The sequence below is a fragment of the Geothrix oryzisoli genome, assembly GCF_022808865.1.
GTDB lineage: Bacteria > Acidobacteriota > Holophagae > Holophagales > Holophagaceae > Geothrix > Geothrix oryzisoli.
Genome location: NZ_JAKZLB010000001.1, coordinates 506,980 through 732,949, shown reverse-complemented (window position 1 = coordinate 732,949; position 225,970 = coordinate 506,980). Strand labels below are relative to the sequence as shown.

The 225,970-nt window shown below is 68.3% G+C and carries 201 protein-coding genes, 1 other RNA gene and 2 pseudogenes (2 of these 204 running past the window's edge); 106 read left to right on the top strand and 98 right to left on the bottom strand.

Annotated features, from left to right (window positions below; genetic code table 11):
• Positions 1-1,178, bottom strand: partial view of a glutamate formimidoyltransferase gene (gene ftcD, locus MLE43_RS03310; RefSeq protein WP_243301809.1) — the 5' portion only. 670 nt of this gene lie to the left of the window's left edge; the window shows 1,178 of its 1,848 coding nt (coding positions 1-1,178); it begins with the start codon at positions 1,176-1,178; its stop codon lies off the left edge, out of view.
• 145 nt (positions 1,179-1,323) lie between these two features.
• Positions 1,324-2,250: a 5'-nucleotidase gene (locus tag MLE43_RS03305; protein WP_243301799.1), complete on the bottom strand. Its 927-nt coding sequence runs from the start codon at positions 2,248-2,250 to the stop codon at positions 1,324-1,326.
• Here MLE43_RS03305 and MLE43_RS03300 point away from each other — a divergent pair.
• Together MLE43_RS03300 and MLE43_RS03295 are read left to right on the top strand one after the other, a co-directional pair.
• Positions 2,249-3,307 carry a cysteine desulfurase family protein gene (locus tag MLE43_RS03300; RefSeq protein ID WP_243301796.1) on the top strand — a complete coding sequence of 353 codons (1,059 nt, stop codon included), beginning with the start codon at positions 2,249-2,251 and terminating at the stop codon, positions 3,305-3,307. The two genes, MLE43_RS03305 and MLE43_RS03300, sit on opposite strands and share 2 nt — an antisense overlap.
• Positions 3,308-3,340: 33 nt before the next feature.
• Positions 3,341-5,023 carry an aspartate:alanine exchanger family transporter gene (locus MLE43_RS03295; protein ID WP_243301794.1) on the top strand — a complete coding sequence of 561 codons (1,683 nt, stop codon included), beginning with the start codon at positions 3,341-3,343 and terminating at the stop codon, positions 5,021-5,023.
• 1 nt (position 5,024) lies between these two features.
• Here the strand turns inward: MLE43_RS03295 and MLE43_RS03290 are convergent, their stop codons facing one another.
• Positions 5,025-6,200, bottom strand: coding sequence for an alkaline phosphatase family protein (locus tag MLE43_RS03290; RefSeq protein WP_243301792.1), 1,176 nt, complete (start codon positions 6,198-6,200; stop codon positions 5,025-5,027).
• A 30-nt stretch (positions 6,201-6,230) separates the two neighbouring features.
• Here MLE43_RS03290 and MLE43_RS03285 point away from each other — a divergent pair, with 30 nt between their 5' ends.
• Entirely contained in the window at positions 6,231-7,421 is a 1,191-nt protein-coding gene (locus tag MLE43_RS03285; RefSeq protein WP_243301784.1) for a class I SAM-dependent rRNA methyltransferase, read from the top strand.
• Positions 7,422-7,440: 19 nt separating this feature from the next.
• Positions 7,441-8,229 (top strand): hypothetical protein, encoded by a 789-nt coding sequence (locus tag MLE43_RS03280; RefSeq protein ID WP_243301782.1) that lies wholly within the window; start codon positions 7,441-7,443, stop codon positions 8,227-8,229.
• Positions 8,230-8,247: 18 nt separating this feature from the next.
• On the opposite strand, the gene ttcA is transcribed toward MLE43_RS03280, so the two are convergent.
• Positions 8,248-9,099: a tRNA 2-thiocytidine(32) synthetase TtcA gene (gene ttcA, locus MLE43_RS03275; RefSeq protein WP_243301778.1), complete on the bottom strand. Its 852-nt coding sequence runs from the start codon at positions 9,097-9,099 to the stop codon at positions 8,248-8,250.
• 11 nt (positions 9,100-9,110) lie between these two features.
• Positions 9,111-9,704, bottom strand: a complete 594-nt coding sequence (locus tag MLE43_RS03270; RefSeq protein ID WP_275975998.1) for an RrF2 family transcriptional regulator — start codon at positions 9,702-9,704, stop codon at positions 9,111-9,113.
• On the opposite strand from MLE43_RS03270, the gene MLE43_RS03265 reads away from it, so the two are divergent.
• Complete coding sequence (locus tag MLE43_RS03265) at positions 9,703-10,278, top strand: thioredoxin family protein (RefSeq protein ID WP_243301776.1); 576 nt, start codon at positions 9,703-9,705, stop codon at positions 10,276-10,278. The two genes, MLE43_RS03270 and MLE43_RS03265, sit on opposite strands and share 2 nt — an antisense overlap.
• Positions 10,279-10,327: 49 nt before the next feature.
• A complete protein-coding gene (locus tag MLE43_RS03260; RefSeq protein WP_243301775.1) occupies positions 10,328-11,893 on the top strand; it encodes an ABC transporter substrate-binding protein in 1,566 nt (521 codons plus the stop codon).
• Between the two features lie 6 nt (positions 11,894-11,899).
• Here MLE43_RS03260 and MLE43_RS03255 read toward each other — a convergent pair whose 3' ends face one another.
• A complete protein-coding gene (locus tag MLE43_RS03255; RefSeq protein ID WP_243301774.1) occupies positions 11,900-12,934 on the bottom strand; it encodes a helix-turn-helix transcriptional regulator in 1,035 nt (344 codons plus the stop codon).
• A 100-nt stretch (positions 12,935-13,034) separates the two neighbouring features.
• Between MLE43_RS03255 and MLE43_RS03250 the strand changes: the two genes are divergently transcribed.
• On the top strand, positions 13,035-13,913 hold the full coding sequence (locus MLE43_RS03250) for a DMT family transporter (RefSeq protein WP_243301773.1): 879 nt from the start codon (positions 13,035-13,037) through the stop codon (positions 13,911-13,913).
• Positions 13,914-13,919: 6 nt separating this feature from the next.
• Here the strand turns inward: MLE43_RS03250 and MLE43_RS03245 are convergent, their stop codons facing one another.
• A complete protein-coding gene (locus MLE43_RS03245) occupies positions 13,920-14,855 on the bottom strand; it encodes a site-specific tyrosine recombinase XerD (protein ID WP_243301772.1) in 936 nt (311 codons plus the stop codon).
• 136 nt (positions 14,856-14,991) lie between these two features.
• On the opposite strand from MLE43_RS03245, the gene acpP reads away from it, so the two are divergent.
• The 4 genes from acpP (at position 14,992) to MLE43_RS03225 (ending at position 19,185) form a co-directional block, all read left to right on the top strand.
• Positions 14,992-15,231 carry an acyl carrier protein gene (gene acpP, locus MLE43_RS03240; RefSeq protein WP_243288255.1) on the top strand — a complete coding sequence of 80 codons (240 nt, stop codon included), beginning with the start codon at positions 14,992-14,994 and terminating at the stop codon, positions 15,229-15,231.
• A 77-nt stretch (positions 15,232-15,308) separates the two neighbouring features.
• On the top strand, positions 15,309-16,562 hold the full coding sequence (gene fabF, locus MLE43_RS03235) for a beta-ketoacyl-ACP synthase II (RefSeq protein WP_243301750.1): 1,254 nt from the start codon (positions 15,309-15,311) through the stop codon (positions 16,560-16,562).
• A gap of 195 nt (positions 16,563-16,757) precedes the next feature.
• The gene (gene uvrB, locus MLE43_RS03230; protein WP_243301748.1) at positions 16,758-18,809 is read left to right on the top strand and encodes an excinuclease ABC subunit UvrB; all 2,052 of its coding nucleotides are present in this window, start codon (positions 16,758-16,760) and stop codon (positions 18,807-18,809) included.
• A 1-nt stretch (position 18,810) separates the two neighbouring features.
• Positions 18,811-19,185, top strand: a complete 375-nt coding sequence (locus tag MLE43_RS03225; protein ID WP_243301746.1) for a hypothetical protein — start codon at positions 18,811-18,813, stop codon at positions 19,183-19,185.
• Between the two features lie 1,755 nt (positions 19,186-20,940).
• Here MLE43_RS03225 and MLE43_RS15040 read toward each other — a convergent pair.
• Together MLE43_RS15040 and MLE43_RS03215 are read right to left on the bottom strand one after the other, a co-directional pair.
• Positions 20,941-21,753, bottom strand: a pseudogene (locus MLE43_RS15040) (serine/threonine-protein kinase); the annotation flags it as partial.
• Positions 21,754-21,820: 67 nt separating this feature from the next.
• Positions 21,821-23,212 carry an IgA Peptidase M64 gene (locus MLE43_RS03215; protein WP_243301739.1) on the bottom strand — a complete coding sequence of 464 codons (1,392 nt, stop codon included), beginning with the start codon at positions 23,210-23,212 and terminating at the stop codon, positions 21,821-21,823.
• A 44-nt stretch (positions 23,213-23,256) separates the two neighbouring features.
• On the opposite strand from MLE43_RS03215, the gene MLE43_RS03210 reads away from it, so the two are divergent.
• Both MLE43_RS03210 and MLE43_RS03205 read left to right on the top strand, forming a co-directional pair.
• Complete coding sequence (locus MLE43_RS03210; protein WP_243301736.1) at positions 23,257-23,556, top strand: YhbY family RNA-binding protein; 300 nt, start codon at positions 23,257-23,259, stop codon at positions 23,554-23,556.
• A gap of 48 nt (positions 23,557-23,604) precedes the next feature.
• Positions 23,605-24,762, top strand: coding sequence for an FHA domain-containing protein (locus MLE43_RS03205; RefSeq protein WP_243301734.1), 1,158 nt, complete (start codon positions 23,605-23,607; stop codon positions 24,760-24,762).
• On the opposite strand, the gene MLE43_RS03200 is transcribed toward MLE43_RS03205, so the two are convergent.
• Positions 24,759-25,310: a 5-formyltetrahydrofolate cyclo-ligase gene (locus tag MLE43_RS03200; RefSeq protein ID WP_243301726.1), complete on the bottom strand. Its 552-nt coding sequence runs from the start codon at positions 25,308-25,310 to the stop codon at positions 24,759-24,761. The genes MLE43_RS03205 and MLE43_RS03200 overlap by 4 nt on opposite strands.
• Before the next feature lie 65 nt (positions 25,311-25,375).
• Here MLE43_RS03200 and MLE43_RS03195 point away from each other — a divergent pair, with 65 nt between their 5' ends.
• Positions 25,376-26,557, top strand: coding sequence for a phospholipase D-like domain-containing protein (locus tag MLE43_RS03195; RefSeq protein WP_243301724.1), 1,182 nt, complete (start codon positions 25,376-25,378; stop codon positions 26,555-26,557).
• On the opposite strand, the gene mqnE is transcribed toward MLE43_RS03195, so the two are convergent.
• The 9 genes from mqnE to MLE43_RS03150 all read right to left on the bottom strand — a co-directional run bounded on the left by mqnE (position 26,554) and on the right by MLE43_RS03150 (position 35,890).
• The gene (gene mqnE, locus MLE43_RS03190; protein ID WP_243301720.1) at positions 26,554-27,681 is read right to left on the bottom strand and encodes an aminofutalosine synthase MqnE; all 1,128 of its coding nucleotides are present in this window, start codon (positions 27,679-27,681) and stop codon (positions 26,554-26,556) included. The two genes, MLE43_RS03195 and mqnE, sit on opposite strands and share 4 nt — an antisense overlap.
• A gap of 55 nt (positions 27,682-27,736) precedes the next feature.
• Complete coding sequence (locus tag MLE43_RS03185; protein WP_243301718.1) at positions 27,737-28,765, bottom strand: quinone-dependent dihydroorotate dehydrogenase; 1,029 nt, start codon at positions 28,763-28,765, stop codon at positions 27,737-27,739.
• Positions 28,765-29,121, bottom strand: coding sequence for an Ig-like domain-containing protein (locus tag MLE43_RS03180; RefSeq protein ID WP_243301716.1), 357 nt, complete (start codon positions 29,119-29,121; stop codon positions 28,765-28,767). The genes MLE43_RS03185 and MLE43_RS03180 overlap by 1 nt, the downstream gene beginning before the upstream one ends.
• Before the next feature lie 7 nt (positions 29,122-29,128).
• Positions 29,129-29,791: a 3-oxoacid CoA-transferase subunit B gene (locus MLE43_RS03175; RefSeq protein WP_243301715.1), complete on the bottom strand. Its 663-nt coding sequence runs from the start codon at positions 29,789-29,791 to the stop codon at positions 29,129-29,131.
• 46 nt (positions 29,792-29,837) lie between these two features.
• Positions 29,838-31,142 carry a capsule assembly Wzi family protein gene (locus MLE43_RS03170; RefSeq protein WP_243301713.1) on the bottom strand — a complete coding sequence of 435 codons (1,305 nt, stop codon included), beginning with the start codon at positions 31,140-31,142 and terminating at the stop codon, positions 29,838-29,840.
• A complete protein-coding gene (locus tag MLE43_RS03165) occupies positions 31,139-32,929 on the bottom strand; it encodes a peptidylprolyl isomerase (protein ID WP_243301709.1) in 1,791 nt (596 codons plus the stop codon). The genes MLE43_RS03170 and MLE43_RS03165 overlap by 4 nt, the downstream gene beginning before the upstream one ends.
• Positions 32,929-33,885 carry a hypothetical protein gene (locus MLE43_RS03160; RefSeq protein WP_243301699.1) on the bottom strand — a complete coding sequence of 319 codons (957 nt, stop codon included), beginning with the start codon at positions 33,883-33,885 and terminating at the stop codon, positions 32,929-32,931. The genes MLE43_RS03165 and MLE43_RS03160 overlap by 1 nt, the downstream gene beginning before the upstream one ends.
• 13 nt (positions 33,886-33,898) lie before the next feature.
• On the bottom strand, positions 33,899-34,942 hold the full coding sequence (gene gmd / locus MLE43_RS03155; RefSeq protein ID WP_243301697.1) for a GDP-mannose 4,6-dehydratase: 1,044 nt from the start codon (positions 34,940-34,942) through the stop codon (positions 33,899-33,901).
• A gap of 78 nt (positions 34,943-35,020) precedes the next feature.
• Complete coding sequence (locus tag MLE43_RS03150) at positions 35,021-35,890, bottom strand: NAD-dependent epimerase/dehydratase family protein (protein ID WP_243301691.1); 870 nt, start codon at positions 35,888-35,890, stop codon at positions 35,021-35,023.
• Between the two features lie 140 nt (positions 35,891-36,030).
• Here MLE43_RS03150 and MLE43_RS03145 point away from each other — a divergent pair, with 140 nt between their 5' ends.
• From MLE43_RS03145 to MLE43_RS03100, 10 genes are all read left to right on the top strand, one after another.
• The gene (locus MLE43_RS03145) at positions 36,031-37,257 is read left to right on the top strand and encodes a glycosyltransferase family 4 protein (protein WP_243301688.1); all 1,227 of its coding nucleotides are present in this window, start codon (positions 36,031-36,033) and stop codon (positions 37,255-37,257) included.
• Positions 37,258-37,284: 27 nt separating this feature from the next.
• Complete coding sequence (gene aroC, locus MLE43_RS03140; protein WP_243301686.1) at positions 37,285-38,409, top strand: chorismate synthase; 1,125 nt, start codon at positions 37,285-37,287, stop codon at positions 38,407-38,409.
• Positions 38,410-38,494: 85 nt separating this feature from the next.
• Entirely contained in the window at positions 38,495-39,658 is a 1,164-nt protein-coding gene (locus MLE43_RS03135; protein WP_243301684.1) for an NAD(P)-binding domain-containing protein, read from the top strand.
• Complete coding sequence (gene hemC / locus MLE43_RS03130; protein ID WP_243301680.1) at positions 39,655-40,533, top strand: hydroxymethylbilane synthase; 879 nt, start codon at positions 39,655-39,657, stop codon at positions 40,531-40,533. The genes MLE43_RS03135 and hemC overlap by 4 nt, the downstream gene beginning before the upstream one ends.
• Positions 40,530-41,222 (top strand): uroporphyrinogen-III synthase, encoded by a 693-nt coding sequence (locus MLE43_RS03125; protein ID WP_243301678.1) that lies wholly within the window; start codon positions 40,530-40,532, stop codon positions 41,220-41,222. Before hemC ends, MLE43_RS03125 begins: the two co-directional genes overlap by 4 nt.
• On the top strand, positions 41,216-42,193 hold the full coding sequence (hemB, locus tag MLE43_RS03120) for a porphobilinogen synthase (RefSeq protein WP_243301668.1): 978 nt from the start codon (positions 41,216-41,218) through the stop codon (positions 42,191-42,193). Before MLE43_RS03125 ends, hemB begins: the two co-directional genes overlap by 7 nt.
• The gene (hemL, locus tag MLE43_RS03115; protein ID WP_243301667.1) at positions 42,190-43,446 is read left to right on the top strand and encodes a glutamate-1-semialdehyde 2,1-aminomutase; all 1,257 of its coding nucleotides are present in this window, start codon (positions 42,190-42,192) and stop codon (positions 43,444-43,446) included. The genes hemB and hemL overlap by 4 nt, the downstream gene beginning before the upstream one ends.
• Before the next feature lie 72 nt (positions 43,447-43,518).
• Positions 43,519-44,508: a uroporphyrinogen decarboxylase gene (gene hemE / locus MLE43_RS03110; RefSeq protein WP_243301665.1), complete on the top strand. Its 990-nt coding sequence runs from the start codon at positions 43,519-43,521 to the stop codon at positions 44,506-44,508.
• Positions 44,505-45,875, top strand: coding sequence for an oxygen-independent coproporphyrinogen III oxidase (gene hemN / locus MLE43_RS03105; RefSeq protein WP_243301662.1), 1,371 nt, complete (start codon positions 44,505-44,507; stop codon positions 45,873-45,875). The genes hemE and hemN overlap by 4 nt, the downstream gene beginning before the upstream one ends.
• Positions 45,876-46,020: 145 nt before the next feature.
• Positions 46,021-46,527 carry a dual specificity protein phosphatase family protein gene (locus MLE43_RS03100; protein WP_243301660.1) on the top strand — a complete coding sequence of 169 codons (507 nt, stop codon included), beginning with the start codon at positions 46,021-46,023 and terminating at the stop codon, positions 46,525-46,527.
• A 7-nt stretch (positions 46,528-46,534) separates the two neighbouring features.
• Here MLE43_RS03100 and MLE43_RS03095 read toward each other — a convergent pair whose 3' ends face one another.
• Positions 46,535-48,361 (bottom strand): AMP-dependent synthetase/ligase, encoded by a 1,827-nt coding sequence (locus MLE43_RS03095; protein WP_243301658.1) that lies wholly within the window; start codon positions 48,359-48,361, stop codon positions 46,535-46,537.
• Between the two features lie 31 nt (positions 48,362-48,392).
• On the opposite strand from MLE43_RS03095, the gene MLE43_RS03090 reads away from it, so the two are divergent.
• Positions 48,393-49,313: a tyrosine-type recombinase/integrase gene (locus MLE43_RS03090; protein ID WP_243301657.1), complete on the top strand. Its 921-nt coding sequence runs from the start codon at positions 48,393-48,395 to the stop codon at positions 49,311-49,313.
• A 10-nt stretch (positions 49,314-49,323) separates the two neighbouring features.
• Positions 49,324-50,010, top strand: coding sequence for a fumarylacetoacetate hydrolase family protein (locus tag MLE43_RS03085; protein WP_243301654.1), 687 nt, complete (start codon positions 49,324-49,326; stop codon positions 50,008-50,010).
• 12 nt (positions 50,011-50,022) lie between these two features.
• On the opposite strand, the gene MLE43_RS03080 is transcribed toward MLE43_RS03085, so the two are convergent.
• Together MLE43_RS03080 and MLE43_RS03075 are read right to left on the bottom strand one after the other, a co-directional pair.
• Positions 50,023-50,841, bottom strand: coding sequence for a DUF4388 domain-containing protein (locus tag MLE43_RS03080; RefSeq protein WP_243301651.1), 819 nt, complete (start codon positions 50,839-50,841; stop codon positions 50,023-50,025).
• Positions 50,838-51,566, bottom strand: coding sequence for a pyridoxine 5'-phosphate synthase (locus MLE43_RS03075; protein WP_243301650.1), 729 nt, complete (start codon positions 51,564-51,566; stop codon positions 50,838-50,840). The genes MLE43_RS03080 and MLE43_RS03075 overlap by 4 nt, the downstream gene beginning before the upstream one ends.
• A 116-nt stretch (positions 51,567-51,682) precedes the next feature.
• Here MLE43_RS03075 and MLE43_RS03070 point away from each other — a divergent pair, with 116 nt between their 5' ends.
• Positions 51,683-52,465: a DODA-type extradiol aromatic ring-opening family dioxygenase gene (locus MLE43_RS03070; protein WP_243301648.1), complete on the top strand. Its 783-nt coding sequence runs from the start codon at positions 51,683-51,685 to the stop codon at positions 52,463-52,465.
• Positions 52,466-52,480: 15 nt separating this feature from the next.
• On the opposite strand, the gene MLE43_RS03065 is transcribed toward MLE43_RS03070, so the two are convergent.
• The 7 genes from MLE43_RS03065 to MLE43_RS03035 form a co-directional block, all read right to left on the bottom strand.
• The gene (locus tag MLE43_RS03065) at positions 52,481-53,611 is read right to left on the bottom strand and encodes an ABC transporter permease (protein WP_243301646.1); all 1,131 of its coding nucleotides are present in this window, start codon (positions 53,609-53,611) and stop codon (positions 52,481-52,483) included.
• A gap of 10 nt (positions 53,612-53,621) precedes the next feature.
• Positions 53,622-54,767, bottom strand: coding sequence for an ABC transporter permease (locus tag MLE43_RS03060; protein ID WP_243301644.1), 1,146 nt, complete (start codon positions 54,765-54,767; stop codon positions 53,622-53,624).
• Positions 54,764-55,726, bottom strand: coding sequence for an ABC transporter ATP-binding protein (locus MLE43_RS03055; protein WP_243301643.1), 963 nt, complete (start codon positions 55,724-55,726; stop codon positions 54,764-54,766). Before MLE43_RS03055 ends, MLE43_RS03060 begins: the two co-directional genes overlap by 4 nt.
• Entirely contained in the window at positions 55,719-56,642 is a 924-nt protein-coding gene (locus MLE43_RS03050) for an ABC transporter ATP-binding protein (protein ID WP_420843161.1), read from the bottom strand. Before MLE43_RS03050 ends, MLE43_RS03055 begins: the two co-directional genes overlap by 8 nt.
• Positions 56,642-57,634: a beta-barrel domain-containing protein gene (locus tag MLE43_RS03045; protein WP_243301638.1), complete on the bottom strand. Its 993-nt coding sequence runs from the start codon at positions 57,632-57,634 to the stop codon at positions 56,642-56,644. The genes MLE43_RS03050 and MLE43_RS03045 overlap by 1 nt, the downstream gene beginning before the upstream one ends.
• A gap of 36 nt (positions 57,635-57,670) precedes the next feature.
• Positions 57,671-58,348 carry a TetR/AcrR family transcriptional regulator gene (locus tag MLE43_RS03040; RefSeq protein ID WP_243301636.1) on the bottom strand — a complete coding sequence of 226 codons (678 nt, stop codon included), beginning with the start codon at positions 58,346-58,348 and terminating at the stop codon, positions 57,671-57,673.
• 135 nt (positions 58,349-58,483) lie between these two features.
• On the bottom strand, positions 58,484-58,768 hold the full coding sequence (locus tag MLE43_RS03035) for a DNA-directed RNA polymerase subunit omega (RefSeq protein WP_243301634.1): 285 nt from the start codon (positions 58,766-58,768) through the stop codon (positions 58,484-58,486).
• 87 nt (positions 58,769-58,855) lie between these two features.
• Here MLE43_RS03035 and coaBC point away from each other — a divergent pair, with 87 nt between their 5' ends.
• Entirely contained in the window at positions 58,856-60,064 is a 1,209-nt protein-coding gene (coaBC, locus tag MLE43_RS03030; RefSeq protein WP_243301632.1) for a bifunctional phosphopantothenoylcysteine decarboxylase/phosphopantothenate--cysteine ligase CoaBC, read from the top strand.
• Between the two features lie 6 nt (positions 60,065-60,070).
• Here coaBC and MLE43_RS03025 read toward each other — a convergent pair whose 3' ends face one another.
• Positions 60,071-60,514 (bottom strand): hypothetical protein, encoded by a 444-nt coding sequence (locus MLE43_RS03025; protein WP_243301622.1) that lies wholly within the window; start codon positions 60,512-60,514, stop codon positions 60,071-60,073.
• 33 nt (positions 60,515-60,547) lie between these two features.
• On the opposite strand from MLE43_RS03025, the gene MLE43_RS03020 reads away from it, so the two are divergent.
• The 7 genes from MLE43_RS03020 (at position 60,548) to lspA (ending at position 67,928) form a co-directional block, all read left to right on the top strand.
• Positions 60,548-62,041 (top strand): acetyl-CoA carboxylase biotin carboxylase subunit, encoded by a 1,494-nt coding sequence (locus MLE43_RS03020; RefSeq protein ID WP_243301620.1) that lies wholly within the window; start codon positions 60,548-60,550, stop codon positions 62,039-62,041.
• Between the two features lie 10 nt (positions 62,042-62,051).
• Complete coding sequence (locus MLE43_RS03015) at positions 62,052-62,573, top strand: biotin/lipoyl-containing protein (protein WP_243301618.1); 522 nt, start codon at positions 62,052-62,054, stop codon at positions 62,571-62,573.
• Between the two features lie 10 nt (positions 62,574-62,583).
• Entirely contained in the window at positions 62,584-62,727 is a 144-nt protein-coding gene (locus tag MLE43_RS03010) for a biotin/lipoyl-containing protein (protein ID WP_243301616.1), read from the top strand.
• 252 nt (positions 62,728-62,979) lie between these two features.
• The gene (locus tag MLE43_RS03005) at positions 62,980-64,068 is read left to right on the top strand and encodes an OmpA family protein (RefSeq protein WP_243301614.1); all 1,089 of its coding nucleotides are present in this window, start codon (positions 62,980-62,982) and stop codon (positions 64,066-64,068) included.
• A gap of 64 nt (positions 64,069-64,132) precedes the next feature.
• Positions 64,133-64,516, top strand: a complete 384-nt coding sequence (gene mscL / locus MLE43_RS03000) for a large conductance mechanosensitive channel protein MscL (protein ID WP_243301612.1) — start codon at positions 64,133-64,135, stop codon at positions 64,514-64,516.
• Positions 64,517-64,647: 131 nt separating this feature from the next.
• Positions 64,648-67,440, top strand: a complete 2,793-nt coding sequence (ileS, locus tag MLE43_RS02995) for an isoleucine--tRNA ligase (protein ID WP_243301609.1) — start codon at positions 64,648-64,650, stop codon at positions 67,438-67,440.
• The gene (lspA, locus tag MLE43_RS02990; RefSeq protein ID WP_243301606.1) at positions 67,437-67,928 is read left to right on the top strand and encodes a signal peptidase II; all 492 of its coding nucleotides are present in this window, start codon (positions 67,437-67,439) and stop codon (positions 67,926-67,928) included. Before ileS ends, lspA begins: the two co-directional genes overlap by 4 nt.
• Positions 67,929-67,946: 18 nt before the next feature.
• Here lspA and MLE43_RS02985 read toward each other — a convergent pair whose 3' ends face one another.
• The gene (locus tag MLE43_RS02985; RefSeq protein WP_243301604.1) at positions 67,947-68,918 is read right to left on the bottom strand and encodes a DUF1028 domain-containing protein; all 972 of its coding nucleotides are present in this window, start codon (positions 68,916-68,918) and stop codon (positions 67,947-67,949) included.
• A gap of 62 nt (positions 68,919-68,980) precedes the next feature.
• Here MLE43_RS02985 and MLE43_RS02980 point away from each other — a divergent pair, with 62 nt between their 5' ends.
• Together MLE43_RS02980 and MLE43_RS02975 are read left to right on the top strand one after the other, a co-directional pair.
• A complete protein-coding gene (locus MLE43_RS02980) occupies positions 68,981-69,868 on the top strand; it encodes a DUF1684 domain-containing protein (protein WP_243301601.1) in 888 nt (295 codons plus the stop codon).
• 121 nt (positions 69,869-69,989) lie between these two features.
• Complete coding sequence (locus MLE43_RS02975; protein WP_243301599.1) at positions 69,990-70,169, top strand: hypothetical protein; 180 nt, start codon at positions 69,990-69,992, stop codon at positions 70,167-70,169.
• Between the two features lie 16 nt (positions 70,170-70,185).
• Here MLE43_RS02975 and MLE43_RS02970 read toward each other — a convergent pair whose 3' ends face one another.
• From MLE43_RS02970 to MLE43_RS02945, 6 genes are read right to left on the bottom strand one after another with little or no spacing between them, the layout of a single operon-like run.
• On the bottom strand, positions 70,186-70,617 hold the full coding sequence (locus MLE43_RS02970; RefSeq protein ID WP_243301597.1) for a DUF6526 family protein: 432 nt from the start codon (positions 70,615-70,617) through the stop codon (positions 70,186-70,188).
• Between the two features lie 25 nt (positions 70,618-70,642).
• Entirely contained in the window at positions 70,643-71,068 is a 426-nt protein-coding gene (gene arfB / locus MLE43_RS02965; RefSeq protein WP_243301595.1) for an alternative ribosome rescue aminoacyl-tRNA hydrolase ArfB, read from the bottom strand.
• A gap of 9 nt (positions 71,069-71,077) precedes the next feature.
• Positions 71,078-72,391, bottom strand: a complete 1,314-nt coding sequence (locus MLE43_RS02960; protein WP_243301585.1) for an ABC transporter permease — start codon at positions 72,389-72,391, stop codon at positions 71,078-71,080.
• Positions 72,384-73,634: an ABC transporter permease gene (locus tag MLE43_RS02955; RefSeq protein ID WP_243301583.1), complete on the bottom strand. Its 1,251-nt coding sequence runs from the start codon at positions 73,632-73,634 to the stop codon at positions 72,384-72,386. Before MLE43_RS02955 ends, MLE43_RS02960 begins: the two co-directional genes overlap by 8 nt.
• Positions 73,635-74,333 (bottom strand): ABC transporter ATP-binding protein, encoded by a 699-nt coding sequence (locus MLE43_RS02950; protein WP_243301582.1) that lies wholly within the window; start codon positions 74,331-74,333, stop codon positions 73,635-73,637.
• On the bottom strand, positions 74,317-75,537 hold the full coding sequence (locus MLE43_RS02945; protein ID WP_243301580.1) for an efflux RND transporter periplasmic adaptor subunit: 1,221 nt from the start codon (positions 75,535-75,537) through the stop codon (positions 74,317-74,319). Before MLE43_RS02945 ends, MLE43_RS02950 begins: the two co-directional genes overlap by 17 nt.
• A gap of 326 nt (positions 75,538-75,863) precedes the next feature.
• Between MLE43_RS02945 and MLE43_RS02940 the strand changes: the two genes are divergently transcribed.
• Complete coding sequence (locus MLE43_RS02940; protein WP_243301579.1) at positions 75,864-76,316, top strand: hypothetical protein; 453 nt, start codon at positions 75,864-75,866, stop codon at positions 76,314-76,316.
• A gap of 64 nt (positions 76,317-76,380) precedes the next feature.
• Here MLE43_RS02940 and MLE43_RS02935 read toward each other — a convergent pair whose 3' ends face one another.
• Both MLE43_RS02935 and MLE43_RS02930 read right to left on the bottom strand, forming a co-directional pair.
• On the bottom strand, positions 76,381-77,550 hold the full coding sequence (locus MLE43_RS02935) for an acetate/propionate family kinase (protein WP_243301576.1): 1,170 nt from the start codon (positions 77,548-77,550) through the stop codon (positions 76,381-76,383).
• 92 nt (positions 77,551-77,642) lie between these two features.
• Entirely contained in the window at positions 77,643-78,581 is a 939-nt protein-coding gene (locus MLE43_RS02930; RefSeq protein ID WP_243301575.1) for a thiamine pyrophosphate-dependent dehydrogenase E1 component subunit alpha, read from the bottom strand.
• 17 nt (positions 78,582-78,598) lie between these two features.
• Between MLE43_RS02930 and MLE43_RS02925 the strand changes: the two genes are divergently transcribed.
• Positions 78,599-79,081 (top strand): GNAT family N-acetyltransferase, encoded by a 483-nt coding sequence (locus MLE43_RS02925; RefSeq protein ID WP_243301573.1) that lies wholly within the window; start codon positions 78,599-78,601, stop codon positions 79,079-79,081.
• Positions 79,081-80,421, top strand: a complete 1,341-nt coding sequence (locus tag MLE43_RS02920; RefSeq protein ID WP_243301570.1) for a CCA tRNA nucleotidyltransferase — start codon at positions 79,081-79,083, stop codon at positions 80,419-80,421. The genes MLE43_RS02925 and MLE43_RS02920 overlap by 1 nt, the downstream gene beginning before the upstream one ends.
• Here the strand turns inward: MLE43_RS02920 and ispF are convergent.
• Both ispF and MLE43_RS02910 read right to left on the bottom strand, forming a co-directional pair.
• Positions 80,418-80,909, bottom strand: a complete 492-nt coding sequence (ispF, locus tag MLE43_RS02915; RefSeq protein ID WP_243301568.1) for a 2-C-methyl-D-erythritol 2,4-cyclodiphosphate synthase — start codon at positions 80,907-80,909, stop codon at positions 80,418-80,420. The genes MLE43_RS02920 and ispF overlap by 4 nt on opposite strands.
• Entirely contained in the window at positions 80,906-82,432 is a 1,527-nt protein-coding gene (locus tag MLE43_RS02910) for a sensor histidine kinase (protein ID WP_243301566.1), read from the bottom strand. The genes ispF and MLE43_RS02910 overlap by 4 nt, the downstream gene beginning before the upstream one ends.
• Positions 82,433-82,549: 117 nt before the next feature.
• Here MLE43_RS02910 and ruvB point away from each other — a divergent pair, with 117 nt between their 5' ends.
• Positions 82,550-83,563, top strand: a complete 1,014-nt coding sequence (ruvB, locus tag MLE43_RS02905) for a Holliday junction branch migration DNA helicase RuvB (RefSeq protein ID WP_243301560.1) — start codon at positions 82,550-82,552, stop codon at positions 83,561-83,563.
• Between the two features lie 15 nt (positions 83,564-83,578).
• On the opposite strand, the gene MLE43_RS02900 is transcribed toward ruvB, so the two are convergent.
• From MLE43_RS02900 to MLE43_RS02855, 10 genes are all read right to left on the bottom strand, one after another.
• Positions 83,579-84,037: a bactofilin family protein gene (locus MLE43_RS02900; protein ID WP_243301550.1), complete on the bottom strand. Its 459-nt coding sequence runs from the start codon at positions 84,035-84,037 to the stop codon at positions 83,579-83,581.
• 18 nt (positions 84,038-84,055) lie between these two features.
• The gene (locus MLE43_RS02895) at positions 84,056-85,048 is read right to left on the bottom strand and encodes a M23 family metallopeptidase (RefSeq protein WP_243301548.1); all 993 of its coding nucleotides are present in this window, start codon (positions 85,046-85,048) and stop codon (positions 84,056-84,058) included.
• A 60-nt stretch (positions 85,049-85,108) separates the two neighbouring features.
• Complete coding sequence (locus MLE43_RS02890; RefSeq protein ID WP_338029062.1) at positions 85,109-86,038, bottom strand: UbiA-like polyprenyltransferase; 930 nt, start codon at positions 86,036-86,038, stop codon at positions 85,109-85,111.
• A gap of 159 nt (positions 86,039-86,197) precedes the next feature.
• Entirely contained in the window at positions 86,198-86,893 is a 696-nt protein-coding gene (locus tag MLE43_RS02885; RefSeq protein WP_243301545.1) for a response regulator, read from the bottom strand.
• Positions 86,890-89,574, bottom strand: a complete 2,685-nt coding sequence (locus MLE43_RS02880) for a sensor histidine kinase (RefSeq protein ID WP_243301543.1) — start codon at positions 89,572-89,574, stop codon at positions 86,890-86,892. Before MLE43_RS02880 ends, MLE43_RS02885 begins: the two co-directional genes overlap by 4 nt.
• A 9-nt stretch (positions 89,575-89,583) precedes the next feature.
• On the bottom strand, positions 89,584-90,195 hold the full coding sequence (gene kdpC, locus MLE43_RS02875; protein WP_243301542.1) for a potassium-transporting ATPase subunit KdpC: 612 nt from the start codon (positions 90,193-90,195) through the stop codon (positions 89,584-89,586).
• Between the two features lie 10 nt (positions 90,196-90,205).
• Positions 90,206-92,284, bottom strand: a complete 2,079-nt coding sequence (gene kdpB / locus MLE43_RS02870) for a potassium-transporting ATPase subunit KdpB (RefSeq protein WP_243301539.1) — start codon at positions 92,282-92,284, stop codon at positions 90,206-90,208.
• Positions 92,281-93,987: a potassium-transporting ATPase subunit KdpA gene (kdpA, locus tag MLE43_RS02865; protein ID WP_243301537.1), complete on the bottom strand. Its 1,707-nt coding sequence runs from the start codon at positions 93,985-93,987 to the stop codon at positions 92,281-92,283. Before kdpA ends, kdpB begins: the two co-directional genes overlap by 4 nt.
• Entirely contained in the window at positions 93,984-94,076 is a 93-nt protein-coding gene (locus MLE43_RS02860; RefSeq protein ID WP_243301535.1) for a potassium-transporting ATPase subunit F, read from the bottom strand. Before MLE43_RS02860 ends, kdpA begins: the two co-directional genes overlap by 4 nt.
• Complete coding sequence (locus MLE43_RS02855) at positions 94,073-94,267, bottom strand: hypothetical protein (RefSeq protein WP_243301532.1); 195 nt, start codon at positions 94,265-94,267, stop codon at positions 94,073-94,075. Before MLE43_RS02855 ends, MLE43_RS02860 begins: the two co-directional genes overlap by 4 nt.
• A gap of 255 nt (positions 94,268-94,522) precedes the next feature.
• On the opposite strand from MLE43_RS02855, the gene MLE43_RS02850 reads away from it, so the two are divergent.
• Entirely contained in the window at positions 94,523-96,415 is a 1,893-nt protein-coding gene (locus MLE43_RS02850) for an APC family permease (RefSeq protein WP_243301530.1), read from the top strand.
• Between the two features lie 115 nt (positions 96,416-96,530).
• Complete coding sequence (gene tatA / locus MLE43_RS02845) at positions 96,531-96,716, top strand: twin-arginine translocase TatA/TatE family subunit (RefSeq protein WP_243301528.1); 186 nt, start codon at positions 96,531-96,533, stop codon at positions 96,714-96,716.
• A 108-nt stretch (positions 96,717-96,824) separates the two neighbouring features.
• Here tatA and MLE43_RS02840 read toward each other — a convergent pair whose 3' ends face one another.
• Genes MLE43_RS02840 through MLE43_RS02830 form a run of 3 tightly spaced genes read right to left on the bottom strand, consistent with a single transcriptional unit; the run spans position 96,825 to position 100,256 of the window.
• Positions 96,825-97,613 carry a succinate dehydrogenase/fumarate reductase iron-sulfur subunit gene (locus MLE43_RS02840; RefSeq protein ID WP_243301526.1) on the bottom strand — a complete coding sequence of 263 codons (789 nt, stop codon included), beginning with the start codon at positions 97,611-97,613 and terminating at the stop codon, positions 96,825-96,827.
• 11 nt (positions 97,614-97,624) lie between these two features.
• Positions 97,625-99,544 (bottom strand): fumarate reductase/succinate dehydrogenase flavoprotein subunit, encoded by a 1,920-nt coding sequence (locus tag MLE43_RS02835; RefSeq protein WP_243301525.1) that lies wholly within the window; start codon positions 99,542-99,544, stop codon positions 97,625-97,627.
• 16 nt (positions 99,545-99,560) lie between these two features.
• Positions 99,561-100,256, bottom strand: a complete 696-nt coding sequence (locus MLE43_RS02830) for a succinate dehydrogenase cytochrome b subunit (RefSeq protein ID WP_243301523.1) — start codon at positions 100,254-100,256, stop codon at positions 99,561-99,563.
• Between the two features lie 393 nt (positions 100,257-100,649).
• On the opposite strand from MLE43_RS02830, the gene MLE43_RS02825 reads away from it, so the two are divergent.
• The 3 genes from MLE43_RS02825 to MLE43_RS02815 all read left to right on the top strand — a co-directional run bounded on the left by MLE43_RS02825 (position 100,650) and on the right by MLE43_RS02815 (position 106,962).
• Positions 100,650-103,079, top strand: a complete 2,430-nt coding sequence (locus MLE43_RS02825) for a sodium-translocating pyrophosphatase (RefSeq protein WP_243301520.1) — start codon at positions 100,650-100,652, stop codon at positions 103,077-103,079.
• 136 nt (positions 103,080-103,215) lie between these two features.
• Positions 103,216-105,288 carry a S9 family peptidase gene (locus MLE43_RS02820; protein ID WP_243301518.1) on the top strand — a complete coding sequence of 691 codons (2,073 nt, stop codon included), beginning with the start codon at positions 103,216-103,218 and terminating at the stop codon, positions 105,286-105,288.
• A 105-nt stretch (positions 105,289-105,393) separates the two neighbouring features.
• Positions 105,394-106,962 carry a peptide chain release factor 3 gene (locus MLE43_RS02815; RefSeq protein WP_243301517.1) on the top strand — a complete coding sequence of 523 codons (1,569 nt, stop codon included), beginning with the start codon at positions 105,394-105,396 and terminating at the stop codon, positions 106,960-106,962.
• A gap of 61 nt (positions 106,963-107,023) precedes the next feature.
• On the opposite strand, the gene MLE43_RS02810 is transcribed toward MLE43_RS02815, so the two are convergent.
• From MLE43_RS02810 to MLE43_RS02800, 3 genes are all read right to left on the bottom strand, one after another.
• Positions 107,024-107,944, bottom strand: coding sequence for a class I fructose-bisphosphate aldolase (locus MLE43_RS02810; protein WP_243301515.1), 921 nt, complete (start codon positions 107,942-107,944; stop codon positions 107,024-107,026).
• A gap of 73 nt (positions 107,945-108,017) precedes the next feature.
• Positions 108,018-108,875 (bottom strand): 3-hydroxybutyryl-CoA dehydrogenase, encoded by an 858-nt coding sequence (locus tag MLE43_RS02805; RefSeq protein ID WP_243301513.1) that lies wholly within the window; start codon positions 108,873-108,875, stop codon positions 108,018-108,020.
• A gap of 42 nt (positions 108,876-108,917) precedes the next feature.
• On the bottom strand, positions 108,918-109,604 hold the full coding sequence (locus MLE43_RS02800) for an HAD family hydrolase (protein WP_243301511.1): 687 nt from the start codon (positions 109,602-109,604) through the stop codon (positions 108,918-108,920).
• Between the two features lie 53 nt (positions 109,605-109,657).
• Between MLE43_RS02800 and MLE43_RS02795 the strand changes: the two genes are divergently transcribed.
• The 3 genes from MLE43_RS02795 (at position 109,658) to aqpZ (ending at position 111,585) form a co-directional block, all read left to right on the top strand.
• Complete coding sequence (locus MLE43_RS02795; RefSeq protein ID WP_243301508.1) at positions 109,658-110,014, top strand: hypothetical protein; 357 nt, start codon at positions 109,658-109,660, stop codon at positions 110,012-110,014.
• Between the two features lie 2 nt (positions 110,015-110,016).
• The gene (locus MLE43_RS02790; RefSeq protein ID WP_243301505.1) at positions 110,017-110,832 is read left to right on the top strand and encodes a 3'-5' exonuclease; all 816 of its coding nucleotides are present in this window, start codon (positions 110,017-110,019) and stop codon (positions 110,830-110,832) included.
• 75 nt (positions 110,833-110,907) lie between these two features.
• Positions 110,908-111,585, top strand: coding sequence for an aquaporin Z (gene aqpZ, locus MLE43_RS02785; RefSeq protein WP_243301503.1), 678 nt, complete (start codon positions 110,908-110,910; stop codon positions 111,583-111,585).
• An 11-nt stretch (positions 111,586-111,596) separates the two neighbouring features.
• On the opposite strand, the gene MLE43_RS02780 is transcribed toward aqpZ, so the two are convergent.
• Positions 111,597-112,367, bottom strand: a complete 771-nt coding sequence (locus MLE43_RS02780; RefSeq protein ID WP_243301501.1) for a TIGR00282 family metallophosphoesterase — start codon at positions 112,365-112,367, stop codon at positions 111,597-111,599.
• A 62-nt stretch (positions 112,368-112,429) separates the two neighbouring features.
• The gene (locus MLE43_RS02775; RefSeq protein WP_243301499.1) at positions 112,430-115,357 is read right to left on the bottom strand and encodes a TonB-dependent receptor; all 2,928 of its coding nucleotides are present in this window, start codon (positions 115,355-115,357) and stop codon (positions 112,430-112,432) included.
• Between the two features lie 179 nt (positions 115,358-115,536).
• Here MLE43_RS02775 and MLE43_RS02770 point away from each other — a divergent pair, with 179 nt between their 5' ends.
• Both MLE43_RS02770 and MLE43_RS02765 read left to right on the top strand, forming a co-directional pair.
• The gene (locus MLE43_RS02770) at positions 115,537-117,276 is read left to right on the top strand and encodes a SpoIVB peptidase S55 domain-containing protein (RefSeq protein ID WP_243301497.1); all 1,740 of its coding nucleotides are present in this window, start codon (positions 115,537-115,539) and stop codon (positions 117,274-117,276) included.
• Between the two features lie 32 nt (positions 117,277-117,308).
• Positions 117,309-119,405: a ligand-binding sensor domain-containing protein gene (locus MLE43_RS02765; RefSeq protein WP_243301494.1), complete on the top strand. Its 2,097-nt coding sequence runs from the start codon at positions 117,309-117,311 to the stop codon at positions 119,403-119,405.
• Between the two features lie 60 nt (positions 119,406-119,465).
• Here the strand turns inward: MLE43_RS02765 and MLE43_RS02760 are convergent, their stop codons facing one another.
• A complete protein-coding gene (locus tag MLE43_RS02760) occupies positions 119,466-120,242 on the bottom strand; it encodes an enoyl-CoA hydratase/isomerase family protein (protein ID WP_243301493.1) in 777 nt (258 codons plus the stop codon).
• A gap of 58 nt (positions 120,243-120,300) precedes the next feature.
• On the opposite strand from MLE43_RS02760, the gene nadC reads away from it, so the two are divergent.
• Together nadC and MLE43_RS02750 are read left to right on the top strand one after the other, a co-directional pair.
• Complete coding sequence (gene nadC / locus MLE43_RS02755) at positions 120,301-121,149, top strand: carboxylating nicotinate-nucleotide diphosphorylase (protein WP_243301491.1); 849 nt, start codon at positions 120,301-120,303, stop codon at positions 121,147-121,149.
• 52 nt (positions 121,150-121,201) lie between these two features.
• A complete protein-coding gene (locus MLE43_RS02750; protein ID WP_243301489.1) occupies positions 121,202-123,409 on the top strand; it encodes a S9 family peptidase in 2,208 nt (735 codons plus the stop codon).
• 91 nt (positions 123,410-123,500) lie between these two features.
• Here MLE43_RS02750 and MLE43_RS02745 read toward each other — a convergent pair whose 3' ends face one another.
• The 3 genes from MLE43_RS02745 to lipB all read right to left on the bottom strand — a co-directional run bounded on the left by MLE43_RS02745 (position 123,501) and on the right by lipB (position 127,602).
• Positions 123,501-125,033 (bottom strand): TolC family protein, encoded by a 1,533-nt coding sequence (locus MLE43_RS02745; protein WP_243301487.1) that lies wholly within the window; start codon positions 125,031-125,033, stop codon positions 123,501-123,503.
• A gap of 151 nt (positions 125,034-125,184) precedes the next feature.
• Positions 125,185-126,324 carry an acyl-CoA dehydrogenase family protein gene (locus MLE43_RS02740; RefSeq protein WP_243301485.1) on the bottom strand — a complete coding sequence of 380 codons (1,140 nt, stop codon included), beginning with the start codon at positions 126,322-126,324 and terminating at the stop codon, positions 125,185-125,187.
• A 153-nt stretch (positions 126,325-126,477) separates the two neighbouring features.
• Positions 126,478-127,602, bottom strand: coding sequence for a lipoyl(octanoyl) transferase LipB (gene lipB, locus MLE43_RS02735; RefSeq protein WP_243301474.1), 1,125 nt, complete (start codon positions 127,600-127,602; stop codon positions 126,478-126,480).
• A 57-nt stretch (positions 127,603-127,659) separates the two neighbouring features.
• Between lipB and MLE43_RS02730 the strand changes: the two genes are divergently transcribed.
• Positions 127,660-129,111 carry a serine/threonine-protein kinase gene (locus tag MLE43_RS02730; protein WP_243301471.1) on the top strand — a complete coding sequence of 484 codons (1,452 nt, stop codon included), beginning with the start codon at positions 127,660-127,662 and terminating at the stop codon, positions 129,109-129,111.
• Between the two features lie 119 nt (positions 129,112-129,230).
• Positions 129,231-130,460 (top strand): BaiN/RdsA family NAD(P)/FAD-dependent oxidoreductase, encoded by a 1,230-nt coding sequence (locus tag MLE43_RS02725; protein ID WP_243301469.1) that lies wholly within the window; start codon positions 129,231-129,233, stop codon positions 130,458-130,460.
• On the opposite strand, the gene MLE43_RS02720 is transcribed toward MLE43_RS02725, so the two are convergent.
• From MLE43_RS02720 to MLE43_RS02710, 3 genes are all read right to left on the bottom strand, one after another.
• Complete coding sequence (locus MLE43_RS02720; protein WP_243301467.1) at positions 130,457-131,467, bottom strand: type I glyceraldehyde-3-phosphate dehydrogenase; 1,011 nt, start codon at positions 131,465-131,467, stop codon at positions 130,457-130,459. The two genes, MLE43_RS02725 and MLE43_RS02720, sit on opposite strands and share 4 nt — an antisense overlap.
• Before the next feature lie 3 nt (positions 131,468-131,470).
• A complete protein-coding gene (gene gap, locus MLE43_RS02715; protein WP_243301465.1) occupies positions 131,471-132,475 on the bottom strand; it encodes a type I glyceraldehyde-3-phosphate dehydrogenase in 1,005 nt (334 codons plus the stop codon).
• A gap of 122 nt (positions 132,476-132,597) precedes the next feature.
• Complete coding sequence (locus MLE43_RS02710) at positions 132,598-132,822, bottom strand: helix-turn-helix domain-containing protein (protein ID WP_243301463.1); 225 nt, start codon at positions 132,820-132,822, stop codon at positions 132,598-132,600.
• 140 nt (positions 132,823-132,962) lie between these two features.
• Between MLE43_RS02710 and pyk the strand changes: the two genes are divergently transcribed.
• Both pyk and MLE43_RS02700 read left to right on the top strand, forming a co-directional pair.
• A complete protein-coding gene (gene pyk, locus MLE43_RS02705) occupies positions 132,963-134,384 on the top strand; it encodes a pyruvate kinase (protein ID WP_243301462.1) in 1,422 nt (473 codons plus the stop codon).
• A 10-nt stretch (positions 134,385-134,394) separates the two neighbouring features.
• Complete coding sequence (locus tag MLE43_RS02700) at positions 134,395-134,922, top strand: DinB family protein (protein WP_243301461.1); 528 nt, start codon at positions 134,395-134,397, stop codon at positions 134,920-134,922.
• Here MLE43_RS02700 and MLE43_RS02695 read toward each other — a convergent pair.
• Entirely contained in the window at positions 134,901-135,197 is a 297-nt protein-coding gene (locus MLE43_RS02695) for a hypothetical protein (protein ID WP_243301460.1), read from the bottom strand. The genes MLE43_RS02700 and MLE43_RS02695 overlap by 22 nt on opposite strands.
• A 29-nt stretch (positions 135,198-135,226) precedes the next feature.
• Here MLE43_RS02695 and MLE43_RS02690 point away from each other — a divergent pair, with 29 nt between their 5' ends.
• Genes MLE43_RS02690 through MLE43_RS02660 form a run of 7 tightly spaced genes read left to right on the top strand, consistent with a single transcriptional unit; the run spans position 135,227 to position 142,887 of the window.
• The gene (locus tag MLE43_RS02690) at positions 135,227-136,453 is read left to right on the top strand and encodes a CinA family nicotinamide mononucleotide deamidase-related protein (RefSeq protein WP_243301456.1); all 1,227 of its coding nucleotides are present in this window, start codon (positions 135,227-135,229) and stop codon (positions 136,451-136,453) included.
• A 12-nt stretch (positions 136,454-136,465) separates the two neighbouring features.
• A complete protein-coding gene (gene plsY, locus MLE43_RS02685) occupies positions 136,466-137,131 on the top strand; it encodes a glycerol-3-phosphate 1-O-acyltransferase PlsY (protein ID WP_243301454.1) in 666 nt (221 codons plus the stop codon).
• Positions 137,118-138,116 (top strand): NAD(P)H-dependent glycerol-3-phosphate dehydrogenase, encoded by a 999-nt coding sequence (locus MLE43_RS02680; protein ID WP_243301451.1) that lies wholly within the window; start codon positions 137,118-137,120, stop codon positions 138,114-138,116. Before plsY ends, MLE43_RS02680 begins: the two co-directional genes overlap by 14 nt.
• A 9-nt stretch (positions 138,117-138,125) precedes the next feature.
• Positions 138,126-139,190, top strand: coding sequence for a zinc-binding dehydrogenase (locus MLE43_RS02675; protein WP_243301449.1), 1,065 nt, complete (start codon positions 138,126-138,128; stop codon positions 139,188-139,190).
• Positions 139,190-140,092 carry a CorA family divalent cation transporter gene (locus tag MLE43_RS02670; RefSeq protein ID WP_243301447.1) on the top strand — a complete coding sequence of 301 codons (903 nt, stop codon included), beginning with the start codon at positions 139,190-139,192 and terminating at the stop codon, positions 140,090-140,092. The genes MLE43_RS02675 and MLE43_RS02670 overlap by 1 nt, the downstream gene beginning before the upstream one ends.
• Before the next feature lie 60 nt (positions 140,093-140,152).
• Entirely contained in the window at positions 140,153-141,205 is a 1,053-nt protein-coding gene (locus MLE43_RS02665; protein ID WP_243301445.1) for a bifunctional UDP-4-keto-pentose/UDP-xylose synthase, read from the top strand.
• 17 nt (positions 141,206-141,222) lie between these two features.
• On the top strand, positions 141,223-142,887 hold the full coding sequence (locus tag MLE43_RS02660) for a glycosyltransferase family 39 protein (protein WP_243301443.1): 1,665 nt from the start codon (positions 141,223-141,225) through the stop codon (positions 142,885-142,887).
• Between the two features lie 29 nt (positions 142,888-142,916).
• On the opposite strand, the gene MLE43_RS02655 is transcribed toward MLE43_RS02660, so the two are convergent.
• On the bottom strand, positions 142,917-143,225 hold the full coding sequence (locus MLE43_RS02655; protein ID WP_243301442.1) for a hypothetical protein: 309 nt from the start codon (positions 143,223-143,225) through the stop codon (positions 142,917-142,919).
• A 54-nt stretch (positions 143,226-143,279) separates the two neighbouring features.
• Between MLE43_RS02655 and MLE43_RS02650 the strand changes: the two genes are divergently transcribed.
• The 4 genes from MLE43_RS02650 to purF all read left to right on the top strand — a co-directional run bounded on the left by MLE43_RS02650 (position 143,280) and on the right by purF (position 147,912).
• Entirely contained in the window at positions 143,280-144,968 is a 1,689-nt protein-coding gene (locus MLE43_RS02650) for an ArnT family glycosyltransferase (RefSeq protein ID WP_243301436.1), read from the top strand.
• Positions 144,965-145,984: a glycosyltransferase family 9 protein gene (locus MLE43_RS02645; RefSeq protein WP_243301434.1), complete on the top strand. Its 1,020-nt coding sequence runs from the start codon at positions 144,965-144,967 to the stop codon at positions 145,982-145,984. Before MLE43_RS02650 ends, MLE43_RS02645 begins: the two co-directional genes overlap by 4 nt.
• Positions 145,981-146,358 (top strand): DMT family transporter, encoded by a 378-nt coding sequence (locus tag MLE43_RS02640; protein ID WP_243301433.1) that lies wholly within the window; start codon positions 145,981-145,983, stop codon positions 146,356-146,358. The genes MLE43_RS02645 and MLE43_RS02640 overlap by 4 nt, the downstream gene beginning before the upstream one ends.
• 120 nt (positions 146,359-146,478) lie before the next feature.
• Complete coding sequence (gene purF, locus MLE43_RS02635; RefSeq protein WP_243301432.1) at positions 146,479-147,912, top strand: amidophosphoribosyltransferase; 1,434 nt, start codon at positions 146,479-146,481, stop codon at positions 147,910-147,912.
• On the opposite strand, the gene MLE43_RS02630 is transcribed toward purF, so the two are convergent.
• The 5 genes from MLE43_RS02630 to MLE43_RS02610 form a co-directional block, all read right to left on the bottom strand.
• The gene (locus tag MLE43_RS02630; RefSeq protein ID WP_243301430.1) at positions 147,909-149,912 is read right to left on the bottom strand and encodes a TonB-dependent receptor plug domain-containing protein; all 2,004 of its coding nucleotides are present in this window, start codon (positions 149,910-149,912) and stop codon (positions 147,909-147,911) included. The two genes, purF and MLE43_RS02630, sit on opposite strands and share 4 nt — an antisense overlap.
• A gap of 119 nt (positions 149,913-150,031) precedes the next feature.
• A complete protein-coding gene (gene mtnA / locus MLE43_RS02625; protein WP_243301427.1) occupies positions 150,032-151,021 on the bottom strand; it encodes an S-methyl-5-thioribose-1-phosphate isomerase in 990 nt (329 codons plus the stop codon).
• On the bottom strand, positions 151,021-151,668 hold the full coding sequence (locus MLE43_RS02620) for a class II aldolase/adducin family protein (protein WP_243301425.1): 648 nt from the start codon (positions 151,666-151,668) through the stop codon (positions 151,021-151,023). The genes mtnA and MLE43_RS02620 overlap by 1 nt, the downstream gene beginning before the upstream one ends.
• A 21-nt stretch (positions 151,669-151,689) precedes the next feature.
• Positions 151,690-152,568 carry a tetratricopeptide repeat protein gene (locus MLE43_RS02615; RefSeq protein WP_243301424.1) on the bottom strand — a complete coding sequence of 293 codons (879 nt, stop codon included), beginning with the start codon at positions 152,566-152,568 and terminating at the stop codon, positions 151,690-151,692.
• Between the two features lie 144 nt (positions 152,569-152,712).
• On the bottom strand, positions 152,713-154,746 hold the full coding sequence (locus tag MLE43_RS02610; RefSeq protein WP_243301423.1) for an SPFH domain-containing protein: 2,034 nt from the start codon (positions 154,744-154,746) through the stop codon (positions 152,713-152,715).
• Positions 154,747-154,956: 210 nt separating this feature from the next.
• Here MLE43_RS02610 and MLE43_RS02605 point away from each other — a divergent pair, with 210 nt between their 5' ends.
• The 4 genes from MLE43_RS02605 to MLE43_RS02590 all read left to right on the top strand — a co-directional run bounded on the left by MLE43_RS02605 (position 154,957) and on the right by MLE43_RS02590 (position 160,502).
• The gene (locus MLE43_RS02605) at positions 154,957-156,597 is read left to right on the top strand and encodes a BamA/TamA family outer membrane protein (RefSeq protein WP_243301422.1); all 1,641 of its coding nucleotides are present in this window, start codon (positions 154,957-154,959) and stop codon (positions 156,595-156,597) included.
• Between the two features lie 38 nt (positions 156,598-156,635).
• On the top strand, positions 156,636-157,271 hold the full coding sequence (locus MLE43_RS02600) for a hypothetical protein (RefSeq protein WP_243301421.1): 636 nt from the start codon (positions 156,636-156,638) through the stop codon (positions 157,269-157,271).
• A gap of 76 nt (positions 157,272-157,347) precedes the next feature.
• Entirely contained in the window at positions 157,348-159,558 is a 2,211-nt protein-coding gene (gene buk, locus MLE43_RS02595) for a butyrate kinase (RefSeq protein WP_243301420.1), read from the top strand.
• 113 nt (positions 159,559-159,671) lie between these two features.
• Positions 159,672-160,502, top strand: a complete 831-nt coding sequence (locus MLE43_RS02590) for a hypothetical protein (RefSeq protein ID WP_243301416.1) — start codon at positions 159,672-159,674, stop codon at positions 160,500-160,502.
• A 6-nt stretch (positions 160,503-160,508) separates the two neighbouring features.
• On the opposite strand, the gene MLE43_RS02585 is transcribed toward MLE43_RS02590, so the two are convergent.
• Complete coding sequence (locus MLE43_RS02585; protein WP_243301415.1) at positions 160,509-161,411, bottom strand: phosphate acyltransferase; 903 nt, start codon at positions 161,409-161,411, stop codon at positions 160,509-160,511.
• A gap of 61 nt (positions 161,412-161,472) precedes the next feature.
• Between MLE43_RS02585 and MLE43_RS02580 the strand changes: the two genes are divergently transcribed.
• Genes MLE43_RS02580 through MLE43_RS02570 form a run of 3 tightly spaced genes read left to right on the top strand, consistent with a single transcriptional unit; the run spans position 161,473 to position 163,060 of the window.
• Positions 161,473-161,829: a TfoX/Sxy family protein gene (locus MLE43_RS02580; protein WP_243301414.1), complete on the top strand. Its 357-nt coding sequence runs from the start codon at positions 161,473-161,475 to the stop codon at positions 161,827-161,829.
• Between the two features lie 5 nt (positions 161,830-161,834).
• Entirely contained in the window at positions 161,835-162,356 is a 522-nt protein-coding gene (locus MLE43_RS02575) for a GNAT family N-acetyltransferase (protein WP_243301413.1), read from the top strand.
• A complete protein-coding gene (locus MLE43_RS02570; RefSeq protein WP_275975994.1) occupies positions 162,353-163,060 on the top strand; it encodes a 16S rRNA (uracil(1498)-N(3))-methyltransferase in 708 nt (235 codons plus the stop codon). The genes MLE43_RS02575 and MLE43_RS02570 overlap by 4 nt, the downstream gene beginning before the upstream one ends.
• Here the strand turns inward: MLE43_RS02570 and ilvA are convergent.
• Positions 163,057-164,595 (bottom strand): threonine ammonia-lyase, biosynthetic, encoded by a 1,539-nt coding sequence (gene ilvA / locus MLE43_RS02565; protein WP_243301412.1) that lies wholly within the window; start codon positions 164,593-164,595, stop codon positions 163,057-163,059. The genes MLE43_RS02570 and ilvA overlap by 4 nt on opposite strands.
• A gap of 286 nt (positions 164,596-164,881) precedes the next feature.
• Between ilvA and MLE43_RS02560 the strand changes: the two genes are divergently transcribed.
• From MLE43_RS02560 to MLE43_RS02530, 8 genes and pseudogenes are all read left to right on the top strand, one after another.
• The gene (locus MLE43_RS02560; RefSeq protein WP_243301411.1) at positions 164,882-168,106 is read left to right on the top strand and encodes a S41 family peptidase; all 3,225 of its coding nucleotides are present in this window, start codon (positions 164,882-164,884) and stop codon (positions 168,104-168,106) included.
• A gap of 206 nt (positions 168,107-168,312) precedes the next feature.
• Entirely contained in the window at positions 168,313-168,921 is a 609-nt protein-coding gene (locus MLE43_RS02555) for a hypothetical protein (RefSeq protein WP_243301410.1), read from the top strand.
• A gap of 139 nt (positions 168,922-169,060) precedes the next feature.
• Positions 169,061-169,432: a cupin domain-containing protein gene (locus MLE43_RS02550; protein WP_243301409.1), complete on the top strand. Its 372-nt coding sequence runs from the start codon at positions 169,061-169,063 to the stop codon at positions 169,430-169,432.
• Between the two features lie 444 nt (positions 169,433-169,876).
• Positions 169,877-170,374 carry a TspO/MBR family protein gene (locus MLE43_RS02545; RefSeq protein WP_243301408.1) on the top strand — a complete coding sequence of 166 codons (498 nt, stop codon included), beginning with the start codon at positions 169,877-169,879 and terminating at the stop codon, positions 170,372-170,374.
• Positions 170,375-170,470: 96 nt separating this feature from the next.
• Complete coding sequence (locus MLE43_RS02540) at positions 170,471-171,046, top strand: PAS domain-containing protein (RefSeq protein WP_243301404.1); 576 nt, start codon at positions 170,471-170,473, stop codon at positions 171,044-171,046.
• Between the two features lie 100 nt (positions 171,047-171,146).
• Positions 171,147-171,568: pseudogene (locus tag MLE43_RS15035) on the top strand (PaaI family thioesterase).
• 31 nt (positions 171,569-171,599) lie between these two features.
• Complete coding sequence (locus MLE43_RS15030; RefSeq protein ID WP_420843152.1) at positions 171,600-171,830, top strand: cysteine-rich CWC family protein; 231 nt, start codon at positions 171,600-171,602, stop codon at positions 171,828-171,830.
• A 169-nt stretch (positions 171,831-171,999) separates the two neighbouring features.
• Entirely contained in the window at positions 172,000-172,485 is a 486-nt protein-coding gene (locus MLE43_RS02530) for a phospholipase D-like domain-containing protein (RefSeq protein ID WP_243301399.1), read from the top strand.
• A 31-nt stretch (positions 172,486-172,516) separates the two neighbouring features.
• On the opposite strand, the gene MLE43_RS02525 is transcribed toward MLE43_RS02530, so the two are convergent.
• Complete coding sequence (locus MLE43_RS02525; RefSeq protein ID WP_243301398.1) at positions 172,517-173,665, bottom strand: M29 family metallopeptidase; 1,149 nt, start codon at positions 173,663-173,665, stop codon at positions 172,517-172,519.
• Between the two features lie 55 nt (positions 173,666-173,720).
• On the opposite strand from MLE43_RS02525, the gene mtgA reads away from it, so the two are divergent.
• Positions 173,721-174,449 carry a monofunctional biosynthetic peptidoglycan transglycosylase gene (gene mtgA / locus MLE43_RS02520; RefSeq protein WP_243301397.1) on the top strand — a complete coding sequence of 243 codons (729 nt, stop codon included), beginning with the start codon at positions 173,721-173,723 and terminating at the stop codon, positions 174,447-174,449.
• Between the two features lie 32 nt (positions 174,450-174,481).
• Here mtgA and MLE43_RS02515 read toward each other — a convergent pair whose 3' ends face one another.
• Complete coding sequence (locus tag MLE43_RS02515; RefSeq protein WP_243301396.1) at positions 174,482-177,532, bottom strand: ligand-binding sensor domain-containing diguanylate cyclase; 3,051 nt, start codon at positions 177,530-177,532, stop codon at positions 174,482-174,484.
• 178 nt (positions 177,533-177,710) lie between these two features.
• Between MLE43_RS02515 and MLE43_RS02510 the strand changes: the two genes are divergently transcribed.
• From MLE43_RS02510 to MLE43_RS02490, 5 genes are all read left to right on the top strand, one after another.
• The gene (locus MLE43_RS02510; RefSeq protein WP_243301394.1) at positions 177,711-178,697 is read left to right on the top strand and encodes a malate dehydrogenase; all 987 of its coding nucleotides are present in this window, start codon (positions 177,711-177,713) and stop codon (positions 178,695-178,697) included.
• 107 nt (positions 178,698-178,804) lie between these two features.
• Complete coding sequence (locus tag MLE43_RS02505; RefSeq protein WP_243301393.1) at positions 178,805-179,023, top strand: ubiquitin family protein; 219 nt, start codon at positions 178,805-178,807, stop codon at positions 179,021-179,023.
• 62 nt (positions 179,024-179,085) lie between these two features.
• On the top strand, positions 179,086-179,355 hold the full coding sequence (locus tag MLE43_RS02500) for a MoaD/ThiS family protein (protein WP_243301392.1): 270 nt from the start codon (positions 179,086-179,088) through the stop codon (positions 179,353-179,355).
• A 1-nt stretch (position 179,356) separates the two neighbouring features.
• On the top strand, positions 179,357-180,463 hold the full coding sequence (locus MLE43_RS02495) for a WD40/YVTN/BNR-like repeat-containing protein (RefSeq protein ID WP_243301391.1): 1,107 nt from the start codon (positions 179,357-179,359) through the stop codon (positions 180,461-180,463).
• 65 nt (positions 180,464-180,528) lie between these two features.
• Complete coding sequence (locus MLE43_RS02490; protein WP_243301390.1) at positions 180,529-180,768, top strand: hypothetical protein; 240 nt, start codon at positions 180,529-180,531, stop codon at positions 180,766-180,768.
• On the opposite strand, the gene MLE43_RS02485 is transcribed toward MLE43_RS02490, so the two are convergent.
• The gene (locus tag MLE43_RS02485) at positions 180,765-182,384 is read right to left on the bottom strand and encodes a hypothetical protein (RefSeq protein WP_243301389.1); all 1,620 of its coding nucleotides are present in this window, start codon (positions 182,382-182,384) and stop codon (positions 180,765-180,767) included. The two genes, MLE43_RS02490 and MLE43_RS02485, sit on opposite strands and share 4 nt — an antisense overlap.
• A gap of 214 nt (positions 182,385-182,598) precedes the next feature.
• Here MLE43_RS02485 and nudC point away from each other — a divergent pair, with 214 nt between their 5' ends.
• On the top strand, positions 182,599-183,381 hold the full coding sequence (nudC, locus tag MLE43_RS02480; RefSeq protein WP_243301387.1) for an NAD(+) diphosphatase: 783 nt from the start codon (positions 182,599-182,601) through the stop codon (positions 183,379-183,381).
• Positions 183,382-183,441: 60 nt separating this feature from the next.
• Here the strand turns inward: nudC and MLE43_RS02475 are convergent, their stop codons facing one another.
• Positions 183,442-186,834 carry an adenosylcobalamin-dependent ribonucleoside-diphosphate reductase gene (locus MLE43_RS02475; RefSeq protein WP_243301385.1) on the bottom strand — a complete coding sequence of 1,131 codons (3,393 nt, stop codon included), beginning with the start codon at positions 186,832-186,834 and terminating at the stop codon, positions 183,442-183,444.
• 288 nt (positions 186,835-187,122) lie between these two features.
• Between MLE43_RS02475 and ffs the strand changes: the two genes are divergently transcribed.
• Positions 187,123-187,218, top strand: an RNA gene (gene ffs / locus MLE43_RS02470) — signal recognition particle sRNA small type.
• Positions 187,219-187,378: 160 nt separating this feature from the next.
• On the opposite strand, the gene MLE43_RS02465 is transcribed toward ffs, so the two are convergent.
• The gene (locus tag MLE43_RS02465) at positions 187,379-188,251 is read right to left on the bottom strand and encodes a TIGR02757 family protein (RefSeq protein ID WP_243301382.1); all 873 of its coding nucleotides are present in this window, start codon (positions 188,249-188,251) and stop codon (positions 187,379-187,381) included.
• Positions 188,252-188,388: 137 nt separating this feature from the next.
• Between MLE43_RS02465 and MLE43_RS02460 the strand changes: the two genes are divergently transcribed.
• Positions 188,389-188,790 carry a hypothetical protein gene (locus tag MLE43_RS02460; protein ID WP_243301381.1) on the top strand — a complete coding sequence of 134 codons (402 nt, stop codon included), beginning with the start codon at positions 188,389-188,391 and terminating at the stop codon, positions 188,788-188,790.
• A gap of 20 nt (positions 188,791-188,810) precedes the next feature.
• Here the strand turns inward: MLE43_RS02460 and MLE43_RS02455 are convergent, their stop codons facing one another.
• Positions 188,811-189,332 carry a hypothetical protein gene (locus MLE43_RS02455; RefSeq protein ID WP_243301380.1) on the bottom strand — a complete coding sequence of 174 codons (522 nt, stop codon included), beginning with the start codon at positions 189,330-189,332 and terminating at the stop codon, positions 188,811-188,813.
• A 111-nt stretch (positions 189,333-189,443) separates the two neighbouring features.
• Between MLE43_RS02455 and hemH the strand changes: the two genes are divergently transcribed.
• The 5 genes from hemH (at position 189,444) to MLE43_RS02430 (ending at position 193,753) form a co-directional block, all read left to right on the top strand.
• Complete coding sequence (gene hemH, locus MLE43_RS02450) at positions 189,444-190,391, top strand: ferrochelatase (protein ID WP_243301378.1); 948 nt, start codon at positions 189,444-189,446, stop codon at positions 190,389-190,391.
• On the top strand, positions 190,388-191,647 hold the full coding sequence (gene hemG, locus MLE43_RS02445) for a protoporphyrinogen oxidase (RefSeq protein WP_243301376.1): 1,260 nt from the start codon (positions 190,388-190,390) through the stop codon (positions 191,645-191,647). Before hemH ends, hemG begins: the two co-directional genes overlap by 4 nt.
• Positions 191,648-191,724: 77 nt before the next feature.
• A complete protein-coding gene (locus MLE43_RS02440; protein ID WP_243301373.1) occupies positions 191,725-192,159 on the top strand; it encodes a DUF2914 domain-containing protein in 435 nt (144 codons plus the stop codon).
• A gap of 194 nt (positions 192,160-192,353) precedes the next feature.
• Positions 192,354-192,794 carry a hypothetical protein gene (locus MLE43_RS02435; protein WP_243301372.1) on the top strand — a complete coding sequence of 147 codons (441 nt, stop codon included), beginning with the start codon at positions 192,354-192,356 and terminating at the stop codon, positions 192,792-192,794.
• A gap of 71 nt (positions 192,795-192,865) precedes the next feature.
• The gene (locus MLE43_RS02430) at positions 192,866-193,753 is read left to right on the top strand and encodes an SPL family radical SAM protein (RefSeq protein ID WP_243301371.1); all 888 of its coding nucleotides are present in this window, start codon (positions 192,866-192,868) and stop codon (positions 193,751-193,753) included.
• A gap of 14 nt (positions 193,754-193,767) precedes the next feature.
• Here MLE43_RS02430 and gltB read toward each other — a convergent pair whose 3' ends face one another.
• Positions 193,768-198,156 (bottom strand): glutamate synthase large subunit, encoded by a 4,389-nt coding sequence (gene gltB / locus MLE43_RS02425; RefSeq protein WP_243301369.1) that lies wholly within the window; start codon positions 198,154-198,156, stop codon positions 193,768-193,770.
• 133 nt (positions 198,157-198,289) lie between these two features.
• On the opposite strand from gltB, the gene dnaX reads away from it, so the two are divergent.
• Positions 198,290-199,894, top strand: a complete 1,605-nt coding sequence (gene dnaX / locus MLE43_RS02420) for a DNA polymerase III subunit gamma/tau (protein ID WP_243301367.1) — start codon at positions 198,290-198,292, stop codon at positions 199,892-199,894.
• Here dnaX and MLE43_RS02415 read toward each other — a convergent pair whose 3' ends face one another.
• The 7 genes from MLE43_RS02415 to MLE43_RS02380 form a co-directional block, all read right to left on the bottom strand.
• Positions 199,895-200,116, bottom strand: a complete 222-nt coding sequence (locus tag MLE43_RS02415) for a MoaD/ThiS family protein (RefSeq protein WP_243301363.1) — start codon at positions 200,114-200,116, stop codon at positions 199,895-199,897.
• 34 nt (positions 200,117-200,150) lie between these two features.
• Complete coding sequence (locus tag MLE43_RS02410) at positions 200,151-204,233, bottom strand: translocation/assembly module TamB domain-containing protein (protein ID WP_243301362.1); 4,083 nt, start codon at positions 204,231-204,233, stop codon at positions 200,151-200,153.
• Complete coding sequence (locus tag MLE43_RS02405) at positions 204,233-205,213, bottom strand: serine/threonine protein kinase (protein ID WP_243301361.1); 981 nt, start codon at positions 205,211-205,213, stop codon at positions 204,233-204,235. The genes MLE43_RS02410 and MLE43_RS02405 overlap by 1 nt, the downstream gene beginning before the upstream one ends.
• 63 nt (positions 205,214-205,276) lie before the next feature.
• A complete protein-coding gene (locus tag MLE43_RS02400) occupies positions 205,277-206,899 on the bottom strand; it encodes an MFS transporter (RefSeq protein ID WP_243301360.1) in 1,623 nt (540 codons plus the stop codon).
• Positions 206,900-206,967: 68 nt separating this feature from the next.
• Positions 206,968-208,692 (bottom strand): RNA polymerase sigma factor RpoD, encoded by a 1,725-nt coding sequence (rpoD, locus tag MLE43_RS14970; RefSeq protein ID WP_338029047.1) that lies wholly within the window; start codon positions 208,690-208,692, stop codon positions 206,968-206,970.
• Between the two features lie 160 nt (positions 208,693-208,852).
• Positions 208,853-210,574, bottom strand: a complete 1,722-nt coding sequence (gene dnaG, locus MLE43_RS02385) for a DNA primase (RefSeq protein WP_243301358.1) — start codon at positions 210,572-210,574, stop codon at positions 208,853-208,855.
• 115 nt (positions 210,575-210,689) lie between these two features.
• The gene (locus tag MLE43_RS02380) at positions 210,690-211,208 is read right to left on the bottom strand and encodes a GNAT family N-acetyltransferase (protein WP_243301352.1); all 519 of its coding nucleotides are present in this window, start codon (positions 211,206-211,208) and stop codon (positions 210,690-210,692) included.
• Positions 211,209-211,371: 163 nt separating this feature from the next.
• Here MLE43_RS02380 and MLE43_RS02375 point away from each other — a divergent pair, with 163 nt between their 5' ends.
• Positions 211,372-212,367 (top strand): hypothetical protein, encoded by a 996-nt coding sequence (locus MLE43_RS02375; RefSeq protein ID WP_243301350.1) that lies wholly within the window; start codon positions 211,372-211,374, stop codon positions 212,365-212,367.
• A gap of 17 nt (positions 212,368-212,384) precedes the next feature.
• Here MLE43_RS02375 and MLE43_RS02370 read toward each other — a convergent pair whose 3' ends face one another.
• The gene (locus MLE43_RS02370; protein WP_243301348.1) at positions 212,385-213,728 is read right to left on the bottom strand and encodes an MFS transporter; all 1,344 of its coding nucleotides are present in this window, start codon (positions 213,726-213,728) and stop codon (positions 212,385-212,387) included.
• A gap of 69 nt (positions 213,729-213,797) precedes the next feature.
• Positions 213,798-214,343, bottom strand: coding sequence for a DEAD/DEAH box helicase family protein (locus tag MLE43_RS02365; protein ID WP_243301347.1), 546 nt, complete (start codon positions 214,341-214,343; stop codon positions 213,798-213,800).
• A 99-nt stretch (positions 214,344-214,442) separates the two neighbouring features.
• On the opposite strand from MLE43_RS02365, the gene MLE43_RS02360 reads away from it, so the two are divergent.
• Complete coding sequence (locus MLE43_RS02360) at positions 214,443-215,636, top strand: glycine C-acetyltransferase (protein WP_243301345.1); 1,194 nt, start codon at positions 214,443-214,445, stop codon at positions 215,634-215,636.
• Positions 215,637-215,691: 55 nt separating this feature from the next.
• On the opposite strand, the gene MLE43_RS02355 is transcribed toward MLE43_RS02360, so the two are convergent.
• Genes MLE43_RS02355 through asnB form a run of 4 tightly spaced genes read right to left on the bottom strand, consistent with a single transcriptional unit; the run spans position 215,692 to position 218,818 of the window.
• Positions 215,692-216,156, bottom strand: a complete 465-nt coding sequence (locus MLE43_RS02355) for a MauE/DoxX family redox-associated membrane protein (RefSeq protein ID WP_243301344.1) — start codon at positions 216,154-216,156, stop codon at positions 215,692-215,694.
• A complete protein-coding gene (locus MLE43_RS02350) occupies positions 216,153-216,803 on the bottom strand; it encodes a rhodanese-like domain-containing protein (protein ID WP_243301342.1) in 651 nt (216 codons plus the stop codon). Before MLE43_RS02350 ends, MLE43_RS02355 begins: the two co-directional genes overlap by 4 nt.
• Positions 216,804-216,839: 36 nt before the next feature.
• The gene (locus MLE43_RS02345) at positions 216,840-217,085 is read right to left on the bottom strand and encodes a hypothetical protein (RefSeq protein ID WP_243301340.1); all 246 of its coding nucleotides are present in this window, start codon (positions 217,083-217,085) and stop codon (positions 216,840-216,842) included.
• 23 nt (positions 217,086-217,108) lie between these two features.
• A complete protein-coding gene (gene asnB / locus MLE43_RS02340; protein ID WP_243301338.1) occupies positions 217,109-218,818 on the bottom strand; it encodes an asparagine synthase B in 1,710 nt (569 codons plus the stop codon).
• Positions 218,819-219,090: 272 nt separating this feature from the next.
• On the opposite strand from asnB, the gene tdh reads away from it, so the two are divergent.
• Positions 219,091-220,122, top strand: a complete 1,032-nt coding sequence (gene tdh / locus MLE43_RS02335) for an L-threonine 3-dehydrogenase (RefSeq protein WP_243301336.1) — start codon at positions 219,091-219,093, stop codon at positions 220,120-220,122.
• 96 nt (positions 220,123-220,218) lie between these two features.
• Here tdh and MLE43_RS02330 read toward each other — a convergent pair whose 3' ends face one another.
• A complete protein-coding gene (locus tag MLE43_RS02330) occupies positions 220,219-220,842 on the bottom strand; it encodes a type II secretion system protein GspG (protein ID WP_243301334.1) in 624 nt (207 codons plus the stop codon).
• A 53-nt stretch (positions 220,843-220,895) separates the two neighbouring features.
• Here MLE43_RS02330 and udk point away from each other — a divergent pair, with 53 nt between their 5' ends.
• From udk to MLE43_RS02305, 5 genes are all read left to right on the top strand, one after another.
• Positions 220,896-221,549, top strand: a complete 654-nt coding sequence (gene udk / locus MLE43_RS02325; RefSeq protein ID WP_243301331.1) for a uridine kinase — start codon at positions 220,896-220,898, stop codon at positions 221,547-221,549.
• Positions 221,542-221,859: a rhodanese-like domain-containing protein gene (locus tag MLE43_RS02320; RefSeq protein ID WP_243301327.1), complete on the top strand. Its 318-nt coding sequence runs from the start codon at positions 221,542-221,544 to the stop codon at positions 221,857-221,859. Before udk ends, MLE43_RS02320 begins: the two co-directional genes overlap by 8 nt.
• Positions 221,859-222,491, top strand: a complete 633-nt coding sequence (locus MLE43_RS02315; protein ID WP_243301325.1) for an NUDIX hydrolase — start codon at positions 221,859-221,861, stop codon at positions 222,489-222,491. Before MLE43_RS02320 ends, MLE43_RS02315 begins: the two co-directional genes overlap by 1 nt.
• 71 nt (positions 222,492-222,562) lie before the next feature.
• The gene (locus MLE43_RS02310) at positions 222,563-223,060 is read left to right on the top strand and encodes a YajQ family cyclic di-GMP-binding protein (protein ID WP_243301324.1); all 498 of its coding nucleotides are present in this window, start codon (positions 222,563-222,565) and stop codon (positions 223,058-223,060) included.
• A 2-nt stretch (positions 223,061-223,062) separates the two neighbouring features.
• Positions 223,063-224,058, top strand: coding sequence for a polyprenyl synthetase family protein (locus MLE43_RS02305; protein WP_243301323.1), 996 nt, complete (start codon positions 223,063-223,065; stop codon positions 224,056-224,058).
• 9 nt (positions 224,059-224,067) lie between these two features.
• Here MLE43_RS02305 and MLE43_RS02300 read toward each other — a convergent pair whose 3' ends face one another.
• Together MLE43_RS02300 and MLE43_RS02295 are read right to left on the bottom strand one after the other, a co-directional pair.
• The gene (locus MLE43_RS02300) at positions 224,068-225,423 is read right to left on the bottom strand and encodes a TPR end-of-group domain-containing protein (protein ID WP_243301316.1); all 1,356 of its coding nucleotides are present in this window, start codon (positions 225,421-225,423) and stop codon (positions 224,068-224,070) included.
• A 118-nt stretch (positions 225,424-225,541) separates the two neighbouring features.
• Positions 225,542-225,970, bottom strand: partial view of a type IV pilus twitching motility protein PilT gene (locus tag MLE43_RS02295; RefSeq protein ID WP_243301315.1) — the 3' end only. Its footprint extends 1,065 nt past the window's final position; the window shows 429 of its 1,494 coding nt (coding positions 1,066-1,494); the start codon falls outside the window, past its right edge — the gene reads right to left on this strand; the stop codon is at positions 225,542-225,544.

The window sequence follows — 225,970 nt, the reverse complement described above, 5'->3', positions numbered from 1 at the left end:
CCCAGGACCTTCTTCTCGACCTCGAAGGGCGCCACGTCCCCGAGGCCCATGGAGAACACGGCGGTCTGGAGGATGTCGGAGGTGGGCACGCCCGTCGACTTGCCCATGGCCTTCAGGTAGTGGCGGCCTGAGGCCAGCAGGCACTGGAAGGGCACCAGGCCCACGATCTCGCTGCCGGTGACCACCAGGCCGCGTTCGGCGGCCAACCTGCGGGCCTCTTCGAGGACCGTGTGGGGCGCGGTCTGCTTGTAGTCCGTGAGGTTCACGCTGATCTGAGCGCGGCGGTAGGTGTCCACATACCAGCCGATGGCCTTGCAGTGGTCGTAGAGGCCCCGGCGGCGGACCTTCTGGCCCACGGGGTTCGCGGGATCCACATCGTTCAGCCGCATGAGAGCGGGCAGGTCGTAGCCGTGGGCGGAGGCGCAGTGATCCACGGTCTCCTGGAAGGTGGCGCCGGTGAAGTCGCAGTTTCCGCAGGGGAACGACCCTTCGGCGTAGTAGATCAGCTCGCCCGCCTGGTAGTAGGGCTTCACGCGGCCGCGGCGGGCCACGCGGCCCTTCTCGCGCAGTTCGAAGGCGATGTCCGTCGCGTGGGCCTTGTCGTTGGAGTTCAGCGTGACGTTGTAGGCCACCAGGAACTCTCGGGCGCCGATGATGGCCGCCCCAGCCTGGGCGTTGAAGGGCGCGGCGAAGTCGGGCGTCCACTCGGGGGATGTCAGCTTCTTCTCCAGGCCCTCGTACTCGCCCCGGCGCACTTCGGCCAGGTTGCGGCGCTCGGGCCGCGAGGCGGCGGACTCGTAGAGGTAGACGGGGATGGCCAGTTCGGCGGCCACGCGGGCGCCCAGGCGGCGGGCCAGCTCGGCGCAGTCCGCCATGGTCACGCCCTCCACCGGGACGAAGGGGGTCACATCCGTGGCGCCCATGCGGGGGTGGGCCCCGTGGTGTTGGCGCATGTCGATGACTTTGGCGGCCTCGGCGATGCACGCGAAGGCGCCCGCCAGCACGGCCTCGGGCTCGCCGACGAAGGTGATGACCGTGCGGTTCGTGTCCGCCCCCGGATCCACGTCCAGCACCTGCACGCCGGGCACGGCGCTGATGGCGTCCACCACCTGCCTGATCTTCGCGGCATCCCGGCCTTCCGAGATGTTCGGCACGCACTCCACCAGCCTGCGGGACATGATTCCTCCGTGACGATCCAACTCTAGCAGTGGCGCCGCATCGCATCTCCAAAGGCGGGCCGCGAGGCGGCCCGCCTTTGGAGATAGTTAACAACTTGTTAAGGAGAAGTCTTTTCCCATCTCGGAACGCGCAGCGTTCCGGGGTCTACCGAGGCGTCCGTTCAGGCCCCCCCGCCTCGTTCTTCACGCCGCTCACCACGTGGCCGGTGGGCCCCACCTTGGCGGCGGTGTCGCAGTAGCCGGTCTGGTCGTCGAAGAAGAAGTCCGGCTCGAACTCCCGGAGGAAGTCGGCCTTTTCGAGGCCACCGAGGAACATGGCCTCGTCCACCTGGATGTTCCAGGCCATGAGGGTGCGGATGGCGCGCTCGTGGGCGGGGGCACTGCGGGCGGTGACGAGGGCGGTGCGGATGCGCATGGGGGCCCCGGTGCCCATGTCCTGCAGGGGCTGGAGGGCCTGCAGCAGGGGCTTGAAGGGCCCCGGGGGCAGGGGGGTGGCCGCGTGCTTGATCTCATGGGCCTGGAAGGCTGCCAGGCCACTCTCGGCGTAGACACGCTCCGCCTCATCGCTGAACAGCACGGCGTCACCGTCGAAGGCGATGCGGATCTCGTCCGGGTGGCGGTCCGCGGCCATGGCGCTGTCGGGGTAGACCCGCGCGGCGGCGAAGCCGGCATTGAGGGCGGCGCGGACGTCGTCCTCCTTGGCGGAGAGGAACAGGTTCGCCCCCAGGGAGGTGAGGTAGGGGTAGGGGTTCCGGCCCCGGGTGAAGACGCCGCGCTCCAGCTGGAGGTTCGCCTCCTGGGCGCTGCGGAAGACCCGCAGGCCGCTCACGGGGTCGTTGCGGGAGAGGATCACCACGGCCACGCGGCCCTCGTTCCCGGCGTTGAAGGCCAGCAGCTTCTTCACCAGCGGGTAGGCCACGCCCGGCTTGGCGGGCACGTCCAGGCGCGAGAGCTGGAGTTCCATGTAGGCCCGATCGTCGGTTTCCTCGAAGACCCGGTTCTCCTCCTCGAAATCGAAGAGGGCCCGGGAGGAGATGGCGACGACGAGCTTGCCTTCCAGGGATTTGGGCATGGGCCCAGGGTACATTGATGTCATGTCCAGGCTCTACTTCGATGCCAACGCCACGACGCCGCCCCATCCGGAGGCGGTGGAGGCGGTGCGGCGGGCGATGGTGGAGGACTGGGCCAATCCCACCAGCACCCACCGGGAGGGCCAGCGGGCGCGGTTCCGCCTCGAGGAGGCCCGTCGGGAGCTCGCGGCAGCCCTGACGGTGGCGCCGGGGGAGCTGGTGTTCTGCGCCAGCGCCACCGAGGCCCTGCACCTGCTCATCCGCGGCCTTCATCCAACCCTGGGGGACCGTCCCGCGGCTGTGTTCCCGGGGGAGCACAGCGCCTGCCTGAACCCCCTGCGGGACTGGTCGCGGGTGGCCATGCTGCCCGAGGTGCCGGCGGACTGCGCCACGGTGGTGCAGATGGCCGCCAGCAACGAGACGGGCATCCGCTACGCCATGCCCTCCGCCCTGGATGCCGTTCGCCTCAAGGACTGCTGCCAGGCCTGGGGCAAGGTGCCCGTGGACCTGTCGGACTGCGATGCGGCCGTGTTCAGCGGCCACAAGATGGGGGGACCCCGGGGCGCGGCCCTGCTGTGGATGCGGCCGGGGCTGCCCTGGGAGCCCGTCATGGAAGGTCCCCAGGAGCGGCGCCGCCGGGGCGGCACGGAGGATCTCCCTGCCATCCTGGGGCTGGCGGCGGCGGCGCGCCATTTGACGGAGCGTCAAGCCCTGAATGCGGCGTTGGCCCCGATCCGGGATGCCTTCGAAGCGGAAATCGCCGCCTGGGGCCGGGATATCGAGGTCATCGGCCAGGGCTCGCCCCGGCTGCCGAATACAAGTTGCGTGCTGTTCCGGGGCCGCAACGGCGAGGCCCTGCAGGTGGCCCTGGACCTGGCGGGGTTCGCGGTCAGCACGGGCAGCGCCTGCCACAGCGGGGCGGTGAAGCCCAGCCATGCAATCTTGACCTTGGGGTATAGTTCGGACGACGCGCGATCGGTGCTTCGCTTCTCGATGCTCCCGGACGCGCGACCCGACGAGGTGGAGGCCCTGGCGGCGGCCATCCGGCGGTTGACATGAGCCCCTAGGAAGGCCCTCTGGCGCGGAGCGAGCATGATCGAGCAGACCCTCTTCTTCTTCGCACAGAACCCGCTCCTGATGCTCTTCGCGGTGGTGGCGCTGGGGTATCCCATCAGCAAGATCCGCATCGCCGGCGCCTCCTTCGGCATCGCCAGCATCCTCTTCGCGGGCATCGCCCTGGGCGCGCTGGTCATGGCGCCGGGCCTGGACGCCGGGTTGAAGAAGGACATCTCCAAGGAGATGAAGCTGGTCTACGAGCTGGGCCTCGCGGTGTTCGTCTATGCCATGGGCCTCTCCATCTCCCACAGCTTCTGGGCCGCCTTCAGCCGCGAAGGCATCAAGAAGAATGCGGTGGTCTTCCTGGTGATGGTCGCCTCCACGTTCTTCGTGGTGCTGCTGGCGCGGGCCATGGGCTTCAACGCCCGCTACGCGGCGGGCCTGCTCACGGGCAGCTTCACCAACATGCCGGCCCTGGCGGGCGTCATCGAGCGCGTGAAGTCCATGGGCGCCGGGCCCGTGGAACTGGCGCAGCCCACGGTGGCTTCCGCCATCGCCTATCCCATCGGCGTCCTGGTGCCCATGCTGGTCATCCTGCTCAGTTCGAAGGTGTTCCGCGTGAACCTGCGGGAGGAGGCGGACGGCCTCAAGGACTACCAGACGGGCCACCACAAGCTGGAGGTCTGGACGGTGCGGGTGACGAAGGCCGAGGCCGAGGCCATGAGCAAGCGGGACCTCTGCCGTGCAGGCAGGCTCCATGTGGTCTTCGGCCGGGTGCTGCGCAAGGCGGAGCTGCTGCTGCCGGGCCCGGACTTCCGCCTGAGGCTGGATGACCTGGTCACGGTGGTCGGCTCACCGGACGATCTGGCCCAGGTGGAGGCCCTGATCGGGGAGCGCAGCCATGTGGAGCTGGACCGGGACCAGAGCGCCCTGGATGCCACGCGGATCTTCGTTTCGCGCTGGGACGTGGTGGGCGTGCCCCTCGGCAAGCTCGACTTGGCGAACCAGCACCAGGCCATCATCACCCGCGTGCGCCGCGGCGATCTCTGGTTCGTGCCGGACGGCGACACGGTGCTGGAGCTGGGCGACCGGGTGCGCGTCACCACCCGCCGGGACAACATCGAAGCCATCGAGGCCTTCTTCGGGGACAGCTACCGCGCCATCAGCGAGGTCAGCTTCCTCACCTTCGCCATGGGCCTGGCCGCGGGCCTCGCCCTGGGCCAGCTGCCCATCCCGCTGGGCCACGGCATCGTCTTCAAGCTGGGGTTTGCCGGCGGGCCGCTGGCCGTGGCGCTGGTCCTGGGGCGGTTCCACCGCATCGGACCGCTGGTCTGGAATTTCCCCTACAGCGCCAACCACACGGTCCGCCAGTTCGGCCTGGTGCTGTTCGCCGCGGGCATCGGCGTGATCTCCGGGGAGGGCTTCCGGGCCATCGTGTCCCAGAACGCCGGAGTGCTGCCCCTCTTCCTCGGGGCGGCGCTCCTGGTCTGCTTCGTGGCGGATTCGCTGACGATGCTGCTGGGCCACAAGCTGTTCGGCATCCCGCTCAACATCATGTTCGGCATCCTGGCGGGCACCCACACCCAGCCCGTGGTGCTGGGTTACGCCAGCCACCACACGGGCAACGAGCTGCCCAACATGGGCTTCGCCACGGTCTATCCCCTGGCGACCATCCTGAAGATCGTCCTGGCCCAGGTGCTGCTGGCGCTGATCCGATAGCTCAGCGGGCGGATACCAGCGCCGGCGCGGGCTTGCCGTCCGGGGCCTGGGCCCACCGGAGGTCGAGCCAGGAGGCGATCGTGGGGGCGACGTCCCAGGCGGGCAGGTCGGCCAGGGGCCCACGACCCGCGCCGAGGACCACCAGCCAGGAGCGCATGGGGGCGGACTCCGGGGCATAGGCGTGGGCCCCGGCGCGGCCGTGGCGCTCGGACTCATCCTCGCGGCTGCTGCGGGCCTGGGAGAGCCAGGTGCCGAGGGGTGCCAGGACGACGACATCGCCCACGCGGGGGCTGCCGCCCAGGTGGTAGCGCGTGGGCACCTGTTCCCGGGGCCAGGCCTTGAGCCCGGCCCTGCGCAGACGGGCCAGGACGCGGGCCCGGTCGCCGGGCTGCCGCAGGTAGACATAGGCGCTGCCGCCGTGGGTGATGAGGTCCACGGGGATGCCGTCGAGGACGGTGGGCAGGTGGATCCGGCGCTTCATGGCGGTCATGCCGTGATCGGCCGTGAGGATCACCCGCAGGTCGGGATGGAGGGTCATCATGCGCGCCAGCCAGGGGGCCAGTTCCTTGTCGAGGATCCGCAGTTTCGCCACCGCTTCCGGGCTGTGGGGGCCGTGCAGGTGGCCTTCCTCGTCAGTGCCCGACAGATAGGCCATGACCAGGCGGGCCCCCTCCGCCAGGGCGGATTCGCAGAAGGCCAGACCCTGCGCATCGGGCACGCCCGGCTGGAAGGCCTCCATGCGCCAGGGGGTCACGCCCTCCCAGGGACCGTTGGAGCCCACCCAGTGGAAGACGGCGGTACGGACGCCGCTGCGGGTGGCAGCGACCCACAGTGGCTCGCGCTGGATGTCCTCCACCCGGTTGGCGGCGGGGACGCGCTGGCGGTCCTCCGGGCGCAGGTAGCCGTTGGCCACGACGCCGTGGTGTTCGGGCCAGCAGCCGGTGGCCAGCGTCACGTGCCCGTTGAAGGTGGTGGCGGGGAAGGGGGGGCGGACCGCGGCGCGGCGGCCCTGTTCCGCCAGGGCCCAGAGCCCGGGCATGGTGTCCGGGCGGAACTGGTCGGCGCCCAGGCCGTCCTCGCTGATGAGCAGCACCGGGCCCGCGGCGGCCTCCGGGGGATCCCCGGCCCGGGCGGGGAAGAAGGCGAGCAGGAGGGCGAGCAGGGCGGAGCGGCGCATCCTTCCAGCCTATCAAGCTAATCTGAAGCCATGAACACGCCCCGCTGGCCCTATCCCCTGCTCCGCCTGAAGCCCGGCAAGGAGGTGATGCTCTCCAAGCGCCATCCCTGGGTGTTCTCCGGGGCCCTGGCCCGGCCTTCGGAAGTCCATCTGGTACGGCTGGCCGATGATTCGGGCCAGGTGCTGGGCGTCGGCACGGCGAGCCCGGCGAACCCACTGGCGGCGCGCATCTTCCGCTTCGAGGATGCCCCCCTGGACGAGGCCTTCTTCCGGGCGCGGTTCGAGTCCGCCCTGGCCCTGCGCAAGAGCCTGGGCCTGTGGGACCCCGAAGGCGGCTGCCGCTGGATCTTCGGCGAGGGCGACGGCCTGCCGGGCCTGGTGGTGGACCGCTACGCCCGGGCCCTGGTGCTCCAGGTGGGCACGGCGGGACTGGAGATCCTGCGCGACCGCTGGTGGCCCATCCTCTTCGAGATCGGCAAGCGGGAGGGCATCACCGCCTTCGTGGAGCGCAGCCAGTCGGGCCGCCGGGAGGAGGGGCTCGAACCGGTGAATCGCCTGCTCAAGGGCAGCCTCGCCGGCCCGGTGACGGTGCAGGAGGGTGCGGCACGGCTCAGCGTGGATCTGCTGCGGGGCCAGAAGACGGGCTTCTTCCTGGACCAGCGGGCGCATCGGCTGCAGGTGGGCGCCCACGCCGAGGGCTGCCGCGTGCTCAACACCTTCGGCTACACCGGTGGCTTCAGCATCCATGCGGGCCTGGGCGGGGCCTCGCAGGTGGCCACCCTGGACATCAGCGCCCCGGCCCTGGACCAGGCAGAGCGCGACTGGGCCGCAAACGGCCTGGACCCCGCGGCGCACACCCGCCTGGAGGGCGATGCCTTCGAGCTGATGCGCCAGCTGGAGCCCGGCGGCTGGGACCGCGTCATCGTCGATCCGCCTGCCTTCGCCAAGCAGCGCAAGGACGTGGACAAGGCTTTCAAGGCCTACAAGGATGTCTTCCGCCTCGGCGCCCGTGCCACGGCTCCCGGGGGGATGCTGTGGGTCTTCTCCTGCAGCCAGCACCTGGACCGCATGCGCTTCCAGGAGGCCGTGTGGACGGCCCTGCTCGAGGCGGGTCGCGAAGCACGCGTCCTGGCGCATCTCGGGCAGCCCGCCGACCATCCGTACTCGCTGAACCATCCTGAGGGGTTCTACCTGAAGGGGTTGTGGCTTAGCGTGGAGTGACACCCCTCCAGAGGCCGCCATGGACCACGACCACTACGCCTCTCCCCAGGCATTCCTGGAGGATGTCCCTCCCGCTTCCGCCGGGCCGCTCGTGCCCTTCGAAGACAGGGGCACCTACCCGGACCTGGGAACCCGGATCCTGGAGACCTTCCGCTGGGTTCTCCGCGACCGGGAGCGGGCCGGTGAGGCGTTCCGGGGGACGGATGGCCTCGGATCACCCCTCTGGTTCATGTGCCTCCTGGGGTACCTGCCGGCCGTGATCCCCGGTCTCCTGGCCGTGTTCCTGCCCCGCACGCCGTTCTGGATGACCTGGCTGCAGCTGCCATCCGCGGCCCCCACCCAGGGGTTCCTGCGGGTGATGACCCTCGTGTCCGTCCTGGTGTTCGCACCGGTGGGCCTGCTGATCGGCGGCCTGGTCGGAGGTCTGCTCAACCACGTGGGGCTGTGGATGGCGCGGGGTACGACGCATGGCCACGGGCTGAGTTCCTCCCTCCGGTCCACCCTCTACACGGCCGGCGTGTTCGCCTGGATCCTCCTCCCCTTCAACCTCGGGAAGTCGCTTCCGGGCCTCCCCGGCCAGGTGTTCCAGGTCCTGGCGGCGCTGCTGCTCCTCGTGCTGCCCACGACCTACCAGGGGATCATGCTGGCGAGGACCCACCAGGTCGAGACCTGGCGCGGGGTGGCCGGCGCCTGGATCCCAAGCCTTCTCTTCCTGGTCTGCCTCGGCGGCTGCCTTGGTCTGGCCTTCTGGTTCGCCGGCGACACCATCCTTCAGGCCATCCGGCAGGCCCGGCCCGGCCTGTTCTGATCCGCCTCCGCCGAACGCCTACCCCAGCCGCTCCACGGCCTCGTCCACGCCTTTCGCGCTCAGCGCCCCCTGGCTCAGATCCAGGAGGTGGCTCAGCTTGACGTTGCCCATGGCGCCGAGCATGGACGCCTTGAGGCGCGGGATGCTGCCTTCCATGGAAGCGACGAGTTCCTTCACCTGCTTGCGGCGGCTCTCCAGGCTGGAGCAGCCGCAGAGGGGGCAGCCGCAGGGCACGATGGGGAAACCGCGCAGCCAGGCGTAGCGCTGCAGGTCCTTCTCCTCGCAGGTGCCCAGGGGGCGGATGACCGTGTTGGCACCATCGTCGCTCTCCAGGCGCAGGGGCATGGTGCTGAGGCGGCCCTCGAAGAAGAGGTTGATGAGCAGCGTCTCCAGCAGGTCGTCCAGGTGGTGGCCCAGGGCGATCTTGGAGAAGCCGCGCTGCTTGGCGAAGGAATAGAGCACGCCGCGCCGCAGCCGCGAGCAGATGATGCAGGGCAGCTCCTCGGGCTTGCTGCGCACCATCTTGTCGATGGGGGCCGGAATGATGTGGTGGGGCACCCCGAGGCGTTCGCAGGTCTCGGCGATGGGATCGGGGTTGAACTGGGGGAAGCCGGGATCCACCGTGACGGCCTCCACGGCGAAGGCCACGGGGGCCCGCTTGCGCAGGCGCTCCAGCACATCGAGCAGGGCCCAGGAGTCCTTGCCGCCGCTGACGGCCACCAGGATGCGGTCGCCATCCTCGATGAGCCGGTAGGCTGCGTTCGTCTCGCCCACGCGCCGGGCGAGCTTCTTCTCGAGCCGGGGCAGGGTCTTGAGCTCAGCCTCGGTGGGCGGCAGGGCCAGGCTGGGAAGGGCGCAGGGATTGCTCAACGGGCCGGACCTTACATCACGCCGCAGGCTTTGCGCTCGCCGCGGACGATCTGGCCCTGCACGTCCTTCACGTATTCCGGACAGGTGCAGTCGGGGCAGGTGTTGCTGGAGGTCTCGGAGCACAGGTCCGCGAAGGTCACCTTCTCCATGAAGGCGGAGATGTGGTCGGAGAGGCGGTTCCAGAGCATGAGGCTCATGCGCTCGTCGGCCATGAGCGCCTGGTTGGCGGCCCTGGGATCCTCCTTCGCCACGGCGTAGAAGCTGCTGTCCGTCAGGCGCAGCACTTCGCCCACGCTCACCTGGTTGCAGGGCCGCGTGAGGATGTAGCCGCCCTTGGGGCCACGCACGCTGGCGACGACGCCGGCCTTCTTGAGCTTGTTGAAGATCTGCTCCAGGAAGGGGAGGGAGAGCTTCTGGCGTTCGGCGATGACATGCAACGGCACCGGCTGGCCATGGCTGTGGTGGGCCAGGTCGAACAGGGCCTGCATGCTGTACCTGCCTCGAGCCGAAATCTTCACGAGAGGTGCTCCAGAATCCAGACTAGTATTCCTGAGTGATTGAGTCAAGTTTATCGGAAGGCTAGACTGAACCCTGGAGATCCCCATGAAAGCTGCCTTCCTGGCCCTTGGAACCCTGGGATTGCAGGCTGGGCCGCCCGTGGTTCCCCCGCCGCCCATCTCCGCCGCTCCGACGGCCACCCTGCCCACCGATCCGAGGGATCAGCAGCCGTTGCTGCTGGGGCCGACGACGGCGAAGGAGATCCTCGCCCACCGGGCCGTCTTCCGGGAGAACCTGGCCCGGACGCAGCTGCCGGGGGACCTCAAGGCCCGCTGGCAGGCCGTGAAGCGCCCGCTCATCCTGGTGGCCGTATTCGGATCCTGGTGCGGCGACAGCCAGTACCAGCTGCCGGATCTCCTGGCCCTGGAGGCGGAGCCCCATCCATTCATCGAGGTGCATTACCTGGGGGTCAACCGGGACAAGCAGCTGGCCGATGCCCAGTGGCCCCGCGGCTGCGAGCCCCAGACCGTGCTCCGGGTGCCGACTTTCTACCTGTTCGCCACCCAGCCGGGGGGCGGTGAACAGCTGGTGGGCACCGTGGTGGAGAATCCGCCCCGAGCGGGGCAGCGCATGGCCGAGGCCCTGGTGGAACTGGTGGAGGCTTCCGCCCAGCAGCCTTGATCCGCTCCGGATTTCAAGCCTCCGGCCGGGGCGCCGATGAGGTGGAACCATGCACTGGCGCGCCATCATCCTGATCACCGGCCTCTTCTGGGGCCTGGGCGCCGTTGAACCCATCCGGGTGGGGCTGGACGGCTGGACCACGCTGAATCCGCTGCTCATGTCCCGCGACACGGACGGCGAGGCGGTGGACCTGGTCTTCGACCGCCTGGTGACCATGGATGCCGAAGGGACCTTCATTCCCGGTCTGCTGCAGGGCTGGACGGTCTTCAAGGGGGGGCGGGAAGTCGTCCTGGAGCTCCGCCCCGGCATGACCTGGCACGATGGCACCCCCATCGAGGCCGAGGACCTGGTCTTCACCTGGAAGGCCCTTCGGCTGCCTCAGGTCCGGGCCATCGCGGACACGGCCGGGGGGGTGGCCTCCCTGGACAGCCTGGTGGCCGAGGGCCCGCTCCGGGTGCGGGTCCGGTTGGCCCGGCCCAGGGGAACGCTGCTGTCCGATCTCTACAACTTCATCCCTGTCCCCCGCCGCCACTACCAGGTCGGCGCGAACCCCCTGTCGAGCCCCGTGAACTTCCAACCCGTGGGCTCGGGTCCGTACCGGGTCGTCGGCCGCTCCACGCCCACCCGCGTGAGGCTGGAGCTATGGGCCGGTTACCGGGGCGCGCATCCGGGCACCTGGCCCGCCTTCGAATTCGTGGACTCCTCGAACGACAAGAACCTGGTCCAGGCCCTCCTGGACCACCGGTACCACTACGCCCTGGTGGGGGCCTTGCCCCACTACCTGGTCCGGAAGGGCGCCGAGGGCGGAGGGCGGCTCCAGGCCTACTCCGTACCCCAGGCCGCCTTCGGGGCCTTCTTCCTGAACTGCGATCCCAAATTGAGCCTGCTGGGTGACCTCGCCCTGCGCCAGGCCCTGGCTGAGCTGGTGCCCTGGCAGGAGATGGCCCGGGCCCGGCGCTTCTTCCCGGCCCGGTTGGCCTCGGCCTTCTGGCCGCCCGAGAACTGGGCCCACGACGACACGCCGCGGCCCCTGCCTCAGGTCGGGCGGGCGGAGGCGATCCTGGACGCGGCCGGATGGCGGATGGGCCGGGACGGGATCCGCCACGATGGCCAGGGGCGGCCCCTGGTTCTGGTGGCCTACGAGCAGGCCTCGTCCGTCAGCCGCAGCTCGTCCCGCCTGCTGGCCGAGCAGGCGGCCAAGGTGGGCATGCGCATCGAGGTCCGGCGGCTGTCCTTCGAAGCGCTCACGGAGAAGTCCGCGAACCATGACGGGGACATCTGGTCCTACGGATGGACGACCTCCCTGGACCCCGACGTGGATGCCCCCCTGTTTACCAAGGAGGGTTATCGCACCAAGGCGAACGTGAGCGGCTACCTGAATCCAGAGGTGGACCGGCTCTTCGAGGAGGGACGCTACACCCTGGACCGGGTGGCCCGGCGGAAGATCTACCTGAAGCTCTCCGAGATCATCTGGCGGGACAAACCGGTCATACCCCTCAACTACATCCTCGTGAGGGTGCTGGCGGATTCGAAACTCCGGGGCGTGGGCTTCAACGTGCTCGGCCAGGGGTACGGCTTCTGGCCCGGCAAGCGGGGTTGGCGGCTGGAGGAGTAGACCGCCTTAGAGCCGGTCGAAGTGGATGACCTCGACTTTGCCCGGCTTGCCCTTGGGGGCTTCCTCCCGCTCCCGTTCGGGACGGGGCTCGCGGTGGGGCTTCGGTTCGGGGCGGGCTTCGGGCTTGGCCTCTGCGTGATGCCTGGGCTCGTGCCGGCGGGGTTCCTGCTCGGGCCTGGGCTCGGGCCGGGGTGCGGGCCTGGGGGCGGGAGCGGCGGCCTGGCGGTCCCGCCCGGCCCACACGGCGCCCACCTGCTTGATCCGGTCCACCAGCCGGGCGGGCTCCAGCACCTGGATGCCATCGCCGAACTGCATGGCCCAGCGGGCGATGGCGCGAAGGTCCGTGGCGGTGAAGGTCACGAGCGCCTGGCCATCACCCTGCTCCTCGAGCTTGAAGTGCGGAAAGGCCGGAGGCGCCTGCTTCACGGCGAAGACCCACTGCTTGAGCAGGGTGGCCTTCACGGCGATGGGTTCGCCACCCAGCCAGCCGCCGATCTGATTGGCGGCCGTGCCCTCGGTGTAGGGACCCTGGGCCGCGCGGCCCACGCCTTCCACGTCGTTCACTTCGGCCAGCAGATCCACCCGGTGGTGGCGCTCGGCGTTGTAGCGGCGGTCCCAGCCCCAGACGAACCACGCCTGGCTGAGGGCGTCGAAGGTGAGCTGCCGGGGCTCGAAGGTGCGCGGGGCATTGGCTTCCGTGTCGGCGAAGATGAATTCCACGGCGCGGCCGTCGCGGATGGCCGCGAGGACCGCCTCCACCAGGGGCGGCAGGGCGGACGCTGGGGTGGCCTTTTTCGCAACCGGCTTCGGGGCCGGGGGGGCCGGGACAGCGGGTTCCACGGCCGCGGCGGCGGGCTCGACAACCTCCGGGACCTTGGTCTTCACAGGGGTCTTGGCGGTCTTCCTGGCCTTGGGCTCCGGGGCATCGGCCTTCTTGGGGGCCGCCTTCTTCGTGGGGGTGGCCTTCGTCTTGGCGGCGGGTTTCTCCACCTCAGCGACGGTGGCGATGGGCTTCTTGCGGGGGGTCTTGGTCACGGCCATGGGGTCATTGGCTCCTGGCCCATCATCGCCCATTCCGCCACGGATGGTCCATGCCCATTTCGGTGGCGGCCCCGTCCGCTCCTGCGGCCATGCTGGAGAGATGGGCCATCGCAACCTCCGCTTCGCCGTCGTCATGGGACTCCACACGGTCATCTCCGCGGGAACCTACCTGCTGGGGAAGACCGCGGCCGACGCGATTCCGACCCTGGCTCTGGGCCTGCTGCGCTTCCTCATCGCCGGAGCCGGATTCCTGGTCCTGGCGCGGCTGCGGCGCCTGGACCTGTGGACCGTGGCCCGCACGGAATGGCGGGCGTATCTCCTGGCCGGATTCCTGGGCGTGACCCTCAACCAGCTGGCCTTCCTCGGTGGCCTCTCGCTCACGCTGCCCTCGCATGCGGCACTGTTGTATGCGCTGACGCCCACGGTGGTGCTGCTGCTGGCCTGGGCCCGCGGTCAGGAGCGGCCCGGGCCGAGGAAGCTGGGCGGCCTGGCGCTGGCCTTCTCGGGGGTGCTGGTGCTCTTCTCGGGCCGGGCGGGCGGTACCCTGCCGCCCCGGTGGATCCTGGGGGACCTGCTGGTGCTGGTGGCGGTCATCGCCTGGGGTGGCTATACGGTCATGAGCCGCCCCCTGGTGCAGAAACACGGCGCCCAGCGGGCCACCACGCTGTCCATCCTCTTCGGCCTCGCGATGTTCGCGCCCCTCGGCGCCCTGGGCCTCCCGAAGCTGGCGGTGGCCACGGTGCCGCCCATGGCCTGGGTGGGCCTGGTCTACCTCGGCCTGATGACGAGCGTGGTGTCCTACCTGCTCTGGTTCCACGCCCTCTCCACCAAGGAGCCGAGCCGCGTGGCCATCGCCACCAACGGCCAGCCCGTGGCCACGGCCCTGCTGGCCTGGGTCTTCTACGGGCAGGCCATCACCCCGGCCTTCGCTGCGGGCGCGGCGCTGGTGCTGGGGGGTGTGCTGCTCACCCAGCTGTGAGGCCCCTCATCCGCCCGACCGGGGATGCATCTGGTCGTAGAGGGCGCGGAGGCGGGCCTGATGGACGTGCGTGTAGATCTGGGTCGTGCTGATATCGGCGTGGCCGAGCATGGCCTGGACGGCGCGGAGGTCGGCGCCGTGATCCAGGAGATGGGTGGCGAAGGCGTGCCGCAGCACATGGGGGCTCACGGCTCCGGGCCGCAGGCCCGCGGCGCGGGCGTAGCCTTTCAGCAGGCGCCAGAGGTGCTGCCGCGTGAGGCCATCTCCGCGCTGGCCCACGAAGAGCTCGCCGCCCCTGGGCTTGAAGCCGGGGCGCAGGACCAGCCAGGCGCGGATCCACCGCTCGGCACCCTGGCCGAACGGAATCAGGCGCTCCTTGCGGCCCTTGCCCATGACCTTGAGGAAGCCTTCATCCAGGAACACCGACAAGGCCGGAAGGCCCGCCAGTTCGGACACACGCAGGCCCGAGGCGTAGAGCAGCTCCAGCCAGGCGCGGTCCCGGACACCCAGCGGGGTGGCGGTGTCCGGGGCGTTGAGCAGGGCCTCCACCTGGCTTTCCCCCAGAGTGCGGGGGAGGATGCGGGGCGGGCGGGGCGGCTTCACGACTGCCTCGGGGCCGGCGCCGTCCCCACCCTCCATTCGCAGGAAGGAGAGGAAGGCCCGCAGGCTCGAGCTCAGGCGGGCGAGGCTGCGGGGGGCCTTGCCTTCGGACTGCTGGGCGACCAGGAAGGCGGTGAGGTGATCCCGGGTGAGCTCCGTGGCGGGGAGCTCCCGGCCGCAGGCCCAGACCGCGAGATGGTTCAGATCGGAGAGGTAGCTCGCGGCCGTGTGAGGCGACAGCCCACGCTCGACCGCGAGGTGGGTCCTGAATTCCCGGAGGCTCGCGCCCCAGCCGAGCGGCCAGCCGTGTTCGGGTTCCTCGTGGGTTCGGGGACGGGGCATGGGATCATCCTCCACGGCCGGAGCGGAGGCGCAATCCCCACTGTCGCAAAGGAAACCGGGGACCACCTTTACCCAGGGTTTGGACATCGGGGCGGGGGTATGTTAGGGTTTCCAGGTTCGTTTGGAGGAGCCCACGATGGCTGATGTGCGTAAGAAGGTCATTGCGATCATTGCTGAGCAGCTGGCCAAGCCCGAAGATTCCATCTCCGAGTCCAGCCATTTCGTGGACGACCTCGGCGCCGACAGCCTCGACACCGTCGAGATCATCATGGCCATCGAAGAGGCCTTCAGCCTTGAGATCCCCGAGAGCGAGCAGGAGAAGATCCGCACGGTGGGCGATGCCATCGCCTACATCGAGAAGCACGCGAAGGCCTGATCCATCGCGATCATGACGTGCCGCAGCGCCCCCGACGGCCTGCGGCACGTTTGTTTTCCGTTCTACGAGGTGAACCCATGACCAGGACCGTTCAGCGCCGTCGCGTCGTCATCACCGGCATGGGGACCATCAACCCCTGCGGTCTCACCGTGCCCGAGACCTGGAACAACCTGCTGGCCGGGAAGAGCGGCATCAGCACCATCGACCGCTTCGACGTCACCGACTTCGCCTGCAAGATCGCGGGCCAGGTGAAGGGCTTCGACCCCGATCCCTTCATCGACAAGAAGGAACAGAAGAAGATGGACATCTTCATCCACTACGCTCTGGGCGCGGCCCACGAGGCGTGGGCGGATGCGGGCTTCGACCAGGTGCAGCTCACCAAGGCCGAGCGCGAGCTGTTCGGGGTGTACATCGGCAGCGGCATCGGCGGGCTCAGCACGATCTGGGATGAGGCCAACGGCTACCGCGGGCCCCGCCGCACCAGCCCCTTCTTCATCCCCAGCCTCATCGTGAACATGGCCAGCGGCCAGGCCAGCATCAAGTATGGCCTCCAGGGCCCCAACAGCGCGGTCGCCACGGCCTGCGCCACGGGCGCCCACGCCATTGGCGACGCGGCCCGCCTCATCGCCTTCGGCTATGCCGACCGCATGATGGCCGGTGGCAGCGATTCGGTGATCAACCAGCTGGGCGTGGGTGGGTTTGCCTCCATGCGCGCCCTCAGCACCCGCAACGATGAGCCCGAGCGCGCGTCCCGTCCTTTCGATGTGGACCGCGACGGCTTCGTCATGGGCGAGGGCGCCGGGATCGTCATCCTCGAGGAATACGAGCTGGCCAAGGCCCGCGGCGCCAAGATCTACGCTGAGGTTGCCGGCTACGGCATGAGCGGGGACGCCAACCACATCACCACCCCCGCCCCCGAGGGCGAAGGCGGCCAGCGCGTCATGCGCGCGGCCATCAAGGACGCGGATATCGCGGCCGAGGAGGTGGGCTACGTGAACATGCACGGCACCAGCACGCCCGTGGGCGACAAGCTGGAGTGCATGGCCATCCAGAAGGTGTTCGGGGATCACGCGAAGAAGATCAAGGTGAGCAGCACCAAGTCCATGCACGGGCACCTGCTGGGCGCCGCGGGTGGCCTGGAGACCATCGTGGCGGTCAAGGCGGTCCAGACCGGACTGATCCCCCCGACCATCAACGTGGACCACCAGGATCCCGAGTGTGATCTGGACGTCACCGCGAATGTGGCGGGCAAGCTGGATTCCGAATACGTGATGAACAACGGCTTCGGCTTCGGCGGCACCAACGGGTGCTTGATCCTTCGGAAGGTCTGAACGGCAGGCCAATCGGCCGCGAAGACCGGAAGCAGAACGGACCAACACACTCGCAGAGAAACGAAGAGATAAACAGAGATCGCGGACGAGGAAGGCCTGCCTCTTCTCCGCGGTTTCCGCTTTCTCCGCGGTCCTCGGCGTGAGTGGTTATTCTTTCTTTTTTTATTCGCGTCTTCGTGGTTTCCTTTTCTTCCCATGGCCAAGGCAATCCCCTTCAAGCTCGTATCGCCCTACCAGCCCGCCGGGGACCAGCCGGAGGCCATCACGCAGCTGGTGGCGGGGCTGGAGCGCGGCGAGCGGGCCCAGACGCTGCTGGGGGTGACGGGCTCCGGCAAGACCTACACGATGGCCAGCACCATCGCCCGGGCGGGCCGCCCCGCCTTGATCTTCGCTCCGAACAAGACGCTGGCCGCCCAGCTGTTCAGCGAGTTCAAGCAGTTCTTCCCCGAGAACGCCGTCGAGTATTTCGTCAGCTACTACGACTACTACCAGCCCGAGGCCTATGTGCCCGAGCGGGACCTGTTCATCGACAAGGACGCGAAGGTCAACGAGGAGCTGGAGAAGCTGCGCCTCAGCGCCACCCGCTGCCTGCTGGAGCGCCGCGACACCATCGTGGTGGCCTCCGTGAGCTGCATCTACGGCCTGGGCGACCCCTCGTCGTACCTGAACCTCTCGGTGAGCCTGAAGACCGGGCAGAGCATCGACCGGGCCATGCTCCTGCGCGATCTGGTGGCCATCCAGTACCAGCGCAACCACCTCAGCTTCGAGCCGGGCATCTTCCGGGTGCGGGGCGATGTGGTGGAGGTGTACCCCGCCTACGAGGACGTGGCCTACCGCATCGAGCTCTGGGGCGACGAGGTGGAGCGCCTCTCGAAGGTCGATCCCCTGCGCGGCGTGGTCCTCGAGAAGCTGGACGAGCTCACCATCTGGCCCAAGACCCACTACGTGACGCCCGAGGACAAGCTCAAGGCCGCCATCAGGGACATCAAGGTCGAGCTGGAGGAACGGGAGAACGCGTTCCGCGCCGCCGGCAAGATCGTGGAACTCCAGCGGCTCCATCAGCGCGTCATCTACGACGTGGAGATGATGAAGGAGATGGGCCACTGCAGCGGCATCGAGAACTACAGCCGCTTCCTGGACGGCCGCCAGCCCGGCCAGCCGCCCCACACCCTGCTGGACTACTTCCCCGAAGATTTCATCGTCTTCATGGACGAGAGCCACGTCGCCACAGGCCAGCTCCACGGCATGTACAACGGCGACCGCTCCCGCAAGACGACCCTGGTGGACTACGGCTTCCGCCTTCCCTCCGCCCTCGACAACCGCCCCCTCAAGTTCGAAGAATTCGAGACCCGGGTGAAGCAGGTGGTGTACGTCTCCGCCACCCCCGGCGACTACGAGCTGCAGCAGAGCGGCGGGGCCTTCGTGGAGCAGGTGGTGCGGCCCACGGGCCTTGTCGATCCCATGGTCGAGGTGCGGCCCGTGGGCAGCCAGGTGGACGACCTGCTGGAGGAGATCCGCAAGACCGTGGCGCGGGACGAGCGGGTGCTGGTGACGGTGCTCACGAAGAAGCTGGCCGAACAGCTCACCGCCTACTACCAGGAGCTGGGCATCAAGGCCGAATACCTGCACAGCGAGATCGACACGCTGGAGCGGGTGGAGCTGCTGAAGAACCTGCGGCGGGGCGTGTTCGATGTGCTGGTCGGCATCAACCTGCTGCGGGAGGGCCTCGACCTGCCGGAGGTGAGCCTGGTGGCCATCCTGGACGCGGACAAGGAGGGCTTCCTCCGCAACACCCGCAGCCTCATCCAGACCATCGGCCGCGCCGCCCGCCACGTGAACGGCAGGGCCATCCTCTACGCCGATGTGATGACCGGCTCCATGAAGCAGGCCATCGGCGAGACCGAGCGGCGCCGGAACAAGCAGCTGGCCCACAACCTCGAGCACGGCATCACGCCCGAGACGGTGAAGCGCAACCTGGATGACGTCATGGGCGAGGCCCTGGCCCGCGAGTTCATCAATGTCCCCAAGGTCGAGACGGCAGCAGAGGAACCACTGCTCTACCTGGAGGACAAGGCCTTCGAGCGCGAGGTGGCCAAGCTCGAGAAGCGCATGAAGGAGCTGGCCTCCCAGATGAAGTTCGAGGATGCGGCGGCGGTTCGCGACCGCATCCTGCATGCCCGGCGGGAGCGGCTGCTGGGTGCGGGGGACTCCCCGCTGCTCATGGCTTCCGGACCGGTGGAGGACTGACTTGCGCAGTCTGAAACCCTGGCAGGTCTGCTTCACGACGGCCTTCCTGGCCACCGGCATCCCCTGGTGGCTGGCCCCCTACAACGGGTTCAGCCTATCCCGGCCCGTCGCCATCCTGGGGTGCCTGGTGTTCGCGGGCATCTCCGCCTGGGCGGCCGGGTGGACAGAACTCGGACTGGGCCGGGGAACCCTCGTCGCGGGGGCCGCCGTGCCTTGCGCGGTGATGGTCCGCGTGCTGGTGGACGGGGCGAAGGACCCGACCTCCCACAATCTGTGGCCCATCGAACTCATCATGATGGGCGTGCTTGGCGCTGGCCTGGCCTTCGCCGGGGCACTGGCGGGGCGGCTCTTCCGGCGTATGCTCGGGCCCGGCTAGACGAATTCAGCGCAGCCCTTCGTAGAGGTAGAGTTCCGACAGCACCCGCCGGTAGGCGTAGGCGTAACCCCTGGCATCGGGGGTGAGGAGGAAGTTGCTCACCGCCAGTCCCGCCAGATCCTCCGGGGCGACCTGCAGGAGCCGCTTCCGGGCGCCTGTGGCGAGGTCGATGTGATGGACGGGGCAGGGCATCTCGTGCAGATCCACGACCCAGAGCCCCTTGCCGTCCGGCGTCCAGCGGACCACCCGCTCCGAGGGTTGCAGGCCTGGAATGGGCTGGGACTTGCCGTCGTCCAGGGAGAAGATCTGGTCCTCCTGTTCACTGACGCGGGTGACGATGCGGCGGCCGTCCGGGCTGATGGGCTGGCCGAAGATCTGGTGCCCCGGCGGAGTCAGCGGTTCGGCCGGCTTGCCATCGAGGGGTACGGCGAACAGGCGGGTGCCCTCGCCGTGGCGGTTGGCCTGGACCAGCAGGCGCTGCCCGTCGGGGAACCAGCGCAGCCGATGGAAGGTCTCCAGGCCCGAATCGGGGAGGGTGAGGACCTCACCCGCTCCGGTGGGGAGGATCTGGATCCGGTGGGGCATCCCCTCGGCGAGGGCGGCGACGCGGTGCCCATCCGGGCTGAGGATCGGGTAGGCCCCCTTGGCCAGGCGCACGGCCGGGCTTCCATCTGTCTTGCGCAGGTAGATGTCGTAGTGGGCCCCGGACCCTTCCCCCTGCTCGTTGAAGATCAGCGTGGAGCCGTCGGCGGAGAGGTCCTGCACCAGCGACCAGTCCAGCCACGAGAGTTCGCGTTCCCGGTCCGCTCCGGGCCGGAGGCTCTGGATCCCGGTGCGCATGACCTCCTTGGCGAGGAGCACGCGCCTCCCATCCCGGGAGATGTCGTGCAGGGTGAGGGGCGCAGGCACCTTCAGGACCAGCCTCGGGGTGCCCCCGCTCCCGCTCACGGCATAGAGGCCGCGGGCCACGCCGTGTTCGGCGGCCGTGAACCAGACCTCATCCCCCTTCCAGGCCAGTCCCTGGATGCTCGGCCACAGGGCCGTCAGGGGGAGCCGGGCACCTTGCCGATCCACCACCACGGGATAGCCCGCGTCGTCTCCGGAGACCGGGTGCTCCAGGTAGGCGATGCGGTCGCCTCTGGGGGAGACCCTGGGATGGCTGATCCAGCCCGAAGATTCGGCGATGGGGTTGCCCGCAGGGAACTCAAGCCGGGCCTTGCCCTCCTGGTTGCGGACCACCAGGAGCTCAGACCCGTTCGGGCCCCAGTCCGCGGCCAGGACGCCCTCCATCAGGGCCCGCGGGGCGCCTCCGGCCAGGGGGACCACGGCCAGGGTGCCCCGCCACAGCCAGCTCTGGATGGGCCGGCTGCCCAGGGCGATCGCCAGATCTCCCGAGCGGGACAGGCCGAGCAGGTCGGCTTCGGGCAGCTGCAGGGTGTGGCTTTCGGGGCTGTCGGGCCGGGTGGAGAAGATCTGGAGCGGGGCCCCGGACCAGGCCGCACTGTAGAGCACCTCCTGTCCATCGGGACTCAACCGGGCATTCCGGATCAGGCCCTGCCGGAAGGTGAGGCGCTTGAGGGTCGGGGGATCCTGGTGCCCCCAGTGGTGGCCGATGCCGAGGCTGAGGGCGGACAGCAGCAGGACCAGGGCGGCCCAGCCCACCCGCCCCATCCGGCCCTGGAACAGCCGGGCGAAGCCATGGGGGGCGATCCCCTTGCGCTGGAGCGCCGCCAGCCGCGAGGCCAGCTGCTGGGCCGAGGCGATGCGGTCCTCCGGGTTCTTCTCGAGGCAGTGCTTCAGCAGCCCGATCAGCTCCGGCGAATAGGGACTCGGGGAGGCGGCCCGCAGGGGCGGTTCCTCCTTGAGGATGGCGTTGAGCACTTCCACGGGGGAATCCCCCGAGAAGGCCCGCCGCCCGAAGAGCATTTCGTAGAGCAGGATGCCGCAGACGAAGAGGTCGGCGCGGGGATCCACCTCCCGACCCCGCACCTGCTCGGGAGCCATGTACCCGATGGTGCCCATCATGGTCCCCACCTGGGTCTGGTGGCTCGTCTCGGGGCGTTGGATCAGGGTCTGCTCATCCAACAGGCCCGGGAGTGCCTTGGACAGCCCGAAATCCAGGATCTTCAGTCGGCCCTCGGTGGTGATGAAGAGGTTTCCGGGCTTCAGGTCCCGGTGGATGATGCCCCGCTCATGGGTGGCCGCCAGTCCCAGCGCGAGCTGGTGGGCGAGGTCCAGGGTCTCCCCGGGGGGGATGGGGCCGCGCATCAGCCGCTGCTGCAGGGTCTCCCCTTCGAGGAGTTCCATGGCGATGTAGGGGGTCTCCCCATCCGTGTTCCATTCGTAGATCGCCGGGAGGGCCGGATGCTCGATGGCTGCCAGGGTCCGCGCCTCCTGCTGGAACCGGGCCAGCCGCTCCTCGACCTGGACCAGCGGCCCCCCCAGGACTTTGAGGGCCACAGGCTGCTGGTTCCGGGTGTCGATGGCGCGGTAGACGTGGCCCATGCCCCCTGAACCCAGGGGCGATTGAATCTCGTAGGGGCCAAGACGGGTTCCAGTTGGGTGCATGAGAGTGGGAAGATTGTGGGCGCACTTGGACAAAAATCCAAGGAGGATCCTGGACCCCCGACGAAATTCAAGGTTTAGAGGCGGCGTACTGCCGGATCACCCGTTCGATGGCGGCCTTGCACGCGGCACAGAAGCCCACATCGTCGCGGGTGAACATGATGCAGTCCTCCTGGCTGCGGAAGTAGCCCTTGGCCTCGTAGTTGGCGCCCTCGAAGGCGCCCACCTTCCCGCTGTGGGCATCGGTGCCCAGCAGCTTCGTCTCGAAGACCTTCTCCCGCGCGAAGAGGGCATCCATCTCGGCTTCGGGCCTGTTCGCGGCACGGATGGCCCGGCGCTCGGTCTGGAAGGCGTGGCTGTGGGTCTCGAACTCGTCTTTCTTCCATGGGGTGGGCAGGGGTGCGCCGGGGGTCAGGAGGTTCCCCCACTTGGGCTGCTTCGGGGTGGCCGTGACGTTGGGTTCCCAGGGCTCCGGACGGGCGGGGCTGTTGGTGACGGCCACGTCGGAGGTGTAGTACTCGTCCGCCAGGCCCGCGAAGTGGTGGCCGAACTCATGGACGAAGAGGTAGCCGATGGTGCTGTTGCCCGCGGAGGCCGTGCTGTAGAGGTTGTGGATGCCCCCGCCGCCGTAGGTCTCGGAGTTGGTGAGGATCTCCACGAACTCGTAGGGGGCCTGCGCCGCGACGTCACGCCAGGCGCGGTTGTCAAAGGTGAGCACATACCGCTCACTGCCGAAGGCGTCATAGGTGGCTCCCAGGGGCGTGCGCTTGTGGACGCCGGTGGAAGGCCGGGAGATGCTGCTTTCGGTGGAAGCGGGGCAGAGGGCCCACACGTTGAAGTCCTGCCGGTGCTCCTTGAAGGGGGACTGCTGGAAGAGCAGCTCCATGACCTTGCGGGCCTGGGCTTCGAACTTGCCGCGCTCGGCGGCGGTGTAGCCGTCGCCCAGGATGAGGAAGTCCACTTTGCCGGCCGGATCGCCGGTCTTCTGGAGGGTGATGAGGGCGCCAGCCTCCGGTGCGGGAGCCCGCTCGATGAGCGGGTCCCTGGGATCGAGGTCGAAGGTCCAGAGGGTCTTGAAGGCGTTCTGCTCGTCGCGTTTCTTCACCTGGACGCGCACGGGGGCCTCTGGCTGGGGGAAACGCAGGGATTCGGAGAAGCTGCGGCTCAGGGCCTTGGCCTCGTCCGTCGTCTCCCACTCGCCGAAGATGCTGGCGAAGCCCCGGGAATAGAGGAGCTTCCCAGTGGCTCTGTCCGCCACCTCGAAGCAGTACTTCCCGAGGTTGCTGCCGTCGACGGCCTTGGCGGGGTCCCCGGGCCAGGGCAGGGGCTCCAGCACCACGCGGTCCACGCCGAACCGCTCGGAGACGGCATCTCCCGTGTGGCCATAGTCCACCCGCAGCGTGCGGGGTGGGGCGGCCAGGCAGGCCAGGGCGGCAAGGGAGAGCAGCAGGGGGCGGAGCATGGGACACCTCGCCATCCAAGATAGACTGGTCCCACGGAGTTACGATGCTCACCTCGAAACAGCGCCAGTTCCTCAAGGCCCAGGCCCACAAACTCAAACCGGTCATGCACGTGGGGAAGGGTGGGGTGACCCCCGCCCAGGCCGCCGAACTGGACGTGATGATGGACAGCCTCGAGTTGGTGAAGATCAAGATCAACCAGAACAGCTTCGAGGACGAGGCCACGGCTGCGGCGGCTCTCTGTGCCGCCGTACCGGGCCTGGAGCATGTCTGGACCATCGGTCATACCCTGCTCTTCTTCCGCCCCAGCCGCACCCGCGACACGCGCTATCCTCTGCCCGCCTGATTAAAGCCCGGGGTGCCGCGTCCCGAGATACCGGGGAAAGGAGTCCCGATGCCCTATCTGTCATGGATGGAGGGGAACCAGCCCTTCCGGCATGCCGTGGTGGAGGATCCGTGCCTGCTGGGCCGCGATTCCTCGGTGTGCCCCGTGGCGCGACCCGACCTGGATACGGTGGCCCCTGTCCACGCTGAGCTCTTCCGGAAGGAGGGCCAGTGGCAGGTGAAGGCGCTCGGAGCGGCCGGCGGCACCACCCTGAACGGCCTTCCGGTGGATCCTTCCCAGGGCCGGCCTCTGCAGGAGGGGGATGTCCTGCTGCTGGGCACCTGGCGGCTGTCCTTCACCGAAGGCTTCCCTGGCCTGGACGGGACCACCTTCGTGGAACGGGTGGGCGATTTCTTCGATGAAATGCAGGCCCATCCGGATCGGACCTTCTTCGCTGAGCTGAAACAGCTGTACGGGGCGACCGAAAAGCTTCTGGAGGAGGTGGATTCGGACGCTCTGGAGAAGATCATCCTCGAGGAGTCCCTCCGCCTGGCGGCGGGCGACCGCGGCTTGTTCGTCCGGCGGCAGGAACCGGAGGGCTGGTGCACGGTCCATCAGATCGGAAGCGTGGAGGCAGGGCCGGAACAGGTGCAGTCCGTGCTGGATTACGTGGCGCGGGAGCGTACGGCGGTCCTTTCGAACCGCCCGGAGGCGGATCCCAGGTTCCAGGGAACGGGCGCCCAGGCCCCGAGGTCTGGTCCGCTCCTGTGTGCCGATCTGGCCGATGAGGAAGGCACCGTCGGTGCCCTCTGGCTTGAGCGCACCTCCAGCGACCGGCCCTTCGATCGCCTGGATCTGGCCATTCTCCAGGCCTTCGCGCGCCGCGGCTCCCTGGTCGTCCGCCATGCCCGGCTGGGTCGGGCCCTCGACCAGTCCGACCGGCAGACGCGCCAGGCCCTGGCCACCGAGCGGCTGGAGACCCTCCGCCAGATGGCGGGAACCCTCAAGCACGAGATCAACAACCCGCTGGCGGTCATCTCCATGCAGGTGGAGATGCTCCAGCGGAAGTACCCGGAGGAGGTCAAGCTGGCCAAGATCGGGGAGATGGCGGACCGCATCAAGACCCTGCTTCAGGGCCTGCAGAAGATCCGGGAGGCCGCCACGGAAGGCTACGCCGATGGCTCGAGCATCCTGAAGCTCGGGGCGGGGGACGACCCTCAGCCCTAGGTTCGCAGGAGGCGGAACCCGCGGTCGCTCAGGAGGGCCTGGACGGGCCAGTCGTGGGGGTCGATGGGCACGGGCAGGTGCATCTGGGTCTCGAAGCCGACGCCCACGGTGAGGACCTCTTCCGGCAGCTTTGCCAACAGGGCGTCGTAGAAGCCGCGTCCGTAGCCGATGCGGTAGCCCTCGTCATCGAAGGCCAGACCCGGCACCAGCAGCAGCTGGACCGGGGGGAGGAAATGCTGGGCCAGGGCCGGCTCCATGAGGCCCCAGTGCCCCTTCTCCAGGGGCTCGGTGCCCCAGGCAAGCCGAGGCGGCTGGGTGGAAGCCACGCGGGGGAAGAACCAGAGCCAGTCCGGGTGGGCCGTGACGGCGGGCCGCAGATCGATCTCCGCGCCGAACGGCCAGAAGGCGCCGATCCGCGTGACATGGCGCTCGCGGCAGAGCCGATCCAGATGGTCGACGATGGCCTTCGACCAGCCTGCGCGAGCCTCCTCGGGGAGAGCCTCCCGGCGGGCCTTCAGGTGGGCGCGAAACTCGGCCTTGGTGTCCATCCATTCACCTCAGCAGGGGCGCGGGGCCTGCGTCAACGGAGTATCCTCGCACCTGGAGTGACGCCATGAACCGCCGGTCCCTGCTGTTGATCCTCGCCGCCTGCCTCGCCCTCGGCACCCCTTGGTCGGCGCGGGCGCAGCCCGTCACCCAGCTGGTGCAGTCCATCCCCGCGGGGACGGACCTGGCCGACCCCGCGCTGCCCTTTGCCAAGGATGTGTGGGTGGCCATGCTCCGCGGCGCGAAGGTGAGCGTGGACGCCGCGGAGTTCTATGTCACCAACCGACCCGGCAGTGCCCTTGAAGCGGTGCTGGTCGAGCTGGAGAAGGCCGGGGCCCGGGGCGTGAAGGTGCGCTTCCTGCTCTCCGCGAAGATGCTCGACCAGGATCCCGCCTCTGTGGCCCGGATCCGCCGCATCCCCGGAGCCGAGGTGCGCAGCTTCGACCTGGCGAGCGTCTCCAAGGGCATCCTGCACGCCAAATACTTCGTGGTGGACGGGCGCGAGGCGGCCCTGGGCAGCCAGAACTTCGACTGGCGGGCCCTGGAGCACATTCATGAACTGGGGGTTCGGACCACCGATCCGCGGATCGTCGTCCGTCTGGCCGAGCTGTTCAGCCTCGACTGGGCCTTCGCCGGAAGCGGCAAGCTGCCGGAACTCCCGGGCCGTCCCGCCCTCACCCTCCGCCCCGAGGTGGAGCTGGTGGCCAGCCCGCCCTTCCTGACGCCGAAGGACATCCGTCCGGCCATCGACGCGCTGGTGGAACTGATCGGCCAGGCCCGGGAAAGCGTCCGGGTGCAGCTCCTCACCTATTCGCCCGTGGCGGGCCAGGACCGTTTCTGGCCCGTGCTGGACGATGCCCTCCGGGCCGCGGCCGTGCGGGGCGTGCATGTGCGCCTGATGGTGTCGGACTGGGTGCTGGGTGGCCGCGCCCTGCCTCACCTCAAGGCCCTCACCCTGATCCCCAACCTCGAGGTGAAGGTGGTCTCCATTCCCGAAGCGACGGAGGGTCACATCCCCTACGCCCGCACCGTCCACAGCAAGTACCTGGTCGTGGACCGGATGCACCTGGTGCTGGGCACCAGCAACTGGGAGGAGAGCTATTTCATGGGCTCGCGCAATGTGGAGCTGATCTTCCGCGATTCGCCGCTGGCCGCCCAGGCGGTCCGCATCCACGACCGCCTGTGGAACAGCCGCTACGCCGCCAGCCTGGATCCCGCGAAAACCTACGAGAAGCGCAAGGTCGATTAGGCGTTCGCGTAGACGTGGTAGAGATTGTCGCGCTCAAGGGCCTCGAACCCGGCCTCCTCGATGAGCCGCACCAGCTCGTCGCGACGGAGACCCTGGGGGGTCTTGGCCCCGGCGTCGTGGGCGATCTCCTCGGCGATGACGGTGCCGTCCACATCGTCCGCCCCGTAGCTCAGGCCCGCCTGGGCCAGACCCGGCGAGATCATCACCCAGTAGGCCTTGATGTGCGGGATGTTGTCGAGGAGCAGGCGGGCCACGGCGATCTCGCGCAGGTCCTGGGTGCCCGTGGTCTCGTGGATCACGTGGGTGGCGCTCAGCTCGTTGTCCTCGTTCTGGTAGGCCAGGGGGATGAAGGCCAGGAAGCCCTGGTAGCCGGCGGCCAGGGAGCGGTCCTGCAGGTCCCGGAGGCGCAGCAGATGGTCCACGCGATGCCGGGCCTCCTCGATGTGGCCGTAGAGCATGGTGCAGTTCGTGGGCAGGCCCTTGCGGTGGCAGAGGGCGGCGGTGTCCAGGTAGACCTGGGCGTCCTTCTTGCCGATGCAGATCTGCTCGCGCAGCGCCTCGTCGAAGATCTCCGCCCCGCCGCCGGGGCAGCTCTCCAGGCCCGCGGCCATGCAGCGGTCCAGGAAGGCCTCGGTGGTGAGGCCCGAGATGCGGGCGTAGTAGTCCATCTCGATCATGGTGAAGACCTTGAGGTGGATGGACGGGAAGTGGGCCTTGATCTTCGTGAACAGGTCCTCGAAGTAGTCGATCTTCAGCTTCGGGTTGTGGCCCGAGGTCATGTGCAGCTCACGGACGCCGGCGTTCTCGGGCTTCTCCAGTTCCGCGATGATCTGCTCCGCCGAGAGGGCGTAGGCCCGGGGATCGCCGGGCTTGGCCTGGAAGGCGCAGAACTGGCAGTGGGTGAAGCAGACGTTGGTGTACGACAGCCGGCGGCTCATCACGTAGTAGGCGGCCCGGCCGTTCTTCTGGAGGCGCACATGGTGCGCCATGGCGCCGATGCCCGTCAGGTCGGGGCTCTCGTAGAGCAGCAGGCCGTCATCAAAGGTCAGGCGTTCCCCGCGCAGCACCTTGTCCGCCAGGGGCAGCAGCCGGGCGTCGCGGATCTTCGAATGGAGTGACAACATCGATACCTCGAGCTCCCAGTGTAGCGCCGCCCTGCCGGGACTCCGAGGTCCCGTTTCACAACTCCTTCGCCGCCAATCCCTGGTGGATCCGGGAGATGAGCGTCGGCCCCTCGAAGATCAGGGCGCTGTAGATCTGGGCCAGGGCCGCGCCATCGTCCAGGGCGCCCTGGACATCCCCAGCGGACCCCAGCCCCCCGCAGGCCACCAGGGGCAGCCGGCCCCGCAGGGCGGCCAGGATGCGGCACCGGACTTCGCGGGCCTTGGATTTCAACGGCGCGCCGCTGAGGCCGCCCGCCCCCTTGGCCTCCACCCGGGCGCGCAGAGGCCCGGCCACCACGCTGCGGTCCAGGGTGGTGTTGGTGGCGATGAGGCCCGAGATGCCCGAGGCCACGGCCACCTCCACGATGGCGTCCAGATCTTCCGGGGCGAGGTCCGGCGCGAGCTTGAGCAGCAGGGGCTGCCGCTCCAGCCCCAGCTCCCTGCGCAGGTCCAGCATGCCCGCCAGCAGGGGCTTCAGGGCCTCGGGCGCCTGGAGGTTCCGCAGGCCGGGCGTGTTGGGACTGCTCACGTTGAGGGCGGTGTAGTCCACCATCGGCGCGATGAGGCGGTAGGCCGCGCGATAGTCGTCCAGAGCCTGGGCCTCGGGCGTCTCCTTGTTCTTGCCCAGGTTGCCGCCCACGATGAGGCCCGAGGGGCGGTTCCGCAGGCGGGCGGCCACGACTTCCGCGCCCTCGCTGTTGAAGCCCATGCGGTTGAGGATCAGGGCCGCCTCGGGAAAGCGGAACAGGCGCGGCTTGGGGTTGCCGGGCTGGGGGCGCGGCGTGACCGTGCCGATCTCCACATGGCCGAAGCCGAGGCTCTTCCACAGGGGCAGCAGCGTGGCCCCCTTGTCCAGGCCCGCCGCCAGGCCCAGGGGCGTGGGGAAATCGAGCCCGAACGCGCTGCGGCGCAAGCTGGCTGGAGGCTCCGGCTTGGGCAGGTGGGGCCAGGAGCAGGCGCGCGCCCCCAGCCAGAAAGCCAGGTTGTGGGCGGTTTCGGGATCGAGGCGGAAGAGCAGGGGCCGCAGGGCGGCGTAGAGATCCATCACTTCACCGTGACGGTGGCCGTGGCCGAAACCTCCGGGAAGTCCTCGCGCTTCACCTGCACGTGATAGGTGCCCGCGGCGGCCGGGGCTGTGTAGAGGCCGGTGCCGTCGATGGTGCCACCCTCGGGTTCCACCACTCGCCAGGCCACGGGCTGGCGCATGTAGCGCATGCCTTCGGGGTAGTTGATCTCCGCCTGGAAGGCCTGCGTGGCGCCCTTGGCCAGGCTGACGGCCACGGGACGGAGGCTCAGGGAGGGCTTGAAGGGTTCGGCGGGTTTGGCGGGCACGGCATCCCCCGGAGCGTTGCAGGCGAGGGCCAGCAGGAGGGTGGCGAAGGGCAGGGATCGTTTCAGCATGGGGGCCTCACACACCGGTCATTTCAGTCACGCGGTCCATCACGAGCGGGGGCTCGGTGCGGGCCTGGACCTCCTCGCGGGTGACGCCCGGCGCCACTTCCACCAGCCGCAGGCCTTCCCGCCCCGGGACCACGTCGATGACGGCCAGATCGGTGATGATGCGATGCACGCAGCGCTGGCCCGTGAGGGGTAGGTTGCACTTGCGGAGGATCTTGAACTCGCCGTCCTTGCTGGTGTGGTCCATGACCACCACCACGCGCTTGGCGGCGGCCACCAGGTCCATGGCGCCGCCCATGCCCTTGACCATCTTGCCGGGGATCATCCAGTTGGCGAGGTTGCCCTCCATGTCCACCTGCATGGCGCCGAGGATGCTGAGGTCGATCTTGCCGCCCCGGATCATGGCGAAGCTGTCGGCGCTGTTGAAGAAGCTGGCGCCCGGGGCTGTGGTCACCGTCTGCTTGCCTGCGTTGATGAGATCCGCGTCCACCTCCTCCGGCGTGGGGAAGGGGCCGATGCCCAGGAGGCCGTTCTCGCTCTGGAGGATGACCTCCATGCCCTCGGGGATGGCGTTGGCGATGAGGGTGGGGATGCCGATGCCCAGGTTGACGTAGTAGCCGTCGCGCAGTTCCTGCGCCGCGCGGCGGACGAGCTGATCACGGGACAGCGCCATTCGCACCTCGAGAAGGGCCATCAGGATAGCCTACGCGGCCCGGGCCTCAGAAGACGCGGAAGCTCTGGAAGACGCTGAAGGTCCAGCCCCAGCGGGCCGGCGAACCCGGAAACTCGTCCCGCCGCGAGGCGATGGAACCGCCGATCCGGCCGGTGGGGGTGCGCCACTGGACATCCCCCTGGGCGAACCAGGAGCCGGTCCCGGCGGGATGATCCAGGGCCGCGGTCGCCCGCACCACCCTGAGGCGCCCCTGGCCCTCCAGGGGGAGCGGCAGGCCCAGTTCCACCGTGCGCGTGACGGCGTCCCGTCCGAAGGCCGGCCCCAGGGGATCGCCGTAGGTCGAGAAGCCCGCGAGGTGGGCGGGTTGCGTGAAGGTGGGGGCGGCCGGAGGCGAGGCGGCTCCGGCGTACTCCACTCCGACCTCCCAGCCTTCCCAGACCAGGCGGAGGCCGCCGAGGTCGCGGGGGGGATCCAAGGTGATGGACCGGTCCTCCGGAGCAGCGCTTCGGCTGACGTGGAAGGAGGCGCCCTGGGCGTGGACGAGCCTGGCCAGGGCCGGGACCCGCACGCTCAGGTCGGCCAGCGTGGTGGTCCGCGCCGCCGCCGCTGGTGCGGGCTGGCCAAGCGCACCCCGGCCCCCCGTCATGGTCACGGCCCCCAGGCTCGCCTCCACCTGTGTGCCGAAGGTGGCCCGCAGGAGGCCGCCAACCAGATCCGGCCGGTGGAGATCCCATCCGCTGGTCTGGGCGGCGACCCGTGCCGCCCGATCGGGGATCCAGGCCGGAATGGGGCGATCGCGCTCCAGCTGGCCCAGGAAGACCTCCGCCCGCCACCGGCCGAAGGGCAGCGGGGCTTCCGGCGAGGCCAGGGACAGGCGCGGAAAGGGTCGCGCGGAATCCCCCAGGAGGTCGCCGCCGGACAGGCCCGATCCCCAGGCGAAGGGACCCTGCTCCAGGGCGAGGCGCCAGCCGGACTCCCACTGGTAGGCGAGCGCGGCGCGGTGGAGGACCCCGAGGGTGCGGCCCTCGCTCCGAAGCGCCAGGAGCGTGGCCGAGAACGACCAGCCTCCGGCCGCGTAGCGACCCTGGAGGCCGAGGCCCCAGCCCTGGATGCCATGGCCCATGCCTTCACCGTCCAGCAGGGGGGCGTAGGCACCAGCCGATCCGGCCCCGCCGAACCCGACCTCGAACGAGGGCAGGGCGAGGGGCGGCAGTGGGGCCTCGCCCAGTGTCCAGGCCGTCCGGGCCTGCCGGAGCGCCACTGCTCCGTCCTGGAGCATGGGGGCCTGGGCCCAGCCCGCCATGCCCGCTACGAGGCCGAGCAGTGCGGTCCGGGGGCCCCTTCCCGTCACGGTTCCAGCACGGTGATGGACACGATCTTCGCGCCCAGTTCCAGGTCGTCGAGAATCGCCATGGCGCGATCCAGATCCTCCACCTCGCCCAGGCGCGTGTACTTGCCCGTGAGGTGGGGCGTGGCATTGGTGGTGATGAAGAACTGGCTGCCGCCCGTGTCCTTCCCGGAGAGGGCCATGCCCACGCTGCCGGGGCCGTACCAGGCCAGGCTGTCCTCGCAGCGCACCGTGTACCCGGGCCCGCCATCCATGGTGTCGAAGGGCGAGCCCATCTGCACCACGAAGTCGGGTACCACCCGGGGCACGAGGCGGCCGTTGAAGTAGCCCCTGCGGGTGAGCAGCACCAGGTTGGCCACGTTCATGGGAGCCACGCCGGGATCGAGGCGGAGCGTGAAGCTGCGCTTCCCGCTCAGGGACACGCGCAGGCGCACCGGCTGGCCGTGCCCGGCCAGCCGGATGGCCTCCTTGAGGATCCTGGCGTCGGTCGCAGTGGGGTTCGGGGCTGCGGGCCAGGGCGTGGCGGGGTCCAGCTTCACCAGGGCCTGGTAGGCCTCCCAGCGGCAGGTCCAGTTGGGGTGTTGGAGCCAGGGCCGCAGGTGCGCCTTCTGGTCCTCCGGCGTCAGCTTCCAGCGGGCGTAGCTCTGGATGAGGGTCTGCTGCGCCTCGAACTGGGCATCGCTCCAGCAGCGCCGGGTCAGCTCGTCCAGGTCCGCGGGTGCCGCCGGAAGGTCCTCGATGGCGGCGGCGCGGGCGATGGGGTCAAGTCCCGCCAGGAGGCGCGATTGGAGCAGGTTGGCCTGGGCGGGATCCTGGACCCGCATGGCGGGGAGCAGCGCACCCAGCAGCAGTGGGGATGAAACGCCCAGCTGGCGCTCCTCTTCCATCAGCGCCCGGAGACGGGGCTGTGGCGATTCGAGTTTGGCCAACGCCTGGAACCCGTACCACCGCGCCAAAGGACTGCCTGAGCAGGGCCACGGCCCCCCCACCACCTCGAAGGCTTCCGCAGGTGCGGGCTTCGGAACCCCCTCCGCCAGTCGAGAGAGGACACCCACGCAGGCCTGGTCCAAGGTCCCCCTGGATGGAGAGCGCAGACCCATCCGTGCCCAGGCCGGTGATTCCGGGGAAAGCATGGTGAAGGCCTTCAGGGCCAGCTCTCGGCGGAGGGGCCAGGGGCTGCGGTTCCACGCATCCATCATGGCCAAGATGCTCCCCGGCGTGGCCGGGACGGCTTGCAGCAGATCCTTTTCCTTCCCGGCCATGACCAGCCGCAGGCGGGCCGCCTGGGCGCGGACGGGATCGACCTTGCCGGCTGTCTGGAGGGCGTCGAGGAAGGCCTGAAGAGCTGGAGAGACCTCGGCACCGTTCAGTCGCGCTGTGGCGATCTGGGCTTCCAGGTGCAGATGCTTCGGCCAGGCGGTGGCATCGGCCGGAGTGAGGCCCTCCAGGGCCGCAAGCGCCTTCGGGTTCTTGAACCGGTTCAGGAAGAACAGAGCCGTGAACCGCGCCTGGGGGGTGCGGGCGGCCTTCGCCTGGGCTTCCCAGACCTCCGCCGTGGGCTTGTCCAGTTCCGGCGGCAGCAGGGCGGGGGCGCCCGGGGCGCCGATGCGCTGGATCGTCCGGTCGAGCCGTGCCCGGTCCTCGGCCGGCAGGGCGGCTTTCCGGGTCTCGCTCCAGGCCAGGGGCTGTCGCGCCCACTCGGCCTGGATGGCGTCGCGCGTCGTGAACCGCGAGGCCTGGCCCAGGATGGGGAGGCAGGCCAGGAACAGGGTGGACGCCCGGCGGCTCATCACGAAGCCAGGTCCCGCAGGGGGCGGATGGTGTCCGTGTCGAGGTCCAACACCGGCAGATGGGCGATGGCGGCCAGGCGGGCCGGGCCGCTCAAGCGGTTCATCCGGCCCTGCTCGTCGCGCGATTCGCGGAAGCGGCTGTCGGCGAAGCCGTCTTCCGGTGTGAGGATCGTGAAGGGGGAGGCCAGGTCCTTGCGGACGAAGTAGGCGTTGTTGCCGGCGCTGTTGCAGCCCACGAAGGCGTAGCCCTTCGTTTCCGCCAGGCGGCAGAGGGCACGGAGGGACGCGCCGAAGTAGAGCCAGGAATGGTGCGCAGCCTGCCGGGTGAAGTCCGGGGCGTAGGGGATGGTGATGGCCCGGTCGGATCCGAAGACCGCGTTGTACTCGATGACCACGACCTGGGGATCCACGCAGGTGATCGCCTTCCACACCCAGTAGTCGTTGCCGTCGATATCGACGCTCAGGAGTCCGATCTCCCCGGAAAAGCCCGCGCCGTGGAGCAGTTCGTTGATGTTCTCGGCGGTGATGAAGGCGCTCCGGATGGCCAGGTCATGCAGCATCGGCAGGCCCTGGGCCGACACCACGGTGTCGAGGTCGGGGCGGCCGTCGAGGATGAGACCCCGCCAGTCGTCATGGACCAGGAGGAACCGGGTGTTGGCTTCCGTGTAGTCCTCGACGCCGAATTCCACGAAGCTGCGCACCGCGGGAATCCGGCTGAAGAGGTACTGGATGATCCCGTCATCACCGAACTGCGAATGGACGCGGAACTCCGCCTCCCGCAGCGGGGAGTGGTCCGGAAGACCGGCCACCCGCCGGCATTCGATCCGGCCGAGGAGTTCGGTGGTGGCGGCCATCTGGCGCCGCAGGGCCACCACTTCCGCCTTGATGAATTCGATCCGGCGGCCGGTCCGGCTGGATCCGAGACGTCGCAGGTTGCGCAGGAGGCCCTGGAGCATGGCTCGCCTGGGCTCAGCGGTAGCCGGCGCGGGGCGCTTCGGCGTGCCCGGCGTCGCGCAGCACCAGCTCCTTCTGGGCCAGCCGGAGGTCTGAATCCACCATCATGGCGGCCAGGGCCCGGATGTCCGTCTTCGGCTCCCAGCCGAGGATGCGGCGGCCCTTGCTGGCATCGCCCTCCAGGTGGTCCACCTCGGCAGGCCGGAAGTAGCGGGGGTCGATCTCCACGTGCTTCTGCCAGTCCAGGTCCAGGCGGCCGAAGGTCAGGCCCAGGAAGTCGCGGATGGTGATGCTCTCGCCGGTCGCCACCGCGTAGTCATCCGGCGTGTCCTGCTGCAGCATGCGCCACATGGCCTCCACGTAGTCGCCCGCGAAGCCCCAGTCCCGCCGGGCGTCCAGGTTGCCCAGGAACAGTTTGTCCTGGAGGCCCAGCTTGATCCGCGTGGCGGCCCGGGTGATCTTCCGGGTCACGAAGGTCTCCCCGCGGCGCGGGCTCTCGTGGTTGAAGAGGATGCCGTTGCAGGCGAAGAGGCCGTAGCTCTCCCGGTGGTTGATCACCTGGTAGTGCGCGTAGACCTTGGCGCAGGCGTAGGGGCTGCGCGGCTCGAAGCGGGTGCCCTCATGCTGCCGGGGCTTGGCGCTGCCGAACATCTCGGAGCTGCCGGCCTGGTAGAAGCGGATCTGCTTCTTGGTGTGCTTCATGTAGCTGCGGATGGCCTCCAGCAGCCGGATGACGCCCACGCCCACGACGTCCACGGTGTATTCCGGCTGGTCGAAGCTCACGCGCACATGGCTCTGGGCGCCCAGGTTGTAGACCTCGTCGGGCTGGACTTCGTCCAACAGGTTCCGCAGGGCCCCGGCGTCGGACAGGTCGCCGTAGTGAAGGAAGAACGAGGGATCCGGCGTCTCGCCCACGTGCAGGTGATCGATGCGGTCCGTGTTGAACAGGCTGGCCCGCCGCACCACGCCATGCACCTGGTAGCCCTTCGACAGGAGCAGCTCGGCCAGATAGCTGCCGTCCTGCCCGGTCACGCCCGTAATGAGTGCGGTTTTCTGCATGGGACCCTCGGATCAGGTGGGAAACCACCACTTTAACCCGTGGACGAACCCAGAGGAAGGACAGGTCCTCGCGCGGCCTCAGCACGGGGCGGCAATGGCCCTGGCGGTGTCCTCGAGCGTGAAGCGGGGGGACCAGCCGGTGGCCGCCATCAGACGGGACGGATCCCCGACCAGGGTCTCCACGCCGGGATTTGCGAACAGGATGGACCGGTCGAGGCCGTGGGCCTGGACCAGGGCGCGGACCAGGTCGGAGACGCGGGTGGGGCGGCCGGAGCAGAGGTTCCAGACGGACCCGCTCGGGGCGTCGAGATCCAGCAGATGGCGATAGGCCTCCACCGCGTCCCGCCAGTCGAGGAAATCCCGGATGTCATCGCGGCCCTGCATCCGGAGCGGGTTCTCGCCACTCTGGATGCGCTCCAGGAGATCGGGCACGAGCAGCCCTGCGGCCATGCCGGGGCCGATCAGGTTGAAGGGGCGGACGATGACGACATTCAGGGAGGTGCGCAGGCTCAGCGCCCAGACTTCTCCCAGGTGCTTGGACAGGGCGTAGGGATGGGTGGATCCGAGCGGGTCCGTCTCTTTCAGCGGCTGGGGGGCCGGAGCGTAGACGAAGGCGCTGGAGGCGAAGATGGCCTTGCAGCCGGGGGCCTTGACCGCCAGATGATCGAAGACCCTCGCCGTCATCCGCAGGTTGGCCATGACCAGGTCCTGGGTCCAGGTCATGCCGGGCACGGAATAGGCGGCGAGGTGGATGGCGGCGTCCCAGGGCCGGCCGTCTGGGGCCGGCAATGCTCCGTTCCCGAGGAGATCCACCGACCGGCAGGACAGCCCTGGAGCGCCGGCCTGGGGGGTCCGGTCCCAGATCTCGACCTCATGGGCCGCCTCCAGAAGCCGGGCTGCCAGTGCCCTCCCGACAAAACCGGAGCCACCCACCACAAGGACTTTCATGCATTCCGCTCCATGGATCCGAAGGTGCGCTGTGGGGCTGACATGACTCTGGGATGGGCCCCACATGGCGAGGCGTGGCGAAATGCTACCATCTAGCCCTCTGGAACACGGGTGTGGAAGCGGTTCATCAAGGAGGCCTGATGCGGCTTGGCGTGTTCCATCCCGCTTTCGAGACGGTGGGCGGTGCGGAGCTGCTGGTGGCGGCCCAGGCACGGTACTACCTCGATCAGGGGGCGGCCCCCGAGATCGTGACCTTGGGGTTCGATGAGGCGCGCTGGGGGTCCCGGCTGGCCGGTATTCCCGTCCACACCGTGCAGAAGCGCCAATGGAACGACGTCTTCTATGGCTGGAACCGCCTGGCCAAGCTGGGCCGGCGGGGCATGCGGGCCGCCCGGGTCCTGGAGGCCTACGACCTGGTGATCGCGCATAACTTCCCGGCCAGCGCGATGCTGGGGGCCGCTCCCATCAAGGCCCGCAAGATCTGGCAGTGCAACGAGCCCCCCCGGGGCATCCACCGGCGGGAAGCCAATCCCGTCCTGACGGCGAGGGTCCTGGCCACGGGCGGGGGAGGCCCGGAGGAGGCGACGCTGGCCTTCGCCCGGAACCTCGAGCAGCACGATCGGGGGATGGCCGGGAACACCAGTGTCCGGGCCCGCCACACCTACGATCTGGAGGTCACACGGGGCCTGGATCTCATCTACGCCATCAGCGAGTTCAGCCGGGACAACGCGCGGCGCATCTATGGCCGGTGCCGGGAGGAAGTGATCTATCCCATCGTCCGGTTTCCCGAGGGCGGCCGGACCCGCGCAGGCCTGGAGCGCTCCGTGCGCCGGGTGCTGGTCCACTCCCGCCTGGAGGCGTTGAAGAACATCGATACCGTCATCCGCGGCTTCTCCCTCTTCCAGGCCGCCAGTCCGGTCCCCTGCGAGCTCCATGTGGTCGGGACGGGCCCCCTCGCAGAACGGCTGCAGCAGCTGGCGGCGGGTTCCTGCCGGGCCGGCTCGGTCCGGTTCCACGGCTACCTCTCCGACCAGGACCTCCGCCAGGTGTACGAGGCCTGCGACGTCCTGGCCCTGCTGACGCTGGACGAGCCCTTCGGCATGGTCTTTCCGGAGGCCGCCGCCAAAGGCCTGCTGCTCGTGGGGCCCGACCATGGGGGTCCTCTGGAGATCCTGGATGGGGGACGGCTCGGCTGGGTCGTGGACGCCTTCTCCCCGGAGGCGCTGGCCGGGGCGCTGGAGCAGGTGTGGAGCCTCGACGATGCCGAAGTGGATCGCCGCCGGGAGGCCGCCGACCGCGCCTGCCGGGCCCGGTACGGCCTCGAGGCCGTGGGGCCCCAGCTCATGGCGCTTTTATCGGAAGCCTGACCCCGGGCCCCTGAACTAGACTGGGGGATGCTCTTCGATTCCCCCTCCTCCTTCGGCCGCGCCTTCCGCATCGTCACGTTCGGCGAGAGCCACGGGACCGCCGTGGGCGTGGTGATGGACGGGGTGAGGCCGGGGCTTCCCTTCGACCTGGAGGCCATCCAGAAGGAACTGGATCGCCGGCGCCCCGGCCAGTCGGACCTGGTGACGCCGCGGAACGAAGGGGACCGGGTGCAGGTGCTCAGCGGCGTCTTCGAGGGCCGGACCACCGGCCATCCCATCGCGCTGGCGGTGTTCAACGAGAACCAGCGGAGCGGCGACTACAAGGCCATCTCGGACCTGTTCCGGCCCGGCCATGCGGACCTCACCTACGATCGCAAATACGGCATCCGCGACCCGCGTGGCGGTGGACGCAGCAGCGGCCGGGAGACCGTGGCGCGGGTGGCGGCCGGCGCCTGGGCGAAGCAGCAGCTGGCCGCGCTGGGCGTTACGGTGCGCGGCTTCAACCGCGAGATCGCGGGTCTCGCCGGGACCGCGGTGGATTGGGCCTTCGTGGAAACCAACCCGCTGCGGGTGGCGGATCCCGAGGCGTTCCCGGCCCAGCGCGCAGCGGTGGAATCCGCCCTTGCCGACGGCGACAGCGTGGGCGGCGTCTGCGAGGTCTGGATCGAGGGGCTGCCCGTGGGGCTGGGGGATCCCGCCTTCGGGAAGCTGGACGGTCTGTTGGCCCTGGCCTGCATGTCCATCGGGGCGGTGAAGGGCGTGGAGCTGGGGGCGGGCTTCGCCAGCGCCCGCTGCCGCGGCAGCGAGAACAACGATCCGCTGGGACCCGAGGGACCCCTGAAGAACGACGCGGGCGGAACGCTGGGAGGCATCAGCACGGGCGCCCCGGTGGTGGTGCGCCTGGCGGTGAAGCCCACCAGCTCGATTTCCAAGACCCAGAAGACCATCGATCGTGAGGGGCACGCGGCTGACATCTCCACCCGGGGGCGCCACGATCCCTGCATCGCCCCGCGCATCGTGCCGGTCGCGGAAGCCATGTGCGCCCTGGTGATCTACGATGCCTGGCTCACGCAGCAGGACCTCCGCGAGGGGAGCGTGGCTCCGGTGGCGGAATGGGACTGGGAAGCCATCGAGGGCCTGTTCCCGGAATGAACGAATGTGATGACGGCCACATGCGCGGCCCCATGACGAACCGATGACCTTGCCTTCATCAGGCCAATCGACAATCGGATCCGATATGGAACCCGTCCTCCTCAGTTTCCACGCCCCTGTCCACGACCTGGACCAGGTGGCCCAGCATGTGGTGCGGGATGGCGTGCCCGCTCGTCTTCGCGAGTGGCAGCGCGCTACCGGCGCCCGCGAGCTCGTCTACCTGGCCACCTGCCAGCGGGTGCTCTGGATGATCTGGGGCGGCGACCCCGGCGCCCTCGACCCCGGCCCCGGCGTCCGCCGCTACGAAGGAGAAGAGGCCTGGGTGCACATGCTGGCCATGTCGGCCGGGTTGGAGTCCGCCAACCTGGGCGATCGTGAGATTCCCGGGCAGATGAAGGACGCTCTGGAAGCGGCCCGTCAGGTGGGCGTGGCCGGTGACGAGGCCCAGGCCGTCTTCGAGGATGTGATCCGGGAGGGGCAGCGACTCCGTTCGCGCTTGGGGCTGGCCGACGGCAACGTCAGCGTCGCCACCGTCGCCCTCAAGCACCTTTGCGAGGGACTGCCGGAGGGCTCGGCCATCGCCTTGGTGGGGGTGGGCCCCATGACCCAGTATCTGGCCGAGCGCCTGCCGGAGCGGGGCTTCAAGGTCTCCGTCGCCAACCGGACGAAGAGCAAGGCCCATGACCTGGCGGATCCCCTGGGCCTCGCGGTGGTGGACCTGCCCCGGCTCCAGCGCGACCCGGAGGGCTTCCAGGCCATCGTGAGCGCCACCGCCGCCCCGGAACCGATCTTCACTCTGGACGCCTGGCAGACCCTCAAGCGCCCGATCCTGCGCATCCTCGACCTGGCCCTGCCGCCGGACTCGGAGCCCGGGCTGGAGCAGCTGCCCTGGGTCCACCGGGTGGACCTGTCGGCCTTCCTCGCCCAGACCGCCACGGCGCGGGCTCAGCGGGCCGAGGCGGCCACGAAGGCCGAAGCCTTCCTCGTGGGCGCGGCAGGCCGCCTGCGCCACCGGGCCCACGCCCGGGGACACAAGCGCCACCTGGCCAGCGCGCAGGAGCGCCTGGACTCGGCCTGGGGTGCCCTGGAGGCCGAGGTGAAGGCTCTGGAGGATTCCATGCAGGGGCTGGACGAGGCCCAGCGCGAGGCCCTCAAAGAGATCCTGACCCGGGGGCGGACCCTGGCCTTCCGGGCCCTGATCCAGACCCAGCCCAAACCGGACCCGAACGGAGAGGCAGCCCAGCCATGAAGCACGTCACCGTCGCCACCCGCGGATCCGCCCTGGCCGTGGGCCAGGCCGAACCTCTCGTGAGGTTCCTCGAATCGAAGGGCTATGAAGTGTCCTGGCGGAAGTTTTCGACGTCCGGCGACCAGTGGCTCCAGGGGCCCCTGGACAAGCAGGTGGGCGGAGGCTTCTTCACCAAGGAACTGGAGGACGCCATGGCCGCCGGCGCGGCCGACCTCCTCATCCACAGCCTGAAGGACGTCTCCCTGGAACGGCCTGCGGGCATCATCTCCGCGTGCATCCCGAAGCGCGAGGATCCGTCCGACTGGCTGGTGATGCGCCCCGACGCACCTGAGAACCTCACCATCGGCACCAGCGCCGTGCGGCGGGAGCGCGTGCTGAGCCAGCTCTTCCCCAAGGCCCGCTTCACCTGGATCCGCGGCAATGTGCAGACCCGCCTCCAACGTGTGCGCGACGGCGTCCTGCGCGATGAACCCATCCACGCCACGCTGCTGGCCGCCGCGGGCCTGAAGCGCCTGGGTCTGGATCTGTCCGGCCTCACCGTGCGGCCCCTGACGCCCGACGAGCTGCCTTCGGCGCCGGGGCAGGGGGCCCTTCTGGCCGAGGCCCGGGCGGACCGGCCTGATCTCATCGAGGCCCTCGCCGAACTCCACGACGCCATGACCGCCCGCTGCGTCGCCCTCGAGCGGAAGGTACTCGCGGGCATCGGCGGCGGCTGCCAGCAGCCCCTGGGCGCCCTGGCCACGCCGCAGGCGGATGGGACCTTGCTGCTGCGCGCCGCCTACGCCCCGGAAGGTGAACTCCGCCGGGCCGAGGCCCGGGGCACCGAGGATGCGGTCCTCCTGAAGACGGTCCTCCAGGGTATCGGCCTGTCATGAGTGCTGCGGCCGTCCTCCCCCGCCTGGCCCTGGCCCGCCCCGCCCAGCACCCGCTGGCGGACACGGTGCGCAAGGCCGGCTGGGAGCCTGTGCCGTACGCCTTCACCAGCCTGAAGGTCTGCGCAGGGCCGCCGCCGATCCCCTTCACGGAGGCCCAGGCGCTCCTGGTGCTGAGCCCTTCGGGGGCCCAGGTGGCCGCGCCTCGCCTGCCTGCGGGGATGCTCTGCCTGGTGCAGGGCGCCGGCACGGCGGACGCCCTCGGGCGGGAGGACCTGGAGATCCGGCTGCCGCTCGAAGCCCGGGCCGAGGCCCTCTGGGAGCTGCTGCGAACCACCTTCCCCGACGGCGGAGACTTCATCCTGGCCCGCGGCGAGCGGAGCCGGGAATACCTCGAGGTGGCGACGCGCGGAACCGCCTGGCGAATCCATCCCTGGGTCACCCACCGCGAGGTGGCCCGGGACCCGTTCCCGCCCCTGCCGGAGGTGGAGGCGGTGCTGGCCCTCAGCCCGCTGCAGGCGGAGATCCTGGCCCCCATCGCCCGCGGCGTGCAGCGTTTCGCCTGGGGGGAGGCCACCGCCGAGGCCTTCGCCCAAGCCGGAGCCCCCGCCCACGATCGCTGTGAACCCAAGCCCGGCCTGCTCTGGGCCATGCTCGCGCAACATCTGAACAAGGAGGAGTCCCCATGCTGAACCGCTCCCGCCGCCTCCGCACCAGCGCCGCCATGCGCAACCTGGTCGCCGAGACCGATCTCCGGCCGCGCCACCTCATCCAGCCCCACTTCGTGATGCCCCAGGCGGGCAGCACCGAGATCGCCAGCATGCCCGGCATCGTCAATGCCGGCGTGGAGGAGACGCTGCGGCAGGTGGAGAAGGACCTGAAGAATGGGCTCTCCAGCGTGCTGCTCTTCGGCGTGCCGGACGATGCCTCCAAGACCCCTGACGCCCGCTATGCCTGCGATTACAACGGCGTGGTGCCTGTGGCCGTGAAGGCGCTGAAGCAGGCCTTCGGCACGGACCTCATCGTCATGACCGACGTCTGCCTCTGCGGCTGCACCAGCCACGGCCACTGCGGCCTGGTGGACGAGAACGGCGTGGTGCAGAACGACGAGACCCTGCCCATCCTGGCGGAGATGGCCCTCCGCCACGCCGAGGCGGGCGCGGACGTGGCCTCCCCCAGCGACATGATGGACGGCCGCGTGGCAGCCATCCGCGAGCTCCTGGACCAGAACGGCTTCACGCAGACCAGCATCCTCAGTTACGCCATCAAGCACTCCGGCGCCTACTACGGACCCTTCCGGGAGGCCGCCCACAGCAGCCCGAAGTTCGGCGACCGCAAGACCTACCAGATGGATCCCCGCAACGCCCGCGAGGGGCTGCGGGACGCGCTGCTCGACATCGACGAGGGCGCGGACATGCTCATGGTCAAGCCCGCCCTGCCGAACCTGGACCTCATCTGGCGCCTGCGCCAGGCCACCCTGGCGCCCATCTGCGCCTACCACGTGTCCAGCGAGTTCAGCAGCGTGAAGGCCGCCGACCGCCTGGGCTGGGTGAACGGCGACCAGCTGATGTACGAGCACCTCATCGCCATCCGGCGCGCCGGCGCCGACATGATCGTCACCTACGCCGGCCGCGAGGCGGTCGAGAAAGGCTGGATCTCGTGAGCAACGACACCCTGTTTGCCGAAGCCCTGACCCACTTCCCCGGTGGCGTCTCCAGCCCCGTGCGGGCGTTCCGGGCTGTGGGCGGCACGCCCAAGTTCTTCAAGAAGGCCAGCGGCGCCTGGTTCGAGGACGAGGACGGCCAGCGCTTCCTCGACCTCTGCATGTCCTGGGGCCCGCTGATCCTGGGGCACGCCCACCCGGACATCCTGGCGGCCGTGACCGAGTCCATGCAGGAGGGCCTGACCTTCGGCGCCCCGAGCCGCCGCGAACTGGCCCTGGCCCGCAAGATCAAGGCGATGGTGCCCTTCGTGGAGAAGATGCGCTTCGTGTCCTCGGGCACGGAAGCCGTCATGTCCGCGCTGCGCGCCGCCCGCGGCTTCACGGGCCGGGATCGCATCCTGAAGTTCGAGGGCTGCTACCACGGGCACAGCGACGGCCTGCTGGTGAAGGCGGGATCGGGCCTCATCACCTTCGGCGCCCCCACCAGCGCGGGCGTGCCCAAGGGCATCGCCGAGCTGACCTCCGTGGTCACGCTCGATGACCTGGAGACCCTGGAGCGCACCTTCGCCGAGATCGGGAATGAGCTCGCCGCGGCCATCATCGAGCCCATCCCCGCCAACAACGGCCTGCTGCTCCAGCGCCCCGAGTTCCTCAAGCGCCTGCGGGAGCTCTGCACGAAGCACGGTGTGGTCCTCATCTTCGACGAGGTCATCAGCGGCTTCCGCGTGGCCCCCGGCGGCGCGGCGGAGCGCCTGGGCATCACCCCCGATCTGGCCACCTACGGCAAGATCATCGGCGGCGGCATGCCCGTGGGCCTCTACGGCGGCCGCAAGGACATCATGGGCGTCGTGGCGCCTGACGGCCCGGTCTACCAGGCGGGCACCCTGTCGGGCAACCCAGTGGCCATGGCCGCGGGCCTTGCCACCATGGAGAAGCTGACCCCGGCCTTCTACGCGAACCTGGAAGCCAACGCCACTAAGTGGGCCGAGGCCTTCGAGGCCATCCCCGGCCTCCACTGCCCCCGCTACGGCAGCCTGCTCTGGCCCCTGTTCCAGGACGGCGTCCGTCGCAGCGATGCGGTGAAGGGCGAGGCCATCAGCAGCTTCAACCGCCTGCACAAGGCCCTCCTGGGCCAGGGCGTCTATCTGCCGCCCAGCGGCTACGAAGTGGCCTTCCTCGGCGCCGCCCACGGCGAGCCCGAGCTGGCCCACTTCAAGCAGGCCGTGGCCGCCGTGGCCAAGGACTTCGCCTGATTTCCCCCGGGATGCGGCGATTCTGTGCCTGCATCCCGCCTGTTTCTGTGATGACATGTTTCCGGTGATGGAATGACCCAGCCCCTCCTCCGAGTCCTGAACGGCGAAGCCCTCGACAAGCCCCCGGTGTGGTTCATGCGCCAGGCCGGGCGCTTCCTGCCCGAGTACCGCGCCGTGCGGGCCAAGGCCACCTTCGAGCAGCTGCTCAACGACTCGGATCTGGCCGCGGAGGTGACGCTGCAGCCCATCCGCCGCTTCCCCCAGATCGATGGCGCCATCATCTTCAGCGACATCCTGGTGATCCTCGACGCCCTGGGCTGCGAGGTGACGATCCCCGAAGGCGGGCCGCGCATCGGCAAGACGCTGGACCAGATCGACCTCGACCGTCCCCTGGACGAGAAGGTCTTCGAGCCCGTCTGCGAGGCCATCCGCAAGGTAAGGAAGGAGCTGCCGGCCAAGGTGACCATGCTGGGTTTCGCCGGCGCCCCCTGGACCCTGCTGGCCTACGGCATCGAGGGGAAGGGCAGCAAGTCCTGGGCGAAAGCCAAGGCCTTCATCCACCAGGAGCCGGTGCTGGCCCGGAAGTGGATGGACAAGCTGGCGGATGCCGCCGCCCGCCTGCTGAACCTGCACATCGAGGCCGGCGCCCAGGGCGTGCAGCTCTTCGATACCTGGGCCGGCGAACTGGATGCGGACGACTACGCGACCTTCGCACTGCCTTCCGTGGAGCGCACCCTGTCCCAGGTGACGGCCGCCCCGACGCTCTTCTTCGCCCGCACCGGCTACCTGCCGGATTCCCTGAATCAGCTGTCCTGCAACGGCCTCGCCGTGCCCTGGCAGGTGCCCATCGCCGAAGCCCGGCGCCGCTTCCCCAAGATGGTGCTCCAGGGCAACCTCGACCCCATCGCGCTGCTGGCCGGGGCGGACACGGCCAAGCGAAAGGCCCGGGCCATCGTGGACGCCATGAAGGGCCACCCGCACATCTTCAACCTCGGCCACGGGCTCACGCCCGAGACCGATCCCGCCGTGGTGGCCGCCGTCCTTGACGAGGTGAAGGCATGAACCAGCTCGCCGATCTCATCCGCCGCTACGACCGGCCCGGGCCGCGCTACACCGGCTATCCCATGCCGCCGGTCTGGTCCGACGACTTCCCGGAGCCCGAGGTCCTCTCCGCCCTGGAGCGTGCCAATGCCCGCCAGGATGAGGCGCTGTCGCTCTACCTGCACATCCCGTTCTGCCCCCGGCGGTGCGCCTACTGTGGCTGCAACGTGGTCGTGAGTCCCCAGTACGATCCCGTGGAGGCCTACCTGGCCGCGGTGACCAAGGAACTGGACCTGGTCTGTTCCCGCCTCAAGGATCGCCGCAAGGCGCTCCAGCTGCACTGGGGCGGCGGCACGCCCACCTACCTGAAGGCGGCGGATCTCAAGCGCACCTTCAACCTGTTCAAGGAGCGCTTCGAGTTCCAGCCCGGCGCCGAGATCGCCATCGAGGTGGATCCCACCTTCCTGGAGCCGGACCAGCTGCCTGCGCTCCGCGAGCTGGGCTTCAACCGCGTGTCCTTCGGGGTGCAGGATCTGGATGAGAACGTGCAGGCCCTCATCACCCGCGGCCAGACCTGGGACCACACCCTCACGGCCATGAAGCAGTGCCGGGACCTGGGCTTCGAAGGCGTGAACCTGGACCTGGTCTACGGCCTGCCGGGCCAGACCATGGACACCTTCAAGCGCACGCTGGAATCCACTCTGGAGCTGTCCCCGGACCGCATGGCCATCTACGGCTTCGCCTACCTGCCCAGCATCATGCCCTTCCAGCGGAGCATCCCCGCCGAGACGCTGCCCACGCCCGAACTGCGTCTGGACCTGCTGCTGCTGGCCTCGGACATCCTGGAGAAGGCGGGCTACGTGGCCATCGGCATGGACCACTTCGCCCATCCCGACGACCCCATGGCCAAGGCCGTGCTGGAAGGCAAGCTCATCCGCAACTTCATGGGCTACGCCGTGAAGGCGGGCACGGACCTGGTGGGCTTCGGTCCCAGCGCGATCTCGAACGTGGCGGGCGTGTATGCCCAGAACGAGAAGATCCTCGCCAAGTGGGAGCGGAGCATCACCGACGGCCACTTGGCGGTCCACAAGGGACATCGTCTTTCCGAGGACGACGAGCTGCGGCGCTGGGTGATCCACCACCTCATGGGCCACTTCGAGCTGAAGTGGGACGACCTGAAGCAGCGGTTCGGGGTGGACGGCCCCGTCCTGTTCGCCGATGCCGTCGCCCAGCTCCAGGAGGAGGTACCTCAGGGCACGGTGGAGATCCGCCCCGAGGGCATCTTCATCACGGACCTGGGCCGGCGCTTCGTCCGCAACCTGGTGCAGCCCTTTGATGCCTATCTGGCCAAGCTCAGCGCCAAGACTCCTTTTTCCAGGACGGTGTGACGCCCGGCATTGAATAGCTGACCGCAAGGCCTACATTGAGGGCTGTGGAGACCCGCCCGCCCGGGCCTTGGCTCCCGGCCGAAGGCCCTTCCGGTGGTCTTCGCGAACCTGCCTGGCCTGTCCAGGCGATGTCGCGGAGGATTCCATGTACCGGACTCTGTTCCTGCTGCTCCCGGCCCTGACGCTCCAGGCCCAGGATTCGGCCATTCCGAACTCCGTGGAGGTGCGTTCCGGAGTCTTCGTCCTGCGGGGCGCGCCGAACCAGGCGACCTGCGATGCCATGAAGAAGGAGCACATCACCCACGTCATCGACCTCCGCCGGGACGAGGAGCCCAACCTCGACTGCGAGTCCGAGTCCTCCCGCCTGCAGGAGCTGGGGATCCACTATCAGCGCTATGCCATCAGCAAGACGCCTCCGGCCGCCGATTTCGATTTCCTGAGGGCCATGCTGCGCGACCTGCCGAAGGGCTCGAAGGTGGTTGTCCACTGCAACAATGGCAACCGCGCCGCTGCCGCCATCTGCCCCTGGCTGGTGCTCGACCGGGGCATGCCGGTGGCCGAGGCCATGCGGATCGCGGCGGAGGCCGGGCTGAAGCTGCCTGAAACGCAGGAAGCGGTGCGGCGCTACCTGGCCAAGATGGGCCGCACCTGAGGTCGGCTCAGGCTTTGGGCTCCTGGTACATCCCCTCGATCTGGGCCGAGTACATCTGGTTGATCACCCGGCGCTTCACCTTCAGTGAGGGGGTGAGTTGCCCGCCTTCCAGGGTCATCTCCTGGTCGAGGAGAACCATCTTCTTGATGCGCTCGTAGTTCGACAGGCGTTCGTTGACGCGCTCGACGCGGCTGCCGATCTTGGCGAACACCAGAGGATTCTGGATGAGTTCGGCGTGCGTCTTGAACGCGATCTTCTTGTACCCGGCCCAGCGCACCAGGCTGTCGAAGTTCGGCACGATGAGGGCGCTGATGAAGTTGCGCTTGTCGCCGATGAGCACGGCCTGGGAGATGTACTTGTCCACCTTGAGCAGGTTCTCGATGGGCTGCGGGGCGACCTTCTTGCCGCCGCTGGTGACGATGAGCTCCTTCTTCCGGTCCGTGATGTAGAGGCGCCCCTGGTCATCCAGGTGCCCGATGTCGCCGGTGTGGAAGTAGCCATCCTCGTCGATGGCCTCCCGGGTGGCCTTCTCGTTGTTCCAGTAGCCCAGCATGATGTTCGGCCCCTGGCAGAGGATCTCGCCGTCCTCCGCGATCTTCACGAAGGGGCGACCGTTCCAGTCCGTGTAGAGAGGGCGTCCCACACAACCCGGAATCACCTCGCCGAAGCGGCTCACGGTGATGATCGGGCTGGTCTCCGTCAGACCGTAGCCCTCGAGGATGGGGATCCCGAGGATCCAGAAGAACTCCATGATCCTTCCGCCCAGGGGGGCCCCGCCGCTGACGGCGATCTTCATCCGGCCGCCGGTCTTCTGGCGGATCTTCTCGAAGACGACCGCCTTGGCGGTGCGGTACCACAGGCCCTTCCAGGAAGGGGGCTCCTGGCCCTTCAGCAGGTAGGGCACGGCCTGGCGGCCGGCCAGCATGGCCCAATGGAAGATCAGCCGCTTGATGAGGCTGCCCGCGGACACCGTGTCGTAGATCTTCGCGTAGATCTTCTCGTAGATGCGGGGCACCGACGCCATGAGCGTGGGGCGGACCTCCAGCATGTCGGCGGCCACGGTGGCGACGCTCTCGGCGTAATAGATCGAGGCGCCGGCATGGAACCAGAGGAAATGGCCGGCCATGCGCTCGAAGATGTGGGTGAGGGGCAGGAAGCTCAGGGCCCGCTCGTTGTCCGTGATGTTGGATACCGTGGCCCGGCCCGCGAGGACATTGGACACCAGGTTGCCATGCGTGAGGATGGCGCCCTTGGGATCGCCGGTGGTGCCCGAGGTGTAGATGAGGGTGAGGACGTCCGAGGCCTTCCGCTGCTCGCCCCAGACGCGGACCTCGGGCCGGCGGGCCTCCATGGCCTCCCCTTCACGCTGGAGATCCGCCCACAGCATCAGGTTCCGGCCCGTGTCCGCGGGGAGTTCCCCGTCGATGAGCACGGCGGCTTCGAGATCAGGCAGTTCCGCCCAGTGGGCGAGCACCTTGTCGAGCTGTTCGCAGGTCGAGCAGAGCACCCACCGGGACTGGCTGTCCCGGAGGATGAAGGCCGCCTGCTCGCTGTTCAGCGTGGCGTAGATGGTGACGTCCGGAACGCCCTGGATGGCGCAGGCAAAATCGGCGATGGCCCACTCGGGGCGGTTCTCGGACATGAAGGCCACGTGATCCCCGGCCTTGATCCCACGCGCGGCCATGGCCAGCGCGAGCCGCTCCACCATGGCCACCAGTTCCGCATGGGAGATGGGCACGTAGACGCCATTGCGCTTCGACGCCAGGGCATCCGGAAGGTTCCTTTCCGCTGCCGCATAGAAAAGCTGGGCAATGGTCTCGATGGGCTGCGCCACAATGACTCCGGATGCTTTTGGATGTGAGGTCATGGTAACAGGGAACACGGCAGCCCCGCTGGGGGAGGGCATCCAGGCCTTCCATCTGGAGCAGCGCGCCCGCGGGGTGTCTCCGCACACGGCTCGGGCGCAGAAGGGTGACCTGGACAAGCTCCTGGACCATGCCGTCCGCGGCCAGTGGGACCACTGGGAAGTCAGTCCCCGCACCGTGCGCGGGTTCGCGCTGGAACTGGGCGACCGGGGCCTCGACCCGGCCAGTCAGGCGCGCATCCTCTCCACGGTCCGCGCCTTCTTCCACTGGCTGTGGGAGACCCGACGCATCGCCAAGAATCCCGCGTCGGGGTTGCGGAACCCCAAGCAGCCCAAGCGCCTCCCCGCGTTCCTCACCGAGGGCGAGAGCCGGGCCCTGCTGGATCTGCCTGCGGCCGTGGACTTCCCCACCGCACGCCTGGCCTGCCTGCTGGAGCTGCTCTATGCCTCAGGCCTGCGCGTCTCAGAGCTGGTGGGCCTGGACCTCCAGGATCTGCTGGCGGAGCAGCGCACCCTGCGGGTGCTGGGCAAGGGCCGCAAGGAGCGGCTGGTGCCCTACCATGCGCAGGCGGCGGAGATCCTGGAGGCCTACCTCAGGTACAGGTCTGCCTTTCTCGCCCAGAAGGAACTGCCACCCAGTCCGGCGGTCTTCCTCAACCAGCGGGGCGGCCGCCTCACGCCCACCAGCGTGCGCGCCCTCCTGCGATCGGCGCTGGAGGCGGCCGCGGTTCGGTCCCGCGTGAGCCCCCACGCCCTGCGCCACAGCTTCGCCACCCATCTGCTGAACCGGGGGATGGACCTGCGGGCCATCCAGGAGCTGCTGGGGCACGCGAGCCTGAGCACCACGCAGCGCTACACTCATCTGGGCCTGGAGGAACTGGCCCGGACCTACGAAAAAGCCCACCCCCGGGCGAAAGGCTAGGAGCACCCCCATGGATTTCGTCATCCCCGTCCCCTCGGCCCCGGTCCTGCCGGTCGCGGATTCCGCCGCCCTCTTCCCGGTGCGCCGGATCTACTGCGTCGGAAGGAACTATGCGGATCATGCCCGGGAGATGGGCGGGAATCCGGACCGCGAGCCCCCGTTCTTCTTCGGCAAGCCGTCGGATACGGTGGTGCCCCGCGGCGGCGACATCGCCTACCCGCCCCTCACCTCGAACCTGCACCATGAGGTGGAGCTGGTGGTGGCCCTGGGCGGCGGCGGGCGCGACATCGCCCCGGAAAAGGCCCTGGCCTGCGTTTACGGCTACGCCGTGGGCATCGACCTCACCCGCCGCGATCTCCAGGCCAAGTTCAAGGACAAGGGCCAGCCCTGGGAGATGGCCAAGGGTTTCGACCAGTCGGCGCCGGTGTCGGCGGTGATGCCGGCTGCGCGATGCGGGCATCCGGCCGCCGGCGCCATCTGGCTGTCGGTGGACGGGGTCGATCGCCAGCGCGGGGACCTGGCCCAGATGACCTGGAATGTGCCCGAGGTGATCGCCCACCTGTCGGCCTTCGTCGCGCTGGCGCCCGGCGACCTCATCTTCACCGGCACGCCCTCGGGCGTGGGGGCCCTGGTCCGCGGGAACAAGGTCCGCTGCGGCATTCAGGACATCGGCGAGCTGGAGATCGTCCTGGTCTGATCCGGCGCCTGCTCAGGGGGCCGGGCGCACCTTCACATGGGCGCCCTCGGACAGCCCCCAGGCCTGCATGACTTCCCGGGGGATGGCGACATGCTTCTCCGGGAGTCCGGCCAGGAACTCCACCCGCTCCACGGCCGGTCCCTTGGGCCAGATCACCCGGAGGTTGACGACGCCGTGGCGGTAGGGGCCGAGGACGGTCCACCAGCCTTCCATGGCCTTGGGCAGCCCGATGTGGTCCGCCTTCTTGAAGAGGCCGGTCTTCAGCTCCACGACGGTGACGTGGGCATCCGGCTCCAGCACGTCCAGCCGGCCCGCCTCTTTCAGGAGGGAGGCCGCCTGGAGGACGGCCACGTCGTTCTGCCCCGTGGCCGCCATGACATCCTGGAAATCGCGGTAGCCGTCGAAGAAGGGCATGATCCGGCGGTCCTCGGCGTAGACCTTGATGCCCTCCAGGAGTTGGGGCGGCCGCATGGTGGGCCAGGGCACCGCAGTCAGCCGCGGGAAGATCCCGTGGAGGCGCCTTCGGCTGTCCTGGAGTCGCGCGGAGTCCATCAGCAGGTCCGGCACGGTGCGGCGGATCGAGGCGGGCACCTGGATCTGGGTGGCGAGAAACTCGAAGTGGCCGGCGACCCACTCCAGGATTTCGAAGGCGGCGGTCTCACCGCGGGCCGAGACGGTCTCGGCGTGGATCACCTCGCCATTCGAGAAGTAGAGCACACCGCTCGTCTTCCCTGAGGTCACCTGGAGCATGCCCACCTTCCGGTTGACGTGGAGGAGCTGGACCACGTCGGTGAGGGCAATGCTCTCCAAGGTGCCGCGGAGATTGCTCAAGGCCTGGTCTCCGCCAGGGCCGCCAGCATCTCCTCCACCGATCGTTCCAGGCCCACCAGCACGGCTCGTCCGATGAGGCTGTGGCCGATGTTCAGCTCCTCGATCTCGGAGATGGCGGCGATGGGGCCCACATTCTGCAGGTTGAGGCCGTGACCGGCCAGGACCCGCAGGCCCAGGCGGCTGCCCAGGCGGGCGGCGTCGCGGATCCGGCCCAGTTCGAGCGTGGCATCGGAATCCATGGGCAGGTCGCTGTAGACCCCCGTGTTCAGTTCCACCGCATCCGCCTCCAGCTTGGCGGCCATCTTCACCTGGTCGAGGACCGGGTCCACGAACAGGCTGGCGTGGATGCCCGCGCTGTGGAGTTCCCGGATCACGGGGCGCAGCATGCCCTGAAGGAAGATGGCGTCGAGGCCGCCCTGGGTGGTGAGCTCCTCGCGGCTCTCCGGCACCAGGGTGATCCAGGAGGGCCGGAAGGGGACGACGGCTTCCAGGGATTCAGGCGTGGCGGCGCACTCGACGTTCAGGGGGATCGCCAGGACTTCCTTCAGCACGCGAAGGTCCCGGTCCTGGATGTGCCGGCGGTCGCCCCGGAGGTGGACCGTGATGCCATGGGCGCCCGCGCTCTGGGCCAGCAGGGCCGCCGCCACCGGTTCAGGCTCATGGCCGCCCCGGGCCTGCCGGAGGGTGGCCACATGATCGATATTCACACCAAGCCTGAGGTTCAATGCGGGCTCCAGTAGCTGATGTCCTTTAGCTTACCCTCCAATCGTCTGGATGGAGGCTGGTCTGGAGGTCAAAAAAAGAAGTTGAAACACCTATATAAACCACCCATGCTTGGTCCATGGCCGGATCACCCTCGCTCCCCACCCTGTTCCTCGCCCACGGGTCGCCCATGCTCGCGCTGGACGGCGAAGCCTGGGGCGAAGCCGTGTCCGTGCTTGGGCGCCGCCTGCCGCCGCTGCGCGGCATCCTGGTCTGTTCGGCCCACTGGGAGGCGTCCGGCCCCTTCCTGCTCTCCTCGGCGGAGAAACCGGGCGTCATGCACGACTTCGGCGGCTTTCCCGAAACCCTCTACACCCTGGACTATCCCGCGCCGGGCTCGCCGGCCCTGGCGGTGGAAGCCGCGGGCCTCCTCCACGCCGCGGGGCTGGAGGTCGGGCTTGATGCCCAGCGTCCCCTCGATCATGGCGCCTGGGTGCCCCTGCGCTACCTGGCGCCCAAGGCGGACATCCCCGTGGTGCAGCTCTCGCTTCCCCGGCCCCGGACCCCTGAGCTGCTGATGGCGGCTGGTCGCGCCCTGGCCCCCCTGCGGCAGTCAGGCGTGCTCATCCTCGGCAGCGGGGGCGTGGTCCACAACCTCCGCCGGCTGGACTGGCAGGACGCCTCAGGTCCGCAGCCCTGGGCCCTGGCCTTCCAGGACTGGGTGGGGGAACGCCTGGCGGCGCAAGACTCCGCCGCCCTCGCGGACTGGCGGAAGGCCCCCGGCGCGGCGGAATCCGTGCCCACCTCGGAGCATCTGGATCCCCTCTTCGTGGCGCTGGGCGCGGCCCAGGCCGCGCCCGAGCCCGTCTTCGAGGGCTGGCAGCTGGGCAGCCTCAGTCTGGCGAGCTACCTCTTCGCCTGAAGACTGCAGCGCGCCTCAGCCCATCGTCTTCCGGAACCGCCCCGCGGCCAGGAGCAGCATGCCGCTTCCCAGAAGGGCCAGAGCCAGCATCTGAGGCCACAGGATCTGGAGGCCCAGCCCCTTCAGGAAGACGCCACGGATGATGACGAGGTAGTAGCGGAGGGGATTCAGGTAGGTGAGTACCTGCACCACCTTGGGCATGTTGGCGATGGGGTAGACGAAGCCCGAGAGCATGAAGGCGGGCAGCATGAAGAAGAACGCCGTCATCATGGCCTGCTGCTGGGTCGAGCTCACAGTGGAGATGAAGAGGCCCACGCCGAGGGTGCTCAGCAGGTACAGGCCCGTGCCGAGAAACAGGATCGGCGGGAAGCCGAGCATGGGGACCCGGAACCAGAAGACGGTGATGAGGGCGATGACGGCCACGTCGACGAAGCCGATGACGGCGAAGGGGATGGTCTTGCCCAGGATGAACTCCACCCGGCCGATGGGGGTCACCATGATCTGCTCCATGGTGCCGACCTCCCGCTCCCGCACGATGGACATGCTGGAGAGGATGATCGTGAGCACGGCCACGAGCATGGCCAGGACGCCGGGAACGAAATAGTTGCGGCTGTCCAGGTTGGCGTTGAACCAGGCACGGGAGACGAGGACGACGGGCTCGGCATCCAGATGCACCCCGGCCGTCCGCGCGAAGCGCTGTTCCATGAGTGACCGGTTGAAGTCGGCGGAGATCCTGGCGGCGTAGGTCAGGGCCACGCTGGCCGTGTTCGAGTCGGAGCCATCCAGCAGGAACTGGGCCTGGGCGCTGCCGCCTCCGGACAGGGCCTCGGAGAAGCCCCGGTTGAGCCGCAGGACCGCCTTCGCCTCTCCGGAGTCCAGGACCTCCTGGACCTCCGGCTCGGAGGTGATCCGCCGCACCACGTCGAAGCATCCGGATCCCTCGAACCGGGCGACGAGATCGCGGGTGGCGGGGGTCCGATCCAGGTCGTAGACCGCCATGGCCACGTGGCGCACGTCGGTGTTCACCGCATAGCCGATGATGATGATCTGCGCCACGGGCATGACGAACAGGACGGCCCGCATCCTGGGGTTGCGGAGGACCTGGATGAATTCCTTGACGAGCATCCGGTAGAGGCGTTCGAGCACGGGTACCTCCTCAGGCCAGGCGCTTCTTGAAGCTGCGGATGGCGAGGCCGAGCATCAGGGTGCCGAAGGCGACCATCAGCAGGCACTCGGGCCACAGCTGGGCCAGGCCGGTCCCCTTGAGATAGAGGCCGCGCAGGAAGGTCACGAAGTACCGGGCGGGGATGAGGTAGGTCACCGCCTGCAGGGCCGTGGGCATGTTGCCGATGTCGAACATGAACCCCGAGAGCAGGAAGGCGGGGAGGAAGGTGGCCACGAAGGCGAACTGGCTGGCCAGGAGCTGGCTCTTGGCTTTGGTGCTGATGAGGATGCCCAGGGAAAGCGCGCCCACCAGGTAGATGGCGGAGACGCCGAACAGGAGCGCCAGGCTGCCCCGGATGGGCACGCCGAACAGGAAGCGCCCAGCCAGCACGGAGAGCAGCATGTCCACCATGCCGATCACGAAGTAGGGCGCGAGCTTGCCCAGGATCAGCTCGCTCCCGAGGAGCGGCGTGGAGATGAGCTGTTCCATGCTGCCCGTCTCCCACTCCCGCGCCACGGTGAGCGAGGTGAGCAGCGCGGTGATGAGCATCATGATCACGGCGATGAGCCCAGGCACGATGAAGATCCGGGACTCCATGTCCGTGTTGAACCACGCCCGGAACCGCAGGTCCAGGGGCAGGGCGGGGGGGCGGCCCGTGAGCCGCCTGGCCTTTTCCACCAGGATCTCCTGGGAGTAGCCCCGCACGATGGCGTCGGCGTAGGAGAGGGCCAGGGTCGTGGTGTTGGCATCGCTGCCATCGGTCAGCACCTGTACCTGGACCTTCCGCCCGGAGGCGACCCGCCGCCCGAACTCGACGGGGACGACGAGCGCCATCATGGTCCGCCCCCGGGCGAGGGCATCCTCCACCTCGGCGTAGGAGCCAGGCCTCGCGCCCACGGAGAAGTACCGCGATCCCTCGAAGCGGCTGATCAGCTCCCGGCTCTGGGGCGTGCGGCTCTGGTCCCAGACGGCCAGGGGCACCCGGTCCAGGTCCATGGTCAGGGCGTAGCCGAAGATCATCAGCATGATCATGGGGAGCACGATCGCGATGGCCAGGGCGCGCGGGTCCCGCAGGACGTGGATGAACTCCTTGCGCGCCACGGCGCCGAGCCGCCGGAAATTGAGGGCGCCGCTCATGCCCTGAACTCCTGCTGCGCGCCCTCGGCGCGGTCCCGGGCTTCGATGAGGGACACGAAGACGTCCTCCAGGGAGGGCGTGATGCGTTCCACGGCGTCCACCTGGAAACCAGCCGCCTCGAGGGACTGGCGCAGGCGGGGCGCGAGGCCTGCGGCATCCTCCGTCATGAGGTGGATGTCGCGCCCGAACAGGGCCGCATCCCGGACGCCCGCCACGGCGGCAGCCACGCCCAGGGCTTCGTGAGAGCGGTCACAGGAAACGCACAGGACCTGGTCGGCCATGAGCTCGCCCTTCATCTCGCTGGGCGTCCCCAGGGCGACCAGCTCGCCCCGGTAGATGAGGGCCAGGCGGTCGCAGTATTCGGCTTCCTCCATGTAGTGGGTGGTGACGAAGACTGTGACCCCCTCGCCGGCCAGCTGGTAGATGAGGTCCCAGAAGGACCGCCGGCTCAGGGGATCCACGCCCGACGTGGGCTCGTCCAGGAAGAGCACCCGGGGCTCGTGGAGCAGGGCGCAGCCCAGGGACAGGCGCTGCTTCCAGCCGCCGGGGAGCAGGCCCGTCCGCGTGCGGCGGTGCTCCTGGAGGTGGGCCATGTCCAGCACCCAGGCCTTCCGCCCGGCCTTCTTCTCTGGAGGCACGCGATAGATGCCGCTGAAGAAGTCGATGTTCTCCTCCACCGTGAGGTCGTCGTACAGGCTGAACTTCTGGCTCATGTAGCCGATGCCCCGCTTGATCTCCTCGCGCTCGGTGAGGATGTCGTACCCCGCTACGGTGCCCTGCCCGCTGGTGGGTTCCAGCAGCCCGCAGAGCATCCGGATGGTGGTGGACTTGCCCGCGCCGTTGGGGCCGAGGAAGCCGAAGATCTCACCCTTGCGGACGTCCAGGCTGATGCGGTTCACGGCCACGAAGTCCCCGAACCGCCGTTCGAGGTGGCGCAGGGTCACGGCGAGCTCAGGCATGGGCCGCCTCGGGGATCGCGGAGGTGAAGATGTCCTCGAGGGTGGGCTCGATCACCTGGAGTCCCAACACGGGAATCCCTCCTGCCTGTAGAGCGGCCTCCACGGCGGCCCGGCCCCGATCCGCGTCTGCGGCCAGCACGTGGATGCGGTCACCGAAGAGGGCCACGGAGCCGAGGGCGGCGGCGCGCAGCACCCCCGCGGCCCGCCGGGGGGACTCGCAGCGCACCTCCAGGAGGGCGCCCTTCAGCAGGCCCTTCACGCCCTCCACGGTGTCGCAGGCCATGAGGCGCCCCTGGTGGAGCAGGCCGATGCGGTTGCAGCGCTCCGCCTCGTCCAGGTAGGCCGTGGAGACGAAGATGGTCACGCGCTCCTGCTGGAGCTGGTAGAGGATGCGCCAGAAGTCGCGACGGGAGACGGGATCCACGCCGTTGGTGGGTTCGTCCAGGAACAGCACCCTGGGCGTGTGGATGAGCGCGCAGGCCAGGCCAAGCTTCTGCTTCATGCCCCCGGAGAGGTTGCCCGCCAGGCGGCGCCGGAAGGGGGTGAGGTTGCTGAAGGCCAGGAGCCGCTCCAGGCGTTCGCTCCGGCCGGCCTTCGGAACTTCGTAGAGATCCGCGTAGAAGTCGATGTTCTCCTGCACCGTGAGATCCGGGTACAGGCCGAACCGCTGGGCCATGTAGCCGATGCGGTCCTTGATGCCCTCGGCCTCCCGCACCGCATGGAGGCCGTCGACCCACGCCTCGCCTGAACTGGGCTCGAGGATGCCGGTCAACAGGCGCATGGTGGTCGTCTTGCCCGCACCATCCGGTCCGACAAGCCCGAAGATCTCCCCTTCCGCCACGGCCAGGGTCAGCTGGTCGAGGGCCACGAGCTCCCCGAAGCGGCGCGTGAGCGCCTGGGTCCGGACGGTCTCCATCATTGGCCGCCCAGGACGATGTCGGCATCCACGGGCATGCCGGGCTTCAGCTCCATCGCCGGGTTGGGGATATCGATCTTGATGCGGTAGACCAGCTTCGTGCGCTCCTTGCTGGTCTGGACACTCTTCGGCGTGAACTCCGCTTCGGAGGCGATGAAGGCCACCCGGCCCTCGTAGCGCTTTCCCGGGAAGGAATCCGTGGTGACGAAGGCCTTCTGGCCCACCTTCACGCGGCCCAGGTCCGACTCTTCGACGTAGGCCCGCAGCCACACCTGGCCCAGGTCGGCCATGGTCACCACGGCCGTGCCGGGGGAGACGAACTCCATGGACTCGACGTTCTTGGAGAGGATCACGCCGGCACTCGGGGCGGTGAGGGTGGCGTAGCCCAGCTGGGTCCGGGCCAGCGCGAGGGCCTGCTGGGCCTGGTCGAAGCGGGCCCGGGCCTGGTCGATGTCCTCCTTTCGGGGCCCCTTCCGCACGAGGGTGAACTGCTGGTCGGCCTGCCGGACCTTGCCGCGGGCGGCCTCGAGGGCGGCCCGGCTGGCTTCGTAGTCGCGCACCGAGAGGATGCCCTTCTGCTGGAGGTCGCGCAGCCGGGCCTCGTCGGGCTCCAGCCGGCGGAGATCGGCCTGGGCCTGCTCCAGGGCGGCCCTGGAGGCTTCGACCTCCTCCTGGCGCGACCCGGCCAGCGCGGCGTCCAGGGCGGCTTTGGCGGTGGCGGCATCGGCCTGGCGCATGGCCACTTGCTGCTCCAGGTCCTGGGCATCCAGCCGGGCGATGAGCTGTCCGGCCCGGACCACCTGGCCCTCGTCCACTGGGCGTTCGAGCACTTTCCCGGCCACCCGGAAGCTGGCCTCCACCTGGATCACTTCGATGTTCCCGGAGAGCTTGAGGTGGTTCTCCGGCCGCTGCCGGCACGAGATGGCCAGGATCGCCGCCCCGATGCAGGCGGCCACCTGAAGGATGGGAACGGATCGACTGGGTCTGGTCATGGGCGGATCTCCAACGGCACGGGTCAAGTCCTGGGTTCAGGCATCAAGGCGGGGCAGGGGCGGCAGGGGCATGGAGGGATCGCGGGCGATGCCCCGCCAGTAGAGGTCGAACCACGTGGCGAGGCCGTTCGCGACGGCATCACCGGGCGGCAGATCCAGGACGCGGGGCAGCACCGTGGGCACGAGGTCGAGGATCTCCAGTTCCATGCGCACGAGGAAAAAGGTGGTCAGGGAGGGTTGGACCTCGGCCCGGAGGTCACCCCGCGCCACGCCCTCTGCGAGAAGCTGCCGGATGGACAGGGCGATGGGGCGGATCTGCTCCTTGATCAGGTCGCTCAGGCCTTCGGCGCCGCGGACGATCTCCCCCCGGATGAGGGAGCGGATGCCGGGGTCGTCCTTCAGATGGCGGTGGAGGATGCGGATGGCCTCCCAGAGCCGCAGGGCGGTCGGCCGCTCGCCGGTCTCCTCCGCCAGCCGACCCAGTTCCTGGCGGATCGGCGGGAACCGTCGCGCGAGCAGGGCCGCGAACATGGCCTCCTTGCTGTCGAAGTGGTAGTAGATCAGGGCCGGATCGCAGCCGGCCTGCCGGGCGATGGCCCGCAGGCTGGCTGCGTGGAGGCCCTCCCGGGCGAAAACAGCCAGGGCCGCATCCAAAATCTGGTCGGGATCCATCCGGGTGGGCTTGGGGCCGCGGGGGCGGGCGGGAGCGGGCATGGGACTCCAATTCAACAGATGTTGAATCATGGGATCCCTTCCCGGGTTCGGCAAGCCTTATTTCATCGGGTGTGGAATTTTCTTCAAGGCATGAAAAAGCCCCCGGGTTCGGGGGCTTTCATGGGGCTTCCGGCCTCACTCGCCGGAGATGGGCACGACCGTCGTATCTTCGATGGTGATGATCTCAGCCTCCTCGAAGGCGATGCGGTTCTCCTCGACCTCGGCCATGGCGACCTGGCCCCAGAAGGAGGCGAGCTTGGGGGCATCCTGGGCCTGGCCATGCTTGTTCACGGGCACGACCACCTCGACCTTGGGGAAGGCACCGCGCTGGAGCTGGTCGCAGCGCTTGCCCGCCACGACGACGAAGCGGTACTTGTTGGCGATTTCTTCCGGGACACGGACGATGGTGCGCTGGGTCATGGGCCACTCCGAACCAGGAAGCATAACACCGGTCAGCCATTCAATCAATGCGGCTGGAGTAGGATGGGGGCTCCAGGAGTCTCCCCGATGCAGATCATCCTCGGCATCACCGGCGGCATCGCCGCCTACAAGTCCGCTGATCTGGCTCGGTTGCTGACCAACCAGGGCCACCGGGTCCGCTGCATCCTCACCGAGGCGGGCGCCCGTTTCATCACGCCTCTGACGCTCAGAAGCCTCACGGGCGAGCCCTGCTTCGGGGCCAATCCGGACCAGGGCGAGTGGCGCGCCAACCCCAACATCGAACACATCGACCTGGCCCGGTGGGCGGAGCTGGTGGCCGTGGTGCCCGCGACGGCCAACATCATCGGGAAGGCAGCCAACGGCCTGGCCTCGGACCTGCTCAGCACGGTGCTGCTGGCCACCCGGGCGCCGATCCTCTGGGCCCCGGCCATGAACACCGGCATGTGGGAGCATCCCGCCGTGCAGGCCAACCTGGCCCGGCTGCGCAGCTTCGGCCACGCCGTGGTCGAACCCGGCGAGGGCGTCCTGGCCTGCGGGGAGGAGGGCTCGGGCAAGCTGGCCGAGGTCGCAGCCATCGCCGAAGCCATCCTGCTGTGCGGCACGCCCAAGTCCCGCAGCCTGGCCGGACGGCGGGTTCTCATCACCTCCGGGCCCACCCGGGAGGATCTGGATCCCGTCCGCACCCTCACCAACCGGAGCACCGGCGCCATGGGCATCGAGCTGGCCAGGGCCTTCCGGGATGTCGGCGCCCAGGTGCAGCTCGTGCTGGGTGGCGATCTGCCGGCGCCCTGGGGAGTGGAGACGGTCCGCGTCCGCAGCGCTCAGGAGATGCTGGCGGCCTGCGAAGCCCGTTGGCCCCAGGCGGATGGGCTGGTGGGGGCGGCGGCCGTGGCCGACCAGCGGCCCGAAACCCTCGCCGCCGAGAAGGTGAAGAAGGGCGAGGGGCCGGAGACCCTGGTCCTGGTCCGCACCCCGGACATCCTCGCCACCCTGGCCGCGGCCAAGCGTCCCGGCCAGTGGCTCCTGGGCTTCGCCGCCGAAAGCGAGAACCACCTGGCCCATGCCGCGGCCAAGCTCCAGAAGAAGGGCCTGGATGCGGTGCTGGTGAACGACATCCAGGGTGGACGGGCCTTCGGAGCCCAGGCCAACACGCTGACGCCGGTCACGGCCCAGGGGCCTCTGGCCCCCATCGGCCCCCTGGACAAGGACGCACTGGCCCGGGCCGTCGTGCAGTGGTGGAGCCGCCAGCTCGAAACCCGGGAGTCCGGCCGCTAGCCTTCCTCAGAGCGCCGGATCCATCCAGGGCAGGACCTCGCTGGGGCGTCCGGGCACCTCGCCCAGGCGCACGGCCACGATGACGATCCAGCCCGGGGGGCGACGCAGGGACTTCAGATCCAGGACGAGGGCCTCCCCAGGCCCCGGCAGGTCCGGGCGCCGGCGCTCCAGCACGACTTCGCCGCGGCCGAAGACCTCCTCGGCGGTGGGTTTGGTGAGACCCAGCGGCAGGTAGAGCACCCGCAGGGACTCGACTCCGGCCAGGGGGGTGCCGTTCACGTCCGCAGACGGCAGCACGAGCCGGATTTTCCGCAAGCCCTCCAGTCGGGCCTCCATGGCCTGGGCCGCTGCCCGGGGCCGCGGGACCGGATCGCCCTTCCGCCCGCAGTGGACTGCCAGGAAGCTGAGCGTGATGGCGAGCAGCGGGTTTGCTAGTCTGAGGGATCGCACGCCATCCATCATGCCCGAAGACGAGGTCCAACCATGACCGTGACCAAGATCCTGATTGCGAACCGTGGGGAAATCGCCGTACGGGTCATCCGGACCTGCCGCGAGATGGGCATCCCCACGGTGGCGGTGTACTCCGAGGCCGATCGCGGGGCGCTGCACGTCCGCATGGCCGACGAAGCCTACTGCATCGGCCCTGCTGCCGCCCGGGAGAGCTACCTGGTGCTCGAGAAGATCCTGGATGTCTGCAAGCGCAGCGGGGCCGACGCGGTGCATCCGGGCTACGGGTTCCTCTCCGAGAACGCCGAAGCGGCGCGGGCTTTCGCGGCCGCGGGCATCACCTTCATCGGGCCGCGCCCCGAATCCATCGAGAGCATGGGCTCCAAGACCGCCGCCCGGGTCGTCGCCCTTCAAGCGGGCTGCCCCGTGGTGCCGGGCATCCAGGAAACCATGGCCGACGAGGAGCTGCTCGTGGCTTCCCAGAAGATCGGCTTCCCGGTGATGCTCAAAGCCGCCATGGGCGGCGGCGGCAAGGGCATGCGCCTGGTGCACAAGGCCGAGGAGTTCACCTCCTCCCTGGCCCGGGCCCGGGGCGAGGCCCTGTCCTCCTTCGGCGACGACAGCGTGTATGTGGAGAAGGCCATCGTCCAGCCGCGCCACATCGAGATCCAGATTTTCGGGGATACCCACGGCAACCATGTCTATCTGCACGAGCGGGAGTGCTCCGTGCAGCGCCGCCACCAGAAGGTGATCGAGGAGGCCCCCAGCCCCCACGTGACGCCGGAGATGCGCAGGGCCATGGGCGAAGCGGCCCTGAAGGTGGCCAAGGCCGTGGACTATGTGGGCGCGGGAACCGTGGAGTTCCTGGCGGACGCCGATCGCAACTTCTATTTCCTGGAATTGAACACCCGCCTGCAGGTGGAGCATCCCGTCACGGAATGGATCACGGGTCTCGATCTGGTGAAGTGGCAGATCCTCGTCGCCCGGGGCGAGAAGCTGCCCATGACCCAGGAGGAGATCCCCCTCAACGGCTGGGCCATCGAGTGCCGCGTCTACGCCGAGGATCCGGACAAGAACTTCATGCCGAGCCCCGGGAAGATCACCTTCCTGCGCACGCCCAGCGGGCGGAACGTGCGGGACGACGGCGGCGTCTACGAGGGCGCGGAAGTGCCCATGTTCTACGACCCCATGATCAGCAAGCTGAGCACCTGGGGGCCCACGCGCCTGGAGGCCATCGAGCGCATGCGCGCCGCCCTGGGCGAATACCGCATCGGGGGCATCCGCCACAACATCGCCTTCCATGAGGCCCTGATGGAACACGGGCCCTTCCGTGAGGGCGCGCTGCATACGGGCATGCTCGACAAGCCCTTCTGGAAGAAGAAGCAGCAGGGCCCCGATCTGAAATTCGCCGTGGCCGCCGCCCTGCTGCAGGAACTCGAAACCGAACAGCGCCGCGCCGCCCAGCCGGCCGCCAGTGCCGATGGCAAACCCGATGCCTGGAAGCATTGGGGCCGGTTCAACCGGTTGTAGGGAGGATCAGATGAAACGCACCCTGCTCATCGGCAAGGACTCCCTCGAGGTGGAACTCCTCCACCAGGACGGCGTTTCGACGCTGGTCTGGGAAGGGCAGAGCCAGCCCATCGACATCCTCGAACTGGAACCCGGTTGCTACTCGATCCTCCTGGACGGGCGATCCGTGGAAGTGCGTCTGGACCAGGCCAAGTCGTCGGATCCGGAGGCCCACGCCTACCGCGCCATGCTCTATGATGGCGCCTACGAGTTCGCACTGGTGGACCCCCGGCGGGCGCTGCTGGGGGGAAGCGGCGGCGCGGGTGCCTCGGGGGGCGTGTTGTCGTCGCCCATGCCCGGCAAGATCGTGAAGCTCCTGGTGCAGCCCGGCGACCCCGTCCAGGAAGGCCAGACCCTCCTTGTGATGGAAGCGATGAAGATGCAGAACGAACTGAAGACCGCCACCACGGGGACCGTGAAGACCGTACATGTCCAGGAGGGCGCCACCGTGGAGACGGGGGCGGCGCTCATCACCGTGGCGCCCGAGGCCTGAACCGGAGGCCTTGCGTATCGCCGCAGGCGATGCCAAGAGGATGCAGAACGAACTGAAGACCGCCACCACGGGGACCGTGAAGACCGTACATGTCCAGGAGGGCGCCACCGTGGAGACGGGGGCGGCGCTCATCACCGTGGCGCCCGAGGCCTGAAAGTCCGTTCCGGTCCTACCTGAAGTCAGTGCGTGAGGTCAATCCCTCAGACCTGCTTGAAATTCAAGGCAGATTTGGCCGATCTCTACCTGGATTAGGTGTTTGAATGGTCGATTAATTCATATGGATCAGGGACTCATCCATTCGATCTAGAAACAGCAAAAATAGGAATTAGGCCCATTTTTTGTTGAAGTAAAGTGCGCTTCGGGACTAGTTTGTGGCGTGATGTGAATCACAATCGAGGGAGGTAGCATGAAAAAAACGCTCCTATTCCTGCTGGCGGGGGCTGCGATTACCCTGTCCGCCCAGGAGGGCCAGGCCTGGGTCATGGGCCACCTGGGTCAGACCATCTTCGAGAACGACGCCCATCTCAAGGACAAGATGCACTACGGCCTTGGCGTGGGGCATTGGTACACCAACCGGTGGGGCCTGGACCTGCGGGCCCTCCAGAACGACCTGCAGCCGGATCCGAACCCCTTCGGTATCGGCTCGGCGAAGCAGACCCATCTGCTCGCTTCTGGGCTCTTCAACTTCCGGCCGGGCGCGGACAACTGGTACCCCTACGCGGCCCTGGGCATCGGCGGAACCAACGTCGAGTCTCCTTATTCCGGCAAGGGTGATGCCACGACCCGCCTCAACTATCACGGTGGCTTCGGCGTGATGGGCAAGCTGGCTGAACATTTCATGATGGACCTGAGCGCCAAAGCGGTCCGCGTGGAACTGCCGAAGTCCCGCACCGAGTACCTGGCCACCCTGGGCTTGGGCTACACCTGGGGCGGCGGCAGGAAGGCCGCGCCCGCTCCGCCGCCGCCCCCGCCGCCGCCGGCTCCTGAACCCAAGCCCGAGCCCGTGGCTCCTCCCCCGCCGCCGCCTCCGCCGCCGGCTCCCGAACCCCCCAAGCAGGTGGTCAAGCCCGTGCCGCCGCCCCCGGCCAAGATCGTCCTCGACGAGGCCGTGCTGCACTTCGCCAATGGCAAGGCTGAGCTGGGTCCGGATGCCACCGCCGCCATCCGCAAGGTGGCTGACGGGTTGAAGGCCTACCCGGGCGACTACTCGCTGGAAGTCAGCGGGCACACCTCCTCCGTGGGCGGCAAGGCCCTGAACAAGGCCCTGGCCAAGCGCCGGGCTGACGCCGTGGCCAAGGTCCTGGTGGATTCCGGCATTCCGGCCGCCAAGGTCACCACCGTGGGCGTGGGTCCCGACAAGCCCATCGCCGACAACAAGACCAAGGAAGGCCAGGCCAAGAATCGCCGCGTCGAGATCGACGTGAAGGTGAAGGATGGCAAGGCCGAGGTTCGCCAGATCACGACGGAGACCGTGGAGTCCGCTCCGAAGAAGTAGCCTTTCGTCTGAAGGGCGGAGGTCTTTCACGGGCCTCCGCCCCTTCCTTTTTCGGAGGATCGCCATGTCCATGAAAGACGAGTTCAAAGCCTTCATCATGAAAGGCAACGTGGTTGATCTGGCCATCGCCGTCGTCGTGGGCGGCGCCTTCGGGAAGATCATCACGGCCTTTGTGGATGGCATCGTGATGCCCCTGGTGACCTATGTGCTCCCCGCCAACATCAAATGGGAGGAGTGGGTCCTGGGCAAGTTCCGCATCGGCGCGGTGCTGGGCGCCACGGTGAACTTCCTGATCATCGCCCTGGTGATCTTCCTCGTGCTGATCAAGTTCCTGGGCAAGTTCGTGAAGAAGGAAGCCGCCGCCCCCACCACCAAGGAATGCCCGGCCTGCCTGGAGCAGGTGCCCCTCAAGGCCACCCGGTGCAAGCACTGCACCAGCCAGCTCTAGGGGCGGCTGGATGAAGGGAAAGGGCCCGGGTTCCGGGCCCTTTCCCTTGTGATCGCGGGGGTTCCCGTGGTGAACTGGAACTTCAACCTCAGGGGCGCTCGGGTGCGTCCCTCCGACGCACGAGGGCGCCGATGAGCGAGCAAGCTCCGGTTAAAAAGTACTTCGTCTTCCTTCCGAAGACCGATTTCCCCATGAAGGCGGACCTGCCGCAGCGGGAGCCGAGGCGCCTGGAGCGCTGGAAGGCCGAAGGCCTCTATGCCCGCATCGAGGCCAAGCGGAAGGCGGACAATGCCGCCGGCACCGGCAAGGGCCGCGAGGTGCTCCACGACGGTCCGCCCTACGCCAACGGCGCCATCCACATGGGCCATGCCCTGAACAAGATCCTCAAGGACGTGGTGGTGAAGTCCCGGTGGATGGAGGGCTACGAATCGCCCTACGTGCCGGGCTGGGACTGTCACGGCCTGCCCATCGAGCACGCGGTGGAGAAGGACCTGGGGCCCAAGCGCCGCGAACTGAGCCGCGCCGAGTTCCTCCAGAAGTGCCGCGCCTACGCCCAGAAGTGGATCGACACCCAGCGGACGGCCTTCCAGCGCCTGGGCGTCCTGGGCGCCTGGGAACAGCCCTACGTCACCATGGATCCCCGCTACGAAGCAGAGACTGTGCGCCACCTGGCCAAGCTCTTTGAAAGCGGGTCGGTCACGCGGAAGCTCAAGGTCGTCCACTGGAGCTACGGCGCCCGGACCGCCCTGGCGGAGGCCGAGGTCGAGTACGCCGACAAGACCAGTCCCGCCATCACCGTGGCCTTCCCCGTGACGGACGCCGCGGCGAAACACATGGAGCTGCCCACGCCCCTGTTCCTGCCCATCTGGACCACCACGCCCTGGACGCTGCCCAGCAACCTGGCTGTGGCCATGCACCCGGACCTGGAATACGCCGTGGTCCGCGCGGACGGCCGCCACTACATCGTGGCGGTGACCCTGCGCGAGGACTTCGCCAAGAAGCTCGGGATGCCGCTGCACACGGTGGAGATCCGCAAGGGGAAGGAGTTCCAGACCCTGGTGGCGCGCCACCCCTGGATCGACCGGGACAGCCCGGTGCTGCTGGGCGACTACGTCACGGCCGACACGGGCACGGGCCTCGTGCACACGGCGCCGGATCACGGGGTGGACGACTTCAACCTGGCCCACCACCTGGGCCTGCTCCAGCTCGTGGGCCCCGACGGCAAGTTCCTGCCCGCCGTGAACGATCCTGAGCTGGAAGGCAAGAACATCTTCGAGTGCAACCCGCTGGTGGTGGACCGGCTCCGCCGCATCGGGGCGCTCCTCCACGAAGAGAGCCTCACCCACAGCTATCCCCACTGCTGGCGCACCAAGACGCCCATCCTCTTCCGCGCCACCGAGCAGTGGTTCATCACCATGGATTCCGAGCTGGCCGGGAAGGGGCGGAGCCTCCGCGAGCTGGGCCTCGAAGGCGTCGAGCAGACCCAGTGGGTGCCCGCCCAGGGGCAGAACCGCATCTACGCCATGATCGCGGGCCGTCCCGACTGGTGCATCAGCCGCCAGCGCGCCTGGGGCACCCCCATCACCGTGCTGCGCTGCGAGGCATGTGGCGAGCCCCTGGTGGCCGACTCGATCTTCGGGAAGGCCGCGGCCGCCATCGAACAGGGCGGCATCGAGGCCTGGTCGGAGCTCCCCGTCGGAGACCTGGTTCCTGCCGGGGCCCGGTGCAAGTGCGGCTCCACGGTCTTCCAGAAGGAGACGGACATCCTCGACGTCTGGATCGATTCCGGCGTCAGCGCCTCCGTGGTCTGCGAGTCGCACCCGGAGCTGAAGCGCGCGGACTACAGCCAGTTCATCTACCTGGAAGGGTCCGACCAGCACCGGGGCTGGTTCCACAGCTCGCTGCTGTTCAACCTGGCCGCCACGGGCACCAAGCCCTACAAGCAGGTGGTCACCCACGGCTTCGTGCTGGACGGCAAGGGCCAGAAGATGTCCAAGAGCCTGGGCAACGTCATCACGCCCGAGGAGATCCTCAAGACCCTGGGCGCCGACATCCTGCGCTGGTGGGCCGCCAGCAGCGACTACAGCGAGGACATCCGCATCTCCAAGGAGATCCTCGACCGCAGCGCCGATGCCTACCGGAAGACCCGCAACACCCTGCGCTTCCTCCTGGGGGCCCTGGCGGACTTCGACCCTGCCAAAGATGCGGTCGCGCCCGCCGATCTGGCGCCCCTAGACTGCTGGGTGCTCGATGCCTTCGGCCGAATGGCCCGGGAGGTGCGCGACGCCTACACCCGCTTCGAGTTCCTCCGGGCCACCCAGGCGCTTCTGGGCTTCTGCCAGCTGGAGCTGTCGGGCCGGTACTTCGAGATCATCAAGGACCGCCTCTACTGCGACGCCCTGGCCTCGCCCCGCCGCCGCAGCTGCCGGCAGGCCTGCTGGGAGCTGGCCAAGGGTCTCAGCACCCTCCTGGCCCCCGTCATGAGCTTCACCGCCGACGAAGCCTGGGAGCAGATTCCCGGCTGCGAAGGCAGCGTGCATGAGCAGCGATTTCCGGAAACCAGCGGCACGGCGGTGGATCCCAGATGGGAAAAGCTTTGGATGGTACGGGAGGCCGTGCAGGCCGCCATGGAGCCCCACCGTGCCGCCAAGACCGTCGGCACGAGCCTGGACGCCGCCGTGGCGATCGCCCTGGGCAGCCAGGCGGACTGGGACCTCCTGGAGAGCCTCGGCGAGCCGCTCGACGACCTCCTTGTGGTTTCCTCCATCACTCGGACCGCAGATTCGAGTGCCGCCACGCCCCTCGTCACGGTCACTCCGCACACCGGCGAGAAGTGCCCCCGCTGCTGGAACCGCAAGGGCGGCCACGGGACTGGTGAGGATGCCGGGCTCTGCGCCCGCTGCGCGACCGTGGTGGCCGGGTGAAACGCCTCCTCTGGTTGCTGCTTCCCGCCGCCACCCTCGCCGTGGATCTCGGCTCCAAGAGGTGGATCCTGCAGACCCTGGGCGAGGGCGAGTCCCTGCCGGTCATCAAGGGCTTCTTCTACCTGACCCTGAACTTCAACCGGGGCGCCATCTTCGGCAGCCTGACCTGGCTGCCGGAGACGGCCCGGTTCGCCGTGTTCGGCCTGGCGGGTCTGGCGGCGCTGATCTATTTCGGGCGCTTCTTCCTGGCGAAGGGGACCTCCTCCTGGGACCGCGTCGCTCTGGGCCTCATCCTCGGCGGTGCCATGGGCAACGGCATCGACCGGCTCGTGCGGGGCGCCGTGGTGGACTTCCTGGATTTCATCTTCGGCGCCTGGCACTACTGGACCTTCAATCTGGCCGACAGCTTCATCCTCGTGGGGGCCATCCTCTACGGCCTGCGGCTGCTGCTGGCGCCGAAGGCGGTTCATCCCCAGGCGAACGGCTGAAGGATCTCCCCGAAAGGCCTACTGCCCCTCGATGGCCTTGAGCAGCGCGGGATCCTTGGGCAGCTGGTCCACCTCGGCGAGACGGGGCACGAGGCGCTTCCAGAAGGGCTCGGCGGCGAAGACCCGCTTGAAGATGGGCAGGGCCTCGTCGGGCTTGCCGCTGGAGGCCAGGGCCACCGCCTGCCAGAAGGGCATCTCCCAGACGCCCGGGGCGAGCTTGGCCGCGGCCGCATAGGCCGCCTTGGCCTGGGGCCACTTGGCGGCGGTGACGAAGCCGTCACCCTCGTCCATGAGGCGGTAGGCCCGGCGCAGCTGGATGAGGCGGCCCAGTTCCTTCAGGGGATCCGGACTGTCCTCCACGCGCAGGTCGAAGAGGCGGTCGTTCCAGGGCTGGCCGGAGGGCTTGCCCTTCACGATGAGGATGGCCGCGCTCTGCTGACCCCGGATGTCACCGCCCTCCGCCTGGGCCGCGCGGAGAGCCGCCAGCAGGCGATCCGCGAGGTCGCCCTTGGCGGTGCGGAAGGCCTTGGCCATGGCCGGCCAGACCGTGGCCTTGTCCATGAGGTTGGCCTCCACGGTGAAGCCTTCGCCCACCTCGTGGCCCGCGGCCTGGATGCACTTGGCGCCCGTGTGGGCCGCGACGCGCCCCTGGGCGTCCACCATGGCCACCTGGCGCACCTCGCGGTCCGGGTCCGCCGCCAGGAGCGCCTTCAGGGCCTCCGGCGCGGGCTTGCCCGCCCTCATGAGGGCCAGCCCCAGGGCGCCGTAGGTCGGATCCGTGAAGCTCTGGGTGGCCACCGCCCCCACGCCGGCTTCCGCCCAGGGCACGGAGGATCCGACCGAGAACCAGTGGCTCTGCACCGCCACCCCCAGTTCTCCGGTGGCCGCGTCCCGGGCCACGATGGAGTAGGTATGCACGGGTCGGCGCGGGACCTCGCCCGCCCTGACGGGGAGAACCAGGGTCAAGAGGACTAGGACGGACAGGCGCATGGGGGCTCCGTGCGGGGTGGGGGCGTGCCCATCATCCTACCCTCCGCTGGTACGATGGCTCTATGTACCGAGCCCTGGCCCTCTCCTCCGCCTGCCTCCTCCTCGGCGCGGCCGCTCCGCCCGACGCGGCCTACGTGAAGGCTGTGGACGCCTGGCACGCGGACCGGGAAACCCGGTTGGCGGCGGAGGATGGCTGGCTGAGCCTGGTGGGGTTGGACTGGCTGCGGCCCGGAGAGAACACGCTGGGGACTGCGCCGGGTTCGACCGTCCTGTTGCCGGCCGGCACAGCCCCGGCCCAGGCGGGGACCTTCACGGTGGAAGGCGGCGCGGTGCGGGTCCGCCTCCTCCCCTGCAGCGGCATCCTCGTGAACGGCCAGGCCGTGGAAACCGCGACGCTGAAGACGGATGCGGACGGGAAGCCCGATGTGTTGCGGGCGGGCCGGATCATCTTCTACGTCATCCGCCGGGGCGAACGCCTGGGCCTCCGCCTGAAGGATCCGGAGGCACCCGCCCGGAAGGCCTTCCATGGCGTGGCCCGCTTCCCGGTGGACCCGGCCTGGCGGGTGGAAGCGGACTTCATCCCCTATGCCACGCCGCAGGTCCGGGCCATCCCCACGGTGCTGGGCACCTCGGAGCCCATGACGGCGCCGGGACTCCTGCGCTTCAAGCTGAAGGGCAGGACGCTCACCCTGGAGCCCCTCATCGAGGATCCGGCCCACCCCGAGCTCTTCCTCATCTTCAGCGACGCCTCCAGCGGGAAGGGAACCTATCCGGCTGGGCGCTTCCTCTATGCCCCCATGCCCAAGGACGGGAAAGTGGTGCTTGATTTCAACCGGGCCTACAACCCGCCTTGCGCCTTCTCCCACTTCGCGACCTGCCCCCTGCCGCCGAAGCGGAACGACCTCCCGATCGCGATCCGGGCGGGCGAGAAGGACTACGGCCAGCACTGAGGGAACCCGGGCCCGGTAGATCCTTGGTTGGAGATGGATTGGGAAAATAGATGCATTGATTGTTTTTGGGGAAACGTTATCCTCTGTCCAGACACCCCATCATAAACAATCCGGAGGACCCATGCCGCCCGGGAACACCCTTGCCAAGGCACCAGCCAAGGTGGTCGAGAAGGTGACGGTCGAGGCCTGCATCGCCATCGCCCAGCGGGTTCAGCAGGCCCGGCGCGTCTCCGGCGATGAGGCCGGCTCCGAGGCGGCCAGCCAGATCGCCGAGGTCATGCGCCAGGAACTGCTGCGCTAGCGGAGCGCTTCGCCGGTCAGACCCTGAACTCGTCCGGCCGCCAGGTCTGGATGCGCTTTTTGATGGCTTCCCCGTCCAGCTTCTCCTGGAGGGCCTCCCGCACGCGATCCGCCACCTCGGCATCGGAGGCGAAGCGCAACCCGACGAGCTGCCGGGTGGTGAGCTCGGCAATGCGGGGCTGCAGGTCCGCGGGCAGGACCTGGGCAAGGCGGAGCCGCTCCTCGAGGCGGATGAGGCGATCCTGGACCTTGAGCGAATAGACCCGGACCTGCACGGCCAGGGCCAGCACCGCCAGGGCCAGGAGGGCGATCCAGAGCGTGCCAAGGGCGGGGCGGCGCACGGCCGTATAGATCGTGGCGACGGTGGTGATGAGGAAGAAGGGGAGCAGGACGAAATGGTGCAGGGGCTCGAAGCGGCGATGGGTCGCATAGGTCTGGGGCGCGGACATGGGGGCTCCGGAAGGAACCTTCAGGTTACTCCAGGGGTCCGCTGCGTCGGCGCTTGATGTCGGACGCCCGCTTCTTGGCATCGAGGCGGCGCTCCTTGGAGGCTTTCGTCGGCCGGGTGGCCCGCCGCGCGACGGGGCGCACCAGGGCGGCGCGAATGGCCTCGGCGGCCTTCTCACGGGCATCCTCCAGGTTCTTGAGCTGGTCCCGGGTGCGGTCGCTGAGGACGATCCAGAGCCCCTCGGCATCCAGGCGGTTGCGCTGGGCGGCGCGCAGGCGGAACAGGGCATCCTCCGGCAGTCCCTCGATGGCCGCCAGGTCGATGCGCAGTTCCACCTTGGAGGACACCTTGTTGACGTTCTGGCCCCCGGCGCCACCGGCGCGGACCGCCTTGAACCGGATGGCATCCCCGGGGACCCGGACGGCGGCGGTGACTTGGATGGGATCGGCCATCCCTGAATCCTAGCGCATCGCTTCCATGGGGCTCAGCCGCATGGCGCGGAAGGCCGGATAGAGGCCGAAGACCAGGGCCAGCACGAGGGCCACGATCCAGGCGGTGATGAGACCCACGGGGTTGACGACCAGGCCGTACGGGAAATTGGCCGCGAGGGCCTGGCAGAGCAGGCCGCCGGAGACCGTGCCCAGCAGGGCGCCGATGGCCGCCAGGACCACGGCCTCCAGGAGGAACTGGATGAAGATCTCGTGATCGGAGGCCCCGAGGGCCTTCCGGAGGCCGATCTCGAAGCGGCGATCGCTGAAGCTGATGAGCATCACGGACAGCACGCCCACGCCGCCCACGAGCAGGACGGTGCCCGCCAGGCTCAGCAGCACCACCTGCCAGCCGTGCAGCTGCTCGAGGAAGTTCTGGTAGCTCTTGGCGGCCTCGGCGTCCAGGTCCACCACTTCGGCATCTTCGATGCCATGGTGGGCCTGCCGGACCCGGCTCAGCAGCATGGCCGACACCTCGCCCAGATCCTCGGTGCGGCGGAGCTTCACGGTGACCTGCGCGAGCTTGTGGGTGGGGTCGATGCGGTCCATGTAGGCTTCGAGGGGGACCAGGATGCCGTTCGCATCCGTGTAGTTCTCCTCATTGAAGATCTGGCCCGGGGCCTGGACGCCCACGATGCGGAAGGGAACGCCCTCCACCGTGAGGTCGCGGCCCACGGGGTCGGCGCCGCCGAAGAGCTTGGCCGCCAGCGTCGCCCCCACGACCGCCACCGTGGAGCGGCGCCGCTGGTCGTCCTCGGTGAGGTTGCGGCCCAGGCCGATGGGGCGGTTCATCCAGACGGCGTAGTCTGGGGTGACGCCGGTGACGAAGATGCGCTCCGTATCGCCGGTGACGCGCACTGAGGAGGTGCGCTGGGCCCGCGGGAGGAAGGCCAGCACCTTCGGATGGGGCGCCGTGAGGCGGCTCAGGTCCTCATTCCGGAGGCCGGGGCTCATGACGAAGCGGCTCCGCTCCTCGGCGGTCTCCGCGGACTTGGGCGCGATGCGGACGGTACCGTCCCAGCTCATGCCGGCAAAGCCGGTGCTCACCTTGTCCATGATGCCGTCCAGCACCGAGGTCATCACCACCAGGGCGAAGACCCCCAGCATGAGCAGGGTGAGGGTGAGGAGGCTGCGGACCTTGTGGGCCCACAGCTCCACCAGGCCGGTCCGGACGACCTCCCAGAGCATGGCGAAGCTGAAACCGCGCGCCTTCGAACGGGGCGCCGGGGCCTTGCCTTCGAGCAGGGAAGGGCCGGGAGAGCGGAGGAGGACGGTCCCGTCACTCATAGCGCAGGGCCTCCATGGGGGACAGCCGCGAGGCCTTCCAGGCTGGATACAGGGCGAACAGGAAGCCGGAGATCGCGGCCAGCACGTAGGCCCAGAGGAAGCTGGCGGGGGTCATGTAGAGCGGAATGCCGATGCTCTTGGTGATGATCCAGGAGAAGCCCACGCCCAGCACCAGGCCCGCCAGGCTGCCCAGGGCCGTGAGCAGGAGGGCCTCGGTCATGAAGCCCTTGAAGATCTCGCGGCCGGAGGCCCCGATGGCCATCTTCACGCCCACCTCGCGGACGCGTTCCTTGAGGCCGGCCATCTGGATGTTCACGTTCACGATGCCGCCGCCCACCAGGGCCAGCACGCCCGAGAGCATGAAGATGATGTCGTAGACGTCGCCCTGGCTCTCACGCCGGCGGATGCGGGCGGCCACGTCATCCAGGCGGAAGTCCTCCTGGAGGCGGTGGTTGGCCTTCACCAGGCTGGAGAGCTGCTTGGCGAAGGAGCCCATCACGGCCATGTCGGGGATGCGGAAGGTGATGCGGTCGATCCGGCGGTAGGCGTCGCCGTTCATCCGCCGCTGCACCAGATTCGCGGGCACGGCGATGATGCGGTTCCGCCACCAGAACTGGTTGCGCTGGTTCTCGCGGAACCGGAAGACCCGCTCTCCGAAGGTGCCGATGACCGTGACCGGGACCGACCCGATGCGCAGGGTCTGCCCGATGGCGTCGCCCTTGGGGAAGAAGGTCTGGGCGGCCTCGGTGCCGAGGATCACCACCGGGGCGCCCGTGTCCATCTCCGAGGCGGAGAAGGCCCGTCCCCGGGCCACGGCGTACCCGTTGGCGGGGATGAAGTCCCCGCCGATCCCGCTGATCTGGCGGTCCTGGTCCCCATAGGCCGAGACCACCCGGGACCGGGCGAACTTCTGGCGGCTCACGCCCTGGATGGCATCCGCCTTCAGGGCCTCGCCGCCGATGGCGTCGGCGTCGCGCAGGCCCAGGTTGGCCTGCTGGAGCGCGGTGGGCTGGCCGTCGCGCACAGCGGCCTTGGGCTGGACGTTCAGCTTGTCCAGGCCGCCCATCTTCACGAACATCTCATCCGCCCGCTTGCGCTGGCTGTCGGAGATGGAGAAGCCGCCGAGCACGGAGGCCACGCCCAGCAGCACCCCCAGGGCCTGCAGGACGGAGCGGCCGAGGTTCTCCCGGATCTCCACCCAGGCTCCGAACAGCCGCTCGCGGAAGGCGCCGGAAGTGCGCATCTAGGCCGCCCCCTCGGCGGTGGCCACGAGGCCATCCTTGATCTCGATCTTCCGTTCTGCCTGGGCGGCGATGGAGGGATCGTGGGTCACGAGCAGCAGGGTGTTGCCCTGGCTGTGCAGTTCCCTGAAGAGGTCGAGCACCTCGGCCCCGGTCCGGGAGTCCAGCGCGCCCGTGGGCTCGTCCGCCAGCAGAAGGGCCGGATCGTTGGCCAGGGCCCGGGCCACGGCCACGCGCTGCTTCTGGCCGCCGGAGAGGGTGCCCGGCAGCTTGTCGGCCTTGTCGGCGATGCCCACCTTCTCCAGCAGGATCAGGGCCCGCTCGCGGCGTTCCTTCCGGCCCACGCCCGCATAGAGCATGGGCAGTTCCACGTTGCGGGCGATGCTGGCCTTGGGCAGCAGGTTGTAACTCTGGAAGACGAACCCCACCTTTTCGTTGCGGATCCGCGCCAGCTCGCCGCCCGAGAGTCCCTGGACCTGGTGGCCGTCCAGCGTGTAGGTGCCCTCCGTGGGCAGGTCCAGGCAGCCGAGGATGGCCATGAGGGTGGACTTGCCCGAGCCCGAGGGCCCGATGAGGGCCACGAACTCGCCCTTGGCCACGCTCAGGTCGATGCCCCGCAGCGCGTGGACCGCCGTGCCATTGGCGCCGTAGACCTTCGTGAGGCCCTGGGTCTGGATGATGGGGCTAGTTGTTTTCATCATCTTTCTCGACCTTCTTCTTGCTGGGGTCTTCCAGGCTCACCTGATCGTTGGCCTTGAGGCCGGAGAGGATCTCCACGCGCTCAAGGGTGGCGATGCCGGCCCGGACGGGAACCACCTCGAAGAACTCCTTCCAGTGGTCCGAGAGCCAGATGAACTTGCCGCGCCCGCTGAGGCCCTCCTTGGCCTTGGCGAGATCCTGGGGGGGCAGGTTCTCCTTCAGCCGGTAGACCACGGTCTGGCCGTCCCGGCGCTGGAGGGCCTCGAGGGGCACGCTCACGGCCTTGTCCCGCTTTTCGCCGAGGATCTCCACATTGGCGCTCATGCCGGTGCGGAAGGCCTCGGTGAGTTCGTCCAGGGCGATCTCCACCTTGAAGACTTTGATCTTCTCGACCAGGTCAGCGGCCGGTGCCACGAAGCGCACCTTGCCCGTGAAGGCCTTCTGGGGATAGGCGTCCAGCGTGATGCGCACCGTCTGGCCCACCTTCACCTTGGCGATGTCCACTTCGTTGAGGTTCACCCTCACGATGAGCGAAGCCAGGTCGGCCACGGTGAAGACCACCGTGCCGGCATTGAAGGAACTGACACCCGAGGTGATGGTGTCGCCCAGCTCCACGCCCCGCTTGATGATCACACCGTTCATGGGGGCGGTGACGCGGGCCAGCTGGGTGGAGGCGTTCCCGCTGATGGGGATGCCGCGATCCTCCACGATCTGGTACCGGGTCTGGGCGCTCTTGTAGTTCTCTTCCGCGAGATCCCTGGTCGTCTTCGCGGTACGGTAGGCCTGGTCCGAGATGAGTCCGGACTTGAAGAGCTCGGCCTGCTGGGCGAAGTCGCGTTCCGCATTCTTGAAGCTCACGCGGGCCTGGGAGACGCTGCCTTGGACATCCGACAGGGTCTGGGCCTGGTTCACGTCGGGTTCCACCTCGGCCAGCATCTCGCCGGCGCGCACGGTGGCGCCCTCACGGACCTTCAGCCCCACGATGCGGCCGGACACCGTGGACTTCACATCCACCTTCGTGAGCGGATCCACCACGCCCACCTCCCGGACGCTCACCTGGAGATCCTCGGCCTGGACCTTGCCCAGGCGGAAGGGGGTGCTGGCTTCCGCTTTCTTGCCCTTGCCGTCGCCGCCCCTGAGGGAGAAGAACATGCCGGTCGCCAAGGCGACTCCGGCCACGGAGACGATGACCCACCGCTTCTTCATGAATCCCCCTGATGGGAAAGACGCCGGACCTGCCGGGATGATGGATGGCCTACGCAGCAGAGTCTGGGGTCGTTTAGGGGGCCCGTGGGGCCGGTTTCGGCCGGTGGCGCCTGGGCGCCGGCCAAGGGCCGGACCCACCGGGGAGCGCCCTTGTGGCGCCCCAGTTGTGGCGTCCCGCCTCAGGCCCTGTGGCAACGTTCCACGGCGGGCGGCTTAAACCTTCTCCAATTGCTCGGGACTAATGGTGTTGTGAGTTGGCACGCGGACGGCATCAGGCCGTTCCGGGACGATTCCCCTTCGCGGCTCGGCCGCCCCAGGAGCACATCATGTCGAACACCCAGAAGCGTGTGGCCCTCATCGTGGCGGTGGGTCTCATCGGCGCCTCCCTCATGGCCCAGGCCCCCGTGCCCCCGCCGACCGGCCAGCAGGTGGAACAGAAGGGGGAGCGCATCGAGCGCCGGGGCGAGGCTCAGGAGCGCAAGGGCGAGCGCCAGGAACGCCGGGGCGCGCGCAATGAGCGCCAGGGCGAGCGGAAGGAGCGGCAGGGTGCCCGTATGGAAAAGCGGGGCGAGGCTCTCGCGGCCAAGGGGGATGTGAAGGCCGGAACCGCCCTCGAGCGCAAGGGCGAGCGCCGCGAAGCCGTGGGCGCGGCCCAGGATGCCAAGGGCGCGAGACAGGAGCGGCGCGGGGCGAAAAATGAACGCCAGGGCGAGCGCAAGGAGCGCCGCGGCCAGCGCACAGAGCGGAAGGGCGAGCACATGGAGGCCCAGGGCAAGTAAGGTTTGGCTCTCCTCACGAAAGCGGCCCCCGGACGGGGGCCGCTTTCGTGAGACAGGCCGAGCGCTACCGGATGGTCTCCCGGGCGATCATCAGCTCCTCGTTGGTGGGCACCACCGTGACCACGACGCGGGAATCCGGCGTGCTGATGATGCGCTCCCCGGTGCCGTGCTCGTTGGCCTCGGGATCCAGCTTCACGCCCAGGAAGCCCAGCTTGCTGCACACCTTGGCGCGGACATAGGTGCTGTGGGTGCCGATGCCCGCGGTGAAGGTGATGGCGTCCACGCCGTCCAGGACGGTGGCGTAGGAGCCGATGAACTGGCGCACGTTGTAGGTCAGGAGATCCCGGGCCAGGCGGGCGCGGTCGTTGCCACTGTCCGCGGCCAGCTCGATCTCGCGGAAGTCGGAGGACACGCCGGAGATGCCCAGCAGGCCCGACTTCTTGTTCAGCAGGTCCGTGATGGCCGCGTAGTCCAGGTGCTCGTGCTCCATGAGCATCTCCACCACGCTGGGATCGATGGTGCCGCAGCGGGTGCCCATGATGACGCCCTGCAGCGGCGTCATGCCCATGCTGGTGTCCATGCTCTTGCCCTGGCCCACGGCGCAGATGCTGGTGCCGTTGCCGATGTGGCAGGTGATGACCTTCAGGGACCGGAGGGGCCGGCAAAGCAGGATGGCCGTGCGGGCGGCCACATAGGCGTGGCTGGTGCCGTGGAAGCCGTAGCGGCGGATCCCGTACTTCTGGCTCAGCTCGTAGGGGATGCCGTAGGTGCGGGCGTGATCGGGGATGTTGTGGTGGAAGGCCGTGTCGAAGACCGCCACATGGGGCACGTCCGGGAAGGTCTCACGGGCGACCCGGATGCCCAGGGCGTTGGCCGGATTGTGGAGGGGCGCATAGATCGCGAAGTCCTGGATGTCCTGGAGCACTTCGTCCGTCACCAGGACGGAATCGCCGTACTTCGGGCCGCCGTGGACGACCCGGTGGCCCACCGCATGGACCGGCGTCTCATGGAGCACGTTGGTGTGGAGCCGCTCCAGGATGGCCTCCAGGGCCTCCCGGTGGGTGGGCAGGGGAAGGGCCTCCTTCCGCTTCTCACCGCCGATGCTGAACGCGAGGATGCCATCGGCAAGGCCGATGCGCTCGGCGTTGCCTTCGGCGATGACCGCCTCATTCACCATGTCGAAGAGATTGAACTTCAGGCTCGAAGAGCCGGCATTCAGAACGAGAACGAACACAGAATCCCCCATGACAGGGAAAGTCTAGCCCCCATGGAACGTGATGGGGGCCTCATTGTGGATGAAGCGGTCCCCATGGGCCGGGAGGGGCTCTAAATCGAGAAGACTCCGGCCGCCAGGGTGGCTGGATCAGGCCAGGGAGCGGCCTCCGCCGCTTCGGCCGCGGCCAGGAGTTCGGCTTCGAGGCGGGTCCGGAGGTCCGGGGCCGGGGCCCAGCCTCTGAGCCCGAGCCAGGCTTCGAAACGGGGCAGGGGGTCCTTGGCGGTCCACTCGGCCAGGAGTCCTGGGTCCACATACCGCTGGTCGTCATGTTCCGCATGGCCCTTCAGGCGGAAGGTCTCGCAGACGAGGAAGACCGGGCCTTTCCCGTCCAGGCAGCGCTGGCGGGCCTGGGTCGCGGCGGCATAGACCGAGCCGGCATCGTTGCCGTCCACGGTCAGGGTGAAGGCCCCCTGGGAGCGGGCGGACATCCGGCCGGCCATCTGGCGGTCCGGTGGAGTCGAGAAGGCGTAGCCGTTGGATTCGCCGACCACGATGAGCGGGAGCTTCTGGACCACGGCGAAGTTGAGCCCCTCGTAGAAGGCCCCGGTGGAGCTGCCACCGTCCCCGATCCAGGTCATGGCCACCCGGGGCTCGCCCTTCTGCCGGAAGCTGAGGGCCACGCCGGCCATGACCGGGATGAGGGCACCGAGCATGGAGGTCGGCGCGAGGATGCCCCGGGCCACGGAGCCGAAGTGGTTGTTGTGTTCGCGCCCCCCGGTGGGGCTGGTGGCGCGGCCCAGGTACTGGAGGAAGATCTCCATGGGCGTGGCGCCCCGGACGAACATGGACCCCAGGTTGCGGATCATGGGGGCGATCACGTCGTCCGGGCCCAGCGCCAGGGCGGTCGCACAGGAGGTGGCTTCCTGGCCCAGGCTCCGATAGATGCTACCGAGGGTCTTGCCCTGGCGGAAGAGCTTCACCAGCCGTTCTTCCGTAAGTCTCGTGAGCAGCATGGCCTGGTGAAGGCGCAGGGCGGTTTCCTGATCCATCGGGTTAGCATAGACCCATGCTGAGCCTCCGTCCCGCCGTCCCCACCGATGCCCCGCTGATCCTGGACTACATCCGCGAGCTGGCGGACTACGAGCGCGAGCCCGAGGCGGCGGTGGCCACGGAGGCGGACATCCGCCGCTACGCCTTCTCCGACCATCCGCTGGTGAAGGTGACCATGGCGGAATGGGATGGCCAGCCGGCGGGCTTCGCCCTCTGGTTCCTAAACTTCAGCACCTGGGAGGGCAAGCCCGGCCTCTACCTCGAAGACCTGTTCGTGCGGCCCGCCTTCCGGGGCAAGGGCATCGGCAAGGCCCTGCTCCAGCATCTGGCGGCGCTCGCGGTGAAGGAGGGGTGGACCCGGTTCCAGTGGCAGGTGCTGGACTGGAACACGCCGGCCATCGAGTTCTACGAGGCCCACGGGGCCAAGGTGCTGCACCCCTGGCTCACCTGCCGGGTGGAGGGCGAGGCGCTGGCCCGCCTGGCCGGGGGCGCGGATTGATGTGGGCCCCGCTGCTCCGCCTCCAGGAGGCCCTGGGGCCCGAGGCGGAGCTGGTGGTGGTCGGCGGCGCCGTCCGTGACGAGTTGCTGGGCCGGCCCCACTCCGACTGGGACCTGGCGACGCGGCTGATGCCCCGGGCCGTGATGGACCGGGCGCGGGCCGCGGGCCTCAAGGCCATTCCCACGGGGCTCCAGCACGGCACCGTGACGGTGATCCTCGAAGAACGGCCCATCGAGATCACCACCTTCCGCAGCGATGGGGACTACCTGGACGGCCGCCATCCCGAGAGCGTGCGCCTGGGGGTCTCCCTCGAGGAGGACCTCTCCCGCCGGGACTTCACCATCAACGCCATGGCCCTGCCGGTGGGTGGCGGCGACCTGGTGGATCCCTTCGGCGGCCGGGCGGACCTGGCGGCGCGGACCCTCCGGGCCGTGGGCGATCCTCTGCTCCGCTTCGCTGAAGATGGACTCCGCACGCTGCGGGCCTGCCGCTTTGCCGCCCAGCTGGGCTTCGAGGTGGAAGCCGCGACCCTGGCCGCCATTCCGGAGCGCCTTGCGGTGGCCCGGAAGGTGGCGGCGGAGCGCGTCCTCACCGAGCTCACCAAGCTGCTCTGCGGGGCCGAGCCCCAGCGGGGGCTGGACCTCCTGGCCGAGACCGGGCTGCTGGACCTCTGGCTGCCGGAATTGCGGCCCATGCTCGGCTGCGGCCAGAATCGCCACCACCGCTGGGATGTGTGGCGCCATGCCCTGGAGGTTGTGCGGCGGGTGCCGGCCGACCCGGGGCTCCGCTGGGCGGCCCTGCTGCACGATGCGGGCAAGCCTGCGGCCCGGACCCTGGGACCGGATGGCGAGGTGCGCTTCCACGGCCACGAGGCCGGTTCGCTCCTGCTGGTCACGGCCATCCTCGAGCGCCTCAAGGCGGCCCGCGCCCTCCGGGATGATGTGCTGGCCCTGGTTCGCCACCATGGCACGCACCCCACGGCGGAGTGGAGCGAGGCGGCCTGCCGCCGGTTCCTGCGGCGCCTCGCGGAGGATGGGCTGGAAGTGGCGCGCTGGGGGGCCTTCCGACTGGCGGACCAGCAGGCCAAGGGCATGGACGGGGAAGCCCGGGAGCACGGGCACGCCGCCATCATGGCGCGCCTCGAAGCCGTGGCGGCCGCGGCCCCGCCCCTGACCGTGAGGGCCCTGGCCCTGGATGGCGCGGCGCTCATGGCCCTGACGGGGCGGCCGGGCGGTCCGTGGCTCGGGGAGCTGCAGCGCGACCTGCTGGAGGCGGTGATCGAGGATCCCGGTCTCAATACGCCCGAGACCCTGGCAAGCCTGGTCCGGCAAAGGCCCTAGATCCGCTCGATGAGCACCGCCGCCTGGGCGGCGAGGCCTTCGCCGCGCCCCGTGAAGCCCAGCTTCTCCGTGGTGGTGGCCTTCACGTTCAGGGCCTCGGCGTGGATGCCCAGCAGCGGGGCGATGCGGTCGCGCATCCGTTGCCGGTGGGGCCCGATCTTCGGCCGCTCGCCGATGAGGCAGACGTCGGCATTCACCACCCGCCACCCGCGCTCGGCGAGGTCGCCCATCACCTTTTCGAGCAGGCCCGCCGAATCGGCGCCCCGGTAGGCGGGATCCGTGTCCGGAAAATGGAGGCCGATGTCACCGAGACCGGCCGCTCCGAGCAGGGCGTCCATGAGGGCATGCAGCATCACATCGGCGTCGCTGTGGCCCGCCAGGCCCCGGTCGTGGGGGATGTCACAGCCCATGAGCTTCAGGGGCCGGCCGTCCTCGGGTGCCGCGAAACGGTGGACGTCGAAGCCCAGGCCGGTGCGGAAGGCGTTCATACCCGCTCCACCCCAAGGTTGCGGTGCTCGCCCGTGGATTCGTCCGACACCTTGATCGCCCCGGTGATGGGGTGGTCGGGCAGCAGGATGATGACCTCGGTCCCCTCGCCCTCCACGGTGATGAACTCCAGGGTGCCGCCATGCTCCTCGACGATCTTCTTCACGGTGGCCATGCCCAGTCCGGTCCCCTTCTTCTTCCCGTAGCTGAAGAAGGGCTCGAAGATCCGCTTGACCACCCGCTTGGGGATGCCCCGTCCCTGGTCCTTCACACGGATCTGCGCCCCGTTGGTGACCTGGGCCCAGGTCACCAGCACTTCGCCGCTGATGCCGACGGTGGCGTCCAGGGCGTTGGCCAGGAGGTTCTCCATCACCCGGGTGAAACGGCCGGGATCCAGTTTGACGAGGCAGGAGGTCCCCTCGGCCCGGAGGGTCACACCCATCTCGGCGGCTCGGGGCACCAGCGGCTCGATGATGGCATCGAAGAAGGGGCGGAGATCCACCGTCTCCCGCCGGGGCTCGCGCACCTTGGCGAAGTCCAGCACATCCTGGCTGAGGTGCGTGAGGCGGTCCACGCATTCCAGGATCTTGCGGCTGTGGTGGCGTACCTTGCTGTCCTCCGTGGACAGCTCGAGCAGGTCCGCATGGCCGCGCAGGACGAAAAGGCCGTTCTTGAAGTCATGGACGATGGAACTGGCCACCTGGCCCACGGTGGCCAGGACGTGGCCGCGGAGGTTCTCCTCGGACAGGCGGGTCCGCTCGATGGCGATGGCGCAGAGCGAGACGATGGCCTCGAAGGTGGGGCGGTCCGGCGGCTCGACGATGGGACGACGGCTGTCCAGGTAGACCACGCCGATGCGCCGGCCCTGGAGCAGCAGGGGCAGGCAGAGGATGGTCTTCAGCTCGAGGCGCTGGATCGAGTGCTGGCTGAGCAGCTGGCCATCCTCGGCGACATTGAGGATCCAGACGGGCTCCCCGGATTCGAAAACCTTGTGGACGCTGGACATGGACAGCTGGATCTGGCCTTCCAGCTCCTGCCCCAGGTTCCGTTGGACCCGGCAGGCCAGCTCGCCGTCCTCCAGGAGCATGAGGAAGCCCCGGTCCGTTCCGGAGATGCTGAGCAGGCGATCCAGGGACTGTTCGAGCATGTCCTCCAGGTCCACTTCCTGGGCCAGGAGCTGGGCGGCGTCGAGGATGGCCTGGAGGTGGATCTCGGAGCTGCTGTGGTCAGTGCGGAGCAGGGTCAGGGTGTAGGCGCCGTCGGCCAGGAGCAGGGGGGTTCCGGGCTCCCAGACCGTACGCCCCAGTGGCTTGTCCTGATAGAAGCTGCCGTGGGTGGTCTGCAGGTCCTCGGCCCACCAGGTGTCCTCCTGCAGCTCCAGGCGCAGGTGGTTCCGGCTGATCATGTTGTCCGACAGCACCACGTCGCAGAGGCCCTGCCGACCCACGGTGACCGAGCGGGCGAGCGGCACGGTCCGCTCGAACCCGTGTCGGTCTCTGATCAGGAGCTGGTAGCGCTGGGCCACGGCATCTCCCGGGCGGTCATCAGGGGGTGAGAGGAGGAACGGGCTCTGGTCTGCGATCCCAAGATTATCCGGCCATTGGCTGGACACAAGTGGAAGTCCCGTGAGGGAATAGAGGCCATGCACCGGCACCCCGACCTTGATCCCACCGCCAACCTGGAGGATCCCGTTGAATATTCGCTGAGGCCGCAGCGGCTCCAGGAATATATCGGCCAGGCCAAGGTCAAGGCCCGCCTCGAGATCGCCCTCCAGGCGGCGACGAAGCGGGGTGATGTGCTGGACCATGTGCTGCTTTTCGGCCCCCCGGGCCTGGGGAAGACCACCCTGGCCCATGTCCTGGCCAACGAGATGGGAGCCCCCTGCAAGGTGATCCAGGCCCCGGCCCTGGAGAAGAAGGGGGACCTGGCGGCCATCCTCACCAACCTGGAAGCCGGGGAATTCCTCTTCATCGACGAGATCCACCGCCTCTCCGCTCCCATCGAGGAACTGCTCTACGCGGCCATGGAGGATCGGAAGCTCGACATCCTCATCGGCCAGGGCCCCAGCGCCCAGACCCTGAAGGTCGATCTTCGGCCCTTCACCCTGGTGGGGGCCACCACCCGCGCCGGCCTCCTCTCGAAACCGCTGCACGACCGCTTCGGTTTGGTGCATCGCCTGGAGTTCTACACCCGGGCGGACCTTGCCATCATCGCCCGCCGGTCGGCGGATCTGCTGGGCATCCACCTGGCGACGGAAGGGGCCGAGGCCATCGCCCGCCGGAGCCGGGGGACGCCGCGCATCTGCAACCGCCTGCTCCGGCGATGCCGGGACTACGCCGAGGTGAAGGGCGACGGGACCATCACCATGGAATCCGCCGAGGCCTGCCTGAAGCTGCACGAGGTGGATGATCTGGGCCTGGATGGCCTGGACCGGGACTACCTCCAGACCCTCTGCCACAAGCACCGGGGTGGCCCGGTGGGCCTGCGGACCCTGGCCGCGGCCCTGGGCGAGGACGAAGGCGCCCTGGAGGACCTGGTCGAGCCGTACCTCATGCAGGTGGGCTTCCTGGATCGCACGCCCCAGGGCCGGAAGGCCACGGATGCGGCCTACGCCTACCTGGGGGTGAAGTCGGATCCGGGGCCGCTGTTCCGCTGAGGGGCGGGCCGCTGATCAGTTGGTCTCGAGGGTGTCGAGGGTCTTCGATCCGGAGTGGGACAGGGCGAGGGTGCCCCCCTTGGCCGTACCGATGGCGTCCAGGTTGCGGGTCTGGTCGCGGCGGACGCAGACGCCCTGAAGGGTGCCGCCTTCGTCCACGACGAGGGAGCCAACCTCCACATCCCCTTCCACGTAGCCGGTGCCGTGGATCTCGAGGCACTCGGTGATCTTCATGGTCCCTTCCGCCCGGCCCGTCACCACCAGGTGCTTGGCGTGGATGGTGCCCTTCACCAGCCCGCCTGGGGCGATGGAGATCTCGCCGGTGGAATGGATGATCCCCTCGACGCTGCCTTCGATGCGCAGGCTCTGGGAGCCGGTGTGGATCTCGCCGGTGAGTACCACGTCCTTGCCCAGCAGGGAATGGATGGCGGGGGCGGCATCAGGCCTGGACTTGCTGTTGCGGAAGACAGCCATGGTTTGCTCCTTCAGATGTCAGGACGACTTGCCCAGCGCCCGGACCCATTGGCGCTGGAGACGGAGGTAGGGCTGGGGGTTCGTGGGCTTTCCGTTCAGCCGTACTTCGTAATGGAGGTGGACGCCGGTGGCGTTCCCCGAGCGTCCCATGCTCCCCAGGATATCCCCGCGGGATACTTTCTGCCCGGTCCTGACGTTGAGGTGATTCATGTGCGCGTACAGGGTCTCCTGCTCACCGTTGTGCCGGATCCGGACCCCCCAGCCGTAGCGGTCCATCCATCCGGCTTCCTCGACCTCGCCGTCGGCGGTGGCCTGGATGGGCGTGTCGAGGGCGTTGCTGATATCGATGCCGGTGTGGTAGCCCAGCAGGCCATCCCCAGCTTCGTTGGAGCGGGAGAAGGGGTTGACCCGCACACCGAACCCCGAGCTGAGGTAGCCGGCCGTGGGCGGGATGGAGGGCGTGTGGGCCCAGGCCCGCAACACCGGTTCCATGCGGGCCCGCACCACGGCCGCCTGCTTGGCGGTGTAGTCGAGGTCCTGCTTGAGGCGGGACAGGCGGTCGCGGACGCCCGGCGGAGGCGTGGCGGTGGAAGGAGCGGCGGTGGAAGGGGCTGCTTGGCCCGGCGGGGCCGGAAGGGGCGGAGCGGCCGGCGCCTTGGGGTCGAGCAGCTTCAGCAGTTCCGTGTGCTGCTGCCGGAGGGTGGCGACTTCGGTCTCCAGGGCCTGCGCCTGATCCAGGGAGGAGCGGAGCTGTTCCTGCTGCTCCTGGGTCTCCTTCTGGAGGCGGCCGAAGCTCATGATCTTCTTCGTGGCCCAGAACCCGTAGCCGGACCCGATCATGGCCAGAGCCCAGAAACCGGCGACGAGGCCGATGATCCAGAGCATGGTCCTGCGGGTCAGGGACCAGCGGATGGTGCGGTGGCTGAAGACCACCATCACCGTGAGCCACCGCACGGGATCGGGGCGGCTGGAGCGCACAGCGAGTCGGCGTTCGGGCTGAGGAGTGGACATGGCCCCTCAGCATACCTGGGAATCCGCGAAGCTTCGACTCGTCTTCTTACAACGAACGATCTAGATCGGAGCCAGCAACGACCGAGAGAGCCACCATTCCAAGACATGGCCAAGGAAAAACACGAGCCCCACCAGACTGTTCAAAGTGAAAAAAGCCTGGTCGATGCGGGAGAGATCGCCGCCCCGTACGAGCCACTGCTCGCGCGCCAGCATGGTCGCCACCGTGGCCCACCCGGCCCAGGCCACCACATGGCTGCCCATCTGGACGTTGAACATGGCCCAGGCGGCCAGGGCCAGAAGATGGAAGGCGCGGGAGAGCGCCAGGGCGCCGCCCGTTCCGAGCCGGGCCGGCACGGAATGCAGCCCTTTGCTGCGGTCGTAGTCCTGGTCCTGGAGGGCATAGAGGATGTCGAAGCCGGCGGTCCAGGCCAGGACGCCGCCCGAGAGCCAGAGGGCGGGCGCCTCGATGCGTCCCGACACCGCGATCCAGGCACCCAGGGGCGCCCCGGAGAGGGCCAGCCCCAGCGCGAGGTGGGCCCAGGAGGTGAACCGCTTGCACAGCGAATAGCCCAGGATGATGACCAGGGCCAGGGGGGACAGGATCCAGGTCAGCGGCCCCAGGGCACCGGCGGCCACCCCGAAGAGCACGATGCCGGCCCCCATCAGGGTCATGGCGCCGGCCCGGGAGACCCGGCCCGCAGGCAGGGCACGGCTTGCCGTGCGCGGGTTCTCCGCGTCCACATCCGCGTCCACCAGGCGGTTGAAGGTCATGGCGGCCGTGCGGGCCCCCACCATGGCCGCCAGGATCCACAGGATGGTCCGCAGGGGCGGAATCCCCTGGGCCGCCCCCAGCGCCCCCAGGAAAGCGAAGGGCAGGGCGAAGACCGTGTGCTCGAACTTGATCATGTCGAGCAGTTCCCTCGCCTGGTTGAAAGACGACCGGCCCGTGGACGCGGGATCTGGCTCCTGCCTTGGGCTCGCCTCCCCGATCGGTTCTCCGGCCGCTCCTTCCGGGTGGGCCGCTTCGGGGTCGGAGGGCTCTGGGATCGGGTCTGGGTGGTTCATCAGGCTATCCATTGGAACCATGATCCAGTGAATCCGGATCGCTGTCTCGCCTCGGATTGCCCCCAGGGGTCGCCGGGAGGTGGCCTAGTCTTCGGTCTTCAGCCGGTAGCCCACACCGGGCTCCGTCTGCAGGTACCGGGGCCGGGAGGGATCCTCCTCCAGCTTGTGGCGGAGCTGGGCCATGTAGACCCGGAGGTAGAGAGGCTGGGCACCCGCCACGCCGCCCCAGACCTCCTTCAGGAGCTGCCGGTGGGTGACCACTTTCCCGGCGTGCCGGATCAGGGTGGTGAAGAGGCGGTACTCGAGCGGGGTGAGGTGTATCTCCCGACCCTCGACCAGGACCTGGCGCTTGGCCAGGTCCACCTGCCACCGCCCCAGGGTGAACCTGGGATCCTCGGCGGTTCCGGGATCCGCATGGCGCAGGGCGACCCGGATGCGGGCCAGCAGCTCGCCCGTGCCGAACGGCTTGGTGAGGTAGTCGTCCGCGCCGACGTCCAGGGCGCCGACCTTGTCCGTCTCCTGGCCGCGGGCGGAGATGACGATGACCGGGACCCGGCTCCACTCCCGGAGCCGGGTCATGAGGTCGAGGCCATCCATATCGGGAAGGCCCAGGTCGAGCAGGATCACGTCCGGCCGGTGCTGCACGGCCAGAGTCAGGCCCTCCTGGCCCGAGGCGGCCTCGAGGTAGCGGTACCCGCCGCTCTCCAGGGCCACCCGGAGGAACCGGCGCATCTGGGGCTCGTCCTCCACCAGGAGCACCTGCGGGCCGGGGATGGTCATGCGCCCTCCTCGGGCATGGGTGGGGGTGTGCCCAGGGGAAGGCTCACGAGGAACTGGGCGCCGCCCTGGGGGTGGTTGACGGCCTGGATGCGGCCTCCATGGGCGGCCACGATGCCCTTGCAGATGGCCAGACCCAGCCCCGCACCCGGGCGCCCCACGGCAGCTTCGCCCCGGGCCAGCTTCTCGAAGATCCGGGTTTCCTCCCCGGGGGCGATGCCCGGGCCCCGGTCTGTCACGGAGAGGGTGAGGGACTTCCCCGCGGCCCAGGCCTTGAGGTCCACCTGGGAACCCGGCGGTGAGTATTTCAGCGCGTTGTCGAGGAGGTTCACCAGCACCTGCTCCATGAGGACGGGATCCATGGCCACCAGCGGCAGATCTTCGGGCAGATGGGCCTTCACCCGTGCGGACTCCGCCCCCAGCTCGCGGCGGTCCAGGGCGGCGCCCACCAGTTCCTCCACGGGGATCCACTCGGTGCGGAGCTCCAGGGCGCCGGCCTCGAGGCGTGTGATGTCCAGCAAGTTGCTGACGAGGCGGTGCAGCCGCTGGGCCTCCTCCTGAGCCGAGGTCAGGAGGTCGCGCCGGGTGGCGTCGGAGAGGTCAGGCGTCTCCAGGACCGTGCTTACGGCGCCGGTGATGACGCCCAGTGGGGTCCGCAGGTCATGCGACACCGAGCTGAGCAGCGCGTTCCGCAGGCGTTCCTCCTCCGCCCGCTGGCGCTCGGCGGTGCTCTGCTCGGCCAGCAGGGAGCGTTCGAGGGCCAGGGCCGTCTGGGTCGTGAAGGCCTCCAGCAGCTGGCGCTGGTCCGGCTCCACCCACTGGGGTGCCCCATCCGGGAGTACCCCCAGCACGCCGAGGGTGCCTTTTGAACCTTTGAGCGGCAGGTAGGTGGCGCGGGCCCCCGGGAGCGTGAGCGTGCCCAAGCCGGCGGGTTCCTCATGCTCAAAGACCCACTGGGCCACGCCCTGTTCCTGGTCATTCAGCGGGAAGGCGAGAGGATGGGTTGGAGGTTCCAGGCGTCCCGAGGTGTCCGGAAGCAGCATCACCGCATGGCTCTGGAACTGGGTCGTGACGTTCTGGATCGCGGAAGTCACAAGGGCCGTGGTTCCCGCACTGCGGGCCAGCTCCTGTCCCAGGCGGAAGAGGGCCTGGGTCCGCTGCTCCCGGGCCCGTGCCAGGCGGGCCTGGGCCCGGATCCGCTCGGTGAGGTTCCCGATGACCACCCCCACCAGGAGCATCACGGAGAAGGTGCCGACGTGGCGGAAGTCGGATACCACGAAGGTGAAATAGGGGGGCACGAAGATGAAGTCGAAGGCCGCGACGCTCAACAGGGAAGCCAGCAGGGAGGGCCCCCGGCCAAACCGCGTGGCCACGATGAGGATGCCGAGGAGGTAGATCATCACGATGTCCGCCAGTTCGGTGCGCCGGAAGATCAGGCCCGCGACCGCGGTCGAGAGCCCCACCGTGATGACGCTGAGCAGGTAGTTCCGCAGTGGGCTCGTGATGCGGGAACGGAGGCCCGGTGAACCGGCCTGGCTCGCCGTCTCGCCGGTGATGACGTAGATGTCGATGTTCCCGCTGTGGCGGATGAGGTCATCCACCGGGGATCCGGCGAAGGCGTCGATCCACCTTGGGCGGGACGGCTTCCCCACCACGATCTTGGTGATGTTGCGGTCCTGGGCGAAGGCCAGGATGTCCTCGTCCGTTCTGCCGCCGCCCTCGATGACCACCGTCTCCCCGCCCAGCTTCTCGGCCAGCCGGAGGTTGGCCTCGACGCGACTCCGCTCCGCTTCGCTGAACTTCAGGTGGCGGTGGGATTCGACGTAGAGAGCGACCCACGACGCTCCGAGGGACCCCGCCATGCGGCGCGTGGCTCGGATGAGGCGCTCGGAGAGGCCGTCCGGACCCACACAGACCAGGAGCCGGTCGCCAGCGGCCCAGGTCTTCCGGATGCCCTCCGACGCCATGTAACGCCGCATCTGGGCATCGACGCTCTCCGCGGTGTGGCGCAAGGCCAGCTCACGGAGCGCGAGGAGGTTGCCCTTGCGGAAGAAGTGCTCGCGGGCATGGCGGGCTTGCTCCGGGAGGTAGACCTTGCCCTCCTTGAGCCGGATCAGCAGGTCCTCGGGGGACAGGTCCACCAGCTCGACTTCGTCCGCGCGCTCCATGACAGTGTCCGGGACGTTCTCCCGCACCGTGACGCCAGTGATCTGGGCAATGACGTCCTTGAGGCTCTCCAGGTGCTGGACGTTCATCGTGGTGTAGACGTCGATGCCGGCGTCCAGCAGCTCCATGACATCCTGCCAGCGCTTGGCGTGCCGGGAGCCCATCACGTTGGTGTGGGCCAGCTCATCCACAAGGATCAGCCCCGGCCGGCGGGCCAGGGCGGCGTCCAGGTCGAACTCGGGAAAGAACTGGCCAGCGTACGCCAGCTCTTTTCGCGGCAGGGTCTCCAGCCCTTCCGCCAGGGCGGCCGTTTCGCTCCGGCCATGGGTCTCGACAATGCCGAGGACGAGATCGACCCCTTCCAGGCTCCGCTCCCGCGCCTCGGACAGCATGGCGTAGGTCTTGCCGACACCCGGGGCCGCGCCAAAGAAGACCTTGAGCTTCGCCCGGTTCTCCCGGGCCTCCTCCGCCTGGACCTTGCGGAGCAGGGCATCAGGGTCGGGGCGTGGGAGGGCCATGCCCCTACGCTATCGGGATTTCCGGCCGTTTGCCCCAAACTGGTCGTCAAGGGCCAGGTTGAGCTTCAGGACATTCACCCGGGACTCGCCCAGGACGCCCCATTGCGCGCCTTCGACATGGGCGGCCACGAGGCGGCGTACTGTGGCCTCGTCCAGTTCCCTCGCCAGGGCCACCCGGTGAACCTGGAAGAGCGCGGAGGCCGGGCTGATGTGCGGATCCAGTCCGCTGCCCGAAGCGGTGACGAGGTCCACGGGAACGGGACCGGTGGCCTCCGGGTCCGCAGCCCGGAGGGCGGCGATCCGGCCCTGGACGGCCTTGCGGAGATCCGGGTTGCTGGGCGCCAGGTTGGAGCCGCCGCTGTTGGCGCCGTTGTAGGGCAGGGGCCTGCCTTGGGCGTCGACGGTGGCTGAGGGACGGCCCCAGAAGTCGCGCGGAGCCGTGAAGGACTGTCCGATCCACTCGGAGCCGATGACCTGTCCATCCCTGCGGACCAGGCTGCCCTCGGCCTGATGGGGAAAGAGCGCCCGAGCCAGGCCGGTGATCCCCAGGGGGTAGGCCAGGCCGGTGAGGGCGGACAGCGCGATGAAAGCGATGAGAGCGGGGCGGATCTGCAGGTTCATGGGAGCTCCTCTAGGCGGCGAGGCGAAGCGCGACGAGCAGCCAGTCGATGGCCTTGATGCCGATGAAGGGCACCACCAGGCCGCCGGCCCCGTAAAGCAGCAGGTTCCGCTGCAGCAGCTGGGCCGCGCCCACGGGCCGGTATGTCACGCCGCGAAGTGCCAGGGGGATGAGTGCCACGATGATGAGGGCGTTGAAAATCACCGCCGAGAGGATGGCGCTCTCCGGGCTGTGGAGCCGCATGATGTTGAGAGCGCCCAGGGCCGGGTAGGTGGCCACGAAGGCCGCCGGCAGGATGGCGAAGTACTTGGCCACGTCGTTGGCGATGCTGAAGGTGGTCAGCGAGCCGCGGGTCATGAGCATCTGTTTGCCGATCTCCACGATCTCGATGAGTTTGGTGGGGTTGGAGTCCAGGTCCACCATGTTCCCGGCCTCTTTGGCAGCCTGGGTGCCGCTGTTCATGGCCACGGCGACATCGGCCTGGGCCAGGGCCGGCGCGTCGTTGGTGCCGTCGCCGGTCATGGCCACCAGCCGCCCTCCTGCCTGGTACTCGCGGATGAGCTTGAGCTTGGCTTCCGGTGTGGCTTGGGCGAGAAAGTCATCCACGCCCGCCTCGGCGGCGATGGCGGCGGCCGTGAGGGGATTGTCGCCGGTGATCATCACCGTCTTGATGCCCATGCCCCGCAGCTCCGCGAAGCGCTCCTTGATGCCGCCCTTGACGATGTCCTTGAGCTGGATGACACCCAGGGCATGCGGTCCTTCGGCCACCACGAGCGGGGTGCCGCCTGCCATGGAGATCTGGTCCACGGTCCGGCGCAGGTCCTCCGGGAAGGTGCCGCCATGGGACTGGACGTAGGCTTCGATGGATGAGGCGGCGCCCTTGCGGATCTGGCGCGTGCCCAGGTTCACGCCGCTCATGCGGGTCTGGGCGGTGAAGGGCACGAAGTGGGCGTCCAGGGCATGGAGGCCCCGCTCTCGGAGGCCGTGCTGTTCCTTGGCCAGTACCACGATGCTGCGTCCTTCGGGCGTCTCATCGGCCAGGGAGGAGAGCTGGGCCGCGTCCGCCAGGCGCTTCAAGTCCACACCATCGGCGGCCAGGAAGGCCACGGCCTGCCGGTTGCCCAGGGTGATGGTGCCGGTCTTGTCCAGCAGCAGCACGTCCACGTCACCCGCCGCCTCCACGGCCCGCCCTGAGGTGGCGATGACATTCGCCTGGATCATGCGGTCCATGCCTGCGATGCCGATGGCGCTGAGCAGGCCACCGATGGTGGTGGGAATGAGGCAGACAAGCAGCGAGACCAGCACCGTGAGCGTCACGGGATGTCCCTGACCGGCGGCCTTGGCGGAGAAGGCGGAGTACGGCAACAGGGTGGCGGTGGCCAGCAGGAAGATGATGGTGAGCCCTGCCAGGAGGATGTCGAGGGCGATCTCGTTGGGGGTCTTCTGTCGCTTGGCGCCTTCCACCATCGCGATCATGCGGTCCAGGAAACTCTCGCCGGGGTTGGACGAGATGCGGATCACCAGCCAGTCGGAAAGCACCAGGGTGCCTCCGGTGACGGCGGACCGGTCGCCGCCGCTCTCCCGGATGACCGGGGCGCTCTCGCCGGTGATGGCGCTTTCGTTCACCGAAGCCACGCCCTCCACCACCTCGCCATCCCCGGGGATGGTCTCGCCAGCTTCCACGAGCACGAGATCATTGATGCGCAGGACCGGGGCATCAATGGTCTCGTGCGGCCCCTTCCGGTCAGATCCGAGCAGCCGCCTTGCCTTCACGTCGCGCCTGGACCGGCGCAGGGAATCGGCCTGGGCCTTGCCGCGGCCCTCCGCCATGGCCTCTGCGAAATTGGCGAAGAGGAGGGTGAACCAGAGCCAGAGGGAGATGGCCAGGATGAAGCCGGGCCGTCCCTCCCCGCGGCCGGTCAGGGCCTGGATCCAGAGGCCTGTGGCGAAGGCGCTGCAGATCCACACCGTGAACATCACGGGGTTCCGGAGCTGGTGAAGGGGGCTCAGCTTCCGGAAGGCATCCAGCACGGCGCGCCGCACGATGGCGGGTTCGAAGAGGGGCTTGTCCTGCCGCGCGTGGGAGGTCATCGGAGGCTCCTCAGGCTCAGGTGCTCGGCGACGGGACCGAGGGCCAGGGCGGGGATGAAGGTGAGGGCGCCCACCAGGACTACCACCCCGATGAGCACGCCGACGAAGAGCGGGGTGTGGGTGGGGAGGGTGCCCAGGCCCTCGGGTGTGTGCTTCTTCTTCGCCAGGGAGCCGGCGAGGGCCAGCACGGGCCAGATCACGCCGAAGCGGCCCAGGAGCATGGCGATGGCCAGGCCATCGTTGTAGAAGGGCGTGTTGGCATTGAGGCCGGCGAAAGCGCTGCCGTTGTTGTTGGAAGCGCTGCTCCAGGCGTAGAGGATCTGGCTGAAGCCGTGGGGCCCGGGATTGCCCACGGAGGCAGCCGCAGCTGGAACGAGCACGGAGATGGCCGTACCGATCAGCACGGCGGCGCAGGGCAGGAGGATCGCAAGGGAAGCCATCTTCATCTCGAAGGCTTCCACCTTCTTGCCCAGGTATTCGGGGGTGCGGCCCACCATGAGGCCGCCGATGAAGACGGCGACCAGGGCGAACATGAGCATGCCGTAGAGCCCTGATCCGACGCCGCCGAAGACCACCTCGCCCAGCTGCATGAGCCATAGGGGCACCAGGCCACCCAGGGGCGTGAAGGAGTCGTGCATGGCATTCACAGACCCGCTGGAAGCCGCCGTGGTGGCGGTGGCCCAGAGGGCCGAGCCGCCAGGGCCGAACCGCAACTCCTTGCCCTCCATGTTCCCGCCGGGCTTGTCGATGCCGGCCACCTGGGTCACACCCAGGCTGTCCAGGGCGGGGTTGCCCTTCACTTCTGCCTGCGTGCAGACCGCCAGGGCCGCGACGAACAGGACGGTCATCGCCGCCAGCAGCGCCCAGCCCTGGCGGCGGTCCTGCACCATGCGTCCGAAGGTCACGCAGAGGGCCGCGGGGATGAGGAGGATGCTCAGCATCTGGACGAAATTCGAGAGCGGCGAGCTGTTTTCGAAGGGATGGGCGGCGTTGGCGCCGAAGAATCCGCCGCCATTGGTGCCGAGCATCTTGATCGCGACCTGGGAGGCTGCGGGTCCCATGGCGAGTACCTGGCCGCCTGCCGTGTGGAGGTAGGCAGACAGGTTCTGGATGACGCCCTGGGAGACGAGGAAGAGGGCGAAGACAAAGGAGAGGGGCAGGAGGATGTAGAGGGTGCCGCGCACCAGATCCACCCAGGCATTCCCTAGGCCCGTGGCGCTGCGGCGCGTGATGCCCCGGATCAGCGCCGCCAGGACCGCGATGCCGGTGGCGGCCGAGAGGAAGTTCTGTACCGTCAGGCCCAGCATCTGGGTGAGGTAGCTCAGCGTCGTCTCACCGCTGTAGGCCTGCCAGTTGGTGTTGGTGATGAAGCTCACGGCCGTGTTGAAAGAGAGGCCTGTCGCCACATTGCCCTGATGCTCGGGATTGAGGGGCAGGGCCGCCTGGGTCTTCATCAGAAGGAACATCGCCACCAGGCCGAGGAGCTTGATGAGGGTGATGGACCAGGCGTAGGCCTTCCAGCCCATCTCATCCTCCTCGCGGATGCCCATGAGGCGGTAGAGGCCCCGCTCGAGGGGTCTCAGGATCGGGTGGAGGAAGGTGCGCCCGCCCTCCAGGACCCCGGCCATATAGGCGCCCAGCGGGTAGGCCAGGCCCAGGAGCAGGGTCAGGTAGAGCAGGTTCTGAGTCCAGGCGTGGCTCATTGGAACATCTCCGGCTTCAACAGGGCGAAGGCGAGGTAGCCCAGAAGGCCCAGGGCAAGGAGAGCGGCGAGCAGGAGGGTGAGGTTCATCGGAGCGTCCTTTCCCCGGGGCGGGCCTGGGCGATCAGCCAGAAGACGAGGGGAAGAAGCGTCAGGATCAGCATCCACCAGCCACCCGCATGCCCTTCTTCCCCTTCCGCCCGGATGTCGCGTACGGCGCGAAGGCCCAGCCAGGCGGTCAGCGCGGCGAGTGGGAGGAACCATGGCATCACGAGGTGCACAGAGACTCCTGCGGGCGGTTCCGGGCTGGGAAGAACCACCCGGTCCGACAGCATGGTTTGGGTTCCGTTAAGGTGCCGTTAGGAATCGAGGCGGCCCCGTCGGGTTGCCCCGGGGCAGACGTTTCCGGCCGGATTCCTAACGCATTCTTAACGGCGTTCCCGGCCATTCTTGTCGGCTGGCCCGACTTCGGAGCAGGTGGCTCGGGCCAGTCTCACCCTCGTCCATCCGGCCCCAGAACCCCAGGAACCCCGGTCATGCCCAACTACAGAAAGCTTCTCCTGGGGCGCCGTCTCGCCAGCGAGGAGAGCCACGAGACCAGGATCAGCAACCCCATCGCGCTGGCTGTGTTCAGTTCGGATGCCCTGTCCTCTGTGGCCTATGGCACCCAGGAGATCATGGCCCCCCTCACGGCCGCAGTGGCGGTGTTCGGCGCGGGGGTGCTGGGGTGGTCCTGGTGGGTGGCCCTGGGCATCGTGGCGCTGCTGCTGGTTCTCAACGTGAGCTACCGGCAGACCATCCACGCCTATCCCAGCGGCGGCGGCGCCTACCTGGTGGCCAAGGACAACCTGGGGGAGGTCGCTGCCCAGACGGCCGGCGCGTCCCTGCTGATCGACTACATCCTCACGGTGGCCGTGTCCGTTTCGGCGGGTGTCTCGGCCATCGTGTCGGCCTTCCCGGGTCTGGAACCGCATCGCATCTTCCTGGCGGAGGGCATCATCGCCTTCATCGCCCTCATGAACCTGAGGGGCGTGAAGGAGAGCGGGCTGGTCTTCTCCCTGCCGACCTATGGTTTCGTGATCTGCATCGTGGGCCTGCTGATCAAGGGGTTCTGGAACGTGGCGACGGGCCATGAGGTGGCCGCCGCCCGGGTCGCGACGGCCCACCTGGAAGGCACCTCGCGGCTGGCCGCGGTGTGGCTTCTGGCCCGGGCCTACAGCGCGGGCTGCACGGCGCTCACCGGAGTGGAGGCCATCAGCAATGGCGTCACGGCCTTCAAGGATCCCGTGTCGCGCAATGCCTCGAAGACCATGACCTGGATGGTGGCGATCCTGGGGACCATGTTCCTCGGGATCACCTACCTGACGAACCACTATGGTCTGACCTACCATCCGGATGCGTCGGAGACCCTGCTGTCCCAACTGACCCGCCTCGTCCTCGGGGGGGCGGAGCACGGGTTGGCAAGGGCCGTCTACCTGGCCACCACGGGCTTCACCATGGCGATCCTGGCCCTGGCGGCCAATACGGCCTATGCGGACTTCCCGCGGCTCGCGGCCCTCCACGCGCGGGACGGCTTCCTGCCCCGCCAGTTCACCAGCCAGGGGGACCGCCTGGTCTTCTCCAACGGGATCTTCATCCTTTCCCTGGCCGCCGGGGTCCTGGTCCTGCTCTTCGGCGGCAAGGAGGATCACCTGCTTCCCCTGTACGCGGTGGGGGTGTTCCTGGGCTTTACCATCAGCCAGACCGGCATGGTGCGCCGCTGGTTCCGGCTGAAGGGGGCCGGCTGGCAGGTGAAGGCGCTGATCAACGGCCTGGGGGCCGTCACCACCTTCGTCGTCATGCTGGTGATCGCCGTGACGCGCTTCGCCCATGGAGCCTGGATCGTCATCGTGCTCGTGCCGGTGATGGTGATGACCTTCTTCAACATCCACCGGCACTACATCAGGGTCAAATCCATCCTCGCCGCGAGCCGCGTGGACTTCATCGGGCCCCGCCGGAACCGGGTGGTCGTGCTGGTGTCCGGCATCCATGCCGGCGTGGTGCAGTCCTTGAACTATGCGAAGGTCATTGCCGAACATGGCGAGGTCGAGGCGCTGACCGTCGACTTTACGGATGAACACGGCCGGGACAGTGCGATGCTCGAGAAACTGCGATCCGACTGGCCGAGGTACAGCGAGGGGATCCCCCTCCGGGCCATCCGGAGCCCCTACCGGAAGGTGGTCGAGCCCATCGTGAACGAACTGGAGCGCATGCGGCAGGCGGAGCCGGAATACACCATCACGGTCATCCTTCCCGAGTTCGTCACGGGACACTGGTGGGCGAACCTGCTGCACAACCAGACGGCCATGAGGATCAAGGGCACCCTGCTCCTCATGCCCAAGATCATCGTGATCTCGATCCCCTATCACGTGGAGCCGTTGATGGAGTAGGCGACAACCCCGGCGCCGGCAGAGTATGCTCGCCCCCCGGGAGACTGGCGCCCACACCTTCCCTTCCAGGGCGAGCCGAACCAACCACTACTGATTTGATCCACTGGAGGCTGTCATGGGAAACCTCGGACCGATGGAAATCCTGCTCATCGGCATCGCGCTCCTGATCTTCTTCGGGCCGTCCCGGCTCCCGGAACTCGGGAAGAGCCTGGGCAAGGGGATCCAGGAATTCAAGAAGGCCAGCCGCGAACTCACGGACTCCGTCAAGGAGGACCTGACCGACGAGAAGGACAAGAAATAGCCCCTGATCCCGGGGCCTCCCGCCCCGGGTCTTCACCGGAAGGGTGTCAGGCGCTCGAAAAAGAAGCGCCCGGCTGGGCCGGGCGCTTCTTGGCTGGATCGGGCCGGTTCAGCCCGCGCCGCCGCCGCCGGTGGTGGCGGGACGGTAGGTGAGGCTCGCCTTGATGAAGTCGCGGTTCATGCGCGCGATGTTCTCCATCTTGATGCCCTTGGGGCAGGCGGCTTCGCACTCGCCGTGGTTGGTGCAGGTGCCGAACTCCTCGGCGTCCATCTGGGCGATCATGTCGCGGACGCGAAGGTAGCGCTCGGGCTGGCCCTGGGGCAGGTGGCCCAGGTGGTTGATCTTCGCGGAGACGAAGAGCATGGCGCTGGCGTTGGGGCAGGCCGCCACGCAGGCGCCGCAGCCGATGCAGGCGGCGGCATCCATGGAAAGATCGGCGCTCTCCTTGGGGATGGGCAGGGCGTTGGCGTCCTGCGGCGAGCCCGTGGGGACGCTGATGAAGCCACCGGCGGCGATGATGCGGTCGAAGGCGCCACGGTCCACCATCAGGTCCTTGATGACGGGGAAGGCTTCGGCCCGCCAGGGCTCGATGGTGACGCTATCGCCATCCTTGAAGCTGCGCATGTGCAGCTGGCAGGTGGTGGTGCGCTCGCGGGGGCCGTGGGGGCGCCCGTTGATCACCATGCTGCAGGTGCCGCAGATGCCCTCGCGGCAGTCGTGGTCGAAGGTGATGGGCTCCTCACCCTTGCGGATGAGGTCCTCGTTCACGATGTCGAGCATCTCCAGGAAGGACATGTCGGGGCTGATGTTCTTGGCGGGGTACTCGACGAACTTGCCGTCGCACTTGGCGTTCTTCTGCCGCCACACGTGGAGGGTGAGATTGAGGTCTTTGGACATGGCTCAGTTCCTCACTTGTAGCTGCGGGTCGCGAGGTGGACGTTCTCGAAGGCGAGCTGCTCGGTGTGGCGCACCGGAGCCTGGCCTTCGCCCTTGTATTCCCAGGCGGCCACGTGGGCGAAGTTCTCGTCGTCGCGGAGGGCCTCGCCTTCCTCGGTCTGCCATTCCTCGCGGAAGTGGCCGCCGCAGGATTCGCGGCGCTCGAGGGCGTCCAGACACATCAGTTCGCCGATCTCCAGGAAGTCGGCCACACGGCCGGCCGCCTCGAGGGACTGGTTCAGGTCGTTCCCGGTGCCGGGAATGCGGAGGTTCTTCCAGAACTCCTCGCGGATCTGCGGAATGAGTTCCAGGGCCTTCTTGAGCCCGGTCTCATTGCGGCCCATGCCGCACATCTCCCACATGACCTTGCCCAGTTCGCGGTGGAAGTGGGTCGGAGTCTCCTTGCCGCCGATGGACATGAGCTTGTCCGTGCGGTCGGTGACGGCCTGCTCTGCGGCCTTCACCGCAGGATCGTCGGCCTTGATGCGGGTGCCGGGCTTGATGCCGGCCAGGTAGCCGCCGATGGTGTAGGGGATCACGAAGTAGCCGTCGGCCAGACCCTGCATGAGCGCCGAGGCGCCCAGGCGGTTGGCGCCGTGGTCGGAGAAGTTGGCCTCGCCCAGCACGAAGAGGCCCGGGATGGTGCTCATGAGGTTGTAGTCCACCCACAGGCCGCCCATGGTGTAGTGGCTGGCCGGGAAGATGCGCATGGGCGTCTTGTAGGGATTCTCGTCCGTGATGCGCTCATACATCTCGAAGAGGTTGCCGTATTTCTCTTCGATCTTGGCGGCGCCCAGCCGCTTGATGGCATCGCTGAAGTCGAGGTAGACGCCCAGGCGGGTGGGCCCGACGCCGCGGCCCTCATCGCAGACCTGCTTGGCGGCGCGACTGGAGACGTCGCGGGGAGCCAGGTTGCCGTAGGAGGGGTACTTGCGCTCCAGGTAGTAGTCGCGGTCCTCCTCGGGGATCTCGGAGGCGGGCTTGCCGCAGTCCTCCTTGCGCTTCGGCACCCAGATGCGGCCGTCGTTGCGCAGGGATTCGGACATGAGGGTGAGCTTGCTCTGGTGGTCGCCGGTGACAGGGATGCAGGTGGGGTGGATCTGCGTGAAGCAGGGGTTCGCGAAGGCGGCGCCCTTCTTGTAGGCGCGCCAGACGGCGGTGCCGTTGCAGCCCTTGGCGTTGGTGGAGAGGTAGAAGACGTTGCCGTAGCCGCCCGTCGCGAGACAGACCGCATCCGCCACGTGCGAGGTGACCTCGCCGGTCACCATGTCGCGCGCGACGATGCCCTTGGCCACGCCGTCCACCACGATCAATTCCAGCATCTCGTGGCGGGAGAACATCTTCACCTTGCCGAGGCCGATCTGGCGCTCCAGGGCCTGGTAGGCGCCGATGAGCAGCTGCTGGCCGGTCTGCCCGCGGGCGTAGAAGGTGCGGCTCACCTGGGCGCCGCCGAAGGAGCGGTTGTCCAGCAGTCCGCCATATTCCCGGGCGAAGGGCACGCCCTGGGCCACGCACTGGTCGATGATGTTGTTGCTGACCTCGGCCAGGCGATGCACGTTGGCTTCGCGGGCGCGGAAGTCGCCGCCCTTGACCGTGTCGTAGAAGAGGCGATAGACGCTGTCGCCGTCATTCTGGTAGTTCTTGGCGGCGTTGATGCCGCCCTGGGCCGCGATGGAGTGGGCCCGGCGGGGGCTGTCCTGGTAGCAGAAGCACTCGACCTCGTAGCCGAGCTCGGCCAGGGAGGCGGCGGCGGCACCACCGGCGAGGCCGGAGCCCACCACGAGCACCTTGTACTTGCGCTTGTTGGCCGGGTTCACGAGCTTGAGATCAAACTTGTGCTTTTCCCATTTCTTGTCGATCGGGCCGTCTGGGATTCGGGAATTGAGTTCCATGGAGCGCTCCCTGGGATCAGTGGATGAAGCCGGTCAGGACGGCGATGGGGTAGGAGATGTTCACGCCCACCACGAGGACGGTCAGGCCGGTGGCGAAGGTGCGCCGCAGGCTGTCGTAGCGGGGATGGGCCAGGCCGAGGCTCTGGGTGCAGCTCCACACGCCGTGCCACATGTGCAGGCCGAGGCAGAGCTGGGCCACGATGTAGAAGCCGGCGGCCGCGGGGACCTTGAAGCCGTTCACGAAGTTGGCATAGGGATTGGCGTGGTTGAAGTTCGGGTGGACCGTACCGGTGGTCAGGTGCAGCAGGTGGTACACGATGAAGGCCGCGAGGATGAACCCGCTCCAGCGCATGGTCCGGGAAGACCAGGTGGAGGCGACGTTCTGCTGGGCCCGGTACCCGGTGGGGCGGGCGGCCATGTTGTCGAGGGTGAGGGTCACCGCGGCCCAGATGTGGAGGCCCGCCGCGGTGAGCAGCACGGCCCGGAACACCCAGATGCCCATGCCGTGGACCATGGTGTGCAGGAACTCGGCGTAGTGGTTCATCGCCTCGGCGCCCATGTAGGACGTCAGATTGCCCAGCATGTGGACCGTGACGAACCCGAAGAGGACGACGCCAGTGGCCGCCATGACGACCTTGCGGCCGACGGAGGACGCCAGGAAACCGTGGCCGCGTGCTTCCGCGCCCGCGATGCTCTGTTCAGCAACGGACATAGAGGGACTCCTTTGAAAAACGGGGAGATGGATCGGAGCGCCCGCGATCTGCGGCGGGGCCCGCTTTCAACGACAAGGCCATATCTGACCCGATTATCTTCGGACGCCCGTCGATTCCAAGCGGTAATGCTGAGGCAAGGGAAGCTGTGACAATGTGCATCTTCGATGCCAGGGCGGTGGCACCTCGGCCAGATGCCTGTCCTGAAGTCTTGCGGTTGCAATCCTCCATCCGCTAAAATCAAGCCCGATCTAGACATGATCTTTGGTGGAACGCCCCCGGGTGGGGGCCTGCGCCGCTTCCGCGCAGGCTTCCATGATGGGTTCCACCCTCAGCCGCTCCCCCCTTTCAGTCCCTCTCTCCTTAACTCAACTGGAGGAACAACCATGGTGACGATGAAACGTCTCCTTGACTCTCTGGCCTCGACCAGACTCTTCAAGGGGGGGGTGACGGCGCTCTTCGCCCTTCTTCTCTCGACGCCAGCCTTCGCCGGTGGCGAGGCCGATCTGAAAATGCCGGCCCTTCAGGGCAGCTTCATGGGCATGACGGGCCACAACCTGCTGCTGATCGGTCTCTTCATCTGTCTGCTGGGCATCGGCTTCGGTCTGGTGCAGTACGCCCAGATCCGCAACCTCCCGGTCCACAAGTCCATGCTCGAGATCTCCGAGCTGATCTATGAGACCTGCAAGACCTACCTGATGACCCAGATCAAGTTCATCGCGGTCCTGTGGACGTTTATCGCGCTCGTCATCATCGCCTACTTCAAGTACCTGGCGACCCCGCAGATGGATTGGCCCAATGTCATCGTGATCCTGCTCTTCTCGATCATCGGCATCCTGGGCTCCGTGGCGGTGGCCTGGTTCGGCATCCGCATCAACACCTTCGCCAATTCCCGTACCGCTTTCGCGAGCCTGCGCGGCAAGCCCTTCCCGACCATGGAGATCCCCCTGAAGGCCGGCATGTCGATCGGCATGCTGCTGATCTCGGTGGAACTGCTCCTCATGCTCGCCATCCTGCTGTTCGTCCCCGGTGACGCCGCCGGCCGCTGCTTCATCGGCTTCGCCATCGGCGAGTCCCTCGGCGCCGCCGCCCTGCGCATCGCCGGCGGCATCTTCACCAAGATCGCCGACATCGGCTCCGACCTCATGAAGATCGTCTTCAAGATCAAGGAAGACGATGCCCGCAACCCCGGCGTCATCGCCGACTGCGTGGGTGACAACGCGGGCGATTCCGTCGGCCCCACGGCGGATGGCTTCGAGACCTACGGCGTCACGGGCGTCGCGCTCATCACCTTCATCCTGCTCGCGGTCAAGGATCCTGCCATCCAGGTCTCCCTGCTGGTGTGGATCTTCGTCATGCGCGTGGGCATGATCCTCACGTCGGGTCTTTCCTATTGGGTCAACGGCCTGTGGGCGAAGGCGAAGTACGGTGCGGCCGCCAAGTTCGACTTCGAAGTGCCCCTCACCACCCTGGTGTGGCTGACCTCCATCGTCTCCATCGTGATGACCTACATCCTGTCCTACGTGCTGATCGGCAAGCTGCCCGACCACCTGTGGTGCAAGCTCTCCACCATCATCACCTGCGGCACCCTGGCCGGCGCCCTGATCCCTGAACTGGTCAAGGCCTTCACCTCCACCAATTCCGGCCATGTCCGCGAAGTGGTGACGGCCTCCAAGGAAGGCGGCGCCTCCCTCAACATCATCTCCGGTCTCGTGGCGGGCTACTTCTCCGCCTACTGGATGGGCCTCACCATCGTCGCCCTCATGGGCGCCGCCTATTACGTGTCCACCTTCGGTCTGGCCGGTTTCATGGAAGCTCCGGCCATCTTCTCCTTCGGCCTGGTGGCCTTCGGCTTCCTGGGGATGGGCCCCGTCACCATCGCGGTGGATTCCTACGGCCCCGTGACCGACAACGCCCAGTCGGTCTACGAACTCTCCACCATCGAGACCATCCCCGGCATCGAGGCTGAGATCCAGAAGGACTTCGGCTTCAAGCCCGACTTCGAGGAAGCCAAGATGTTCCTCGAAGAGAACGACGGCGCCGGCAACACCTTCAAGGCCACGGCCAAGCCTGTCCTCATCGGCACCGCGGTCGTGGGTGCCACCACCCTGATCTTCTCCATCATCCAGGTGCTGAACGGCAAGTTCGGCGTCCTGAAGGTGGTCGAGGGCCTGTCCATCATCAACCCCCTCTTCCTCCTCGGCCTCATCACCGGCGGCGCCATCATCTTCTGGTTCTCCGGCGCGGCCTGCCAGGCCGTGGCCACAGGCGCCTACCGGGCGGTGGAGTTCATCAAGCAGAACATCAAGCTGGACTCCGGCGCCGAGAAGGCTTCGGTCGAGGATTCCAAGAAGGTCGTGGAGATCTGCACCCAGTACGCCCAGAAGGGGATGTTCAACATCTTCCTGGCCGTATTCTTCTCCACGCTCGCCTTCGCCTGCCTGAACCACTTCTTCTTCATCGGCTACCTGATCTCCATCGCCGTCTTCGGTCTCTACCAGGCCATCTTCATGGCCAATGCCGGCGGCGCCTGGGACAACGCGAAGAAGCTCGTGGAGACCGAACTCAAGGCCAAGGGCACCGAACTCCACGACGCCTGTGTCGTGGGCGACACCGTGGGCGATCCCTTCAAGGACACCTCCTCAGTGGCCATGAACCCAGTCATCAAGTTCACGACCCTCTTCGGCCTCCTGGCCGTGGAACTGGCCATCGGCCTGAACCCCGTCACCGCGCACATCGCGGCGCTGGTCTTCTTCCTGGTGTCCACCGTCTTCGTGTGGCGCTCCTTCTACGGCATGCGCATTCCCACCGTGGACACGAAATAGCCCCTTACCATCAAGGTTATTCCTGTGAGGAGGGACCCTTCGGGGTCCCTCTTTGTGTGATACCTTGTATCGTGAGGTCATGTTTATGCGGCGATTATTTCATATTTCACTCACCCTGTTGGCTTGCGGAGGTCTCATGGCTGCCGATCCTGCCTTGACGCCGCCCACCGCACCCCAGAAGGCCCACACGAACCTCTGGCACGGCGAGAAGGTGGGCGATCCCTGGTTCTGGTTGCGGGAGAAGGGCAACCCCGAGGTGGTGGCCTACCTGAACGCGGAGAACACCTATACCGAGGCCATGACCAGGGGGCTGCAGCCCTTCTCCGAGGCCCTCTACAAGGAGATGCTGGGGCGCATCAAGCAGACGGACCTCAGCGTGCCGGTCCGCCGGGGCGCCTTCTACTACTACTCCCGCACGGAGGAGGGCAAGCAGTACCCCATTCAATGCCGCCGGCGGGCGGGGAAGGGCGGCGGTTACGATGAGCAGGCCGCCGAGGAGATCCTGCTGGACCAGAATGAACTCGCCAAGGGCCTGAAGTTCCTCAGCCTGGGCGGCATGGCCGTGAGCGACGACGATCGCACCCTGCTGTTCAGCACCGATGCGACGGGCTTCCGCCAGTACAAGCTGTTCACCAAGGATCTGGCCACGGGCCGCGTGGCGGGGCCCCTCGCCGAGCGGGTGACCTCCTTCGCCTGGACGGCGGATTCCCGGCACCTCTTCTTCGTCACCGAGGATGATGTCACCAAGCGCTCCGACAAGCTCTGGCGCCTGGACCTCCAGGGTGGCAAGCCCGAGCTGGTGTTCGAGGAGAAGGACGAGCTCTACCGGGTTGACCTGGGCCGCACCAAGGACCGCAAATACCTGCTGGTGGAGAGCCAGTCCACGGATACCTGGGAGACGCGATATCTGGCCACCGCCAAGCCCATGGGAGCGTTCAAGGTGCTCCTGCCCCGCGAGAAGGGCCACAAGTACGCCCTGGAGCATCGCGCGGGGACCTTCTACATCCGGACCAACAAGGGGGCGAAGAACTTCTGCGTGGTCACCGCCCCGGTGGCCACGCCGGATCCCAAGCACTGGAAGACCTTCATCCCCCATCGCAAGGATGTGCTGATCGAGGGGCTCGAGCCCTTCCGGGACTTCCTGGTGGTGGCCGAGAAGAGCCAGGGCCTGGATCGGTTCCGCATCCAGGACCTCAAGACCGGGGCCTGGAAGGGGGTGACCTTCCCCGAGCCCGTCTATGCGGCGTTCCCCGGAGGCACTCCCGAGTTCACCTCCCGGGTTTTCCGGTTCTCCTACCAGTCCATGGTGACGCCCCAGAGCGTGTACGACTGCGACATGGCCACCGGGAAGCAGACCCTGCTCAAGGAAACCGAAGTGCTGGGTGGCTATGACAAGGCCCAGTACGTCACCGAGCGCCAGTGGGCGACGGCCCGGGACGGGGCGAAGGTGCCCTTGTCCGTGGTCTACCGGAAAGGCGTGAAGCGGGACGGTTCCGCACCGCTCTTCCTGTACGCCTACGGCTCCTACGGCATCGGCATGCCGGCCTCGTTCTCCATCCCCCGCCTCAGTCTGCTGGACCGGGGCATGGTCTACGTCATCGCCCACATCCGGGGCGGCAACGAGATGGGCGAGGCCTGGCACGACGACGGCATGCTCATGAAGAAGATGAACACCTTCACGGACTTCATCGATTCGGCGGAGTTCCTGGTGAAGGAGAAGTGGACCAGCAGGGATCGGCTGGTCATCGAGGGCGGCAGCGCCGGCGGCCTGCTCATGGGCGCCGTCACCAACCTGCGACCCGACCTCTTCAAGGCGGTGCATAGCGCCGTGCCCTTCGTGGACGTCATGAACACGATGATGGATGCCAGCCTGCCCCTGACCGTGGGCGAGTACCTCGAGTGGGGCAACCCCAACGAGAAGACCGCCTACGACTATATGCGGGCCTACAGCCCCTACGACAACCTGGCGAAGAAGGCCTATCCGGCCATCCTCGTCACCACCAGCTTCAACGACAGCCAGGTGATGTACTGGGAGCCCGCCAAGTATGTCGCCAAGCTCCGCACCCTCAAGACCGACACCAACCCCCTGCTGCTGAAGATCAAGATGGACCCCGCTGGCCACGGCGGCGCCTCGGGTCGCTACGACGCCTTGAAGGACAAGGCCTTCGAAACGGCCTGGATGCTCCATCAGGTGGGCATCACCAAGTAGTCGTTCCCGGCTCCAAAGGGCGCGTTCGCGCCCTTTGGAGATGGAAAAAGCGTATTAGAATAAGGGGGCGCGGCAATCGCCGCGCCTTTCTATGTCCGGAAGCCCATGTCCCTTTCTGAAGAGATCCAGCGGCGGCGAACCTTCGCCATCATTTCGCACCCCGACGCGGGCAAGACCACGCTGACGGAGAAGCTGCTGCTCTACGGCGGCGCCATCGACCGGGCGGGCAGCGTGAAGGCGCGCGAGGGCGGATCGGCCGCCCACTCGGACTGGATGAGCATCGAGCAGGAGCGCGGCATTAGCGTCACCTCCGCGGCCATGCAGTTCGAATACCTGGGCCGGGCCATCAACCTGCTGGACACGCCGGGCCACCAGGACTTCAGCGAGGACACCTACCGGGCCCTCACGGCGGCGGATTCCGTGGTGATGCTCCTCGATTGCGCCAAGGGCGTGGAAGAGCAGACCAAGAAGCTGTTCCGGGTGGCCCGTGAGCGCAGGCTCCCCATCTTCACCTTCGTGAACAAGCTGGACCGCCCCGGCCGGGAGCCTGTGGAGTTGATCGACGAGGTGGAGGAGCTCTTCGGCCTCCACGCCGTGCCCATGACCTGGCCCATCGGCTCCGGCACCGATTTCAAGGGCGTCTACGTCCGCGCCACGGGGCAGATCCAGGTCTTCGAGCGGGCCAAGGCGGGCCGGAAGGCCCGGGTGGCGGGGCAGGGCGGGCTGGATGACCCCGAGATCGCCGCTCTGCTGACGCCGGCCGAACTCCAGCAGCTCAAGGATGATGTGGACCTCATGAACCACGTGTTGCCGGCCTTCGACCGGGAGGCCTTCCTCCGTGGCGAGCAGTCACCCATGTTCTTCGGCTCGGCCGTGAACAACTTCGGCGTGGCCGAGTTCCTGGAAGAGTTCCTGGACCTGGCTCCGGCCCCGGGGGCGCGGCCGCTCATGAACGGGGGCGAGGTCGCGCCCGAGCAGCCCTTCACAGCCTTCGTGTTCAAGGTGCAGGCCAACATGAACAAGGCCCACCGGGACCGCGTGGCCTTCGCCCGCATCGTGTCCGGGAAGTTCGACCGGGGCATGGACGCCCTCCACGTGCGGGAGAAGAAGTCCATCAAGCTGAACTACCCTCACATGTTCTTCGGCCGCGAGCGGCAGATCGTCGACGAGGCCTACCCCGGCGACATCCTGGGCCTCATCAACCCGGGCCTCTTCCGCATCGGCGATGTGCTCAGCGCCGCCGGACCCATCGAGTTCCATGCCGTGCCCCGCTTCTCGCCCGAGCAGTTCGCCTCCGTGCGCCTGGCCGATCCCGGCGCCCGCAAGGGCTTCCTGAAGGGCCTGGGACAGATCGCGGAAGAGGGCGTGGTGCAGGTCTTCTGGCCCAAGGGCGGCGCGCCGCTGCCCATCCTCGGTGCCATTGGCCGCCTGCAGTTCGAGGTGCTCCAGCACCGCCTCAAGGACGAATATGCCTGCCCCGTGCTGCTGGAGCCCCGCGGCTTCCAGATGGCCCGCTGGATCGAAGGCGGCTGGCCCGAGCCCAGCCGCTTCTGGGGCGAGCTGGTCGAGGACGTCGAGGGCAACCCCGCCATCCTCTTCGAGAACGACTGGCAGCGGCGGACCACCGCTGAGAAGAGCCCAGGCCTGACCTTCCTGGAACATCCGCCCAAATAGGAAAACGGCGCTTCCGCGCCGTTTTCCTGGTCTCGGGACGCCCAGCGTTGGGGGGCGGCTGCTAGGCCTTCGCGAAGATATCCATGACCGAATGCAGCAGCTCGATGGCTTCCTTCTTGGGGCGCTGGAACGCATTGCGGCCCATGATGCTGCCGGAGGCGCCGCCCGCGGCGATCTCGGCCACTTCCTTCAAGACCTCCTCGGTGCCCTTGGCCTCGCCGCCGCTGAAGATCACAATCCGGCGGCCGTTGAAGGCGCTGCGGACCACCTCCTTCACGCGGTCGGTGAGGGTGTCGATGGCGATGCTGTTCTTCTCGAAGGTCGCGGCGGCCTCCTTCACTTCGAGGTGCTTCTTGGGCGGTTTCACCTTGATGATGTGGGCGCCGAGCTGGGCGGCGATCTGGGCCGCATAGCCGGCCACGTCCACGGCGGTCTCGCCGTCCTTGGTCAGGCCCGCGCCGCGGGGGTAGGACCACACGATGGTGGGCAGGCCCACCGCCTTGGCTTCGAGGATCAGTTCCCGCAGGCTCTCATACTGGATGTTGCGGTCGCCGCTGCCGGGGTAGATGGTGTAGCCGATGGCCGCGCAACCCAGGCGGAGGGCATCTTCCACGCTGCCGGTGATGGCGCTGCAGGGCTCGTGGCCCTTGCTGAGACAGTCACTGTTGTTGAGCTTGAGGATGAGGGGGATGTCCCCGGCATAGTCGGAGGCCACGTGCTCGATGAAGCCCAGAGGCGCCGCGTAGGCGTTGCAGCCGGCCTCGATGGCCAGCTCCACGTGGTAGCGGGGATCGTAGCCGGCCGGGTTGGGCGCGAAGCTGCGGGCCGGGCCGTGCTCGAAACCCTGATCCACAGGCAGGATCACGAACTTGCCTGTACCGGCCAGGCGGCCCGTGTTCATGAGCCGGGCCAGATTGGCCTTCACGCCGGGGTTTTCGGAGCTGTACCAGGACAGGATCTCGCGGACTTTGGCCGTGGCCATGGGATCACCTCACATGGATTCAAACGGCCATTCTAGCTGGAAATGGCCGATCTGGCTTGCGTCAAGACTGGGCTCAGGCCTTGCTGTAGTCGTAGAACCCGCGCCCGCTCTTCTTGCCGAGCCAGCCCGCGTCCACGTATTTGATGAGCAGGGGGCAGGGACGGTACTTGGGGTCGCCCAGGCCCTCGTGCAGGACGTTCAGGATGAAGAGGCAGGTGTCCAGGCCGATGAAGTCCGCCAGGGTGAGCGGGCCCATGGGATGGTTCATGCCCAGCTTCATGATGCCGTCGATGCTTTCCACGCTCGCCACGCCTTCGTAGAGGGCGTAGATGGCCTCGTTGATCATGGGCAGCAGCACGCGGTTGCTGACGAAACCAGGGAAGTCGTTGCAGTGGATGGGGGTCTTGCCCAGCTTCCTGGAAAGGTCCATCACGGCGTCGAAGGTCGCCTCTCCCGTGGCCAGGCCGCGGATGACCTCGATGAGCTGCATGACCGGCACGGGGTTCATGAAGTGCATGCCGATGAAGGCTTCGGGGCGCTTCGTGACCGCGGCCAGCTTGGTGATGGAGATGCTGCTCGTGTTGGAAGCCAGGATGGCGCCGGGCTTGCAGACCTTGTCCAGGGTCTCGAAGATCTGCTTCTTGACCTCCCACTTCTCGGTGGCGGCCTCGATGACGATGTCACAGCCCGCCAGATCCTCGAGCTTCGTGGTGGTGCGGATCCGGCCCAGGACGGCGGCCTTCTCGTCGGCCGTCATCTTGCCCTTGTCCACGCCCCGCTGGAGGTTCTTGTCGATGGTGGCCACGCCCTTGGCGGCGAAGGCCTCGCTGATGTCCTGCATCAGCACGCTGAAGCCCGCCTGGGCGAAGACGTGGGCGATGCCATTGCCCATCTGGCCCGCGCCGATGACGCCGATGTTCTGGATGCTCATCGCGATTTCTCCTCAATCCCTCAAGCATAGCGGAGGATGGGGTCACCAGTTCGCCAGCAGGGCGGGCAGGTCGCGGATGGAGTCGAGCACCGGGAAGGGGCATTCCACTGGACTGGCGACCACTTCATGGGCCCAGGTCAGGTGATAGGGGATGTGGATGGCGCGGCCCCCCAGGGCCAGCACGGGGAGGATGTCGGACTTCACGGAGTTGCCCACCATCGTGAAGGTCCCGGGCTGGAGTCCATGGCGCTGGAGGAGGGCCGCGTAGGTGGCCTCGTCCTTCTCGGAGACGATCTCCACCCGCGAGAAATGGTGGCCGAGGCCGGATTTGGCCAGCTTGGTCTCCTGATCGAAGAGGTCGCCCTTGGTGATGACCATCAGGTCGAAGGTCGCGGCCAGCTGCGCCAGCACCTCGGCCACGCCGGGAAGCGGCTCCACGGGCTTGTCCAGCATGGCCTGCCCCAGCTCCAGCACCTGCCGGACGCCCGCGCCGTCGAGGCGGGACTCGGTCAGCTCCAGGGCGGTCTCGATCATGGATAGGGTGAAGCCCTTGATGCCGTAGCCGTACCGGCGGAGGTTGCGCATCTCCGTGTCATGGAGGCGGGCGTCGATCCAGGCATCGTCGTGGAAGGGGCGCAGCAGGGCCCGGAAGGCCTCCTGGGTCTCGGCGTAGAGGGTTTCGTTGTGCCAGAGAGTGTCGTCGGCGTCGAAGGCCAGGGTAGGGCGCATGGGGATCCCGGCAGGAAAGTCCCAGCCTACAATGAAGGCTTCCCGGAGTATCCATGGCCGCTTCCAAGACCCGCACCGACTGGGCCCTCCTGCTGCTGCGCCTTGCCGTCGGCGGCATGGCGGTGCTGCAGGGCTTCGAGGTGCTCCGCCGCGCCCACGGGGCCATCACCATGGCCCATGCCTCCACCTGGGGACTGGCCCTGGGTGAGCTGGTCTGTGGGGCCCTGATCCTCCTCGGCATCTGGGTGCCTCTGGCCGGCGGCCTCCTGGTGGCCGTGCTGGGCTGGCCTCTGGTGCATGGCTGGATCCATGGCGCCGGTCCCCTGTCGAACCTGCCTGCCCTCTTCCGCCTGCTCGTAGGCCTCGCCTGCGCCGTGGGCGGTGGCGGGAAGTGGGCCCTGGAGAAGTAGCCATGCTGCGCCCTCCGCACCACCAGATCTTCGCCTTCGACGCCGAGTGGGTGCCGGATCCCGCCACGGGACGGCGCGTGCTGGACCTGCCCAAAGAGATGTCCGACGAGGAGGTGACGGAGCGCCTGTGGGCCTACGGGGGGGCCACGGAAGCCGAGCCCCGGCCCTACCTCAAGACCATCCTCTGCCGCGTGGTGTCCATTGCGGCGGTGGTCCGCACGGTCAAGGGCGGCGAGGTCCACCACAAGCTCTTCGCCCTGCCGGAGGGACCGGAGGCGCTCCCCGAGGACGACCTGCTGCGCCGCTTCCTGGTGGCGCTGGGAGACCGGAAGCCCCAGCTGGTGGGGTTCAACTCCCGGGATGCGGACCTCCCCATCCTGGTCCAGCGGGGCATGGTCCACCGCCTGTCCATCCCGGGCCTGGGCCGCAGCCCTGAGAAGTGGGCGCCCGGCGACTTCTTCGACCGCTACGGCAACCAGCACATCGATCTGCGGGAGGTGACGGGGAGTTGGGGCAAGGCCTCCTCCACACTCCACGAACTGGCCACGGCCTGCGGCATCCCCGGCAAGCTCGGCACGGACGGCAAGAGCGTCATCGACCTCTGGCGGGCGGGCGACGTGGCCGGCATCGTCCGGTACAACCAGTTCGATGCGCTCACCACCTTCCTGGTGTGGCTGCGGGCCATGACGCTCTCCGGCCACCTGACGCCGGAGCAGATGGAGGCCGAGGAAGCCCAGATCAAGGCCCTCGTCGAACAGAAGATGGCCCTGGATCCTCTCTTCGGCCTGTTCCTGGAAGGCTGGCAGCGACTTTCCTGACCCGTTCCCTTCCCAAGGCGATTAGACTGGGCCGGATCTGCCGATCACGGCTCGTTTCTTCCCAAGGGAGGCATTGTGAACAAGCGACTTGCCGCAGAATTTTTCGGGACCCTCTGGCTGGTCCTGGGCGGGTGCGGGAGTGCCGTCCTGGCGGCCACCTTCCCGGGCGTGGGCATCGGCCTTCACGGCGTCGCCCTGGCGTTCGGCCTCACGGTGCTGACCATGGCCTTCGCCATCGGTCCCATCTCCGGCTGCCACCTGAACCCGGCCGTGACCCTGGGCCTGGCCGTGGGGGGGCGCTTCCCCTACAAGGACATCGCCGGGTACTGGATCGCCCAGGTCCTGGGCGCGGTGGCGGCCTCCCTGATCCTCTATGTCATCGCGACGGGGAACGGCTCCGCCATCGGCGGCTTCGCCAGCAATGGCTTCGGGGACCACTCCCCGGGCAGGTACGGGCTGGGCGCGGCCTTCCTGACGGAAGTGGTGATGACCTTCTTCTTCCTGATGGTGATCCTGGGCAGCACCGCCAAGAAGGCGGCCCCGGGCTTCGCCCCCATCGCCATCGGCCTCTGCCTGACCCTCATCCACCTCGTCAGCATCCCCGTCACCAACACCTCGGTGAACCCCGCCCGCAGCACCGGTCCGGCGCTGTTTGTGGGCGGCTGGGCCCTCGGCCAGCTCTGGCTCTTCTGGGTGGCGCCCCTGATCGGTGCGGCCCTGGCAGGCTGGCTCTTCCCGAAGCTGGAGGACTGAAGCCCAGCAGATCAGAGCTGCCGGAGGATCCGCTCGATGCCGGTCGCTTTGCGGCCCTCGGTGGTGACCAGCACGGCGTGGAGCTGGAGGTCGCCCTCGGCGACTTCGTACTTGGGGCGCTGCACCTTCAGGAAGCGCCCCAGGCTGGACTCCTTCTTCATGCCGATGACGCCACCGTAGGGCCCGGTCATGCCGATGTCCGTCACGTAGGCGGTCCCGCCGGGCAGGACCTTGGCATCCAGCGTGGGCACGTGGGTGTGGGTGCCCAGGACGGCCGCGGCCCGGCCCTCCAGGTAGTAGCCCATGGCCTGGGCCTCGCTGGTGGCCTCGGCGTGCATGTCCACGATGACGAGGTCCGCCCGTTCCTTCTGGAGGATCGCATCCACGCCGCGGAAGGGGCAATCGCAGGCGGGCATGTGCACGCGGCCCATGAGGTTGATGACCAGCACCTCGGCGCCGGACGGCGTGTGCAGCTTCACCCAGCCGTTCCCCGGGGTGTCGGCGGGATGGTTGGCGGGCCGCAGCAGGCGGGGTTCCTGGCGGAAATAGGTGTCGATGCCCTTCACGTCGAAGGCGTGGTTGCCCGTGGTGATGACGTCCACTCCGAAGCGGTCGAACCACTCCCGGGCGATGGTGTCGGTGATGCCGTGGCCGTGGGCGGCGTTCTCGCCGTTCACCACCACCAGGTCGGCCCCGGTCTCCCGGCGCAGCTCGGGCACGAAGGCCTCCACCAGCCGTCGCCCCGGTTCCCCCACCACATCGCCCAGCGCCAGGATCTTCATGCTTCAACCATATCGAAAAAGGGCGGCGCTGGTGCGCCGCCCTTTTGGTGTTGCGGGTGGGACTAGAACGCGAAGCGCGCGCCCACCTGGATCTGACGGGCGGAGCCCACCCAGCTCTGGGAGTAGTCGAGCTTGGGGGCGGCGTCCGTGCTGGAGGAGTTGATGCGGGTGGACAGGTAGGTGTCCTGGCGGTTCAGGACGTTGAAAACGTCCGCCGAGAGGGTCATCTTCACGCGCTTGGCGAAGAGGATGTCGCGGCGCAGGCCCAAGTCGATGTAGAAGTTCGAGCCGGCCCGGAGGGTGTTGCGGCCCGAATCCTGGCCATTTGCGTAGAAGCGGTCATTGCTGGAGTTTCCGTCGCCGTTCACATCCTTGGTGTAGAGGAGGGTGTAGGGCGTGCCGGTCTGGTAACGGAAGGAGAGCGAGGAGAGGATCCCCGTCACGTTCTTGTCCAGGAAGCTCAGGTAGCCGGTGAGGACCTGGCGGCGATCCGTGTCCGCGTAGCCCCACTGGGCACCCAGGTTGCCGGCATCCTGGATGCCGATGCCGGAGTAGTTGCGCTCGTTGGAATCGCTGTCCTTGTTGATGCTGTAGGTGTAGTAGACCTGGGCATCGAAGGCGCTGTCGTCCTTGTGGTACTTCAGGCTGACGGTGTAGGCGTGGTACAGGCTGGTGGCGTCGGAGAAGTACATCCCCTCCGTGCCGTAGGCGGCGTTGGGACGCGCGGGATACATGAGGCGGCCGTAGGCGCCCATGGTCGGAGTGCCGAGGTTCAGGTCGGCAGTGCGCTCGAGCTGGTTGGCCTTGGCGTAGGTGGCGGACACGCCCACCACCAGGTCGCGGAAGAAGGGCCGCTCGGCGCCGAGGTTCACCCGGTCGGTGTAGGGGTTCTTGAAGTTCCGGTTGAAGGTCCAGATATTGAATCCGGTGAGCGTGACCCCGGTCGGCATGGCGGAAATCCAGTAGGGATTCGCGGCATTGAACGCCCCTCCGCCCGTGAAGGTGGTCGCGTTGCCGCGGGGGATGCCGTAGGTGGTGGAATCAGCAGGGGAGAAGTCCTTGGAACCAGTGCGGACCCCGTTGGCGGCATAGGCCTGGTAGAAGAACACGGCGGGCGTGGTGCTGACATAGCGGCCCACGCTGCCGCGGATGACGGTCTTGCCCTGGTCGAACTCGGGGGTCCAGGTGAAGGAGAACCGGGGCGAGAACTGGCTGTCGCTCGGAATCTTCGAGGAAATGGGCATGGTGGTCGCGAGCGGATCGCTCATGTCCAGGATCGGGTAGTCCGGGTTCTCCTGCTTGTCCCAGCGGACACCGAGGCCGACCTTGAAGGTGTCGGTGAGGCGCCACTCCGTCTGGACAAAGGCGGCCATCTGCTTGTAGCTGGTGTCGAAGAGACCCGCCTGCTGCACGGGGCTGTTCAGGCCGAAGTTCTGCCGGTAGTAGGTCCAGTTGCCCGCCTCGAAGTTCGCGAGGGAGCTGAAGCTGTAGACGCCCTGCCAGTTGCCGGCGAAGAACTCGGACACGTTGATGTCGTTGTAATCGATGCCCGCCTTCACCTGGAAGGTCGGGGTCACGAAGCTGATGTTCTCCTGGATCTGGGTGCGCTTGGTGTTGTAGGTGCGGTCGAAGGGATAGGCCCCGTAGTAGCCGACGTTGGTGATGGCCACCTCAGGGCTGGTCGAGAACGTGGACCGCGGCATGTCGTCCTTGGTGTGGCTGATGCGGAACTCGTTCATCCAGTTGGCATTGAGCACCCAGTTCCACTGGAGCACATAGGCGTCCGTGGTCACGTTATCCGTGGCGAGGTTCTCATAGGCGGCCATGTTGCTGGCGCCGGTCACACCCTTGAACTTGGAGTGGTTGATGCGGAACTGGACGCTCTGGTCGACGGTGGGATTCCAGTCGAACCGCACGAAGTAGACGTCCGAGTCCTCGGGAACGGAGTAGTTGCCGCTCTTGGTGAGGAGGGTCTGGACATTGGTGTTGGCCAGATCGGTGGTGGTGAACACGGTCGGGTTGTTGCCGCCCCACACCTGGTTGATGGGCGACTTCTTCCGCTGCGCGTCGTAGGCCACGAAGTAGAAGAGCTTGTCCTTGACGATGGGTCCGCCGATGCTGAAGCCGAACTGCTCCTGCTGGAAGGCGCCCACGGGATAGGTGCTCGTGGAGCCGTTGGGCTGGCGCAGGGTCGGGCCGGCCTCCACCCAGCTGCGGGGACGCTGGTAGTAGAAGAGGCTGCCGCTCAGATCGTTGGTGCCATTCTTGGTGATGGCGTTCACGTAGCCGCCGCCCATGCGGCCGAATTCCGCGCTGGCGCCGTCGGTGATCACCTGGTACTCGCGGATCGCTTCGATGGAGATGGTGAAGGGCGTCTTGCCCTCGGCCGCGCCGGTGGCACCGCCGAAGAAGGGCTCGTTGTTGTCGCCGCCGTCGATGTTGATGGAGGTGTTGACACCTCGCTGGCCGGCGATGGCGAGGTTGCCGCGGCTGCTGTCCACCACGACCTGCGGCGTCAGGGTGGCCAGGTTCGTGAAGTTGCGGTTGAAGACGGGCAGGTTGGTGAGGTTGTCGGGAGAGACGATGGCGGCGGCGCTGGCGCGCTCCGAATCCACCGCGGAAGCCGCGGCGACCACTTCCACCACGGCGCCGGTTTCGGCCGCGAGGCGGATGGTCAGGGGGGCGGCATCACCCAGGTTCAGGTTCACCTTCACGTTGCTGGCGGTCTGGTAGCCGGCCTTGGTGACACTGACGGTATAGGGGCCGACGGGCAGCAGGGTGGCCAGATAGCGGCCTTCGCCGCTGGTCTGGAGGGTGCGGGTGAGTCCGGTCTCCGTGTTGCGGATGACCACGGTGGCGCCGGCGATGGCTCCGCCCTTGGTATCCAGCACCCGGCCACCCAGCTGGGTGGACACACCCTGGGCGACGAGGGGGGCCGCTGCCACCAGCAGGGCCATGAGAGACGAACCACCGATATGCCTTGATCTCATGAGAAGTTCCTCCGTATTGAAAAGAGTATCCACGGCTTGCCTCTCATTAAAAGGGATCTGATGGTCAAGGAACGAAAATGTCACAGAGGGCATCCGAAGGTCACAGGGGCGCCCAGCCGGGGGCTGTCCCGGTTTCCGGGACCGGTCCTGCTAGGCTTCATTCATTCCTTGAGATATCGATGAGACTGGTCGCCCTAGCCCTTGCCTTCCTCTCCCTGATCCCCCTGGCGGCTCAGGGCCCCGCCACCCTGGCCGTGTCCGAGATCCGGGCCGGCATGAAGGGCTATGGCAAGACCGTCTTCCAGGGCGGGAAGATCGAACGCTTCGAGTTCGAAGTGCTGGGTGTGCAACGGAACGCAGCACCAGGCAAAAGCCGCATCATGGTCCGTGCTTCGGGCGGCCCCCTGGCGGACACGGGCATCCTGGCCGGCATGAGCGGCAGTCCCTGCTACATCGACGGGAAGCTCATCGGGGCGTTGAGCACGGGCCTCCTCTTTGAGAAGGAGGCCATTGGCGGCATCACTCCCATTGCGGAGATGTTGGACCAGCTCCGGGATATCCCCGAGATCGCACCCAGCCGCACCCCCCTGATCCTGCCCAAGCTGGAACCCCCCAAGGTCCTCAAGGCCGCCCTCTCCGGGAAGATGCTCGACTTCCAGTCCCTGATGGGCGAGGCGGATCCCCAGGCCCTTCCCATGACCCTCGTCGGCAGCAGCCTGGGGCCCGAGGCCCAGCGGCTGTGGGCCGGGCTGCCGGTCGCTTTTGCCGCCGCGCCGGTCCTGTCCGGAGGACGGGAGGAAGCCAGCCCCCTCGAGCCGGGCGGCATGGCCGCCATCACCCTCATGCAGGGGGACCTGGATCTGGCCGCCGCCGGCACCATCACGTTCGTCTCCGGCAAGCGGGTGCTGCTCTTCGGCCACCAGCTGTTCAACCTCGGGTCGGTCGATCTGCCGCTCTGGTCCGCCACGGTGGCCAGCACCGTGGCGAGCTACCAGAGCTCCTTCAAGATGGCCATGCCGGTGGCGCCCATCGGTGCTTTGCGGCTGGACCGCAGCTCGGGGGTGGCGGGCATCCTGGGCGCTGAGGCCCGGATGGTCCCCTTGCGGATCGGGTTGAACCTGGCGGGCAAGCGCACCCTGAACTTCCGGTTCGAACTGATGGACCACCCCGTGGCCACACCAGCCCTGGTGGCTACCGCCGTCGCCCAGACCCTGGACGCCCACACCCGGGGCGTCGGCCTCCAGAGCCTGTCCATGCAGGGCAATATCAAGCTGGCCGGCCACCCCGCCATCCTGATCGAGAACGTCATCGCCGACCTGAACCCCTCGCGCATGGCCCAGTACATCGGCGCCATGCTCCAAGCCATCACCCTCAACCCCTTCGAGAAACCGGTGTTCGAGGGCATCTCCATCACCATCAAGGCGGAGGAGCGGCTGGACCTGTCGGGCATCGCCGGGGTGCGCCTCCTGAAGGCCAGGGCGAAGCGGGGCGAGGTGCTGCCGGTGCTCGTGACCCTCCAGAACATCCAGGGTGTGCGCGAGACGGCCACCTTCAACATCCAGGTCCCATCCTCCGCCGCCAAGGGCAAGGCCACGCTCATGGTGGGCGACGGCTTCAGCCTCATGGCCGCGGACCCCGACGAGCGCATGATCGAAGTATCGAACCTCGGGGATGTGGTGCGCCTCCTGAATGGCGCCCTCCGGAACAACCACGCCTACGCCCTGCTGGTGCAGGCCCAGCCTGGCGCCGGCCTCCGGGGCGCCCGCATCGAGGGCATCCCGCCGACGGTGGCCAGTCTGGTGAGCGGCGACGGGGCCAGCAGCGACAACAAGCTGCAGCGGCGCATCGTCGGCCGGGCGGTGCTGCCCCTGGATCGGGAAGTGCGGGGCCTCAGTCAACTGGATGTGGAAATCGAGTAGTGGATCTGGGACGAAAGGGTTCTATGCGCTGGATGAGCTTCCTCCTTTCCATGGCCGTGGGGATGACCGCCCTGGCGGATCAGCCGACGGCCACGTTTTCCGGCTTCAACGACTGGCTGGGTTCCGAGACCCACGGCGTCCGCATCGGCGCCGATGGCCGCCTGCGCCTGGCCCCGAGCCTGCGCCGCGTGGGCCAGCTGCCGGAAGGGGTGATATGGGCCGCGGTGCCGGATGGTTCCGGCGGGGCCTACTTGTCCGCCGGCACGGACGGCAAGCTGTTCCACTACACCGGCGGTCAGGTGAAGCCCCTGGGGCAGGTCAAGGGCGGCATCGTCTTCGCCCTGGCACGGCTGGGTCAGGATCTGATCGTCGCCCCCACGGGTGAGGGCAAGCTGTTCCGGGTGGCCCCCAATGGCGATGTGAAACCCTTCGCGGACATCGAGGCCCGCATCGTCTGGGCCCTCGCTGTGGAAGGTGACGCGGTCATTGCCGCGGGCGGTTCCGAGAAGGGGGCCGTGCTGGTGCAGGCCCGGAGCGGCTCCAGCCGCCGCCTCGCGGAGCTGGCGGACGAGACGTCCTTTACGGCCCTGGCGCCGGACGGGCAGGGCGGGTGGTACTTGGGCAGCCACGGCCGGGGCCTGGTGCTCCGCTACAGTCGCCAGGGCGACCGCCTGGAGACCTTGATGGACACCCCCTTCGAGGAGGTGCGGGCCCTGGCGCTGGCGGACGGGCAGCTCTACATCGGCGCCGACAACGGGCTCACGCCGAAATTCAGCACGGGTCAGCTGGAGCGGCGGGAGGGCTACCTGCAGGCGGACACGGCTGTCGCCGCGCGGTCTGCGGTCATCCGCCTCGACCGGGACCGCGTGCCCGAGACCCTTTGGCAGAGCGCCCAGAGCCAGGTCTACGCCCTGGCGGCCTGGAAGGGTCAGCTGCTGGTCGGCACGGGCAACCGCTCCCGCCTGTTCTCGCTGCCGCTGGGCAAAACCCATGACACCGACCCCTTCGCCGTGGTGCAGGAGCTGGGCACGGCCCAGGCCACGGCCTTCCTGCCCTCGGGCGGGGACCTGCTGGTGGTGGGCTCCAACCCGGCCGAACTGCACCTTCTTTCCGAGGCCCAGGCCGCGGAGGGCACGGTGGAGTCCAGGATCCTCAAGGGTGCGCCCCTGGCGGATTGGGGTCGTGCCTACCTCGATGCGGATACGCCCACGGGCACCAATGTGGAGTTCCAGTTCCGCACGGGGAGCACCGAAACGCCGGACGCCACCTGGAGTCCCTGGACCCCGCCGCTGCGCAGCGGCGAACGGCCGGCCCTGCCTGCCTCCCGCTTCGCGCAGTTCCGCCTGCGCCTCAGCAGCACCCGCGGTGGTGCCAGCCCGACGGTGGAGACCGTCACTGTGTACTGGGCCCACCGGAACCTGGCGCCGGTCTGGGAAGGCGTGGACATCATGCCGCCGGGCCTGATCATCACCCGCACGGCTCCGCCGGATGACATCGGCATCGAGCGGGTGCCCCTGGAGACCCAGAAGCTCATCCCGGCCCTGGGGTACATGGGCGCCGAGAAGCGCAGCTTCCGGCGAGGCGGGCAGAGTTTCGTCTTCCGGGTGAACGATCCCAATGCCGACACGCTCCAGTTCGCCATCCGGCTGCTGCCGGACCGGGGCGGACCGATCCTCCTGGAGAAGGCCTGGAAGGAGAAGTTCTTCAGCTTCGACACCCTGCCGGTGCCCGATGGCCGCTACCGCCTGGAGGTGACCGCCTCCGACGCGCCCAGCGCCCCCTTCAATGCCGTGCTCACCAGCGTCTGGCGGACGGCGCCCTTCATCATCGACCATACGCCTCCGGCCATCTCCGACCTCAGCGCCACGACCGAAGGCGAAGGAGTCCGCGTCCGCTTCGTGGCGCGGGATGACAGCTCCACGCTGAAGGAGGCCGCCATCAGCGCCGACGGCGAGCGCTGGCTCCAGATCGTCCCCGAGGACCGGGTCTTCGACCAGAAGGAGGAGCGCTTCGACGTGCTCGTGCCCCGCGACGCCGTGCGGGGCGACCGCATCCTCGTGAAGGTCGCCGACCAGAACGGCAACGAGCAGACGGCCGCGGTCAGCGTGGGGGCTGCCGCCAAGCGGTAGCTGGCGCAAGCGCCAAAAAGGCGGGCCGCCCGGCCCGCCTTTTTGGACACCAGCGGAACGCTACAACCCTTTGAACTGGGCGGCCCGCTTCTCCATGAAGGCGCCCATGCCCTCCTGCATGTCCTCGGTGGCGGCAAGGAGGCCGAAGAGGGCGGCCTCGTACTGGAGGCCCTGTTCCTGGGGCATCTCGAGGCCTTCGTTCACGGCGGCCAGGGCGCTGCGGAGCGCCAGGGGGCCGCGTGAGAGGATGGTCCTCGCCAGCTTCCCGGCGGTGGCCTTCAGATCCGCCTGGGGGACCACGCGGCTCACGAGGCCCATGCGGAGGGCATCGGCGGCGGGGGTCATCTCGGCGCTGAGGATCATGTCGAGGGCCACGCCCTTGCCCACGAGGCGGGGCAGGCGCTGGGTGCCGCCGTAGCCGGGGATGATGCCCAGGCTCACCTCGGGCAGGCCGAACTTCGCATTCTCGCTGGCGATGCGGATGTGGCAGGCCAGGGCCAGCTCGCAGCCGCCGCCCAGGGCGAAGCCGTTCACGGCGGCGATGACGGGCTTGGGCATGGCCTCGATGCGCTGGAAGACCGCCTGGCCGCGGAGGGCCTGGACCCGGGCCGAGGCCGTGTCGAGGGTCTTCAGCTCCGCGATGTCGGCACCGGCGACGAAGGCCTTCTCTCCGGCGCCCGTGACCACCACGGCGCCCACCTCGGCATCCTGCTCCAGGTCCGCGAAGGCCTGCTCCAACTCCTTCAGCACCTCGTTGTTGAGGGCATTGAGCTTCTCGGGGCGGTTGAGGGTGACCCAGGCGATGCGGTCGGCTTTCTCGACGAGGATGAAGGACATGAGAGGCTCCTGGTTTGGGATCGGTGTCGAGCATTGTACGCTGGGGCCGGAGTGACCGATGTTCCATCCCCCGCACCCCGAGACCTATCGCGACCAGCTGCGCGCCTTCCTGCGAGAGGACTGGGGCACCCAGGACTGGAGCACCGCAGCCGTGCCGGACCGGCCCATGACCGCGCGCGTGGTGGCCAAGGCCGACCTGGTGCTGGCGGGACTTCCCATGGCGGTGGAGACCCTCCGGCTCACCTGTCCGAACGTCAACGCGGACCTGGCACGGCACGACGGCCAGCGGGTCGGTCCGGGGACCGAGGTGATGCGCCTGCGCGGTTCCAGCCACGGCATCCTGCTGGCCGAGCGGGTCATGCTGAACCTGCTGCAGCGGCTGTCCGGCACCGCCACCCTGACGCGGAGGTTCGTGGACGCGGTCGAGGGCACCGGCGCCCGCATCCTCGACACGCGCAAGACCACGCCCGGCCTGAAGCTGCTGGAGAAGTACGCCGTGCGCTGCGGTGGCGGCGTGAACCATCGGCTGACGCTGGGGGATGGCGTGCTCCTGAAGGAAAACCACTTGGCCGCGGCGGGAGGCGTCCGGTCCGCGGTGGAGGCGGCCCGCCGGACGGCCCCGAACCTCGTGAAGATCGAGGTCGAGGTGGAGACCCTGGGTCAGCTCAAAGCCTGCCTGGACCTGCCGGATGTCGACGGCGTGCTGCTGGACAACATGTCCCTGGAGCAGATGAGCGAGGCCGTGGCCCTGCGGGATCGCAGCGGGCGGCGCCTCTTCCTGGAAGCCAGCGGCAACATCACCCTGGACCGGGCCCGGGCCGTGGCCGAGACCGGCGTGGACTTCCTGAGCGTGGGTGCGCTCACCCACAGCGCACCTGCCGCGGACCTCAGCCTGCGGATGGACTGAGGGGCGGACCTCGGACATCATGAGAGCCTCAACTCACGAGGCAGGGGGCGGTATGCGTTCGATCCAATGGGGGGTGACCTCAGCGATCCTCATGGCAGTGCTGCCGCTGGCAGCCCAGGCCGTGCGGACCATGACCTTCATGGACGTGATGGGGATGCGCAGCGTGGCCGCGGGCCAGCTTTCGCCGGACGGCAGCCGCGTGGTCTACACCGTCGGCGTCCCTCACTGGAAATCCGGCAAGGTCTACACGGACATCTTCGTGGCGGAGGCCGCCACGGGACGGATCCGGCAGATGACCTTCACCCGCGACAAGAGCGAGACCGCCCCCCAGTGGGCGCGGGATGGCCGGCGCTTCGCGTTCCTCAGCGACCGCGAGGGCAGCCAGCAGGTCTACCTCATGTCCGTGGAAGGTGGCGAGGCCCGGAAGCTCACGGAGGCCAAGGATGGGGTCCACGCCTTCGCCTTCAGCCGCGACGGGAAGTGGCTGGCCTTCAGCGCGGGGAAGGCCGAGGATCGCCAGGTCTCCCTGGTCGACCTGACCCTGGAGGATTTCCCGATCACGGCGCTGCCCAGGCACGCCACGCCCATCCGGGACTTCGCCTTCAGCGAAGATGGGAGGCGCCTCTTCTTCACCAGCCCCGATCGTGTGGACAAGGATGATCTGAAGCGGAAGGAGAAGAAGTTCGACGTCCGCGTGGCGGACCCGGAACAGCCGCCGGTCCACCTCTGGTCCGTGGAGCTGAGCGACAGGACCGAGAAGCGGTGGACTGAGGGAGCGGGCTTCACCGTGTCCGCCTTCCAGCTGTCGAAGGACGGCCACTGGGCTTCGTACCGGGCCTTCCCGGCGGCACGCCGGGTGGGCGACATCACCCGCGAGGAGGCGAGCCTGCATCTGCTGGATCTGGCCAGTGGGCAGGTCCGGCAGGTGCTCGAACGATTTGCCGGATTCTCGGCCTTCTCGCCGGATGGGCACTGGCTGGCCTATGCCGCCCCGGAACGCTTCGAGCGACTGCGCAACGAAAAGCTCTGGGTGACGCCCACCGCCGGAGGGCCGGCCAAGAACCTCCTGGCCGGGAAGGACCTGAGCGTGTCCGGCGCCAGTTGGGGCGAGGACTCCCGCACCCTCTACTTCACCGAGGCCGTGGGGGTGGACCAGCACCTGTTCGCCCTCTCCGTGGCGGACGGGGCCATGACCCAGCTCACGAAGCTGACGGGCGTGGTCGGGGGAGGCTATCACGATGAGGCCAGGGCCTTCCTGCTGACCTACAGCCACCCGAGGAAGCCCATGGACCTCTATGTGGCGAAGGTGGCCACCGTGGGCCAGGTCGCTGCCTGGGTGAAGGTCAGCGACGGGAATCCCCAGGTGGCGAAGCTGGCTCTGGGTGAGACCGAGACTGTGCGCTGGAAGGCCAAGGATGGTGTGACCGTGGAAGGCCTGCTCATCAAGCCGCTGGGCTACGAGAAGGGCAGGCGCTACCCGCTCATCGTGCAGATCCACGGAGGGCCGGCCGCCGCGGACATGAACACCTTCCAGGGACGCTACGTCACCTATCCGCACATCTATGCGGCCGCGGGCTATGCGGTGCTCCAGCCGAACTACCGGGGCTCGACGAACTATGGCGAGGCCTTCGCACGGCAGATCGGCGGGAACTTCCTGCGGATCTCCTACGGCGACATCATGGCGGGCGTGGATCACCTGATCCGCGAAGGCATCGCGGATCCCGACCGGCTCGGCCTGATGGGCTGGAGCGCCGGCGGCCATCTGTCCAGCTGGGCGCTGACCCAGACGGACCGCTTCAAGGCCATCAGCACCGGCGCCGGCGCGGTGAACTGGATCTCCATGTACGCCGAGAGCGACGTCCAGAGCGTGCGGGAGTTCTACCTGGGCGGGCGGCCCTACGACGCCTGGGACAACTTCGTGAACGAATCGGCCCTCAAGTTCATCCGGAATGCGAAGACGCCGACCCTCATTCACGTGGGGGAGGCGGACCAGCGCGTGCCCAAGCCCCAGAGCGACGAGCTCTACATGGCCCTGAAGAAGCTGGGGGTGCCCGTGGAGTACCTCGTCTATCCCGGCATGCCCCACGGCCTGATCGAGCCGCGCTACCAGCTGGTGAAGATGGTCAGCGAGTTCAACTGGTTCGAGAAGTGGATCAAGGGCCAGAAGGACTGGTTCGAGTGGAAGACCCTGCTGGACACCCTGCCGGCGGACGCGGAGGCCAAACCTGATCCCACCGCCCCTGCCTCAAGGCGGAGGTAGCGATACTGAGCCCAAGAGGGGAGGAGAAAGAAGAAGCCCGGCTTGGCCGGGCTTCTTCGTGGGATTCGGGAGTGCGCGCGAAGCGCGCTTCCTACTTCACTTCCAGCTTCCGCGCCTCCAGCAGGTGTCCCAGGGCCTTCTCCAGGGCCGTGACGGCCTTGGCGTAGGTGATCTGGGCCTGCAGTTCATTGCCCTTGGCGGTGTTCAGGTCGTTGAGCTTGGAAAGCACGAGGAAGTTGGTGCTCATGCCGTTCTCGAACTTCTTCTGCTCGGCTTCGAGATCCTTCTCGCGGAAGATCCGCGTCTTCTCGGCGGCGACCACGCCCTTCCCGGAGGCATCCAGGTTGCGGAGGGCCTGGCGGACTTCCAGCGTGATGCCCAGCTCGAGGTCGCGCAGGGTCAGCTCGCTCTGCCGGCGGTTGGCGCGGGCCTGGGCCTGATTGCCCCGGGCGGCGCGGTTCTGGATGGGCATGGAGAACTGGAGGCCCACGGTGTAGCCGGGGTAGGCACCCTTGGTGAGGTCCTTGTTGACCGCGGAGAGGCCCTCCGAGGGGATCTGGGCGGCGGCGTTGCCGTTATAGGAGGCGAAGGCGTCCAACTGGGGCAGGGTGCGGTTGTTGGCGGCGGTCTCCAGGGCCAGCTTGGATTCCAGATCGAGCCGGGCGGTCTTCAGCTCGATGCGGTTGGCCAGGGCCTGCTTCTCGGCGGCCTTTTCGTCCAGCGCCAGGGGCTTGAGGTCGGGGGCGTCCGCCGGCTCCATGGTCGCGGGCCGCTCGGAGGAGGGGTACAGGGCGCGGATCAGGGCGTCCTTGGCATTGAGGAGCTGGGCCTCGGCCGCGATGATGTCCTGCTGGGCCTGGGCGACGGAAGCCTCGGAGGAGGTGACCTCGATGGGCGCCAGGGTGCCCACCTGCACGCGGATCTGGTTCTCCTTGAGCTGCTTCTGGGCCAGGGCCAGGGCCTGCTGCTTGTTGTCCAGGTTCCGCTGGGCGTAGACCACGTCCCAATAGAGGGACTCCGTGCTGGCCACCAGGCTGATGATCGAGAGCTGGAAGTTCAGGTCCGCGGCCTGGGCGCTCTTGCGGGCCACGATGAGACGGCTCTCGGTCGTGTCCCGGCCGAAGCCCTTCAGCAGGCTCTGCGTGTAGGTGGCCGAGAAGCTGCCGTCATAGGGGTTGGTGGTGAAGGGAGCCTCTGGCCCGCCGTTCACCGTGCCCTTGCTGAACCGGTAGGTCGGGGCGTAGTTCAGGCTCAGGTTGCCGCCCCAGCCGAAAGCCTTGGTGGAACCGAGGGTGAAGCTCCGGTTGAAGGTCGTCGTCTCGGAGGAGGTGAGGGGGCCGCCCGGGAAGTTCTGGCCGCGGGTGGCATCCTCGGACTTGCCGATGTTCAGGCTGCTGGTGAGGTTCCAGTCGAAGGCGCCCTGCTCGATGGTGAGGCCCGCCCGCGTGAAGTCGCGGGTCTCGACGGCGATCTGCACCTGCAGGTTGTTCTTCAGCGAGGTTTCGATGGCGTTCTGAAGCGTCAGCCGGGTGGCGGCAGGCTGGGTACCCTCAGCCTTGGGAGCCTCCTGGCCAACCAGAGAGAAGGCCACAAGCAGGGCCGGGAGGATCGGGGGACGCATCATCACCACTCCTTAGAAGACCGGAAAGAACCGCCACGGGGACAAGGTGCCTACGGACAGTTCCGGGGGCCGGTTTAGAGGGCCCCACCTGAAGCAGCATGCCTCCCTCGCAAGATGAGGGCAAGAGGGTATTTCATCGGCCGTTGAAAAGAACCTATTTCAGGAGTTCACGGGCGATGACCATGCGCTGGATCTCGCTGGTGCCCTCGTAGATCGTGGTCACGCGCACGTCCCGGTAGAGCCGCTCGACGGTGTATTCCCGGGAATAGCCATAGCCGCCGTGGATCTGGACCGCGCGGTCGCAGATCCAGACGGCGCTCTCCGTGGTGAAGAGCTTGGCCGTGGCGGCCTCCACCGTGCAGGTGCGCCCGGCCCCCTTCAGGGATGCGGCGCGGTAGACCAGCAGGCGCGCGGCCTGGAGCCGGGCTTCCATCTCCGCCAGGTAGGTCTGGATCATCTGATGTTCGCCGATGGGTTTGCCGAAGGAGATCCGGGCCTTGGCATAGGCCACGCTCTCATCCATGGCCCGCTGGGCGATGCCGAGGGCCTGGGCCGCGATGCCGATGCGCCCGCCATCCAGGCCGCCGAAGGCGACCTTCAGGCCGTCGCCGGGCTTGCCGAGGATGGCGTCCTCGGGCACGAAGGCGTCCTCGAGGGCCACCATCACGGTCTTGCTGGAGCGCAGGCCCATCTTCTCTTCGGGGCGGCCCATGACTACGCCGGGCTGGCTGGCGTCGAGGATGAAGGCGCTGATGCCCTTCTTGCCCTTGTCGGGATCCGTGCGGGCCATGGTGACGAAGTAGCGGGCCACGCCGCCGTTGGTGATCCAGGCCTTGGCGCCGTTCAGCTTCCAGCCGCCTTCCACCCGGGTGGCCCGGGTCTTGAGGGCCGCCGCGTCGGATCCTGCGTCGGGTTCGGTGAGCATGAAGCCGCCCATGACCTCGCCGTTGGCCAGCGGCTTCAGGTACTTCTGCTTCTGGGCCTCGGTGCCGAAAGCCAGGATGGGCGCGCAGGCCACGGAGTTGTTCACGCTCATGGCCACGGCCACGGAGGCGTCCGCGTAGGCCACCTGCTCCAGGGCCAGGATGTAGCTCAGGAAGTCGACACCCGCCCCGCCGTAGGCCTCGGGAACGGTCATGCCCATGAAGCCCATCTCGCCCAGCTGCTGGAAGATGTCCTTGGCGAATTCGCCGCTGGCATCACGGGCGGCGGCACCGGGCGCGATCTCGGACTGGGCGAAGTCGCGGGCGGCGTCGCGGACGGCGGTCTGGTCATCGGTGAACCGGGGAAACATGGGCACTCCAGGCAACGGCTCCAGGTTAGCAACCCCACCCGAGGCCTTCCGGACCGTCGATCAGGGCGTGCCGCGGATCACAGACCACGCGCCGGCACAGGCTCCGCCGGCGGACCCGGGGAGCCAGGTCTGCGGGCCCCCGGGGCCCGAGGTTCAGGCCAGCCAAGCCTCGAGAAGCCTCAGGGCCGCCTTGGACCCCTCCCACTTCATCAGGGCGTGGGCCTCGTCGAGCCCGCACCACTTGAACTCGCTGTGCTCCATGGGTTCCAGGCGGACCGGGGCCTCGGGAGGGACTTCCATGGAGAAGCAGGTCTCGGTGTTGAAGCGGGGTTCGGCGTCGGGGAAGCGTACGATGGCCGGGTCCACCCAGAAGCTGTGGGACAGCCCGAGGGGCCGCAGCGTGCCGGTGAGGCCGGTCTCCTCCATGAGCTCGCGGTGGGCGGTCTGCTCGGGGGTCTCGCCGGGCTCCATCATGCCGGTGACGCTCTGCCACCAGAGCCCGTGCTCGGGAACACGCAGCATCATGAGGATTTCCGGGCCTGCGGCGCCGCGGCGCCAGGTCATGGCCGAGACGCTGCGGCTGGGTTCGCGCACCGGCTGGAGGTCCAGCGCCAGGCAGCGGACCAGGTGGGCCTGGAGGCGATCCGCGGCGGTCTCCCAGGAAGGCGCGTCTTCGCCCAGCAGCGACTGGAGGCTGCACACACCCTTGTCCGTGAAGCCGCAGGGGGTGATCCAGCGGAAGTGGTCGAGGTTGGGGTGCACGTTGAACGCGATGCCGTGGGTGGTGATCCAGCGGCTGAGGTGGAGACCGACGGCTCCGAGCTTCTCCAGGCCCCGCGGGGTCTCGACCCAGATGCCCGGCGCGCCCTTGAGGCGGTCGGCGGTCACCCCGAACTCCGCGGCGGTGCGGATCATGGCCTCTTCCAGGCCCCGCACCAGGCGGCCGACATCCTCCCGGCCGCCCCGCAGGTTGCAGATGGGATAGGCCACGATCTGGCCGGGGCCGTGGTAGGTGACCTCGCCGCCGCGGTCCGTGCGATGGACACTCACGCCCTGGGCGGCGAGGAAGTCGTCGCTCATGTGGATGTCCGCCGGCGTGGCGTTTCTGCCCAGTGTGAAGACCGGATCGTGCTCGAGGATCACGAGCTGATCGGGATTTCCCTCAAGGCTGACATGGGCCGCCAGGGCCTTCTGCAGGCGGAGTCCGGCCGGGTAGAACACCCGCCCGAAGCGGCGGAGCTGGGCGGGACGGGAGACGGAGAAGCCGGCTTCGGACATGCTTCGAGTGTAGCCGGGGCGACGGTCCGGTCCGGCTCTGGCATGATCGGTGGAAGGATGAGTCTGGATCCTTCCATCATCGGCCGCTTCAAGGTCCTGGGTACCCTCGGCTCCGGCGCGATGGGCACGGTGTACCTGGCGGAAGATCCCCTGCTCAAGCGAGCTCTGGCCATCAAGGTGGTCCGCGAGGGCACCGGTGATGCCGAGGTGCTGCTCCGCTTCAAGCGCGAGGCCGAAATCTCGGCCCGGCTGAACCATCCCAATGCCGTCACCGTCTTCGACGTGGGCGAAGAGCGGGATCTGGGGCCGTATCTGGTCATGGAATATGTGGAAGGGGAGTCCCTGTCGGACCGGATCCGGCGGGGACCCCTGGACCCCGACGAGGCGGTGGGCCTGCTGATCCAGGCGGCGGATGCGCTGGAAGCCGTCCATGGCCTGGGCATCCTCCACCGGGACATCAAGCCCGACAACTTCATGGTGGCCAAGGACGGTCGCCTGAAGCTCATGGATTTCGGCATCGCCCGGGGGGACCAGGGACGCCTGACCACCACCTCCTCGTTCCTGGGCACTCCGGCCTATGCGGCGCCGGAGGTTCTGAACGGCGCCAAGGCCAGGCCCGCCTCCGACCAGTGGGCCCTGGTGCTCACGGCCTTCGAGATGTTGACGGGAACGCTGCCCTTCGCCGCCGACAGTGTGGGCGCGACCCTCTATCGCATCGTCCACGAGGCCCCCCAATGGCCGCAGGACTTCCCGCCGGCCCTGGCGGCCGTCTTCGGGAAGGCCCTGGAGAAGGATCCGGAGCAGCGGTTCCCGGATCTCACCTCGTTCCTCCGGGCCCTGATCGAGGCGCTTCCCCTGGCGCCGGAGCGCCAGTCTGCGCATCTGGCCCAGCTGGCCTCCACGGCACCGGTGAAGGCCACAGGCACCCTGAGGATCGAGCGCCTGGCCCCGGCCACCTCATTACGGCACCGCTGGTTCTGGCGTGGGGGTGCGCTCCTCGCGGTCCTGGGGCTCGGCTTCTTCTTCCTGCGACCCGAACCCAGCCGGGTGCTCTCCATCGAATCGAGGCCCGCCGGCGCCGAGGTGTTTCTGGATGGGACCTCGCTGGGGCGGACCCCGCTCCGCCAGGTGGTGGTGAAGGGTAAAGCCGATCTGCTGCGTCTGGAGAAGCCCGACTTCCTGCCGCTGGCCTACCATCTGAAGGCCGAGGACAAGGACCTGGCCCTGCGGCTTCAGCCCGCGCCCTTCCAGGTCCAGGTGGCCAGCGACCCCCCGGGCGCCGAGATCTTCCTGGACGGTGAAGCCAAGGGCAAGACGCCCGCGGCCGTCGAGATCCCGGGGGAGGGCAGCCATCAGCTGCGCCTCGACCTGGAGGGCTACCAGTCCTGGCTTGCCGTGCCGGAGCGCCACAAACCCCTGCCGGACCCCATCCATCTCCAGAAGCACCGCGGGAAGAAGGGCCCCGGCGACGGCAAGATCAGGAAGTTCTTCAAGGGGATCTTCCAGTAGGGGGCTGTCCGTTCTCAGCTGTCAGCTCTCCGCAAAAGAAACGGCGGCCCAAGGGCCGCCGTGCCGTGACTGAAAGCCGATAGCTGAGAGCCGACAGCCATTTCCGCCATGATGGATCCATGGCCAAGGTGATCGTGGTGGGCGGAGGTGCGGCGGGGCTGGTGGCGGCCTGGCGGGCGGCTTCCCTGGGACACGCCGTCACGCTGCTGGAGGCCAATGGCCGGCTGGGCGTGAAACTCCGCATCAGCGGAGGCGGCAAGTGCAACATCACGCACGACGGCCCGCCGAAGGCCCTGATGGCGGCCTTTCCGGTCGAGCAGGCGCGCTTCCTGCGGCCGGCCCTGCACGCCTTCGACAACCGGGCCGTGCTGGAGCTGCTGCGGCGGGAGGGCGTGGACACCTACGCCCGCGACAACGGCCGGGTGTTCCCCCAGGATCGCCCCGGCAGTGCGGCGGCGGTGGTGGCCGCCTTCGAGGCCCTGGTGCGCCGGGCGGGCGTGGCGGTGCGCACGGGCGACCGGGTGACGGCACTGGAGGGCAGGGAGCCCCGGATGATCGCCCTGCGCGTGGGAGACGAGCGGCTCGCCGCCGATGCTTTCATTCTCGCCACCGGAGGCGCCAGCTACCCGGAAACCGGAACCCGGGGTGAGGTGCTCGGCTGGCTGAAGCAGCTGGGCGTCCCGGTGAAGCCCTGGTTCCCGGCCCTGGCGCCCATCCCCTTGCTCCGGTCCCGGCCCGGCTGGGAGGGTGTGGCTCTGCGGGACGGGGAGTTGCGCCTGAGTGCCGGCCCGCAGGGTCGCCGCCTGGGCGCCTTCGCCGGAGATGTCGTCTTCACGAAGGTCGGTATCAGTGGCCCCGCCGCGCTGGAATTGAGCCAGGCCGTGGAGGGTGCGCGCCGCGGCGGGGCCGCCTGGCTCGCCTACGCCTCGCGCCTCGACACTCCGGAAGCCGTGGATGCCTCCCTCCAGGCCGAAGCCCGCGCCCACCCCCGGCTGCTGGCGGCCACCTGGCTGCAGCGGCACTTGCCGGAGCGGCTGGTGGGCCCTCTTCTGGACGAGGCTGGGGTGGATCGGGCCCTCATGCTGAAGGACCTGTCGAAGGCCGCGCGAAAGGCCCTGGTGGGTCTGATCACGGCCCTGCCGCTCGGCGAGCCTCAGCCCGTGCCGCTGGCCCGGGGCGAAGTGGCCGCGGGCGGCGTGGATCTGGCGGCGGTGGACGCCCGCACCATGGCCCTCCGGGGCTGGGAGAACCTGCGGGTCTGCGGGGAACTGCTGGACGTCGACGGCCCCGTGGGGGGCTACAACCTCCAGGCCGCCTTCAGCACCGGCTACGCGGCGGGGACGATCTAGAGCCGTTCCGTCAGGTCCAGGACCAGTTCACCGAGTCGGGCCGCATAGCCGGTCTCGTTGTCGTGCCAGCCGAAGACCTTCACGAACCGCGGCCCGAGCATCAGCGTCAGGTCCAGGTCCATCAGCACGCTTTCGGCCCGCCCGGTGATGTCGCAGCTCACGGCGTGGGGCGGCGCCAAGCCGACGAGACCCTTCCACGGGCCGGCCAGGGCGGAGGCGTAGGCGGCCTTGATGGAGGCAGGGTCCGCGTCCCGCCGGAGGGTGGCCACCACGTCCACCAGGTTGACGTTGAGCGTGGGCACCCGGAGGGCCACGCCGTCAAAGCCCGGGGGCAGGTCCGGCAGGGCGCGGTGCAGGGCTCCGAAGGCGCTCGAGGTCGTCGGGATGATGCTCTGGAAGGCGGCGCGGGCCCGGCGGAGGTCCTTGTGGGGAAGGTCCAGCAGGCGCTGGTCGTTGGTGACCACGTGCACGGTGCTCATGCCCGCGTGCTCGAGGCCGAAGGCATCGTCCAGGATCTTGAGCATGGGCGCCGTCGCATGGGCGGTGCAGCTGGCGTTGGAGATCACGCGGTGCCGGCCGGGATCGAGCCCGGCGCGGTTCACCGGGGCGATGACGGTGTAGTCCGCATCGGGGCTCGGAGCGCTGATCAGCACGTGGGTGACGCCGCCCTTGAGGTGCCGGGCTGCATCCGCCCGCCGGGTGAAGCGCCCGCTGGCCTCCACGACCAGCCGGGTGGGCGAGGGGAAGGGGATCTCCGCCGGATCGCTGGCATGGAAGAGGGGGACGCGATGATCGCCCAGGAGGAGGAAGTCCTGCCCTCCCTCGGCGAAGCCCTCGATGGGCCGCTCCGAGGGGCCGTGGACCGAGTCGTACCTCAGCAGATGGACCAGCTGTTCCAGGGGTGCAGGGTCGTTCACGGCGCCCAGGAGCCCGGGCCTGGAAGCGCCGAGCCGACGCACCAGCAAGCGGCCGATGCGGCCGAGGCCGTTCAGGGCTAGGGTGGTCATCGACTAGATGCGCTCCAGCACGTGCACGCAGAGGTCCTTGAGGCGGGCGGCATAGCCGAACTCGTTGTCGTACCAGGCGAAGACCTTGACGAGCCGGGGGCCCAGCAGCTTCGTGAGGTAGGGGTCGTACAGGCTGCTGGCGGTGCGCCCCCGCAGATCCGCGCTCACCAGCTCCGCATCGAGGACCTCCAGGTAGGGCGCCAGGGGGCCGGTCTCGGCGGCCTGCCGGAAGGCCTCCTGCACGGCCTCCAGGGTGGCGTCGGACTTGAGGGTCGCCGTGAGGTCGACGATGCTCACATCCGGGGTGGGGACCCGCACCGCCAGGCCGTCCATGCGGCCCTTGAGGTGGGGCAGGACCAGGCCGATGGCCTTGGCGGCGCCCGTGCTGGTGGGGATCATGCTGAGGGCCGCGGCCCGGGCCCGGCGCAGGTCCTTGTGGGGCAGGTCCAGCAGGCGCTGGTCGTTGGTGTAGCTGTGCACGGTGGTCATGAAGCCGTATTCGATGCCGAAGGCTTCATCCATCACCTTCACGACCGGGCCCAGGCAGTTGGTCGTGCAGCTGGCATTGGAGATCACGTGCTCGTTGACGAGATCGAGCGTCGTCTCGTTCACGCCCATGACCACGGTGCGGTCGGCGTCACCGGAGGGGGCGCTGATCAGCACGTGGCTGACGCTGCCCTGGAGGTGGGCGGCGGCCTGGGCGCGCTTGGTGAATCTTCCCGTGCACTCCAGCACCACCTGGGCTCCCTGGGCGCCGAAGGGGATGAGCTGGGGGTCCTTCTCTGCATAGACCCGGATCCGGCGGCCGTCCAGCACCAGGTAGTTCCCGTCGGAGGCCACGGGGAAATCCGCCGATCCGTGGACGGAGTCGTACTTCATGAGGTGGGCGAGCGTGGCCGCATCGGTGAGGTCGTTCACCGCCACCACGCGGACATGGGGCACTTTCATCAAGTGCCTCAGCACCAGCCGTCCGATCCGCCCCAGCCCATTGATGGCCACCTTCTTCATGGCGCCCTCCGAATCCTTGTTGTACCGGCCCAGGCGGGCTCTGTCGAAAGAAAAGGCGGCGCGGTATGCGAAATGAAAAACCCGGCCAGGCCGGGTTTTCATCCTCGGGGAGGGCGCTGGGGTCAGCTCGCCAGGCTCACTCGTCTGAGCCGGCTGGGTGGCGCCTCCAGCTTCTTGGCGAGGGTGTTCCGGTGGATGCCCAGCTCGCGGGCCGCGGCGCTGTGGTTCCCCTCGTGGGTCGCCAGCACTTCCTCCAGGTACACCCGTTCAAACTCGCGTCTGGCCAAGTCCAGGGGCACGCCACCACGCACCATTTCGGCCACGAGGATACGCAGCTTTTCGCGCATTCCATCTTCTCCATCAACCGTATCGGGACAACGAAGGTAGCACCGCGATGACAAGAGTGAAAGCCCCGTGACAACTTCCAAACGCAGGCTCAGACTGTGGAAAAGTATGTGGAATGCCTGTGCGGGCGATGGGAGTTGACGTGCGCAAGACCAAACTCGTGATGACCTTGGGACCCGCCTTGATGCAGGGTGACCGTCTGCGGGAATCCCTCCGGGAAGCCGATGCCGTTCGTCTGAACGCCAGCCACGGGGACCTCGCGACTCGGCTGGAGGCCCTCCAGAGGGTCCGGGCGCTGGCGGTCGAGCTGGGCCGTTCCATCCCCGTGTTCCTGGACCTCCAGGGCCCGAAGTGGCGGGTGGGCCTGCTGGAAGCCCCCATCGACCTGGTGGACGGCAGCGAAGGCGTCTTCTGTGTACCCGGGGCGGCCGCCCCTGCGGGTGTGGCCTGGGCCGTGCCCCTGCCTCATCCGGAACTCTTCGAGGGAGCGGAGCCGGGCCAGCTCTGGCTCCTGGATGACGGTGCCATCACCGTGAAGATCCTTGCGAAGGGCCCGGAGCTGCTGAAGGCCAAGGTGGTCATCGGCGGCCCCCTGAAGGCGAGGAAGGGCGTCCATCCCATCGGCATGGACATCAACATGGATCCCCTGACCGAGAAGGATCACGCGGACATCCGATGGGGCGTGGAGCACGAGGTGGACCTCTTCGCCCAGAGCTTCGTCCGCCGGGCTTCCGACGTGCAGCAGCTCCAGGCCATCATCCAGCACCTGGGCGGCACCCAGCCCATCATCGCCAAGATCGAGCACCCGACAGCACTCTCGCACCTCGGTGAGATCCTGGATGTGTCCTGGGGCGTGATGGTGGCTCGTGGCGACCTGGGCGTGGAACTGGGCGTGGAGCGGGTTCCCGGCCTCCAGAAGCAGATCATCGCGGCGGCCCGCAAGGCCCTGAAGCCCGTGATCACGGCCACGCAGATGCTCGAGAGCATGATCGAGCATGCCCAGCCCACCCGCGCCGAGGCCAGCGACGTGGCCAACGCCATCTGGGACGGGACCGATGCCGTGATGCTGAGCGCCGAGAGCGCCACGGGCGCCCATCCCGTGGAGGCCGTCCAGTGGCTCGCCCGCATCGCCGCGGAGGCCGACGCCAACGTCAAGCAGCGCACCCCCACGCTGCCCGACGAGCTGGCGGAGAAGGTCCTCTCCCGCACGGACATCTCCGTGGCTTTCGCCGCCTGCCGCACGGCAGACGAGATCAACGCCCGCTGGATCGTGGCCTTCACCGAAGGCGGCGGTACGGCCCGCATGGTGAGCCGGCTGGCGGGCCGCACCCCGGTGCTGGGCGCCACGGTGGACGAGGTCACGGCCCGGCGCATGGGCCTGCTGCGGGGGGTCACCGCCCTGATGATCCCCCGGGTCAGCAGCACGGACGAGATGGTGGCCGTGGTCCGCGAACTCCTGGCGGCCAAGCACGAGCTGGTGAGCCTCGACCGGGTCGTCATGACCATGGGTCTGCCCTTGTGGAAGACCGGCAGCACGAACACCATGAAGGTGATGACCTTCTGAAGGAGGGCCCATGAGCCTCACGCGACCTCTTCCCGGTGAATATGCCGAAGGTTACGCGCCCTACATCGCCGAGGCTCCGGAGGGCGATGTCCTGGCCCTGCTTCAGGGGCAGATGGGCGAAGTGGCCGCCCTGTTCGCAGGGCTGTCAGACACCCAGGGCGCCTTCCGCTACGCTCCCGGCAAGTGGAGCCTGAAGGACCTGCTCCTGCACCTCAGCGACGCCGAGCGCATCTTCGCCTACCGCTGCCTGCGCATCGGCCGGGGCGACAGCACGCCCATGCCGGGCTTCGACGAGGATGCCTACGCTGCCGCGGCCCAGGCCGATGCGCGCACCATGGCCGACCTGCTGGCGGATTTCCGCGCCGTGCGCACGGCGAGCCTCACCCTCTTCCGCAGCCTGCCGGACGGGGCCTGGCTGAACCAGGGCACCACCAACAACCGCGGCATCACCGCCCGTTGCATCCCCTACATCGCGTTGGGCCATGCGGCGCACCACCTTGCGGTGATCCGGGAGCGCTACCTGCCGGCGCTGAAATAGTCTTTCCACCCTTCCAGGGCGTCCGCCAGCTTCTCCAGCTGGGCGGTTTCCGTGGTGCGGAAGCGGCTCACCAGCTTCCAGCCCTGGGCCACCTTCTGATAGCGGTGCAGCCAGAGGAAGGGGCCCTCCCAGTCGCCTTCCGGGTCGGTCTTCGTCCTGACCAGGAAGGCCACCGTGGTCCACGGGCCCCGGGCGAGGAATCGCCGGCCCACCTCCTGGATGCCGGACTCCTCGTCAGATTCCAGGATCAGGTCGTCCAGGTCCGGAATGATCATGGGGGCTCCTTCTGAGGCATGATTCTACGATGCGCATCGAATGCATCGCCATCGGGACCGAGCTGCTCACGACGCGGCGCCTGGACACCAACTCGGTGTGGCTGGGCGAGCGCCTGGCCAGTCTCGGCCTGGCCTTCCACCGCAAGACCGCTGTGGGGGACAGCCGGGAGGACCTGACCATGCTCCTCCGGGAGGCCCTGACGAGGTCCGATCTCATCGTCACCACCGGAGGCCTGGGGCCGACCTTTGACGATTTCACGAAGGAGTGCTTCGCGGAACTGCTTGGCGTGGACCTGCGCGAGGATGTCCAGAGCCGCGAGGACATGCTGGCCTTCTACGCCGCCCGCCAGCGCGTCCCGCCGGCCTCCAACTTCAAGCAGGCCCTGTTGCCGATGGGGGCGGAGGCGCTGCGCAATCCGGTGGGGACGGCTCCCGGTGTGTGGTGGCAGGATCCTCCGGCCCACCCCGGGGTGCGCATCGTGATGCTGCCCGGCGTGCCCCGCGAGATGAAGCGCATGTGGGAGGAGCAGGTGGAGCCCCGCCTGCGCGCCCTGGCGGGGGCCGCCACCCACACCCTGCGCATGGTGGTGGCGGGCGTGCCCGAGAGCACCCTGGACGAGCGCACCCGAGAGGCGCGGCAGCGGCACGGCCACCTGGACTGGACCATCCTCGCCAGCCTCACGCAGGTGGAGCTGCTGGCCCGTGGGGCCGATCCTGCAGCTCTGGCTACCGCCCGGACCGACTTCCTCCCCGTGCTGGGCGAGGACCTCGTGGGGGTGGGGGACGGCAATCTGGAGGACGCCGTGCTGGCCGCCCTGAAGGCCCGGGGCGAGACGCTGGCCGTGGCGGAGAGCGTGACCGGAGGGCTCCTGGCCTCCCGGCTCACGGCCATCCCCGGCGCCAGCGAGGTGTTCCTCGGTGGCGCCACGGTCTATTCCGCGAAGGCCAAGGTCGCCCTGCTCGGCCTGGATGCACTGCGCCTCGCCCAGGAGGGCACCGTATCCGAAGCCACCAGCCGGGCGCTGGCGGAGGCGGTCCGGGACCGGCTGGGTGCGACCTGGGGGCTGGGAATCACCGGCAACGCCGGCCCCAGCGCCGAAGGGGGCGCTCCCGTGGGAGCCCTGTTCATCGCCCTGGCTGGGCCGGGCGGAACGGTCGCGAAAGCGCTCACCATCCCCGGGGATCGCCTGGATGCGCAGTTGCGAGGCATGGCCTCGGCTTTGGATCTGCTGAGGCGGGCCACGCGGATCGGCTGATACACTGCGTCCATGCCATCGCTGCCCGTCCCTTCCCCGATCCTCTGGTGTCTCGCCGCCTTCCTGTGCGGCAGCATCCCCTTCGGCCTCCTGCTGGTGAAGCTGGCCGGGAAGGGGGATGTCCGCGCCCACGGCAGCGGCAACATCGGCGCCACCAACGTGAGCCGGGTGGGCGGCAAGGCCCTGGGCGTCGTCACCCTGCTGCTGGATATCGCCAAGGGCTTCCTGCCGGTGTTCCTGGCGAAGAAGGCGGGCGTGGGCGTGGATCTGCTGGCACTCATGGCCCTGGCCGCGGTGCTGGGCCACGTGTTCACCCCCTGGCTGAAGTTCCAGGGCGGGAAGGGCGTGGCCACGGCCCTGGGTGTGATCCTGGCCGCGGACGCCTCCATGGTCCTCCTGCCGCTGGGGATCTTCGTCTTCGCCCTGTGGCTCACGCGGCACGTGAGCCTGGGCAGCATCCTGGCGGCGGCCATGGTGCCGGTGCAGCTCTTCCTGACCCGGGGCTCGCACGGCCCCGTGGCGGAGCTGCTCGGCCAAGGGCCGGCGCCGGTCCTCCCCTGGGCGGCCCTGGCCATCCTGGTGATCTGGAAGCACCGGGAGAACATCCTGCGCCTCCAGGCGGGGACGGAATCCAAACTCTGGGGTGCGAAGAAGGAGGACGCGCATGTCCAGGGCTGACATCGGCGTCTTCGGCTCCGGCGCCTGGGGCACGGCCCTGGCCATCACCTGGGCCCGGGCGGGCGCCAAGGTGGCGCTGTGGGGCAGCTTCCCCGACGAAATGGCCCAGATGGCCGCCACGCGGCGGCACCTGCGGCTCAAGGACGTCGAATTTCCTGATCGCCTGGAAACCTCGGATGATCCGGCCGCGGCCTTCGCCGCTCCGCTCTGGATCTCCGCCATGCCCACCCAGGTGACCCCCGATGCCTGGCGCAGCCTGCGGCCCAAGGCACCAGGAGCCCCCGAGCTGGTGATCCACGTCAGCAAGGGCATTCTGCAGAGCACCCACCAGACGCTGTCCCAGGCGCTGACGGGCGTGCTGGACGTGCCTGTGGGGGCCCTCTCCGGTCCCACCTTCGCGGATGAGGTCAGCCGCGGGGTGCCTTCCGCCATCGTACTGGCCCTGCCGGACACCGTGTCCGACGCCCGGGCCAAGGCCCTCCAGGCCCAGCTGGCCTCCGAGAAGCTGCGCATCTACCTCAGCCGCGACGTCGTGGGCACCGAGCTCTGCGGCGCTCTCAAGAACGTCCTCGCCATCGCCGCGGGCCTGGTGGATGGCCTGAAGCTGGGCTACAACGCCCGGGCGGCCCTCATCACCCGGGGCCTGGCGGAGATGGCCCGCCTGGTGGAAGTGCTGGGCGGCCAGCCCTCCACCGTGATGGGCCTGGCCGGCATGGGCGACCTGCTCCTCACGGCCACGGGCCCCCAGAGCCGCAACCGCACCTTCGGAGAGATGGTGGGGAAGGGCAACAGCGTGGAGGCGGCCCGGGACGCGCTCGGCGGCCAGATCATCGAGGGCATGTTCACCACCGAGGCGGCCCTGGCCCTGGCCCGGGAGCATGGCCTCGACCTGCCCATCGCCGCCGAGGTCCAGCGCCTCCTCAACGGCGAACGCCCCGAGGAGGCCGTGCGGCGGTTGATGACGAGGTCATTGAAGTCCGAATAGGAGGCCGCCATGGCCGCTCCGTTCCGTTTCCGCATCCTCCAGCACGGTCCGGCAGGCTCTCCCGTTCGCGAGGCCTTCACGCCCGCCGAGCCGAAGCCGGGCTGGGTCCGCCTCGACCTGAAGGCCATGGCGATGAACCGCCTGGACCTCTGGACCACGGAGGGCATCCCGGGCTTCCCGCTGCCGCTGCCCCTCACGCCCGGCTGCGACGGCGCGGGAATCCTCGCCGCCGCGGGCGAGGGCACGGTCCTCCCACCGGGCGTCGAGGTCGGCGGCAGCGTGATGATCGCGCCGGGGCTGGGCTGCGGTGTGTGCCCCGCCTGCCTGCGGGGCGACGACATGCTCTGTCCCTCCTACGGCGTGCTGGGCCACGTCTGCGACGGCACGGCGGCCACCCATGTCCTGGTGCCCGCGGCCAACCTGCTGCCCATCCCGCAGAACTGGGATTTCGAGCAGGCGGCGGCCTTCCCCCTGGTGTTCCTCACGGCCTGGGAGATGCTCGTACACAAGGCGGCCCTGCGGCCCGGCGAGACCGTGCTGGTGTGGGGCGGGGGCAGCGGAGTGGGCAGCGCGGCCATCCAGCTGGTGAAGGCCCTGGGCGGCTCCGCCATCGCGGTGGTGGGCAGCGAGGCCAAGGCCATGAAGTGCTGGGACCTGGGCGCCGAGCACGTGCTGGTCCGGGGCGACCTGAAGGCCCTGGCCGCGAAGGTCCGTGAGCTGACTGTCAAGCGGGGCGTGGAGGTGGTCTTCGAGCACACGGGCGCGGCCACCTGGGGCACGAGCCTCGGCGTCTGCGCACGCGGCGGGCGCATCGTCACCTGCGGCGCCACCACAGGCCGGGAGACGCCCTTCGACCTGCGGGCCCTGTTCGCCAAGCAGATCCGGATCCTCGGCTCGTACATGGGTCGCCGCGAGCACCTCTGGACGCTGCTCTCGCTGGTGAAGAAGAACCCCACCAATCCGCCCTTCCGCCCTGTCATCGACCGCACCTTCGACCTGGCCGAGTACCCCGAGGCCCAGCGCCACCTCGAAGCGGGGCAGGGGTTCGGCAAGGTCGTCTGCCGGGTGTCCTGATGTTGCGGAATCTCCCGCTGCCCGAGGGCTCGACCTTCACCTGGGTGGACCTCGTGGATCCCACCGCCGCCGAGATGGCCGAGGTGGCCGGACGCTACGGGCTCCATCCGGCCGCGGTGCGGGACCTCCTCAACCAGCCCCACCTGCCCAAATACGAGCGCCTGCCGGGCCAGCAACTGCTCATCCTGCGGGCCTACGACGAGGTGGCCAAGCGGGGCGACACCATCCAGGCCATGACGCGCCGCCTGGTGGTGCTGATGCTGGAGGGCGCCGTCATCACCGTCCACCGGCGGGAGCAGCCCTTCTTCGCCGAAGCCGCGCAGCGGGCGGCAGTGGGGTCGGCCCTCCGCCCGGAGCAGCTGGTGCTGGCCCTCTGTGCGAAGGCTGTGGCGTCCTTCGACGAACCCTTGAAAGAGAGCGAGGAGAAGCTCGACGAGATCGAGGCCGCTCTCTTCCACCGCAAGCTCCCGCACCAGGGCATCCGGCAGGTCTACGGCCTCAAGCGCCGCTGCGCCGTCATCAAGCGGACCCTCGGGCGCATCACGGCGGCCCTGGCACCCCTCAAGGACCAGGTCCGGGATGACCTGGGCCTGCTGGCGGACGTGGTGGAAGAGGCCGACCGCCTGCATACCTGGGCGGAGGAGTTGCTGGAGAACGCCACCCACCTCATGAACCTGGAGATCAACCTGGCCAGCCAGCGTACCAACGAAGTCATGCGGGTGCTCACGGTCTTCAGCGCTTTCTTCCTGCCCCTGACCTTCATCGCCGGCGTCTATGGCATGAACTTCCGGCGGATGCCCGAGCTGGAGCACCGCTTCGGCTACCCCCTGGTGATCGGGGCCATGGCCCTCACGGCCCTGGGCATCTGGGCCTGGTTCCGGCGCAAGGGGTGGCTGCGGTAATCGCCTGCTGCCTCCCTGCTGCCAAGCGGTTAGACTGATACGTTTGCGCAAGGAGTCCCCGTGAAAGTCCTCATCCTGGGTGTCAACGGCTTCATCGGTTCCCATCTGGTGGACCGCATCATGCAGGACACGGACTGGGAGGTCTACGGCCTCGACCTGGGCACCCACAAGGTGGCCGATCACCTGGCCAACCCGCGCTTCCACTTCGTGGAGGGCGACGTGACCATCTCCAAGGAGTGGATCGAGTACCACATCAAGAAGTGCGACGTGGTGCTGCCTCTGGTGGCCATCGCCACGCCCAAGGTCTATGTCACGGACCCTCTGCGCGTCTTCGAACTGGACTTCGAGGAGAACCTCCGCGTGGTCCGCCAGTGCGTGAAGTACAAGAAGCGCGTGGTGTTCCCCAGCACTTCCGAGGTCTACGGCATGTGCCCGGACGCGGAGTTCGACGAACATGAGTCGCCCCTGGTGACGGGGCCCATCCCCATGAACCGCTGGATCTACAGCACCAGCAAGCAGCTGCTCGACCGCGTGATCTGGGCCTACGGCTTCCAGCAGGGCCTGAAGTTCACCCTCTTCCGCCCCTTCAACTGGATGGGCCCCAAGCTCGACAGCCTGAACACCGCCAAGGAAGGCAGCAGCCGCCTGGTGACGCAGTTCAGCTGGAACCTGTTCAACGGCGAGCCCCTGCAGCTGGTGGACGGCGGCACGGCCCGCCGCTGCTTCATCGACGTGGCGGACGCCCTGGACGGCCTCATGGCCGTGCTGCGCAATGAGGGCGGCAAGGCCGACGGCCAGATCTTCAACATCGGCAACCCCGCGAACGACTACAGCGTCCGTGAGATCGCGGAGATGATGATCGCCATCTGGAAGGACCATCCGTTCCGCATCGAGCGTGGCATCCCCGAAGGCACCATGGTGGAGACGGGCAGCGGCGAGTTCTACGGCAAGGGCTATCAGGACGTGGCCCGCCGCACCCCCAGCATCAAGCGGATGCAGAGCACCTTCGGCTTCCAGCCCAAGGTCTCCATGAAGGATTCCCTCAAGAAGGCCATCGACTTCTTCGTGGAAGAGCACAAGGCGCTGGAGAAGGTCGTCGAGACCGAGAACTAGCCTCTGCCTCCGTGCCCATGACGCGCCGCGAACGGTACACGCTCCTCGCCCTCTGGTTCTTCCTGGGCCTGCTGCCGCTGCTGGTGCGGCCCCTGTGGGAACCGGACGAGGGGCGCTACGCCGAGGTCCCGCGGGAGATGCTGGCTACCGGAGACTGGCTGACGCCGCGCCTCAACGGGGTGCTCTACTTCGAGAAGCCGCCGCTGCAGTACTGGCTGTCGGCCCTCAGCATGAAGCTCTTCGGGCTCCATGGTGCGGCGGCGCGACTGCCCCTGGCCCTGGCCTCGGGCCTCATGATCTGGGCCGCCTGGCGCCTGGCCAAACGCCTGGGTGCCCGGGATGCGCGTTGGGCGCCGTTCATGGCGGCCACGGGTCTGCTGGCCTTCGTGGTGGGCCAGATCCTCACGCTGGACGCCCTCTTCAGCGCCTTCCTGGTGGCCGCGCTGGCCGCTTTCGTGGAGGCCGTGGCCCGGCGGATGGAAGGACGGGGCGCGCTCGGCTGGACGCTGGCGGCCTTCCTCTTCATGGCTGGCGCCATGCTCACCAAGGGGCTGGCCCAGGTGATCCTCATGGGGGGCATCCTGGTGTTCTCGCTGCCCTTCGCCTGGAAGGACGCGGCCCTGCGCCGGGCCGTGCTGCGCACCGGGTTTGATCCGTTCGGGTGGCTGCTCTACCTGATCCTGGTGGCGCCCTGGTTCTGGCTCGTCGACCGGGCCAATCCGGGCCACGCGCAGTTCTTCTTCATCCACGAGCACTTCACCCGCTTCCTCACCCACGAGCACGCGCGCCAGGGCTCCAACAACTGGCTGCTGGACAAGCTCTACTTCATCGGGATCCTCGGCGTGGGTCTGCTGCCCTGGCTGTCAGCCACGGTCCTCGGCCTGAGGCGCGCCTGGGCCTTCCTTATGGGCCGGGGCCCTCGGAGCACGGACCAGCTCGCCCGCTGGATCGTCGGGGCCGCCGGCGTGGCCTTCCTCTGGCCGCTGGCCTTCTTCAGCCTGTCCGGCTCCAAGCTGCCCCCCTACATCCTGCCGGTCCTCGTGCCCCTGGCGGCGCTGGCCTGCGCCTTCGAGCGGGAGGGTGAGGAGCCCGCGGCCCTGCGGCGCATGGGCTGGGAGCTGCTGGTGCTCGGCGCCATCTTCCTCCTGGCGACGGCGGTCTTCCGGAAGGATCTGGACGGACTGGCGTGGATGGCGGCCCTGGGGGCCGTCTTCGCAGGCCTGGGGCTCTGGGCCCTGCGGCCCAGGGGACTCAGCGGTCCCCGCCTGATGGCGGGCCTCGGCGCCGCCCTGTGGGTGCTGGTCCTGGCGTCCCAGGCCGCCGCGGGCCCCGGCAAGTCCGTGGCCGACCTCGCGCGGCTCGCTCCACCCCGGGCGCAGTGGATCAGCTACGGGACCTACTTCCAGGGGCTGCCGTTCTATGCCCGCACCCGGGCCGTGGTCGTGGCAGGTACTGGAGAGCTGGCCTATGGGCGCGACCACCTGGCTGGTGCGGAGAGATGGTTCGACGAGGACCCCGCCGCCCTGGGCGTCGTGGCCGATCGCCTGCGGCAGGAGGAGCCCTCCCGGCCCGTCTTCGTGATGGCGAAGGTCGCCAGCTGGAAGCAGCTCACTCCGGAAGAGAAGGCCCGCTGGGAGGAAGTGGCCCGCAACCCCGGCGCCGTGGTGGCGCGACGGCGGTAGGGCCGGCGTTCGCGCCAGCTTCCAGAGAGCTACTTCACCGCTTCTTTGATGCCATGTCCGGCATCCTTGGCGCCCTTGGCGACGCCCTTGCCGGCGGTCTTGGCGCCTTGGCCCACGGCCTTGCCACCTTCCTTGGCACCTTGGCCCACAGCCTTGCCGCCTTCCTTCGCCGCGTGGCCGATGGCCTTGCCGCCCTTCCTGGCCGCCTGGCCGATCGCCTGGCCGCCCTTCTTGACGCCCTGGCCGATCTGCTTGCCGGCCTGCTTGACGTCCTCCTTCACACCATCGGCCGGAGCCGGCGTGGTGACCAACAGGAGGGTGAGGAGGGCTGGGATCATGGAACCATTCTACCCTGCTGGGCGAGAGGGGCGCTTCCAGGCGAAGATGGAGGGATGGATGGATCCCCGACCCGGCCCCCCCAGGCTTCCCGTCTCGCGGCGTGGCTGCGGGCCCACGCCCCTGAACTGCTCTTCGCCCTGTTGCTGCTGGCTGTGCTGCCCATGCGGGATCTCTGGGCGCCGGACGAGCCGGATTTCGCCCAGTGCGTGAAGGAGATGCGCCTGCGCGGGGACTGGCTGTTGCCCTATCTGAACGGGGTGCCCTACAGCGAGAAGCCCATCCTCTACTACTGGGTGATGAAGGCCTCCTCCGTCCTGTTCGATACCCTCACGGGCGGCCTGGGGTTCACCCAGGGCGTGGCGGCCTGGGCTCTGCGACTGCCGTCGGTGATCGCGGCCGTGGCCTTCCTGTCCGCCTTCCGGCGCTGGGCCGTGCGGTTCCTCGAGCCGGGCACCGCCGAACCCGCGGCCCTGATCCTCGCCACCACACCCCTCTGGTTCTGGCAGAGCCAGTTCATCCAGATCGATCTGCTCTTTGCGGCCCTACTGGCCTGGAGCTGGCTGGCCTGGCTGGGTGGCTACCTGCTGCTGCGCGGACCCAGCGTCGAGGCCACGCCGGGCGAGCACCGGCGCTGGTTCCTGAAGGCGTATTTCTGGCTGGCCCTGGCCTTCCTCGCCAAGGGGCCGCTGGCGCCGGTGCTGTCGGTGCTGGTGCTGGCGGCCTTCCTCGCCTGGCAGCGGGACCTCGCCGCGCTGCGCCGCGCAGGCATCGTGGCGGGCCTAGTCATCACGCTCCTGCTCGTGGCGCCCTGGTATGTCGCCGCGGGCCTGAAGGGCGGGGCGCACTACGCCTACGAGCTGATCATCTTCCAGAACTTCCAGCGCGCCACGCATGCCTGGGACCACATCCAGCCCTGGTGGCGGTATGCCGAGTACATCCTGGGGGACTTCTTCCCCTGGGTGCTCCTGCTGCCGGCGCTGGCCCTGCAGCTGCTGCGGGAACGGGGGCTAAGCGGAGCTGCGCCGAGGTTCCTGCTGGCGGCCTTCGTGGTGCCCTTCGTCTTTCTCAGTGCCGTCCAGAGCAAGCAGGGCAAGTACCTGCTGATGAGCTATCCCTTCCTGGCCCTTCTGCTTGGGGATCTGTTCCGGCGGCTGGACGGTGCCCGCGCCCGCCGCCTGGGCCTCCTGCTCATGGCCGGTCTCGCCGTGCCGACCCTCGCGCTGGCGGCCCTGGCCCTGGGCGCGGGCGGCACGAAGCTGCGACTGCAGGTGATCCCGTTCCTGGGTCCGATCCGGCTCATGGCTCTGGCGATGATCGGCGGCACGGTCCTCGTGGCGGTCCAGGTCTGGGGCAAGCGCGCTGGGAATCTGGTTCGGGCCGCCGCCCTGAGCCTGGGCCTGCTCTACCTGGTGGGTGGCACCTGGGGGTTCAAGCTGCTGGATCCCGCCAAGTCCTACCGTCGCTGGACCGCCGCCGTCCAGCCCCAGATCGCCGGTCGCCAGGTCTTCTACTGGCAGACCATCCGCAGCGGCGTCATGGTCTACACGGACCACCTCATGCCTGAACTGCGCAGTGCCGGCGCCCTGGAGCGCCTGGACCCGGAGGCCCGGCTGGTGGCCCAGCGCGGCGAGTGGGAACAGGACGCCTGGGGGATGACTCCCGCCCTGCGCGCCCGCTTCGAAGTGCTGGCGGCGGTGCCCACGGGCGGCGGTGAGATCCTGCTGCTGAAGAAGAAGCCATGATTCCTGCCGAAGCCCACTGGATCCGCCTGCCGCGCTTCGTGGGCGACGCCATCCTGATGCACCAGGCCGCCACGCCGCTCCTGGCGGAGGGCCTGCCGCTGGTGGCCTGGGGTCCCGCGGCCACGGTGGAGCTCTTCCAGGGCTCCCAGGGGTACGTCGGGGTCTGCGCGGATCCGGCGAAGAAGACCAGCCTCCTGGAAGGCGCCCGCCTGCTGCGGGCCCACCGGCCAGCCTCGGTACTGGCCCTGGCCAAGAGCCTGCGCGCCCCCGCCGCCGCCTTCGCGGCCCGCGTGCCGCGGCGGGTGGGCTGCGGCGATGGGGGCGCGTCCCTGCTGCTCACTGCCAGCCTCAAGTACTGGAGCCGGGATGACCATTCCCTGGACCGGTACCGCGACATCGTGCGGCTCGGCTACCCCGAACTGGAGGAACCGGGCTTCCGGCCCTTCCGCCCCCGGGAGGAAAGCCTTGCCTGCGTGGCGGCGGCCCGTCGGGACCAGGACCTCGACCGGGATCCCTACCTGGCCTTCGCCATCGGCGCTGCGGCGGGCGCCAAGCGCCTGGGCCTGGATCTGCTGGTGGACCTGGCCCACCGCACCCTGGCGGCGGGCTTTCGCATCGTGGTGCTGGGCGGGCCCGGCGACGATGTGACTCGGGCCGAGGCGTTCCGGCAGCGCGTGCCCGAGGCGCTGGACCTGACCGCGCGGATTCCCTGGTCCCAGAGTGCCGCCTGGCTGGCCGGGGCGCGGGCCGTGCTGGCCAACGACTCCGGCCTGGCCCACCTGGCGGCCGTCGTCGGCGCGCCGGTGGTGGCGGTGTTCGGGCCCACCATCCCCCGGCACACGGCTCCGCGGGGGCCGAAGGTGACCGTGGTGCGGAAGGAGGACCTCGCCTGCCTCGAGTGCCAGAAGTGGCACTGTCCCCTGCCGGACCACCCCTGCATGACCCAGGTGCCCGCCAGCCTCATCTGGTCCGCTCTCGAAGTCCACCTCGCCACCCCAGTCCCGGAGGCCCCATGAGCCCCAATGTGAAGGCCATCCCGCTCATCGTGCTGGGGGTGCTGCTCAATGCCGCCGCGCAGATCTGCCTGAAGAAAGGCCTTCAGGCCGCGGGCGGCATGCAGCTGGCCGCTGGGCCGCTGGTGAAGCTCATGCTCGAGCCCTGGGTGATCGCCGGTCTGGCCTGCTACGCGGTGAGCGTGGTGGTGTGGCTGGGCGCCCTGTCCATGGTGCAGGTGAACTACGCCTATCCCTTCCTCGCCCTCGGCTTCGTGGCCAATGCCCTCATGGCCCGTACCTTCCTCGGGGAAGCCATGACGCCCATGCGCTGGGTCGCCCTCACCGTCATCGTCATCGGGGTGGGGCTGCAGGCCTTGAGCGGACGGGGCCACTGAGGCCGAGCTTCGCCCCGGTGCCGGGGAGCGGCTTGGTATTCTGGGACCCTCGTCCGGACCTGGGCAGGTCCCCCTGGGCTTCAACCGGGTGCAGCGGCGGTCCATCCCCGGAGGCCAGGCATGTGCGGCATCGCAGGCGTATTTGAAACAGAGGGTGCCTCGGGGCTCGTGGCCTCCATCCTCTTCGCCATCCAGCACCGGGGACAGGAGAGCTGCGGAGCCGCCGCCCGGGACGGGGCGGGCCGGATCGTGGCCCACAAGGGCATGGGGCTCGTGAAGCAGGTGCTGGACGAGGAGGTCCAGACCCGCCTGGCCGGCACGACGGCCATCGGCCATGTCCGGTACCCCACCGCAGGTTGCAGCGACGTGGTGAATGCCCAGCCTCATGCCATCGAACTGGCCGAGGGGCCGGTCATGGCCATCGCCTCTAATGGGGACCTCATCAACTACGGCGAGGTCCGGGCCCGGATGGAGCAGGAGGGCGTGGTCTTCAAGAGCGACAACGACGCCGAGCTCATCGGCCGGCTCATCGCCCTCTATCATGTGCGGGACGGGCTGGCGATCGAGCAGGCCATCGCCCGCGTGCAGGTGGAGCTGAAGGGCGCTTTCTCCACGGTGCTGATGTACAAGGACCGCCTCTACGCCTTCCGGGATCCCCACGGCTTCCGCCCCTTCGTGATGGGCCACCTGGACCACGCGGGGGAGGGCGAGCCGGCCAGCGAGGGCACCGTCTTCGGGTCGGAATGCTGCGGCTTCGGCATCATCGGGGCCCGCCGCCTCCGGGAGGTGAAGCCCGGCGAGATCCTGCGCCTGGAGAAGGGGAAGCCCGTGGTCTCCGTGGCGCATGCGCCGCTGCAGCCACGGCACTGCGTGTTCGAGCTCATCTACTTCTCCCGGCCGGATAGCACCCTCTTCGAGGAATCGGTCTACCAGGCCCGCGAGCGCATCGGGGCCTGCATGGCCGCCAAGGACCAGGCGCTGGCCAACGGTGACGACCTGGTGGTGATCCCGGTGCCCGACTCCTCCAACTTCATCGCCCTCGGCTATGCCCGGGCCAAGCGGGCCGAGTTCGGCATGGGCCTGCTGCGCAACCACTACGTGGGCCGGACCTTCATCAAGCCCACCCAGGCCAGCCGCGACGAGGGCGTGAAGCAGAAGTTCAACCCCCTGCCGGACTTCTTCCCGGGCCGGCGGGTGGTGCTCATCGACGATTCCATCGTGCGGGGCACCAGCCTGCGGAAGCTCGTGCGCATGGTCCGTTCGGCCGGCGCCCGGGAGATCCACGTGCGCATCGGCTCACCCAAGGTCATCGGGCGCTGCTTCTACGGCATCGACACCCCCACGCGGGAGGAGCTCATCGCCAACCGCATGTCCGAGATGGAGATCTGCGAGTACCTGGGTGCCGACAGCCTGCGCTGGCTGGAGGTGGACGACTTCGAAAGCCTGCTGCCCGGCCGCCGCCAGGAGTTCTGCACCGCCTGCTTCGACCTGGACTACATCTATCCGCCCGAGGGTTTCGCCGCCAAGACGAATGCCCCGGCGGCGCGGGGCTAGAAGCGGACCCGGGCCTCGAGGCTGTAGCTGGGCGAGGGGGCGGGATAGCCGTCGATGATGTAGGCGTCGTTCTGGCCCTCCCGGGAGGCGGCCAGCCATTGGTCGGCGGTTGTCTTCGGCTGGAGCAGGTGGTCGCCCCGCAGGATGAAGGTCCAATGCCGGCCCGCCGTCACGGTGGTGGACATGCCGGCCTCGCGGTAGACCACCCGGGTGGGGCGGATGACGGGTGGGAGGCCGTTGGCGGCGGCGCGCCCGCCCCCGTCGCCGAAGGATGAATACTGGTGGCCCTGGAGGGTGTAGTGCACCTCCGCCTGCACCCGGCTCCAGCCCATGAAGCCTTTGAGCCCGTGGGCGGAGAAGGGCCGCCGCTGGGAGGCCGGGGTGCTGTACTGCCGGTCTTCCGGGGCATTCAGGTCGCGGGCCTCCTGGGTGCGCAGAAAGGCCTCCAGGCCCCGTTTCTTCGCGGTGCGCCAGCCGAGGGCGGCCTCCGTTCCCCGCACCCGGACCCGGTCCTGGTTCACATAGGTGAGCCCGTCCAGGGCGATGAGATCCCTTCCGGCCTGCTGCTGGCTCTCCAGCTTGCCGTACCAGTTGCCCTGGCCCCAGCCGAGGCCGATCTGCAGGGAGGTGAGCCGCTCCATGCGGAGGGGCGCGGCGCCCGGGACCTGGCTGTTGCGGAGCTGCTGGAGGAGGGCCGGCGCGGTGCGGCCGCCGCCGCCGGCGGCGTACAGGCGGAAGCCACCGCCGAGGTCCTGGTTGACCCCCAGACGGAAGCTGTGACCCGAGGCCCTCAGGACCTCCGTGTCGGCACCCCCCTGGACGATGGACTGGCGTTCACGGGTGGTCCGGGCCTGCCCGAGGAGGCGCAAGCCGGGTCTGGGCTCGAAGGTCCACTCCACCCCGAGGCCGACCTGGGTGCCCTTGGCGCCCCCGAGTACCGCTGGATCCACATCCCCGTCCTGGTGGGTGTCCTGGCCCTCGAGCCGGAGGCTCAGGCCCGACCGCGGCCCGGTCGTGAGGCGCAGCAGGGACTGGAAGCGGGACTCGCGGCCCTCGAAATGGGTGGGCTGGACCGCCCCGATGTTGGGCTGATCGTGCCGGAAGCGGGCGAGGCCCAGGCTGGTCTCCAGGCTCAGGCCGGGGCCCAGGGCCCAATCGACCCGCAGCTGGCCGCTGTCGCTGCGCTGGCGGCTCTCCCGTGCCGGATCGTAGATGCGGAGCGTGTCCGAGGACTCCTGGTAGGGCTCGGGCACGCCGAAGGAGGTGCCGCGCCAGGCGAGGCTCCAGGCGGCCGACCCCCAGGTCTGGCCCAGGCCGAGGAAATTGGTGACTTGGCGATAAGGCCGGTCCGTGGGCGTCGCCTGTTTCTCCTCGGCGCTGAGGTTGCCGCCGCGAAGGTAGCCGCCCTCCCAGGCGTAGCCTGGCGTGGCGGTGCTCTGTCCCTGCCCGTTGTTGCCGCCCAGGCCGCTCAGGTCCCCAGAGGCTCCGGGCCGGACGGGCTTGCCGGTGTAGAGAGCGATGGTGCCGCCCTGACCGCTGGGGCCCGAGCCGGGCGAACCGGTGATCACTTCGATGCGGGTGACGCCGAGGAGGGGCACTTCGTTGAGGTCCTGGCCCAGGCGGCCCGGATCCATGAGGGGCATGCCATCCACCGTCACGAGCGTGTCCTGGGGGCGGCTGCCCCCGAGGTAGATGCGCGAGGGAAGGCCCGGGCCGCCCTGGTTCTGCACCTGGGCCGGCAGCTCCCGCAGGAGGAACGCACCCAGGGTGCGGGCTCCCGAGCGGAGGATATCGTCCTCGTCGAAGAGGACCACCTGACCGGGTGTCCGGCCGACGGCCACCGGCCGAGTCTCGGCCGCCCAGGACTCCCGCGGCTTCTCCTGCGGAGGTCCGCCCGGCGCGCCTTGAGGGGCGGGCCCGGGCTCCTGCGCCAACAGAGTGAGGGACAGCGTCGACAGCAGGAAGGTCAGTCCCGCCATCGCAGGGCGCTTGGGAATCATAGATGCTCCAGTGCTCGAGAACTTTCCATCCATTGAAGCAGAGATGGAAAGAAGCGGCACTAGGGTCTGTTTCCAAGGTGGATGCGAGCCGCGGCCGCGCCCCACCTTGAAAACGGACCCTAGCCCTTCGTGAGCGCGCCTGCCTTCAGCTGGGCCCCGCTGTACACGCCGCGATCCAGCACCAGGCTGGTGACGAGGTCCACGGGCGTGATGTCGAAGCTGGGGTTCCAGGCCGGCATGGCCTCGGGGGCCCAGCGCCAGGCGCCATAGCCGCGGACCTCGGTGGGGTCCCGCAGCTCGATGGGGATGGCCGCGCCGTTCGGGCAGGCCAGGTCCACGGTGGAGAAGGGGGCCACGGGGTGGAACGGCACGCCGTGGTACCGCGCCTGCACCGCGACGCCATAGGTGCCCACCTTGTTGGCGAAGTCGCCGTTGGCGGCCACGCGGTCCGAGCCCACCAGCACACGCTGCACCCTGCCGTCGCGCAGCAGCAGGGCTGCCATGCTGTCCGTGATGAGCGTCGAGGGGATGCCCAGCTTCCGCAGCTCCCAGGCTGTGAGGCGGCCGCCCTGCAGCAGGGGCCGGGTCTCGTCCGCATAGACATGGATGCGCTTGCCCTGCTCATGCGCGCGTCGGATGACGCCGAGCGCTGTGCCGATACCCGCGGTGGCGAGGCCGCCCGTGTTGCAGTGGGTGAGGATACCTTCGCCGTCCTGGATGAGCGCCGCGCCGTGCTGGGCCATGCCTTCGCAGAGGCGGACATCCTCCTCGAAGATGGCCTGGGCCTCGGCCACGGGGTCGGTGGCGCCCTTCATGCGGTCCATGGCCCACATGAGGTTCACGGCCGTGGGCCGGGCCGCGCGCAGGGCCGCGCAGGCGGCGGCATACTCCGAGGCGGATGCGCCCCGGTGCGCGAAGGTGGCCAGGCTGGCCGCAGCCGCCACGCCGATGAGCGGCGCGCCGCGTACGGCCAAGCGCTTGATGAGGGCGATCATCACCTCCGGGGCACTCCCATCGAGCCAGACTTCAGCATCGGGAAGCTGAGTCTGATCGAGCACCCAGAGCGTGCGGCCGTCGTGGCGGAGGCCGAGGGATTCGAAAGGCTGCATCAGATGATCCTGGGGCCGAGTTTGGCCCGAAGCGCGCGCAATTCCTGAAGGTCGGAGGCCGCCAAAGGCCTGGCGCCGCCCAGGGCCTCGGCCTTCCACAGGATCTGGGCCACCTGCTCCAGGCGCTCCAGGCCGCCCACGGCCTCGTCCAGGGACTCGCCCCAGCAGAGGCCCCCGTGGCGGGCCAGGATCATCAGGCGGTGTGCGGGCAGGAAGGGCAGGAGGTTCGCGCCCATGGCCTCCGTGCCGGGGATGGCCATGGGCACGATGGGGATGCGGCCCGCGGCGAGGATCACTTCCGGGAGGCCCTCCGAAGGCAGTTCCCCCAGTTCGGGGCGTGCCAGGGACCAGGCGATGGCCGTGGGTGGGTGGGCGTGCACGACGGCCTTGGCCTCGGGCACAGCGCGATAGATGGCCAGGTGCATGGCCCGCTCGCTGCTGGGGCGACCCGCAAGGACCTCACCCTCCAGCGTGAGGTGGGCCAGATCTTCCAGCCTCACCTTGGCCTTGGGTACGCCACTGGGGGTCATGGCGAGGAGGCCGTTGGGCAGGCGCACGGACAGGTTGCCGTCCGACGCCGCCAGCAGGCCGCCCGCGTGCAGGCGGCGGCAGCCGTCGAGGAGATCGTGGAGCAGCGCGTCGGCCATGGGACCAGTGTAGAGGAATCCTCAGCGTTTCTTGGCGGTGGTAGCTTTCCTGGGCTCGGGCAGGGCCGCATAGCGCTCTGCTTGGCGCAGGTTCTCCGCGAGTACGGGATCGTCAGGGCGGAGCGCGAGGGCTGCGCGGAAATCGTCCCGGCTCTCTTTGTACCGCTTCAGTTCGAAGCGGGCCCGGCCCCGATTGAAGAGGGCCTCGAGCTGATTGGGCTCCAGGGCCAGGGCCTTGTCCATCGCCTCACAGGCCTCAGCCCAGGCCTTCTCCTCGTTGAGGCAGCGGCCCAGATTGTTCCAGGCGAAGGCGATCTTCGGATCCTTGGCCACGGCGGCGCGGAGGGCGGGCTCGGCCTCGGTCAGGCGCCCCAGGCGGGCGAGAGCCTCGCCCCTCCAGGCCAGCCCCAGGGCCTCCTCGGGGCGCTTCTGCAGGAACTCGTCGGCGAAGGAGAGCAAGGCATTCCAGTCCTGGGCCAGTCGGGCCTCGGCGCAGGCGTTGGGAAAGCCATCCTGGTAGCCGAGCCGGCCGTTTTCCCCGTGGGCCTGGGCCGATTCGGCATGGCGCCCCAACTGACTCAGAGCCTGGGCCCGATAGAGCCGGTAGGTGGCCAGGCGGGGGCCGGTTTTCGCCTCCAGCTGAGGCTGCAGGGCTTCGCAGACAGCCACGAGCCGTTCCCAGCGCTGGCTCCGGTTGAGAGCCTGGATCCACCACTCGTAGTACTTGCCGCGGGTGGCCGGGGGCACGGACTCGAACCAGTCGGCCAGCCCAGCCCAGTTTTTCCCTTTGATCAGGGCGTCCATCGCGGGCGGCAGCCCATCTCCCATGGTGATGGCCAGGGGCTGGGACTGGACCTGGGGTGCTGGGGCAGGGGCCTGGAAGGGGAGGAAGGCGATCATGGGAGCACCCGTGGAAGAAAGGCATTGAAACCGGCTGATCGTGGAAAGCTGGTCGTACAGCCACTGTTACGAGGAGGTCGGGTGGAATCAACCTAGCATGCGACCGGGACGGCGGAAGCCGCCCCGGCCGCATGCACGTGTCTGCTACCTGGTGAGGTTCTGCCGCAGGGTCGCCTTCAGCGCTTCGGCCTCGGGATTGGCCGCGGTGGGCACGACGCCCGCCAGCTGCCCGGCCTTTTCGCTGAGCAGGAGGCCCAGGAGGCTCTCGATGAGGCTGCCGCCGCCCTTGTCGCCGCCGCCCATGTGGATCTTGGGGACCACATCCACCTGGGACTTCTCGATGGCCTCGGCAAAGCGGTTCATGACCTGCTGCACCAGCTGGAACTGGGGACCGCCGTAGGCGCGGACCTGCTCTTCGATGGCCATGGCCTGGGCGATGCCGACACGCGCCGCCTGCTCGGCCTGGGCCTCGGCCATGACCTTGATGCGCTTGGCCTCGCCTTCGCCCATGAGGCGCACCTTCTCCGCCTCGGCGCCCGCGAGCGTCTGGATCTGCGCCGCCTGCTGCTGGGCCTTGGCATACTCGGCCTTGCCCTGGTTGCTCTGCACCTCGATGCCGATGGCGGATTCCGTCAGCAGGGTCTGCTGCTTGGCCCGGGCCTCGGCCTCGCGGAGCTCACGTTCCTTCACCGCGGCGCTCTGCTGGCGGCCGTAGGTCTCCACCTGCTCGTCGGCGATCTGGCGGCTGCGGAGCTGGACGAGGATCTGCTCGATCTGCCCGCCGGGCGCGCCGCTGGTGGGCGTGCCGATGAGGACCTCCTGGAGTTCCAGGTTGTACTGGGAGAACTTCTCCTTCATCTGGACGCCGCTCTGCTCCTGGATGGCGCTGCGGTCCTGGATGAGCTGGATGAGGGTGCGGGTCTGGCCGATGTTCTTGAAGTAGGCGCTGACCATGGGGTCGAGGGTCTGCTCCACCAGCTTTTTGATGTCGCCGAAGCGCTGGATGACCAGGGGCGCCTTGCGGTAGTCGATGTGGACGACCACCGAGAGGGGCAGGCTGGGCTCGAAGGCGTCCTTGGTGATGAGGCTCACCTCGGTCAGGTTCTCGTCGAACTTGTGGCTGCCCACCTCGCCCTTCGTCCACTTCAGGATGAAGTTCGTGGTCGGCACCATGAGCACCTTGCCGGCGTAGGTGTTGAAGGCGTACTTGCCGGGCAGGAGCGGGTCGCTCCACACGCCGCGGGTGCCCTTGGCCACCAGCTCGCCATGGCGGTATTCCTGGCCGCTGATGTCCGTGCCCACTTCGCCGGTGTAGCTCACCACCACACCCACGGTGCCCACTTCCACGACGGTCTTGGGGATCAGCTCCACCGTGGCGAAGAGGCGGTTGATGTAGTAGGTGCCTTCCACCAGCACCTGGTACTGGCGCCCGCGTTGGCCGCCCGCCACCAGGAACTTGTCCGCGTCCTGGAAGTTGTTGTGGTAGGTCGAGGCCTGGTGGGGATCCTCGCCCACGGTGGAGGCGATGATCTCGCCGCTGGCCAGGGAAGGGCCGTCATGCACGGTCACGATGCCCACGGCGTCGTCCGTGCCCTTGATGATCACCGGGCGCCAACCGGCCCGCTCGGTGATGATGGCGCTCATCTTCTGGAAGGTCTCCAGCTCGCCGGGATCCAGGGGGAGGTAGAAGAGCCGGTCCTCGGTGAGCACCACGAACTGCACCAGGTTGATGGCGTAGATGCCCTCGCGCAGGATCTGGCGCTGGGGGCCCTTTTCGCCGCCGCCCTGGATGAAGGCCACCACATCCTGGAAGTCCGCACCGTGGGCATTGCTGGCCAGGGCCTGGGAGGGCGGCAGGTCATGGCCGTCGCGCGCGAAGATGTAGCCGATCTTGCCCTGGGGGATGGTCACCAGGGGCATCTTGTGGATGCGGTACTGGAAGGGCGTGAGCAGGTGCCAACCACCACGCAGGAGCTGGGGCTGGTAGCCGGCCTCGCCATTGAGGGCGATGAGGCCGGTCTTGACCGAGCCCTTCCGGCTGATGAGCTTCTCGACGATGCCCACGCGGTTGTTGGGGATGTAGCGGATCCACTTGCTGAGGAGGATCCCAGTGAAGGCGGCGGCGAGAAAAGCCAGCAGGCTCAGGCCGGGGTTGGCGGATAGCCAGGTGAGGTCCATGAGGACTCCAGGGGACGGGTTTTGAGGAGTGTACCGTTCCGGGGCGCCGTCCCGCCCGGGTTCCGGGGTTCGTCCGCGGTCCCGCGCCCGCACGCCTGGAGGGGTGGGCAACTGGGATCCGACGCGGAAAGAACCATACGAAGGCTCGAATCATAGGCGGGTCCGGCGGCTGCGCCGTGACGGACATCACCATTCCGCCTAGGCTGGAGCATGGAGATCTTCCCGGAAAGAGGGCACGGCCAGGGCAGCGCGGTGTGGCTCCCCGTCTTTCTGGCAGGTTCCCTCCTCGCCGCCCAGGTCCCGCCCACCTGGGAGGAACTGGAGGCCCGGCAGGCGCGCATCGCGGGCATCGACCTCCGCATCGGCGATGTCTTCGACCCCGAGCTGCCCCAGGAGAACCACTGGATCGGCCGCATGGCGAATGCCCTGCACATCCAGACCCGCGAACAGGTGGTGCGCCGGGAGCTCCTCTTCAAGCTGGGCGACCCCGTGAACGCCCGGCTGATCCATGAGACTGAACGGAACCTGCGGACCTTCCGCTTTTTCAAGGACGCCCAGATCGATCCGCAGGTGGACGAGGCCGGGGCGGTCCACGCCGTGGTCCGCACCCGGGATGCCTGGACCCTGAAGGGGAGCGCCGGGTTCACCCAGGTGGGCGGCCAGCGGGATTTCGGCTTTTCCCTCCACGAAGCCAACCTCCTGGGCTTCGGCAAGGACCTGATCCTGGCCCACGAGAAGACCCCCGAGCGGTCCATCGACACCGTGCAGTACCGGGACCGCCAGATCCTCGGTACCCAGTGGACCCTGGACTCCCGCTACCAGGTGCTCTCCGATGGGAAGACACGCTTCCTGGAGTTGGCGAAACCCTACCGTGGGCTGGAGACGCCCTGGTCCATGACCTTCCAGGCCTGGTCTTCGGAGGCCATCGAATCGGTCTACAACCTGGAGCAGACCGCCTATACCTTCCCCTCTCGGCAGGAGAGCGCCCTCGCCGAGGGGTCCATGACCACGGCCGTGCTGGATGGGCGGGCCTTGCGGCTGGGGGGTGGCCTGGACCTGAGGCAGTCACGGTATGGCCCGATCCAGACCCTCGCCGCCGGGAGCCTGCCCGCCCCCTGGCTGCAGGACCGCCTGTTGCGGGGCCTGCATGGTTCATGGAGCCTGTTCGAGGACCGGTTCCGGACCTTCAGGGATCTTGCGGGCATGACCCACTCCGAGGACTACAACCTCGGGTGGGAGGCGAACCTCAGCGTGGGGTCCTACCTGCGGGCCATGGGAAGCAGCGTCAGCGCACCCTTCTTCCGGTTCAGCGCGGCCAAGGGGTGGACGCCGGGGGCCGATTCCCTCCTCCTGCTCCGGGCCAAGGGGGCGGCCCGGCATGAAACCGACGGCTGGCAGGCCGCCTCCCTGAATCTCAGCGTGACCGCCTATCACCAGGGCTTCCGCTCCCAGACCCAGGCGGCCTACCTGCAGGTGGATGCAGTCCACCGGCCGGAGCCCGAGTCCTACCTCTACCTGGGCGGGCTGGAGGGTCTGCGGGGGTACGGGAACCACCTGCTGCTGGGCGATCGACGGTGGCTGGCCTCGCTCGAGGAGCGCCTCAACACCTCTTATGACTGGCTGGGCATCCTGCGGCTCGGGTTCGTGGTGTACGCCGATGGCGGCGCCATCCACCGGAGCGACACGGGGCGCTGGAGCCGCACCTACGCGGACGTGGGCGGCGGCTTGCGCCTGGGCAACCTGAAGAGCTCGGTCGGCCGGGTGTTCCTGCTCACCATCGCCTATCCCCTGGTCCGGGATCCCGGCACGGAACACCATCAGTTCGTCATCAGCGACCTCGTGAAATTCTGACCGGAAGGTGGCTCCCGGGCTCCGGGTAGCCTTGTCGGATGGATGACTGGCTCGATCGGATCCGTGAGCAGCGGGGAACCCTGGTGGCGGCGGCCCTCATCGGGGTCCTGGGGCTCTGGTGGTGGGGCGGTCGCGCCAGGCCCCAGCCGGCGGGAATCCTCGCCCCGGAGGACCCCGTGCAGACCTCGCCGGAAGCCGCGACGGCCTGGACCTTCCACGACCACCTCCTCACGCCGCTGGCGGCCTTCGAGATCCGCGCGCGGGTGCTGAGCGTGGAACGCTACCGGTTCGACCGGCCCGCGGAGCTGTCGCCGGTGGACTTGACCCTGGGGTGGGGTCCCATGTCCGATTCGCGGGTCCTCGAGGCCTTCACCATCGAGCAGCGGGACCGCTGGTACTTCTGGCGGGCGGCCCACATGCCCATTCCGGAAGCCGAGGTCATCAGCCACAGCGCCAACATGCACATGATCCCCGCGGACGAAGGCATCGCCCGGCGCTTGAAGGCGGCCCGGGTGGGACAGCTGGTGCACCTGAAGGGCCAGCTGGTGAGGGCCGACGGAAAGGATGGCTGGCACTGGGTCAGCAGCCTGAGCCGGACGGATACCGGGGATGGCTCCTGCGAGGTGATCTGGGTGCAGTCGGCCACGGTCGCAGACCGGCCGCCCGATATGTGACCAACCGATCGGATAAATAGAATCCGCCGCCTGCTAGACTCAGCGCCGTAAGGCTTTCCAAGCCCCGCGGAGCCCCATGTTTGACATCGAAGCGTCCCTCGACAGCCGACTGCTGGCCGTACCCCGGAACCGGCCCACGGTGGTGTTCCCCGAGGCCCTGGATCCTCGCACGCTCGAAGCCGCCTGCTTTCTGGGCCGCTTCATCCGGCCGGTCTTCCTGGCGCCGGAGGCCGAGGTCCGGGCCGTGGCCGCCCAGCGGCTGGCGCACCTGGGGGCGGACCGGGTGGCCTACACCCTGTCCGAGAGCGCCTTCGTGGATCCGCTCTCCCGGCCCGACCTGGTGGAGTCCTTCGCCACGGCCTGCGTGGCCTTCAGCCGGGGGCAGGGGCGATCCATGGGCCAGGAGGAGGCTCGGAGGCTGGTGTCCGAGCCCGGCCGCTTCGGCATCTGGGCGGTGAAGCTGGGGCACGCCGACATGGTGGTGGGCGGCGCCATCCACGAGCCCAAGGCCTTCTTCCGGCCCATGGTGGACATCCTGGCCCAGCGCAGCGTCACCTGCGAGGCGGGTGTGTTCGTGCTGCCGGACGAGCATCCCGAAGAGGTCTACCCCCACAACATCGTGGTCTTCGGGGACGTGGGCGTGAACGCCAGCATGACGCCCCGCACCCTGGCGGAGGTGGCCGTGGGCACCTGTGCCGTGGCCCGGGACCTCATCCCCGAGGAGGTGCTGCCCGAGATCCGCTGCGCCATGGTGTCCTACTCGAACCGCGGCAGCGACGAGGGCCCCTCCCCGGAGCTGGTGCGGCAGGCGGCGGACCTGGTGCCGGACATCCTCGCGGAGCGCATCGCCCACAGCCCCCGGTACGCCAGCATCCAGATCCGGGGCGAGGTGAAGGTCAGCGTGGCGCTCTCGCGCCGCTCGGCGGGCCTCTACCACTCGGACGGGCTGCCCTGGGAAGGCGTGCCCAACGTGATCGTCTGCCCCAATCTGGACATGGGCAACCTGCTCTACCACCTCTATGCCACGCGCTTCCCGGAGGCCAAGAAGTTCCCCGTGATGTTCGGCCTCTGGTTCCAGGGCGTGGACCTCCCCATGGACTGCACGCCCGAGGACATCCGTCTGGCCCTGAAGGCGTCGCTCATGCGGCTGCACGCCTACGGCGAGTGGAAGCGCACCCCCAAGGACACCTTCTTCCGGCGGCACCGGGTGCTGGTGCTGAATCCCGGCTCCACCTCCACCAAGACCTCGATCTTCGAGGGGGACGAGGAGCGGTTCACCGAGGAGCTCCAGCACTCCGCCGAAGACCTGAAGGCCTTCGAGGGCAAGCCGATCACCGAACAGTTCACCTTCCGCAAGGAGGCCGTGCTGCGGTTCCTGGCGGGCCGGAGCCTCGCCTTGGCCGACCTCGATGCCGTAGCCGGGCGCGGCGGCCTGCTGCGGCCCATCCCCCACGGCACCTGGAAGGTGGGGCCGGCCATGCTGGCGGATCTGAAGGCCGGGGGCCGCGGTGAGCACGCCTCGAACCTCGGCGCCCTCATCGCCGCCGAGCTGGTGGCGGGGACGGACAAGCCGGCCTACATCGTGGATCCCGTGGTGGTGGACGAGGCCGATCCCAAGGTCAAAATCTCCGGACTGAAGGAGCTGCCCCGCCGGGTCATCAGCCACGCCCTCAACCAGATCGCCACGGCCCGCCGCTACGCCGAGGAGCACGAGACCTTCTACGAGCGCGTCAATGTCATCGTGGCCCACATGGGGGGCGGCATCACCGTGGGCGCCCACCGCAAGGGCCGCTACATCGACGTGAACAACGGGCTGGACGGCGAGGGGCCATTCTCGCCCCAGCGCACGGGCACCCTGCCTGCGGGCCAGCTCATCGACCTCTGCTTCTCCGGCAAGTACACCAAGGCCGAACTGAAGCTGAAGAACAAGGGGCGGGGCGGCGTCATCGATCTGCTGGGCACCTCCGACATGCGGGAAGTCGAGCGCCGCGTCGAGGCCGGAGACGCCGAGGCCACGCTGGTTTATGACGCCATGACCTACCAGATCGCCAAGGCCATCACGGCCCTGGTGCCCGCCTTCGAGGGGGCGTCCATCGATGCCATCCTGCTCACCGGCGGCATGGCCCGCTCGCCCAAGCTCGTGGCGGAACTGACCCGCCTCACCGCGGCCCTGGGCTGCCCCGTGAAGGTCTACCCCGGCGAGAACGAGATGGCGGCCCTGGCCAAAGGCGCGCTGCGCGTCCTGTCGGGACGGGAAGGGGCCAAGGACTATCCGCCTGCGATTTGAAGAAACCGATAAATTGCGGGATGGGTCCTAGGAATCTGTGATCTGGGTTGGAGATCCGCCTAGAATGGGCCATCCCGTTCTAGGTTCCACATTCCATGCTTCCCGGGGGCCCCTTGAGCCGCAGCCGACACTTTGTCCTGATTCTGCCCACCCTCCTCGCCAGCCTCGGAGCGCTGACCGGGTCGGTCTCCCTGCGCGCCCAGGCCCCGGTGGCCAGCCGCGATCCCAAGGGCGTCCTCGCCCAGGCACGGGCCGCCTACTACAACCTGTCGTCGCGGGGGTACCAGCAGTACCGTTTCCAGGCCAAGCCGGACTGGGCGGTCATGCTTGGGGACCAGGCGAAGACCAACCCCGCGGGCTACGAGGCCGCGCTGGCCATCTTCGCGAAGCTGCGCTTCGATGTCGTGGTGGACGCGCATGGCCAGGCGAAGATCTCGCACAACGAGGTGGATGCTCCCAACGAACAGACCCGGGCCGGCTTGACGCAGGTCTACGGCGGGATGGATCAGATGCTCACGGGGTTCTTCCAGACCTGGACCCCCTTCATGATCGAGACCCCGTTCTCCAACATCGGCAGCGACCTGAAGGTCGAGAGCATCGGCGCCCAGTACCGCATCCGGTGGACGGAAGCCGGGAACACCCAGGTGGATATCCTGGCGGACCGGACCTTTGCCGTCACGGAGATGAAGGTCAGCACCCCGGCCTTCGATTCCACCATCCGCCCGGTCTTCCACCAGGCGCCGGGTGGGCTGGTCCTGGTCAGCTACGAGGCTGAATACAGGGAGAAGGCGCCTGCGGTCCCGATCCGCATCGCGGTTCTGATCAGGAACCAGCCGGTCCAGGGTCTCCTGGTGCCCTCGGACCTGGACCTCACGGCCTGGATCGGAGACAGCAAGAACCACATCGTCATGGCCTTCATCGAGGCCAGCCTGCAGAAGAAGTAGGGGATCTCAGGCCAGGAGCGCCGCCAGGGCGATGGAGCTGAGCTTGGTCTTGGCGCTGTCGCCGCGGCTGCTGAGGACGCAGGGGACCTTGGCGCCGGCCACGACAGCCGCGATCTCGGCGCCGCCCAGCTTGGTGCCGGCCTTGTAGAAGGTGTTGCCGGCCTCCAGGTTGGGGAAGAGCAGGCAGTCGGCATCGCCGGCCACGGGGCCGGTCATGTTCTTGATGCGGGCGGACTCGGGGTCGATGGCGCCGTCCAGCGCCATGGGGCCGTCCACCAGGGCGCCCTTGATCTGGCCACGGTCGGCCATCTTCGAGAGCAGGGCGGCCTCGGCGCTGGCCCGCATCTTCGGCTGCACCTGTTCCGAGGCCGCCAGCACGGCGACCTTCGGCGTCTCGATGCCCAGGGCCCGGGCCGTCTTCACCAGGTAGCCCAGGATGGCCACCTTCTCGTGAAGCTCAGGTTCCGGGATCACGGCCACATCGCCGGCGATCATGAGCTTGGCGTGGCCGGGATGCTCCATCACGGTCACGTGGCTGAGGATGGCGCCGGGCTCGAGCAGGCCCTGGTCCTTGTTGAGGATGGCCTTCATGTAGAGCTCGGTGCTCAGCAGACCCTTCATCAGCAGGTCCGCCTCGCCGAAGCGCACCATGGCCACGGCCTTGGCGGCGGCCTCCGTGGCCGTGGCCGCGTGGACCATACGGAACCGCTCCTTCGGCATGCCGTGATCCTGGCAGACCTTCACCATGACGGGCTCGTCGCCGACGAGGATGGCCTCCACCAGGCCCGCCTCCACGGCGGCGTTCACGGCCTCCAGCGTGTGGGCGTCGTTGGCCCAGGCCACCACCAGCCGCTTGTGGGGGCGGTCCTTCACGGCGCGGAGCAGGTCGTCGAGGGTATTGATCCGCATGGGGGATCCTGTGAAAACGCCGGGCGCCCCGGCGGTACCGCGAGGAGAGTACCATGGCACCATGGCCGTTTCCGTGAGCTTCCGCACATACCTCCAGGAGCAGATGGGGCAGATCCGCCCGGTGACCAGCCGACCCATGTTCGGCGGTCTCTGTTTCTTCGCCGAGGGCCGGGCCTTCGCCCTGGTGGCCGGGGACACGCTCTACTTCAAGGTGGACGATACGAACCGCCCTGATTTCGAGGCCGCCGGCATGGGCCCCTTCCTGCCTTTCGGGGATCCCGCCAAGCCGATGGGGTACTACGAGCTGCCCGCCGAGGTGCTGGAGGACCCGGACCAGCTCGCGGTCTGGATGGCCAAGGCCATCGCCGTGGCCGCCCGCGCCAAATCGAAAGTACGTTCCAATCCCAAACGAAAGTAGCGCCCATGTCTGCCTTCAGCATCCGTCCCGCCACATCAGCTGATGCCGCCATCGTCGCGGATCTCGGTGCCCGCACCTTCCGCGAGACCTTCGAGCAGCACGTCTCCGGCCCGGACCTGGAGGCTTTTCTGGCGGCCGCCTATGGCGAGGCCATCCAGCGCGCGGGACTGGCCGATCCCGCCCGGCCCGCCCGGATCCTGGAGGTCGAGGGCGTACCCACGGGCTTCCTCCAGCTGCGCCTGGGCCACCGGGAGCCCGGCGTCCCCGGCGAACGCCCGGTCGAACTGCAGCGCATCTATGTGCTGCGCACGGCCCAGGGGGGCGGCCGCGGCGCGGCCCTGATGGCGGAGGCGCTGGAGATGGCGCGGGCCTGGGGCGCGGACGTCCTCTGGCTGGGCGTGTGGGAGAACAACCTCAAGGCCCTGGCCTTCTACGCCAGGAGCGGCTTCCGCGAAGTGGGCGACCACATCTTCCAGGTGGGGGACCAGGTCGACCGCGACCTGATCCTGGCGAAGGACCTGCTTTGAACCTCGTGCTACTGCTGGCGGAGGACCTGACGGCGCCGGATCAGGCCCGGCTCACGGGCCGGCGTCTGGCCCATGTCCGCGAGGTCCATCGCGCCGCCGTGGGTGACGAGCTGGCCGTGGGCCTGCTGGACGGAAAGATGGGCTGTGGCCGAGTGCTGCGCCTCGACGACGAGGCCCTGGAACTGGCTCTGACGCTGGATCAGGCGCCGCCGCCCAAGCTGCCGCTGACGCTGCTCATCGCCGTACCCCGTCCCAAGGTGCTGAACCGCGTGGTGGCCGCTGCCGCCAGCCTCGGCGCCGCCCGCATCGTGCTGCTGAACGCCTGGAAGGTGGAGAAGGCCTACTGGGCCAGCCCGAAAATGAAGGCCGAGAACCTGCGCGAGCAGCTGCTCCTGGGCCTGGAGCAGGCCAAGGACACGGTGCTGCCGGAGCTGCGCCTGGCGCGGCTCTTCCGCCCCTTCGTGGAGGACGAGCTGCCCGGCCTGCTGGCGGGCGGCACCGGCCTCATGGCCCATCCCGGCACCGGCGCCGCGCAGCCGAAGGTGCTGGTGGCTCCCGTCACCCTCGCCATCGGCCCCGAGGGCGGCTGGGTCGAAGCCGAGGTCCAGAGCCTCCTGAAGGCCGGCCTGCAGCCGCTCGACCTCGGTCCCCGCATCCTCCGCACCGAGACAGCCCTGGCGGCCCTGGTGGGGAAGCTGTTCTAGCCCAGGAACAGCCGGTACGCCGGGTTCTCCCCCTCATCCACGAACTGGTAGCCCAGGTCCACCAGGAAGGCCTGGAAGGCGGCCTGATCCTGTGGGGGCACCTGGATGCCCGCCAGGACGCGGCCGTAGTCGGCGCCGTGGTTGCGGTAGTGGAAGAGGGAGATGTTCCAGCCACGGCTCATGCGCTCCAGGAAGCGGAGCAGGGCGCCCGGGCGTTCGGGAAACTCGAAGCGGTAGAGCCGCTCGTGGGTCGCCGCGGGGGCGTGGCCGCCCACCAGGTGGCGGACGTGGAGCTTGGCCATCTCGTTGTCGCTCAGGTCCTGGGCTTCCAGTCCCTCGGCCCGCAGGCGGGCGAGCAGGGGTTCGAGTTCCGAGCGGTCCGCCATCTGCAGGCCCACGAAGATGTGCGCCCGCTCCGGGTCTGCCAGCCGGTAGTTGAACTCGGTGATGGCGCGGGCACCGATGAGTTCGCAGAAAGCCTTGAAGCTGCCGGGCCGCTCGGGGATGGTGACGGCGAGGATGGCCTCCCGCTTCTCACCCAGTTCGGCCTGCTCCGCCACGAAGCGCAGGTTGTCGAAGTTGGCGTTGGCTCCGGAGAGGATGGCCACGAGGTTTCCCGCCGCCGGGTCGGCGCCCTGGCGGGCCGCCCAGGCCTTGAGCCCCGCCAGCGCCAGGGCGCCCGCGGGTTCCAGGATGGAGCGGGTCTCCTCGAAGACATCCTTGATGGCGGCGCAGATCTCGTCGGTGTTCACCAGCACCATCTCGTCCACATACTGCCGGCAGAGCTCGAAGGGCATGGCGCCCACCTGGCTGACGGCCACGCCGTCCGCGAACAGGCCCACGCGCTCCAGCCGCACCCGGTGGCCTGCCGCCAGGGAGCGGGTCATGGCGTCCGCATCCACGGGCTCCACGCCGATGATCTTGATCCCGGGCCGGAGCCGCTTGAGGTAGGCGGCGATGCCCGCGATGAGGCCGCCGCCGCCCACCGGGACGAAGACCGCCCGCAGCCCCCGGGGCATCTGGCGCAGCAGCTCCAGGCCGATGGTGCCCTGGCCCGCGATCACCTCGGGATCGTCGTAGGGATGGATGTAGACCTTGCCTTCGGCGGCCATGAGGGCCTGGGAATGGGCGTAGGCTTCGTCGAAGGAATCCCCGTGGAGGACCACCCGCGCCCCCAGGCGACGCACCGCGTCCACCTTGATGCGGGGCGTGGTCACGGGCATGACGATCACCGCGTCGCAGCCCAGCTTGCGGGCCGCCAGGGCCACGCCCTGCGCGTGATTGCCGGCCGAGGCGGCGATGACGCCCTGGGCCCGCTGGCCCGGTTCGAGCTGGGCGATCTTGTTGTAGGCGCCGCGGAGCTTGAAGGAGAACACGGGCTGGAGGTCCTCCCGCTTCAGCCACACGGGGCAGCCCACCCGGCTGGAGAGGCGCGGCGCCGCCTCCAAAGGCGACTCGATGGCCACGTCGTAGACCAGGGCCGTGAGGATCCGCTCGAGGAGATCCTGGGGAGGCTGGACCGTGTCTGGGCTCATGGGTGCTCCGGGATAAAGAAGAACCCCCCGACCTTGCGGTGCGGGGGGCTTGGAATCGTGGATCGGATCCGGCCTATGCCCCCTCGCGCGACCGAATAATCGCGATGGCGGCGGGAATGAGGGCGAAACCGGCGTGGGACATGGGAAGCCTGTTGGAACTTCAACCTATCACCAGTTTCCAGGCGCCACAAGGCGATTCGAGGTGGCCACCCCGGTCCGGCCCGGATTGGATTCCATACTCATCGCTAAACGAGGTATAGTGACCCACCGTTCACCGGAGTCTTTGATGCGCTTTCGTGCTTCCGCCGTGCTTCTCGTGGCCTGCGCCCTGGTGGCCCAGGACCGCGCCCCCCGCTTCATCAGCTCGCCGGATGTGCATGGCGATCGCGTCGTGTTCACCTGGGAAAGCGACCTCTGGCTCGGCTCCCTCAAGGGCGGCGCGGCCCGGCGCCTGACGACGCATCCCGGCCTGGAGACCGCGGCCCGCTTCAGCCCCGATGGCAAGTGGATCGCCTTCAGCGCCCAGTACGACGGGGCCACCGAGGCCTATGTCATGCCGGCCGAGGGCGGCACGCCGAAGCGCCTCACCTGGGGCGGGTACGCCTCCGTGCAGGGCTGGACGCCGGACAGCCGCCAGGTGGTGGTCAAGGCCCTCGGCGGATATGATCGCCGCGCCATCGAGCGGCTCTTCACCGTGGACCTGGACGGGCACGAACCCACCGCCCTCGCGGTTCCGCGGGCCGTCCAGGGCACGCTGTCGCCGGATGGCCAGCGCCTGGCCTACAGCTCCAAGGGGCATGTCGAGTACTACTGGAAACGCTACAAGGGCGGCCTGCACCAGGACCTCTGGCTGGCGGACCTGAAGACCGGCGGCTTCACGAAGCTGACGGACTACGTGGGCCGCAACGGCGCCCCCATCTGGGCGAACGGCAAGGTGCTCTTCGAATCCGACCGCGGCGCCAACGGCATCACCAACCTCTACGCCGTGGATCCCGCCACCAAGGCGGTGGAGCAGCTGACGGACCTCAAGGACTTCGATGTGCAGCAGCCCTGCACGGACGGCCGTACGGTCGTCTTCGTGCAGGGTGGCCATCTCCAGGCCCTCGACCTGACCACGAAGGCCGTCCACGCCGTCCCCGTCACCACCGCCAGCGACGGCTGGAAGGTGGCGCCCCATCCCGTGAACCCCAAGGAGTGGATCCAGGCCATGAGCCTGACGGGCCAGACCGCCGTCTTCGAGGCCCGGGGCGAAGTCTTCCTCCTGCCCACGGACGCGACGAAGCCCGCGAAGAACCTCACGCAGACGCCGGGCGTGCGCGAGCGCTTCCCGCGCCTGTCCCCGGACGGCAAGCGCGTGGCCTACTTCAGCGATGCCAGCGGCGACTACGACCTGTATGTCCAGCCTGCGGAGGGCGGCGCGGCGGAGCGCGTTCCCACGGGCCTCAAGACCGCCCTCTACCACCTGGAGTGGAGCCCGGATGGCACGAAGGTCCTCTTCGGTGACAAGAGCTTCGCCATCTATGTCATGGACGTGGCCACGAAGAAGCTCACCAAGGTGGACGAGTTCCACGACCTGAAGAACGACCAGTTCACCTGGGAAGTGAGCGACTACGCCTGGGCGCCGGACTCCCAGTGGGTGGCCTACTCGGTGGTGGAGCCCAGCCGCAACGGCCGCATCTACCTCTTCAACCTTGCCACGAAGCAGAAGGTGGCCCTCACGGACGGGTTCTACGACTGCGTGAACCCCACCTTCGACCAGGACGGCAGCACCCTCTACTTCCTGAGCTACAGCAACTTCCATACGAGGCTCGACCCCAGCCAGGACAACCACATCCAGTCCGCGCCCGTGCAGGTCATGGCGGTGAAGCTGAAGGCCGGTGAGGACAAGGCGTCGGTCCTGTCATCGCTCTCGTCCGCCTCGGCCTTCCGCATCGATGTGGCGGGCCTGTCCGACCGCATCGCGCCCCTGCCGGTGAAGCCCGGCAACCTGTTCCACCTCAAGGCCGGTCGTGGCCTCGTGGGCTGGGACGAGGTCGAGGGCTGGGATGACAGCGTGGTGGAAGAGTTCTACGCGCCCCGCGGCGCCGACAAGTGGAAGCTGCACCTCTACGATGCCACCGCCAAGAAGGACAAGGAGGTGGTGCTGACCGACGCCATCAGCGAGTGGACCTTCGATGCCGAGGGCCGGCGCCTGCTTCTCCGCAAGGGGCCGAACTTCCACGTGGGTGAGGCCGCGGCCGTGTTCGCCTCCAAGGCCCTCCCCGAGAAGCTGGACCTGGAGCGGATGATCATGACCGCCGACCCCCGGGCCGAGTGGAAGCAGATCTTCGAGGACACCTGGCGCTGGTACCGGGACTTCTTCTACGACGTGAACATGAACGGCAGCGACTGGGCCGCCATCGGCGCCAAGTACCGCGCCTGGCTCCCCGAGCTGAACTCCCGCCAGGAACTGAACTGGCTGCTGAGCCAGATGGTGGGCGAGCTGTGCGTGAGCCACACCTATGTGTCGGGCGGCGACCTGGGACCGGCGAAGCTGGCCCCGAGCCCGGTCTATCCGGGATTCCTCGGCGCCGACTACAAGGCCGAGAACGGCGTCTACCGCTTCGCCAAGGTCTATGGCCCCACGGCCTACGCCCGCGACCTCAAGGCACCGCTGGCCGATCCCGCGCCCAAGGTGAAGGAAGGCGACTACCTGCTGGCCATCGACGGCAGGCCCCTCAAGGCGCCTGAGGCCATCGAGGCGCGCCTCCAGGTCATCAAGGGCCAGAAGGTCACGCTGACGGTGAACGCGAAGCCCACCCTGGACGGGGCCCGCACCATCGAGGTCGAGCCCGTCCCCAATGAGGGGCCCCTGCGCTACGAGCGCTGGGTGGCCGACAACATCGCCGCCGTGGACAAGGCCTCCAACGGCCAGCTGGGCTACATGCACCTCACGGCCATGGGCGACCAGAACATCGGCCAGTTCGACAAGTACTGGCGCGCCTTCCGCTACAAGAAGGGCATCGTCATCGATGTGCGCGGCAACGGCGGCGGCTGGACCGAGTTCTTCATGATCGACAAGCTGGAACGCAAGCAGGTCGGCTTCAACGTGCTGCGCGGCATGGGCCCCTTCCGCTACCCCGGCACGGCCAGCGACGGTCGCTACGTCTTCCTCACCAACGAGCAGAACGGCAGCGACGGCGAGGCCTTCCTCGAGCACGTGAAGGCCCGCAAGCTGGGCCCCATCGTGGGCGTGCCCAGCTGGGGCGGCCTGGTGGGCATCATCAACACCCAGCTCACCCTGGATGGCGGCCGCGTGGAGCAGAGCAACAACGGCTTCTACGGCCGGGAAGGGAAGTGGTGGGTGGAGAACCACGGCGCCGACCCCGACCTCACCGTGGAGAACGATCCCGCCAGCCTCCTGCAGGGCCATGACCGCCAGCTCGAAGTGGGCATCGAGACCCTGCTGAAGCAGCTCAAGGAGAACCCCACGCCGAGTTTCCCGGCGGTGCCGGCCTACCCGAAGCGGTAGGCCGTTCGGACTGAAACAGGAGTCACCATCAGGTTTCTGTATGTCTCGCGTATCAGCGCAGCTGATGCCGAGAAGGCACCAAGAAAAGACAAAGCCAGCTGCTGATGGACGAGGATGGACGGTGGTGGGAGAGTGGTCCCATCACCGTCTTCTTCGTTCGTTACCATCTAAGGGTAGTTAGGCATCCAATTTGCGAGGCCAACCGCATGCTCACAGAAATCAAGGACATTGTTCTTACATGCGGCGCACTTGTCGGCATCTACGTTGCCATTCGAGGGCTGAACACCTGGAATCGCCAGTTACGCGGAACGAGTGAATACGATTTAGCACGGCGAGTTCTACGAGCGGTATACCGTCACCGCGACGCACTCAAAAATGTCAGGAACCCCGCCGTATGGGTAAATGAACAGCCTCAACCTCCAGACGAGGAGGCGAAGAAAATGAACTTTCAGCAACTCGATTTTTATGGAATGTCTGGTGCCTATCAGAAGCGCTGGGATCGTGTTACTGAGGTTCGAACCGATCTCCAAGCGGAACTCATCGAAGCAGAGGTGCTTTGGGGAAAGGCACTCAATGTCCTATGCGACTCAATATTCAAGCTAGAACGAGAGTTGTTTCTTGCCCTGCGTAACTACATCACAATCATTAACCCAGCGACAGAACCCGAGACCAAGAAGGCTTACATTGAAATTAAGAGAATGAAACGAGATATTCTTTACGAAATATCCGAAGGTGAACCTGATGAATATGCACAAGATCTTACTTCGGCTATCACAGCGATCGAAAACTATCTCAAACCACATTTGCGCCGCTAATGCCTAACCTCTCGCTCTACTCGGCCCCCGCCTGCATTGCCTTCCGCTCTCTCTCAGCTTCCCGCTTTCCTCGACTTCGCTCAGCGTCTCGGTACAGGCGTGGCCGCTTAGATTCCTTCGCTAGTCCGCAGGAGTTCCTGTGTCGAATCCCATCTCCCCAAAGTCCGTGGCCCTGTCGCTTACGGAGCAATGGTCTCCTCGTGTGATTGGCGAAGTCGATGACTCGTTCGTCAAAGTCGCCAAGGTCCATGGTTCGCTGGCCTGGCATAGCCATGAGAACGAAGATGAATTGTTCTATGTGCTTCAAGGCCATCTGCGCATCGAAATGGAGGATCGTTCAGTCGAACTGAGCGAAGGGGAACTGTTTGTTGTCCCAAAAGGTGTACGCCACAACCCGATTGCTGAGGAAGTGTGCTACCTGATGCTCTTTGAGCGCAAAGCCACGTTACATACCGGGGATGTAGAGACTGAGAAGACGCGCTCAATCGCGGAGCAACTTCGACCACTCTGATGCCCTAACATTGCCGCGGCCCAACCCTCCGCTCAACTCGGCCCCCACCTGCTTTGTCTTCCGCTTTCTTTCAGCACCTCGCTCCCTCGGTTTCGCTCGTCGCTTTGACATCGGCAGGTCCAATTGGCCTCATTCGTTTGGCCCCACCCTTCGAGGTGCCCCATGGATCACGGAAAACTCGTGGAAAAGCGTGGTGAAGAACCCGCCTTCCTTCCGGGGCATGTCGGCGAATCGTGGCAACGCGTCGATTTTGGATTGGGGGCCTCGACCATCCAGTCCTCGCCGGAAGTCCAAGACGCGCTCCCTCCCCAGACCCGCCATTGGGGGCGAATGGTGGCCTATGCGGTCTTCGGGGGCCTGGTCACACTCGTCCTGGTGACGCTTGTCCGCAGCCTTCTCCACTAGCCGCCCATGAGGTTTGGCCTGGGTGCCCCCGGAAGACCAATGACTCTTCATCCCGCATCCAAACAAATCCTCGGCCTCCTCGGGTGGCTATGCATCTGCTTCGCCGCTGCGGCGCTGGGTGCACTGGCCTCCGTGCAGGCAGGTGCCTTCTATCAGTCACTTGCCCGTCCCCATTGGGCGCCCCCTGGGTGGCTGTTTGGACCCGTCTGGACGGTTCTCTACATCCTCATGGCCATTTCGGCTTGGCTTGTCTGGAGAGAGAGGGGCTTTCGAAAGGCCGGCGGCGCCCTCTCTCTGTTTCTTTTCCAGCTGTCCGTGAATGCCTTGTGGACCTGGCTGTTCTTCGTCTGGCACCGGGGCGGTCTCGCCTTGGCTGAAATCCTCTTGCTGTGGCTGCTGATCCTTGCCACCGCCAGGATGTTCTGGCGTCATAGCCGTGTGGCCGGAGCTTTGCTGCTCCCTTATTGGGCCTGGGTCTCTTTCGCCTCCGCGTTCACCTGGGCCGTATGGAGAGGCAACCTCCACGCCCTCACCTGAGGTCCCATCCACGCTGGGCGGAAAGCGGGCCTGATGGCCCTCGAATGGTAAAATCATCGTCTTCCGAAACGACTGGCGAATGGGAGGTTTCCAGGGATGGTGCAAACACCCTCACAAATCGCCTTGCGCGTCGTCAACCACATCTCTGCGATGGTGGCCTACTGGGACAGTCAGCAAAGGTGCGTGTTCTCGAACGATGCCTACCTCGAATGGTTCGGGAAGACGCCCCAGCAAATGGTCGGGATGACGCTGAAGGAGCTGCTCGGGCCGCTCTATGAAAAGAACCTCCCCCACATCCTTGCGGCACTCAAAGGGGAGAAGCAGGTGTTCGAGCGGCGGATTCCCCTGCCTCAGGGTGGCCACCGGGATACCATCGCCACCTATACGCCGGACATCCTGGATGGGCGTGTCCTTGGTTTTTCGGTCCTCGTGGCCGACGTCACCCTCCTTCGCGAGCGTGAAGCCGCACTGGAATCGGCCTTAAGGGAGAAGGACGAGATCCTCGTCCAGGTCAGGGAGTTGACCGGGCTGCTGCCGGTTTGCGCCTGGTGCCGGCGAATCAAAGATGACGATGGCTACTGGTCCCAATTTGAGGAATATGTGAAGAGCCACTCGAAAGCGGATTTCACGCACGGGATCTGCCCCGATTGCAGGGCGAAGCAGAAACGATAAGCCAACGCCGCGTGGCATCCCTCAGGCCCGACCCGCCGATCGGCCCGGACCTCCCTGCATCGCTTTCCGCCTGCCTCTCTTCGCGACCAACCCCATGCCGATGACCAACCTCCAAGACCGAGTCGCCACCAGCTTCCGGGCCCAGGGCCTGATGGCCACCCTCGGGGCGGAGCTGGTCCGGGTGTCGAAGGGCGAGGTGCACATCGCACTGCCCTTTTCGGAAGGGCTGTCCCAGCAGCACGGGTACATGCATGCGGGCGCCATCACCAGCATCCTCGACAGCGCCTGCGGCTATGCGGCCCTGACGAAGGCCCCGCCGGGCTGCGAGGTCGTCACCGCCGAGTTCAAGATCAACCTCCTGCGGCCGGCCCTCGGCGACCGCTTCCTGGCCATCGGGCGGGTCCAGAACGCAGGCCGGTCTCTCACGGTCTGCACGGGCGAGGTCCAGGCTTTCTCCGCGACGGGGGGTGCCCCAAGGTGGTCGCGCTCATGCAGGCCACCATCGCCACCCTGCGCCCATGACGCCGCGGCTCCTGATCCCATCGGATTTTCCATGTCCACCGACTACCACCGCCTGACGACCGCCCAGAGGCAGACCTGCCCGCTCTGCGGCGGGCCGAACGGGTGCGTGCCTTCCGCCTGCGGCCGCACCGACACCCCTTGCTGGTGCACCACCGTCACCTTCAATCCGGCCTCGCTGGCCCTGGTTCCGGACGAACTTCGGAACGTGGTCTGCCTCTGCCGTCGCTGTGCCGAGGCGCCCCCGGCGGATGGGCGGCTCTGACCGGCCCCGCCAAAGAGCAGGACCGGAGATGGACAGGGGTGGATCCCGGTGGGATAGTGCTGCCGCCATCTCTCGTGGCTTTTTTGCATCACATGCCGAGTTCCGGCCAGGCTTGCAGGCCAGCGGGAGGAAACAGCCAGGCTGGGCCGCCCTGATCAGGAGGTGCGCCATGCTGAGCTTTTTCCGGTCGACCGCGACGATCCTTGCCCTTGGGCTGCTCGCCGCACCCGGGTGCAGGTCCCCGGAGGCTTCGGCGGTTCCCGAGAACCGTCCCTACGAGGAGAAACTGCAGCGGTTCTGGCCCTATGCCGAGGGAGCGGGCCAGCGGATCACCTCGAAAGCGGATGCGGTCCGCGTGGTCTCCTACGCTCTCAGCTTGAAAGGCGCCGATGCAGGGCTCTTCTCGAGCACCTCGAACTGGTCCAAGGCCCTCGGGAAGGCATTCAAGGCGATTCCCAGCGAGATGACCCAGCCCGCGGATGCCCAGCGGAAACTGCTCGAGGCGCTCTATGCGAGGGGCTACATCGACCGGGCCGGGGTGAGGGTGGCCCCCGAGATTTCACCGAAAGACCGGGCCGATCTGGTCGCTCTTTTTGCCGACCTCATCCGTGAACCGGTCCCTTCAGACCTGCTCACGGGAAGCGCCCCTGGCTGACGCGGAGTCGCTGACCAGGCGCTGAGCCGCCTCAGAACCCTACCGAATACGCCCCATCCCGCATGAGGGGCACGGTGGTTCCATCCCCCATCTGAAGATCCACGCTCACCACCTTCACATCGGGCTGGGTCTCGGGGACATAGACGCGGTCGATGTGGATGACGGCTTCGGGGCTGGAGAACTGGGCGGGCCCGACCTGGCCGCCGAAGTGGTCGCTGCGGCCGAAGGCGAGGTGGAGGCCCAGCTTCTCGTCCAGGAGGATCTCGCCGATGGGCTTCACGCCGAAGGCGGCGAGCACGCCCAGGCCCAGCTCGGCGAGGTTGCCGTAGGCGGGCTCCCTGGCCAGCAGGGCGGCCTCTTCACGGGACTTGGGACCTTCGCTGAGCACTTCCAGGGCCTGGTTGCCTTCGATGCGGTAGCGCACCACCTCGGATCCGAACTGCACGGGCATGACGCCCGCCGTGCGGCTGGGGTCGCCTGGGCGCTCACCCTCGTAGGGCACGATATAGGCTTCGCCCGAGGGCAGGTTGCCCGCCACGCCGGGCTGGGGCAGCAGGCCACCGGAGGCGTGCCCCGTGCGGTGGCGCAGGTCCACCTGCAGGTCGCAGGAGCCCGCGGGCGTGGCGAACCGGAAGGCCGCGCCTTCGGCCCGGTCCAGCAGATCCTTGAGGAGGTTCACGCGGCGGTTCACCTCGGTGTAGTCGAGGCGCAGGGCGGGGATCATGTCCTCCCGGAAGCCGGGCATGGTGGCGGCACGGATGGGGTGGGTCTTCGCGGCCAGCTTGAGGGGCGCCGTGGCGGAGAACTTCGTGAGGGCGATGAGGATCGGGTGGCCCGCGTAGAGGTCGGCGAAGCTGACGGAGGCCGCGGGATCCAGGGCTTCTACGGAAGGCAGGGGGCCGCCGCCGTGGAGCCAGACGCGCTCCGGCAGGTCGCCGTTGTTGGTGTGGACGTTGGGGTACACCGCCAGGTGCGTCTCCAGCCCCAGCTCGGCGCGGTGGGCGTTCAGCTCCGCAGCCCAGGCGGCGGCGATGGCACGCCGGGCCGCCCAGTTCGCATCGTCCGGAACCTTGGCATCCGGCAGGTCCACCAGGATCGCGAGGGCCTTCTCCTCCGGCCGGGGCTGGAACACCCGCCGCACCAGCGCCACCAGTTCCGGTCCCGTCAGGGCTTCGCTCATGCCATCCTCCGCCTGCGAGGATGCCACAGGGCGGCGGGGCTGGCATCCTGGAGGGATGGCGAAGAAGACGCGCGGCTGGGGCGGACGGATCCTGCGACTCGTGGGCTGGGCCCTGGGCCTGTTCCTGGGGCTCAGCTTCCTGCTGGTGCTGGTGTTCCGGTTCGTACCGGTGCCGGTGTCGGCGCTCATGGTGCAGCGCCGGGTGGAATCCTGGTCCAGCGACCGGTGCTACACCTCGCACCACACCTGGGTGCCCCTGGAGGACATTTCGCCCAGCCTGGGCGCGGCCGTCATCGCCGCCGAGGACCAGAACTTCCCGGACCACTTCGGCTTCGACTGGGACGCCATCGAGAAGGCCATCCAGCACAACGAGCACAGCCGGAAGAAGCGCGGCGCCTCCACGGTGTCCCAGCAGACGGCCAAGAACCTCTTCCTGTGGAACACCCGCTCCTGGGTGCGGAAGGGCGCCGAAACCTGGTTCACGCTGATGCTCGAGGTGGGCTGGTCGAAGAAGCGGATCCTGGAGGTCTACCTGAACATCGTGGAATTCGGGGATGGCGTCTACGGCGCCGAGGCCGCCGCCCGAACCTACTTCGGCAAGTCCGCCAAGCGCCTGACGCCGGGCGAGGCCGCGCTGCTCGCGGCGGTGCTGCCCAATCCCCGCAAGTTCCGCGCGAACGCCCCCAGCGAGTACATCCGCGGCCGCCAGGCCTGGATCCTCGGCCAGATGCGCCAGCTGGGCGGGGAGCAGGTGGTGAAGGAGATGGAGGCGAAAGCCTTCTAGCGGCTGGGTTCGACCCAGAGCAGGACCCCGCCTCAGTGCCAGATCAGGTCCCCCTCGCGGGGGCTGTGGCGCAGCTCCACGGCGCCGGCCTGGACGCAGAGGGCAGGGCCCTGGTCGAAGCGCTGGGCCAGGCCCTCGGGGAGGCCGGGCCGGGCCGCCACACCCACCCAGCCGTCGCGGCCGGACCGCTTGGCGGCGTAGAGGCACCGGTCGGCCACGCGCACCTGGTCCTCCCAGGAGGCGGCCTCCAGGTGGTCCGACTGGAAGGGGAAGAGCGAGAAGCCGATGGAGCAGGTGATGGTCACGGGCTGCGGCAGGCCCAGGTCGAAGGGATGCTCCCGCAGCGCCTGATGGAGACGCGCCACCACGGTGGCGGCGCCGTCCAGGTCAGAGGTGTGGCCCACGAAGAGGATCTCCTCGCCGCCCCAGCGGATGAGGAAGTCGGACTCGCGGGCTTCGCGCCGGAGGACGTCCGCCACCTGCTTCAGGGCCAGGTCGCCCGCGGCGTGGCTCCAGGTGTCGTTCACGCGCTTGAAGTGGTCGAGATCGAGCATGGCGAAGACGAGGCTGGTCTCGCTGGGGTGGTGGTCGGCGGCCAGGTGGTCGCGCTGGGCGCGCAGGACCAGGGCGATGACCGGGGGCAGCTCCTCCTCGAGGTAGCGCCGGTTCCGCAGGCCCGTGAGGGGATCGGTCGTGGAGATGGTCGCCAGAGCCAGGTTGCTCAGCTCCAGAGCCTCGGTGCGCTGGTAGACGAGGACCTTCAGCTCCTCGTTGCGCTTCTCCAGCAGGCGGAGCCGCCAGCGGAACATGGCCACGCCCGCGCAGAGGGCGAGGCCGCCCCAGACGGGCCAGGCCCACCAGCGCAGCCACCAGGGGTGGAGCACGCGGAAGGAGGCGGCGGCCACGGGCCCGGCGCCGCCATCTTCGATGAGGGCGCGGACCTCCAGGCGGTAGGGCCCCGGGGGCAGGGCGGGATAGCGGAGATCCTGGGTATGCAGGTCCACCCAGCCCTCATCCAGGCCGATCAGCCGGGCCTGGAAGCGGAGCCGTCCTTCGTGCTCGAAGGTCAGGGAGGTGAAGTGGGTCGCCAGGGTCCGCTCCCCATAGGGCACGGCTCCCAGGTCGACCGGGCCCGCGAACGGGTGCGCCCAGTGGCGGTTCCCCAGCCGGAAGGAGACGAAGAGGGTGGTGGGCAGGCTTTCGGGCCGGTGGCCGTGGTCGGGGCGGTGGTGGAGGAGCCCCGCGGTGGAGCCGAACCAGACGCCACCGTCGGCGTCCACCCAGGTGGAGAACGGGTTGCAGTCGGTGCTGGTCAGCCCGTCTTCCCGCCGGAAGAGCCGGTGTTCTCCACCCTTCATGCACTGAACGCCCCGGGGCCCACCCACCCAGAGGCGGCCGCCGGCATCCGCCGTGAGGCTGTAGACCGAATCGCTGGCGAGGCCGTCGCGGCGGGTCCAGTGGCGCACCACCCTGGGCGTGGCGCCGCGCAGGTCCACCAGGGTGAGGCCCAGAGGTTCCCGATAGGCCACCCACGCGGTGCCGTCGGGCAGGGCGGCCAGGGCCGCCAGGGGAGCGGGGTGGAGGCCGATCTCGGCGCCCCAGACCCGCCAGCCGCTCGGATCCAGGCGGGCCAGGCCCTGGCCCGTGGCGGCCCAGAGACGGTCCTGGGAGTCCTCGTGCAGGGCCGTGATGGCCACCATCGGCTTGCCGCCTGGGAGCTCCGCCCGGTGGAAGCGGGCGCGCCCATCGGGGTCGGAAACCCGCCACAGCCCCTCATGGGTGGTGCCCACCCACAGGTCCCCGCCGTGGTCGAAGGCCAGGACCACGGGAATGGCCAGGCTCCGGGAAGGGGGCAGGGGGATCCGGGTCAGCCGGGTGCGGTCCGGGCTGATGCGGACTAGGAAGGGGTGCTCGCCGCCGCCCCACAGGGATCCGTCCGGACCTTCTTCCAGGGCGTAGAGCACCAGGCCCGCTGCGGTGGGGAACGGCGACGGGCCCTTGGCGTCCAGGCGCGCGAGGCCACTGGAGGTGCCCACCCACAGCACGCTGGCCCGGTCCCGGTGCAGGCCCCAGATGTTGTCCGCCGGGAACCCGTCCAGCCGCGTGAAGTTCTCCCAGGTGCCCCGCCCCTGGAGACGGTGCAGCCCCAGGCTCGCCACCCAGAGGTTGCCGGCCCGGTCGACGAAGGCCTGGTTGGCCCAGCCCGCGGGCAGGCCCCGGCTTTCGTCCAGGAGCCGCCAGGCCCCGTCCGTCACATGAAGCAGCCCCTTGGCCGTCGGGACGAACACCCCGCCATCCCCATCGGGACTGAGGGACTCTTCGTAGAAACTCACGCTCAGGGGCGGGAGGCCCAGGGCCGGAAGGGTCAGACGCGTGCCCCGGGGCGCGAGCACCCGGAGCTGGCTCCGCGTCCGCATCCAGAGGGTTCCGGTCCTCGTCATCAGCAGGGCCTTGACCGGTTCCGCCGGCACGCCCTCGCGGGCGGTCCAGGTGCGCCAGGCCCCGGTCCCGTCGAGATGGCGGAGGGCGGAGATCCCACCCACCCAGAGCCCCGCATCGTCCGGAGCCAGTGCATAGGCGGGTCCACCGGGCCAATCCGGGACGGGCGTGAAGCGGGGACCGCCATCGGGACTCAGGAACAGCCCGGTTTCGGCGGCGACCCAGATCCGGCCCCGGCCGTCCCGGGCGATCCGGTGGATCTGGGCCGAGGCCAGGGGATCGCCAGGTTCGAGGGGGTGCACCTGCCCGTCGCGGAGCAGGCAGAGGCCGGCGCGGGTGCCGATCCAGAGGCTGCCGTCCGGGTTCGCCCCGAAGGCGCGGACCCAGGCGGAGGGCAGGCCCTCGGGCAGGCTCCACAGCCGGAAGCCCGTGCCGTCGAAGCGGTAGGCGCCGCCCTCGGTACCCACCCACAGGAAGCCCTCCGCATCCTGCGCCAGGGTGGTGATGCTGGTGTGCTCCAGGCCCTCGGAGGGGCCGTAGGTCTGGAAGACCAGCCGACCGGAGGCAGGGATGCCCGCAGCCGTGGCGCCCAGCGCGAGGCTGGTCAGCAGCAGGGTTCGGGCCATTCGGAGAAGGGAGCGCATAGACAGGTCAGATTCCATCCTATCGGAGGATGGACAACGGATCTTTCCTATTGGTTCAAAGAAGACAAATCCTTCCAGATGGCTGATGGGAAGGGGGATCTCCGTCACGGATTCCGGACCAGCCGGTTTTCTGGTCTGGCGCGCGGTATAGAATGAGCCATCTCCCAGGAGGATCCCCATGAAGCCCCCCGTTCGCGTGGCCGTCACCGGCGCAGCCGGTCAGATCGGATACAGCCTGCTCTTCCGCATCGCCAGCGGTGCGATGCTCGGTGAAGACCAGCCTGTGATCCTCCAGCTGCTGGAGATCACGCCGGCCCTGAAGGCCCTGAACGGTGTGGTGATGGAGCTCAAGGACTGCGCATTCCCGCTGCTGGCGGGCGTGGTCACCTCCGATGATCCCAAGGTGGCCTTCAAGGATGCCGACTATGCGCTGCTGGTGGGCGCCCTGCCGCGCAAGGCCGGCATGGAGCGCAGCGACCTGCTGAACGCCAACGGAGGGATCTTCAAGCCCCAGGGCCAGGCGCTGAGCGAAGTGGCCAGCCGCAATGTGAAGGTGCTCGTGGTGGGCAACCCCGCCAACACCAACGCCTTCATCGCCCTGTCCAACGCGCCCAAGCTCAAGCCCACCCAGTTCCACGCCATGGTGCGCCTGGACCACAACCGCGCCATCTCGCAGCTGGCGGAGAAGACCGGCAAGGCCGTCACCGCCATCAAGAAGATGACGATCTGGGGCAACCACAGCGTCACCCAGTTCCCCGACCTCTACCACGCCACCGTGGACGGCAAGAACGCCTACGATCTGGTCAATGACCACGCCTGGTACGAGACGACCTACATCCCCACCGTGGCCAAGCGCGGCGCCGCCATCATCGAGGCCCGCGGGCTCAGCAGCGCCGCCAGCGCCGCCAATGCCGCCATCGACCACATGAAGAGCTGGGCGCTGGGCACCCCCGAGGGCGACTGGACCAGCATGGCCTTCGTCTCCGACGGCAGCTACGGCGTGCCCGAGGGCCTGGTCTACGGCTTCCCCGTCACCGTGAAGAACGGCCAGGTCGAGATCGTGAAGGGCCTGGAGATCAATGCCTTCAGCCGCGCCAAGATGGACGCCACCGCCAAGGAGCTCGACGAGGAGCGTCAGGCCGTGAAGGATCTGGGCCTGATCTAGACGGGCCCGTTCCGCGGAACCACGCAGGGGGAGTGATCCCCCTGCGTTTTTTTACAATGGCACGGGGATCTCCGGAACCTATCCTTGGCTTGAGCCGGAGGTGGACCATGATCGAACAGGTCGAACGGCGCAGGAAGGCGTGGAGCAGGATCGTCGGGGTGGAGCGCCGCGCCGCGCCTCTGCACGATCTGGACGGACATCCCTTGCCGGATCCGACGAAGCTGGAGGACGAGGAATTCGTCGCCGCCCAGGCGGAGCTCGAGGCAGCCAAGAAGAAGGCCCTGGAGCGCCATGACCGCTGGGATGACCCCGATCTCTTCGACTAGCGGATAGGTGTCTTGACAGGCAGGAGCGCTGGGAGGAGATTGACCGGGCCTCCAGGATTGCCATGTCCCGAGTCGCCTTCACCCGCAACCTCCAGCGCCACGTAGCCTGCCCGCCCTGTGTGGTGGCCGGGGCGACTGTGCAGGAGAGCCTGGATCAGGCCTTCGCCCTCTATCCGAGGCTCCGGGGCTATGTCCTGGACGAGCATGGCGCCCTGAGGTTCCACATGGCGGTCTACGTGGACGGCGTCCCCATCGCCGACCGCCGGGGGCTCAGCGACCCCGTGTCCGCGGCCAGCGAGATCTACGTCATGCAGGCCCTTTCCGGAGGCTGAGATGGACCAGTTGCTCGTATCCACCCGCAAGGGGCTCTTCTCCGCGCGCCGGACCGCCCGGGGCCTCTGGGACCTCGAGTCGGTGGCCTTCCTGGGGGACAATGTCTCCCTCGCGATGCAGGATCCCCGGGACGGCGCCTGGTACGCGGCCCTGGACCACGGCCACTTCGGCGCCAAGCTGCACCGCTCCCGGGACCGCGGGGCCACCTGGGAGGAGATCGGCGTGCCCGCCTATCCCACGCCGCCTGAGGGGCATGTCGAGAAGGACTTCCTCGGCCGCGAGATCCCCTGGCGCCTCATCCGCTTCTGGTGCCTGACGCCGGGGCTCGCCTCGCAGCCGGGCCTGCTCTGGGCTGGCACGCTGCCGGGCGGCCTGTTCTGGAGCGAGGACGGCGGCACCACCTGGACCATGGTGGAAGCCCTCTGGAACATGCCGGAGCGCCGCAAGTGGGCTGGCGGCGGCGCCGATGTTCCGGGCATCCACTCGGTCTGCGTGGATCCCAGGGACGGGAACCGCGTGGTGGTGGCGGTTTCCAGTGGTGGCGTGTGGCACACGAAGGACCGCGGCAGGACCTGGACCGCCCACACCAAGGGCATGCGCGCCGACTACGCGCCGCCCGAGCTGGTGGAGGCCCCGGAATCCCAGGATCCCCACCGCATGGTGCAGTGCCCCGCCGCGCCCCATGTGTGGTGGATCCAGCACCACAACGGCATCTTCCGCAGCACGGACGACGCCATGAGCTGGACCGAGATCACCGATGTGAAGCCTTCGGTGTTCGGCTTCCCCGTGGTGGTGCATCCCAGGGATCCAGACACGGCCTGGTTCGTGCCGGCCATCAAGGACGAACGCCGCATCCCCGCCGAGGGCCGGGTGGTGGTGAACCGCACCCGCGATGGGGGCCGCACCTTCGAGACCCTCGGCCACGGGCTGCCCCAGTCCTGGGCCTACGACCTGGTCTACCGCCACGCACTGGCTCTGGACGACAGCGGCGAGCGCCTGGCCTTCGGTTCCACCACGGGCTCCGTGTGGATCAGCGAAAACGCCGGCGACGACTGGATCACCCTCGCCGAGCACCTCCCGCCGGTGCACGCGGTGCTCTTCGTGTAGATGCCGGTTAGCATGGGGATTCGGTGCGGCGGACCCGCCGCCCCTGCCAAGAGTCTGGAGAATCCATGCCCCGTACTGCTCGCATCCTGGCTGCCCTGCTGTTCGGCGGCACTCTGCTGATGGCGCAGCTGCCCAATCCCCTGGGCCTGCCCGATCCCCTGGGCCTCTCCAAGAAGCCTGCGCCGGCGCCACGGCAGGAGGGCCGCCGCGTGGAGCCCAAGCGCGGCAATCACGGCAAGCACAAGGGCCAAGCCAAGCGCGAGGGTGGAGAGCGCGCCGGCCGCAAGGGGTCAGGCCGGCGCTAGCGGGGGACGGGCGCGAGCTGCACGGCGGTGAGGTTCGTGACCTTCAGGGGCGTACCTCCGGCGGTGAAGCGCGGGAAGGTCACGGCGCGATCCGCCCAGGCGGGTAGGTCCACCGCGAGCGCCACGGGCGTGGCGGCGAGGGTGACGTCGTTGCCTGCTCCCCCGGCGCGACGCGCCGCGTCGGCGAGGATTACGCCGACACCGAGGGTGTTATAGCCCACCTCCACCTGGGTGGCGAGGATGAAGCCGCCCCCCGGGCGTGCCCGCGCAAAGACCGGAGCCTGGAACTTCCCGAAGAACCGCGTGGCCCATAGCACCTGCCCGGCCGCGTCCAGCTTGGCCATCCAGGCATATCGGGTATCCATCGTCCCCAAGTTCCCCGCGCCGGCCACGAGCCAGCCGCCATCCCCCGCCGGGGCCAGGCCCGTGGCGGAGCCCACCTCCCCGGTGAGCTTCACGCTCCAGAGGATGTTGCCATCGGAGGCCAGGCTCACTACCAACGGCTCTTGCACCGTGGACCACATGTACCCCGCGAGCATGAGCCCGCCGCCCGGGGCTGGCTCCGCAGCCTCGGCGCGTTCCCCGCCGCTCCCCCAGATCACCCGTCGCCAGGCCAGGGTGCCGTCCGCTGCGCGCGCCTCCACGGGGATCCCGGGATGGGTCCCGGAGGTCCCGACGGATCGGCCCACGAACACCGAGGTCCCGCCCTCCAGTTCCAGGAGGGTCAGAGGATCGAAGCCCGCGTCGTTCGAGGTGGCCCAGGCCACCGAGCCCGTGGCGGTGAGACGCACCCACACGGGTCCCTGGCCCAGGTTCCCCAAGAGCTGCGCCCCCCCGTCGGCAGTGGGGGTTCCAAGGGTCAGCCAGCCGGACAGGCTCTGCTGCCACGGCACGGCCCCGGCGCCATCCACCCGTGACACCTCCGAGCTGAAGTCCGCGAGCGAGGGGTTGGCGACTTTGCGCGCGCAGGAGACGGCGAGGAAGGTGGACCCGAGGGACCGGGCCAGGGGCAGGGCCTCGTCCCCGGAGGCGCCCAGGCGCTGCCAGAGATGGTTGCCTTCCGAGTCGAAGGCCACGGTCCAAGTCGGGGAGCCCCAGGATCCACCCCTCACCGCGAACCCGGTGCCCAGGTCCACCAGGGCCGGACTGCCACCGGGCAGGAAGACCCGGATCCAGCTGGACTCAATGGCCGCCGGAGTGGTGAAGGTGCGGACAGCACCCTTCACCTCCCAGGCATCGCTGGTTCGGGCCACCGCCTGGTAGCTATAGGTCCAGTTGGGTACCAGGCCCGTGAGGTCGGCCTGATAATCCTGGGCCTGACCCCCGGATGGGTAGCTGACGGCGGGGCCCATGCCGATCCCAGGGAGGTCCAGGTAGGGCCAGCGATCGTAGGCGATGCCCAGGGCCGGATCCCCGCCGAAGCGGAAGCTCGCGCTCCCGGAAGTCCCGTTGCCCGCGGCCTGCCCATGCAGCACCGCGGCGTGGGGGGTGAGGCCATCGACCCCGCCGGTGGCCACCGACGGCGCTGGCGCAGGCTTCGAGGCGCCACCTCCGCAGGCAAAGGCGAGGCCCAGGATGAGTTCTCCGACTCCAATCCATGTACTTGCCCAGCCCATGGGGCACCTCCGCGGCAGGTCCCCTCCCGGGATCGGCCAACCACTCCTGGGTCCAGGTTCTGGGAGGGGCAGCGCCATTCTATTCCCGAAGGTTCCGCCCAGGCGCTGACAACCTGTGGCCTCCAGGGGGCCGGGACAGGGCAAGATGAATCCACGACTTTGTCTCGACACGCATGCCGGGGCGGAGGTGGCAAGGCCACGGGAAGGAGGATGGGTGGGGGCTTCACGGATCATCTTCCAGGGGGACCGGCTGTGGCTCGCTTCCACGCCGGCATTGCCGGAGGTGGAGGCGGAGCTCCGGCTGCGCCTGCCGGAGGGGCACCTGGCGCTGAAGGTGGCTGAGGATCAGCCGCTGCCCGAAGGGGTGGAGGCGCTGGGCCTGCGCGACGCCTTTTCCCGCATGGACCCAGGGGACTGGGCCCAGGCGGGCCGCGCCTACCAGTGGCTGGAGTGGGCCGCGGCGCACCGCTTCTGCGGCAGCTGCGCCACGGCCCTGGAGCCCTGCGAGGGGCCCGAGGCCGGGCACGGCCGCCGCTGCCCCGCCTGCGGCCGCACGGTCTTCCCCTCCAACGCCACGGCCATCATCGTGCTCATCCAGCGCGGGGAGGGCCCGGACCGGGAGCTCGCCCTGGCCCGCTCGCCCCACTTCAAGTCCGGCGTGTACAGTGCCATCGCGGGCTTCACGGAGCCCGGGGAATCCCTGGAGCAGGCCGTCCACCGCGAGGTGGCCGAAGAGCTGGGCATCCGCGTCCACCGCCTGCGCTACTTCGGCAGCCAGCCCTGGCCGTTCCCCAATGGCCTCATGGTGGCCTTCGTCGCCGATCATCTCGACGGCGACCTGCGGCCCGATCCCGTGGAGATCGAAGACGCGCGCTGGTTCCGCCTCGACGCCCTGCCGCAGCTGCCCAGCGCCCTCAGCATCGCCAGGTGGATGCTGGATGCGGCCGTGGCGGGGAAGACGGATGAGCCGGGAATGGGCGCGGATCCGAATGAATGAAATGAAGGGCGGGATCGCTCCCGCCCTTCACGGTTGTGCTTTCGAGACTGGCCGGGCTTCCTAGCTGCAGCCCGTCGTCGCCCCGCAGGTCTGGCACTTCATGCAGGCGCCGTTGCGGACGAGGGTGAGGTGGCCGCACTCGGGGCAGGGGTCGCCGGTGTAGCCCTTCTCGCGGGCGACCTGGGCGGCGGAGACGGCCGCACGGGCGCCGACGGTGACGGGTTGCAGCACGGGCTGGGTCACCTGTTCAGGGGCCCCGGTGGCGGCGCCGGCTTCGGGGAAGGGCAGGGGCGTGCCCGTGGGCAGGCTGGGCAGGTTGGCGAGGCCGGGGGCCTGGCTGCCGGGGCGCAGGCCCGTGGTGGCACTCACGATCTGGTCAGCTTCCACATGGGCCAGGTCATAGCGGCCCAGGTAGCTGATGGCCAGTTCCCGGAACACGAAGTCGATGAGGCTGGTGCTCAGCTTGATGGTGTCGCTGCCGGAGACCATGCCGCCGGGTTCGAAGCGGGTGAACAGGAAGGCGTCGCAGAACTCTTCCAGGGGCACGCCGTGCTGGAGGCCCATGCTCACGGCGATGGCGAAGCAGTTGAGCACGGCACGGAAGGCGGCGCCCTCCTTGTGGATGTCGAGGAAGATCTCGCCGAGGCTGCCGTCCTCGTATTCGCCGGTCCGGAGGTAGAGCTTGGTGCCGCCGATGGTGGCGGCCTGGGTGTAGCCGCCGCGGCGGTTGGGCAGGCGGCGCCGGTAGGTGCGCACCAGCTGCTGGGTGAGGGCATTGGCCAGCACGGGGGTCTTCTCGGCGGGGGTGGCCTGGTCGTCCATCAGCGTGTCGGCGCCATCCAGCAGGTCCAGGCTGGTGGACATGGCCTGGCTCATCTTGGAGCCGTCGCGGTAGAGGGCCACGGCCTTGAGCATGAGCTGCCAGCTGGCCTCGTAGATGCGGCCGATCTCCTCCACGGTGGCTTCCGCGGGCAGGTTGATGGTCTTGCTGATGGCGCCGCTGAGGAAGGGCTGGGCCGCGCCCATCATGCGCAGGTGGCCCAGGGGGGCGATGTAGCGGCGGCCCGTGCGGCCGCAGCGGTTGGCGCAGTCGAAGATGGGCAGGTGCTCGGCCTTGAGGTGGGGCGCGCCTTCCACGGTCATGGTGCCGCTCAGGGCCAGGAGGAAGGTCTCCACCTGCTCGGCGCTGAAGTCCTTCTTCAGGCGCTCGACATCCATGGCGTAGGCGGGATCGAAGGCCGTCGGAAGCTTCTGCTCCACGGCGGCGATCTCCTCTTCGGCCCAGCCGGCACCCTTCAGCATGCTGCGGGTGAGGCCCGGAGTCTCGTCGGTGATCTCCTGCCAGCCCACCACGTGGCGCACGATCTCCTGGATCTGGGTCGGCGCATAGCCCAGCCGGGCCAGGGCCTCGGGGATGGCGCTGTTCACCAGCTTGAAGTAGCCGCCGCCGGCCAGCTTCTTGAACTTCACCAGGGCGAAGTCGGGCTCGACGCCGGTGGTGTCGCAGTCCATGAGCAGGCCGATGGTGCCCGTGGGCGCCAGCACCGTCACCTGGGCGTTGCGGTAGCCCCATTGCTCGCCGTAGGTGAGGGCGGTGTCCCAGCTTTCGCGGGCGGCCTCGACGATGCGCTTGGGCACGCCCGTGCCGGTGAGGCCCTGGGGGCGGATGGAGAGCTGCTCGTATTCGGAGCCGGGCGCGTGGTAGGCGGCGCGGCGGTGGTTGCGGATGACGCGCAGCATGTGGGCGGCATTCTTCTGGTAGCCGGGGAAGGGGCCCAGCTCGCGGGCCATCTCGGCGCTGGCGGCGTAGGCGTCGCCCGTGAGGATGGCCGTCAGGGCGGCGCACCACTGGGTGCCCTCCACGCTGTCATAGGGGATGCCCATCCGCATGAGCATGGCGCCCAGGTTGGCGTAGCCGAGGCCCAGGGTGCGGAAGTCGTAGCTGCGCTGAGCGATGGCTTCGCTGGGGAACTGGGCCATGAGCACGCTGACTTCGAGGACCACGGTCCAGAGGCGGATGGCGTGGCGGTAGCCCACCAGGTCGAAGCCGCCGTCATCGGTGAGGAAGGTGCACAGGTTCAGCGACGCCAGGTTGCAGGCGGTGTCGTCCAGGAACATGTACTCGGAGCAGGGATTGCTCGCGTTGATGAGCCCATCCTCGGGGCAGGTGTGCCAGTCGTTGATGGTGGTGTTGAACTGGATGCCGGGATCGGCGCAGGCCCAGGCGGCGCGGTTCACCTTCTCCCAGAGATCCTTGGCGCGCAGCTTCTTGCTGGTCTTGCCGTCGATGCGGCGCTTCAGCTCCCAGTCGCCGTCGATCTCCATGGCGCGCATGAAGGCATCGGGTACGCGCACGGAGTTGTTGGAGTTCATGCCGCCCACGGTGAGGTAGCCCTCGCCATCCCAGGAGGTGTCGTAGCCCGCGAGATCCCGGGCGAAATCGCCTTCGGCCAGGCGGCCCAGGCACTGGGTGAGGAAGGCCGTGGGCACGCCCTCCCGCTTGGCGCGGGCCAGGGCCTTGCGGAGAGCCTCGTTGCTCGCGGGATCGGCGTCCCGGCTGGTGGAGCCTTCGACCGTCTGGCAGATGGCGTCCCAGTGGCGGCGCAGCATGGCGCTGCCAGCGGCCAGCATGGCGACCTTGCGTTCCTCGGTCACCTTCCAGTCGATGAAGGCCTCGATGTCGGGGTGGTCGAGATCAAGGCAGACCATCTTGGCCGCCCGGCGGGTGGTGCCGCCGCTCTTGATGGCCCCGGCGGCGCGGTCGCCCACGGCCAGGAAGCTCATGAGGCCGGAGCTGCGGCCGCCGCCAGAGAGGGGCTCCTCGGAGCCGCGAACCTTGGAGAAGTTGGTGCCCGTGCCGGAGCCGTACTTGAAGATGCGGGCCTCGCGGGTCCACAGGTCCATGATGCCGCCCTCGTTCACGAGGTCGTCCGCCACGCTCTGGATGAAGCAGGCGTGAGGCTGCGGGCGCTCGTAGGCCGAAGTGGACTTCATCATCTCGCCGGTCTTCGGATCCACGTAGCTGTGGCCCTGGGCCGGGCCCGAGATGCCGTAGGCGAAGTGCAGGCCCGTGTTGAACCACTGGGGCGAATTGGGCGCGCACATCTGGTCGGCGAGCATGTAGGTGAGCTCGTCGTAGAAGGCCTGGCCGTCTTCCGTGGTGTCGAAATAGCCGTGGGTCTCGCCCCAGTGGCGCCAGCACCCCGCCAGCCGGTGGAAGACCTGGCGCGCGTCCTTCTCCCCCCCGTTCTGGGCGTCGATGCCTTTCCGGCGGAAGTACTTCTGGGCGAGGATGTCCACGGCCACCTGGGACCAGGCCTCCGGAACCATCACATCCTTGGCTTCAAAGACCACGGTGCCGTCGAGCTTGGAGATTCGGCTGGTCCTGGGGACGAAGCGGAAGCCTTCCAGGGGGTCGTGGCCAGCCTTGGTGAAGTGGCGGGAGATCTTCATGGGTGCTGTCCTGGGTAGGGGGGTGGAGAAAGGCGTTCAAACAATTAAAGAGCGTCCCGCAGGGCACACGAAACGCTCCCTTACAGAAGGGGGGCTTTGGTGGGAACCTCTAGGGGTTGTGCCGGGAGAAAAGGATGGCCCCAACATGTAGGGGTGTCAAGGGGCCCACACCGTATTTTTCCAGCAATTAAAAAATCCCATGAAATCCGTCACTTCAAGGGCCGGCGCGCCTCTGCGAAGGCCTCTTCCGCTGGCGCGGCATGCCCCTTGCGGGCTACCCTGTAGCCAAGCCGGGCCCCATGCATCGGGGTGCGATGAACCGGGTCAGATCGGAAGAAGCAGCCCTAAGTCGTTCCCCCGAGTGCCGTGGTCAGCCCGGCCCCTTTCGGGGCCAGGCTGACCATCGCGCAGCCTGCGCCCTCGGCTTGGCTTTACGGATCGGCACGGGCCTGCGCTCCCAGTGGGTCGCGCACATGGCAAGCCCGGCCCTCGGTTCCGGCAATCATAAGAGCCTTGAAAAAGGTGGCTTAGCCTTTGCCTGTTCTTATCTCGGAGTCCGCCCAGCGGATTCCGAACCGGCGCGACACACGGTGTACAGCGGACACCCCGCACAGGTGCTGCGTTTCCGCACCCCGGGGCAGTCCCCGAGGATGCCCAGGTGGCTGAGGGCGAAGTCGTATCGGAGGGGATCGGCGGGGTCCAGGCGGCGCAGGGCCTCAGTGATCTCCTGGGCCATCCTCCCGTCGGGAGTGGCGCGCCGTGTGAGGCCGATGAAGCGGGAGACGCGGGCCACATGGGTATCCAGGGGGATGACCAGCTGGTGGGCCGGGTAGCGGGTCCAGAGGCCCAGATCGGGCCAGGCGGGGCGGACCATCCAGCGAAGGAACATGCGCCAGCGCTTGCAGGCGGCGCCTTCGAGCGGGTCGGGCAGGGAGAACCGGGAGCCGTAGGAGGCCGGCAGTTCCCTCCGGAGGCGCTGGACCAGGCGGGAGAGGGCGGGATCGGACTCCCCATCGGGGGCAGGCAGGAGGTGGGATTCCAGCCCCGCGCCGCTTTCCGCATCCAGTCGCTTCCAGCTCAGAAGCCAGGCCGCGAGGTCGTCGGCCGTGTGGAACCGCCAGGCCCAGGTTCCGAGGGCGCGGGCCAGATGCCTCTGGATGGCGGATTCGGAGCGTTCCCGGAGCCAGTCCGCGGGGTGGGTGCCTAGGGGGGCCAGGGCCGCGCGGACGGCCCGGATCATGGGATCCACCCGGCCGTAGGCGAGGTGGGCCGCGACGAACGCGGCCACTTCCCGGTCCAGGGGTTTGGCGTAGGCCAGGGGCACGGAAAGGGGATCCTTCACCAGGGCGGCGGCCGTGTCGTACCGGACACAGAGCCCATCCAGGCGGGCCTTCAGGGTGGCGGTCGAGGTTCCCATGAGGCTCCCAGTGTCCCAGGCGGGACAGGGTGGCGGCAAAAAACCGCACCTCGTGTCTAAAATCACTATGTAAGCAAAGGTGTTGCCGTTATTCTGTCAGCGGTGGCCCGTGGCCCCATTGGGAGTAGCAACCGCACATGATGACCCTGCGTGGCCTTGGAAACCTGGCGAAGATCCTGGAAGAAGCAGCAAAGCCCGATTCCGTATTGCGTGAAGACCGCGAGAAGCCCAAGCCCAAGGTTCTCAAGAAGGGTGAGAAGGCCGGGAATACCCGGACCATCGATCCCAAGCGGAAGGTCTGGTACGAGAAGCGTCTGAAGGAGGTCACGGCCAAGGCTGCCGCCTCTGAGAACGCCGCCTCGGGTCCCGTCAGCGCCCCGCTGATGCCCGCCGCTCCAGCCCTGGCCAAGAGCGTGGCCTCCAAGGTGGGCGGCTCCCTGCTGCAGACCCTGGCCGCCGCCAAAGATGCCAAGCCCAAGGCCGAAGGCCAGAAGCGTTCCGAGGCTTGGCGCCGCAAACCCGGCGAATCGATCTTCTAGTTATCAGCTATCAGCTTGCTTCAGGCCCCGGCGGAAACCGGGGCCTGAATTTTGTACTTCCGGCCGATCCAGGTGGCGGCCAGGGGCCGCTCGAACCGGCCTTTCCGGAGGTCCCCCAGGGTGAGGAGGGCCAGGTCGAGGACCGGGGTGCCACCGACCAGGGTGCCATCCGCCAGGCGCGCCTCGAGGTCGGCGCGGGCGAAGGCCCGCAGGCCCTCCGGCAGGCGGGCGAGCACCTCCTGGGGATCCAGCAGGCCCAAGCCGAGGCGCTCAGCGAGCTGGCGGACGCCCCGCAGCATGCCGTCGATGGCGCAGCCGGAGGGATTGGAGGCCAGGGTGGGCTCCGCGATGGCCAGGATCCGATCCTCCAGGAGCGTCCAGGATCCGCGGTACTCGACGCCCTTGTGGCGCCACCGCCCCAGCAGGGCATCCACCTCGGGGGCGAGGCGCCCAGCCGCCACGGGCCGGTCAAAGGCGACGAGCCAGAGCCGGGCGTCATCAGGCAGGGCGGCGAAGGCGGTCAGGGAGGCGGACGCGGGCATGGCGGACTCCAGTGTCAGGACAGTCTATGGGATGCCGACCCCTCCAACGTCATGCCGAGTACGGGTTTCCGTGACGAAAGTTCCGCCAAGTCTCGCGTAAGGTGGAGGGTGATGCGAGATACAGCGATTCTGCTCCTGAACCTCGGCGGTCCGGTGAACCTGGATCAGGTCGAACCCTTCCTGGCGGCATTGTTCGGCGATCGGGACCTGATCCGGCTGCCGGGCCCGGCCTGGCTCCAGGGGCCCCTCGCCAGCCTCATCGCGCGCCTCCGGGCGCCCGGTGCGAAAGGCCGCTACGCCCAGATCGGCGGCGGGTCGCCCCTGCTCCGCGAGAGCGCGTTCCAGGCGGCGGCGCTACGGGCCTCCCTGCGGGCTGCCGGGCGCGTGGAACCTGTGAAGCTCTGCTTCCGCTATGCCGCGCCCCGGGCCGAAGGCCTGCTCAAAGCGCTGAAGCGCCGGGGCATCACGAAGCTGGTGCCGGTGACGCTCTATCCCCACGATTGCCGGGCCACCACGGGGTCCAGCCTGCGGGAGCTGGCCGTGGAGGCCGCGAAGGCCGGAATGGAGATCCTGCCGGGTGTGGACCACTACGCCACGGACCCCGATTATCTGGATGCCCTTGAGCGCCCCCTCCGCGCCGCCCTGAAGGACCTTCCGGGCGCCACCGTGATCTTCAGCGCCCACAGCCTGCCCGTGCGGCAGATCGAGGCGGGCGATCCCTACGAGAGGGAGATCCACGCCACCCGCGAGGCGCTGATCGCCCGCATCGGTCCCATCCCCGGCGGCTACCTCCAGGCCTACCAGAGCCGCACCGGCCCCGTGCGCTGGCTGGAGCCGCCCCTGAAATCGGTCCTGGAGTCCATGGGCGGCAAGGACGTGATCGTGGTGCCCATGAGTTTCGTGAGCGAACACATCGAGACCCTCCACGAGCTGGACATCGAATACCGGCACGTGGCCGACCAGGCGGGCATCCGCACCTATCGCCGGGTGGCTGCCCCCGGTACCGACCCCGCGTACATCCGCTGCCTCGTGCGGCGCGTTCTGGAGATCCTCCCATGAGCACTCTGATCCTCGGCGGCGGCGTGACCGGCCTGGCTGCCGCGTGGCACCTGCAACGGAAGGGTGAGGCCGTCGAAGTGTGGGAGGCCGGTGCGAGCGTGGGCGGGTGGATGAAGACGCTGCCCTGGGATGGCGGCCACTTCGAGACGGGTCCCCAGGGCGTGCTGTGGCAGAAGGGCACGGCGGTTGACCGCCTCTTCAGCGCCATCGAGCTACCCTTCAAGTCGCCCGGGACCGGGGCCCGCTGGGTGGGGAAGGGCGGGCGGCTCATTCCCGTACCGGCCTCGCCGGTGGGTCTGATGACCTCGCCGCTGATGCCCCTGGGCGCCAAGCTGCGGATGATGCTCGAGCCCTTCCAGCCCGTGCGGGGCGCCGAGCCCGAGGAAGGGCTCTCGGCCTTCATCGAGCGGCGCCTGGGTCGGGGCGTGGCCACGGAGCTGCTGCCGTCCATGATCGCCGGCGTCCTGGCCGCTCCGGCGGAGATCCTGTCCGTGGATGCCATTCCGAAACTCCGCCAGTGGGAAGCCACGGGCAGCCTGGTGAACGGCATCCGCAAGGGCGGCGTGAGCCACATGGTGGTGCCCGAAGGCGGCATGGGGCAGCTGCCCATCCGTCTGGCTTCGAAGGTCGGCGCGGTGCGTGTGGGCCTGCGGGCGGAGCGGATGGAACCCCTTCCGGACGGTCGCTGGCGTGTGAGCGGCGGCGGGGAAGTCCGCGACATGGATCGCGTGGTGCTGGCGCTGCCCGCCTATGAGGCCGCGGCCCTGCTCGGACCCGTGGCTCAGCAGAGCGCCGAGGCCCTGGGGGCCATCCCGTACACCTCCGTCGACCTCTGGCACAGCCGCCACACCCCGCTGCCGGCCCTGAAGGACAGCTTCGGCTTCCTCATCCATCCGCCAGAAGGACACGGCTACCTCGGGTCCCTCGTTCCTTCCTGGATGGATCCGCAGAGTGCCCCGGAAGGCCTCATGCAGCTCCGCAGCTTCATCGGCGGCGCCTTCGGCAAGCCCGCGGACCTGGAGGCCTGGGAAGGGGTCCAGGCCCGCCTGAAGCACTGGGTGCCCTCCCTCAGCGATCCTGCGGCGGTGCGGCACGAGCGCGCCGAGCGCGCCATTCCCCGGCCCGAGCTGGGCCACCGGGGCCGGGTGAAGGCTGCCCTGGAGGGGCTGCCCGCCGGCGTGGACTGGCTCAGCAATGCCCGGTTCGGACCGGGCGTGCGCGATATCCTTGAAGGCCTCGAGATCTGGTCGGCCTGAGCTCCATCCCGGCCACCAACACGGTGACATTTGCCCATGGCGGGCGCAGAATGGGGCCACCTTTTCAGGAGCCCGCCATGCGCGTCAGCCTTCTTCTTCCTCTCCTCGCCTCCGCCGCGCTCGTCGCCCAGGCGCCGGCGCCCAAGGCTGAACCCAAGCCGGCGGTGAAGGCGGAAGCCAAGACCGACACCAAGGCCAGCGCCGAGGTCAAGGTCGGTACCGGCGTGGAGAAGATGGAACTCCAGGGCGAGTCGGCCGCGTTCAAGGTGGCCGCCGGCACGAAGATCTACGCCTGGACCAAGGTCGCGGGCGCCGCCGACAGCTCCATCACGGTGGTGTTCAGCAAGGGCGACCGCACCTCCAAGATGGAACTGAAGGTGCCCCGCTCCCCCTACCGCACCAATGCCTACCGCACCTTCCGCAAGGGCGACGAGGGCAGCTGGACCGTGAAGGTCCTGGCTGCCGATGGCGCCGAGCTGGGCAAGGCCGACTTCACGGTCGAGTTCGAGTAGGGACAGTCACGTAGCTCCGGTCTTCAAAGAGGCGGTGCCTCGAGGGCACCGTCCTCTTTGCTGGGGGGGCGTTACCTTCCGCGGCTGTTCGAAGGCGCCCTCTCTGTGGGGTTCCTTGAACCCAGGTGGCCATACCGTATCCTCGTGGTTCATTCTGGTGGCCACCCAGCGATTTTCCGCCCCAAGGTGAAATCATGAAAATCTTCGAACATCATCCCCACCCCCACATCGAAATCCGTAAGAAGCGCGCCCCCAAGCCCAAGGTTCTCCCCGAGAGTCACCTGGCCCGTTTCAATGCGCTCCTGGGAGAGAAGATCACCCAGGGAGTGGGCACCATGTGGTGCGCCTATGCCTTCGCCCTGATTGCCTTCATCAGCCTGCCGGAAGCCATTCGCGCCGGGAAAGGCGCGCTCATATCCTGGATCGCGCAGACCTTCCTGCAGCTGGTCCTGCTGTCCATCATCATGGTTGGCCAGAAAGTCGAGGGCGCGGCAGCCGATACCAGGGCCGACGACACCTACAAGGATGCTGAGGCCATTCTTCATGAGGCGCTCGAGATCGAAAAACACCTTGAGGCGCAGGATGCCTTGCTGCAGAGACTCATCGAGACCCACCAGAACGACGCCAAGTCGTGATTGGGACCCATGTGAGCGAAAACAGTCACGGGAAGGCTTGACGAAACGAATAAAAAGCGAAAACTGGAGGCATGACCCCGCTGCCCCTGCCCACGGATCCGCCGCCCCTCTTCCAGGGGCTGCTCGTGGAACCTGAGGAGGCCCGATCCATCCTGAGGGCCCAGAAGGACGACCGGTACGGGTTCGGCTTCGCGCTCAGCCCCTACCGCGGGTGCAGCCACGGATGCCGCTACTGCTATGTCCGCGAATACCCCAACGCCCTGCATCGGCCCGAGGACTGGGGCAGCTGGGTGACGCCCAAGCTGAACGCCCCTGAGCTGCTCTGGTCCCAGCGGCACCGGCTCCATGGAGAGCGGGTCTTCATGGCCTCGGCCACGGATCCCTACCAGCCCCTGGAGCGGCAGTACCGCCTGAGCCGCCGTTGCCTGGAGGTATTGCTGCTGTGCCCCACCACCGAGGTGATCGTCCACACCCGGTCGCCCCTGGTGCTCCAGGACCTGGATCTGCTGCGGGCCTTCGGCGACCGTCTGACGGTGGGCCTCTCGATTCCCACGGACGACGACACCGTCCGCCAGACCGTGGAGCCCCACGCACCGGCCATCCCCAGCCGTTGGGCCGCGGTGGAGCGCTTGGCGGCGGCGGGCATCGGCGTGACGGTGGCTGTGACGCCCCTGATGGCGGTGCACGACGCCCAGGCCTTCGCCCGGCGGGCCAAGGCGAGCGGGGCCTCAGGCGCCTGGGTGGGGGGGCTTCGCCTGCTGAAGCAGGATCCGTTCTACAAGGTGCTGGCGGACCATGGCTGGCTGAAGGTGCTGGATCCCGTCTACGCCGAAGGCATCCGCTTGGCCTTCCGGGAGGCCTTCCCGACCCGGCGCAAGGCCCGGGAGCGGGTGGTGAAGCCCACACCACCCCCACCGCCCCCCATCCGCCAGCCGGGACTGTTCGATCGGGTGGGGTAGGGGGGCTGGGTGGATCAGCCGGCCTGGGTCAGCTGCCGGGCGACGGCCACGGGCACGAAGGGAGCGAAGGCGGCCAACGCCGTGGGCCAGTCTTCGAGCAGGGCCGCGGCGGTCCGGCTTCCCGTCTCAGCAGCGTGGGTTTCGAGGAGCCCGCGGAAGATGGCCTCTTCCTCAGCCCGCCAGGGAATGACGGCGAGGTAGTCGCGGTTGACCTGCTCGCCGCGTTCCCGGCGCAGGAACAGGCAGCCACCGGTCATGCCGGCTCCTGCATTGGTGAGGACGGGGCCCAGGATGGCCACGGCGCCTCGCGTCATGTACTCGCAGGCATGGTGTCCCGCGCCCTCGACCACGGCGGAGGCGCCGCTGTTGCGGACCGCGAAGCGGTCGCCGGCCAGGCCGAGGACCAGCAGGGTTCCGCCCGTGGCGCCATACAGGGCCCCGTTCCCCAGGATCGCATTGGTCTCGGCGGTGTAGGAGGCTTTGGGATGCGGCACCAGGACCGCCCGGCCGCCGGACATGGACTTGCAGACGGAATCATTCGCCTCGCCCTGGAGGCGGACATCAAGCCCTTCCGTGAGGAAGGCGCCGAAGCCCTGGCCTGCGCTGCCCGTGAAGTCGAGACGCAGCGTCCCGCGCACGGCCGGATCCTCTCCGCGGAGGCGATGTTCGCGCATGCCACGGGCGATGGCGCCGGAGAGGGTGGCGAGGGTTCCCCGGTCGCTGGTGGTGATGGCGTAGACATGGTGATGGGGGCCGCCCTCCGCCAGGAAGGGCTGGGCGTCGTCCAGGATCTGCTGGTTCAGGGGAGCCACCCCCTCCTGGTTGAAGGGCAGGGGATTGGAGCCGGCTCCTTCGGGGCGCGGATCCAGGAAGCTCGCCAGGTCCAGCTTGCGGTCCCGGACGAAGGCGGCGTGATCCGGCGCCACCTGGAGCAGGTCCACCCGGTCCTGCAGGTCGGCGAGGGAGGCCACGCCCAGGGAGGCGAGGTGGCGCCGCACATCCTCCGACAGGTGGATGAGCATGCGCTGGATGGCCTCGGGGCTTCCCGAATAGCGGGCCTTGAACTTGGGATCGTGGGTGGCGATGCCCGCGGGGCAGGTGTTCTTCTCGCAGATGCGGGCCATCATGCAGCCTTCGGCCACCAGCAGCAGCTTGCCGAACTCGAAGCCCTCGGCGCCCAGGATGGCCGCGGTCACCAGGTCCTTGCCCGTGAGGAGTCCGCCGTCCACACGCAGCTCCACCTGCTCCCGCATCTGGTTCTCGCGCAGGGCCTGGTGGGCCTCCACAAGGCCCAACTCCCAGGGCAGGCCCGCATGTTTCATGGAGCCCAGTGTAGCGGCGCCGGTGCCGCCATCGCCGCCGGCGACGTAGAGGATGTCCGCCCCGGCCTTGGCCACGCCCACGGCGATGGTGCCGATGCCCGTGCCGGAGACCAGCTTCACGCTGATCTTCGCTCCGGGGTGGACCTGCCGCAGCTCGTGGATGAGCTCCTTGAGATCCTCGATGCTGTAGATGTCGTGCAGAGGCGGCGGCGAGATCAGGTCCACGTCCGGCAGCGAGAACCGGGCCTTCGCGATGGTGGCGTCCACCTTCACGCGCATGAGCTGGCCGCCTTCGCCGGGCTTGGCGCCCTGGGCCACCTTGATCTGGATCTCCTCGCCGGAGACCAGGTACTCGGCCGTGACGCCGAAGCGGGCGGAGGCCACCTGCTTGGTGGAGGCGGTGATCCCATCGGTCCAGTAGAAGGGGTTCTCGCCGCCCTCTCCACTGTTGCTGCGCCCGCCCACGGCTTCCATGGCGAGGATGAGGTCGCGCTGGCTTTCCGCGCTGACGGCCCCGAAGGACATCGCGCCGGCGCCGAACCGCCGGAGGATCGCGGAGGCGTCCTCCACCGCGTCCAGGGGCAGGGGCGCCGAGGCGGGCCGGAAGGCCAGCAGGTGGCGCGGGTTGATCGGCTCGTCCACCTTCAGGGAGGCGAGGTATTCCTGGTACAGGCTCTGGGCTTCGGGCGTGTGTGGATCCAGTTCCACCAGGCGATGGAGCAGGCGCGCGCGCGCGGAGGTCAGCCCGTGGTGCTCGCCTTCGCCCGCCCGGGGCGATTCGCGGAACTGGTGCGTGTGCAGCAGCCGGTCCATGAAGCCGGCCTGGGCCGCGAGGCCGGTCTTCCGCAGCACGTCGCCGGCCAGTTCCTCGTAGCCGATGCCGCCCAGGGGGCTGGCGTGGCCTGGGAAGAAGGTCTCCATCAGCTCGGGCCCCAGGCCCACGGCCGTGAAGAGCTTGGCGCTCATGTAGCTCTGCACCACCGAGATGCCGCACTTGGCCATGATCTTGAGGAGGCCCGATTCCAGCGCGTTGACGAAGTTCCGCTCCCGCTGATCCGGACTCAGGGCGCTGAAGGTGGGGTGTTCGTCCTGGCGGGCGATCTCCAGGGCCAGGTAGGGGCAGACCGCCGAGGCGCCGAAGCTGATGAGGGCGGCCAGGTGGTGGGAGGTGCGGGCCTCCGCGGTGTGCATGACGATGGAGGCGTTCAGGCGCAGGCCCGATTCGTTGAGCGTGTGGACCACGGCGCGCAGCGCGATGAGGCCCGGGATGGGCGGCCGCTCCACGCTGGCCTCCCGATCGCTGAGGATGATGACGCTGGTGCCCTGCTCGACAGCCACCCGCACATCTGAGGCCAGCTGCTCGATGGCGGCATGGAAGCCGGCCACGCCGTCGTCGCGCCGGAAGACCATGGGGAAGGTGCGGGGGATGATGTGGGATTCGGAGGGCCGCAGGCTCTGCATGCGCTCCAGGAACCGCATCTGGCCCAGGTCCAGGATGGGCCGGGGCAGCTCCAGCGCCTCGTTCAGGGGCAGCAGGTCCTTGGGGAAGAAGATGTTCGGCGCGCGGCCCAGGAACACCCTCAGGTCCGTGATGTTGCCTTCGCGGATGTAGTCCAGGGGCGGATTCGTGACCTGGGCGAAGTGCTGGTAGAAGTAGTCGAAGAAGGGACGGGGCTCGGAGGAGAAGACATTGGGCCGGGCGGTGTCGCCCATGGAGCCGATGGCCTCCTTGCCGGTGGCGGCCATGGGATAGAGGATCTTCTCCAGCTCCTCGCGGGAGCAGGTGAAGAGGGTCTTCTTGAACACGCTCACCGGCCCGGCGGCCTCGGCGCCGGGCAGCGAGCCGATGGGCCGGGTCCGGGCGTCGAAGGTGGCGTCGCGGTGCTCGCGCGAGCGGCCCGGATCGCGGAAATGGACCCGTCCCGTGCCCAGATCCAGGGTGACGCCGGTGCCCGCGTAGAGGATGCCCTTGCGGCACACGGCAGCCTCGTCCACGGGGAAGGAGCCTGCCTCGGAGGCCAGGTAGAAGCGGTCCTCCGTCATGGCCCACCGGGCCGGGCGGAAGCCGTTGCGATCCAGCCGGGCGCCCACGCTGCTCCCGTCGGAGTAGACCAGGAAGGCGGGCCCGTCCCAGGGCTCCATGGCACGGCTCCAGAACGTGTAGAAGGCGCTCTGAGCCTCGGCCGGAGGCATCATGATCGCCAGGATGTCCTCCATGTGGGGGATGCTGCTGCGGTAGTGCAGGCCCTCCGCGATCTCGTTCAGGCTGCCGGAATCGCTGATGGAGCCGTGCGTCACCAGCTGGTCGGGCTTGAGCCCGATGGACATCTCCCGGGAGATGGCCCGGGAGCGGTTGCCGGCGATGGTGTTGATCTCGCCGTTGTGCGCGATCAGGCGGAAGGGCTGGGCCTTGTCCCAGGAGGTGCGCGTGTTGGTGCTGAAGCGCCGGTGGATCATGGCGAACCGCGTGATGAACCTCGGGTCGCGCAGGTCCAGGTAGAAGCGGTCCAGGTCGGCGGCCCGGGTGAGGGCCTTGTAGACGATGGTGCGGGCCGACAGGGAGGCGAAGAAGACCTCGTTCTGGATGCCCTGCTCCACCAGCTTGGTGCGGAGCACCTGCTTGGCCGAATAGAGCAGCTTGTCGAAGGAGGCGTCCGTGCGGCACTGGGCGGGACGGCGCAGGACCGCCTGGCGCATGGTGGGCAGGGAGCGCCGCGCCTCCTCGCCCAGCACGGAGGGATCCACGGGGATCTCCCGGTAGGCGAGCACGTTCAGGTCGAAGAAGGCGAAGGTGGCTTCGAAGATGTCCAGGGACTGGCGCAGGCGCCCGGAGTCCTGGGGCAGGAAGAGGTTGGCCACGGCGATGTCGCCAGGCAGGTAGCCGAGCATTTCGAAGGGGATGTCGGCCATGACGCCGGCGCCATCGCTGCTGATCTGGTCGGCCGCACAGCCGCCCCGGTGCTCCACGCACTTCAGCGCATGGATGGCATCCTCGAGAATGTCCCGGCTGGCCACACCCGTCCGGCTGGCGATGAAGCCGACCCCGCAGGCACTGTGCTCGGATTGCGATCCCTCAAGCATGTCTTTCCCTTCTGGGATCAAGCCATCCTATCGAGAATCACGGAATCTTTGGCTTTGAAACGGCGTATGGGGTCATCAGGCGCGCTTATAGCCCCTGACGGTCGCAGGGACCTTGTGGGAGACTGGACTTCCGATGACCACCCTCGCCCTCAAGTACCGTCCGCGCCTGCTTTCCGACCTGGTGGGCCAGGAAGGCAGCGTGAAGGCGCTGGCCAACGCCCTCAAGCGGGCCAAGGAGAGCGGGCGCATCCACCAGGCCTACCTCTTCGCCGGCGTGCGGGGCACGGGCAAGACCAGCACGGCCCGCATCCTGGCCCGGGCCCTGAACTGCGCCGAGGGGCCCACGGCCACGCCCTGCGGTGTCTGCGACCCTTGCCGGGCCGCCGAGCAGCCGGACAGCAGCCTGGACATCGTCGAGATCGACGCGGCCAGCCGGGCCTCGGTAGCCGATGCACGCGCCCTCCGGGAGCAGGTGCAGACCCGGCCCGCCTTCTGCCGCTACCGGGTCTACATCATCGACGAAGTGCACATGCTCAGCACCGAGGCGTTCAACGCCCTGCTGAAGGTCATCGAGGAGCCGCCGCCCCACGCCATCTTCGTGCTGGCGACCACGGAACTCCAGGACGTGCCGGACACCATCAAGAGCCGCGTCCAGATCTTCCCCTTCCGCCTCATCCCCGTGGGCCTCATCGAGGGCCGCCTCAAGCATGTCTGCGAGCAGGAGGGCGTCGAGGCCGAGGGGAACAGCCTGCGCCTGGTGGCCGAGGCGGGACAGGGCTCCATGCGCGACGCGCTCACCATCCTCGACCGCGTCATCGCCGCCGGGGATGGGAAGGTGCTGGAGGAGGCCGTCCGCGAGCAGCTCGGCATCGTCAGCGCCCACCTGGTGCAGGGTGTGATGTCCGCCCTGGCCATCGGCGACACCGCCGCCCTGGTGGAGGCCTGCCGCGAGCTGAACGAGCAGGGCGCCGACTGGGCCACCTTCTGGCGCGAGCTGGTGCTGGCGTTCCGCGACCGGCTGGAGCAGGAGGCCCGGGCGGCCCGAGGGCCCCAAGACCTGCTGCGCTGGGCCCGCATGCTCCAGCTTCTGCTGAGCCGGGAACGGGACCTGCGCGACAGCAGCCTGCCCCGGGTGGTGGTGGAGCTGGCATTGGTGACCGCGGCCCAGCTGCCGCATCTGGCGCCCCTGGATGCCCTGGTATCAGGTGCCGTCGCCCGGTCCTCGGGACCGCCCCCCGCCAGCCCGCCGCCGGTCCCTTCCAGGGCCCCCCAGGCCGCGCCGGCGCCTGAGGGGCCTCGCAGGGTTCCGCCGGCCGCCCCGCAGACCCAGGCCCCGGCTCGGGCCCACGCGCCCCTGCCTCCGGGGCCGCCCGCCCCGCCCCAGCTGCGCATGGCGTGCAGCGAAGCGCTCCGGGCCGTGCCTGGCCTGCGCGTCCTCGGCACTGCGCCCCAGATGGCCACCGACCTGCGGTGGGAACCGCCGGTCCTCCGGTTCCGGTTCCCGGGCAACGTGCGGCAGACCCTCCAGGACCTGGAGCGTGAACAGGCCAATCCCCATGTGCTGGCGGCCCTGGCGGCGGTGCTTCCGGGGCTGAGGGAGCTGGAGATCCGGTTTGACGAGGCCCAGCCCGGAGCCGGGACCGAGCGCCCAGAGGATCGCCTCCGGCGGGAACCGGGCTTCCAGGACCTGCTGCGGCTCAGCGGCGGGGAAGTGCTGGAGATCCGCCGGGAGGGCTGATCAGCCTCCCGAGACCGGAGGCATGAGGGCCACTTCGTCGCCGTCGGCCAAAGGCGCGTTCCGGTCGGCGAAGCTCTGGTTCACCGCCAGCAGGGCGTCCTTGGGCAAGTCCGCGAACCGGGGATCCGCCAGCAGGTCGCCCAAGGTCGGGGCCGGGGGCAAGGCGAGGTCGCTGAAGCCCAGCAGGGCGCGATAGCGGGCGAAGCACTTCACGGTGATCATGCTCATCTCCACGCACCAGCCTACCGCCCGCCGCCTATTTGGGGCTCCAGGAATGCCGGATCTCCCCGGAGGGGTTCAGTCCTGCCCCGGCGCCCTTGCTGGCGCCGAGCTGGAGGATGAAGTCGCCGAAGCGCCATTCCATCTGGCCGGAGGTGATGCTCAGCTCGCCGCTCTTCCGGTGGGACACGACGAAGGCGCTGCGCTGCCCGAACAGATTGACGCTCTTGCCCATGGTGACTTCCGTCTCCGTGGTGCCCAGGCTGGTCGTGCGCACGGCCACATTCACGCGATCCAGGCCCAGGGTCCGGCGCAGCTGCTCCTGGAAGGGCGCGAAGGCGAGGGTGGAGATCAGGCCGGAGCCCGCACTGGCGATCCCCGAGGTGATGGCGCCCTGGGTGGCGCCGGAGGAGGCGCCCGCGGTGCCGACGTTGGCCACGTTGCCGGGGTTGATGAGGATGGCCACGATCTCATCCTGGCGCAGGCTCGGCGTGGAGCTGGGCACGATGGTCAGGTTGCTCAGGGTTCCCCGGATGTCCAGGTTCACGGTGTAGCCCGGGATGGAACTGACGCTGCCCTGGAGGTTGATGTTCGGATCCAGGCCCCGGGACTCGGAGAAGCGGAGCGAGCCCTGGGTCACCACCATGTCGCCCGCCGGGAAGATGTTGGTGATGCGGCCGCCGGGCTGGAAGATCAGGGTGCCCTTGAGGGCGGGGTGGGCCAGGGTGCCCAGCACCTGGAACGGTCCTTCGGTGCGCCCCTCGAGCTTGAGGAGGTTGGTGTCGAAGCTCCAGGGACTGCGGAGGTCGAGGTCCAGGTCCAGCCGGATGCGATCCAGGGGGTCGTCCAGGTCCAGGCCCACCAGTCCGCCGCTGTCGCTGAGGGCGCTGCGGAGGATCAGGTCCGCCAGCTTCACCTCGGTCTGGTAGTTCAACCGGTCGGCGCGGAGCCTGCCCTTGAGCAGGCCGGCTTCTTCATTGCCCTCCAGGGTGGCGTGCAGGGTGCCCTGGAGGTCGAGGCCTTCCGGCACATCGCGCAGCTGGAAGTTGGCCAGGGAGGCCTTCAGGGAGTAGGTGTCCAGGCCGCCCAGCCGCCAGGCGATGCCGCCGGACACCACCAGGTCGCCATGGGCGAGGGTGCCCCTGAGCGGCTTGTCCACCGGGATGGAGACGGCGTGGTCCTTGAACACCACCTCGGCCTGAAGGTCCTCGACACCCTGATAGCCCCTCAGGTTCAGCTGGCCCTTCTCCAGGGAGAGGGTGCCGTCCAGCAGCGGATCACCATAGGTTCCGTGGGCCAGGAGGTTGAAGGTGCTCGTCCCTTGGACCCTGAATTCCGAGAGTAGGTTGTATTCATCCACCTCCATCACGCGGTCGAAGATGGCCTTGAGGTGGGCCAGGTTGGCGGTGCCCTGCATCCGGAGGGCCAGGGGAGCGGTGGTGGAGAAGGGCAGCCTGCCGGACAGCCGCAGGCCGGCCGCCTGGGCCAGCGCGGCATCTGCCGCATTCCGGGCGCCGCCCTCCAGGGCAATGGCCACCTCTGCGCCGGCGGCATCTCCCCGGAGGGCGGAAGGGGCGACCTGATGCAACTCGAAGGCGCTGAACTGGGCGGCCAGTCGATTCAAGGTTCCCGTCCAGCTCAGGGTCCGGCCATTCCACCGACCCTGGGCGACGGCCTCCAAGGTCAGGTCCTCCAGTAGGTCCTCCGTGAGGCTCCGGGCGAGGATGTCCGTCGGCGCGCTGTCCGGGGACAGCGCCAGGGTCATGCGCCCGGCCAACTCGGATCCATCCTGCCGGACCTGGGCTTCCACGAGGGGGTGGGCCCTGCCTTCGATGCCCAGACGCGCCTCCATCCGGCCCCGTTCCAGGTTCACGAAGGCCTCGAGGCCCTCCACGCTGCGGCCTTCGAAAAAGACGCGGCCCCGGCTCAGGGTGGCCTGGCCTTCGGGCAGGTCCAGGGCCCCGAAGGGGCTGGTGATGGGCCCCAGCAGCCGGACCTCCAGCTGGGACTGGATGCGGGGCCCGGGCAGGGCCAGGAGCTGGGAATCCAGATGGCCGCCGAGGTCCACCCGCCAGGTCCAGCCCTGGAGGTCCAAGTCGGCCTTTCCCTTCAAGGCGAGGGCCCCGTCGGGTTCGGTCCCGGGACCGCCCAGCAGATCCGGGCGCTCGCCGATCCGGACATCGTCCAGCCGCAGGCGGAGGGTGTCCAGGTCCATGGCGAAGTCGGAGGAGGCCGCTGGAATTTTGATGCCGTAAACCTCACCTGATTCGACTTGAGCGGTCCCGGTCATCAGGATGTGGTCATAGGGCCCCTGCAGGCGCACCCATCCGCCGCCGGTGCCGGTGATGGGCAGGTCGCCGAGGTCTGCGGCCTTGAGCCCCTCCGCCACGGGCAGGCGGAACGCGGTGTAGCACATGTCCATCTGCTTCTGGCCTGGGGCCGTCCGCGCCCAGGTGAGCCAGAGCTCGCCGCCCCCGGCGCCCTCGCCCTTTTTCAGCTCGATGTCCGTGATCTTCAGGTCGGCATCCCGGATCTGGATCTTCGCCTGGACGCTGTCCGCCTGGGCTCCGTGCCAGCGGGGCCGGGTCACCTCGCCCGACCCATCCAGTTCCAGGCCGGTGCCGCGGCTCCAGCGGACCTTGGCCTGGGCTCGGGTCTGCCCCTCCATGTCGAGGTCCACCACCTTCCAGGTCCGGAGGGCCCGGGCCACCTGGTCGGCCCCCACCTCCGTCCGGCCCTCGGCCCCCAGGCGGACCAGTCCGCGGGGGCCCAGTTCGGCCCAGCCAGTCCCTTCGGCCTTCAGGGTTTCCAGATCTAGGCGGAACTGGTCCAGCGTGGCCTGGCCGTTCTTCAGCGTGGCATGCAGGCTCCCCGCCTCCTGCCCGCGCTGGGTCAGCCCGAACTGGACGGAGCCCTGCCAGCGGTCCAGCCGCCGGAGCGAGGCGGGGTCCTTCGGGCCCTCCACCTGGGCCCGGAGCTCACCGCGGACGCCCTGGAGTTCGGCCACCCGCAGGAGTCTGCCCACCACTTCGAGATCCAGGCCCTGACCCGTCAGCGTCCCCTTGGCCGGGGTCTTGGAGGACCAGCCACCTTCCAGTGAGATCTCCCCCTGGGATGAGCGCCAGCGGAGGTGGCTCAGCTGGAACCCCTCCAGGCTGCCGCTGCCGCGGAGGTCGAGGCTGCCGGGTGCGAGGGAGCCCTCGGAGGGCTGGAGTCCAGTGCCCTCGGCGCTGACGGTCCACCGGGGATCCTTCAGCGAGCCGTGCATGGTGGCCGTCAGGTCGAGGTTGCCCCCGAGTGGCGCCCGGGCGAGGCCACCCCAGTGGGCGGCCTGCGGGAGAGCCACGACTCCCGCGACCTGGGCTTCCACCTGTTCGGGTCGCAGGGGGGTCTTCGCATCAAAACGCCCGTGCAGGCGGAGCTGGCTCTCGCCGAGGCGCAGGTAGCCCTCCTTGAGGTCGACGAAGGCTTCGGAGACCTCGCCGTTCAGGTCCAGGCGGCCCCGCTCCCAGCCCTTGGGACCCTTGACCATCAGGCGCGGGCCCGCAAGGTCCACCCGCAGCTGGTTGGGCTTCGGCCCCGTGGCCTTCACGTCGAACTGGTAGCGCAGGGGAGGCAGCCCCCGCAGGGGCTCGGGGATCTCGATCTCGCCGCCGGTGATGCTGAGCAGATCCAGGCGCAGCTGGGGCAGGGGCTTCTTGCGCGGCGGATGCTCCTTGAGGTGGATGGCCCCCAGGCCGGCCTCCGTGAGGCGGAGGTGGGGGCCCTCCACCCGGATCGAGAAGACGTGGGGGCTGGAGCCAAGCAGGGAGGTGAGGTCCGCCTGGACCTCCACCTTCCGCACCGTGAGCAGATCGCCGCCCAGCCGCACGTCCCGCATGGAGGCGGAGCCGAAGAGGGGGTGGATCTCCAGCTGACCGACCTCCAGGGAGAGCCCGGTCTCGTCCCGCACCAGGGCATCCAGTTTGGAGATGGTCCAGCGCAATACCGCGGGGCGCGTGGCCACCCAGGGGACGATGGTCACGGTGGCGGTGCCGGCCACCAGGACATAGGACACGCGCCGCACCCAGCGGCGGCCCCAGAGTCGCTGCACGGCTTCCTTGGTCGGATGCCAGACCATCAGCGTTCGTTCTTCTCGCCACAACTGGGGCAGGTTGTGGCCATGCGGGAGAGCGGCCGGTAGCAGAAGCGGCAGAGCCGGGCTTGGGTCGTGGCGCGCAGGGTGGGGTGGGGGCCCGAGCTGTGCGTGGAGAGCACGGCTGTGCCCAGGGGGCGGGTCTCGCGGGCCACGCTGTCCTTGAGGCGACGGAGGGCCTCCAGGAAGGCCTGGGCCGACAGGTAGCGCTCACCCAGGTTCACGGCCAAGGCCTTCATCACCACTTCGGAGAAGGCCTTGGGGACGATGGGGTTGCGGAGGTGCGGAGCCATGATCTGCTGGCTGGTGAACGCCTGGGCGATCTTGAGCGGATCCGCGTCGTAGAAGGGAACGGTGCCCGTGAGCATCTCGTAGAGGGTGATGCCCAGGGACCAGAGATCGGACTGGAAGACGGCCCGGCCCCGGAAGTGCTCGGGGGCCATGTAGGGCGGCGAGCCGATGCGCGTGGGCGCATAGGGGACATGCTGCAACTCCAGCACCCGGGAGGTGCCGAAATCCGTGACTTTGGCCACCCCCTCGCGGTTCACGAGGATGTTGGCGGGGCGCAGGTCCCGGTGCAGGATCTGGTGGCCGTGGGCGAAGGCGATGGCGCTGCAGACGTCCAGGCCGATCTCGAGGGCCCGGGTCGGGGCCAGGGTGCGGTCGCGGCGGATGAGCCGGTCGAGGCTTTCGCCTTCGACATACTCGAGCACCATGAAGAAGATCCCGTTCTTCCGCTCGACGGTGATGAGCTCGACGATGTTCGGATGCTTCAGGCCCGCCATGATGCGGGGCTCCTTCAGCAGGTCCACGATCTCATCCTGCTGCTGGTGCGGGACTTTCAGAGCCACCTTGCGGTTGACCCAGGTGTCCATGGCGAGATACACGGCTCCGAAACCGCCAGAGCCGAGGCGGTCCAGGATCTGGTATTTCCCCAGGGTCTGGTCCTTGGAAAGCACGGGCACGGGCTCCGAAGCGATGGAACCAGCATGACCGAAACCGCTCGCGGCTCCTAGCGTCCCGGTGGCCTATTCCAGGATGCGGTCCAGGATGGAGCTCTGGTCCTCCCAGGCCGCCGCCAGGTGGCGGATCCGCGGGCGCGACTCCGCCCCGAGCGCATAGGCTTTCCGGAGGAAGGCGCGATCCTCCACGGTGGCGCGATGGTGCTGGCGGAGGTGCTCTCCCCAGCTGGAACTGAGGAAACTCTCCACGAACCGGAGCTGGCCTGGATCGGGTGGCACCAGGTCCTGGAAGAGGGACCACCGCACGGCCCCGTCCCGGATGCGGATGCGACGGACTTCCCGCATGGCCTCCTGGAAGGCGGTTTTGCGGGCCTCGGGTATCCGGTACTCGAGCACCGTGAGGATCGGTCCCTGGTCGGGATGGATGGGGCCGGGCGAGTGGGGTTCGAGGTGATGGGGACTCAGGTCCGGCGGCTGGTGGAGCGCCCGGATCTTCAGGCGGGCCGTGGCGGCCAGGAGCAGCAGCATGCCGAGGCCCGCGGCGGCATAGGCGACATGGATGCCCCAACGCTCGCCCACCACGCCCCAGAACGCCGCTCCGCCCGCCATGGCGCCGCCCCAGACCGTGATATAGACGCCCAGGGCCCGGGCCCGGACCCAGGAGGGCACGGACAGCTGGACGCCGGTGTTGCAGGTGCTCAGCACTGTCAGCCAGCCGGCCCCGCACACCAGGAGGGCCAGGCCGACCGACAGGGTATGGGCGACGAAGGCCAGCACCAGCAGACCGGCCGCGAAGGTGGCCGTGGCTCCGGCCATCAGGACATTGGGATTGTATTTCCGCCGGAGGGCCGGCAGCACCAGCGTGGCACCCACCGCGCCGGCGCCGATGCACCCCAGCAGGAGGCCGAAGGCGGTGGAACCGAGCTGGAGCCGATGGATCGCCAGGGTGGGCAGCAGCGAGAAGATCGGGCCTCCGAAGAAGACGAAGCTGCCGCCGCGCAGCAGGATGATCTGCAGCTCCTTGCTGTGCCAGGTGTACCGCAGGCCCACCTTCATGGCCGCGCTGAACCGTTCCGCGGGCAGGTCCGTAGTGACGGGCCGCCGCTTCCAACCCTTCAGGACAATGAGCACGCCCACGAAGGAGACCGCATTGAGGGCGAAGGCCCAGGTGGCGCCGAACAGGCCCACGACGAGGCCGCCCAGGGCGGGACCCACGGCCCGGCTCACGTTGAAGCCGGCGCTGTTGAGGACCACCCCGGCCGCGATCTGGTCCTTGGGGACCAGGTCGGGTACCGAGGCCTGCCAGGCCGGGGAATTCAACGCCGCCCCCACGCCCAGCAACAGGGACATGCCGATCAGCACGCCGGGAGTCACCAGGTGGAGGGCGGACAGGATGGCCATGGCTGCGGCGGCCAGCAGCATCCAGGTCTGGGTGACCAGAAGCATCCGCCGCCGGTCCACGATGTCGGCGATGGCGCCGCCGGGCATGGACAGCGCCAGCATGGGCAGGGTGGCGCCCGTCTCGATGAGGCTCATGAGCAGCGGGGACCGGGTGATCTCCGCCATGAGCCATTTCTCACCCACGCTCTGGACCCAGGTGCCCACGTTCGAAGCCATGGCCGCGATCCAGATCGCGAGGAACATGTGGCTGCGGAGCGGAGCGAAGGGGCTGCTTTTGGCGTCGGTCACGGGGGTCCGGGAAGGTGGGCGGGTGGAAAGGAAAGGGCCCCGGAGGGCCCTTGGATGGCACAGGCAGGTCAGCCCAGGAACGCTTTGAGCGTCTTGGAATAGCGCGGGTGGCGAATTTTCCTCAGCGCCTTGGATTCGATCTGGCGGATGCGCTCGCGGGTGACGGCGAACTCGCTGCCCACTTCCTCCAGCGTGTGCTCAGAGCCATCGTCGCCCACGCCGAAGCGCATGCGGAGGACGCGCTCTTCGCGCTCGCTGAGGGTGTTGAGCACGTTACGGACGGTCTCCTTGAGGCGCTGCTGCACGACCTGCTCCACGGGGGAGACCACGGTCTTGTCCTCGATGAAGTCGCCCAGGTGGGAATCCTCCTCCTCGCCGATGGGCGTTTCGAGGGAGATGGGCTCCTGCGCGATCTTCATCACCTTGCGGACCTTGCCCACGGGCATGTCCATGGCGTGGGCGATCTCCTCGCTGGAGGGCTCCCGGCCCAGCTTCTGCACCAGCTCGCGCTGGGTGCGGATGAGCTTGTTGATGGTCTCGATCATGTGCACGGGGATGCGGATGGTGCGGGCCTGGTCCGCGATGGCGCGGGTGATGGCCTGCCGGATCCACCAGGTGGCGTAGGTCGAGAACTTGAAGCCGCGGCTGTATTCGAACTTGTCCACGGCCTTCATGAGGCCGATGTTGCCCTCCTGGATGAGGTCCAGGAACTGCAGGCCGCGGTTGGTGTAGCGCTTCGCGATGCTGACCACCAGGCGCAGGTTGGCTTCGATGAGCTCGGCCTTGGCGCCGCGGCTGATGCTTTCCGCAGCCTTGAGGCCGTTGAAATCCTTGTGGAAGTAGTCGCTGGTGGTCTCGTACTTCTCGAAGAAGTCCTCCAGCGTCTTCTCGATGTGGGCCAGCTCGTCCTTGTAGCGGTCCTTGAGCTTGGCGAAGGCGGGGTTCTTGAGGCGATCCCGCAGCTCGCGGCACTTCCGCTCGCCGGCCATCACTTGGCTGTGCTGGTGGGTGATGCGGTCGATCAGGCGGGTGACGGCGAGGCTGTTGAGGCCCAGCTTGCGGATCTGGCGGGAGAGCCGGGCCCGGGCGTGGAGGATCTCGCGGTCCAGCTTGCGCTTCTTGGGCAGGGTCTTGGTGCCGGCGTCCACCTGGAGCTTCAACTCCAGCAGGTCCTGGAGGGCCTGGTCGTAGACCAGCAGCTTCTCGAACTGGTGATGCACGTGCTGGGTGGCGGAGGTGCTCTCGGCATCCTCGTCGTCGTCCACCTCGTCGGACAGGCCCACGACCTCGCGGATCTTGCCGGGGTTCTCCTTCAGCATCTTGCCGATGTCGATGAGCAGGCTGGCGGCCAGACGAGACCGGGAGAGGGCCCGCATGACGCTGCGGACGCCCACTTCGATGCGCTTGGCGATCTCGACCTCGTCCTCCCGCTTGAGGAGGGGCACCGTGCCCATCTCCTTGAGGTACATGCGAACCGGATCGTTGAACTTGTCGCTGTCGGGGCTGTCGATCTCGACTTCGAGGTCCTTGTCACCCTTCCCGCCACCTTCGACCATGATGAATTCAGGCTCGATGGCCTCGCGGGCGGCTTGGGCCTCTTCTTCGGTGGCGCCGATGCCCACGCCCAGACGGGCGAACAAACCCATCATCTGTTCCAGATCCGAAGGATTGGAAGCAGTATCGGGGAGGAAGTCGTTGAGCTGGTCGACCAGCAGGAATCCGTTTTTCCTTCCGATGGAGATCAGGGCTTTGGTCAGGGTGTAGTAGGCATCGCGTGGCGGCGTCGGAACCATTCGGACCTCAAAGAGCACTGCAGGCATCGGGCCAGTGGGGTGGAAGGACCCGGGGGCCGAGGGGAAAACAGAACACGGCCAATGTACCGGGCCGAGTCCGGAACTTTTCAGTATAGGGGATCTGTTGACTCAGGCAAGGGCTGGATCTTCAGGTTGGGCCTCAACGGGGACCCCGCCGGCGGCGGGAAAGGTCTTTCTGGCGGCCCAGCAGCTCGTTCTGGCGGGTCATGACCCGGGCCGTGAGGGCAGCGTCCACCATGGTGCGGGGATCCTGGAGCAGGCGATTGTTGGCCTGGATCTCCCGGTCGAGGTATCGGCTTTCCAGCCGGGCCAATAAAGAATCGGCATCCCGGCCCGCTTCGTCCTTGTGGCTGGCCTGGGCCTCCAGGTGCCGGATGGCGGCCAGCGCGCCCGGGGGCAGGGGCGTGGGGTCCCCTTCTGCATCCAGCAGGGCCTGGAGCAAGGGCGCTCCAGAGAGGCTCTCCCACCAGGCGGGAGGAACCTCCTGGATCCGCCGCCAGTGTCCCGCCGTGGCCATCAGGATGAGGCTGCGGATGAGGTCGTCCACCTCGGGGGCCGCCGCCTGGACCGACGGTTCGGCTTCGGCGGCCGGGGCCTGCCGGCTCCGCACCGCCCGGTCCAGTTCCTGCAGCGGCACCTGGAGCTGATGGGCCAGGCTGGCGAAGAGGTCGCGGCTCTCGGTGGTGCGGGGCAGGTAGGGCAGGAAGTCCAGCAGGTCCTTGAAGGCGCCCATGCGGTCGGAGATGCGCCTCAGGTCCTTGCCCTCCATGGCCCGGTCGATCATGAAGGCAGTCCAGTCCGGGGCGGTCCCCAGCAGGTCCCGGAAGGCTTCGCCGCCGAGCTTGAGGCACCAGGTGTCGGGATCCTCGCCCTGGGGCAGCTCCAGCAGACGCACCTCGAAGCCCAGGGGCAGGGCCATCCTCAGGCTCTTCTCCATGGCCCGTCGCCCCGCGGCGTCGCCGTCGAAGCAGAGGATGACCCGGCGGGTGAACCGACCCAGCTGCTTCAGGTGCTCCTCGGTGAGGGCGGTGCCCAGGGGCGCCACGGCCTGGTGGATCCCGTGCTGGTGGAGCTGTAGCACATCGAAATAGCCTTCCACCACCAGGGCTCCGTCCTTCATGGCGCCCTTCGCGCGGTGGAAGCCGAAGAGGGTCTCGCCCTTGTGGAACAGGACCGTGTCGCGGGTGTTGAGGTACTTGGGCTGGCCGTCGCCCATGATCCGCCCCCCGAAGGCCACCAGGCGGCCCCGCGCGTCATGGATGGGGATGGTCAGGCGGTTCCGGAGGAAGTCGATCTGGGTGCCGCGCTCGCTGCGGCTGGCCAGGCCGGCCTGTTCCAGCAGCTCGCCGGAGAAGTTCAGGCCCCGCAGGTGGGTCACCAGGGGATCCCAGCCATCCGGCGCCAGGCCGAAGCCGGCCTCCGCCACGAAGGAACCTTCGTAGCCCCGCCGGCGCAGGTAGGCCCGGGCCTCCTCGTGGCGCTCCAGCTGCCGTTCGTAGAAGGCCTGGGCCGCCTCCAGCGCCGTGCGCAGGCGGGTCTCCAGGTCGACTTCCGCCGCCGGTCGCTCCCGGCGCTGGGGCAGGTCGATGCCCGCGGCCCGGGCCAGCTGTTCCAGCGCCTCGGGGAAGGTCATGCCCTCGCGCTCCATGAGCCAGGCGAAGGCGTCACCGTGCTTGCCGCAGCCGAAGCAGTGGTAGAAACCCCGGTTGGCCACCACCTGGAAGCTGGGGCTGCGCTCGGCGTGGAAGGGGCAGAGCCCCACATGGGCCGAGCCCTGCTTGCGGAGCTTCACCGCCTGGCCCACCAGGGCCAGCAGGTCCGTGGCATCCCGGACTCGCTCGACGATCTCGCGGTCACGCATGGTCGATACATTCCGGAGAAAAGGAACCACGCTTGCGGAGGGCCGCCGATGTGGTCTGGGGTGCAGGGAAGGACCCTGCCATCAGCATACCGCCTCCGCTGCTTCGGGCCGGAGGTTACAGGCGCTTCTCCATGAGCTTGAACTCCACCCGGAGCTGCTCGAAATCATGGAACTCCACACCCACCTGCCGGAAGCCCAAGGTCTCGTAGAAACGGATCGCCGAAGCGTTGCCCTGATAGACCACCAGCCAGGTGGACCCGGCGCCTTGCGCCCGCATCCACGCCTCGCCGGCCTGCATGAGCTGGCGTCCGAGGCCGGAGCGCAGGGTGCCGGGATCCACATAGAGTTTCTGGGTCTGCCACGGCGTTCCGGGACCCGTCGCCGAGGGATGGAGGCACGCCTCCTTCAATTTCAGGAACCCCAGGACCCGGCCCTCCACCTCGGCGACAAAGTAGGTGTTGACTGGTTTCGCCAGGCTTCGGGCGATCTTGGCGGGCGAGTAGGTGGCCTCGAGATACCGGGCCAGGCCGCCCGCTTCGTAGAGGTGGCCGAAGGCCCAGGTGAAGCTTTCGCGCCCCACAGAGGCGATGGCGGCCACATCTTCGGGAAGGGCCGGGCGGATGAGGGTGTTCATGGGACCTCCAGGCGCGAAGGCCTCCGCCGGGAAGGCCCCTGATCGAGCATTGGGGCCAGGGCCCAGCGGCACAACTCGATTCTTGCGCTCCTTTGGGGAGAACCCTCCAGGATTCCCTTTCTCTCCCGGCATGGCATTCTTGAGGTTCTGTACGGTGGACCCCATGAACCAGCTCCTCGACACCATCCTCCTCTTCAGCCTGCCCGCCTCGGGCAAGTCGGAAGTCCGCCGGTACCTGGCCAGCCTGACCCCCGACCAGTGCCGCAACGACTTCCACATGGGCCCCACCCTCCAGCTGGACGACTACCCCTACGTCCACCTCATGCACCGCATCGACGACGAATTGAAGGCCAACGGCCTGGGCTACGCCTACTACCACGGGCCCAACCGCCCCTTCCGCGACAACTGGACCTGGGCTGTCCTCATCGAGCTGCTGAACGAGGACTACGCGAACCTCATGGCGAGCCGCCAGACCGAAGTCACCGGTGCCGCCCAGCACCTCTTCGACCGCCTGGATGCCGCGCATGCCAAAGTGGGCCTGCCGGAGTACCTGGGCGACATCCCCCACCGCCTTCGGGTGCGCATGGCCGAGGCCCTGGAGGCCGAGTGCCGCGCAGAGCTGGACACCCTCAACCGCCAGAACGCCCAGGACAAGGCCGGCCGTACGCTGGTGATCGAGGCGGCGCGGGGCGGCGCCCACGGCTCGGCCTTCCCCCTGTGCCCGCCCCACGGCTACGACACAGCCTTCCAGACCCTGTCGCCCGCCATCCTCGAAACCGCCGCGGTCCTGTATGTTTGGGTGGATCCCGCGGAAAGCCGCCGCAAGAACATCGAGCGCGGCCGACCGGACGGCCAGGGCAGCATCCTCCACCACAGCGTGCCCATGGAGGTCATGCTGGGCCAGTACGGCACCGACGACATGGCCTGGCTCATGGAGCAGAGCGATCGCCCCGGCACCATCCGCGTGGAACGCATTGTGCCGGCAGGCGATCGCTACGAGACCCGGGTCTACCACCTGCCCGTGGCCCGGTTCGACAACCGGAACGACCTCACGACCTTCGTCCGCGAAGACCAGACATCCTGGAAGGCGGCCGATGTCCAGGCCATCCACGGTGGTCTCAAGGCCGCCTTCGATCAGCTGGCGACCGCCAACCGATAACCCGGCAGCCCCTGTTTTCAGTGCGCCCCGGCGCCGGCCTTGGCGTGCCAGATGCGGGTCATGATGAAGGCGCCGATGAGGCTGAAGGGGATGATGGAGCCGACCCACACCCAGGCATGGGCGGGCTGGTGGCCGTGGGTGGCGACGCCGTCCCAGCCGTAGGTCTTGAGGATCCAGCCCAGGCCGAAGCCCGTCAGGCCCGAGCCGATGTACTGGATGCCATCCAGGGCCCCGGCCACGGAGGCCGCGGCCTTCCGCCCGCCGAAATCCATGCTCGCGGTGCCGCTGAGCATGCCGTGGACGCCGAAGATGAACATGGCAGTGAGGCCCAGCAGCAGCACGGCCCAGATCTGGCCGCCCGTGGTGCCCTGGCCGAGCGTCAGGCCCAGCAGCCCCAGCATCACCACCTGCACCAGGTAGAAGAGGAAAGCCACGGGCGGGCGGCGCGACTGGAACAGCTTGTCGCTCATCCAGCCGCAGAGCAGGCCGCCCAGGATGCCGCCGCCCATGAAAGCGATGCCGGTCCACCAGAAGAGGTGCTCCTTTTTCCCGAGGTGGTAGATCTCCTGGAGATACTCCGTGAAGTAGAGCATCACGCCCTGTCGGACGAACCCCGTGCAGAACTCCGCGAAGATGAGGGACACGACGATGGGGTTGTGGAACACCTTCTTCATGAGGTCGCCGAAAGGCAGGGGGGTCTCGTCGGCGGAGGCGGCGTTGGAGCCGTCGCCGGTGTCGAAGTCCGCATGTCCGGCATGGCTGGGGCGGTTCCGGACGAGGAACCAGTCCACGCAGAACATGAAGGCCATGGCCGCGGCGGGCACGAACCAGATGACGGTCCAGCTCCGGAAGCTGGCCAGCAGCCAGGCCCCGATGGTGGTGGCCAGGAAGTAGCCCGAGCTGATCATGATCCCGAAGATGCCGCCGAAGACCCCGCGCTCGCTGACGTGGAACCAGGTGCTGTTCACCTTCACGACGGATAGGGCACCGAAGCTCTGGAAGTACATGTTCAGGCTCCAGAGCAGGCTCATGCTCAGCAGGATCTGCGTGACATGGTTGTTCAGGAACATGAACCCGATCATCAGGTTCAGGAGGGCCGCGCCGATGGCGCCGACCAGGATGGCCTTGCGCCCGCCGATGCGGTCCGCCAGGGGGCCGTTGAAGGCCACGGCCAGGCCGTAGGTCCAGAAGCCGGCGGAGGCGATGAGGCCCATCTGCGCCTTGTCCAGGTGGTACCAGGCGCCGATGTCGTTCTTCACGATGTTGAAGTTGTAGCGGCCCATGTACATGGCCGCGTAGGTCAGTCCCAGTGGGAACCAGTTCAGGAACCGGCGGAAACGGAATGCGGGACTGTGATCCAAGGGAACCTCGATGCCTTCAAGGGTAATGGAGGGCTCCCCGGGACCCAAGCAACGAGGATGTAACGCGGATCACTCCGCCTTGCGGAAGGCCTCGTCCGTGCCCGTCAGCTCCCAGCTTCCCCGGCGACGCTCGAAGGTGGCGTGGCGCTGCTTGGTCTGGCCGATCCGCGCGTCCGGATGCAGGCTCTGGAAGAGCGGGAACTGGGCCGTGGGGCTGTCCAGACGGATCTCGTAGGTGACCCGGGCGCCCTCGCGGGTGGGTTCCAACCGCACGGTGCGGACGAAGACGGCCTGGGCCGCCGGCATGGAAAAGCCCTTCGGTGCCGCCTTGATGTCCTTCGGCGCCGAGGGCTTCAGGCGGAAGCTGAAGGTCTCCCGGCTGCCCTCGGCCTGGACGGCGCTGTCGAACCAACCGCTCTTGTCCAGGCTCTCTCTCAGCGCCGCCAGGCGCAGGTGCTCAGGGCTGCCCTTCTCGGCGGAGGCCTTCTCCGGCACGGTGACGGGCACCACCACGGGGTAATCCTTGCGGATCAGGTCCTCGGCCCTCGTCCGCTCCAGCTTGGAGTTGCAGGCCAGGGTCAGGAGGAGGATGGGCAGGAGCAGGGCAGGGCGCATGATCGGATCCTTTCCAGTTCGCAAGGATGGTGACACAACCGGGCATCCGTCACGCAACCCCGCAGTATCCTATGGGGTTTTGACGCTTAGGAGACCGCCGTGAATCCTGCCTACCTGGCCCACTTGACCCGTGAGATCGAACAGCTGAAGGAGGCCGGGCTCTACAAGACCGAGCGGGTCATCACCTCCCCCCAGCAGCCGCAGATGAAGGCGAACGGCCGGGACGTGGTCTGCCTGTGCGCCAACAACTACCTGGGTCTGGCCAACCATCCCGAAGTGATCCAGGCCGGCAAGGCCGTGATGGACGGCCACGGCTTCGGCATGGCTTCGGTGCGCTTCATCTGCGGCACCCAGGACATCCACCGGGAGCTGGAGCAGAAGCTGGCGGCCTTCCTGGGCTTCGAGGACACCCAGCTGTACTCCTCCTGCTTCGACGCCAACGGCGCCATCTTCGAGGGCCTGCTGGGGGAGGAGGACGCCATCATCAGCGATGCGCTGAACCATGCCTCCATCATCGACGGCATCCGCCTCTGCAAGGCCAAGCGCTTTCGCTACGCCAACTCGGACATGGCCGACCTGGAGGCCCAGCTCAAGGCCGCCGACGCGGAGGGCGCCCGCTTCAAGCTGGTGGTGACCGACGGCGTGTTCAGCATGGACGGCTACATCGCCAAGCTCGGCGCGATCTGCGACCTGGCGGAGACATACGGTGCCATGGTCATGGTGGACGACAGCCACGCCGTGGGCTTCATGGGCGCCAACGGCCGGGGGACGCATGAGCACTGTGGCGTCATGGGCCGCGTGGACTTCATGACCGGCACCTTCGGCAAGGCCCTGGGCGGCGCCTCCGGCGGCTACATCGCGGGAAAGCAGGTGGCCATCGACTGGCTGCGCCAGAAGGCCCGCCCCTATCTGTTCTCCAACTCGGTGGCCCCGGCCATCGTGGCCGCCACGCTGAAGGTGCTGGAGCTGCTCAAGGACAGCCAGGGCCTCATCAAGCAGGTGCATGAGAACGCCCGCTACTTCCGCGCCGGCATGGAGAAGGCCGGCTTCAAGCTGCTGCCCGGCGAGCATCCCATCGTGCCGGTCATGCTCTACGAGGCGCCCCTGGCCCAGGAGTTCGCCAAGCGCCTGCTGGATGAGGGCGTCTACGTCATCGGCTTCTTCTTCCCGGTGGTGCCCAAGGGCCAGGCCCGCATCCGCACGCAGATGAGCGCCGCCCACACCCGCGCGGACCTGGACAAGGCCATCGGAGCCTTCACCAAGGTGGGGCGCGACCTGGGTGTGATCCAGTAGACGGGTCGACCCTCCAGTCCGCGGAAGGCGCCCCGAACCGGGCTGGTTCGGGGCGCTAGGGCTTCCGGGGGGCGGCGGACGCCAACAGCAGCTGCGCGCAGAGGAGCAGCAGTCCGGCATCGCGGAGGACGGACCAGCGCATGTCCGCGAGGCGTTCGGCCTCCGTTCGATGGGCCGTGGCTCCGAAACAGCCGCAGTCCACCGGGTGACGGCGGCCCAGGTTGACGGACAGGGCCAGGGTGAACGAGAGGAGCAGCGCCGCGATCCAGACCCCGGCGGCGCGGACCCAGATCCCCAGGACGAGCGCCAGCCCGCAGACCAGCTCCAGCCAGGGCAGGGCCAGCGCCATGGGATTCAGGAGCCTGCCGGGGACCAGCTGATAGGCCCAGATGGCCTTGGCGAAGGCCGGCGGGTCCCCGATCTTGGGGAGGGCAGCGGCGATGAAGACCAGGCCGAGGAGGATCCGCACGGCCAGGGTGAGCCAGCGATTCCGCAGGGCCTGCCGGAGCCGGGGCTTCATGGCCGACCCTTCTCGATGGGATGGCCTTGCGCCACCCAGGCCGGATAGCCGTCCCGGAAGACCAGCAGGTGGAAGTAGCCGTCACGCAGCAGTCTCTCGGCGAGCAGGTGGGAATCCCGGCAGTCGCCGCCACTGCAGTAGATGACGATGGGATCCTCGGATCCCGGTCGCCGGGCGGCCTTGAAGGAGAGCAGACGATCCTCCAGATCCGCTTCCCATACAGGTGTGCTCCAGGCCCCGGCGACATGGCCCTCGGCGAATTCGGCACCGCGACGGGCGTCGAGGAACGGGGTTCCGGCCTGGAAGGCCTCCCAGGCTTCGTCGCGGCTGACCTCCCGGACGGGGCTGGAGGACGGCGGTTCCGGGATGGGTGTGGCGATCGAGGCGGGAGGCGGTGACTTCCGGGATGGAGCCGAATGGGGCAGAGGGCCCTTCCCAGGCTCCTGGGCCACGGGTTCGGGCCTGATCCCTTCGGGGCGTGGCGTCGCCGCGGGCCCGGGGCTGGCCGGGGAGAGCGGCACCGCTGAGCCGGCCCAGGCGAGGCGGCGCGCGGGCGAAGCGAGCCGGTTGGAGAGCAGGGCGGCAAGCAGCGCCAACCCGGCCAGGGCCAGGATCCGGATGGAGGTGGATCGGGAATCATGCAGCATGGACCGGTCAGCTTAGCGGAACGGGGCCGGCGCCGGTTACAGCACGATGTACCGATAGGTTCCGGGATCCTGCTCCTTCAGCAGGAGCTGGATGGTCCAGCGACCGTCCGGGAACCGCTCGTACATGGTGGCGCTCATGACGGAGTCCTTCAGCCAATCCCGGATGTCCTCGTAGCGCTCGAAGGGTGGTGGTGCCCAGCCGCCCTCGCCCGATCCCCGGGCGCCAGAGCCGGGCTTGATGTATTCCATCAGGCGGGAGAGCTCGGCATGGGGATCGGGCATGGCGCTTTCCTCGGTGGGGGCCGTCACAGCCCGTCCTTCTTGTACCCTACCTCGTGGACATCCACCACCGCCCGGCCCGAGGGGTCGGCCAGGTTCGCGAACGAGGCGTCCCAGCGCAGGGCTGTCTCGGTGCTGCACGCCACGCTGCGCTCGAACGGCACGCAGTTCACGGCCGTGGCGCTGGGGAAGTGGTGCTCGAACATCTGGCGGTAGAAGTAGGCCTCCTTGGTCTCCGGCGTTTTGACCGGGAAGCGCTCCGCCGCGCCCCGCATCATGGCGTCGCTGATCTCACCTTCGGCCGTGGCCTTGAGGGCGTTGATCCAGGCGTAGCCCACGCCGTCCGAAAACTGCTCTTTCTGCCGCCAGAGCACCTCGTCCGGGATGAGGCCCTCGAAGGCCTTCCGCAGGGGGTATTTTTCGATGGGCCGGGGACGGGGCGCGTTCCGGGGCAGCTTCACGGCGGGATCCAGCCGCATGGCCACGTCCAGGAACGCCCGGTCCAGGAAGGGCACCCTGGCCTCCACCCCCCAGGCCGCGCTGGACTTGTTGGCCCGGGCACAGTCGTAGAGGTGCAGCTTCTGGAGCTTGCGGACGGTCTCCGCATGCAGCTCGGGACCATCCGGCGCCTTGTGGAAGTAGAGGTAGCCGCCGAAGATCTCGTCCGCCCCTTCCCCGGAGAGGACCATCTTGATGCCCATGGCGCGGATCTTCCGCATCATGAGGTACATGGGCGTGGAGGCCCGGATGGTGGTGATGTCGAAGGTCTCCAGGTGGTGGATCACGTCCGAGAGGGCATCCAGCCCCTCCTGGATCGTGAAGTGGATCTCATGGTGGATGGCGCCGATGTGATCGGCCACCAGCCGCGCCGGAGCGAGGTCCGGCGCGCCTTCCAGACCGACCGCGAAGCTGTGGATCCGGGGCCACCAGGCCGGGGTGGTGCCGCCCTCCTCCACGCGTCCGTCCCGATACTGGGCGGCGATGGCGGCCACCAGGGACGAGTCCACTCCGCCGGAGATCAGGACGCCATAGGGCACGTCGCACATGAGCTGCCGCTTCACCGCGGCTTCCAGGGCCGCGCGCAGCGCCGCCGGATCGTAGGGAGCATCCGGGGCGTAGCCGGGCTCGGCCCAATCCGGCTCGTAATAGCGCTGGAACCCCTGGTCCGCTTCGTGGCCCAGGTAGAAGTGTCCAGGAGGGAACTCGCGGATCCGCTCGCAATGGCCCACGAGGGCCTTCATTTCGGAGGCCACGTAGAGCCGGTCCTCCCGGTCCCAGCCCAGGTAGAGGGGGATGACGCCGATGGGATCCCGGGCGATGAGGTAGGTCTCGCGCTTGGGATCGTAGAGCACGAAGGCGAAGATGCCGTTCATGCGGTTGAGGAAGTCCTTCGGGGCCAGCTCATCGTAGAGGTAGAGGATCACTTCGCAATCGGACAGGGTCTGGAAGTCGTGGGCCTCGCGCAGGTCCCGCCTCAGCTCCTTGTGGTTGTAGATCTCCCCGTTGACGGCCAGCACGGTGCCCTGGAGGGTGTCGACCAGGGGCTGGGCCCCATGCTCGACGTCCACGATGGAGAGGCGCTCGTGGACGAGGATGGCCCGGTCGTCACTGTAGATGCCGCTCCAGTCCGGGCCCCGGTGGCGGATCTTCCGGGCCATGGCCAGGGCCTGGCGCCGGAGCTCCGTGGCGTTCGAGCGCGATGGATCGATGTCGAGGATGGTGAGGATGCCGCACATGGTCGTCTCCGTTCAGGGAAAGAAAAACCCCCGATCCGCTGTCGCGAATCGGGGGTGGTCCGGGAAGTCAGGTGTCTAGGTGAGACCCTCGCCGGCCCACGCGCGATTCGCGCGAGGGAGCCGATTATTGAAGTTGCGGTTGAACCGCGGGCAGGGGAAGGTCATGGGTCGCCTGCAAGAACCTTATCGGCTGGTTTCACGAATCGTCAAGCACGGATGCGGAGGTGGCCGGCCTTGCCGTTGGTGATGATAATGGTGCGGTTGGAGGCGCCATGAAAGCCCTGTTGAAGACCAAGCGCGAGGAAGGCATCTGGATGGGGGAGGCTCCCCTGCCGGAGATGGGCCCCAACGACGTGCTGATCCGGGTCCACAAGAGCGCCATCTGCGGGACGGACGTCCACATCTACAACTGGGACGACTGGGCCCAGAAGACCATTCCCGTGCCCATGGTGGTCGGCCACGAATACTTCGGCGTCATCGAGAAGGTCGGCGCCGAAGTCGAGGGCTACAAGCCCGGCGACCGGGTGAGCGGCGAAGGCCACATCACCTGCGGCCACTGCCGGAACTGCCGGGCCGGCAAGCGCCACCTCTGCCGGAACACGGTGGGCGTGGGGGTGAACCGCACCGGATCCTTCGCGGAGTACCTCTCCATCCCCGCCTTCAATGTGTTCAAGGTGCCGGACAACGTGCCGGACGAGGTGGCCTCCATCTTCGACCCCTACGGCAACGCGGCCCATACGGCCCTCAGCTTCGACATGGTGGGTGAGGACGTGCTGATCACGGGCGCTGGCCCCATCGGCATCATGGCGGTGGCCATCGCCAAGCACGTGGGGGCCCGGCACGTCGTCATCACGGACGTGAACGAATACCGCCTGGAGCTGGCGCGGAAGATGGGCGCCACCGTGGCCGTGAACCCCATGAAGAAGGGCCTGCCCGAGGTGATGAAGGATCTCGGCATGACCGAGGGCTTCGACGTGGGCCTGGAGATGAGCGGCAACCGCAATGCCTTCGAGTCCCTGCTGGAGGCCATGCACCACGGCGGCCGCGTGGCCCTGCTGGGCATCCTGCCTGGCGACTGCGCCATCGACTGGAGCCAGGTGATCTTCAAGGGCCTGATCCTGAAGGGGATCTACGGGCGCGAGATGTTCGAGACCTGGTACAAGATGGCCGCCATGGTCCAGAGTGGCCTGGATATCACCCCCGTCATCACCCACCGCTTCAGCATCGACGACTTCCAGAAGGGCTTCGACGCGATGAGGAGCGGGCAGAGCGGGAAGGTGATTTTGGATTGGGGCGTCAGCTAGCTTCTTGCCAGGCGGCACCTGCAACATGCGGCCATCGGCCGCATGTTGTTTAGCTGCGCACGCCGTGCGCAGCTGGCCGTAAGGCCCACTGGCACCTCAACGAAGGGGTTGCGGCTGGGGCACGGGCGGGAAGGGACCATCCGTCCAGGGAGCGCCATCCTTGATGAGGATGTCGCCCGCGAGGCCCTCGCCGCCGGGCAGGCCATCGGTGCCGAGGCAGGCCAGGTAGTAGCCATCAAGCTTGGTGTTGAACTTCTGTCGCACCGGGCCGCGCTTGACCTGGACCTCCTCCACGGGGCGTGAGACGAAGGCGCGGTAGAGGAAGGGGTGGCCCCAGGGCGCCTCGGGCACCTGCTCCAGATACTCCGGGACCAGCCCATGGAGGGAGTCCGGGTACTCGCCGGTCTTGGCCTTGTAGCGGATCAGGGCGTCCGTGACCCGCTTGAGGGCGGCCCGGACCTGCTTCTGGCGGTCGGCCACGTCCCGGTTCACGAAGGCTTCGATGAGGAACAGATCCCGGGTGGCTTGCCGGGCCGCTTCGGTGTCCGGATAGCGGTCCACCAGCTGCTTCATCATGGCCCGGGCCTCGAGGCTCCGGCCCTCCAGGTTCAGTTTCCGAGCCTCCTCATAGAGGTTTCCGGGCAGCCGGGGGTCTTCGGAACTGCAGCCGGCCAGGAGCGTGAGAAGGGCCAGGGCGGGGGCGAAGCGCGTGCGATGCATGGCATGAACCTTAGCAGAGGCGTGGGACGGTAGGATGGAGGAAAGGGGGGCACATGACCGACAGGCCGATGCTGGTGGGCATCGTGGGGGGCTCCGGCAGCGGGAAGACCTCCGTGGCCGGCGAACTGGTGAAACGGCTGAGGCGGCGCTCGGTGGCCACGCTTCTGCTGGACATGGATGCCTACTACGCCCCGCTGGAACTGGTGAAATCCCGCTTCGGCGACCTGCCCGTGAACTGGGATCATCCCCACGCCTTCGATCTGGAGCTCATGGCCGCCCACCTGGCGGCCCTGCATCGGGGCGAGAGCATCCGCAAGCCCACCTACGATTTCACCCTCTCCGACCGCACCGGCTGGGAGGAGCCTGTGCCCCCAGGCCAAGTGGTGATCCTGGAAGGGCTGCTGCTCTTCGCCTTGCCGGAGCTGCGCGACCAGCTGGACATGAAGGTGTTCGTGGACACGGATGCCGACATCCGCATCCTCCGCCGCATCCGGCGCGACACCCGGGAGCGGGGCCGCAGCCTCGAGAGCGTCATGGAGCAGTACGAACAGAGCGTCCGCCCCATGCACCTGGAGTTCGTGGAGCCCAGCAAGCGCTGGGCCGACCTCATCGTCCCGACGGGCGTGGAGAACCGCACGGCTCTGGACGTCATCACCCGCCACATCTGCAGCCGCGTGCTGGATCAGGGAGAACCTCAGCGTGTTTGAGAACGGCATCCATCTTTCCGCCGAAACCTACCGGGACCTTCCGGACACCGTCCAGCGCCTCGACGTGCGGGAGCCGTGGGAATACGACCTGGCGCACATCCCCGGCGCCATCCTCATCCCCCTGGGGCAGCTGGCCGAGCGTGCGGGCGAGTTGGATCTGGCCCGGCCCGTGGCGGCCTACTGCCACCATGGCTCCCGCAGCCTCCACGCGCTGCGATTCCTGAGCGGGGCGGGCTTCACGGATATCGCACACCTGGCTGGCGGCATCGACGCCTACAGCCGCCTGGATCCCTCGGTGCCGAGGTACTGATGCGGCTGCTGCACCGCCACCCGGAGGGATTCGACCCGAACGCGGCCTGGACCCAGGAGTCTGAGAGTGTTCGGCAGGATTCCCGCCTCTTCCGGCAGATCGTGGCCCAGCGGCGGAGCCCCCACACGGGCCGCCAGCACGCCTTCTACCGGCTCCAGGGGCCAGACTGGGTGAATGTGGTGGCCTTCACAAGGGAGGGCGACCTGCTGGTGGTGGAGCAGTTCCGGCATGGCATCGACGCTTCGACCCTGGAGATCCCGGGCGGGGGCTGCGATCCGGGCGAAGGCCCGGAGGTGGCCGCACGGCGCGAGCTGAGGGAGGAGACGGGGTTCCGGTCCGACCGCTGGGTAGCCCTGGGCTCCTGCACGCCGAATCCGGCCACACAGAACAACCGCTGCCACTCGTTCCTGGCCCTGGACTGCGATCCAGACGGAGTGCTGGAGCTGGATCCTGCCGAGGAGCTGCAGGTCTGGGCTTGCTCCTGGCCTGAATGGCAGGCCCGCATGCGGCGCGGCGAGATCCACCATGCCCTGGTGCTGGCCGCCTTCCAGTTCCTGAGCCTCTGGGAAGGGTGGCCCGCGCTGCGGGAGCGGCTGGAGGCGTCCGGCGGGACTGCCAGGCCAATCGGTTAATCCCGTCTCCGCCTTTTCCTTGGTTCAGCCAAGGCGCTAGTCTGAAAGGTGTATCCGGATGAGGTGCGGCCATGGCCAGTGAATGTTCCTTCGATGTGGTGTGCAAGGTGGACCTGGACGAGGTGAAGAACGCCGTCTCCCAGGCGATGAAGGAGATCGGGCAGCGGTACGACTTCAAGGGTTCGGTATCGAAGATCGAACTCAAGGACGACAAGGTCCTGGTGCTGAACAGCGATGACGAGGTGAAGCTCAAAGCTGTCATCGACGTGCTGCAGACCAAGCTGCACAAGCGCGGCGTGAGCATCCGCAGCATGACCTACGGCAAGATCGAACCCGCGGCCAAGGGCAGCGTCCGCCAGGAGGTCACCATCCAGCAGGGCATTCCCGTGGAGAAGGCCAAGGGGCTCATCAAGGCCGTCAAGGACGCCAAGATCAAGGTGCAGGCCAGCATCCAGGGCGACCAGCTCCGGGTGAGCGGCAAGAGCCGCGATGACCTGCAGGAGGTCATCGCCCTGTTCAAGAAGGACGACCAGGGGCTGGACCTCCAGTTCACCAACTACCGGGGGTGACCTTGAGCCGACTCGACCTCTCCCGCTACTTCCTCCCCATCGCCCCCAAGCTGGTGGGTGTGGAGGCGGAACTTCAGCGCATCCTCCAGAGCGATGTCGAGGTCGTCCAGAAGCTGGCGGACCATGTCCGTGGCGGCCAGGGCAAGCGCCTGCGGCCGGCGCTGGTGATGCTGTCCTCGCGGTTCTGCGGGGTGTCCAATGAGGAGGATGTGCGCTTCGGCGCCGTCTTCGAGCTGATCCACACCGCGACCCTGGTGCATGACGATGTCATCGACCACGCCCAGCTCCGCCGGGGCATGCCCACCCTCAACCGGCTCTGGGGCAACACCCTGACCGTGCTCTTCGGCGACCTGCTCTACCTGGTGGCCATGAACGAGGCCATCGCAGGGCGCAGCTGGCGGATGATGGAGATCTTCGCGGAAGTCACCACCCGCATGATCGAGGGCGAACTGATCCAGAACGATGTGCTCTTCAAGCTGGACACCAGCCGGAAGGACTACTTCGACATCCAGGAGCGCAAGACCGCCCTGCTGTTCAGCGGCTGCACGGAGACGGGTGCCGTCCTCACCGGCCGGAGCCAGGAGGAATGCGTCGCCATGCGTCAGTACGGCCTGGAAGTGGGCCGGGCCTTCCAGCTGGTGGACGACCTCCTGGACTACACCGCCACCAGCGAGCAGCTGGGCAAGCCGGCCTTCAGCGACCTGCGGGAGGGCAAGCTCACGCTGCCCATGCTCACCCTGCTTGAGAAGGCGCCGGACGACGTGCGGTCCCTGATCCGAACCATCTGGGACCGGGGCGAGGAAGTGCCCATTCCGGAGGACGAGGAAGCCCGACTTCGGGACCTCATCGTCCGCCACGATGCGCTCTCGGAAACCCGTGGGCTGGCCCTCAGGGCCTCGCAGAACGCCGTGGCCCAGCTGGCCGCCGTGACCGGCGATGCGGGCACCGGGAACCTGTTGCGGGACATCCCCGAGGCGCTGCTGTCGCGGAGCATGTGAGGGGCGGGATCAGCTCCCGAGTCTTGCCATCAGGGCCTGGAAGCGGGGGTGGGACCGGACGCCATCCAGATCGCCGTCGTGGAGGAACCAGTCCTTCTGGGTGAGCCCTCCTGCGGCGGCCTGCTCCAGGCAGTCCAGGCTCTCCTCGGGGGCGCCGGCCAGAGCGTGGATGCACCCCAGGTTGTAGAGCAGCATGGGATCGTCCGGATCCTGGGCCCGGGCCATCCGGGCCCAGGCCAGGCCCTTGTCGCGCTCCCCCAGCGCCACGAGGGCGTTGGCCCCCAGGTACCGGGCACGGACATCGTCGGGCGCGTGTTCCAGCCGCTCCTCCACCAGGCTGAGCCCGGCTCTCCGGGCCCGCCGGGCCTCATCCTCCAGGCCCAGGCTGTGGTAGATCTGGGCCACGAGGAGGATGGCCTGGAAGTCCTCCGGCCGGAGGGCCGCGGCCCATTCGAAGTATTCGATGGCCCGCTCCGGCTTGCCAGCCGCAAGGCAATGGCGGGCGTAGAAGTAGGCCGCTTCGAAGAGGTTGGGATCGAGCCGGAGGGCGGTCTCGAAGGCGGCTTCCGCCTCCTCGACCAGGCCGGCGGCCGAGAGGGCCGCGCCGCGCGAGGCATGGGCCTCGGCCAGTTCGGGATCCAGTTCCAGGGCCTTGCGGCTGCAGGATTCGGCCAGTTCCCGCTGGGGTTCGGTGCGGTCGATGTAGATGTAGGTGTAGGCCGCGCAATTGGCCAGACCCGCCCAGGCCGAGGGGAAGCTGGGGTCCAGATCCAGGGAGCGGCGGTACAGCTGGGCGGCGGAGCGCATGCCGTGGCGATTGAACCGGAAATAATGCTGCCGCCCCTTCAGATAGCATTCGTAGGCCTCCAGATCCACGGCGTACCTGGGCCGGATGGTTGCGGGCACGTGGAGCGCGGACGCCACGCATCGGATCATGTCGTCGAGCGTGGCAAAGAGGTCCTGGCGGTCGAAGGCATAGGCCTTGGACCAGGCCACCCGTCCCGATTTCACGTCCACCAGGTCCGCTTTCAGGGTCAGGAGGCGATCCTCCTTCCGGAGCGAGCCCGCCAGTACGGCCGTGGCATGCAGGTGGCGGCCCACCGCCGCCGGCGAGAGGGCCGAACCCCCGTAGCGGAAGGACGTGGTCCTGGACACGGCCTGGAGTCCCTCCAGGTGGTTGAGGGCCTGGAGCACCTCATCGGCGATGCCTTCGCCAAGGTGGGCATCGCCACCGTCCGGGCGGTGGTCCAGGAAGGGCAGGACGGCCACCACGGCCCATCCTTTCCGGGCCTTCGGATGGATCGGAGGCCGGTCCGCAGCGGCCGGTTTCGGTGTTCGAGGGGGTTTCCCCAGCTGCAGGGCCATGTTCCACCTCGCGGTCACCCGGAGACAGGACCACCGGGTGGATAGACACAGCCATCCCGACCCGGGCGTGGTATCCAGCATGGGGTGGAGGCCCCCCGGCGCAAGGGCCTTTCGAGGCCTATCCTTCGACTTCGCCCAGCCTCAGGTCGAAGGGGATGCCGGCCCGCTTGCAGGTCGCGATGAAGCTCTCCTTGTCGGGGCACTTGAGGTAGGCCTCCATGGGCTCGACCTTCTTGTCCTTGATGAACTCCACCAGGGCATCGTTCATCAGCTTCTGCCCGTAGCTCCGCCCGGTCTGCATGGCGCTGGTGATCTGGAAGTTCTTGCCTTCGCGGATGAGGTTGGCGATCGCGGGGCTGATGAAGAGAGTCTCCAGGGCGGCGATGCGGCCTCCGCCGATCTTCTTGAGCAGGGTCTGGCTCACCACACACTTGAGGGCGTCCGCCAGCATCACGCGGATCTGCTGCTGCCGGTCCGCGGGGAACTGGTCCACGATGCGGTCGATGGTGCCGATGGCGCTGCTGGTGTGCAGGGTGCCGAAGACCAG

Coding starts and splice junctions, on each gene's coding strand:
- MLE43_RS02970 (WP_243301597.1), bottom strand. CDS start 70,617: ATGTCCGCGCCCCAGACCTATGCGACCCATCGCCGCTTCGAGCCCCTG.
- MLE43_RS02380 (WP_243301352.1), bottom strand. CDS start 211,208: ATGAACACCCTCATCCGCCCGGCCCTTCCCGAAGATGTGGCCGCCATC.
- MLE43_RS02835 (WP_243301525.1), bottom strand. CDS start 99,544: ATGGAACTCAATTCCCGAATCCCAGACGGCCCGATCGACAAGAAATGG.
- MLE43_RS03210 (WP_243301736.1), top strand. CDS start 23,257: ATGCTCACCTCGAAACAGCGCCAGTTCCTCAAGGCCCAGGCCCACAAA.
- MLE43_RS02830 (WP_243301523.1), bottom strand. CDS start 100,256: ATGTCCGTTGCTGAACAGAGCATCGCGGGCGCGGAAGCACGCGGCCAC.
- MLE43_RS02485 (WP_243301389.1), bottom strand. CDS start 182,384: ATGGGCTGGGCAAGTACATGGATTGGAGTCGGAGAACTCATCCTGGGC.
- MLE43_RS03165 (WP_243301709.1), bottom strand. CDS start 32,929: ATGAGCCGCCGGGCGTCCACCCTGTTCCTGGCCTGCCTCCCCATCCTG.
- MLE43_RS02670 (WP_243301447.1), top strand. CDS start 139,190: ATGTTGCGGAATCTCCCGCTGCCCGAGGGCTCGACCTTCACCTGGGTG.
- hemB (WP_243301668.1), top strand. CDS start 41,216: ATGCTGAACCGCTCCCGCCGCCTCCGCACCAGCGCCGCCATGCGCAAC.
- plsY (WP_243301454.1), top strand. CDS start 136,466: ATGCCATCGCTGCCCGTCCCTTCCCCGATCCTCTGGTGTCTCGCCGCC.
- MLE43_RS02795 (WP_243301508.1), top strand. CDS start 109,658: ATGGCCGCTTCCAAGACCCGCACCGACTGGGCCCTCCTGCTGCTGCGC.
- rpoD (WP_338029047.1), bottom strand. CDS start 208,692: ATGGTTCCGACGCCGCCACGCGATGCCTACTACACCCTGACCAAAGCC.
- lipB (WP_243301474.1), bottom strand. CDS start 127,602: ATGTCCGAAGCCGGCTTCTCCGTCTCCCGTCCCGCCCAGCTCCGCCGC.
- MLE43_RS02975 (WP_243301599.1), top strand. CDS start 69,990: ATGCCGCCCGGGAACACCCTTGCCAAGGCACCAGCCAAGGTGGTCGAG.
- asnB (WP_243301338.1), bottom strand. CDS start 218,818: ATGTGCGGCATCCTCACCATCCTCGACATCGATCCATCGCGCTCGAAC.
- MLE43_RS02945 (WP_243301580.1), bottom strand. CDS start 75,537: ATGAAGAAGCGGTGGGTCATCGTCTCCGTGGCCGGAGTCGCCTTGGCG.
- MLE43_RS02315 (WP_243301325.1), top strand. CDS start 221,859: ATGCGGCTGCTGCACCGCCACCCGGAGGGATTCGACCCGAACGCGGCC.
- MLE43_RS02725 (WP_243301469.1), top strand. CDS start 129,231: ATGGCCAAGGTGATCGTGGTGGGCGGAGGTGCGGCGGGGCTGGTGGCG.
- MLE43_RS03050 (WP_420843161.1), bottom strand. CDS start 56,642: ATGGAGACCGTCCGGACCCAGGCGCTCACGCGCCGCTTCGGGGAGCTC.
- MLE43_RS02375 (WP_243301350.1), top strand. CDS start 211,372: ATGAACCAGCTCCTCGACACCATCCTCCTCTTCAGCCTGCCCGCCTCG.
- mtnA (WP_243301427.1), bottom strand. CDS start 151,021: ATGCAGCCTTTCGAATCCCTCGGCCTCCGCCACGACGGCCGCACGCTC.
- kdpA (WP_243301537.1), bottom strand. CDS start 93,987: ATGAGCCACGCCTGGACTCAGAACCTGCTCTACCTGACCCTGCTCCTG.
- gltB (WP_243301369.1), bottom strand. CDS start 198,156: ATGCTTGAGGGATCGCAATCCGAGCACAGTGCCTGCGGGGTCGGCTTC.
- MLE43_RS02465 (WP_243301382.1), bottom strand. CDS start 188,251: ATGGGAACCTCGACCGCCACCCTGAAGGCCCGCCTGGATGGGCTCTGT.
- MLE43_RS02555 (WP_243301410.1), top strand. CDS start 168,313: ATGCTCACAGAAATCAAGGACATTGTTCTTACATGCGGCGCACTTGTC.
- MLE43_RS03060 (WP_243301644.1), bottom strand. CDS start 54,767: ATGAGCGGCGCCCTCAATTTCCGGCGGCTCGGCGCCGTGGCGCGCAAG.
- MLE43_RS02770 (WP_243301497.1), top strand. CDS start 115,537: ATGAGACTGGTCGCCCTAGCCCTTGCCTTCCTCTCCCTGATCCCCCTG.
- MLE43_RS02850 (WP_243301530.1), top strand. CDS start 94,523: ATGCCCAACTACAGAAAGCTTCTCCTGGGGCGCCGTCTCGCCAGCGAG.
- MLE43_RS03260 (WP_243301775.1), top strand. CDS start 10,328: ATGCACTGGCGCGCCATCATCCTGATCACCGGCCTCTTCTGGGGCCTG.
- MLE43_RS03265 (WP_243301776.1), top strand. CDS start 9,703: ATGAAAGCTGCCTTCCTGGCCCTTGGAACCCTGGGATTGCAGGCTGGG.
- hemN (WP_243301662.1), top strand. CDS start 44,505: ATGAACCAGCTCGCCGATCTCATCCGCCGCTACGACCGGCCCGGGCCG.
- MLE43_RS02950 (WP_243301582.1), bottom strand. CDS start 74,333: ATGATGAAAACAACTAGCCCCATCATCCAGACCCAGGGCCTCACGAAG.
- MLE43_RS02740 (WP_243301485.1), bottom strand. CDS start 126,324: ATGTTTCCCCGGTTCACCGATGACCAGACCGCCGTCCGCGACGCCGCC.
- MLE43_RS03160 (WP_243301699.1), bottom strand. CDS start 33,885: ATGCTCCAGGGCCTCCTGCGCAACCTGCGACGTCTCGGATCCAGCCGG.
- MLE43_RS02600 (WP_243301421.1), top strand. CDS start 156,636: ATGGATGACTGGCTCGATCGGATCCGTGAGCAGCGGGGAACCCTGGTG.
- MLE43_RS02720 (WP_243301467.1), bottom strand. CDS start 131,467: ATGACCACCCTAGCCCTGAACGGCCTCGGCCGCATCGGCCGCTTGCTG.
- MLE43_RS02980 (WP_243301601.1), top strand. CDS start 68,981: ATGTACCGAGCCCTGGCCCTCTCCTCCGCCTGCCTCCTCCTCGGCGCG.
- MLE43_RS02440 (WP_243301373.1), top strand. CDS start 191,725: ATGCGCGTCAGCCTTCTTCTTCCTCTCCTCGCCTCCGCCGCGCTCGTC.
- ileS (WP_243301609.1), top strand. CDS start 64,648: ATGAGCGAGCAAGCTCCGGTTAAAAAGTACTTCGTCTTCCTTCCGAAG.
- MLE43_RS03090 (WP_243301657.1), top strand. CDS start 48,393: ATGGTAACAGGGAACACGGCAGCCCCGCTGGGGGAGGGCATCCAGGCC.
- MLE43_RS02430 (WP_243301371.1), top strand. CDS start 192,866: ATGACCCCGCTGCCCCTGCCCACGGATCCGCCGCCCCTCTTCCAGGGG.
- MLE43_RS03125 (WP_243301678.1), top strand. CDS start 40,530: ATGAGTGCTGCGGCCGTCCTCCCCCGCCTGGCCCTGGCCCGCCCCGCC.
- MLE43_RS02900 (WP_243301550.1), bottom strand. CDS start 84,037: ATGGCTGTCTTCCGCAACAGCAAGTCCAGGCCTGATGCCGCCCCCGCC.
- MLE43_RS02515 (WP_243301396.1), bottom strand. CDS start 177,532: ATGCGCTCCCTTCTCCGAATGGCCCGAACCCTGCTGCTGACCAGCCTC.
- MLE43_RS03015 (WP_243301618.1), top strand. CDS start 62,052: ATGAAACGCACCCTGCTCATCGGCAAGGACTCCCTCGAGGTGGAACTC.
- MLE43_RS02310 (WP_243301324.1), top strand. CDS start 222,563: ATGGCCAGTGAATGTTCCTTCGATGTGGTGTGCAAGGTGGACCTGGAC.
- MLE43_RS03300 (WP_243301796.1), top strand. CDS start 2,249: ATGGGCCCAGGGTACATTGATGTCATGTCCAGGCTCTACTTCGATGCC.
- MLE43_RS02580 (WP_243301414.1), top strand. CDS start 161,473: ATGGCCGTTTCCGTGAGCTTCCGCACATACCTCCAGGAGCAGATGGGG.
- MLE43_RS02355 (WP_243301344.1), bottom strand. CDS start 216,156: ATGAAGCCCCGGCTCCGGCAGGCCCTGCGGAATCGCTGGCTCACCCTG.
- MLE43_RS02650 (WP_243301436.1), top strand. CDS start 143,280: ATGGATGGATCCCCGACCCGGCCCCCCCAGGCTTCCCGTCTCGCGGCG.
- MLE43_RS02745 (WP_243301487.1), bottom strand. CDS start 125,033: ATGATGCGTCCCCCGATCCTCCCGGCCCTGCTTGTGGCCTTCTCTCTG.
- MLE43_RS02895 (WP_243301548.1), bottom strand. CDS start 85,048: ATGTCCACTCCTCAGCCCGAACGCCGACTCGCTGTGCGCTCCAGCCGC.
- MLE43_RS15030 (WP_420843152.1), top strand. CDS start 171,600: ATGTCCACCGACTACCACCGCCTGACGACCGCCCAGAGGCAGACCTGC.
- MLE43_RS02435 (WP_243301372.1), top strand. CDS start 192,354: ATGAAAATCTTCGAACATCATCCCCACCCCCACATCGAAATCCGTAAG.
- MLE43_RS02410 (WP_243301362.1), bottom strand. CDS start 204,233: ATGGTCTGGCATCCGACCAAGGAAGCCGTGCAGCGACTCTGGGGCCGC.
- MLE43_RS02350 (WP_243301342.1), bottom strand. CDS start 216,803: ATGCTGCATGATTCCCGATCCACCTCCATCCGGATCCTGGCCCTGGCC.
- ruvB (WP_243301560.1), top strand. CDS start 82,550: ATGCACCGGCACCCCGACCTTGATCCCACCGCCAACCTGGAGGATCCC.
- MLE43_RS02695 (WP_243301460.1), bottom strand. CDS start 135,197: ATGATCATTCCGGACCTGGACGACCTGATCCTGGAATCTGACGAGGAG.
- MLE43_RS03040 (WP_243301636.1), bottom strand. CDS start 58,348: ATGCCCGCTCCCGCCCGCCCCCGCGGCCCCAAGCCCACCCGGATGGAT.
- MLE43_RS02820 (WP_243301518.1), top strand. CDS start 103,216: ATGGCTGCCGATCCTGCCTTGACGCCGCCCACCGCACCCCAGAAGGCC.
- uvrB (WP_243301748.1), top strand. CDS start 16,758: ATGGCCAAGGCAATCCCCTTCAAGCTCGTATCGCCCTACCAGCCCGCC.
- MLE43_RS03195 (WP_243301724.1), top strand. CDS start 25,376: ATGAACCGCCGGTCCCTGCTGTTGATCCTCGCCGCCTGCCTCGCCCTC.
- MLE43_RS02660 (WP_243301443.1), top strand. CDS start 141,223: ATGACGCGCCGCGAACGGTACACGCTCCTCGCCCTCTGGTTCTTCCTG.
- MLE43_RS02345 (WP_243301340.1), bottom strand. CDS start 217,085: ATGCCCGATCCCCATGCCGAGCTCTCCCGCCTGATGGAATACATCAAG.
- aroC (WP_243301686.1), top strand. CDS start 37,285: ATGCTCTTCGATTCCCCCTCCTCCTTCGGCCGCGCCTTCCGCATCGTC.
- MLE43_RS02780 (WP_243301501.1), bottom strand. CDS start 112,367: ATGAAGATCCTGGCGCTGGGCGATGTGGTGGGGGAACCGGGGCGACGG.
- MLE43_RS02730 (WP_243301471.1), top strand. CDS start 127,660: ATGAGTCTGGATCCTTCCATCATCGGCCGCTTCAAGGTCCTGGGTACC.
- MLE43_RS03175 (WP_243301715.1), bottom strand. CDS start 29,791: ATGGCGCTGTCCCGTGATCAGCTCGTCCGCCGCGCGGCGCAGGAACTG.
- MLE43_RS02530 (WP_243301399.1), top strand. CDS start 172,000: ATGCTGAGCTTTTTCCGGTCGACCGCGACGATCCTTGCCCTTGGGCTG.
- MLE43_RS02880 (WP_243301543.1), bottom strand. CDS start 89,574: ATGGCCCTCCCACGCCCCGACCCTGATGCCCTGCTCCGCAAGGTCCAG.
- MLE43_RS02560 (WP_243301411.1), top strand. CDS start 164,882: ATGCGCTTTCGTGCTTCCGCCGTGCTTCTCGTGGCCTGCGCCCTGGTG.
- MLE43_RS03270 (WP_275975998.1), bottom strand. CDS start 9,704: ATGGGGATCTCCAGGGTTCAGTCTAGCCTTCCGATAAACTTGACTCAA.
- MLE43_RS02620 (WP_243301425.1), bottom strand. CDS start 151,668: ATGGCCGACGCGCTGCTCCACGATCTCCTCGACGGCTGCCGCCGCCTG.
- MLE43_RS02805 (WP_243301513.1), bottom strand. CDS start 108,875: ATGAGCATCCAGAACATCGGCGTCATCGGCGCGGGCCAGATGGGCAAT.
- MLE43_RS03285 (WP_243301784.1), top strand. CDS start 6,231: ATGAACACGCCCCGCTGGCCCTATCCCCTGCTCCGCCTGAAGCCCGGC.
- mscL (WP_243301612.1), top strand. CDS start 64,133: ATGTCCATGAAAGACGAGTTCAAAGCCTTCATCATGAAAGGCAACGTG.
- MLE43_RS03005 (WP_243301614.1), top strand. CDS start 62,980: ATGAAAAAAACGCTCCTATTCCTGCTGGCGGGGGCTGCGATTACCCTG.
- MLE43_RS03070 (WP_243301648.1), top strand. CDS start 51,683: ATGGCCGGATCACCCTCGCTCCCCACCCTGTTCCTCGCCCACGGGTCG.
- hemE (WP_243301665.1), top strand. CDS start 43,519: ATGACCCAGCCCCTCCTCCGAGTCCTGAACGGCGAAGCCCTCGACAAG.
- MLE43_RS02885 (WP_243301545.1), bottom strand. CDS start 86,893: ATGACCATCCCCGGCCCGCAGGTGCTCCTGGTGGAGGACGAGCCCCAG.
- MLE43_RS02790 (WP_243301505.1), top strand. CDS start 110,017: ATGCTGCGCCCTCCGCACCACCAGATCTTCGCCTTCGACGCCGAGTGG.
- nadC (WP_243301491.1), top strand. CDS start 120,301: ATGTTCCATCCCCCGCACCCCGAGACCTATCGCGACCAGCTGCGCGCC.
- MLE43_RS03145 (WP_243301688.1), top strand. CDS start 36,031: ATGCGGCTTGGCGTGTTCCATCCCGCTTTCGAGACGGTGGGCGGTGCG.
- MLE43_RS02940 (WP_243301579.1), top strand. CDS start 75,864: ATGTCGAACACCCAGAAGCGTGTGGCCCTCATCGTGGCGGTGGGTCTC.
- MLE43_RS02490 (WP_243301390.1), top strand. CDS start 180,529: ATGCCCCGTACTGCTCGCATCCTGGCTGCCCTGCTGTTCGGCGGCACT.
- tdh (WP_243301336.1), top strand. CDS start 219,091: ATGAAAGCCCTGTTGAAGACCAAGCGCGAGGAAGGCATCTGGATGGGG.
- MLE43_RS03255 (WP_243301774.1), bottom strand. CDS start 12,934: ATGGCCGTGACCAAGACCCCCCGCAAGAAGCCCATCGCCACCGTCGCT.
- MLE43_RS02815 (WP_243301517.1), top strand. CDS start 105,394: ATGTCCCTTTCTGAAGAGATCCAGCGGCGGCGAACCTTCGCCATCATT.
- MLE43_RS02495 (WP_243301391.1), top strand. CDS start 179,357: ATGGACCAGTTGCTCGTATCCACCCGCAAGGGGCTCTTCTCCGCGCGC.
- acpP (WP_243288255.1), top strand. CDS start 14,992: ATGGCTGATGTGCGTAAGAAGGTCATTGCGATCATTGCTGAGCAGCTG.
- MLE43_RS02655 (WP_243301442.1), bottom strand. CDS start 143,225: ATGATCCCAGCCCTCCTCACCCTCCTGTTGGTCACCACGCCGGCTCCG.
- MLE43_RS03135 (WP_243301684.1), top strand. CDS start 38,495: ATGGAACCCGTCCTCCTCAGTTTCCACGCCCCTGTCCACGACCTGGAC.
- buk (WP_243301420.1), top strand. CDS start 157,348: ATGTTTGACATCGAAGCGTCCCTCGACAGCCGACTGCTGGCCGTACCC.
- MLE43_RS03020 (WP_243301620.1), top strand. CDS start 60,548: ATGACCGTGACCAAGATCCTGATTGCGAACCGTGGGGAAATCGCCGTA.
- MLE43_RS03290 (WP_243301792.1), bottom strand. CDS start 6,200: ATGCGCCGCTCCGCCCTGCTCGCCCTCCTGCTCGCCTTCTTCCCCGCC.
- MLE43_RS03055 (WP_243301643.1), bottom strand. CDS start 55,726: ATGCCTGAGCTCGCCGTGACCCTGCGCCACCTCGAACGGCGGTTCGGG.
- MLE43_RS03200 (WP_243301726.1), bottom strand. CDS start 25,310: ATGGACACCAAGGCCGAGTTTCGCGCCCACCTGAAGGCCCGCCGGGAG.
- MLE43_RS02960 (WP_243301585.1), bottom strand. CDS start 72,391: ATGAGTGACGGGACCGTCCTCCTCCGCTCTCCCGGCCCTTCCCTGCTC.
- arfB (WP_243301595.1), bottom strand. CDS start 71,068: ATGGCCGATCCCATCCAAGTCACCGCCGCCGTCCGGGTCCCCGGGGAT.
- MLE43_RS02985 (WP_243301604.1), bottom strand. CDS start 68,918: ATGCGCCTGTCCGTCCTAGTCCTCTTGACCCTGGTTCTCCCCGTCAGG.
- MLE43_RS02545 (WP_243301408.1), top strand. CDS start 169,877: ATGACTCTTCATCCCGCATCCAAACAAATCCTCGGCCTCCTCGGGTGG.
- MLE43_RS02610 (WP_243301423.1), bottom strand. CDS start 154,746: ATGGACCTCACCTGGCTATCCGCCAACCCCGGCCTGAGCCTGCTGGCT.
- MLE43_RS02840 (WP_243301526.1), bottom strand. CDS start 97,613: ATGTCCAAAGACCTCAATCTCACCCTCCACGTGTGGCGGCAGAAGAAC.
- dnaX (WP_243301367.1), top strand. CDS start 198,290: ATGACCACCCTCGCCCTCAAGTACCGTCCGCGCCTGCTTTCCGACCTG.
- purF (WP_243301432.1), top strand. CDS start 146,479: ATGTGCGGCATCGCAGGCGTATTTGAAACAGAGGGTGCCTCGGGGCTC.
- MLE43_RS02510 (WP_243301394.1), top strand. CDS start 177,711: ATGAAGCCCCCCGTTCGCGTGGCCGTCACCGGCGCAGCCGGTCAGATC.
- MLE43_RS03100 (WP_243301660.1), top strand. CDS start 46,021: ATGTACCGGACTCTGTTCCTGCTGCTCCCGGCCCTGACGCTCCAGGCC.
- MLE43_RS02300 (WP_243301316.1), bottom strand. CDS start 225,423: ATGGCCCTGCAGCTGGGGAAACCCCCTCGAACACCGAAACCGGCCGCT.
- MLE43_RS02675 (WP_243301449.1), top strand. CDS start 138,126: ATGGCCGCTCCGTTCCGTTTCCGCATCCTCCAGCACGGTCCGGCAGGC.
- MLE43_RS02765 (WP_243301494.1), top strand. CDS start 117,309: ATGAGCTTCCTCCTTTCCATGGCCGTGGGGATGACCGCCCTGGCGGAT.
- MLE43_RS02825 (WP_243301520.1), top strand. CDS start 100,650: ATGAAACGTCTCCTTGACTCTCTGGCCTCGACCAGACTCTTCAAGGGG.
- udk (WP_243301331.1), top strand. CDS start 220,896: ATGACCGACAGGCCGATGCTGGTGGGCATCGTGGGGGGCTCCGGCAGC.
- MLE43_RS02460 (WP_243301381.1), top strand. CDS start 188,389: ATGATGACCCTGCGTGGCCTTGGAAACCTGGCGAAGATCCTGGAAGAA.
- MLE43_RS03180 (WP_243301716.1), bottom strand. CDS start 29,121: ATGCTGAAACGATCCCTGCCCTTCGCCACCCTCCTGCTGGCCCTCGCC.
- MLE43_RS02500 (WP_243301392.1), top strand. CDS start 179,086: ATGTCCCGAGTCGCCTTCACCCGCAACCTCCAGCGCCACGTAGCCTGC.
- MLE43_RS02540 (WP_243301404.1), top strand. CDS start 170,471: ATGGTGCAAACACCCTCACAAATCGCCTTGCGCGTCGTCAACCACATC.
- gmd (WP_243301697.1), bottom strand. CDS start 34,942: ATGCAGAAAACCGCACTCATTACGGGCGTGACCGGGCAGGACGGCAGC.
- ilvA (WP_243301412.1), bottom strand. CDS start 164,595: ATGAGCCCAGACACGGTCCAGCCTCCCCAGGATCTCCTCGAGCGGATC.
- fabF (WP_243301750.1), top strand. CDS start 15,309: ATGACCAGGACCGTTCAGCGCCGTCGCGTCGTCATCACCGGCATGGGG.
- MLE43_RS03150 (WP_243301691.1), bottom strand. CDS start 35,890: ATGAAAGTCCTTGTGGTGGGTGGCTCCGGTTTTGTCGGGAGGGCACTG.
- MLE43_RS02605 (WP_243301422.1), top strand. CDS start 154,957: ATGGAGATCTTCCCGGAAAGAGGGCACGGCCAGGGCAGCGCGGTGTGG.
- MLE43_RS03085 (WP_243301654.1), top strand. CDS start 49,324: ATGGATTTCGTCATCCCCGTCCCCTCGGCCCCGGTCCTGCCGGTCGCG.
- MLE43_RS02415 (WP_243301363.1), bottom strand. CDS start 200,116: ATGATCACCGTGAAGTGCTTCGCCCGCTATCGCGCCCTGCTGGGCTTC.
- MLE43_RS03280 (WP_243301782.1), top strand. CDS start 7,441: ATGGACCACGACCACTACGCCTCTCCCCAGGCATTCCTGGAGGATGTC.
- MLE43_RS02475 (WP_243301385.1), bottom strand. CDS start 186,834: ATGAAGATCTCCCGCCACTTCACCAAGGCTGGCCACGACCCCCTGGAA.
- MLE43_RS03215 (WP_243301739.1), bottom strand. CDS start 23,212: ATGCTCCGCCCCCTGCTGCTCTCCCTTGCCGCCCTGGCCTGCCTGGCC.
- MLE43_RS03305 (WP_243301799.1), bottom strand. CDS start 2,250: ATGCCCAAATCCCTGGAAGGCAAGCTCGTCGTCGCCATCTCCTCCCGG.
- MLE43_RS02645 (WP_243301434.1), top strand. CDS start 144,965: ATGATTCCTGCCGAAGCCCACTGGATCCGCCTGCCGCGCTTCGTGGGC.
- MLE43_RS02365 (WP_243301347.1), bottom strand. CDS start 214,343: ATGCGCCCTGCCCTGCTCCTGCCCATCCTCCTCCTGACCCTGGCCTGC.
- MLE43_RS02525 (WP_243301398.1), bottom strand. CDS start 173,665: ATGAGCGAAGCCCTGACGGGACCGGAACTGGTGGCGCTGGTGCGGCGG.
- hemC (WP_243301680.1), top strand. CDS start 39,655: ATGAAGCACGTCACCGTCGCCACCCGCGGATCCGCCCTGGCCGTGGGC.
- MLE43_RS02930 (WP_243301575.1), bottom strand. CDS start 78,581: ATGGATCAGGAAACCGCCCTGCGCCTTCACCAGGCCATGCTGCTCACG.
- MLE43_RS03250 (WP_243301773.1), top strand. CDS start 13,035: ATGGGCCATCGCAACCTCCGCTTCGCCGTCGTCATGGGACTCCACACG.
- coaBC (WP_243301632.1), top strand. CDS start 58,856: ATGCAGATCATCCTCGGCATCACCGGCGGCATCGCCGCCTACAAGTCC.
- gap (WP_243301465.1), bottom strand. CDS start 132,475: ATGAAGAAGGTGGCCATCAATGGGCTGGGGCGGATCGGACGGCTGGTG.
- dnaG (WP_243301358.1), bottom strand. CDS start 210,574: ATGCGTGACCGCGAGATCGTCGAGCGAGTCCGGGATGCCACGGACCTG.
- MLE43_RS02800 (WP_243301511.1), bottom strand. CDS start 109,604: ATGCGCCCTACCCTGGCCTTCGACGCCGACGACACTCTCTGGCACAAC.
- ispF (WP_243301568.1), bottom strand. CDS start 80,909: ATGAACGCCTTCCGCACCGGCCTGGGCTTCGACGTCCACCGTTTCGCG.
- MLE43_RS03245 (WP_243301772.1), bottom strand. CDS start 14,855: ATGCCCCGTCCCCGAACCCACGAGGAACCCGAACACGGCTGGCCGCTC.
- MLE43_RS02575 (WP_243301413.1), top strand. CDS start 161,835: ATGTCTGCCTTCAGCATCCGTCCCGCCACATCAGCTGATGCCGCCATC.
- MLE43_RS02700 (WP_243301461.1), top strand. CDS start 134,395: ATGAGCCTCACGCGACCTCTTCCCGGTGAATATGCCGAAGGTTACGCG.
- MLE43_RS03295 (WP_243301794.1), top strand. CDS start 3,341: ATGATCGAGCAGACCCTCTTCTTCTTCGCACAGAACCCGCTCCTGATG.
- MLE43_RS02775 (WP_243301499.1), bottom strand. CDS start 115,357: ATGAGATCAAGGCATATCGGTGGTTCGTCTCTCATGGCCCTGCTGGTG.
- MLE43_RS03035 (WP_243301634.1), bottom strand. CDS start 58,768: ATGACCCAGCGCACCATCGTCCGTGTCCCGGAAGAAATCGCCAACAAG.
- MLE43_RS02955 (WP_243301583.1), bottom strand. CDS start 73,634: ATGCGCACTTCCGGCGCCTTCCGCGAGCGGCTGTTCGGAGCCTGGGTG.
- MLE43_RS02925 (WP_243301573.1), top strand. CDS start 78,599: ATGCTGAGCCTCCGTCCCGCCGTCCCCACCGATGCCCCGCTGATCCTG.
- MLE43_RS02640 (WP_243301433.1), top strand. CDS start 145,981: ATGAGCCCCAATGTGAAGGCCATCCCGCTCATCGTGCTGGGGGTGCTG.
- kdpB (WP_243301539.1), bottom strand. CDS start 92,284: ATGACCTCCCACGCGCGGCAGGACAAGCCCCTCTTCGAACCCGCCATC.
- hemH (WP_243301378.1), top strand. CDS start 189,444: ATGCGAGATACAGCGATTCTGCTCCTGAACCTCGGCGGTCCGGTGAAC.
- MLE43_RS02330 (WP_243301334.1), bottom strand. CDS start 220,842: ATGCATCGCACGCGCTTCGCCCCCGCCCTGGCCCTTCTCACGCTCCTG.
- MLE43_RS02920 (WP_243301570.1), top strand. CDS start 79,081: ATGTGGGCCCCGCTGCTCCGCCTCCAGGAGGCCCTGGGGCCCGAGGCG.
- MLE43_RS02455 (WP_243301380.1), bottom strand. CDS start 189,332: ATGCCCGCGTCCGCCTCCCTGACCGCCTTCGCCGCCCTGCCTGATGAC.
- MLE43_RS03045 (WP_243301638.1), bottom strand. CDS start 57,634: ATGACCAGACCCAGTCGATCCGTTCCCATCCTTCAGGTGGCCGCCTGC.
- mtgA (WP_243301397.1), top strand. CDS start 173,721: ATGGCGAAGAAGACGCGCGGCTGGGGCGGACGGATCCTGCGACTCGTG.
- kdpC (WP_243301542.1), bottom strand. CDS start 90,195: ATGAACCTGCAGATCCGCCCCGCTCTCATCGCTTTCATCGCGCTGTCC.
- MLE43_RS02505 (WP_243301393.1), top strand. CDS start 178,805: ATGATCGAACAGGTCGAACGGCGCAGGAAGGCGTGGAGCAGGATCGTC.
- MLE43_RS02630 (WP_243301430.1), bottom strand. CDS start 149,912: ATGATTCCCAAGCGCCCTGCGATGGCGGGACTGACCTTCCTGCTGTCG.
- MLE43_RS03205 (WP_243301734.1), top strand. CDS start 23,605: ATGCCCTATCTGTCATGGATGGAGGGGAACCAGCCCTTCCGGCATGCC.
- MLE43_RS02810 (WP_243301515.1), bottom strand. CDS start 107,944: ATGGCCACGGCCAAAGTCCGCGAGATCCTGTCCTGGTACAGCTCCGAA.
- MLE43_RS02860 (WP_243301535.1), bottom strand. CDS start 94,076: ATGAACCTCACCCTCCTGCTCGCCGCTCTCCTTGCCCTGGGCCTTCTG.
- MLE43_RS02690 (WP_243301456.1), top strand. CDS start 135,227: ATGCGCATCGAATGCATCGCCATCGGGACCGAGCTGCTCACGACGCGG.
- MLE43_RS02750 (WP_243301489.1), top strand. CDS start 121,202: ATGCGTTCGATCCAATGGGGGGTGACCTCAGCGATCCTCATGGCAGTG.
- hemG (WP_243301376.1), top strand. CDS start 190,388: ATGAGCACTCTGATCCTCGGCGGCGGCGTGACCGGCCTGGCTGCCGCG.
- MLE43_RS02710 (WP_243301463.1), bottom strand. CDS start 132,822: ATGCGCGAAAAGCTGCGTATCCTCGTGGCCGAAATGGTGCGTGGTGGC.
- MLE43_RS02680 (WP_243301451.1), top strand. CDS start 137,118: ATGTCCAGGGCTGACATCGGCGTCTTCGGCTCCGGCGCCTGGGGCACG.
- mqnE (WP_243301720.1), bottom strand. CDS start 27,681: ATGTTGTCACTCCATTCGAAGATCCGCGACGCCCGGCTGCTGCCCCTG.
- MLE43_RS02615 (WP_243301424.1), bottom strand. CDS start 152,568: ATGATCGCCTTCCTCCCCTTCCAGGCCCCTGCCCCAGCACCCCAGGTC.
- MLE43_RS03185 (WP_243301718.1), bottom strand. CDS start 28,765: ATGGATCTCTACGCCGCCCTGCGGCCCCTGCTCTTCCGCCTCGATCCC.
- MLE43_RS02760 (WP_243301493.1), bottom strand. CDS start 120,242: ATGTCCTTCATCCTCGTCGAGAAAGCCGACCGCATCGCCTGGGTCACC.
- MLE43_RS02585 (WP_243301415.1), bottom strand. CDS start 161,411: ATGCGGATCAATACCCTCGACGACCTGCTCCGCGCCGTGAAGGACCGC.
- tatA (WP_243301528.1), top strand. CDS start 96,531: ATGGGAAACCTCGGACCGATGGAAATCCTGCTCATCGGCATCGCGCTC.